The 217,771-nt window shown below is 72.4% G+C and carries 188 protein-coding genes, 7 tRNA genes, 1 rRNA gene, 1 other RNA gene, 3 pseudogenes and 1 riboswitch; of the genes and pseudogenes, 80 read left to right on the plus strand and 120 right to left on the minus strand.

Annotated features, from left to right (window positions below):
• Positions 1–304 precede the first annotated feature (304 nt).
• Both ACGFWJ_RS09095 and ACGFWJ_RS09100 read right to left on the minus strand, forming a co-directional pair.
• Complete coding sequence (locus ACGFWJ_RS09095) at positions 305–643, minus strand: hypothetical protein (protein WP_392946858.1); 339 nt, start codon at positions 641–643, stop codon at positions 305–307.
• A gap of 1,307 nt (positions 644–1,950) precedes the next feature.
• Positions 1,951–2,460, minus strand: coding sequence for a universal stress protein (locus ACGFWJ_RS09100; RefSeq protein ID WP_380483760.1), 510 nt, complete (start codon positions 2,458–2,460; stop codon positions 1,951–1,953).
• Between the two features lie 1,024 nt (positions 2,461–3,484).
• On the opposite strand from ACGFWJ_RS09100, the gene ACGFWJ_RS09105 reads away from it, so the two are divergent.
• From ACGFWJ_RS09105 to ACGFWJ_RS09125, 5 genes and pseudogenes are all read left to right on the plus strand, one after another.
• Positions 3,485–4,471 carry an HAD family hydrolase gene (locus ACGFWJ_RS09105; RefSeq protein WP_392946862.1) on the plus strand — a complete coding sequence of 329 codons (987 nt, stop codon included), beginning with the start codon at positions 3,485–3,487 and terminating at the stop codon, positions 4,469–4,471.
• A gap of 1,118 nt (positions 4,472–5,589) precedes the next feature.
• Positions 5,590–6,664: pseudogene (locus tag ACGFWJ_RS09110) on the plus strand (helix-turn-helix domain-containing protein); the annotation flags it as partial.
• 682 nt (positions 6,665–7,346) lie between these two features.
• Positions 7,347–7,949, plus strand: coding sequence for an oligoribonuclease (gene orn, locus ACGFWJ_RS09115; RefSeq protein ID WP_387647258.1), 603 nt, complete (start codon positions 7,347–7,349; stop codon positions 7,947–7,949).
• 114 nt (positions 7,950–8,063) lie between these two features.
• Positions 8,064–8,139: transfer RNA gene (locus ACGFWJ_RS09120), tRNA-His, on the plus strand.
• A gap of 224 nt (positions 8,140–8,363) precedes the next feature.
• The gene (locus tag ACGFWJ_RS09125) at positions 8,364–8,810 is read left to right on the plus strand and encodes a DUF4442 domain-containing protein (protein WP_073815179.1); all 447 of its coding nucleotides are present in this window, start codon (positions 8,364–8,366) and stop codon (positions 8,808–8,810) included.
• 52 nt (positions 8,811–8,862) lie between these two features.
• On the opposite strand, the gene ACGFWJ_RS09130 is transcribed toward ACGFWJ_RS09125, so the two are convergent.
• A complete protein-coding gene (locus ACGFWJ_RS09130) occupies positions 8,863–9,927 on the minus strand; it encodes a LacI family DNA-binding transcriptional regulator (RefSeq protein WP_387867785.1) in 1,065 nt (354 codons plus the stop codon).
• 454 nt (positions 9,928–10,381) lie between these two features.
• Here ACGFWJ_RS09130 and ACGFWJ_RS09135 point away from each other — a divergent pair, with 454 nt between their 5' ends.
• The 6 genes from ACGFWJ_RS09135 (at position 10,382) to ACGFWJ_RS09160 (ending at position 16,556) form a co-directional block, all read left to right on the plus strand.
• Positions 10,382–11,698, plus strand: coding sequence for an ABC transporter substrate-binding protein (locus ACGFWJ_RS09135; RefSeq protein ID WP_392946870.1), 1,317 nt, complete (start codon positions 10,382–10,384; stop codon positions 11,696–11,698).
• 98 nt (positions 11,699–11,796) lie between these two features.
• A complete protein-coding gene (locus ACGFWJ_RS09140; protein ID WP_392946873.1) occupies positions 11,797–12,744 on the plus strand; it encodes a carbohydrate ABC transporter permease in 948 nt (315 codons plus the stop codon).
• 1 nt (position 12,745) lies between these two features.
• Positions 12,746–13,630: a carbohydrate ABC transporter permease gene (locus tag ACGFWJ_RS09145; RefSeq protein ID WP_392946876.1), complete on the plus strand. Its 885-nt coding sequence runs from the start codon at positions 12,746–12,748 to the stop codon at positions 13,628–13,630.
• A gap of 61 nt (positions 13,631–13,691) precedes the next feature.
• Positions 13,692–15,146 (plus strand): glycoside hydrolase family 1 protein, encoded by a 1,455-nt coding sequence (locus ACGFWJ_RS09150; protein WP_392946879.1) that lies wholly within the window; start codon positions 13,692–13,694, stop codon positions 15,144–15,146.
• A 96-nt stretch (positions 15,147–15,242) separates the two neighbouring features.
• Complete coding sequence (locus ACGFWJ_RS09155; RefSeq protein ID WP_392946882.1) at positions 15,243–15,902, plus strand: hypothetical protein; 660 nt, start codon at positions 15,243–15,245, stop codon at positions 15,900–15,902.
• A 93-nt stretch (positions 15,903–15,995) separates the two neighbouring features.
• Positions 15,996–16,556, plus strand: coding sequence for a Uma2 family endonuclease (locus ACGFWJ_RS09160; protein WP_392946884.1), 561 nt, complete (start codon positions 15,996–15,998; stop codon positions 16,554–16,556).
• Between the two features lie 15 nt (positions 16,557–16,571).
• Here the strand turns inward: ACGFWJ_RS09160 and ACGFWJ_RS09165 are convergent, their stop codons facing one another.
• Together ACGFWJ_RS09165 and ACGFWJ_RS09170 are read right to left on the minus strand one after the other, a co-directional pair.
• Positions 16,572–17,456: a spermidine synthase gene (locus ACGFWJ_RS09165; protein WP_392946887.1), complete on the minus strand. Its 885-nt coding sequence runs from the start codon at positions 17,454–17,456 to the stop codon at positions 16,572–16,574.
• A gap of 66 nt (positions 17,457–17,522) precedes the next feature.
• Positions 17,523–17,987: a hypothetical protein gene (locus ACGFWJ_RS09170; RefSeq protein ID WP_387647269.1), complete on the minus strand. Its 465-nt coding sequence runs from the start codon at positions 17,985–17,987 to the stop codon at positions 17,523–17,525.
• A gap of 334 nt (positions 17,988–18,321) precedes the next feature.
• Between ACGFWJ_RS09170 and ACGFWJ_RS09175 the strand changes: the two genes are divergently transcribed.
• The gene (locus ACGFWJ_RS09175) at positions 18,322–19,815 is read left to right on the plus strand and encodes a tetratricopeptide repeat protein (RefSeq protein WP_392946890.1); all 1,494 of its coding nucleotides are present in this window, start codon (positions 18,322–18,324) and stop codon (positions 19,813–19,815) included.
• Positions 19,816–19,862: 47 nt separating this feature from the next.
• Here the strand turns inward: ACGFWJ_RS09175 and ACGFWJ_RS09180 are convergent, their stop codons facing one another.
• A complete protein-coding gene (locus ACGFWJ_RS09180) occupies positions 19,863–20,507 on the minus strand; it encodes a histidine phosphatase family protein (RefSeq protein WP_392946893.1) in 645 nt (214 codons plus the stop codon).
• A 167-nt stretch (positions 20,508–20,674) separates the two neighbouring features.
• Between ACGFWJ_RS09180 and ACGFWJ_RS09185 the strand changes: the two genes are divergently transcribed.
• The 7 genes from ACGFWJ_RS09185 (at position 20,675) to ACGFWJ_RS09215 (ending at position 26,621) form a co-directional block, all read left to right on the plus strand.
• On the plus strand, positions 20,675–21,907 hold the full coding sequence (locus ACGFWJ_RS09185) for a hypothetical protein (protein WP_387647274.1): 1,233 nt from the start codon (positions 20,675–20,677) through the stop codon (positions 21,905–21,907).
• Positions 21,904–23,502, plus strand: a complete 1,599-nt coding sequence (locus tag ACGFWJ_RS09190) for a hypothetical protein (RefSeq protein ID WP_392946896.1) — start codon at positions 21,904–21,906, stop codon at positions 23,500–23,502. The genes ACGFWJ_RS09185 and ACGFWJ_RS09190 overlap by 4 nt, the downstream gene beginning before the upstream one ends.
• 7 nt (positions 23,503–23,509) lie before the next feature.
• Positions 23,510–24,901: an AAA domain-containing protein gene (locus ACGFWJ_RS09195; RefSeq protein WP_392946898.1), complete on the plus strand. Its 1,392-nt coding sequence runs from the start codon at positions 23,510–23,512 to the stop codon at positions 24,899–24,901.
• A 138-nt stretch (positions 24,902–25,039) separates the two neighbouring features.
• Positions 25,040–25,447, plus strand: a complete 408-nt coding sequence (locus ACGFWJ_RS09200; RefSeq protein ID WP_387647278.1) for a hypothetical protein — start codon at positions 25,040–25,042, stop codon at positions 25,445–25,447.
• Positions 25,448–25,562: 115 nt separating this feature from the next.
• Positions 25,563–26,096, plus strand: coding sequence for a bifunctional DNA primase/polymerase (locus ACGFWJ_RS09205; RefSeq protein WP_392946901.1), 534 nt, complete (start codon positions 25,563–25,565; stop codon positions 26,094–26,096).
• 87 nt (positions 26,097–26,183) lie between these two features.
• A tRNA-Lys gene (locus ACGFWJ_RS09210) sits at positions 26,184–26,257 on the plus strand.
• Between the two features lie 112 nt (positions 26,258–26,369).
• The gene (locus ACGFWJ_RS09215; protein WP_387647283.1) at positions 26,370–26,621 is read left to right on the plus strand and encodes a hypothetical protein; all 252 of its coding nucleotides are present in this window, start codon (positions 26,370–26,372) and stop codon (positions 26,619–26,621) included.
• A 24-nt stretch (positions 26,622–26,645) separates the two neighbouring features.
• Here the strand turns inward: ACGFWJ_RS09215 and ACGFWJ_RS09220 are convergent, their stop codons facing one another.
• Genes ACGFWJ_RS09220 through ACGFWJ_RS09230 form a run of 3 tightly spaced genes read right to left on the minus strand, consistent with a single transcriptional unit; the run spans position 26,646 to position 29,478 of the window.
• Positions 26,646–27,263: a lactate utilization protein C gene (locus tag ACGFWJ_RS09220; RefSeq protein WP_392946904.1), complete on the minus strand. Its 618-nt coding sequence runs from the start codon at positions 27,261–27,263 to the stop codon at positions 26,646–26,648.
• The gene (locus tag ACGFWJ_RS09225) at positions 27,260–28,693 is read right to left on the minus strand and encodes a lactate utilization protein B (RefSeq protein ID WP_392946907.1); all 1,434 of its coding nucleotides are present in this window, start codon (positions 28,691–28,693) and stop codon (positions 27,260–27,262) included. Before ACGFWJ_RS09225 ends, ACGFWJ_RS09220 begins: the two co-directional genes overlap by 4 nt.
• The gene (locus tag ACGFWJ_RS09230; RefSeq protein ID WP_392946910.1) at positions 28,690–29,478 is read right to left on the minus strand and encodes a (Fe-S)-binding protein; all 789 of its coding nucleotides are present in this window, start codon (positions 29,476–29,478) and stop codon (positions 28,690–28,692) included. Before ACGFWJ_RS09230 ends, ACGFWJ_RS09225 begins: the two co-directional genes overlap by 4 nt.
• 58 nt (positions 29,479–29,536) lie before the next feature.
• Here ACGFWJ_RS09230 and ACGFWJ_RS09235 point away from each other — a divergent pair, with 58 nt between their 5' ends.
• Positions 29,537–30,187 carry a GntR family transcriptional regulator gene (locus ACGFWJ_RS09235; protein WP_392946913.1) on the plus strand — a complete coding sequence of 217 codons (651 nt, stop codon included), beginning with the start codon at positions 29,537–29,539 and terminating at the stop codon, positions 30,185–30,187.
• Between the two features lie 49 nt (positions 30,188–30,236).
• Here ACGFWJ_RS09235 and pgi read toward each other — a convergent pair whose 3' ends face one another.
• Both pgi and ACGFWJ_RS09245 read right to left on the minus strand, forming a co-directional pair.
• Positions 30,237–31,901, minus strand: coding sequence for a glucose-6-phosphate isomerase (gene pgi, locus ACGFWJ_RS09240; protein WP_387647296.1), 1,665 nt, complete (start codon positions 31,899–31,901; stop codon positions 30,237–30,239).
• Between the two features lie 171 nt (positions 31,902–32,072).
• Positions 32,073–33,653 carry a Na+/H+ antiporter gene (locus ACGFWJ_RS09245; RefSeq protein WP_392946916.1) on the minus strand — a complete coding sequence of 527 codons (1,581 nt, stop codon included), beginning with the start codon at positions 33,651–33,653 and terminating at the stop codon, positions 32,073–32,075.
• A 111-nt stretch (positions 33,654–33,764) separates the two neighbouring features.
• On the opposite strand from ACGFWJ_RS09245, the gene ACGFWJ_RS09250 reads away from it, so the two are divergent.
• Positions 33,765–33,838 (plus strand) — tRNA-Lys (locus tag ACGFWJ_RS09250).
• A 62-nt stretch (positions 33,839–33,900) separates the two neighbouring features.
• On the opposite strand, the gene ACGFWJ_RS09255 is transcribed toward ACGFWJ_RS09250, so the two are convergent.
• A complete protein-coding gene (locus ACGFWJ_RS09255) occupies positions 33,901–34,281 on the minus strand; it encodes a VOC family protein (protein ID WP_392946919.1) in 381 nt (126 codons plus the stop codon).
• 559 nt (positions 34,282–34,840) lie between these two features.
• Positions 34,841–36,475, minus strand: a complete 1,635-nt coding sequence (locus tag ACGFWJ_RS09260) for a chitinase (protein WP_392946922.1) — start codon at positions 36,473–36,475, stop codon at positions 34,841–34,843.
• A 146-nt stretch (positions 36,476–36,621) separates the two neighbouring features.
• Here ACGFWJ_RS09260 and ACGFWJ_RS09265 point away from each other — a divergent pair, with 146 nt between their 5' ends.
• The gene (locus ACGFWJ_RS09265; protein ID WP_392946925.1) at positions 36,622–39,945 is read left to right on the plus strand and encodes a S41 family peptidase; all 3,324 of its coding nucleotides are present in this window, start codon (positions 36,622–36,624) and stop codon (positions 39,943–39,945) included.
• Positions 39,946–40,009: 64 nt separating this feature from the next.
• On the opposite strand, the gene ACGFWJ_RS09270 is transcribed toward ACGFWJ_RS09265, so the two are convergent.
• On the minus strand, positions 40,010–40,228 hold the full coding sequence (locus ACGFWJ_RS09270) for a hypothetical protein (RefSeq protein ID WP_392946928.1): 219 nt from the start codon (positions 40,226–40,228) through the stop codon (positions 40,010–40,012).
• A gap of 346 nt (positions 40,229–40,574) precedes the next feature.
• On the opposite strand from ACGFWJ_RS09270, the gene adhE reads away from it, so the two are divergent.
• The 3 genes from adhE (at position 40,575) to pflA (ending at position 46,459) form a co-directional block, all read left to right on the plus strand.
• Positions 40,575–43,295 carry a bifunctional acetaldehyde-CoA/alcohol dehydrogenase gene (gene adhE / locus ACGFWJ_RS09275; RefSeq protein ID WP_392946931.1) on the plus strand — a complete coding sequence of 907 codons (2,721 nt, stop codon included), beginning with the start codon at positions 40,575–40,577 and terminating at the stop codon, positions 43,293–43,295.
• 113 nt (positions 43,296–43,408) lie between these two features.
• Complete coding sequence (pflB, locus tag ACGFWJ_RS09280) at positions 43,409–45,676, plus strand: formate C-acetyltransferase (protein ID WP_392946933.1); 2,268 nt, start codon at positions 43,409–43,411, stop codon at positions 45,674–45,676.
• Between the two features lie 33 nt (positions 45,677–45,709).
• Entirely contained in the window at positions 45,710–46,459 is a 750-nt protein-coding gene (gene pflA, locus ACGFWJ_RS09285) for a pyruvate formate-lyase-activating protein (RefSeq protein ID WP_392946937.1), read from the plus strand.
• 7 nt (positions 46,460–46,466) lie between these two features.
• Here the strand turns inward: pflA and ACGFWJ_RS09290 are convergent, their stop codons facing one another.
• The 3 genes from ACGFWJ_RS09290 to ACGFWJ_RS09300 form a co-directional block, all read right to left on the minus strand.
• Complete coding sequence (locus ACGFWJ_RS09290; RefSeq protein ID WP_392946940.1) at positions 46,467–48,518, minus strand: phosphocholine-specific phospholipase C; 2,052 nt, start codon at positions 48,516–48,518, stop codon at positions 46,467–46,469.
• Between the two features lie 211 nt (positions 48,519–48,729).
• On the minus strand, positions 48,730–49,377 hold the full coding sequence (locus ACGFWJ_RS09295; RefSeq protein WP_392946942.1) for a pentapeptide repeat-containing protein: 648 nt from the start codon (positions 49,375–49,377) through the stop codon (positions 48,730–48,732).
• Positions 49,374–50,552: a low temperature requirement protein A gene (locus ACGFWJ_RS09300; protein WP_392946944.1), complete on the minus strand. Its 1,179-nt coding sequence runs from the start codon at positions 50,550–50,552 to the stop codon at positions 49,374–49,376. Before ACGFWJ_RS09300 ends, ACGFWJ_RS09295 begins: the two co-directional genes overlap by 4 nt.
• A 507-nt stretch (positions 50,553–51,059) precedes the next feature.
• Here ACGFWJ_RS09300 and ACGFWJ_RS09305 point away from each other — a divergent pair.
• From ACGFWJ_RS09305 to ACGFWJ_RS09325, 5 genes are all read left to right on the plus strand, one after another.
• The gene (locus ACGFWJ_RS09305) at positions 51,060–51,818 is read left to right on the plus strand and encodes a hypothetical protein (RefSeq protein WP_387647324.1); all 759 of its coding nucleotides are present in this window, start codon (positions 51,060–51,062) and stop codon (positions 51,816–51,818) included.
• A gap of 82 nt (positions 51,819–51,900) precedes the next feature.
• Positions 51,901–51,974 (plus strand) — tRNA-Lys (locus ACGFWJ_RS09310).
• 118 nt (positions 51,975–52,092) lie between these two features.
• Positions 52,093–52,166 (plus strand) — tRNA-Lys (locus tag ACGFWJ_RS09315).
• A gap of 365 nt (positions 52,167–52,531) precedes the next feature.
• Complete coding sequence (locus tag ACGFWJ_RS09320) at positions 52,532–54,727, plus strand: transglycosylase domain-containing protein (RefSeq protein ID WP_392946947.1); 2,196 nt, start codon at positions 52,532–52,534, stop codon at positions 54,725–54,727.
• A 40-nt stretch (positions 54,728–54,767) separates the two neighbouring features.
• Positions 54,768–55,760 (plus strand): DMT family transporter, encoded by a 993-nt coding sequence (locus tag ACGFWJ_RS09325; RefSeq protein ID WP_392946949.1) that lies wholly within the window; start codon positions 54,768–54,770, stop codon positions 55,758–55,760.
• Between the two features lie 216 nt (positions 55,761–55,976).
• Here ACGFWJ_RS09325 and ACGFWJ_RS09330 read toward each other — a convergent pair whose 3' ends face one another.
• Entirely contained in the window at positions 55,977–56,276 is a 300-nt protein-coding gene (locus tag ACGFWJ_RS09330; RefSeq protein ID WP_387867732.1) for a YciI family protein, read from the minus strand.
• A 4-nt stretch (positions 56,277–56,280) separates the two neighbouring features.
• A pseudogene (locus ACGFWJ_RS09335) lies at positions 56,281–56,514 on the minus strand (response regulator transcription factor); the annotation flags it as partial.
• Here ACGFWJ_RS09335 and ACGFWJ_RS09340 point away from each other — a divergent pair.
• Positions 56,489–57,007: a hypothetical protein gene (locus tag ACGFWJ_RS09340; protein WP_392947265.1), complete on the plus strand. Its 519-nt coding sequence runs from the start codon at positions 56,489–56,491 to the stop codon at positions 57,005–57,007. The pseudogene ACGFWJ_RS09335 and the gene ACGFWJ_RS09340 sit on opposite strands and share 26 nt — an antisense overlap.
• 7 nt (positions 57,008–57,014) lie before the next feature.
• Here the strand turns inward: ACGFWJ_RS09340 and lepB are convergent, their stop codons facing one another.
• Positions 57,015–57,701, minus strand: a complete 687-nt coding sequence (gene lepB / locus ACGFWJ_RS09345; protein WP_387647336.1) for a signal peptidase I — start codon at positions 57,699–57,701, stop codon at positions 57,015–57,017.
• Between the two features lie 94 nt (positions 57,702–57,795).
• Positions 57,796–58,125 (minus strand): chorismate mutase, encoded by a 330-nt coding sequence (locus ACGFWJ_RS09350; RefSeq protein ID WP_387647338.1) that lies wholly within the window; start codon positions 58,123–58,125, stop codon positions 57,796–57,798.
• Between the two features lie 281 nt (positions 58,126–58,406).
• Here ACGFWJ_RS09350 and ACGFWJ_RS09355 point away from each other — a divergent pair, with 281 nt between their 5' ends.
• Positions 58,407–58,832, plus strand: coding sequence for an OsmC family protein (locus ACGFWJ_RS09355; protein WP_387867727.1), 426 nt, complete (start codon positions 58,407–58,409; stop codon positions 58,830–58,832).
• A 335-nt stretch (positions 58,833–59,167) separates the two neighbouring features.
• Positions 59,168–61,069, plus strand: a complete 1,902-nt coding sequence (locus tag ACGFWJ_RS09360; protein WP_392946953.1) for a putative bifunctional diguanylate cyclase/phosphodiesterase — start codon at positions 59,168–59,170, stop codon at positions 61,067–61,069.
• 3 nt (positions 61,070–61,072) lie between these two features.
• Here ACGFWJ_RS09360 and ACGFWJ_RS09365 read toward each other — a convergent pair whose 3' ends face one another.
• On the minus strand, positions 61,073–62,158 hold the full coding sequence (locus tag ACGFWJ_RS09365; protein WP_392946956.1) for an LLM class flavin-dependent oxidoreductase: 1,086 nt from the start codon (positions 62,156–62,158) through the stop codon (positions 61,073–61,075).
• Between the two features lie 411 nt (positions 62,159–62,569).
• On the opposite strand from ACGFWJ_RS09365, the gene ACGFWJ_RS09370 reads away from it, so the two are divergent.
• Together ACGFWJ_RS09370 and ACGFWJ_RS09375 are read left to right on the plus strand one after the other, a co-directional pair.
• Positions 62,570–63,187 (plus strand): DedA family protein, encoded by a 618-nt coding sequence (locus ACGFWJ_RS09370; RefSeq protein WP_392946958.1) that lies wholly within the window; start codon positions 62,570–62,572, stop codon positions 63,185–63,187.
• Between the two features lie 393 nt (positions 63,188–63,580).
• Positions 63,581–64,843: a hypothetical protein gene (locus ACGFWJ_RS09375; RefSeq protein WP_392946961.1), complete on the plus strand. Its 1,263-nt coding sequence runs from the start codon at positions 63,581–63,583 to the stop codon at positions 64,841–64,843.
• Here ACGFWJ_RS09375 and wecB read toward each other — a convergent pair.
• Positions 64,759–65,988, minus strand: a complete 1,230-nt coding sequence (wecB, locus tag ACGFWJ_RS09380; protein ID WP_392946964.1) for a non-hydrolyzing UDP-N-acetylglucosamine 2-epimerase — start codon at positions 65,986–65,988, stop codon at positions 64,759–64,761. The two genes, ACGFWJ_RS09375 and wecB, sit on opposite strands and share 85 nt — an antisense overlap.
• 334 nt (positions 65,989–66,322) lie before the next feature.
• Here wecB and ACGFWJ_RS09385 point away from each other — a divergent pair, with 334 nt between their 5' ends.
• From ACGFWJ_RS09385 to ACGFWJ_RS09400, 4 genes are all read left to right on the plus strand, one after another.
• Positions 66,323–66,538, plus strand: coding sequence for a hypothetical protein (locus ACGFWJ_RS09385; protein ID WP_387647356.1), 216 nt, complete (start codon positions 66,323–66,325; stop codon positions 66,536–66,538).
• Between the two features lie 66 nt (positions 66,539–66,604).
• Positions 66,605–67,186, plus strand: coding sequence for an archaeosortase/exosortase family protein (locus ACGFWJ_RS09390; RefSeq protein ID WP_392946968.1), 582 nt, complete (start codon positions 66,605–66,607; stop codon positions 67,184–67,186).
• Positions 67,183–68,514: a glycosyltransferase gene (locus tag ACGFWJ_RS09395; protein ID WP_392946971.1), complete on the plus strand. Its 1,332-nt coding sequence runs from the start codon at positions 67,183–67,185 to the stop codon at positions 68,512–68,514. Before ACGFWJ_RS09390 ends, ACGFWJ_RS09395 begins: the two co-directional genes overlap by 4 nt.
• A gap of 131 nt (positions 68,515–68,645) precedes the next feature.
• Complete coding sequence (locus tag ACGFWJ_RS09400) at positions 68,646–69,374, plus strand: choice-of-anchor P family protein (protein WP_392946974.1); 729 nt, start codon at positions 68,646–68,648, stop codon at positions 69,372–69,374.
• Positions 69,375–69,441: 67 nt separating this feature from the next.
• Here the strand turns inward: ACGFWJ_RS09400 and ACGFWJ_RS09405 are convergent, their stop codons facing one another.
• From ACGFWJ_RS09405 to ACGFWJ_RS09430, 6 genes are read right to left on the minus strand one after another with little or no spacing between them, the layout of a single operon-like run.
• Positions 69,442–70,290 carry an alpha/beta hydrolase gene (locus ACGFWJ_RS09405; RefSeq protein ID WP_392946977.1) on the minus strand — a complete coding sequence of 283 codons (849 nt, stop codon included), beginning with the start codon at positions 70,288–70,290 and terminating at the stop codon, positions 69,442–69,444.
• Positions 70,287–71,360, minus strand: a complete 1,074-nt coding sequence (locus tag ACGFWJ_RS09410; protein WP_392946980.1) for a branched-chain amino acid ABC transporter permease — start codon at positions 71,358–71,360, stop codon at positions 70,287–70,289. Before ACGFWJ_RS09410 ends, ACGFWJ_RS09405 begins: the two co-directional genes overlap by 4 nt.
• Complete coding sequence (locus ACGFWJ_RS09415; RefSeq protein ID WP_392946983.1) at positions 71,357–72,223, minus strand: branched-chain amino acid ABC transporter permease; 867 nt, start codon at positions 72,221–72,223, stop codon at positions 71,357–71,359. Before ACGFWJ_RS09415 ends, ACGFWJ_RS09410 begins: the two co-directional genes overlap by 4 nt.
• Complete coding sequence (locus ACGFWJ_RS09420) at positions 72,223–72,954, minus strand: ABC transporter ATP-binding protein (protein ID WP_387867711.1); 732 nt, start codon at positions 72,952–72,954, stop codon at positions 72,223–72,225. Before ACGFWJ_RS09420 ends, ACGFWJ_RS09415 begins: the two co-directional genes overlap by 1 nt.
• A complete protein-coding gene (locus ACGFWJ_RS09425) occupies positions 72,951–73,709 on the minus strand; it encodes an ABC transporter ATP-binding protein (protein ID WP_392946986.1) in 759 nt (252 codons plus the stop codon). Before ACGFWJ_RS09425 ends, ACGFWJ_RS09420 begins: the two co-directional genes overlap by 4 nt.
• Before the next feature lie 7 nt (positions 73,710–73,716).
• The gene (locus ACGFWJ_RS09430) at positions 73,717–74,955 is read right to left on the minus strand and encodes a substrate-binding domain-containing protein (RefSeq protein WP_387647379.1); all 1,239 of its coding nucleotides are present in this window, start codon (positions 74,953–74,955) and stop codon (positions 73,717–73,719) included.
• A 263-nt stretch (positions 74,956–75,218) separates the two neighbouring features.
• Between ACGFWJ_RS09430 and ACGFWJ_RS09435 the strand changes: the two genes are divergently transcribed.
• Positions 75,219–75,986 carry a CoA transferase subunit A gene (locus tag ACGFWJ_RS09435; RefSeq protein ID WP_392946989.1) on the plus strand — a complete coding sequence of 256 codons (768 nt, stop codon included), beginning with the start codon at positions 75,219–75,221 and terminating at the stop codon, positions 75,984–75,986.
• Positions 75,986–76,621 carry a 3-oxoacid CoA-transferase subunit B gene (locus ACGFWJ_RS09440; protein WP_392946992.1) on the plus strand — a complete coding sequence of 212 codons (636 nt, stop codon included), beginning with the start codon at positions 75,986–75,988 and terminating at the stop codon, positions 76,619–76,621. Before ACGFWJ_RS09435 ends, ACGFWJ_RS09440 begins: the two co-directional genes overlap by 1 nt.
• Positions 76,622–76,795: 174 nt before the next feature.
• Here ACGFWJ_RS09440 and ACGFWJ_RS09445 read toward each other — a convergent pair whose 3' ends face one another.
• Together ACGFWJ_RS09445 and ACGFWJ_RS09450 are read right to left on the minus strand one after the other, a co-directional pair.
• Positions 76,796–77,506, minus strand: a complete 711-nt coding sequence (locus tag ACGFWJ_RS09445) for a uracil-DNA glycosylase (RefSeq protein WP_392946994.1) — start codon at positions 77,504–77,506, stop codon at positions 76,796–76,798.
• An 87-nt stretch (positions 77,507–77,593) separates the two neighbouring features.
• The gene (locus tag ACGFWJ_RS09450; RefSeq protein WP_392946997.1) at positions 77,594–78,718 is read right to left on the minus strand and encodes a low temperature requirement protein A; all 1,125 of its coding nucleotides are present in this window, start codon (positions 78,716–78,718) and stop codon (positions 77,594–77,596) included.
• Positions 78,719–78,904: 186 nt separating this feature from the next.
• Between ACGFWJ_RS09450 and ACGFWJ_RS09455 the strand changes: the two genes are divergently transcribed.
• From ACGFWJ_RS09455 to ACGFWJ_RS09480, 6 genes are all read left to right on the plus strand, one after another.
• The gene (locus ACGFWJ_RS09455) at positions 78,905–79,423 is read left to right on the plus strand and encodes a hypothetical protein (protein ID WP_392947000.1); all 519 of its coding nucleotides are present in this window, start codon (positions 78,905–78,907) and stop codon (positions 79,421–79,423) included.
• Positions 79,424–79,460: 37 nt separating this feature from the next.
• Positions 79,461–81,113 carry a WXG100 family type VII secretion target gene (locus ACGFWJ_RS09460; RefSeq protein WP_392947003.1) on the plus strand — a complete coding sequence of 551 codons (1,653 nt, stop codon included), beginning with the start codon at positions 79,461–79,463 and terminating at the stop codon, positions 81,111–81,113.
• A gap of 111 nt (positions 81,114–81,224) precedes the next feature.
• Positions 81,225–82,622: a S8 family serine peptidase gene (locus ACGFWJ_RS09465; RefSeq protein WP_392947006.1), complete on the plus strand. Its 1,398-nt coding sequence runs from the start codon at positions 81,225–81,227 to the stop codon at positions 82,620–82,622.
• 148 nt (positions 82,623–82,770) lie between these two features.
• Positions 82,771–83,550, plus strand: coding sequence for an HAD-IIA family hydrolase (locus ACGFWJ_RS09470; RefSeq protein WP_387866856.1), 780 nt, complete (start codon positions 82,771–82,773; stop codon positions 83,548–83,550).
• 165 nt (positions 83,551–83,715) lie between these two features.
• Positions 83,716–83,976 carry a hypothetical protein gene (locus tag ACGFWJ_RS09475; RefSeq protein WP_392947009.1) on the plus strand — a complete coding sequence of 87 codons (261 nt, stop codon included), beginning with the start codon at positions 83,716–83,718 and terminating at the stop codon, positions 83,974–83,976.
• Between the two features lie 9 nt (positions 83,977–83,985).
• Positions 83,986–85,053, plus strand: a complete 1,068-nt coding sequence (locus ACGFWJ_RS09480) for a Gfo/Idh/MocA family oxidoreductase (protein WP_392947011.1) — start codon at positions 83,986–83,988, stop codon at positions 85,051–85,053.
• A 60-nt stretch (positions 85,054–85,113) separates the two neighbouring features.
• On the opposite strand, the gene ACGFWJ_RS09485 is transcribed toward ACGFWJ_RS09480, so the two are convergent.
• The 11 genes from ACGFWJ_RS09485 to ACGFWJ_RS09535 all read right to left on the minus strand — a co-directional run bounded on the left by ACGFWJ_RS09485 (position 85,114) and on the right by ACGFWJ_RS09535 (position 95,603).
• Positions 85,114–86,154, minus strand: a complete 1,041-nt coding sequence (locus ACGFWJ_RS09485) for an adenosine deaminase (protein WP_392947014.1) — start codon at positions 86,152–86,154, stop codon at positions 85,114–85,116.
• 71 nt (positions 86,155–86,225) lie between these two features.
• Positions 86,226–87,023 carry a hypothetical protein gene (locus ACGFWJ_RS09490; RefSeq protein WP_392947017.1) on the minus strand — a complete coding sequence of 266 codons (798 nt, stop codon included), beginning with the start codon at positions 87,021–87,023 and terminating at the stop codon, positions 86,226–86,228.
• Positions 87,024–87,183: 160 nt separating this feature from the next.
• A complete protein-coding gene (locus tag ACGFWJ_RS09495; protein WP_392947019.1) occupies positions 87,184–87,984 on the minus strand; it encodes a hypothetical protein in 801 nt (266 codons plus the stop codon).
• A 114-nt stretch (positions 87,985–88,098) separates the two neighbouring features.
• Positions 88,099–89,382 (minus strand): DUF445 domain-containing protein, encoded by a 1,284-nt coding sequence (locus ACGFWJ_RS09500; RefSeq protein ID WP_392947242.1) that lies wholly within the window; start codon positions 89,380–89,382, stop codon positions 88,099–88,101.
• Positions 89,383–89,446: 64 nt separating this feature from the next.
• Positions 89,447–90,736, minus strand: a complete 1,290-nt coding sequence (locus tag ACGFWJ_RS09505) for a nucleotide sugar dehydrogenase (RefSeq protein WP_392947244.1) — start codon at positions 90,734–90,736, stop codon at positions 89,447–89,449.
• 38 nt (positions 90,737–90,774) lie between these two features.
• Positions 90,775–91,977 (minus strand): glycosyltransferase family 2 protein, encoded by a 1,203-nt coding sequence (locus ACGFWJ_RS09510; protein ID WP_392947021.1) that lies wholly within the window; start codon positions 91,975–91,977, stop codon positions 90,775–90,777.
• A gap of 60 nt (positions 91,978–92,037) precedes the next feature.
• Entirely contained in the window at positions 92,038–93,006 is a 969-nt protein-coding gene (locus tag ACGFWJ_RS09515) for an ATP-binding cassette domain-containing protein (protein ID WP_392947024.1), read from the minus strand.
• Between the two features lie 16 nt (positions 93,007–93,022).
• On the minus strand, positions 93,023–93,856 hold the full coding sequence (locus tag ACGFWJ_RS09520; RefSeq protein WP_392947026.1) for an ABC transporter permease: 834 nt from the start codon (positions 93,854–93,856) through the stop codon (positions 93,023–93,025).
• On the minus strand, positions 93,849–94,652 hold the full coding sequence (locus ACGFWJ_RS09525) for an ABC transporter permease (RefSeq protein WP_392947029.1): 804 nt from the start codon (positions 94,650–94,652) through the stop codon (positions 93,849–93,851). The genes ACGFWJ_RS09520 and ACGFWJ_RS09525 overlap by 8 nt, the downstream gene beginning before the upstream one ends.
• Positions 94,653–94,821: 169 nt before the next feature.
• Positions 94,822–95,124 carry a co-chaperone GroES gene (locus ACGFWJ_RS09530; RefSeq protein ID WP_100588626.1) on the minus strand — a complete coding sequence of 101 codons (303 nt, stop codon included), beginning with the start codon at positions 95,122–95,124 and terminating at the stop codon, positions 94,822–94,824.
• 137 nt (positions 95,125–95,261) lie between these two features.
• Positions 95,262–95,603 (minus strand): DUF3618 domain-containing protein, encoded by a 342-nt coding sequence (locus tag ACGFWJ_RS09535; RefSeq protein ID WP_387647419.1) that lies wholly within the window; start codon positions 95,601–95,603, stop codon positions 95,262–95,264.
• Positions 95,604–95,753: 150 nt separating this feature from the next.
• On the opposite strand from ACGFWJ_RS09535, the gene bcp reads away from it, so the two are divergent.
• Positions 95,754–96,227 carry a thioredoxin-dependent thiol peroxidase gene (gene bcp, locus ACGFWJ_RS09540; RefSeq protein WP_387647421.1) on the plus strand — a complete coding sequence of 158 codons (474 nt, stop codon included), beginning with the start codon at positions 95,754–95,756 and terminating at the stop codon, positions 96,225–96,227.
• A gap of 72 nt (positions 96,228–96,299) precedes the next feature.
• Here bcp and ACGFWJ_RS09545 read toward each other — a convergent pair whose 3' ends face one another.
• Both ACGFWJ_RS09545 and ACGFWJ_RS09550 read right to left on the minus strand, forming a co-directional pair.
• Positions 96,300–98,651, minus strand: coding sequence for a chitinase C-terminal domain-containing protein (locus ACGFWJ_RS09545; protein ID WP_392947247.1), 2,352 nt, complete (start codon positions 98,649–98,651; stop codon positions 96,300–96,302).
• A 185-nt stretch (positions 98,652–98,836) separates the two neighbouring features.
• Positions 98,837–99,130: a hypothetical protein gene (locus ACGFWJ_RS09550; RefSeq protein ID WP_392947033.1), complete on the minus strand. Its 294-nt coding sequence runs from the start codon at positions 99,128–99,130 to the stop codon at positions 98,837–98,839.
• Between the two features lie 104 nt (positions 99,131–99,234).
• Here ACGFWJ_RS09550 and ACGFWJ_RS09555 point away from each other — a divergent pair.
• Positions 99,235–99,318 (plus strand) — tRNA-Leu (locus ACGFWJ_RS09555).
• A 62-nt stretch (positions 99,319–99,380) separates the two neighbouring features.
• On the opposite strand, the gene rdgB is transcribed toward ACGFWJ_RS09555, so the two are convergent.
• From rdgB to ACGFWJ_RS09575, 4 genes are all read right to left on the minus strand, one after another.
• Positions 99,381–99,986: an RdgB/HAM1 family non-canonical purine NTP pyrophosphatase gene (gene rdgB, locus ACGFWJ_RS09560; RefSeq protein WP_387647428.1), complete on the minus strand. Its 606-nt coding sequence runs from the start codon at positions 99,984–99,986 to the stop codon at positions 99,381–99,383.
• A 27-nt stretch (positions 99,987–100,013) separates the two neighbouring features.
• Entirely contained in the window at positions 100,014–100,442 is a 429-nt protein-coding gene (locus ACGFWJ_RS09565) for a hypothetical protein (RefSeq protein WP_392947036.1), read from the minus strand.
• 101 nt (positions 100,443–100,543) lie between these two features.
• Positions 100,544–101,269, minus strand: coding sequence for a ribonuclease PH (gene rph, locus ACGFWJ_RS09570; RefSeq protein ID WP_392947039.1), 726 nt, complete (start codon positions 101,267–101,269; stop codon positions 100,544–100,546).
• 120 nt (positions 101,270–101,389) lie between these two features.
• The gene (locus tag ACGFWJ_RS09575) at positions 101,390–101,623 is read right to left on the minus strand and encodes a glucose PTS transporter subunit EIIB (RefSeq protein ID WP_014135942.1); all 234 of its coding nucleotides are present in this window, start codon (positions 101,621–101,623) and stop codon (positions 101,390–101,392) included.
• 361 nt (positions 101,624–101,984) lie between these two features.
• Here ACGFWJ_RS09575 and ACGFWJ_RS09580 point away from each other — a divergent pair, with 361 nt between their 5' ends.
• Positions 101,985–103,277 carry a PTS transporter subunit EIIC gene (locus tag ACGFWJ_RS09580; RefSeq protein WP_392947043.1) on the plus strand — a complete coding sequence of 431 codons (1,293 nt, stop codon included), beginning with the start codon at positions 101,985–101,987 and terminating at the stop codon, positions 103,275–103,277.
• Between the two features lie 219 nt (positions 103,278–103,496).
• Positions 103,497–104,741, plus strand: a complete 1,245-nt coding sequence (locus ACGFWJ_RS09585; RefSeq protein WP_392947046.1) for a PTS transporter subunit EIIC — start codon at positions 103,497–103,499, stop codon at positions 104,739–104,741.
• A 113-nt stretch (positions 104,742–104,854) separates the two neighbouring features.
• Here the strand turns inward: ACGFWJ_RS09585 and ACGFWJ_RS09590 are convergent, their stop codons facing one another.
• A complete protein-coding gene (locus ACGFWJ_RS09590; RefSeq protein ID WP_392947048.1) occupies positions 104,855–105,802 on the minus strand; it encodes a LuxR C-terminal-related transcriptional regulator in 948 nt (315 codons plus the stop codon).
• A 141-nt stretch (positions 105,803–105,943) separates the two neighbouring features.
• Here ACGFWJ_RS09590 and ACGFWJ_RS09595 point away from each other — a divergent pair, with 141 nt between their 5' ends.
• The gene (locus tag ACGFWJ_RS09595; protein WP_392947050.1) at positions 105,944–106,861 is read left to right on the plus strand and encodes a branched-chain amino acid transaminase; all 918 of its coding nucleotides are present in this window, start codon (positions 105,944–105,946) and stop codon (positions 106,859–106,861) included.
• Here the strand turns inward: ACGFWJ_RS09595 and ACGFWJ_RS09600 are convergent.
• From ACGFWJ_RS09600 to clpS, 9 genes are all read right to left on the minus strand, one after another.
• Positions 106,849–107,601: an MBL fold metallo-hydrolase gene (locus tag ACGFWJ_RS09600; protein WP_387647444.1), complete on the minus strand. Its 753-nt coding sequence runs from the start codon at positions 107,599–107,601 to the stop codon at positions 106,849–106,851. The genes ACGFWJ_RS09595 and ACGFWJ_RS09600 overlap by 13 nt on opposite strands.
• Positions 107,602–107,760: 159 nt before the next feature.
• Positions 107,761–107,949 (minus strand): MerR family DNA-binding transcriptional regulator, encoded by a 189-nt coding sequence (locus ACGFWJ_RS09605; RefSeq protein ID WP_387647446.1) that lies wholly within the window; start codon positions 107,947–107,949, stop codon positions 107,761–107,763.
• A 241-nt stretch (positions 107,950–108,190) separates the two neighbouring features.
• Positions 108,191–109,159: a PLP-dependent cysteine synthase family protein gene (locus tag ACGFWJ_RS09610; protein WP_392947054.1), complete on the minus strand. Its 969-nt coding sequence runs from the start codon at positions 109,157–109,159 to the stop codon at positions 108,191–108,193.
• The gene (locus tag ACGFWJ_RS09615; RefSeq protein ID WP_387647451.1) at positions 109,159–109,437 is read right to left on the minus strand and encodes a MoaD/ThiS family protein; all 279 of its coding nucleotides are present in this window, start codon (positions 109,435–109,437) and stop codon (positions 109,159–109,161) included. The genes ACGFWJ_RS09610 and ACGFWJ_RS09615 overlap by 1 nt, the downstream gene beginning before the upstream one ends.
• Before the next feature lie 132 nt (positions 109,438–109,569).
• Positions 109,570–109,683: a putative leader peptide gene (locus tag ACGFWJ_RS09620; protein WP_387647453.1), complete on the minus strand. Its 114-nt coding sequence runs from the start codon at positions 109,681–109,683 to the stop codon at positions 109,570–109,572.
• Between the two features lie 139 nt (positions 109,684–109,822).
• Positions 109,823–110,254: a Mov34/MPN/PAD-1 family protein gene (locus tag ACGFWJ_RS09625; RefSeq protein WP_387647455.1), complete on the minus strand. Its 432-nt coding sequence runs from the start codon at positions 110,252–110,254 to the stop codon at positions 109,823–109,825.
• A gap of 55 nt (positions 110,255–110,309) precedes the next feature.
• Complete coding sequence (locus tag ACGFWJ_RS09630) at positions 110,310–111,749, minus strand: amino acid permease (protein ID WP_387647456.1); 1,440 nt, start codon at positions 111,747–111,749, stop codon at positions 110,310–110,312.
• A 160-nt stretch (positions 111,750–111,909) separates the two neighbouring features.
• A complete protein-coding gene (locus ACGFWJ_RS09635; protein ID WP_392947060.1) occupies positions 111,910–112,485 on the minus strand; it encodes a DUF2017 domain-containing protein in 576 nt (191 codons plus the stop codon).
• A gap of 43 nt (positions 112,486–112,528) precedes the next feature.
• Positions 112,529–112,822, minus strand: a complete 294-nt coding sequence (clpS, locus tag ACGFWJ_RS09640; protein ID WP_043914156.1) for an ATP-dependent Clp protease adapter ClpS — start codon at positions 112,820–112,822, stop codon at positions 112,529–112,531.
• Between the two features lie 144 nt (positions 112,823–112,966).
• Between clpS and ACGFWJ_RS09645 the strand changes: the two genes are divergently transcribed.
• Both ACGFWJ_RS09645 and ACGFWJ_RS09650 read left to right on the plus strand, forming a co-directional pair.
• The gene (locus ACGFWJ_RS09645) at positions 112,967–114,280 is read left to right on the plus strand and encodes a nicotinate phosphoribosyltransferase (RefSeq protein ID WP_392947063.1); all 1,314 of its coding nucleotides are present in this window, start codon (positions 112,967–112,969) and stop codon (positions 114,278–114,280) included.
• Between the two features lie 109 nt (positions 114,281–114,389).
• On the plus strand, positions 114,390–114,980 hold the full coding sequence (locus ACGFWJ_RS09650) for an isochorismatase family protein (RefSeq protein ID WP_392947066.1): 591 nt from the start codon (positions 114,390–114,392) through the stop codon (positions 114,978–114,980).
• Positions 114,981–115,043: 63 nt separating this feature from the next.
• On the opposite strand, the gene ACGFWJ_RS09655 is transcribed toward ACGFWJ_RS09650, so the two are convergent.
• Positions 115,044–116,069: a hypothetical protein gene (locus ACGFWJ_RS09655; protein ID WP_392947069.1), complete on the minus strand. Its 1,026-nt coding sequence runs from the start codon at positions 116,067–116,069 to the stop codon at positions 115,044–115,046.
• Between the two features lie 316 nt (positions 116,070–116,385).
• Here ACGFWJ_RS09655 and ACGFWJ_RS09660 point away from each other — a divergent pair, with 316 nt between their 5' ends.
• Positions 116,386–116,913 (plus strand): hypothetical protein, encoded by a 528-nt coding sequence (locus ACGFWJ_RS09660; RefSeq protein ID WP_387647470.1) that lies wholly within the window; start codon positions 116,386–116,388, stop codon positions 116,911–116,913.
• A 129-nt stretch (positions 116,914–117,042) separates the two neighbouring features.
• Here the strand turns inward: ACGFWJ_RS09660 and ACGFWJ_RS09665 are convergent, their stop codons facing one another.
• A complete protein-coding gene (locus tag ACGFWJ_RS09665; protein ID WP_392947072.1) occupies positions 117,043–117,924 on the minus strand; it encodes a cation diffusion facilitator family transporter in 882 nt (293 codons plus the stop codon).
• A gap of 21 nt (positions 117,925–117,945) precedes the next feature.
• Here ACGFWJ_RS09665 and ACGFWJ_RS09670 point away from each other — a divergent pair, with 21 nt between their 5' ends.
• The 3 genes from ACGFWJ_RS09670 (at position 117,946) to ACGFWJ_RS09680 (ending at position 120,211) form a co-directional block, all read left to right on the plus strand.
• On the plus strand, positions 117,946–118,254 hold the full coding sequence (locus ACGFWJ_RS09670) for a hypothetical protein (RefSeq protein WP_392947074.1): 309 nt from the start codon (positions 117,946–117,948) through the stop codon (positions 118,252–118,254).
• Between the two features lie 183 nt (positions 118,255–118,437).
• Complete coding sequence (locus ACGFWJ_RS09675) at positions 118,438–118,890, plus strand: hypothetical protein (RefSeq protein ID WP_392947076.1); 453 nt, start codon at positions 118,438–118,440, stop codon at positions 118,888–118,890.
• A gap of 220 nt (positions 118,891–119,110) precedes the next feature.
• On the plus strand, positions 119,111–120,211 hold the full coding sequence (locus tag ACGFWJ_RS09680) for a DUF2332 domain-containing protein (RefSeq protein ID WP_392947079.1): 1,101 nt from the start codon (positions 119,111–119,113) through the stop codon (positions 120,209–120,211).
• Here ACGFWJ_RS09680 and ACGFWJ_RS09685 read toward each other — a convergent pair whose 3' ends face one another.
• The 6 genes from ACGFWJ_RS09685 to ACGFWJ_RS09710 form a co-directional block, all read right to left on the minus strand.
• Positions 120,212–120,751, minus strand: a complete 540-nt coding sequence (locus ACGFWJ_RS09685) for a DinB family protein (RefSeq protein ID WP_392947081.1) — start codon at positions 120,749–120,751, stop codon at positions 120,212–120,214.
• A 255-nt stretch (positions 120,752–121,006) separates the two neighbouring features.
• Positions 121,007–122,362, minus strand: a complete 1,356-nt coding sequence (locus ACGFWJ_RS09690) for a S8 family serine peptidase (RefSeq protein WP_392947084.1) — start codon at positions 122,360–122,362, stop codon at positions 121,007–121,009.
• A gap of 153 nt (positions 122,363–122,515) precedes the next feature.
• Complete coding sequence (mycP, locus tag ACGFWJ_RS09695) at positions 122,516–123,934, minus strand: type VII secretion-associated serine protease mycosin (RefSeq protein WP_392947087.1); 1,419 nt, start codon at positions 123,932–123,934, stop codon at positions 122,516–122,518.
• A gap of 91 nt (positions 123,935–124,025) precedes the next feature.
• Positions 124,026–125,483: a WXG100 family type VII secretion target gene (locus tag ACGFWJ_RS09700; protein WP_392947089.1), complete on the minus strand. Its 1,458-nt coding sequence runs from the start codon at positions 125,481–125,483 to the stop codon at positions 124,026–124,028.
• 64 nt (positions 125,484–125,547) lie between these two features.
• On the minus strand, positions 125,548–126,006 hold the full coding sequence (locus tag ACGFWJ_RS09705) for a hypothetical protein (protein ID WP_392947092.1): 459 nt from the start codon (positions 126,004–126,006) through the stop codon (positions 125,548–125,550).
• A gap of 139 nt (positions 126,007–126,145) precedes the next feature.
• Entirely contained in the window at positions 126,146–126,835 is a 690-nt protein-coding gene (locus tag ACGFWJ_RS09710; RefSeq protein WP_392947094.1) for an endonuclease V, read from the minus strand.
• A gap of 258 nt (positions 126,836–127,093) precedes the next feature.
• Between ACGFWJ_RS09710 and ACGFWJ_RS09715 the strand changes: the two genes are divergently transcribed.
• Positions 127,094–127,411: a hypothetical protein gene (locus ACGFWJ_RS09715; protein WP_392947096.1), complete on the plus strand. Its 318-nt coding sequence runs from the start codon at positions 127,094–127,096 to the stop codon at positions 127,409–127,411.
• A gap of 109 nt (positions 127,412–127,520) precedes the next feature.
• On the opposite strand, the gene ACGFWJ_RS09720 is transcribed toward ACGFWJ_RS09715, so the two are convergent.
• Together ACGFWJ_RS09720 and ACGFWJ_RS09725 are read right to left on the minus strand one after the other, a co-directional pair.
• The gene (locus ACGFWJ_RS09720; RefSeq protein ID WP_392947099.1) at positions 127,521–128,201 is read right to left on the minus strand and encodes an RDD family protein; all 681 of its coding nucleotides are present in this window, start codon (positions 128,199–128,201) and stop codon (positions 127,521–127,523) included.
• A gap of 110 nt (positions 128,202–128,311) precedes the next feature.
• Positions 128,312–130,066 carry an RDD family protein gene (locus ACGFWJ_RS09725; protein ID WP_392947102.1) on the minus strand — a complete coding sequence of 585 codons (1,755 nt, stop codon included), beginning with the start codon at positions 130,064–130,066 and terminating at the stop codon, positions 128,312–128,314.
• A gap of 361 nt (positions 130,067–130,427) precedes the next feature.
• On the opposite strand from ACGFWJ_RS09725, the gene ACGFWJ_RS09730 reads away from it, so the two are divergent.
• Positions 130,428–130,847 carry an SsgA family sporulation/cell division regulator gene (locus tag ACGFWJ_RS09730; protein ID WP_392947105.1) on the plus strand — a complete coding sequence of 140 codons (420 nt, stop codon included), beginning with the start codon at positions 130,428–130,430 and terminating at the stop codon, positions 130,845–130,847.
• A 39-nt stretch (positions 130,848–130,886) separates the two neighbouring features.
• On the opposite strand, the gene ACGFWJ_RS09735 is transcribed toward ACGFWJ_RS09730, so the two are convergent.
• From ACGFWJ_RS09735 to ACGFWJ_RS09745, 3 genes are all read right to left on the minus strand, one after another.
• On the minus strand, positions 130,887–132,299 hold the full coding sequence (locus tag ACGFWJ_RS09735; protein ID WP_392947108.1) for a glycosyltransferase 87 family protein: 1,413 nt from the start codon (positions 132,297–132,299) through the stop codon (positions 130,887–130,889).
• Positions 132,300–132,762: 463 nt separating this feature from the next.
• On the minus strand, positions 132,763–134,145 hold the full coding sequence (locus ACGFWJ_RS09740; RefSeq protein WP_392947250.1) for an ATP-binding protein: 1,383 nt from the start codon (positions 134,143–134,145) through the stop codon (positions 132,763–132,765).
• Positions 134,146–134,162: 17 nt separating this feature from the next.
• Positions 134,163–134,867, minus strand: a complete 705-nt coding sequence (locus tag ACGFWJ_RS09745; RefSeq protein WP_387647500.1) for a response regulator transcription factor — start codon at positions 134,865–134,867, stop codon at positions 134,163–134,165.
• Between the two features lie 167 nt (positions 134,868–135,034).
• On the opposite strand from ACGFWJ_RS09745, the gene ACGFWJ_RS09750 reads away from it, so the two are divergent.
• The 3 genes from ACGFWJ_RS09750 (at position 135,035) to ACGFWJ_RS09760 (ending at position 137,160) form a co-directional block, all read left to right on the plus strand.
• A complete protein-coding gene (locus tag ACGFWJ_RS09750) occupies positions 135,035–135,646 on the plus strand; it encodes a hypothetical protein (RefSeq protein ID WP_392947111.1) in 612 nt (203 codons plus the stop codon).
• A gap of 56 nt (positions 135,647–135,702) precedes the next feature.
• Positions 135,703–136,233 carry an Lrp/AsnC family transcriptional regulator gene (locus ACGFWJ_RS09755; RefSeq protein WP_392947114.1) on the plus strand — a complete coding sequence of 177 codons (531 nt, stop codon included), beginning with the start codon at positions 135,703–135,705 and terminating at the stop codon, positions 136,231–136,233.
• Positions 136,234–136,392: 159 nt separating this feature from the next.
• Entirely contained in the window at positions 136,393–137,160 is a 768-nt protein-coding gene (locus ACGFWJ_RS09760) for an IclR family transcriptional regulator (RefSeq protein ID WP_392947117.1), read from the plus strand.
• Between the two features lie 37 nt (positions 137,161–137,197).
• On the opposite strand, the gene ACGFWJ_RS09765 is transcribed toward ACGFWJ_RS09760, so the two are convergent.
• The 6 genes from ACGFWJ_RS09765 to ACGFWJ_RS09790 form a co-directional block, all read right to left on the minus strand.
• Positions 137,198–138,004: a S16 family serine protease gene (locus tag ACGFWJ_RS09765; protein ID WP_392947120.1), complete on the minus strand. Its 807-nt coding sequence runs from the start codon at positions 138,002–138,004 to the stop codon at positions 137,198–137,200.
• A gap of 57 nt (positions 138,005–138,061) precedes the next feature.
• Positions 138,062–138,712 carry an IclR family transcriptional regulator gene (locus tag ACGFWJ_RS09770; RefSeq protein ID WP_043914174.1) on the minus strand — a complete coding sequence of 217 codons (651 nt, stop codon included), beginning with the start codon at positions 138,710–138,712 and terminating at the stop codon, positions 138,062–138,064.
• 361 nt (positions 138,713–139,073) lie between these two features.
• Positions 139,074–139,451 carry a DUF2752 domain-containing protein gene (locus ACGFWJ_RS09775; protein WP_392947253.1) on the minus strand — a complete coding sequence of 126 codons (378 nt, stop codon included), beginning with the start codon at positions 139,449–139,451 and terminating at the stop codon, positions 139,074–139,076.
• 80 nt (positions 139,452–139,531) lie between these two features.
• Positions 139,532–139,765 carry a TM2 domain-containing protein gene (locus ACGFWJ_RS09780; RefSeq protein WP_392947123.1) on the minus strand — a complete coding sequence of 78 codons (234 nt, stop codon included), beginning with the start codon at positions 139,763–139,765 and terminating at the stop codon, positions 139,532–139,534.
• Between the two features lie 229 nt (positions 139,766–139,994).
• Positions 139,995–141,818 carry a DEAD/DEAH box helicase gene (locus ACGFWJ_RS09785; RefSeq protein WP_392947256.1) on the minus strand — a complete coding sequence of 608 codons (1,824 nt, stop codon included), beginning with the start codon at positions 141,816–141,818 and terminating at the stop codon, positions 139,995–139,997.
• 184 nt (positions 141,819–142,002) lie between these two features.
• Positions 142,003–143,160: a sigma-70 family RNA polymerase sigma factor gene (locus ACGFWJ_RS09790; RefSeq protein ID WP_392947125.1), complete on the minus strand. Its 1,158-nt coding sequence runs from the start codon at positions 143,158–143,160 to the stop codon at positions 142,003–142,005.
• 178 nt (positions 143,161–143,338) lie between these two features.
• On the opposite strand from ACGFWJ_RS09790, the gene ACGFWJ_RS09795 reads away from it, so the two are divergent.
• Positions 143,339–143,836: an SsgA family sporulation/cell division regulator gene (locus ACGFWJ_RS09795; RefSeq protein WP_392947128.1), complete on the plus strand. Its 498-nt coding sequence runs from the start codon at positions 143,339–143,341 to the stop codon at positions 143,834–143,836.
• Between the two features lie 35 nt (positions 143,837–143,871).
• On the opposite strand, the gene ACGFWJ_RS09800 is transcribed toward ACGFWJ_RS09795, so the two are convergent.
• Both ACGFWJ_RS09800 and ACGFWJ_RS09805 read right to left on the minus strand, forming a co-directional pair.
• Positions 143,872–144,492, minus strand: coding sequence for a class F sortase (locus tag ACGFWJ_RS09800; RefSeq protein WP_392947130.1), 621 nt, complete (start codon positions 144,490–144,492; stop codon positions 143,872–143,874).
• An 89-nt stretch (positions 144,493–144,581) separates the two neighbouring features.
• The gene (locus ACGFWJ_RS09805; RefSeq protein WP_392947133.1) at positions 144,582–147,110 is read right to left on the minus strand and encodes a phosphatidylglycerol lysyltransferase domain-containing protein; all 2,529 of its coding nucleotides are present in this window, start codon (positions 147,108–147,110) and stop codon (positions 144,582–144,584) included.
• A gap of 287 nt (positions 147,111–147,397) precedes the next feature.
• Here ACGFWJ_RS09805 and ACGFWJ_RS09810 point away from each other — a divergent pair, with 287 nt between their 5' ends.
• Positions 147,398–148,708 (plus strand): hypothetical protein, encoded by a 1,311-nt coding sequence (locus ACGFWJ_RS09810; RefSeq protein ID WP_392947136.1) that lies wholly within the window; start codon positions 147,398–147,400, stop codon positions 148,706–148,708.
• Positions 148,709–148,804: 96 nt separating this feature from the next.
• Here the strand turns inward: ACGFWJ_RS09810 and ACGFWJ_RS09815 are convergent, their stop codons facing one another.
• On the minus strand, positions 148,805–150,247 hold the full coding sequence (locus tag ACGFWJ_RS09815; RefSeq protein ID WP_392947138.1) for an MFS transporter: 1,443 nt from the start codon (positions 150,245–150,247) through the stop codon (positions 148,805–148,807).
• A 112-nt stretch (positions 150,248–150,359) separates the two neighbouring features.
• The gene (locus ACGFWJ_RS09820) at positions 150,360–150,674 is read right to left on the minus strand and encodes a DMT family transporter (protein ID WP_387647532.1); all 315 of its coding nucleotides are present in this window, start codon (positions 150,672–150,674) and stop codon (positions 150,360–150,362) included.
• A 33-nt stretch (positions 150,675–150,707) separates the two neighbouring features.
• Positions 150,708–150,774: riboswitch (guanidine-III (ykkC-III) riboswitch) on the minus strand.
• 276 nt (positions 150,775–151,050) lie between these two features.
• On the opposite strand from ACGFWJ_RS09820, the gene ACGFWJ_RS09825 reads away from it, so the two are divergent.
• Positions 151,051–151,122, plus strand: a tRNA-Cys gene (locus ACGFWJ_RS09825).
• Between the two features lie 182 nt (positions 151,123–151,304).
• Here ACGFWJ_RS09825 and ACGFWJ_RS09830 read toward each other — a convergent pair.
• From ACGFWJ_RS09830 to ACGFWJ_RS09870, 9 genes are all read right to left on the minus strand, one after another.
• Positions 151,305–152,807 (minus strand): hypothetical protein, encoded by a 1,503-nt coding sequence (locus ACGFWJ_RS09830; RefSeq protein WP_392947141.1) that lies wholly within the window; start codon positions 152,805–152,807, stop codon positions 151,305–151,307.
• 55 nt (positions 152,808–152,862) lie between these two features.
• Positions 152,863–153,192 carry a hypothetical protein gene (locus tag ACGFWJ_RS09835; protein ID WP_392947143.1) on the minus strand — a complete coding sequence of 110 codons (330 nt, stop codon included), beginning with the start codon at positions 153,190–153,192 and terminating at the stop codon, positions 152,863–152,865.
• A gap of 130 nt (positions 153,193–153,322) precedes the next feature.
• Positions 153,323–154,690 carry a S8 family serine peptidase gene (locus ACGFWJ_RS09840; RefSeq protein WP_392947146.1) on the minus strand — a complete coding sequence of 456 codons (1,368 nt, stop codon included), beginning with the start codon at positions 154,688–154,690 and terminating at the stop codon, positions 153,323–153,325.
• Between the two features lie 321 nt (positions 154,691–155,011).
• Positions 155,012–157,318: a xanthine dehydrogenase family protein molybdopterin-binding subunit gene (locus tag ACGFWJ_RS09845; RefSeq protein WP_392947148.1), complete on the minus strand. Its 2,307-nt coding sequence runs from the start codon at positions 157,316–157,318 to the stop codon at positions 155,012–155,014.
• The gene (locus tag ACGFWJ_RS09850; RefSeq protein WP_392947151.1) at positions 157,315–158,367 is read right to left on the minus strand and encodes a (2Fe-2S)-binding protein; all 1,053 of its coding nucleotides are present in this window, start codon (positions 158,365–158,367) and stop codon (positions 157,315–157,317) included. The genes ACGFWJ_RS09845 and ACGFWJ_RS09850 overlap by 4 nt, the downstream gene beginning before the upstream one ends.
• Complete coding sequence (locus tag ACGFWJ_RS09855) at positions 158,364–159,263, minus strand: FAD binding domain-containing protein (protein WP_387647548.1); 900 nt, start codon at positions 159,261–159,263, stop codon at positions 158,364–158,366. The genes ACGFWJ_RS09850 and ACGFWJ_RS09855 overlap by 4 nt, the downstream gene beginning before the upstream one ends.
• A gap of 209 nt (positions 159,264–159,472) precedes the next feature.
• Positions 159,473–161,104, minus strand: a complete 1,632-nt coding sequence (locus tag ACGFWJ_RS09860; RefSeq protein ID WP_392947154.1) for a beta-N-acetylhexosaminidase — start codon at positions 161,102–161,104, stop codon at positions 159,473–159,475.
• A gap of 69 nt (positions 161,105–161,173) precedes the next feature.
• Positions 161,174–161,449, minus strand: coding sequence for a DUF3039 domain-containing protein (locus ACGFWJ_RS09865; protein ID WP_030459614.1), 276 nt, complete (start codon positions 161,447–161,449; stop codon positions 161,174–161,176).
• A 60-nt stretch (positions 161,450–161,509) separates the two neighbouring features.
• Positions 161,510–162,088, minus strand: coding sequence for a YqgE/AlgH family protein (locus ACGFWJ_RS09870; protein ID WP_387647553.1), 579 nt, complete (start codon positions 162,086–162,088; stop codon positions 161,510–161,512).
• Between the two features lie 217 nt (positions 162,089–162,305).
• Here ACGFWJ_RS09870 and murA point away from each other — a divergent pair, with 217 nt between their 5' ends.
• Positions 162,306–163,661, plus strand: a complete 1,356-nt coding sequence (gene murA / locus ACGFWJ_RS09875; protein ID WP_387647556.1) for a UDP-N-acetylglucosamine 1-carboxyvinyltransferase — start codon at positions 162,306–162,308, stop codon at positions 163,659–163,661.
• Positions 163,662–163,733: 72 nt separating this feature from the next.
• Here the strand turns inward: murA and ACGFWJ_RS09880 are convergent, their stop codons facing one another.
• The 10 genes from ACGFWJ_RS09880 to ftsE all read right to left on the minus strand — a co-directional run bounded on the left by ACGFWJ_RS09880 (position 163,734) and on the right by ftsE (position 175,188).
• The gene (locus ACGFWJ_RS09880; protein WP_014136004.1) at positions 163,734–164,015 is read right to left on the minus strand and encodes an HU family DNA-binding protein; all 282 of its coding nucleotides are present in this window, start codon (positions 164,013–164,015) and stop codon (positions 163,734–163,736) included.
• A 439-nt stretch (positions 164,016–164,454) separates the two neighbouring features.
• Positions 164,455–165,930, minus strand: a complete 1,476-nt coding sequence (locus ACGFWJ_RS09885) for an NAD-dependent malic enzyme (protein ID WP_387647559.1) — start codon at positions 165,928–165,930, stop codon at positions 164,455–164,457.
• Positions 165,931–166,251: 321 nt separating this feature from the next.
• Entirely contained in the window at positions 166,252–168,552 is a 2,301-nt protein-coding gene (locus tag ACGFWJ_RS09890; protein ID WP_392947160.1) for a HelD family protein, read from the minus strand.
• Between the two features lie 162 nt (positions 168,553–168,714).
• Positions 168,715–169,093, minus strand: a transfer-messenger RNA (tmRNA) gene (gene ssrA / locus ACGFWJ_RS09895).
• A 90-nt stretch (positions 169,094–169,183) separates the two neighbouring features.
• A complete protein-coding gene (locus tag ACGFWJ_RS09900; protein WP_392947162.1) occupies positions 169,184–170,470 on the minus strand; it encodes an alpha/beta hydrolase in 1,287 nt (428 codons plus the stop codon).
• Positions 170,471–170,547: 77 nt separating this feature from the next.
• Entirely contained in the window at positions 170,548–171,810 is a 1,263-nt protein-coding gene (locus ACGFWJ_RS09905) for an alpha/beta hydrolase (RefSeq protein ID WP_392947164.1), read from the minus strand.
• Positions 171,811–171,892: 82 nt separating this feature from the next.
• Positions 171,893–172,369: an SsrA-binding protein SmpB gene (gene smpB, locus ACGFWJ_RS09910; RefSeq protein ID WP_387647568.1), complete on the minus strand. Its 477-nt coding sequence runs from the start codon at positions 172,367–172,369 to the stop codon at positions 171,893–171,895.
• 44 nt (positions 172,370–172,413) lie between these two features.
• Entirely contained in the window at positions 172,414–173,535 is a 1,122-nt protein-coding gene (locus tag ACGFWJ_RS09915; RefSeq protein ID WP_392947167.1) for a S41 family peptidase, read from the minus strand.
• Positions 173,536–173,578: 43 nt separating this feature from the next.
• Positions 173,579–174,487: a permease-like cell division protein FtsX gene (gene ftsX / locus ACGFWJ_RS09920; protein ID WP_387647572.1), complete on the minus strand. Its 909-nt coding sequence runs from the start codon at positions 174,485–174,487 to the stop codon at positions 173,579–173,581.
• Positions 174,488–174,498: 11 nt separating this feature from the next.
• Positions 174,499–175,188, minus strand: a complete 690-nt coding sequence (gene ftsE, locus ACGFWJ_RS09925; RefSeq protein ID WP_387647574.1) for a cell division ATP-binding protein FtsE — start codon at positions 175,186–175,188, stop codon at positions 174,499–174,501.
• A gap of 259 nt (positions 175,189–175,447) precedes the next feature.
• On the opposite strand from ftsE, the gene ACGFWJ_RS09930 reads away from it, so the two are divergent.
• Positions 175,448–175,636, plus strand: a complete 189-nt coding sequence (locus ACGFWJ_RS09930; RefSeq protein ID WP_387647576.1) for a hypothetical protein — start codon at positions 175,448–175,450, stop codon at positions 175,634–175,636.
• Positions 175,637–175,798: 162 nt separating this feature from the next.
• Here the strand turns inward: ACGFWJ_RS09930 and prfB are convergent, their stop codons facing one another.
• The 3 genes from prfB to ACGFWJ_RS09945 form a co-directional block, all read right to left on the minus strand.
• Positions 175,799–176,902 (minus strand): peptide chain release factor 2, encoded by a 1,104-nt coding sequence (gene prfB / locus ACGFWJ_RS09935; protein WP_387647578.1) that lies wholly within the window; start codon positions 176,900–176,902, stop codon positions 175,799–175,801.
• Between the two features lie 35 nt (positions 176,903–176,937).
• Positions 176,938–178,185 (minus strand): serine/threonine-protein kinase, encoded by a 1,248-nt coding sequence (locus ACGFWJ_RS09940; RefSeq protein WP_392947170.1) that lies wholly within the window; start codon positions 178,183–178,185, stop codon positions 176,938–176,940.
• 136 nt (positions 178,186–178,321) lie between these two features.
• Positions 178,322–180,151, minus strand: coding sequence for a serine/threonine-protein kinase (locus ACGFWJ_RS09945; protein WP_392947172.1), 1,830 nt, complete (start codon positions 180,149–180,151; stop codon positions 178,322–178,324).
• Positions 180,152–180,491: 340 nt separating this feature from the next.
• Between ACGFWJ_RS09945 and ACGFWJ_RS09950 the strand changes: the two genes are divergently transcribed.
• Positions 180,492–183,188 (plus strand): FtsK/SpoIIIE domain-containing protein, encoded by a 2,697-nt coding sequence (locus ACGFWJ_RS09950; protein WP_392947259.1) that lies wholly within the window; start codon positions 180,492–180,494, stop codon positions 183,186–183,188.
• Positions 183,189–183,212: 24 nt separating this feature from the next.
• Here the strand turns inward: ACGFWJ_RS09950 and ACGFWJ_RS09955 are convergent, their stop codons facing one another.
• Entirely contained in the window at positions 183,213–183,746 is a 534-nt protein-coding gene (locus tag ACGFWJ_RS09955) for a M15 family metallopeptidase (RefSeq protein ID WP_392947174.1), read from the minus strand.
• A 903-nt stretch (positions 183,747–184,649) separates the two neighbouring features.
• On the opposite strand from ACGFWJ_RS09955, the gene ACGFWJ_RS09960 reads away from it, so the two are divergent.
• Entirely contained in the window at positions 184,650–185,312 is a 663-nt protein-coding gene (locus ACGFWJ_RS09960) for a response regulator transcription factor (protein WP_387647661.1), read from the plus strand.
• The gene (locus ACGFWJ_RS09965; protein WP_392947176.1) at positions 185,309–186,445 is read left to right on the plus strand and encodes a sensor histidine kinase; all 1,137 of its coding nucleotides are present in this window, start codon (positions 185,309–185,311) and stop codon (positions 186,443–186,445) included. Before ACGFWJ_RS09960 ends, ACGFWJ_RS09965 begins: the two co-directional genes overlap by 4 nt.
• Here the strand turns inward: ACGFWJ_RS09965 and ACGFWJ_RS09970 are convergent.
• The 9 genes from ACGFWJ_RS09970 to ACGFWJ_RS10010 form a co-directional block, all read right to left on the minus strand.
• Positions 186,396–186,929 (minus strand): hypothetical protein, encoded by a 534-nt coding sequence (locus ACGFWJ_RS09970; protein ID WP_387647592.1) that lies wholly within the window; start codon positions 186,927–186,929, stop codon positions 186,396–186,398. The two genes, ACGFWJ_RS09965 and ACGFWJ_RS09970, sit on opposite strands and share 50 nt — an antisense overlap.
• A gap of 72 nt (positions 186,930–187,001) precedes the next feature.
• Entirely contained in the window at positions 187,002–191,942 is a 4,941-nt protein-coding gene (locus ACGFWJ_RS09975) for an NAD-glutamate dehydrogenase (protein WP_392947179.1), read from the minus strand.
• Between the two features lie 292 nt (positions 191,943–192,234).
• On the minus strand, positions 192,235–193,869 hold the full coding sequence (gene pruA, locus ACGFWJ_RS09980; RefSeq protein ID WP_392947262.1) for an L-glutamate gamma-semialdehyde dehydrogenase: 1,635 nt from the start codon (positions 193,867–193,869) through the stop codon (positions 192,235–192,237).
• Positions 193,870–193,960: 91 nt separating this feature from the next.
• The gene (locus ACGFWJ_RS09985; protein ID WP_387866755.1) at positions 193,961–194,617 is read right to left on the minus strand and encodes an HAD family hydrolase; all 657 of its coding nucleotides are present in this window, start codon (positions 194,615–194,617) and stop codon (positions 193,961–193,963) included.
• A 62-nt stretch (positions 194,618–194,679) separates the two neighbouring features.
• Complete coding sequence (locus tag ACGFWJ_RS09990) at positions 194,680–195,507, minus strand: aldo/keto reductase (RefSeq protein ID WP_392947181.1); 828 nt, start codon at positions 195,505–195,507, stop codon at positions 194,680–194,682.
• A gap of 5 nt (positions 195,508–195,512) precedes the next feature.
• Positions 195,513–195,860, minus strand: coding sequence for a nuclear transport factor 2 family protein (locus ACGFWJ_RS09995; protein ID WP_387647603.1), 348 nt, complete (start codon positions 195,858–195,860; stop codon positions 195,513–195,515).
• Entirely contained in the window at positions 195,857–196,282 is a 426-nt protein-coding gene (locus tag ACGFWJ_RS10000) for a heme-binding protein (RefSeq protein ID WP_392947184.1), read from the minus strand. Before ACGFWJ_RS10000 ends, ACGFWJ_RS09995 begins: the two co-directional genes overlap by 4 nt.
• Before the next feature lie 32 nt (positions 196,283–196,314).
• Positions 196,315–197,502: an MFS transporter gene (locus ACGFWJ_RS10005; protein WP_392947186.1), complete on the minus strand. Its 1,188-nt coding sequence runs from the start codon at positions 197,500–197,502 to the stop codon at positions 196,315–196,317.
• Between the two features lie 181 nt (positions 197,503–197,683).
• Positions 197,684–198,193 carry a DUF6912 family protein gene (locus ACGFWJ_RS10010; protein WP_387866744.1) on the minus strand — a complete coding sequence of 170 codons (510 nt, stop codon included), beginning with the start codon at positions 198,191–198,193 and terminating at the stop codon, positions 197,684–197,686.
• 314 nt (positions 198,194–198,507) lie between these two features.
• Here ACGFWJ_RS10010 and ACGFWJ_RS10015 point away from each other — a divergent pair, with 314 nt between their 5' ends.
• Positions 198,508–199,020: an Rv3235 family protein gene (locus ACGFWJ_RS10015; RefSeq protein WP_387647614.1), complete on the plus strand. Its 513-nt coding sequence runs from the start codon at positions 198,508–198,510 to the stop codon at positions 199,018–199,020.
• Positions 199,021–199,113: 93 nt separating this feature from the next.
• Here ACGFWJ_RS10015 and secA read toward each other — a convergent pair whose 3' ends face one another.
• The gene (gene secA / locus ACGFWJ_RS10020; protein ID WP_392947189.1) at positions 199,114–201,891 is read right to left on the minus strand and encodes a preprotein translocase subunit SecA; all 2,778 of its coding nucleotides are present in this window, start codon (positions 201,889–201,891) and stop codon (positions 199,114–199,116) included.
• Positions 201,892–202,110: 219 nt separating this feature from the next.
• Here secA and ACGFWJ_RS10025 point away from each other — a divergent pair, with 219 nt between their 5' ends.
• A complete protein-coding gene (locus ACGFWJ_RS10025; protein ID WP_392947192.1) occupies positions 202,111–203,301 on the plus strand; it encodes a winged helix-turn-helix domain-containing protein in 1,191 nt (396 codons plus the stop codon).
• An 18-nt stretch (positions 203,302–203,319) separates the two neighbouring features.
• Here ACGFWJ_RS10025 and ACGFWJ_RS10030 read toward each other — a convergent pair.
• Positions 203,320–203,988 (minus strand): annotated as a pseudogene (locus ACGFWJ_RS10030) (response regulator); the annotation flags it as partial.
• Between the two features lie 225 nt (positions 203,989–204,213).
• Positions 204,214–204,906 (minus strand): ribosome hibernation-promoting factor, HPF/YfiA family, encoded by a 693-nt coding sequence (gene hpf, locus ACGFWJ_RS10035; RefSeq protein WP_387647621.1) that lies wholly within the window; start codon positions 204,904–204,906, stop codon positions 204,214–204,216.
• 371 nt (positions 204,907–205,277) lie between these two features.
• Here hpf and ACGFWJ_RS10040 point away from each other — a divergent pair, with 371 nt between their 5' ends.
• Complete coding sequence (locus ACGFWJ_RS10040) at positions 205,278–206,057, plus strand: ComF family protein (protein WP_392947195.1); 780 nt, start codon at positions 205,278–205,280, stop codon at positions 206,055–206,057.
• On the opposite strand, the gene ACGFWJ_RS10045 is transcribed toward ACGFWJ_RS10040, so the two are convergent.
• Genes ACGFWJ_RS10045 through mtrA form a run of 3 tightly spaced genes read right to left on the minus strand, consistent with a single transcriptional unit; the run spans position 206,041 to position 210,681 of the window.
• On the minus strand, positions 206,041–207,918 hold the full coding sequence (locus ACGFWJ_RS10045) for an LpqB family beta-propeller domain-containing protein (RefSeq protein WP_392947197.1): 1,878 nt from the start codon (positions 207,916–207,918) through the stop codon (positions 206,041–206,043). The two genes, ACGFWJ_RS10040 and ACGFWJ_RS10045, sit on opposite strands and share 17 nt — an antisense overlap.
• A complete protein-coding gene (gene mtrB / locus ACGFWJ_RS10050; protein WP_392947200.1) occupies positions 207,893–210,001 on the minus strand; it encodes an MtrAB system histidine kinase MtrB in 2,109 nt (702 codons plus the stop codon). The genes ACGFWJ_RS10045 and mtrB overlap by 26 nt, the downstream gene beginning before the upstream one ends.
• Before the next feature lie 2 nt (positions 210,002–210,003).
• On the minus strand, positions 210,004–210,681 hold the full coding sequence (gene mtrA / locus ACGFWJ_RS10055; RefSeq protein WP_030459579.1) for an MtrAB system response regulator MtrA: 678 nt from the start codon (positions 210,679–210,681) through the stop codon (positions 210,004–210,006).
• Between the two features lie 226 nt (positions 210,682–210,907).
• On the opposite strand from mtrA, the gene ACGFWJ_RS10060 reads away from it, so the two are divergent.
• From ACGFWJ_RS10060 to ACGFWJ_RS10085, 6 genes are all read left to right on the plus strand, one after another.
• A complete protein-coding gene (locus tag ACGFWJ_RS10060; protein ID WP_392947204.1) occupies positions 210,908–212,011 on the plus strand; it encodes a glycerophosphoryl diester phosphodiesterase membrane domain-containing protein in 1,104 nt (367 codons plus the stop codon).
• Between the two features lie 5 nt (positions 212,012–212,016).
• The gene (locus tag ACGFWJ_RS10065) at positions 212,017–212,688 is read left to right on the plus strand and encodes a DUF4129 domain-containing protein (protein ID WP_392947207.1); all 672 of its coding nucleotides are present in this window, start codon (positions 212,017–212,019) and stop codon (positions 212,686–212,688) included.
• Positions 212,685–213,923 carry a DUF4350 domain-containing protein gene (locus tag ACGFWJ_RS10070; protein ID WP_392947210.1) on the plus strand — a complete coding sequence of 413 codons (1,239 nt, stop codon included), beginning with the start codon at positions 212,685–212,687 and terminating at the stop codon, positions 213,921–213,923. The genes ACGFWJ_RS10065 and ACGFWJ_RS10070 overlap by 4 nt, the downstream gene beginning before the upstream one ends.
• Positions 213,902–214,906: an AAA family ATPase gene (locus tag ACGFWJ_RS10075; RefSeq protein WP_392947212.1), complete on the plus strand. Its 1,005-nt coding sequence runs from the start codon at positions 213,902–213,904 to the stop codon at positions 214,904–214,906. The genes ACGFWJ_RS10070 and ACGFWJ_RS10075 overlap by 22 nt, the downstream gene beginning before the upstream one ends.
• Before the next feature lie 76 nt (positions 214,907–214,982).
• On the plus strand, positions 214,983–216,296 hold the full coding sequence (locus ACGFWJ_RS10080) for a DUF58 domain-containing protein (protein WP_392947215.1): 1,314 nt from the start codon (positions 214,983–214,985) through the stop codon (positions 216,294–216,296).
• A 276-nt stretch (positions 216,297–216,572) separates the two neighbouring features.
• Complete coding sequence (locus ACGFWJ_RS10085; protein ID WP_392947218.1) at positions 216,573–217,577, plus strand: hypothetical protein; 1,005 nt, start codon at positions 216,573–216,575, stop codon at positions 217,575–217,577.
• Between the two features lie 102 nt (positions 217,578–217,679).
• Here ACGFWJ_RS10085 and rrf read toward each other — a convergent pair.
• Positions 217,680–217,771: ribosomal RNA gene (rrf, locus tag ACGFWJ_RS10090) — 5S ribosomal RNA — on the minus strand; the annotation flags it as partial.

Below are 217,771 nucleotides of genomic sequence, written 5' to 3' on the forward strand. Positions count from 1 at the left end.
GCCCTCGATCCGGGGCTCGCACCCGCGAGCGTGCCCTGGTTCTGCCCTGCGGGTGCTCCCTCGCTCCGCCCTGCAGTCGCAGCCGAGGTCGGGCCGAGTGCTGCCACCCCACCACTCACCAGGCTCTCGCCGGGGTTCGTCGCGCCGACCCCAACCGGGATTCCGCCAGGCCCAGTTGAAGCGCCGACCGTACCCGGCGCCGCAAAGGGCGAAGCCGGCAGCGCGAAGGCTGTCCCGCCGGGGAGCAGCACCGGTGCTGCTCCCGGCAGGAACGGCGTCAGCAGCTGCCCTGCGGCGGCGGCTGCTACTGCTGCTGCTGCTGGCTGCCCCGGGGCAGCGGCGGCCTGCTGCCCGGGCACGGCCGCAGCAGCCCCTCCGGCCGGGACGGGCACAGGAAGCAACCCTGCCGGGGCCGCCACCGCTCCAGCAGCTGCGCCGACGCCTCCGGCGCCAGGAATGGCGGCGCCGGGAGCCCCGACCGAACCCGCGCCGGCTCCTGCCCCTGCCCCGGCTCCGGCTCCCGCACCCACGCCTCCGCCAGCGCCAGTACCCGCACCCGCACCCGCACCCGCACCCGCACCCGCACCCGCACCCGCACCCGCACCCGCACCCGCACCCGCACCCGCACCCGGGATCGTGCCACCGCCCGGGATCGTGCCACCGCCCGGGGCTGCGCCTCCGCCGGCCGGGGTGGACGCGGTCGGCGCTGTGGTCGTCGGGGTGGGGCTGAGCCCGTCGTAGGATCCGGGGGCGTCGGCGAAGACCTGGCGCGGTGCTTGGCGGTTGCCGTCCGGGCCGACGGTTGCGTCGTCCGCCAGGCCCTGGGCTTGCGCCGTGCCGGTCTGGTGGCCTGGGAGGGCAGTACCGGCTGCCTGGCAGTCGACGCTCTGCCCGGGGGTGAGGGTGTGGCCGCCGTCGGGGCCCGAGCAGCTCACTGGCCCAACATCGGGCAGCCCCTCGACCACGGAGATGTCGGTGATCGGGACATCGCCGAACGCCTCCAGGCGGTAGTGGAGTTCAACGGTCCCGCCGACCTCGGCCAGGGCTCTCGACACAGCGCGGCGGGTACTCACGGACGGCGCCACCTCCCGCACGGACCGATGGGCGACACCGGTGCCGGTGGGCGCTCCCACGCGGGTGAGGGCAAGACCGGCGGTGATGCCCAGGTAGCCGGCGGTTGCATCGGCGTGGGCCTGCGGCAGCCGGCCGGGGGGCTCGGTGACGGCCTCGGCAGTGGCGGTGACCTGGACGATCTGGAACCCACCCGTGGCCGTGAACGAGGCGGTGCAGTCGAGGCTGCCGCCCGGCGGGATGCTTCGGCCGGCATCGCATTGGGTTTGGCCGCCCGGCAGTTGAGGATCGTTCAGCAGGAGGTCGGCGAGCTGGTACTCGGCATGGTTGGTGAGGTGGTAGGTCCGGGTGGCCACCTCATCGGCGCGGAGTCGCACGCCGAGGTCGGTACTGGTGTTGGTGCTGACGCTGAGCGTCAGGGCGTCGCGCACCTCCCCGCCTCGGGTGGTGCCAGGTTCCGAAGTCCAGGCCCCAAGGACGGTCGGCACCAGTAGGACGGCTCCGACCAGGGGAGACCGGGAGCGGCCAGCAGGCACCGTCGCCGCGGCCCGCGATTTCTGAGCTAGTAAGCCGATATGACGATTGGTCACCTACGAATGCTTCACCACGTCCCGGTTCGGCGGCTGACGTGACGCACACCGCGACGCCGGAACGACTCATTCGGCCGTAACCAGCTGCCGGAAGTCCCTGTGCCGCGAGCCGTTGCAAGCCGTTGCGAGCCGTCCGGCGCCGCGGGTGGCCGGTTCCTCCCGCCCTCATCCGGCCATGATCCGACAGTCGCGACAGCAGGTGTGGGCGGACGGCCCGGAGGATGCGGCGCGAGACAAGGCGAGACAGGGCGAGACAAGGCGAGGCGGAAACGGGGCGCGGCCGGGTCGGTCAGGGGATGACGATGACCGGACGGTTCGCGCGGCGGGCGAGGCGGCCGGAGACCGAGCCGAAGATCTTCCCGAGCAGCCCGTGGGTGCTGCCGACCACGATGGCGTCCGCGGCGTACTCCCGGCCGACCTCTTCGATCTCGTGGCAGATGTCCCCACCCCGTTCGACCAGGATCCACGGGACGCCGGAGAGGAAGTCGGCGCAGGCGAGTTCGAGGCCGAGGATCTCGGTGCGCTGGTCGGGGAGGTCCACGAAGACGGGCGGCTCGCAGCCGGCCCAGACCGTGGCGGGGAGGCGGTTGGCGACGTGGACGATCACCAGTCCGCACTGGGAGCGGCGGGCCATGCCGACGGCGTAGGCCAAGGCACGTTCGCTGGAGAGCGAGCCGTCGAAGCCGACCACCACGCCGTGCTGGAACTGGGGGTCGCAGGCGCGGGAGCCGTGCTCCTGGAGCTGCGGTTCCCCTTCACCGTCGCGGCGGCCGACGGTCGGACGGGAACTGTCGGTCATCGCGTCCTCCGCAGTGCCGGATCGTGGGGCGGCGGCGGGATCAGCCGCCGGGCCGGGGGTGGCAGGAGTGGGGTGTTCCGGGCCGTCGGGCCCCGGTCGGTCCGGACGGCGCCGGCGGGCCGGGCGTCCGAACACGCCCGCGCGCCCGCCCCTGCGCCCACGCGGGACTGCCCAACTCGTCGAGATAGAACGGCCGGAGGGGCCAGCGGCGCCCGTCCCGTCGGAACGCTCGGGCACGTCCTCGGCGGCTCGTCCAACCGCGTCACTGCGTCCGCCCACATCACTGCGACCGCCCCCATCACTGCGACCGGCCGCATCACCGCGTCCGCCCCCATCACTGCGACCGGCCGTGTCACCGCGCCCGCGTCCGTCGGTGCCACCGTGTCCGGCGACGTCTGGGCGGCGTGCCGGGTCGGCTCCCGGCGGGGTGCCGAGGAGCTCGGCAGTGGACCTGTCGTCCCGCGAACTGCCGTGGGCAGAACCGGAAGGCTCTCGACCAGCCATGGCTCAAAACTCTTCAACCGGGATGGGCCTGCACAGGGGGACACGGCGGCGGACCGCCCTGGCCCGGGGGAAGGCACGACCGCGGTGGCGGACCGTTCGGAAACGACTACCACCGTTGGCGACCTGTGCCTTTCAGAGTACGGCGCGGAATGGGCCGCACCCAGCGGCGAAGCCCTCGGTACGACCAGGTTCCCGCTTGTGGGGGAATCACACGCCGGCGTGTGCGCCCCTTCTGCAGCGGGTTCCATGGAGCTTGACCGACGAGCGCCGTACGCGCAACTGGGCAGGCACACAACGTGATCCGACTGTCATCGCCAGAGATCGTCCCTGCCCGTGGACGGTGCGGGTGAATGGTCAACCCGGGCCGGGCAAGGCAGTTGCCGGGGCACGGAAGGGGAATTCGGGTGATCACGGCCCGAGTTGGGGGCGTACCAGCCCGATTCGGCCAATTCGTGGGAATTCGATTCGCCTTTGGCAATTGCCACCTGCATATGGGGCGCCCGCTGGCACCATGCGAGACATGCCGCTGCTCCTGTTCGACCTCGACAACACCTTGCTGCCCAGGGATGCCGCGTTCCGGGCCTGGGCGGAGGACTTCCTCGCCGAGAACGGTCTGCCCGCCGGTGACCTCGACTGGCTGGTCATGCTCGACGGCAGCGGTTACGTACCGCGCAGCACCGTACTGGGCGCGGCAAAGCGTCGCTACGGCCTCGACCGGTCGGTCGAGTCGATGCTCGGGCACTACCGCCACGGCATCAACTCCCATATCAGCTGCCCCGATTCGCATTCGAGCGCGCTACGTGCGGCCCGCGAGGCCGGGTGGACGCTGGGGATCGTCAGCAACGGCGGGACGCTGCCGCAGTTGGAGAAGATCCGGCTCACCGGGCTCGCCGCCCTGGTGGACGGCTGGGTCATCTCGGAGGAGGCCCGCTGCGTCAAACCGGATCCGCTGATCTTCGAAATCGCGGCGCGGCGCTGCGGGTTCCGCCCGGTGGGGGACTGGACTGCGCAGACCTGGATGGTCGGCGACTACGGTCCGTCCGACATCGCGGGCGCGGAGGCCACCGGGCTCCGCAGTGTCTGGCTGCACCACGGCCGCCCCTGGGCCGAACGCGGCTACCGCCCGACCGTCAGCGCGCCGGACCTTCCGGAGGCGGTGCGCGTGATCCTCGGCACCGCCGAACACCCCACCGCCGGACACCCCACTGCCGAACACCCCACCACCGCCCGGCACTTCGCCGCCCGGCACTTCGCCACCGGGGCAGCCGGCCGCAAGCGCCCGCCGCGCACCCGCCTCGCCATCCCGGCCTCCAGGTTGGCCCCGGCCCCCTCCCCCGCCCCCGACGGGCCGAAGGCGCCCCTCGCCCAGCCCGCATCGTTCACCGGGGCAGTGCCGCTGATGCCTCTCGAGCCCGCCGCGCCGCCCGTCCGACCGTCCGCCGCCCAGGCGCAGGCTCGGCCCTCGGTTCAGGGCCACTGGAGCGACACCTCGGCCGCCGCCGGCTGAGGCGGGAGAGGCGCCCGAACTCCCGCCCGGTGAGGTCGAGTTACCACCAGCCGCAGTCGCCACGGGACCGACCGCGCAGGAGACCGACGGGCCATCCGGCCGACGCCACGCCCCAGGGCCGCCCAACACGCCTCCAAACCGCCCGAGTTGGGCCCACGCGGCACCCGGTCGCCCGGCGGCCCGGCAGCGCGCCCCGGAGGGTGCGAGCGGCCCCTCCGCAAGGGGGTTGGATTCGGACGAATGTGCGGCACTGACCCCAACGGGGTGGGTCACCGGAGGGGTTGGCCGACCGATGGCGGTCGTGGGGCGGGTGGGGCCTGTGGGGCTGGAGTGGTGGGAGGGAAATGGGGGGTACGAAGTGACGGAGTGTGAGGTGGGAGGCGGTCGAAGGTGGCCGATTCGGGTTGCGCCGGGGGGCTGACGGGGCGCGGGGATCTTGGCTCAGGTGTGCGCTGTGGCGCATGGGAGGTAGGTTCGCGCCCCCGATTTGAACCGTATGTTTTCGGCCAACTTGCGGGCCCGACCCGCCGTTCGGGCAAAGCCGCAGCACACAGTGGCCGGCGGGTGCGCCGCCGGCGGGTGAATCATGAACAGGTCGTGCGACAACCAGCCACGGTTGTCCGCGCCCCCTTCACAGCGGGGTCGACGGGTGCCACGCTTCGTGATCGAATGCTTCACGCCAAATTGCCATGTCGACATAGCGTCGGATGGTGAACTTGTCACAACAGCAACGGTCCACCAAGTAGATTCGATCTTGGCTCGCAGAGCGGCAGCCGGGACCACCACACCACCGAGGGGGCTGGAGCGCCTTGAGCAGGGTGAGCAGGAGCGACGCGGGTCCTGAAGGCGGCCGCCAGCCGTCAGTCCCTCCCGGTGGTGGAGCGAGACTCGGCAAGTTCGTTGGTGCGGCTCCCGGTTCACTCGGCGTCGGTTCGAACGGACATCAGCCCTACGGCAGCAGCGGCACCTTGACTCAGAGTCAGTACGGCGTGACCTCGACTCAGCAGCCCCAGTCCACCACCGCCGGTCACGGCGGTCTCGCCGCCGGACCGTCCAACTCCTCGATCGCTGGCGGCAATTCGGGCGGATCGGACGCGCTCGCCGCCACCGGACCGGGTGTGCTGGGTGCGCCGCGGAAGCTTGCGGGGCGGCGGCGGCGCGAGACGGTCGCGGTGCTGCTGTTCAGTGGGGCACCGATCTTCGAGAGCTCGATCCCGCTGTCGGTGTTCGGCGTGGACCGCCAGGACGCCGGAGTCCCCCGCTACCGCCTGCTGGTGTGCGCCGGCGAGGAGGGGCCGCTGACCACCACCGGCGGGCTGACCCTCACCGCACCGTACGGGCTGGAGGCGCTGTCCCGGGCCGGCACCATCGTGGTGCCCGCCTGGCGTTCGATCTCGCAGCCGCCGCCGGTCGAGGCCATCGCCGCCCTGCGCAAGGCGCACCACGAGGGGGCCCGGATCATCGGCCTCTGCACCGGCGCCTTCGTCCTGGCCGCGGCGGGGCTGCTCGACGGCCGTCCGGCGACCACGCACTGGATGTACGCGCCTACGCTGGCCAAGCGCTACCCGCGGGTGCACGTCGATCCGCGCGAGCTGTTCGTGGACGACGGCGACGTGCTGACCTCCGCCGGGACCGCGGCCGGCATCGACCTCTGTCTGCACGTGGTCCGCAGCGACCACGGCGCCGAGGCCGCCAACGCGCTCGCCCGCAGGCTGGTGGTGCCCAACCGGCGCGGTGGCGGAGGTCAGGCCCAGTACATCGATCAGTCTTTACCTGAAGAGATCGGCAACGACCCGCTGGCCGAGGTGGTCACCTGGGCGTTGGAGAACCTCAACCAGCAGTTCGACGTCGAGGTCCTGGCGGCCCGCGCCTACATGTCGCGGCGCACGTTCGACCGCCGGTTCCGCACGCTCACCGGCAGCGCCCCGCTGCAGTGGCTGATCACCCAGCGGGTGCTGCAGGCGCAGCGGCTGCTGGAGACCTCCGACCTGTCGGTGGATGACGTCGCGCGTCGCTGCGGCTTCCGTTCCCCGGTGGCGTTGCGCGGTCACTTCCGCCGCCAGCTCGGGGTTTCCCCGGCCGCGTACCGGACCACCTTCCGGGCCCGGCGTCCGGCGGCCGGCAACTCGGCGATGCCCTCGGCGGGTGTCCCGGCCGAGCGGGCGGCGGGTGCGCTGGGCGGTCCGGGGGCGGGTCCGGGCGGGCACGGCCAGCAGGGCCAGGGCCCGGCCGGGAACACCGGGGTGACGCATGGTCAGGGTGCAGCGGGCGTGAACGGTCCGGGCACGGGCGGTTCCGGCCTCGGCGGTCCGGGCGTGGGTGGCCCGGCCGGTGCGGCGGGACGGCCTCGGCAGCGTCCGCTGGTGCCGTCGCAGGCCGGTCCGCCGGCGGGGGCGTTCGGTGCGCGGCTGCCGGAACGTCCGGGCGACCCGCGGTACGTCGCCCGCCCGGCCGGTGGCACGGGCGCGGGCGCGAATGCGGCACAGCCGGGTGGCGGCCCGGGCGGGCAGTCGGGCGTCCCGTACCCGAGCGCCCATCAAGGTCCCCCGCCCGCACATGCGCACGCGCAGCCGTCGCCGGGCCAGCCGGTGCGGCCGAGTGCGGCGTACCCGGGCGGTCGCGGCTCGTCGCCGGCCGACCGGCCCGACCGTTCCAACCTGCTCGACGGTGCGGAGCGCGCCGAGCGGAAGGACCGGCCGGTGGAGCACGCGATCGCGGAGGACCCGGACGGCCAGCAGCCGAGCGCCCGGGGTCAGCGGGTGGCACACCGCCCGGAGACCGAGTCGGAGCGAGGGGCGCGCGGGACGGCGGACTTCGGTCCGGACGGCGCGCGTGCAGTGTCGGGGGCGCGCGACCGCGCCGTAGGCTGAGGGGCGTGAATGACCGCTTGGTATGGATCGACTGTGAGATGACCGGCCTCGACCTCGATCGGGACGCCCTGATCGAGGTCGCCGCCCTGGTGACCGACTCCGAGCTGAACGTGCTCGGCGAGGGCGTGGATGTGATCATCCGCCCGCCCGCCGAGGCGCTGGCGAACATGCCCGAGGTGGTGCGTGAGATGCACACCGCCTCGGGCCTGCTCGACGAGCTCGCGGACGGCCTGACCATGGCCGAGGCCGAGGAACGGGTGCTGGCGTACATCCGCGAGCACGTGCCGGAGGCCGGCAAGACACCGCTGTGCGGCAACTCGGTGGCCACCGACCGCGGCTTCCTGTCCCGGGACATGCCGGAGCTGGAAGGCCACCTGCACTACCGGATAGTGGACGTCTCCTCGATCAAGGAGCTGGCCCGCCGCTGGTACCCCCGCGCCTACTACAACAGCCCACAGAAGGGCGGCAGCCACCGCGCGCTGGCAGACATCCGCGAGTCGATCGCCGAACTCCGGTACTACCGCGAGGCGGTGTTCGTTCCGCAGCCCGGTCCGGACGGCGACACCGCCCGGGAGATCGCTGCCCGCCACCAGGTGCCCACCACCTGACCAGGGCTCGGGTCCGGGCGCTCCGGGAAACCCTGGCGCAAGCACCCCTCAGCATCCTGTAGAGTTCTTCCTGTCGGAGCGGGAACGCGAAAGCGGGAAAGCGCCGGACAGATGGTGGGCGTAGCTCAGTTGGTAGAGCACCTGGTTGTGGTCCAGGTGGCCGCGGGTTCGAGTCCCGTCGCTCACCCCATCGAAGAAGGGCCCTGGCCAAGGGAATTGGCCAGGGCCCTTCTTGCATTCCCGGTTGCACTGCCGGAACGGCCGCCCTGCCTGTCGGGCGTGAATTCAATACCGGCCCCCACCTCGAACGACCGCACACCTGACAGCACATCAGCGGGTCCTCGGCCCGTGCACCGGTCCTCTCCACCGTGGACACCGTGGACGCCGAAGCTACCTGTCAGTAACATCGGCGCCATGACCACTACTGCGATCGGCCAGCTGCTCACCGACACCGTCCCGATGGTGAAGACCCTGCAGCTGGAGTACCTGGAGACCACCCCGGAGCGGGCCGTGCTGCGGCTGCCCGACCTGCCGGAGTACCGCAACCACGTGGGCGGGCCGCACGCGGGCGCGATGTTCACGCTGGCCGAGTCGGCGAGCGGCGCGATCGTGCTGGCCGCGTTCGGCGACCAGCTGGGCCGCGCGGTGCCGCTGCCCACCGTCGGCGAGATCTCCTTCAAGAAGCTCGCCCGCGGTGTGGTGACGGCCACGGCCACGCTGGGCCGCCCGGTCGCGGACGTGCTCGCCGAGCTGGACGAGGGCAAGCGCCCCGAGTTCCCGATCACCGTGGAGATCACCCGCGAGGACGGCGCCGTCACCGGCGTGCTGGAGATCGTCTGGACGCTGCGCCCCAACTCCTGACCGACTCGGGGCCCAGCGTCCACCCACCGGCAGGGCCCACCCGCCCCGGCGGTCAGGCGGAGTCGCGGACGACCAACTCGGTCGCCAGCACCACCTGCCGCCGGGCCCGGCCGCGTTCGGCGATCTCGTCCAGCAGCAGCCGGGCCATGGTGCGGCCCATCTCCTCGATCGGCTGGCGCACGCTGGTCATCGGCGGGTCGGTGTGCCGGGCCACGATCGAGTCGTCGAAGCCGATCACCGCGACGTCGTCGGGGATCCGCCGGCCGGCGGCGCGCAGCACCTGCATCGCGCCGGCCGCCATCACGTCGGACGCGCAGAACACGCCGTCCAGCTCGGGCCGCCGTGCCAGGAGTTCGCGCATCGCGACCCGGCCGCCCTCCTCGGTGAAGTCGGCCAGGCCGACCAGTTCCTCGTCGTAGGGGTGTCCGGACTCCTCCAGGGCCCGGCGGTAGCCGCCGAGTCGGGCTTGGGCGACCTCCATGTCCAGCGGGCCGGTGAGGGTGGCGACCTGGCGGCAGCCGCGCCGCAGCAGGTGCCGGACGGCCATCCGGGCGCCGCCGGCGTTGTCGGCGTGGACGTAGCTGAGCGGTTCGAGGTCGCCGCGCCGGCCGGCCAGCACGGACGGGATCTCCAGGCTCTCCAGCAGGGCGGGCAGCGGGTCGTCGCGGTGCACCGAGACGACCAGGACGCCGTCCACCCGCTGGGCGGTCAGGTAGGCCGAGAGGCGTTCGCGCTCGCGCTCGTTGCGGACCAGGATCAGCAGCAACTGCATGTCGGTCTCGGCGAGTTCGGCCGAGACGCCGCTGATGATGTCGGAGAAGTACGGCTCGGAGAACAGCCGGGTCTCGGCCTCGGGGACGACCAGCGCGATGGAGTCGGTGCGCGAGGTGACCAGGGTGCGCGCGGCCCGGTTGGGGACGTAGCCGAGTTCCGCGATGGCGTTCTGGACGGCCTCGCGGGCCTTGGCGCTGACCCGGGGCGAGCCGTTGACGACCCGGGAGACGGTGCCGCGGCCGACGCCGGCCAGCGCGGCCACCTCTTCCAGGGTGGGGCGCGCGGTGGCTCTGCCGCCGGCGCCCGGGTGGAGCGCTTCGGGGCGCTGTGCGGTCGGGCTCATCGCTGCACCTCTCGGTCTCTGTGACGGATGGGACGGGCGGGGCGGGCAGCACAGTTCCGGCGGGGCCCGCCCGGCGTCCCACGGACTGTTCATTGTGGCCGGTCCCCCGCCGTTCACGACCATCCGGGGCGCACCGCGATCAGGGCCTGTCCGGCCGATCGCGCCCGGCAGGATCGGCCGGACAGGCCCTCGTGCCGGGCGTCGCGACGGGGCGAAGGTTCCTGACGCGGCCCCAGGCCCGGGGCAGCCCGAAGCCCCGCCCCGCGCCCTACCCTCAACCGGCCGTGACCCCCCGAAAGCTCCGGCAACGTTTGCGCCGCCATGTCTTGACACCCGCCCCCGCGACCCAGCAACCTTCCGGCATGCCAAGTGTGGGAGCGCTCCCACACTGTAGCCGGAATCAGCGCACGAAGAACATCCCGGACCCACCACCCGGACAGAGGAGTTCACCCCCATGCGCACCACCTCCCGCCCCCACAGAGCCGCCGTCCTCGCCACCGCCGTGCTGGCCGCCTCCGCCCTGCTCCTCACGGCCTGCTCGTCCGGCACGGACCAGGCCGGCAGTAGCGACGCCAATGCGAAGGTCACCCTGACCGTCGGCGACTTCGGCACCTTCGGCTACAAGGAGGCCGGCCTGTACGACGAGTACATGGCCGCGCACCCGAACGTCACGATCAAGTACGACACCGTCCAGGACGGCCAGAAGTACTGGGACGCGCTGACCACGCACCTGGCGTCCGGCAGCGGTCTGGCCGACATCCAGGCGGTCGAGGTCGGGTACATCGCGCAGGCCGCCAACACGCTGGGCGACAAGTTCGTGGACCTCGGCAAGGCCGACGGCGTCGACCCGGCCAACTGGCTGGGCTGGAAGGCGAAGCAGGCCACCACCGCGAAGGGCGCACTGATCGGTCTGGGCACCGACATCGGCCCGATGGCGATCTGCTACCGCACCGACCTGTTCCAGCAGGCCGGCCTGCCCACCGACCGCGCCGAGGTGGGCAAGCTGTGGGCCGGTGACTGGTCGAAGTTCGTCGAGGCGGGCAGGAGCTACCAGTCGAACGCCCCGGCGGGCACGTTCTTCACCGACTCCGCGTCCGGCCTGTTCAACGCCGCGCTGTCGGCCGAGCCCCAGCAGTACTCGGACGCCGACGGCAAGTTGGTCTACAAGACCAGCCCGGGCGTCAAGAAGGCCTGGGACCTGGCGGTCTCCGCCTCGCAGGCGAAGATCAGCGCCGGTCTGCGGCAGTTCCAGGACCCGTGGAACGCCGCGTTCGCGAACGCCAAGTTCGCCACCGTGGTCTGCCCGTCCTGGATGACCGGCATCATCAGCAAGTACTCGGGCGACTCGGGCAAGGGCAAGTGGGACGTCGCGGCCCCGCCGCTCGCCTCGAACTGGGGCGGCGCGTTCCTGACCGTCCCGAAGGCCGGCAAGCACACCAGGGAGGCCGCCGCGCTGGCCGCCTGGCTGACCGCGCCGGAGCAGCAGGCGAAGGTGTTCACCAAGGTCGGCAACCTGCCGTCCACCGTGGGCGGCCTGCAGCAGCCCGCCGTCCAGGGCGCCAAGGCCGAGTACTTCAACAACGCCCCGACCGGCCAGATCTTCGCCACCACCGCGCAGACCGTCACGCCGGCGCCGATCGGTGAGCAGGACGGCAACGCGAAGACGATCATCACCGACAACGGCGTCCTCGACATCGAGGAGCACGGCACCGACCCGGCCAAGGCGTGGAGCAACGTCACCAAGCTGGTCGACGACAAGGTCGGCCACTGACCCGGTCGCCGTCCCGGTCACCGACTGCCCGGCCGGGTCCGCCCACCCGGCCGGGCGCTGTTCCGCCGCCGCCCGCCACCCCGGGAAGGAAAACCCCCGTGGCCACCAACGCCACCCCGGCGCGCCCCGCCTGGCGCTCCCGCCTGTACCGGCTCGACCTGAAGGCCTCGCCGTACGCCTTCATCGCCCCGTTCTTCCTCTGCTTCGCCGCGTTCGGCCTGTTCCCGCTGATCTGGACGGGTTGGCTGTCGCTGCACTACGTCGACCTGCTGAAGCCGGACGTGCTGGAGTGGAAGGGCCTCGACAACTACACCCGGCTGTGGTCCAACGACCAGTTCTGGACGGCGCTGCGCAACACCTTCACGATCGGGGTGATCTCCACCGTCCCGCAGCTGCTGATGGCGCTGGGGCTCGCCCACCTGCTGAACTACCGGATGCGGGCCCGCGGTTTCTTCCGGGTCGCGGTCCTCGCCCCGTACGCCACCTCGATCGCCGCCGCGACCCTGGTGTTCGTCCAACTGTTCAACCCGGACTACGGGTTCATCAACTGGGTGCTGGACGCGGTCGGCATCCACCACACCAACTGGTACGCCGACACCTGGCCCTCGCAGATCGCCATCTCCACCATCGTCGCCTGGCGCTGGACCGGCTACAACGCGCTGATCTACCTGGCCGCCATGCAGGCGGTGCCGAAGGACCTGTACGAGGCGGCGAGCCTGGACGGGGCGAACCGCTGGCAGCAGTTCACCCGGATCACCGTCCCGTCGATCCGGCCGACCATCCTGTTCACCGTCATCGTCTCCACCATCGGCGCCACCCAGCTGTTCGGCGAGCCGCTGCTGTTCGGCGGCGGGGTGGGCGTCTCCGGCGGCTCCGCGCACCAGTTCCAGACGCTGAGCCTGTACATGTACGAACTGGGCTGGCCGTCCCGCCAGTTGGGGCGGGCCTCGGCGGTGGCCTGGACGATGCTGCTGATCCTGCTGATGATCGGCCTGGTGCAGTTCCTGATCGCCCGTTACCGCAAGCGCCACGAATCGGGAGGCTGAGATGGCCGCCACTCTGTCCTCACCCTCCGCGCGCAGAAGCCTGTTCCGGCGCGGGGCCGGCGACCACGACAAGGCCGGCCCGGTGGCCTACCTGCTGCTGGCCGTTGCCGCGGTGGTCTCGCTGTTCCCGCTGTACTGGACGTTCGTCGCGGCCTCGCACACCGGCGAGCGGGTGGCCCAGTCGCCGCCGCCGATGGTGCCCGGCGGCCGGCTGTGGGCGAACATCACCACCGCCTGGGAGCAGGCCGACATGGGCACCGCGCTGCTGAACTCCACTGTGGTGGCGGGGTGCGTCGCGCTGTCCACGGTGCTGTTCTCCACACTGGCCGGTTTCGCCTTCGCCAAGCTGCGCTTCCGCGGCCGGAACGCGCTGCTCACCCTGGTGGTCGCCACCATGACGATCCCACCGCAGCTCAGCGTGATCCCGCTGTACCGGATCATCACGAAGCTGGACTGGGGCAACCACCTGCAGTCGGTGATCCTGCCCTCGCTGGTGGCCGCGTTCGGGGTGTTCTTCATGCGTCAGTTCCTGTCCGAGGCACTGCCGTTCGAGCTGATCGAGGCGGCCCGGGTGGACGGCGCGCACAGCCTGCGGATCATCTGGCACGTGGTGTTCCCGGTGGCCCGGCCCGCGATGGCGGTGCTCGGCATGCTGGTGTTCGTCCAGTCCTGGAACGACTTCTTCTGGCCCTTCGTGGTCCTCACCCAGCAGAACCCGACCGTGCAGGTCGCGCTGTCGGCGATCGGCGGCGGCTCCGGCCACGACATCAACCAGGCCGTGATCATGACCGGCGCACTGGTCGGCACCCTGCCGCTGCTACTGATCTTCGCCGTTCTGGGGAAGCACATTGTCGGCGGGATCACGTCCGGCGCCGTCAAGAGCTGACTCTCCGGAAGACCCCGGCACACCCGCCCCGTCCCCTCCTCAGCCATGGGAGCGCTCCCGAATGACCATGACCGATCCGTCCACCGCCGCCGCCCACACCGCCGGGGCCCCCGGGGTCTCCTTCCCGCCCGGCTTCGCCTGGGGCGCGGCCACCGCGGCCTACCAGATCGAGGGCGCCGCGGCCGAGGACGGCCGCACCCCCTCCATCTGGGACGTCTTCAGCCACACCCCCGGCAAGGTCCTGAACGGCGACACCGGGGACGTCGCGGTGGACCATTACCACCGCTTCCGCGAGGACGTCCGGCTGATGGCCGACCTCGGCCTCACCTCGTACCGGTTCTCGCTGTCCTGGCCGCGGATCCAGCCCACCGGCCGCGGCCCCGCCGTCGAACGCGGACTCGACTTCTACCGGGCCCTGGTCGACACCCTGCTCGAACACGGCATCGCCCCCGTCGCCACCCTCTACCACTGGGACCTCCCGCAGGACCTGGAGGACGCCGGCGGCTGGCCGGTCCGCGAGACCGCCCACCGCTTCGCCGAATACGCGGCGCTCGCCGCCCGCGCGCTCGGCGACCGGGTGCCGCTCTGGAGCACCTTCAACGAGCCCTGGTGCAGCGCCTTCCTCGGCTACGGCTCCGGCGTCCACGCCCCCGGTCGCACCAACCCCGCCGACGCGCTCAAGGCCGCCCACCACCTCAACCTCGCCCACGGCCTGGCCGTCGGCACGCTGCGCGAACTGCTGCCCGCCACCGCGCAGATCGCCGTCTCGCACAACCTGCACCTGGTCCGCCCGCTCACCGACAGCGCCGAGGACCGGGAGGCGGCCCGCCGGATCGACGCGGTCGGAAACCGGATCTGGACCGGCCCGCTGTTCAACGGCGGCTACCCCGCCGACCTACTCGCCGACACCGCCGCCATCGTCGACTGGGACGAACTGGTCCGGCCCGGCGACCTCGCGGAGATCGGCCGGCCGATCGACCTGCTCGGCCTCAACTACTACACCCCGACCGTCGTTTCGGCCCTCCACAAGGACACCGAGTCCGCGGAACCCACGCACAACGGCGGCCACGGCGACAGCGCGCACAGCCCCTGGCCCGGCGCCGAGGACGTGCGCTTCCACCTCGCCAACGACGACGTCACCGCGATGGGCTGGCCGATCGACGCCACCGGCCTGTCCGAGTCGCTGATCGGCATGCACCGCGACTTCGGCCTGCCGCTGATGGTCACCGAGAACGGCGCCGCGTACGAGGACGTGGTCGGCCCGGACGGCACGATCGACGACCCGGAACGGATCCGCTACCTCCAGCTGCACCTCGCCGCGGTGGCCGACGCGATCGCCGCCGGCGCGGACGTCCGCGGCTACTACCTCTGGTCGCTGCTGGACAACTTCGAGTGGGCGTACGGCTACAGCAAGCGCTTCGGCATCGTGCACGTCGACTACGAGACCCAGCGGCGCACCCCCAAGTCCAGCGCCCGCTGGTACGCGGAGGTGATCCGGCGCGGGGGGCTCGGCTGAACCCTCATCGACCGCCACCCGATGTGACGGCGTGTGAGCGACGGGCGTGACCGGCGGGGGTCCCGCTCGTTCTCACCTGGTGTGCGAACCAATCACGTGAAACGACCGCGACGTTCGGACACCCCCCGGCAACGGTGGGGCCGGCCCCGGGCACTGGCGGCGGGCGGGGTGCTCGCCGCCCAGATACTGGGCCTGGCCCTCAACGCCACCGACGCCCGCGCCACCGGGACCGGCCCCGCCACCCGCACCCTCACCCCCGGGCCGGCCGTCCCCGCCGCCGCCGAACGCGGGCTGGCCCCCACACTGAACGGTGCGGTCGGCGAACTCGACGCCGTCCTGCAGCGCGAACTCCCGCTCCCCGGCCAGGCCAACGGCCCCGACGCCTTCGCCATCGCCGCCCGCCTGCTCTCCACCGTCCCCTCGCAGGCCCGCCCCGAGGACGACCGCGCCTCCCGCGAACGACCCGTCGAACCCGCCGCCAAGGCCCCGGCCCCGCGCACCCCCGACGACCCCGCCGCCGAGGCCACCCCGCTCCCCACCCGCCGGCACGTCGACAACCTCACCACCACCCGCGACCGACTCCCCCCACCCCCCGACCCCACCCCCGAGCACGACGCCGCCCTCAGCCTCACCGCCTCCCCCGCCGACCCCGACGACAACGGCTCCACCGCCGCCGTCCTCCTCCCCATCGCCGCCGGCCTCCTCCTCACCGCCGCCGCCACCTACAAACACCGCGGCCTCCCGCGAGGACACTGACCGTTTCCCCACTCAACCGGTGTCGCCGACCAGCGCCGACAGAGACAACGGAGGCACTGCATTCGTCGGCGACGAAGGGAGGCAGGAAGGATCATGAGCGTTGCCACTTCCGATCACTACGGGCCGTGGACGGTCGAGGACGTCCTGGCACTGCCCGAGGACACCCGCCATCGCATCGAGCTTGTCGGGGGTGCGCTGCTGATGAGCCCGAACCCCGGTGTTCCGCACCAGCGGGCGAGTTTCCGTCTGGCGATGCTCCTGCATGCCGCAATCGCCGCGGCAGGCGCGCCGTTCGAGGTGCTGGAGGCCGTCAACGTCCTCGTCCCGGACGGCCTGCTGATCCCCGACCTGGTCGTCGTCGATGCCGCTGCGGCCGCCGAAGCCGGTGCCACCCTGCACGCGGACGATGTCGTGGTGGCCATCGAGATCGCGTCCCCGTCCACCCTGGTCATCGACCGCAGGACGAAGCCCAGCCTCTGCGCGGCAGCGGGCATTCCCCACCACTGGCGTCTCGACCTCGCCCCCGCGCCGCGCCTGCACCTCGGGCGGCTGGACCACGGCGACTACCTCGACCGCACCGTCCAGCCCGGCGAGAGCATCGCCCTCACCGAGCCGTTCCGGCTAGATCTGGACCTGGCCGTGCTGGTGCGCTGACCGCCCGTCAACCGGTCAGCCGAAGGCCTTCGGGGGTGGGGCCGGGGAGCGGACGGCTTCGGTGTCGGGGACGGGGGTGGCGCCGGCCAGGAAGTCGGTGAGGTCGCGGGCGTGGAGGAGGCGGGCCTGGGCGGGGTCGGCGGCGAGGCGGCGGGTGAGGTCGGTGAGCGGCAGGGGGGTGTGGGCGGCGGCCAGGACGAGGTTGCCGAAGCGTTTGCCGCGCAGGACGGCGGGGTCGGCGATCAGGCAGACCTCGGGGAAGACGGCCAGCAGGGTCGCGGCCTGGGCGCGGGCGAAGGCGAGTTGGCCGCCGTCGGTGATGTTGGCGGTGTAGCGGCCGGTGCCGGTGAGGGCGCGGGCGGCGAGCTGGGCGAATTCGACGGTGGCGCAGTGGGCGGGGACCCGGGCTCCGGCGAAGACGTCGGCGATCACCAGGTCGGTGGAGCCCTCGGGGGTGCGGTCCAGGACGGCGCGGGCGTCGCCGCCGCGGACCCGGATCTGCCAGGTGCGGTCGAGCGGCAGTTCGGTGCGGACGAGTTCGGTGAGCGCAGTGTCGATCTCGGCGACCTGCTGCCGGGAGCGTGGCCGGGTGGCGGCCGTGTACCGGGCCAGGGTGAGCGCGCCGCCGCCGAGGTGGAGCACGGATATCGGCTGCCGGGCGGGGGCGGCGAGGTCTATCAGGTGGCCGATCCGCCGCTGGTACTCGAAGCCGAGGTGGGTGGGGTCGGCGAGGTCGACGAGTGACTGCGGGGCGCCGTCGAGGACGAGCTGCCAGGCGTGCGGCCGGTCGCGGTCGGGGCGCAGTTCGGCGGTGCCGGAGGCGACGGCGACGGTCAGCGGGCCGTCGGTGTGTGCGCGGCCGGGGACGGCGGGGGCGGGGTTGGTACGTGAGCGGCCCATAGGCCCATTATCCGATGATCACCCAAACCATGACCGCGGAGAACGAGGGGCCGCACCGGAACCGGCTCAGAGCGGGCCCAGGCCACCCGCCGTGAGCGTGGTGGCCGCTTCGCAGAGCGCCGAGCGGAGCACCCACGCGTCGGTGGGGCGGGCGCAGGGCTGGGCGCCGGCGGGCGGGATGATCCAGCGCGGGTCGGTGGGCGGCAGCAGGTCGGCCCCGGGGGTACAGGTCGAACCGGGCAGGTGCCAGCGCAACGCGGTACCGGCCGGGACCAGAAAGGCGATCGCCGAGCCGCCGGAGCTCTGCTGAACGGCCCCGCACGCCCGCCGCAGCCGGAGGATGTCGACCGCTTCGAGCCCGTGCCGGACCTGCACCGTCACCGTGTCGTACTGCGCGACCCTCCCGGTGACTCCCCCGCCGGGCCCGGCGCCGGTACAGGCCGAGACGGCCGACGGGACGGGCAGCACGGCGGAGGCGGGCAGCACGGCGGGGGCAGCCGGGCGGCGGTACTGGGGAACTCCGGTGGCCATGGGGGACCTCCTGTCACCTGGGGTCGCGTGAACGCCGGGTGGTGCTCCGCCACCTGGTCGGGCGGCGGGGGCCGGTACGGGAGGGGGCCCGTACCGCCGGCGTCCATGTATCAGGACAACGCGCGACCACCCGTCCAGGCCACGGCTTCCTTTACGGCAAGCCATGGCATTTCATGGCGGAACGCGGCAACTGCGTCCGTATTGTCCATAATTGACCCGACCTGGCCCGGCAACTCGCCGTGTACGCCGAGTAACTACGGGTACTGTCGTGGCGACGCGACGGCCCTCACCCCGAGACCGGCGCGACCGCGCCGGTACGACCTCGGAGTGCAGCATGGCAGCCACGCGGACCGGCGGGCCCCGGCCTGCGACCGTCCCCAACCAGGCGATGCGGGAGCTACGGGGCGATCTCTCACCGAGGGAGTTCGCCACGCTGGTCCGCCGGGCCGCCCGGGAGATCGGCGAGCACGTGTCCTGCGACGCGCGCTACGTCGGGCGGGTCGAGGCCGGCGAGATCCGCTGCCCCAACTACGCCTACCAGCGGGTGTTCCGGCACATGTGGCCGGGCAAGTCGCTGGCGGACCTCGGGTTCGCCCCGCGCAAGACGGTCCGCCGCCGCCCGCCGAACACCGGTCCGAACACCGGTCCGGCCGTCGAATCGACGGCCGGACCGGCCGGCCACCCGGCCGCCGGACCCAACACGCAACCATCCAGCGATCCGGCCGCCGGACCTGCCACCCCGGCGGGCCCGCCGGACCTGTCGCACCGGCCCGACGAGGAGGACGACGACATGCTTCGCCGTACATTCCTGAACGGCTGCCCCGTCGCGGTGGCGGCCGCGCTCGGCACGGACCAGTCACCGGCCTCGGCGGCCGCGCCGCCCCAGGCCCCGACCCTGCCCGCCCCACCGCTGTCCGAGCGCCGCCGGGTCGGCGCGGCCGAGGTGAACGGCGTCGAGCAGGCCGTCCGCGACATCCGGCTGCTGGACGACGTGCAGGGCGCGGACGCCCTGTTCGAACTGGCCGGCCAGTCGCTGCGCAGCGCCTACGTGCTGCTCAACGACGGCGAGTACAACGCCGAGACCGAACGCCGGCTCCAGCGCGGCGCGGGTGAACTCGCCATCTCGGTGGGGTGGTTGGCGCACGACTCGAACCGACTGATGGACGCCAGGCCGTTCTACTCGGAGGCGCTGGCGACCGCCCGGATGTCCCAGGACACCGCCCTGGAGGCGCACGTCTTCAGCAACAGCTCCTTCCTGGCCCGGGACTCCGGCCTCCCCCGGGAGGCGCTGCGGACGGCGCAGGCCGGGCAGGCCGCGGCCGCCGGGCTGGGCTCGGAGCGGCTGCTGTCGTTGCTGACGCTGCGCGAGGCGAGCGCCTGGGCGCTGCTCGGCGACCGGGGGGCCTGCCACCAGGCGCTGTCCCGGGCGTACGCCCTGTTCGACCGCGGGCCGCGGGACGCCGACCCGGAGTGGATGTCCTTCTTCGGGGAGGCGGAACTGGCCGGCCAGGAGGCGCAGTGCTGGTCGGCGCTCGGCGAGTTCGGGCGGGCGAGCACCCGGGCCGAGCAGGCGGTCGGGCTGCAGCACCCGCACTTCGTCCGCAACCGGGCGCTGTACATCGCCGAGTTGGCGCACGACCGGCTGGGCCGGGGCGATCTGGCGGGCGCCGCCGTGCAGGGGACGGAGGCGGTGGGGATGCTCGGCCAGGTCCGCTCGGCGCGGATCCGCGGCATGCTGGCGCACACCGCGGACCGCCTGCGCGGGCACTCCTCCGTCGCGGAGGTGCGGGAGTTCCTGGAGACCTACGACGGCACCGTGGCGGCCTGACTCACCGTCGGGCCGCTAGGGTCTGTCCGGCCACCTCGCGGAGACCGTCAGGCCTTCTCGAGGTGGCTGTGGTCGTTCCAGATCTCGACGGCGGGCAGCCCGTACTCCCAGGACAGCACGGAGAGCGAGGCGGTGCCGAGCTTGAAGCGCTGCGCGTACTCGGGGGGAAGACCGAGCCAGCGGGCGGTGAGGATGCGCAGCAGGTGGCCGTGGGCGAACAGCACGACCTCGCAGTCGGCGCAGTGCATCGTCGTGGTGTCGGCGTCGGGGACGCCGTGCCGCCCGTTGAGTTCGGCGAGGAAGGAGTCGACCCGGGCGGCCACCTCGGAGAGCTTCTCGCCGCCGGGCACGCCGTCGCGCCAGATCAGCCAGCCGGGGTGGTCGGTGGCGCGGATGTCGACGCCGGTGCGGCCCTCGTACTGGCCGTAGTCCCACTCCAGCAGTTCGGGGCGGTCCACGGCGCGGTCGCCGAAGCCGGCGAGTTCGGCGGTCTCGCGGGCGCGGGAGAGCGGGCTGGTGTAGACGGCGGCGGTGGGCAGGCCGTGCCACGGGGCGCGGCCGAGGCGCTCGCCGAGGGCGCGGGCCATGTCACGGCCTGCGTCGGTGAGCGGGATGTCGGTGCGGCCGGTGTGCTGACCGGTGGCCGACCAGGCGGTCTCGCCGTGGCGGACCAGCACGATACGGGCGGGCATGGGGCTACCTCATTCGACGTGGGCGCGAAGGGAGCGCGGGAGCTTCGAGGACTGCGGTGCGCGGCCGCGCCGTTGCGGACCACCGGTCCCATGATCCCCCACCGGACCGGTCGGATCGAGCGACCGGCTCCGCTTTGTCGGCACCGGATGCGAGACTGGGCCGCACCATGAACGTCTCGCACTTGGGGCAGGCTTCCCCGTCGCTCCGGCGGCTCTCCGAGCTGCGCGGCCCCGCGCCGCAGCGCAGTCTCGATGCCCGGGCCCTCGCCGCACTCGCCGCCAATCCCGGATGCCGCCGCCGCGCGCTGCTGGATGCCGCGGGGGTGGACAAGACCGCGCTGGCCGACCGGCTGGGCCGGCCCGCGCCGTTCGGCCAGTCGCCGTTCGCGATCCGCCGCGGCCTCCAGTTCGAGTCCCGGCTGAAGCGGGACGGCTACGCGGTGCTGTTGCAGCCGCTGCGCCGCCTGCTGGGGGTGCCGGAGGAGGAGGTGGCCTCGCTGGCGGTGCCGGATCTGCTGCCTTCGCAGTCACCCGCGGTGCGCGCGGAGCGGACGTTGGCGGCGCTGGCCGAGGCGTCGGCCGATCCGGCGTCCTGGACGCTGCTGGACCATCCGATGCTGCGGCTGGAGGTGGCGGGCAGCCCGGCGTACCTGGAGCCGGACGCGGTGGTGGTGCACGGCGGCCGGTGCACCGTGGTGGAGATCAAGTCCTTCCCGGTGCTGGACGGTTCGGCCGATCCGGCGAAGGTCGGTGCGGCGGCCCGGCAGGCCGCGGTGTACGTGCTGGCGTTGCAGGAGGCGGCGGCCCGGCTGGCCGGCGCCGAGGCCTCCGCCGATCCTTACGCGACGCAGGAGCTGCCGGGCGCGCCGGAGTTGACGGCGCTGCTGGTCTGCCCGAAGGACTTCTCCAACCGGCCGGTCGCGGTGCCGGTCGATGTGCGGCGCGAACTGTCCACCACCCGGCGTCAGTTGTCCCGGATGACCAGGGTGGAGCAGCTGCTGGAGGCGTTGCCCGAGGGGGTGACGTTCGATCTGGCGCGGGACGATTCGGGTGCGCCGACCCGTCCGGTCGAGGAGTTGACCGAGGCGGTGGCGTCGGTGCCGGCCGCGTACGGTCCGGAGTGCATCTCGACCTGCGAGCTGGGTTTCCACTGCCGGGCGCAGGCCCGCTGCGCGGGTGCGGTGGAGCAGTTGGGCCGCGGGGTGCGCGGGGAGCTGGGTTCGCTGCGCACCGTGGAGGCGGCGCTGGCGGCGGCGGAGCGGGGCGCCGGGGAGGGCCTGGAGCCTTCGATGCTGGCGGAGTTGGGGCTGGACGAGGCGTCCGAGCGGCTGGCGTACGCGGCGCGGCTGCGGGCGGAGGCCTTGGCGGCCGGGGGCGTGCGGCTCGGAGGCGTGCGGTGAGTCTGCTGTCGACGCTGGCGCGGCTGGAGGCGGTGCGCGGTCAGCGGGCGGAGCCGGTGGCGACGGTGCTGCACCGCCGGCTGTCGGAGCGTCCGATGGTGCTGGTGCCGTTGGCGGCGGCGGGTGAGGCGGGTGCGCCGCTGGCGGTGCTGCTCGGCACGGACCGGGACGCGCCGCGGCTGCATCTGGTGCCGCAGCCGCTGAACCGTTCGCAGCGTTCGGAGTTCCTGGCGGCGATGGCGGCGGACGTGGTGCCGTACCTGGAGTCGTTCGGCGAGCAGGTGGAGCTGCTGGAGGGTTCGGAGAAGGACCCGGTGAGCGGCGAGAAGCTGCCGGTGGTGCGGGAGTTGTGCGTGGACGCGCCGCAGCTGATCGTGCCGAACGCGGCGGGGGTGGCGCATCTGGCGCTGCTGGGGCGTTCGACCCGGTTCCGCCGTACGGCGGAGGACCCGGAGCCGGGCGAGTATCCGGCGCCGACCCGGGTTCCGCTGCTGGGGCGGTGGTTGACGCATCTGACGGACCGGGCGCAGGTGCCGGGTTCGTCGATGCTGCTGGCGATGACGGGGCTGTTGGCGCGGCACTGGGCGACGGGTCAGTCGAACCTGGAGGACCAGCACCTGGCGGCCCGGCTGGCCTGGCACCTGCCGCCGGCGGGTCTGGAGCCGGCGGCCACGGGTGCGGCGGCCGCGGAGTGGGTGGAGTCGGCGCGCGACGCGGACGGTCTGCTGGTGCATCCGCCGGCCGGTCCGGCGACGGATCCGCGGTTCGACGAGCAGGTGCTGGCCCCGGCGATCCTGCGGCACGACGCCGCGGTGGCGGTGTGGGAGCGGGCCGGGGCCGCGCGGGACGCGAAGGAGGAGCGGCGCGCGGCGGGGCTGATCGAGCAGGCCCGGGCGGAGCTGTCCCGGGTGCTGCTGGCGGCGACGCTGCCGACCTGGCACGACGTGTGGCGCGGCCTGGATCTGCTGCGGGAGCTGCCGCCGGCCGGTCATCTGCCGGACCGCTGGGAGGGCGACCGCTGGTCGTTCACCATGCACCGGGACCGGGTGGCGGCGGGTGAGCCGCCGCAGCCGCGCCGGGACGACGCGGTGACGGCGGCCCGCAAGCTGGCGCAGCGCGAGCGGGAGCAGGCGAAGCTGGAGATCCAGGAGGCGCTGGACGATCCGCTGGCGATGGCGGAGCGCCGGCTGGCGGGCGAGGCGTTCACCGGCGAGGTGGTGGACGTGGTGCCGGAGTGGTCCGAGGGCCGCTCGCCGAAGCCGCGTCCGCTGCTGGTGGTGAGCACGGGCGACCGTCCGCATGCGGATCCGGGCCGTGAGGTGTACCGGGCGCACGCGGAGCCGGCGCAGCGGGCGGAGATCGTGTCGTCGGCGCCGGGCGAGGTGGTGGTGCGGCTGCTGTCGGGGATGGGCCGGCGGAAGGATCCGGAGCCGGGCAGTGTGCCGGCGGTGGGCGACCAGGTGGTGTTCACGCTGTTCGAGCTGACGCCGCGCCAGTCGGCGCCGTTGCCGGAGCCGGCGGACACTCCGTGGACGCACGGCGGTCCGCCGGTGGTCGGCGAGGATTCACCGGCCGGTGCGGACGAGTGGGAATGACGTACGGATGAGTTTCTCTGGAGAGCCGGTGACCAACCCCCTGGACGCCCCGGGCGCGTTGTCGCCGGGCGAGGCCGCGGACCGTGCCGTCGCGGGGATCCTGGACGCGGTGGTGCGGCCGCGGCCGGGTGCCCCGCGCGGGGTGGTGGTGGATTCGCCGCCGGGTGCGGGCAAGTCGACGCTGGTGGTGCGGGCGGCCCGGGAGCTGGTGGGTGCGGGCGAGCGGCTGATGATCGTCGCGCAGACCAACAGCCAGGTGGACGACCTGGTGGACCGGTTGGCGTCGAAGGCCCCCGGCATGTCGATCGGCCGGTTGCACGCGAGCGATTCGAAGCCTGCTCCGGAGGCGCTGCGGCACCAGAACGTCACGGCCAGGGACAAGGTCGCGGACCTGCTGGAGCAGGACGTGGTGATCTCCACGGCGGCGAAGTGGCAGTGGGTGAAGACCGAGCAGCCGTGGCGGCAGGCGATCGTGGACGAGGCGTACCAGATGCGTTCGGACGCGTTGCTGGCGGTGGCCCGGCTGTTCGAGCGGGCGCTGTTCGTGGGTGATCCGGGCCAGTTGGACCCGTTCACGGTGGTGGGCACCGACCAGTGGGCGGGCCTGTCGTACGACCCGTCGAGCTCGGCGGTGGTGACGCTGCTGGCGCACAATCCGGCGATCCGGCCGCACCGGCTGCCGGTGTCGTGGCGGCTGCCGGCCTCGGCGGCGCCGTTGATCTCGTCGGCGTTCTACCCGTACACGCCGTTCCGTTCGGGCACCGGCCCGGGTGAGCGGACACTGCGTCCGGGGGTGCGGGCGGACGGTTCGGCGGTGGACGCGGCGATCGACGAGGCGGCGGACAGCGGCTGGGCGCTGCTGGAGCTGCCGGCCCGGCACACGGTGCGGACCGACGCGCAGGCGGTGGCGGCGGTGGCGCAGACGGTGCGGCGGCTGCTGGAGCGGGAGTTGACGGCGGTCTCGGAGCAGGGTTCGGCGCCGTTGACGGCGGGCCGGGTGGCGGTGGGCACGGCGCACCGGGACCAGGCGGCGGCGGTGCGGGCGGAGCTGGCCCGGCTGGGGGTGCCGGTGGATCCGGCGCTGGGCGAGGCGGTGACGGTGGACACCGCGAACCGGCTGCAGGGCCGGGAGTACGACGTCACGGTGGTGCTGCATCCGCTGTCGGGGCGGCCGGACGCGACGGCCTTCCACCTGGAGACGGGGCGGCTGTGCGTGCTGGCGTCCCGGCATCGGCACGCGTGCATCGTGGTGGCGCGGGCGGGCATCGCGGAGCTGTTGGACGAGCATCCGTCGACGGAGCCGGTGCAGCTGGGGGTGGCGGTGAAGTTCCCGGACGGCTGGGAGGCGAACCACGCGGTGCTGGCGCGCCTGTCCGAGCACCGCGTGCGCCTGACGTGACGCGTACCGGCGCGCGGAGGGTGGCGCGCGCCGGTGCGGGGGAATAGCAACCGGGGGCGCACCGTTCCGCTACCTGCGGTCCGCGCGCGACAATGGACGACGGCCGTCTTCCCTTCACCACCCCGGAGGTGCCCCGCCATGCCCGACTCGCACCCGCAGGCGTCCGACCAGAGCGGTACGCCGGTGCCGGCTGCCGTACCGGCCGTGCCGGGGCCTGGCGATCGGGGGCGCCGGATCCGCCCGGCCCAGTTGATCTTCGAGCCGGAGGGCAAGGAGCCCGAGCCGGAGCGTTTCTTCGACCTGGAGTCGATCGCCGATCCGGCCGAACTGCTGTCCCGCTCGACCGAGTTGACGCTGGCGTTCCGCGCCGCTGCGGAGCGCGCCACCGACTTCCAGGCGATCGCCGCGGCCCAGCTCGCCGACCCGCGCCGGTTCGACGCGCTCTCCGCCGAGCAGATCGCCGAGCGCGCCGAGTGGACGCCCGACTACGCGCTGAAGATGGTCGAGTACGGCCGCACCCTGCAGCGCCGCGGTCTCGAGGAGTAGCCGCCTCCAGGCCGCTGGCATATGCGGCGGGCGATGGTACGCCCTCGCCGCCGCCGATGTGCGGTGAACGCGGTTTTCGCCGCGGCCCCGGGCGTGGCCGGTCCACGCTGGGCGGGTGGACATCTGGACCTATCAATCCGTCGAGTACGTCAGCGTCGCCGGGGAGGCGTGGCTGGCCTCCGCCAGCGAGTACCCGAGCAGCATGCGCGCGCTGTGGGAGGCCCGTCCGTGGGCGCCCGCCGTCCTGCCGTGCGGCCGGGCCTTCGACGTGATCAGCATGCCGGCGGTGTTCGGCCGCCGGGTGCTCGACGAACTGTGGGCGTCCGGACCGGGCTGCGGCCCGGTGGCCGGCTTCCGCGGCCGCGTCCTGCTGTTCGCGCAGCCGGGCACGGCGGCCCGGCTGCGCACCCTGCTGGCCTGGGAGGAGTGGGCCCGGGACGTCCCGCCGCTGCTCTGCCACGGCATCGGCGACGCGGTGACGGTGCCCCCGGTCCAGCGGGCGGTGGACTCCACCGACACGGCCGGCGGCCGCTGGATCGTCGCCCCGGACACCCGCGAGCCCTGGCTGCCCGGCGCGTCCGTGGTGCTGTGGGCCTGCGTCCGCGCCGCCCGTGCTCACGCGGGCGACCCGCTGCCGAACGCCCGCTGAACCCCGGGTGCCCGGCGCACGGCACTCCTGGCGGAAACGGATTTGGGCTCCGGCGCCGGCCGCTGCTAAAGTCTTCCACGTCAGCAAGCGCCGCTAGCTCAGTTGGTTAGAGCAGCTGACTCTTAATCAGCGGGTCCGGGGTTCGAGTCCCTGGCGGCGCACAGACGGTCGAAGGCCCCTCGCGGAAGCGGGGGGCCTTCGGCGTTCCCGGGCCGGGAGGGCGGGGGCCGCCGCCCGGTCGGGTGCGCGTAAAGGGCTGCTAATGTCCCGGTCATGGCGTCCGACGACCTGCATTCCGACTGGGCCGCCTGGCTCGACGCCGAGCTCGCCGAGGCCGAGGCGGCCGCGTTGCGTGCCCATCGGCACGAAGAGCTCCAGCGGCGGCTGCGGCGGGTTTTCACGTGGACGGGGGCGGTGACGTTGGTGGCCGGCCTGGGGTTCGGGCTGGTGTACACGGCGCAGCACGGCCCGGAGCCGCGTCCGGCGGGGCCGACGGCCTCGGTGGCGCCGACCCCCCAGGGCTGACCACGCGGCGCCGACCCCGCGGGGTCAGGGCAGCAGGATCACCGCCAGTCGGCGTGGTCCGTGGACGCCCTTGACCCGGATCATTTCGATGTCGGCGGTGGCGGACGGCCCGCTGACGAAGGTGAGCGGGCGGGTCGGGTCGACTGCGGCGAGCGCGCCGGGCAGTGCGGAGTGCACCTGGGCGGCGCGGACCACGCAGACGTGCAGGTCGGGCAGCAGGGTGGCGGCGCGCCGGCCCTGGCCGGGTCCGCCGTCGAGGACCAGCGTGCCGGATTCGGCGACGGCGGCGGTGCAGGTCGTCAGGACGGCGTCGGTGGCGTCGAGTTGGGCGTTGCTCAGCGGCGGCCGGTCGGCGCGCACCTCGCCGTCCCAGTCGGCCGTCCACTCGTCCGGCAGCCCGGCGGGCACCACCGCGCTCCGGGCGCCTTCGAGCGCCTGGGCCACCGCGGTGCCGATCCGGTCCGCACGCAGCACGGTTGCCCCGTACTCGGTGAGCCGTTCGGTGAACAGGGCGAGCACGGCGGGGCGGTCGGCCTCGTCGAGGCCGGGGGCGTGCCGCAGGTAGTGGCGGGGCTTTTCAGGGACGGGCGGGACGGCGGCGGCGCGGATCCGGCGGAGGATCTCGGTGCGGGCGTCGGTCACTTGGTGTCTCCTTCGGTCCGCTTCCACCAGCTGCGGAAGGACTCCCGGGGGATGGCGGGGAGGGTGCGGCTGTCGGTCCAGCCGCCGAGCGGTCCCGGCAGGCTGATCCGCCGGGGCAGCAGCAGTGGGCCGACCAGTCCGATGCTCTTCACGGCGGCCTTCCAGGCGGCCTGATGTTCCATCACGCCGCCGACGGCGCCGAGCGCGGCGCGTTCCAGGGGGTGCTGTCCGCCGTCGGCGACCTGGGCGCGCAGGTCGAGCAGCACGTCGGTGAAGCGGATCCGCACGGGGCAGACCTCGTTGCAGGCGCCGCACAGGGTGGAGGCGTACGGCAGGGAGGCGGTCTGCGGGTCGTCGAGGCCCTTGAGCAGCGGGTTGAGGATGGCGCCGATCGGCCCGGGGTAGACGGAGCCGTAGGCGTGGCCGCCGGTGCGCTCGTAGACGGGGCAGATGTTCATGCAGGCGCCGCAGCGGATGCAGCGCAGTGCCTGGCGGCCGGTCGGGTCGGCGAGGGCGCGGGTGCGGCCGTTGTCGACCAGGACGAGGTGGAAGGCCGCCGGGCCGTCGCCGTCCGTGGTGCCGGTCCAGGTGGAGGTGTAGGGGGCCATCCGTTCGCCGGTGGCGTTGCGGGCGAGCAGTTGCAGGAAGACTTCGAGGTCCTGCCAGCGGGGGACGGTCTTCTCGATGCCGACGACGGAGATCAGGGTGTCGGCGAGGGTGAGGCACATCCGGCCGTTGCCCTCGGATTCGACGACCACCAGGGTGCCGGTCTCGGCGACCAGGAAGTTGGCGCCGGAGACGGCGACCTTCGCGCCGAGGAACTTCTCCCGCAGGTGCAGCCGGGCCGCTTCGGCGAGTTCGGCGGGCTCGTCGGTGAGCCCGTCGGGTGCGGGGCGGCCGTGCCGGCCCATTTCGCGGACGAAGATGTCGCGGATCTCGCTGCGGTTGCGGTGCAGCGCGGGCACCACCACGTGCGAGGGCAGGTCGTCGCCGAGCTGGACGATGGTGGCGGCGAGGTCGGTCTCCCGGGCGTTGATCCCGGCGGCTTCGAGGGCGGCGTCGAGGCCGATCTCCTCGGTGAGCATCGACTTGACCTTGACGATCTCGCGTTCGCCGGTGGCCCGGACCAGGTCGGTGACGATCCGGTTGGCCTCGGCGGCGTCCCGCGCCCAGTGCACGGTGCCGCCGGCGGCGGTGACCTTCTCCTCCACCTGGAGCAGGTACTCCTCCAGGTTGGCCAGCACCTGGTCCTTGATCGCGGCGGCGGAGTCGCGCAGCGCCTCCCAGTCGGGGCGTTCGGCGGCCAGTACCGCCCGCTTGCCCCGGATGGTGTGCGTGGCGCGGCGCACGTTCTCCCGCAACTGCCGGTTGCCGACCTCGCGTTCGGCGGCCTCGGGGAACGCGGGCCAGCCCAGGAACGACCTCGTCATCGCGCACTCTCCACCACGGGGACGCCGGGCAGCGGCCCGTCCTGTTCGGTCCGGGCCAGGATCTCCACCAGGTGCAGGGTGCGCACCGGGTGGCCGTCCCGGTCGAGCCGGCCGCCGATGTTCATCAGGCAGGAGTTGTCGACGGCGGCCAGCACGGACGCCCCGGTCTCCCGCACGTGCCGGGCCTTGTCGCCGTTCATCGCGCCGGAGACCGCCGGGTTCTTCACCGAGAAGGTGCCGCCGAAGCCGCAGCACTCCTCCTGCGCGGGCAGCTCGACGAAGTCGATGCCCTTGACGGCGCGAAGCAGCCGTTCGGGCCGGTCCCCCAGCCTGGTGGCCCGCAGGCTGTGGCAGGTCGGGTGGTAGGTGACCCGGTGCGGAAAGTACGCGCCGACCTCGGTGACGCCCAGCCGGTCGGTCAGGTACTGCGTCAACTCGACGACCCTGGGCGCGAGTTCGGCGACGGCCCGGGCCAGGCCGGGGTCGCCGGCGGCGGCCGGCGGGTAGGCCTCGGCGGGCATGCCCGCGCAGGACGCCGAGGGCACCACGATCTCCTCGTAGTCGCCGAAGGTGTCCACGAAGTGCCGGGCCAGCTTGGCGGTCTCCTTGCGGTACCCGGTGTTGAAGTGCATCTGCCCGCAGCAGCTCTGGCCGGGCGGGAAGTCCACCTCCACGCCGAGGCGGCGCAGCAGGGTGACGGTGGCGCGGCCGGTGTCGGGGAACAGGGTGTCGCCCAGGCAGGTCACGAACAGGGCGGTCCGGGGGTGAGGGGCGTTCGGGGGCATGCCCGCATCATAGATGCAAGCTTAGATGCAAGAGTGGGATGCGTGGCAGAATGGCGTGGTGACCGAAGCCGAGCCCCAACCCAATGGCACGCAGTCTGCAAACGCACAGTCCACCGCCGAGCGGGCCTACCACCACGTCCGCACCCGACTGCTCGACGGCACCTGGCCGGGCGGCACGCTGCTCTCCGAGGGCGTGGTCGCGCTCGAGCTGGGCCTGTCCCGCACCCCGGTCCGGGAGGCGTTCCTGCGGCTCCAGTCGGAGGGCTTCCTGCGCCTGTACCCCAAGCGCGGCGCCCAGGTCGTCCCGATCGCCCCGGGCGAGGCCCGGAACGTGCTGGCCGCCCGGGTGCTGTTCGAACGCGCCGCCGTCGACGCCCTCGCCGAACGCGGCCCGGCCGCACTGACGGCCGCCGCCGCCGAACTGCGCGCCGCCTGCGAACACCGCGACCCGCACCCCGTGGAGGCCGGCCGGCACTTCCACCTGACGCTGCTCAGGGCGGCCGGCAACCCCGTCCTGACCTCCCTGTACGAGACCCTGTGGGACCGTCAGATACGCATCTCCGCAGCCGCCACCGCGACCCGCGCGCACGCCGACGAGGACCACGCCGAACACCAGGCACTCGCCGACGCCCTCGCCGTTCCGGACCCGGAACTGGCCCGCGCGCTCATCTCGGCGCACGCGGACTCCCTGCTGGCACGCATCAACTGACACCGAGGGCCCCGGGGAACACTCCCCGGGGCCCTCGTGCGTCAAGTGCCTACTTGCGGCCGCGCAGCTCCCGGTAGCGGGTGACCAGGTTGGCGGTGGAGGCGTCCAGCGCCTCGCCGCCCTGGCCGGTCAGCAGCACCGGCTCGATCTTCTTGGCCAGCACCTTGCCGAGCTCGACGCCCCACTGGTCGAAGGAGTCGATGTTCCAGACCGCGCCCTGGACGAACACCTTGTGCTCGTAGAGGGCGATCAGCTGGCCGAGCACGTGCGGGGTGAGCTCGTCGGCCAGGATGGTGGTGGTCGGGTGGTTGCCGCGGAAGGTCTTGTGCGGGACGAGCTCGGCGGGGACGCCCTCGGCCGCGACCTCCTCGGCGGTCTTGCCGAACGCCAGCGCCTGGGTCTGGGCGAAGAAGTTGGCCATCAGCAGGTCGTGCTGGGCGACCAGGCCGGCCTGCAGGTCGTCGACGGGGCGGGCGAAGCCGAGGAAGTCGGCGGGGATCATCTTGGTGCCCTGGTGCAGCAGCTGGTAGTACGCGTGCTGCCCGTTGGTGCCGGGGGTGCCCCACACCACGGGGCCGGTCTGCCAGTCGACGGGGCGGCCGTCGCGGTCCACCGACTTGCCGTTGGACTCCATGTCGAGCTGCTGGAGGTACGCGGTGAACTTCGACAGGTAGTGCGAGTACGGCAGCACCGCGTGCGCCTGGGCGTCGAAGAACGCGCCGTACCAGACCCCGAGCAGGCCCAGCAGCAGCGGGACGTTCTGCTCGGCGGGCGCGGTGCGGAAGTGCTCGTCGACCAGGCGGAAGCCGGCCAGCATCTCCTGGAAGCGCTCCGGGCCGATGGCGATCATCAGCGACAGGCCGATCGCCGAGTCGTACGAGTAGCGGCCGCCCACCCAGTCCCAGAACTCGAACATGTTGGCGGTGTCGATGCCGAAGTCGGCGACGCCCTGCGCGTTGGTGGACAGCGCCACGAAGTGCTTGGCGACGGCGGCCTCGCCGGTGTCGAGCTGCCCGAGCAGCCAGCTGCGGGCGGCGACCGCGTTGGTGACGGTCTCGATGGTGGTGAAGGTCTTCGAGGCGACGATGAACAGCGTCTCGGCGGCGTCCAGGTCGCGGACCGCCTCGTGCAGGTCGGCGCCGTCCACGTTGGAGACGAAGCGGACCGTCAGGTCGCGGTCGGTGTAGGAGCGCAGCACCTCGTAGGCCATCGCGGGGCCGAGGTCGGAGCCGCCGATGCCGATGTTGACGATGTTGCGGATCCGCTTGCCGGTGTGGCCGGTCCAGGCGCCGGAGCGCACCCGCTCGGAGAAGTCGGCCATCTTGTCCAGGACGGCGTGCACGGCCGGGACGATGTTCTCCCCGTCGACCTCGACGACCGCCTCGCGCGGGGCGCGCAGCGCGGTGTGCAGGACGGCGCGGTTCTCGGTGGTGTTGATCTTCTCGCCGCGGAACATCGCGTCACGCAGCTCGGCGACGCCGGTGGCGGCGGCGAGCTGGCGCAGCAGGTCCAGGGTGCGGTCGGTGACCAGGTGCTTCGAGTAGTCGATGAACAGGTCGCCGACCTGAAGGGTGTAGCGGCTGCCCCGGTCGGGGTCTGCGGCGAACAGCTCGCGCAAGTGCTGGTCGCCGAGCTCGGCCCGGTGCTTCCCCAGGGCGGCCCACTGCGGGGTGCGGTCCAACGGGGTCCGGCCGCTGGCGGGGGTGTCCGACATCGGTTGCTCCTTGGGTCATGCGGTGCCGATACCGGCAGTTCCGGCGGAAAGGGTGACTGGGGCCGGCGGCTGCCTCATCCGTCGTCAGCCATGCCCGGCCCCAACCCTATTCCCTGCGGGTCTCGCTGCCGGGACATCCACCGGCTCGCACGCCGAGCGGTCGACGGACCGTCACTTCCTGGCCGACTGGAGGTCGAGCGTCCGCAGCACGTGGTCCGCGATCTCGGGGTCGGCACCGGATTCGCCGCGGGCGACGAGCACCTCCCGGCGGGACGCGGCGATCATCTCCTGCTCGACCGCGAACGCCTGCCGCCACTTCTTGCCGCGGCGCTTCGCCTCCATCGCCTCCTCCTCCTCGTACCGGTCCGGGCAGAGCCGGGCCAGCCGGTCGTGCTGGCGCTCGCGCAGGCGCTCGGTGATCTCCGGCGGCAGCTGGTCCTTCTCCTCCAGTTCGGTCAGCCGGTGCAGACCGGCCTTGGCGGCGCGCCACCACAGGTCCCGGACGGCCTGCTCGTGCGCGTCGTGGTCGCTGTCCAGGCCGAGCAGCTTCACCACGTAGGGCAGTGTCAGGCCCTGCACGACCAGGGTGAACAGCACGACGCTGAAGGCGATGAAGATGATCTCGCTGCGGGCCGGGAAGGCCAGCCCGTTGTGCAGGGTCAGCGGAATGGCGAGGGCCAGCGCGACGGTGGCGACACCGCGCATCCCGGACCACCACAGCACCACGGTCTCCCGCCAGCTGATCGGGGTGTCCTCGTCGCCGTGACTGAGCCGCTTGGACAGCCACGCGGCGGGCAGCAGCCACAGCAACCGGACCACGACCACCACGGCGATCACGATCGCGGTGTCGCCGAGCATCGTGTGCCAGGTGTCCTTGACGTCCTTCAGGACGGTCGACAGCTCCAGGCCGATCAGGCCGAACGCGACACCGGTGATCAGGGTCTCGACGATCTCCCAGAACGCGTTGCCGACCAGCCGGTACGACACCTCGTCGGCATCGCTCGCCCGGTCCGCGAGGTACAGCGCGCACACCACCACGGCGAGCACGCCCGAGCCGTGCGCCTCCTCCGCCAGCACGTACGCGGCGAACGGCACCAGCAGGTTCAGCGCCACCTGCTGGGTGGGGTCCTCCAGCAGCCCGGCCAGCTTGGCGTTGGCCCAGCCCAGGCCGACACCGACCGCCACCGCGACCACCGCGGACAGCAGGAACCGCAGCACGGCGTGCCCCACCGACAGGTCGCCGTTGACGACCGCCTCGACCGCCAGCGAATAGATGACGATCGCGGTGACGTCGTTGAACAGGCCCTCGCTCTCCAGCACCGAGATCAGCCGGCGCGGCAGCCCCACCTCACCCGCCACCGCGACGGCCGCCACCGGGTCGGGCGGCGAGACCAGCGCACCCAGCGCGACCGCCGCCGCGAGCGGCGCGGCCGGCACCAGCCAGGAGAACACGCCCGCCACCACGGTCGTCGTGACGATCACCAGCGCGACGGCCAGCAGCAGGATCGAACGGATGTTGGCCTTGAAGTAGCGCACCGAGGAGCGCCGCGCCACCGCGAAGATCAGCGGCGGCAGCACCAGCGGCAGGATGAACTCCGGGTCGATCGCCACGTTCGGGATCTGCGGAACCAGCGCGAACACCAGACCGACCAGCGTCATCAGCACCGGTTGCGGAATTCTGCTCTTCCGCGCCAACGGCATCGTCACCACCGAGGCAAGCAGCACCAGAAAGAGCAGGGTCAGCTGGCCCACGACAGTTCCTCTCGGCAGAAGCGGACGGCCGCGTTCAGCATACGGTCCCCCCTCAACCGGACCGATTGTGTGTTTCCGGCCCTGACCAGGTAATGTTCTCCCCGTCAGCAAGCGCCGCTAGCTCAGTTGGTTAGAGCAGCTGACTCTTAATCAGCGGGTCCGGGGTTCGAGTCCCTGGCGGCGCACAGACAGCACGAAGGCCCCTCGTTCACGCGAGGGGCCTTCTGCGTTCTCCGGGGCTTCTGTCTCAGGCCGCACGCCGCTCATTGACGCACAGCACGTTGCCGTCCAGGTCCTTGAACCACGCGGCCCGCATGCCGTCGGCCTCGGCGACCCCGTCCAGGGTCTTCAGCCCCGGCAGGTCGTACTCCTCGAACACCACGCCGCGACGGCGCAGGTCGGCCATCTCGGTGTCCAGGTCGGAGACCTTCCAGCTGGCCAGCGTATGACCGGCCTGCCCCCCGTAAGGCGTCTCGTACAGCGAGAACTCACAACCCCCGGACCGGAACGTGACGTCCTCCGCCCCCTCCTTCACCAGCTCCAGCCCCAGCGTCTCCTTGTAGTACTGCTTGGCCCGCCCCATGTCCGTCACCGGAATCACCGCACACAACGGCGCATCGCCCAGCATCACCACCACCTCCTCCCCTCAGGCTAGGCACCCCGCCCCACCCCGGCGACCCCCCACCACCTGCGGCGGGCCCGGGGAAGGGAGACAGGGAAAGGGGAAGGCGGCAGGCGACGCGGGAAACCGCGCCAGCCGCAGGCACCAACCCGCACACGACCAGGCCGGACCGCCACCCGGCAGCTTGCCCCGCCCGTCCCGCGCAGCTCGCGGTCCCTTGCCGGCCCACCGGACCGGACCCCGACGACCCCCGGACCGAAGCGCCTGCGGCGGGCCGGGAAGAAGGGACGACGCCGCAGATTCCACCCCGCAACCAGCCCCGCCTGCGGCGGCTATCGCTTCCTCTCCCCTTCGGGGCCCGCCGCAGGCGCCAGCCCACACGCGGCCGAAGCCAGCCACCACCCCGCAACCGGCCCCACCTGCGGCGGCTACCGCTTCCTCTCCCCTTCGGGGCCCGCCGCAGGCAACGCCCCTCCCCCTTCAAGCCCGCCGCAGGCGACAGCCCCACACGCAGCCGAGGCCGGCCACCACCCGGCGGCCGGCCCCTTTCCGTTCTGCGGAGCGCTCAGCCGAAGTAGCTGTGGAAATTCCGCGAGAACTCGTTGCTGTTGTAGTTGTCCCAGTTGATCGACCAGGTCATCAGCCCGCGCAGGTTCGGCTGCTTGCCGGCCCGCGGAGTGTAGGAGCCGCAGCTGGTGCCCTTGGTGAGGCAGTCGAGGGCCTGGTTGACCACGGCCGGGGCGACGTAGCCGTTGCCGGCGTAGGTGTTGGCGGGCATGCCGATCGCGACCTGGGAGGGCTTGAGGGCCGGGAACATGTTGGCGGTGTTGCCGGCCACCGGGAAGCCGGCGAGCAGCATGTCGGTCATGGCGATGTGGAAGTCCGCGCCGCCCATGTTGTGGTACTGGCCGTCGAGACCCATGATCGAGCCCGAGTTGTAGTCCTGGACGTGAAGCAGCGTCAGGTCGTCCCGCAGTGCGTGGATGACCGGCAGGAAGGCGCCGGCCCGCGGGTCCTGGCCGCCCCAGGGGCCCGAGCCGTAGTACTGGTGGCCGAGCTGGACGAAGAAGGTCTCCGGCGCCATGGTCAGCTGGAAGTTCGCCCCGTACTTGGCCTTCAGGGTCTTCACGGCCGAGATCAGGTTGGTGATCACCGGCGTGGTCGGGTTCTTGAAGTCGTTGTCGCCGGTGTTCAGCGACAGCGAGTGGCCTTCGAAGTCGATGTCGAGGCCGTCCAGGCCCCACTTGTCGATGATCGAGGAGACCGAGGAGACGAAGGCGTCGCGGGCGGCAGTGGTGGTGAGCTGCACTTCGCCGTTCTGGCCGCCGATCGACAGCAGCACCTTCTTGCCCTTGGCCTGCTTGGCGGCGATCGCGGCCTTGAAGTCGGCATCGGACTCCGCACCCGGGCACTGGGCGACGGGGCAGCGGTTGAAGTGGATGTTGCCGGAGGTGATGGAGTCCGGTTCGCCGAAGGCCAGGTCGATGATGTCCCAGCTGTCGGGGACGTCCGACATCTTCAGGTAGCCGGCGCCGTTGGCGAAGCTCGCGTGCAGGTATCCGACCAGCGCGTGGCTGCCGGGGGGCGGCGGCGGGGTGCTCGCCGAGCTCGACGGGCTGGCCGAAGCCGAGGCGGACGCGGAGGCGGAGGCGGACGCAGAGGAAGAGGCGGTGGCGGACGGTGACCCCGTCGGCGCGCCCGGCCCGTCCAGGGAGATGTCGTCCGCGTAGTAGGCGCCCTGTCCGTACCAGCCGTGGGTGAAGACGGTGGCGGAGGTCTGGGTGGCGGTGGTGGTGAAGCTGACGGACAGCTTCTGGTAGCCGCCGCCGGTGCTGGGCGTCCAGGTGGAGCTGCCGCCGTTGACGCCGAGGTAGACGTACGCGCCGTTGACGTAGGCGCTGAGCGTGTACGTGGTGCTGGGGGCGACGGCGACGGTCTGGGTGCACTGGGCGGTGTCGGTGGAGGAGGCGGTGCCGGCCAGCGCGTAGGTGCCGGTGTGGGCGTGGCCGGTGACGACGCTGCCGGTGGTGCCGCTGCAGGTCCAGGGGTTGAGGGTGCCGGATTCGAGGCCGCCGTTGACCAGGAATTCGCCGGCGGAGGCCGATCCGGCCAGTCCGAAGCTGACTGCGACGGCGGCCGCGGCGGCCACCGCCCAGGCGGTTCCGGCGGCGATCAGCCGCTTCCTTCGGGGAGTGCGCATGTGGGGATGCTCCTGCCTCTGTGTGGGGGACGTCCCTCTCCCGCCCGCGGGGCTGTGGGGTTCCCGGCCGGGTGCGTGCCGCCGCACCGGCACGCACCCTGGGGAGTTGGACTAGACCACTGAACCGGCTCGGCCCGGCGCTGTCAATGCGCCTGCGGCGCAGGTTCGTTGAGCGTCGATCAGGTACGCCACGCGGCCCCGGATCCGCCCGCGTTGCGGCTCCCGGCGCGGGGTCGAACCATGGAGAGGTGCCCGGATATCTGCGTTTCCCCCATGTACGCGACGGTCTGCTCGCCTTCACCGCCGAGGACGACGTCTGGGTCGCGCCGCTCGCCGCGGACGGCCGGATCGGTCGGGCCTGGCGGGTCACGGCCGACCGGACCAGGGTGAGTCATCCCAGGCTGTCGCCGGACGGTGCGACGGTGGCGTGGACGAGCTGGTTCGCGCTGACTCCGGAGGTGTTCACCGCGCCGGTGGCGGGCGGGCCCGCGACCCGGCTGACGTACTGGGGCAGCCAGGACACCCGGGTTCGCGGGTGGCTGCCGAACGGGGAGGTGCTGGCGGTCAGCTCGTACCACGAGCCGTTCGCGCACTACACGTGGGCGTGGGAGCTGCCGCCGGACGGGTCGCCGGGCCGCCGGATGCCGTGGGGGCCGGTCGCGGACGCGCAGATGGGGGCGGGGCACACGGTGCTGCTGACCGATGCCGCGCCGCACGAGCCGGCGTTCTGGAAGCGCTACCGGGGCGGCGCGAAGGGGCGGCTGTGGGTGGACCACGACCTGCTGCTGCCGGACCTGCCGGGGCACCTGGCCGCGCCGATGCCGGTGGAGACCCCTGCCGGGACCAGGGTGGCGTTCCTGTCGGACCACGAGGGCGTCGGCAACGTGTACTCGGTGCGCCCGGACGGCACCGATCTGCGACGGCACACCGACCACGCCACGTACTACGCGCGCGAGGCCGCCACCGACGGCACCAGGATCGTCTACCAGCACGCCGGCGACCTGTGGCTGCTGGACAGCCTGGACGCGCCCGCGCCGCACCGCCTGGAAGTGCCGCTCGGCGGCGCCCGGTGCGGCCGCCGCCCGTACCAGGTGAGCGCCGCGAACAACGTCAAGGACCTGGCCTGCGACGCCACCGGCCGGGCCGGGGTGATCAACGTGCGCGGTTCGCTGTACTGGCTGACCCACCGGGACGGCCCGGCCCGGGCGCTGGCCGACACCCCGGGGGTGCGCTGCCGGCTGCCGCAGGTGCTCGGCTGGTCGGGCCGGGCCGCCTGGGTCACCGACGCGGACGGCGAGGACGCGATCGAGCTGGCGCCGCTGCCCGGCAAGGACGGCCCGGCGGACGATCCGGCCCCGCACCGGCGGATCGCGGCGGGCCGGATCGGCCGGGTCCAGGAGCTGTCCGCCGCCCCGGACGGCAATCTGCTCGCGGTGGCCTGCTCGGACGGCCGGCTGCTGCTGGTGGACACCGCCGAGGGCGAGGTCACCGAGGTCGCCGCGTCCCGGTTCGGCCCGGTCTCCAGCCCGTCGTTCTCCCCGGACTCGCAGTGGCTGACCTGGTCCCAGCCGGTCGCGGGCCGCTCGCTGCGCGCCGTCCGGCTGGCCCGGGTGGACCGTCCCGGGCACATCGTCGACGTCACCGGCGGCCGGTTCGAGGACGAGCATCCGGTGTTCACCCGGGACGGCCGGTTCCTGGTGTTCCTGTCCTGGCGCGGCTTCGACCCGGTGCACGACGTGCACACCGGCGACCTGTCCTTCCCGCTGGGCTGCCGCCCGTACCTGGTGGCGCTGGCCGCCGACACCCCGTCGCCGTTCGCCTCCCCCGCCGAGGGGCGCCCGCCGGTCGGCCTGGATCCGGAGGAGGCCACCGGCGACGGCACCGTGCGGGTGGACGAGGACGGGCTGAGCAAGCGCCTGGTGCCGTTCCCGGTGATCGCCTCCAAGTACTCGGCGACGGCGTCGGTGCGCGGCGGCGTGGTGTGGCTGCGCTGGCCGATCTCCGGCGCGCTCGGCCAGACCTTCGCCAACCCGGAGGACACCTCCGGCCGCCCCGCCCTGGAGTACTTCGACCTGGCCCGGGGCCGCCGCAGCACGCTGGTCGAGCAGCTGGACGGCTTCGCGGTGTCCGCCGACGGCTCGGCGGTCTCGGTGTTCTCGGCCGGTTCGCTCAAGCTGTACCCGCTGGCCGCGCCGACCGCCCCCGTCCCGGTGGACCTGCGCCGGATCACCCACACCGTGCACCCGGCCGCGGAGTGGCGGCAGTCCTACGCCGAGGCCGCCCGGATCGTCGCCGACCAGTTCTGGGACCCCGGCATGTGCGGCCTCGACTGGGCCGAACTCACCGCCCAGTACGCCCCGTTGGTGGAACGGATCGCCTCCCCCGACGACTTCGCCGACCTGCTGCGCGAACTGCTCGGCGAACTCGGCACCTCGCACGCCTACGTCACCCCGTCCCGGCGCGGCGAGGGCCCGGCGCTCGCCCAGCTGCCGCTCGGCCTGCTCGGCGCCAACGCGCACCGCGACCCGGACGGCCGCTGGCTGGTCGACCGGATCCTGCCCGGCGAGTCCTCCGACCCCAAGGCCCGCGCGCCGCTCGCCGGTTACGGCCTGCACGACGGCGACGAGCTGCTCGCCGTGGACGGCCGCCCGCCCGACCCGGTGCGCGGGCCCGCGCCGCTGCTGGCCGGCACCGGCGGCACCACGGTGGAGCTGACCGTCCGCCACGGCGGGCAGTCGCGCCGGATCGCCGTCACCCCGCTCACCGACGAACGGCCGATCCGCTACCAGGACTGGGTGGCCAAACGCCGCCACCTGGTACGGGAGTTCAGCAACGGCGTGTGCGGCTACCTGCACATCCCGGACCTCGGCGGCTCCGGCTGGGCCCAGTTCAACCGCGACCTGCGCTCCGAACTCGCCCACCCCGCCCTGGTGCTGGACGTCCGCGGGAACGCCGGCGGCAACGTCTCCGAACTGGTCCTGGAGAAACTCCGCCGCCGCGTCCTCGCCTGGGACTTCACCCGCGGCCGCCAGCCCGTCCGCTGGCCCCGGGACGCGCCGCGCGGCCCCGTGGTGGCGCTCGCCGACCACGCCACCAGCTCCGACGGCGACGTCATCATCGCCGCCATCAAGGAACTCGCGCTCGGCCCGGTCGTCGGCAGCCGCACCTGGGGCGGCGTGGTCGGCATGACCGGCCGGCACGCCCTCGGCGACGGCACCCAGATCTCCGTCCCGAAGAACGCCTCCTGGTTCTCCGGCGGCATCGGCTTCTCCGTCGAGAACCAGGGCGTCGCCCCCGACATCGAGGTCATCCGCACCCCCCGCGACTGGGCCCACGGCGAACGCACCGACCTCGCCGCCGCCGTCACCCTCGCCCTCGACCTCCTCACCACCACCCCCGCCGCCGCACCTCCGCCCCCTAGCGTCCCCCGCCCCGACCTCCGCCGTCCGCCGCTGCCGCCGCGGCCGTAGGAACGCCGAGTGGCCGGCCCCGGCTGGGGACCGGCCGCTCGGCACCGGCGTTCACGGGTGGGTGTCAGCCCCAGGGGTCGCCCTCGGCGGTCATGTTCTCGGCGGCCTCGCGGTCCTCGCGTTCCTGCTGGACGCGGCGTTCGGCGTCGTCGCGGGCGCGTTCCACGTTGTAGCCGAAGGCGTCGGCGGCCTCGTCGTGGGCGAGGGCGGCCCGTTCGGCGGACTCCTCGGGCGGGGCGGTGGGCTGGGCGGGGTGGTGGCGGAACCTGTCGAAGATGCCCATGTCTCCTCCTCGGGTGGGCGCCCCCCTGCTTCGGTGCCTCACTTGTCACGGTACGCCGCCGGGGAGCGGTCGCACGTACCCGTGCGGGCTCCGCCCACCCTCGCACCGGCCCCCGGACGCCGCACCCCGACGGCCCGCGACTCACCCGCCCGGCGCAGGCCCCCGACGCGCCGGGGACGGGCCCGAACTGCCGTGCGCCGCAAGGGAGAAGGTCGATAGTCCCGGGCAGCTCGTGCCCAACGGCCGTAGCCGCCGCAGGGTCCGCCGCCCGAGCCTGAGGGGGTCAACCGGTCCCGGCAGTGCCGCCGGGGCGCCCCGCAGCCGCACCCCGAGAGGTGAGCGCGCCATGTCCGGTCAGCAGTCCCCCACCGAGAACGTCCCGATCCCCGCCGAGCACGTTCAGGTCCCCGCCGAGCACGTTCAGGTCCCCGCCGAGCACGTTCAGGTCCCCGCCGTCGACGCCGACGATCCCGGGGCCGCAGTCGACACACTGGTCCGCAATGGGCACAAGGCACTCCAGGAGTACGCGGGTCTCACCCAGGAGCGGGTGGACCGGATCGTCAAGAAGGCCTCGCTGGCCGCGCTCGCCGCGCACACCCGGCTGGCGGCGCTGGCTGTCGAGGAGACCGGGCGCGGGGTGTTCGAGGACAAGGCGGTGAAGAACGTCTTCGCCTGCGAGCACGTCACGCACTCGATGGCCGGCATGCGGACGGTCGGGGTGATCGCCCGGGACGACATCGACGGGATCGTGGAGATCGCCGAGCCGGTGGGCGTGGTCGCCGCCCTCACCCCGGTGACCAACCCGACCTCGACCGCGATCTTCAAGGCGCTGATCGCGTTGAAGACCCGCAACCCGATCGTGTTCGCCTTCCATCCGTCGGCGCAGCGCTGCTCGGCGGAGGCGGCCCGGATCGTCCGGGACGCGGCGATCGCGGCGGGCGCCCCGGCGCACTGCGTGCAGTGGATCGACCGTCCGTCGATGGCGGCGACGGACGCGCTGATGCGGCACGAGGGGGTGGCGACGATCCTCGCCACCGGCGGCAACTCGATGGTGCGGGCGGCGTATTCGTGCGGGAAGCCGGCGCTGGGCGTGGGTGCGGGCAACGTACCGGCGTACGTGGAGAAGAGCGCGGACCTGGCGTGCGCGGTGAACGACATCGTGCTGTCGAAGTCCTTCGACAACGGCATGATCTGCGCCTCCGAGCAGGCGGTGATCCTGGACGACGAGATCTACGAGCCGGCGCTGGCGGAGTTCCGGACGTTGAAGGCGTACCTGGCGGGGCCGGAGGAGAAGGTGCTGCTGGAGCAGCACCTGTTCGGGGTCGGCGCGGGGGCCGACCGTGCCGGCGCGAAGCTGAATTCGGCGGTGGTGGGGCAGTCGGCGGCGGAGGTGGCGCGGGCGGCGGGGTTCGAGGTGCCGGAGGACACCTCGGTGATCCTGGCGGAGGTCGCGGGGGTGGGCGAGGGCGAGCCGCTGACCCGGGAGAAGCTCTGCCCGGTGCTCGCGGTGCTGCGCGCCCGGTCGCGCGCGCACGGCGTCCAACTCGCGGCGGAGATGGTGGAGTTCAACGGTCTGGGGCATTCGGCGGCGGTGCACACCGGTGACGCCGCGTTCGCCGAGGAGTTCGGCGCCGGGGTGCGGGCCTGCCGGATCATCTGGAACGCGCCGAGTTCGCAGGGCGGCATCGGCGATGTGTACAACGCCTTCCTGCCGTCGCTGACGCTGGGTTGCGGCTCGTGGGGCCGTACCTCGGTGTCGGGGAACGTCTCGGCGCTGCACCTGATCAACGTCAAGCGGATCGGGCGGCGCAACACGAACATGCAGTGGTTCAAGGTCCCGCCGAAGATCTTCTTCGAACGTGGCTCCCTGTCGTACCTGACGGACATGCGCGGCGCCCATCGGGTGGTGGTGGTCACCGACCGGACGATGGTGGAGATCGGCCACCTGGAGCGGGTCCGGGAGGTGCTGCGCCGGCGGCCGGAGCCGGTGGAGGTGCGGGTGGTGGACTTCGTCGAGCCGAATCCGAGCATCGCGACGGTGGAGAAGGGCGCGGCCCTGATGCGCGGCTTCCGGCCGGACACCATCGTGGCGCTGGGCGGCGGTTCGCCGATGGACGCGGCGAAGGTGATGTGGCTGATGTACGAGCACCCGGAGGTGGAGTTCGCGGACCTGAAGGAGAAGTTCTTCGACATCCGCAAGCGGGCCTTCGCCTTCCCCGACCTGGGCGAGCTGGCAAAGCTGGTGTGCGTGCCGACCACCTCGGGCACCGGCAGCGAGGTCACGCCGTTCGCGGTGATCACCGACCCGGAGAGCGGGCAGAAGTTCCCGCTGGCGGACTACGCGCTGACCCCGACGGTGGCGATCGTGGACCCGGCGCTGACCACGGATCTGCCGGCGACGGTGACGGCGGACTCCGGCTTCGACGCGCTGACGCACTGCATCGAGACGTACGTGTCGGTGTACGCCAACGACTTCACCGACGGCCTGGCGCTGCAGGGCATCCGGCTGGTCTTCGAGAACCTGGCGGCGGCGGTCGACGACGGCCCGAACGATCCGGTGGCGCGGGAGCGGATGCACAACGCGGGGACGATCGCGGGCATGGCGTTCGGCTCGGCGTTCCTGGGCGTGGTGCACGCGATGGCGCACACCCTGGGCGGGACCTTCCAGGTGGCGCACGGGCGGACCAACGCGCTGCTGCTGCCGCACGTGATCCGCTGGAACGGCGGCGCCCCGGCGAAGGTCACGAGCTGGCCGAAGTACCGCAGTTACCGGGCGCCGGAGCGCTACCAGCAGATCGCCCGGACGCTGGGCCTGCCCGCGGACACTCCCGAGCAGGGCGTGGAGTCGTTGGCGCTCGCGGTCGAGGAGCTGCGCGAACGGGTCGGCATCCCGCGCTCGTTCAAGGAGGCGGGGGTGGACGAGGCGGCGTTCCTGGCGGGGCTGGAGCAGCAGGCGATGAACGCGTACGAGGACCAGTGCGCGCCGGCGAATCCGCGGATGCCGATGCTGCGGGACATGCGGCGGCTGATGACCCAGGCGTACTACGGCGACGACCGGGCGGTCTGAGAGTCGGCGGACCATTGGGGACCAATGTCCCTCTGATCAGGACTTTTCGAGCCCATGTGAGTCTGTGGACCGCTTCACAATGGTGCTCGTAGGCGAGAGGCGGGAGCGAGGCAATGAGCACGCAGCACGCGGAGCGCATCCACAGCGGTGCCTGGGACGGCTTCAAGGGCGGCCTGTGGCGGGACGCCGTCGACGTCCGCGACTTCATCCAGCGGAACTACACCCCGTACGAGGGCGACGCCGCTTTCCTGGCCGGCCCGACCGCGCGGACCGCGTCCGTCTGGAAGCGGATCACCGACCTGTTCCCGGCGGAGCGTGCCAAGGGCGTCCTGGACGTCTCGTGGGACACGCCGTCCACCATCACCGCGCACGCCCCCGGGTACATCGACCGGGACAACGAGCTGATCGTCGGCCTGCAGACCGACGCCCCGCTGAAGCGGGCGATCATGCCGAACGGCGGCTGGCGGCTGGTCGCGGGCGCGCTGGAGACGTACGGCTACCCGGTGGACCCGGAGCTGGAGAAGGTCTTCACCGTCCACCGCAAGACCCACAACGCGGGCGTGTTCGACGCCTACACGCCCGAGATCCGGGCCGCCCGCAAGGCCGGTGTGGTCACCGGCCTTCCGGACGCGTACGGCCGTGGCCGGATCATCGGCGACTACCGGCGGGTGGCGCTGTACGGCGTGGACCGGCTGATCGCCGCCAAGCGCGAGGAGAAGGCCGGCCTGGACGCCGCGCCGCGCGACCCGCGCACGCTGGAGAACATCATCCGGGAGCGCGAGGAACTGGCCGAGCAGATCCGCGCCCTCGAGGAGCTCAAGGCGATGGCCGCGAGCTACGGCCAGGACATCTCCGGGCCCGCCGGCACCGCCCAACAGGCAATCCAGTGGCTGTACTTCGCCTACCTGGCGGCCGTGAAGGAGCAGAACGGCGCGGCCATGTCGCTCGGCCGCACCTCGACCTTTCTGGACATCTACCTGGAACGCGACCTGGCCGAGGGCCGGCTGACGGAGCGCCGGGCGCAGGAGCTGATCGACGACTTCATCATCAAGCTGCGGATCGTCCGCTTCCTGCGCACCCCCGAGTACGACGAGCTGTTCTCCGGCGACCCGACCTGGGTCACCGAGTCGATCGGCGGCATCGGCTGCGACGGCCGCCCGCTGGTCACCCGCACCTCGTTCCGCTACCTCCAGACGCTGTACAACCTGGGCCCGGCGCCCGAGCCCAACATGACGGTGTTCTGGTCGCCGCAACTCCCGCAGGGCTTCAAGGAGTTCTGCGCCCAGGTGTCCATCGACACCTCCAGCGTGCAGTACGAGTCGGACGAGCTGATGCGCCCCCGCTTCGGCGACGACACCGCGATCGCCTGCTGCGTCTCCGCGATGGAGGTCGGCAAGCAGATGCAGTTCTTCGGTGCCCGGGTCAACCTCGCCAAGACGCTGCTCTACGCGATCAACGGCGGCCGGGACGAGATCACCGGCGAGCAGATCGGCCCCGACACCGGCCCGATCGAGTCCGAGGTCCTCGACTACGACGAGGTGTCGGCCCGTTTCGACCGGCAGCTGGAGTGGCTGGCCGAGACGTACGTGCACGCGCTGAACGTCATCCACTACATGCACGACAAGTACGCGTACGAGCGCCTCGAGATGGCCCTGCACGACCGTGCCGTGCGGCGCACCATGGCCTGCGGCATAGCGGGCCTCGCGGTGGCGGCGGACTCGCTGTCGGCGATCAGGTACGCGACGGTGCGGCCCGTGCGCGACGGGTCCGGCCTCGCCGTCGACTACACCGTGGAGGGCGAGTACCCGGCGTACGGCAACAACGACGACCGGGTGGACCAGCTGGCGGTGCGACTCGTCGAGGAGTTCATGCGCAAGGTCCGCAAGCACCCCACCTACCGGGGCGCCGAGCACACCCAGTCGGTGCTGACCATCACCTCGAACGTGGTCTACGGCAAGAAGACCGGCGCCACCCCCGACGGCCGCCGGGCCGGTGAACCGTTCTCCCCCGGCGCCAACCCGATGAACGGCCGCGACACCCACGGCTACGTGGCGAGCGCCCTGTCGGTGGCGAAACTCCCCTACGACGCGGCCGAGGACGGCATCTCGCTCACCAACACCGTCACGCCCGACGCCCTCGGCCGCACCCGCGAGGAACGGGTGCGGAACCTCGCGGGTGTGCTCGACGGGTACACGGCCGTCGGCGGCTTCCACATGAACGTCAACGTGCTGAACCGGACGACGCTGCTCGACGCCATGGAGCACCCCGAGAAGTACCCGCAGCTGACCATCCGGGTCAGCGGCTACGCGGTCAACTTCGTCCGGCTGACCAGGGAACAGCAGCTGGACGTCGTCAACCGCACCTTCCACGGCTCGCTCTGAGCCCACCCCGACAGCTCCCGGGAGGGCACCGCCATGACCACCGCTCCGAAGACCACCGGCTCGGTGCACTCCTGGGACCTGTCGACCGGCGTGGACGGCCCCGGCACCCGGTTCGTGGCCTTCCTCGCCGGATGCCCGCTGAACTGCCTGTACTGCCACAACCCCGACACCATGCGGATGCGCAGCGGCCGACGGACCACGACGGACGAGGTGGTCGCCGAGGCCGCCAAGTACACCGCCTTCATCCACGCCTCCGGCAGCGGCGGCGCCACCCTCTCCGGCGGCGAACCCCTGCTCCAGCCGGCCTTCACCGGCGAACTGCTGCGCCGCTTCAAGCAGGAGCTCGGCCTGCACACCGCGCTCGACACCTCGGGCTTCCTCGGCGCCCGGGCGAGCGACGCCCTGCTCGCCGACACCGACCTGGTCCTGCTCGACATCAAGTCCTGGGACCGCGCCCTCTACCGCCGGCTGACCGGTCAGCCCCTCGAACCCACCCTCGGTTTCGCCCGCCGCCTCGCCGACCTCGGCAAGGACGTGTGGCTCCGCTTCGTCCTCGTGCCCGGCCTCACCGACCCGCCCGAGAACATCGCCGGGGTCGCCGCCTTCGCCGCCTCCCTCGGCAACGTCTCGCGCGTCGACGTCCTCCCCTTCCACAAGCTCGGCCACCCCAAGTGGACGGCCCTGGGCCGCGAGTTCACCCTCGCCGACACCCCCACGCCCACGCCCGAACAGGTGCAGGCCGCGCGCGACATCTTCGCCGCGCACGGCCTGCGTGCGGTGTGAGCCCGCGTCAGCCGGAGATGGACGGGGTGCCGGTCTCCAGGTGGCCGGTGAAGCGCTGCGACCAACTGGCGTCGCCGCTGACCGTCACCGTGAAGTCGTACCAACCGTTGGTGTAGGCCGCCGCGTTGAACCAGTCGCTGGTGGTGGCCCCGGCGGCGACCTGGTACGTCCAGGGGCCGTCGGTGCGGTAGTTGGTGGACGTGACGGTGAAGGTCACCGGGGCGGTCCCGGTGTTGGCGAGCTTGAACCAGACGGCGAGCTTGCCGGTGTCGGGCGCGGGGGCGTACGTCGCGGTGACGGCCGCGTTCTTGCCGGCGGCGGTGGTGTCGCCGGTGAAGCGGCGCAGGAAGCGGTTGGGGCCGATCACCGTCAGGTCGTACTTGCCCGAGCCGTAGCCGGTGCCGCAGTTGAAGAAGTCGCTGGTCGCCGCGCCGGGATCGACGGTGTACTGCCAGGGCCCGCCCGAGCGGTAGGCGTTGGCGTAGGCGGCGAAGTGGTTGGTGGCGGTGCCGGCGTTGGACATCGCGATCCAGACCTTCGTCACGCCGGCGGAGCCGAACTCCAGGTGGTCCAGGTTCGCCACCGGCTGGTACGGCAGCGCACGGGCCGGGCGGGTACCGGCCTCCTGCGCGGGCAGCTGGTTGTTGACGGGCGCCGGGTTCGGCAGCGGACCGCAGGCGGCCAGCCCGATGGTGGCCGAGGTGTCGGGCAGCGCGGGCATCCCGTACACCGGGTTGGCGAAGTCGAACAGGCCGGTCAGGTCGCCGCACATCTTCCGCCGCCAGGCCGAGATGTTCACGCAGTTCGCGGGCCGGCCCTGGGCGGCCGTCCACTTCTCCAGGAAGCGCAGTACCGAGGTGTGGTCGAAGGTCTCCGAGGACACCCAGCCGCCCCGGCTCCACGGGGATATGGCGAGCATCGGGACGCGGAAGCCCAGGCCGATGTTGACCCCGTTGTAGAACTCCCCGGCCGTCCCGGAGGGCGCGGCCGGCGGCGGGACGTGGTCGAAGAAGCCGTCGTTCTCGTCGTAATTGATGAACAGGATCGACGAGTTGAAGACGTTCGGGTCGGCGTTCAGCGCGTCCATGACGTTGTGCACGAAGTGCGCGCCGTCGGTGGGCGTGGCGTAGGGGTGCTCCGAGGACGCCTGGTCCGGCACGATCCACGACACCTGCGGCAGGGTGCCCGCCAGCACGTCCGCCTTGATCGCCGCCACGATGTCGTCCGGCGTCCGGCCGGTCGCCTTCGGGACGGAGCCCATGCCCTTCACGGCGAGGGCGCTGCCCGCGGGGGCGGAGGAGAACTGGGTGAAGTAGGCCAGAGCGTTGTCGCCGTAGTTGTCCGACGCGTTCTGGTAGACCTTCCAGCTCACCCCCGCGTTCTCCAGCGCCTCCGCGTAGGTCTGCCAGCGCAGCCCCGACTCGTCGCCGCCGTCGTACGCCGGACCGCCCGCCGTGCCGGACGGGTCGATCTGGCCGGACCAGTGGTAGGTGCGGTTCGGGCCCGTCGCGCTCAGCACCGAGCAGTGGTAGGCGTCGCAGACCGTCCAGTTGTCGGCCAGCGCGTAGTGGAACGGGATGTCCGCCCTGGTCAGGTACCCCAGCGCGCGGACGGTGCCCTTGGCGGACACCCAGGAGTCCAGCTTGCCGCCGTTCCAGGCGTTGTGCTGATCGCTCCACGCGTGACTCAGGTCGCCATTGCATTGCGCGAGCCGCGCCGGGTCCGCGCCGCCCGCCGGCTTGGTGGCGCTGAACTGCCACGGGTACTGGCGGCCCAGCAGGTTCGGCTGGTTGAACACGCTGTAGCCGCCGGATATCTGGATCGCCGAGCGGTCCGCGAAGCCGCGCACGCCCTTGAGCATCCCGAAGTAGTGGTCGAAGCTGCGGTTCTCCTGCATCAGGATCACCACGTGCTTCGCGTCCGTGATCGTCCCCGTGGTCCCCGCCGGCGCCGCGACCGCGGGAGCCGCCCCGCCCACCACGCCCGACCCGGCGACCGCCGCACCGGCTGCCGCACTCGCCGACAGCGCCATGAACTTCCTACGACTCAGCTCTGCCATCTTGACCCGCCCGTCCCTTCGGCTGCTGATGATGTTGTTCAGACACCTCGTGTCCGAACGCCGAGCATCCTCACGCAGCCGGGGCGGCATGGCCATGACTTGAACCGAACGTTTGTCGAACCGTTCACCAGATGAACGGCGGGTACGCGCAAGGCCATTGACGGCACACCTGCCCCGGAACCCTCCCATTCGCCGCGAAGCGGAACCTTTCTCAGTCCTTCACCGAAATCCCCAGCGCCTGCGCGAACTGCGGTGCCAGATCCAGCAGTTGCCCCGTCGAGATGATCGCCCCGCGCAGCCCCTGGTGCCCGTCCGGCAGGCCGAGGCTCGCGGCCCGGCGCAGGTCCACCGCCTTGAGGGTCGCGCCGCGCAGGTGGACGTCGTCGAGCGTGGAGCCCGGGAACGTCACGTTGGTGAGTTTCGCTTCGGCGAGGTCGACGTCGCGAAGCAGGCAGTCCTCAAAGACGACGTCGCGCAGCGTCGCGCCGCGCAGGTTGACCGCTTCGAGCTTGCACTGGCGGAAGACGGTGCGGCGGATCGCCGAGCTGTACGCGGAGACGCCGGCCAGCACGCTGGAGTCGATCTCGGCGTCCTGCCATTCGCTCTCGGCGAGGTCGACGCCGACCAGCCGCCCGCCGTGCAGCCACACCTCGTTGAAACCGGCCCGGCGCAGCTTCGCGCCGTCCGCCCGGATGCCGGTGAACGCGCACTCCAGGAAGCTCACCCCGCCGAGTTGGCCGCCCAGGTCGAGGTCGTCGAAGTGGACGGTGTCGTAGCGGGTGTCGGCGCGCAGCGGTCCGGTGTGGCGTTGCAGCAGGTGGGCGTAGGGGAGGTCTTCCAGGCGCACGGGGGTGCTCAACTCCGTCTCTGAACGGTCTTCGCGGACAGGGCGATGCCGACGCCGACGGTGCCCGCCACCAGCAGGCCGGCCAGCAGTACGCCGGCATCCCCGGCCAGCGTCGCAGCCAGCACCGACAGCGCGGCCAGCGGCAGGATCAACTGGGCGGCGCCGCGCCGGTGGTGGCGGGAGTGCAGGGCCCAGACGGTGAACAGGAACAGCGCGGTGGGGACGGTGACGGCGGCGGCCGCGGCGCGGTCGGTGAGGTGGGTGGTGCCGACGGCGTGCTGGACGGCGACCTCCAGCCCGGCGCCGACGGCGGCCGCCGAGGCGAAGACCACGAAGTGGCCGTAGCCCCAGGGCAGCGCCTGCCGGGCGGAGTGCAGGTAGGGGTGGGCGTCGTCGGCGAAGTAGATCCACCAGGCGCCGAAGCAGATCAGCAGTCCGCTGCCGGCGATCGGCAGCAGCTCGGCGACGGCCTTGTGTTCGTCCAGCGCGGTCTGGACGGCGACGGTGGCGGCCGCGACCGTCTCGCCGAGCACGATGATGGTGAACGCGCCGTACCGGTCGGCGATGTGGCGCCGGTGCCACGGGGTCCGGTTGTGCGTCTCGGCCCAGACGGGGACGGACAGTTCGGCGACCACGCCGACCACGAACAGCGGGACGCGGGCCTCGTGCGGGACGAACAGCAGCACCACCCAGAACGCCTGGACGAGCGCGATGCCGCGGGCATAGCGCAGCGCGGCGGTCCGGGCGGACCCGTTCTCGCCGCGGGCGGCGCGCAGCCACTGGGTGACCATCGCGAGGCGCATCAGCAGGTAGCCGGCCACCACCAGGGAGAGGTCCTGGTCCCCGAAGAGCCGCGGCACGCCGGCGGCGAGCACCAGCACGCCGGTGATCTGGAGCAGCGTGGTGAGCCGGTAGGGGACGTCGTCCACGTCGTACGCGGAGGCGAACCAGGTGAAGTTCATCCAGGCCCACCAGATGGCGAAGAAGGACATCGCGTACCCGGGCAGGGCGACCGTGAGGTGCCCGGCGGCCAGCGCGTGGGCGAGTTGGCGGCCGGCCTGGGCGATGGCCACCGTGAAGCACAGGTCGAAGAACAGTTCCAGGGGGGTGGAGACCCGGTGGGACTCGCCCTGGTCGCGAGCCAGCATCCGGCGGACCGGACGGTAGCGGTCGGGGGCGGTGGTCATCGTCCTGCTTTCACGACGGGGCCGCGCGGCAGGGAGCGCGCGCGGCCGGGGAGTTGCTCTCGGACGATCCTTGCATCCGGAGCGCGAACCCGCACGGACCGTACCCGGAACGCCGATTGGTCCGATTCGAACCGTTTTGCCCGTCCGTCAGGCAGAGTTGACGCCGCAGTGCGCGATCCGGGTGACAGCTGGGGCCCGTCCGGGGCGTTGGTGCGAAGCTTGTCCCGTCCGCCCCGTTTGGCCCGATAGATTCCTCTCCGAATGGAGGGACGGACGGACGCCTCGCGGGCAACGCGGAAGGTCAAGGAGGACGGCACGGACGATGGGGGGCGGTCTTGCCGCCTCGCCCCGCGTCCGCCCACCGGCCCTCCTCGCGATCACCGCGCTGTCCGGCGGCGCGTCGCCCCCCGGCCGGTCGGACCATCCCCGCTCGCCCGCCCCGGCCCGCCCGTGGCCTGATGGCGGTATGCGTACAGGCGTGCACCGAGCTGCTCAGCGGGGGTCGTCGTGAACTGGTCCGACGTGGCGATCCTGGTCGGCATGCTGCTGGCGACGGCGGGCTGCATGGTGCTGGTGCAGCGGTACGCGTCCGTCCCGGCCCGGGAGAACTGCAACGACGTGGCGGGGTTCATCTTCGCCGCGGTCGGCGCCTTCTACGCGGTGCTGGTGGCCTTCGTGGTGATCGTGGTGTGGGAGAACACCTCGGCCGCCAGGGCGACCACCTTCGAGGAGGCGGACGAGCTCGCGGGGGTCTACTGGATGTCCCGGGCGATGCCGCTGCCGGAGGGCGCCAAACTGGAGGGCCTGACGCTCAGCTACGCGCACACGGTGGTGGACGCCGAGTGGAAGCAGATGGCCGGACACCGGAGCGACCCGGCGGCGACCGCGCTGATGTACAGCATCCGCGACACCGCGCTGGCCTTCGAACCGGCCGATGCCCGACAGGCGACGATCTACCAGAACCTGGTGACGCACGTGGACGGCCTGGCCAGCAAGCGCCGCGCCCGGCTGAACCAGATCGCGGACTGCGTGCCGCTGCTGCTGTGGGCGGCGCTGATCGCCGGCGCGATCGTCACCATCGCCTTCACCTTCCTGTTCGGCCTGTCCAACACCTGGGCGCACCTGGCGATGGTGGTGTCGCTGGCCGGGCTGATCGGCCTGTCGCTGATCGCGATCAAGGAGATGAACTATCCGTTCGACGGGGCGAACCGGGTGCGGTCGACCGCCTTCGAGGTGTTCCTGGCCAGGCTCCCGCCGCAGCGCTGACCACCGGCGGGCACGGTGCGTGGCCGGGCCGTCACGATTCGGCGGATCGGCGCCGGGCATGTAATGTTCTCCAGGTCAGCAGGCGCCGCTAGCTCAGTTGGTTAGAGCAGCTGACTCTTAATCAGCGGGTCCGGGGTTCGAGTCCCTGGCGGCGCACAGACAGCATGAAAGCCCCTCGCGAAAGCGGGGGCTTTCTGCGTTTCCCCGCACACCGGCCCCGGGAACCCGATTTCACCGCAGGTCGGGAGGCGTGTAATGTTCTCTCCGTCAGCAAGCGCCGCTAGCTCAGTTGGTTAGAGCAGCTGACTCTTAATCAGCGGGTCCGGGGTTCGAGTCCCTGGCGGCGCACAGACAGCAGAAGGCCCCTCGCGAAAGCGGGGGGCCTTCTGCATTTCTCCGAGCAGGTTCTCGATCGTGTGATCGGGCCGGCCATGTCCCCGTGCGGGTCCGCTCGTTGAGAAGACCGGGGTCACGGCCGGGGTCACGGCCGGGGTGACGGAAGACACGCAACTAAGAGGGATTTAAAGATCGTCTTAGGAGAAATAGGACATAGGTCCCTAACATCTGACAAGTCGATCGATCAAGCTGGCGAGGTTCATCCGTCGCCCGAGCGAGCAGCCCGTCCGGGGCCTGCGGGAAGGTCTCCGTTGCCTCGAGAGCCCCGTGAACGCACGAAAAGAACCGGTTGGCGCCGACTCATACCCACCTGGCGGATGACGCTGGTCGGCCTGGCCGCCTCGCTGCTGCTGGGAGTCGGCCTGTTCGCCCTGGGGGTCGCCCTGGTCAAGGTGCCGGACGCGCACGCCGCGGCCACCGCCCAGTCGAACACCTGGCTGTACTCGGACGGCTCGCTGCTGGCCCGCACCGGGCAGACCAACCGGCAGAACGTCGGACTGGACAAGGTCTCCAAGGACGCGCAGCACGCCGCACTGGCCGCCGAGGACCGCAACTTCTACTCGGAGGGCGCGGTCAACTTCAAGGGCATGGCCCGCGCCGCCTTCAACACCGCCTCCGGCGGCGCCACCCAGGGCGGTTCGACGATCACCCAGCAGTACGTGAAGAACGCGTACCTGAACCAGAAGCAGACCGTCAGCCGCAAGGTGAAGGAAGTCTTCATCTCGTTCAAGGTGGACGCCACCCAGAGCAAGGACGAGATCCTCTCCTCCTACCTGAACACCTCTTACTACGGACGCGGCGCGTACGGCATCCAGGCCGCCTCGCAGGCCTACTTCGGGGTGGACGCCAGCCAGCTGGACGCCGCCCAGGGCGCGTACCTGGCGACCCTGCTGAACGCGCCCAGCGCGTACGACGTCTCCTCGGCCACCGAGAACGGCAAGCAGAAGGCGATGGCCCGCTGGAACTACGTGCTCGACGGCATGGTGACGAAGAACTGGCTGGGCGCCGACGAGCGCAAGCAGCTGACCTTCCCGGAGGTGCAGTCGCCGAAGTCCGCGCCCGGCATGTCCGGCCAGGCCGGCTACCTGGTGGCCGCCGCCACCTCGTACCTCACCGACAATCACATCGTCAGTGACGCCCAGCTCGCCAAGGGCGGCTACACCATCACGCTCACCGTGGACTCCAAGAAGCAGCAGCAGCTGCAGGACGCGGTGCAGGCCCAGCTCATCGACAACCTGAAGCCGGACACCCGCAAGGTGGACGCGGCCGCGCAGGCCGGCGCGGTGTCGGTCGACCCGAAGACCGGTCAGGTGGTGGCGCTGTACGGCGGCGCCGACGCCACCAAGCACTGGATCGACAACGCCACCCGCACCGACTACCAGGCCGGCTCCACCTTCAAGGCGATCGCGCTGGCCGCCGCCCTGGACTCCGGGGCGCGCACCCAGTACGGCGACCGGATCACCGCCGACACCATCTACGACGGCACCAACCGGCGGCCCGTCCGCGGCGCCAAGGGCGTGCCCTACGCGCCGCCGAACGAGGGCGAGCGCTCGTTCGGGCAGATCAGCCTCCAGCAGGCCACCGACTGGTCGGTGAACTCGGTGTTCGCGCAGCTCGCCCAGGACACCGGCCTGGAGAAGGTCCGCTCCACCGCGGTGGCGCTCGGCCTGCCCGCCGACACCCCGCAGCTGGAAGCCATCCCGTCGATCCCGCTGGGCACGTCCTCCCCCAGCGCGCTGGAACTGGCCGGCGTGTACGCCACGCTCGACAACGACGGCCAGCAGATCACCCCGTGGCTGGTGAAGGGGCTGGAGTCCGGCGGCGAGAAGGTCGCGCTGCCCGAGCACAAGAGCACCCAGGCGATCTCCAAGAACGCCGCCCGCGGCACCACCGCGATCCTCCAGGGCGTCATCGACGACCAGGGCGGCACCGGCTACCGGGCCGCCGCGCTGAACCGCCCCGCGGCCGGCAAGACCGGCACCACCGACGACTCCAAGTCGGTCTGGTTCGCCGGCTACACGCCCGAACTGGTCACCGTGGTCGGCCTGTTCGGCCAGGACCCGACCACCGGCAAGCAGGTCACCCTGGACGGCGTCGGCGGCATGGGCAGCGCGGCCGGCGGCAGATTCCCGGCGCAGATCTGGACGGCCTACATGAAGTCCGCGCTGGCCGGGCAGCCGGTCAGCTCCTTCTCCGGTCCGGTCCGGACGCCGTCCACCACCGTCCCGTCCGCGCCGACCGGGTCCGCCTCGCCCAGCCAGAACCCGTCCACCTCGGACGGCGTGACCTCCGCGCCGTCCCCGTCGGCCGGCGACAGCACCGGCAACGGCAACGGCAGCCCCAGCTCGCGTCCCAGCGGCGGCGCCGGTGACGGCGGCGGTCAGCCGCGGCCCAGCCGCAGCCCGTCCGCCAAGCCCAGCGCGGGCCCCAGCGAGCCGCCGACGCCGAGCGCCTCGACGGGGTCCGGCGGCTCCGGCGGACTGCTCGGAACACAGGACCAACCTGCGGGATAGCGCCTTACGGCAGAGGGGTCCGGGCTGGCACAATGCGGCGATGCACAGCAGCTCGGACCCCTCCGCCATGTCGCTCGACCCGCGCCCGGCGCCCGATCGTCCCCTGGTGGAAAGCCCCTCCCCCGCCCACCGCACCGCCAAGCTGGGCTTGGTGCTGGCCCTGGTCTCCGCGGTCGCCTTCGGCGGATCCGGAACGGCCGCCAAGCCGCTGATCGAAGCCGGCCTCTCCCCCACCCACACCGTCTGGCTGCGGGTCGCCGGCGCGGCGCTGGTGCTGCTGCCCATCGCCTGGAAGCACCGCGACGCGGTACTGCGCCGCCCCGGACTACTGATCGGCTTCGGCCTGCTCGCCGTCGCCGGCGTCCAGGCCTGCTACTTCGCGGCGATCTCCCGCATCCCCGTCGCCGTGGCCATGCTGATCGAGTACCTCGGCCCGCCGCTGCTGCTCGCCTACGTCCGACTCGTGCAGCGCCGCCCCGTCTCCCGCCGCGCGATGGCCGGCGCGGGCGCCGCGGTGGCCGGCCTCGCCTGCGTCGTCGAGGTCTGGCACGGCCTCTCCTTCGACCCGCTCGGCGTCCTGTTCGCCCTCGGCGCGGCCTGCTGCCAGGTCGGCTACTTCGTCCTCGCCGACGCCGGCCGCGAGGGCGACCGCCCCGTCGACCCGCTGGCCGTCTCCGCGTACGGCCTGCTGATCGGCGCGATCCTGCTCACCGCCTTCACCCGCCCCTGGGACGCCGACTGGTCCCTGCTGACCCACTCCGTCACCATGAACGGCCACCAGCTCCCGGCGCTGCTCCCCGCCCTCTGGATGATCCTGGTCGCCACCGTCGTCGCCTACCTCACCGGAGTCGCCTCGGTCCAGTACCTCTCCCCGCCCGTGGCCGGCGTCGTCGCCAACCTCGAAGCCGTGGTCGCCACCGTCCTCGCCTGGATCCTCCTCGGCGAACACCTCGGCGTCCCCCAACTCGCCGGCGGCGCCCTCGTCCTGGCCGGCGCCTTCGCCGCCCAGTCGGCCTCCTCGGCCAAGCACTGACCGCCGCGCGGGCTCGGGGGGCCGCCGGCTCCTGTGGACCCACCGAAGAAACCGCGCCCGAGCCGCCAGGCCGGGTCCGGCCCGGCGCCACGCATGCCGATCCCCAGCTCGCAGGGCCCGCCGAGGCGTCCCGGGACGCCGGACCATCAGGTCACATCGAGCCCGGCTCCGTGCGCGCGAAGCGCCCCCGACTCCCCGCCGGAGGCGTCCCCCGCGTCAGGCCGGGAGCGTCTGCCGGTACGGGGCGAGCTCGGGGCCGGTGGTGGTGGGGACGAACTCGGTGATGCGGTACTCGGCGACGTCGCCCTGCGCGAACGGGTCCGTGGCCGCCAGCGCCTCGACGGCGTCCCGGCTCTCCGCGACGGCGATGATGACCCCGCCGTCCCGGGGAACCTTGCGGCCGGAGGCGAGGAAGGTGCCGCTCGCGTAGTGCTGCTCCAGCCAGGCCACGTGGGCGGGCAGCAGCGCGTCGATGCGCTCCAGCGGGGCGGTGTAGGTCAGCTCCAGAATGAACACCCGATCATCCTAGGCCGCGCGGGCCCCCGGGCCGGATCAGGCCCGACTCGTAGGCCGCGATGACCAGTTGCGCCCGGTCCCGGGCGGCGAGCTTCTGCAGCAGCCGGCCGATGTGGGTCTTCGCGGTGGACAGGCTGACGTGCAGGTGCGCGGCGATCTCCTCGTTGGAGAGGCCGAGCCCGACCAGTACGAGCACCTCCCGTTCGCGTTCGGTGGTCCCGGCGAGCGCCGCCGGGGCCGTCGCGGCGGGGGTGGCGGCCGGGCTGCTGTTGCGGCGCCAAGTCGCCGCGATGGCCGTGGTGTTGGCGGCGGTGGCAGCGATGCAGGTGCTGGTGCCGCTGGCGCTGCGCGCCCACCTGGCGGCGCCCGTGCAGCAGCAGACGGCGGTGGTGCTGGCGCCGGACCGGCCGGCCGTGATCCGGATCGAGGGCGAGCGGCTGTACGTGACGACTCCGGTGGCGCTGCCGGGCGCCTGGTCGGTGTCGGTGCGGACGCTGGACGCCGACGGCCGGCCGTTCACGCCCACCGCCCCCGAGGTGTGCGGCCCGGCCGGCTCGACCGAGCGGTGCATGGAGACGATCAACGCGATGCACCTGTCGCAGCGCACCGAGTACCAGCCGGCCGACCGCTACTGGACGTTCCAGTGGGCGGAGGCCGGGGTGCTGGTGCTGCTGTCGGCGGTGGTCGCGGCGGGCTGCGCCGTCCGGCTGCGGCGCGGTGTGTCGGCCTGACCGGCGCTCAGCGGCCGGTCCAGCCGAACCAGTTGAGGTGGTTGAGGGGCCAGACCACGGCGGAGGTCGGGCCGACCACGTTGTCGACGGGAACGGCGCCGCCGGACGGGCCGTCGCGGTGGTAGCGGGAGTCGGCGGAGTCGCTGCGGTGGTCGCCCTCGACCCAGATGTGGCCGGCGGGGACGGTGATGGGCCCGAAGTCCAGGCCGGAGCAGGAGTCGTCGCCGGGGTGCAGGTAGGGCTCGGCGACGGGCTGGCCGTCGACGCTGAGGGTGGTGCCGCGGCAGGCGACGGTCTGGCCGCCGGTGGCGATGACCCGCTTGACCAGGTAGTCGTCGCCGGGCGGCAGCAGGCCGATCGCGCTGAGGCCGGAGTGGATGGCGCCGGTGAAGGCGTTGCTGTCCTTCGGGGTGGGCGGCAGCCAGCCGCCCGGGTCCTTGAACACCACGGGCTCGCCCGGTTCGGGCTTCCAACCGGTGAGCGGGGCAAGCTTGTTGACCGCGACCCGGTCGCCGATCTGCAGGGTGTTCTCCATGGAACCGGACGGGATGGAGAACATCTGGAACAGGCAGGACTTGATCACCACCGCGACCACCAGGCCGACGGCGATCATCACGGGCAGTTCCACGTACCAGGGCCGGCGCCTGCGCCAGCCCTGCTCCTGTGTGGTCTCCTCGGTCACCGCAACCGACACCGACACCGCCTCCTCGGGAAGGACAGCACGCTAACCCGCGCGCCGGACGCGGCGAAAATCCGGCCCTTACGCGGACCGGACAGACACACAGACACTACGGCCTGTCGCCGGCGATCGCCTCGTGATGCCTGATCACCTCGGCGATGATGAAGTTCAGGAACTTCTCGGCGAACACCGGGTCGAGGTGGGCGCTGACGGCCAGTTCGCGCAGCCGGGCGATCTGTCGGCGCTCGCGCTCCGGGTCGGCGGGCGGCAGCCGGTGCTCGGCCTTGAGGCGGCCGACCTGCTGGGTGGCCTTGAAGCGCTCGGCGAGCATGTGGACGACGGCGGCGTCGATGTTGTCGATCGACTCGCGCAGGCGGGTCAGCTCGGCCCGCACGGCCGGGTCGGTCTCCGCCGGGGAGGGGGTGGGCTGGTCCGTCATGGGGGCGGCTCCGATGCGGGTGCGGGTGGGCTCCGGGCACGGCGGGGCGCGGCGGACGGGCCGGCCCGGGCGCGGGCGAACGGCCAATCTAACAGGGCAAACACGTCGCTTTCGCCCCGATCACCGGCACGTTCCGCGATGTGGGACGGCCGCCGGACGGACTGCGCGCTGATCCGACGGGAACGGCCGGGCAGGCCCTAGGCTGGGCGGGCCGCGGCCGCAAGTGCGGTCGCGGGTGGAGCAGTTCGACCGGCAGTTCCCCCTACAGGAGGTACCTGATCGTGGCAACGACCCGCACCGCGCACACCGAGTGGGAGGGCAACCTGCTCGACGGCAAGGGCCTGGTGACCTTCGACTCCTCGGGCATCGGCGAGTTCCCGGTGTCCTGGCCGTCCCGGGCCGAGGCCGCGAACGGGAAGACCAGCCCGGAGGAGCTGATCGCGGGCGCGCACTCGGCGTGCTTCTCGATGGCGCTCTCGCACGGCCTGACGGGCGCGGGCACCCCGCCCACCAAGCTGGACACCAAGGCGGACGTGACCTTCCAGCCGGGCACCGGCATCACGGGCATCCACCTGACCGTGGTCGGCACCGTCCCGGGCCTGGACGAGGCGGGTTTCGTGAAGGCCGCCGAGGACGCGAAGGCGAACTGCCCGGTCAGCCAGGCGCTCACCGGCACCACCATCACGCTCAGCGCCTCGCTCGCCTGACCTGCCGCCCGACGTACCGCCCGACCTGCCCTCGAACGCCGCTTCGCTACGGCGGGTGAGCGCGGTCGTACGCCCCCGGCGTGCACCGGATCCGGTGCACGCCGGGGGTCTCGCACGTAATGTCGAGGCACATCTGCGGGCAATTCGCCCGAATCGACCCGCCGCCGGTCGCGCACAGTTACACCGGCGGCCTATGATCGGCGGACGTGGCCGAGGCCGCCGACAGCTCCCCGGTCACCGGCCGGGGTCCGCCGAGCGGAGCGGGGCCGCGGGCCGGTCTCCGCCCGCGTGGGTGTGGGCGGTGAGTCAGTGGCAGCAGCGGACGGGAGCGTGCCGTGCCGGGCCGGAACGTCGGGGCCGACGCACACCATCGGGGTGGGTGGCCCGAAGCGCCGCGCCCGCAGAGCGGTGCGCACTCCCCGGGGGTGGCCGACGGCCCGCCCCAGATCTGCACCGCCTGCGGCAGTTCGCTGAGCGCCGACGCGGTGCACCTGGCGGACGCGCTGCGCGCCAGCGAGTCCCGCTTCCGCGCCGCGTTCTCGGACGCCGGCATCGGCATGGCGCTGATCGACACCGACGACCTGGTGATCGAGGGCAACCCGGCGTTCGCGGCGATGCTCGGCCGGGAGACCTCCGAGCTGCCCGGCATGCACATCCACCGGATCATCGAACCCGAGGACCCGTCCCGGCAGCGCTACCGCGAGCTGGTGCGCGGCGAGCGCGACCGGATGCGCACCGAGAAGCGCCTCAAGCACCTCGGCGGGCAAGAGGTCTGGGGCCGCGTCACCGTCTCGCTGATCCGCGACGGCGCCGGCCGCCCGTACTACACGCTGGTCATGGTCGAGGACATCACCGAGCAGCGGCAGCTCGGCGACCGGCTGGCCTATCAGGCACTGCACGACCCGCTGACCAGGCTGCCCAACCGGGCGCTGTTCTACGAGCGGCTGGAAGCGGCGTTCAAGCCGGACGGTCAGGCCGGGCCGGCCGTCCGGAAGGACGAGCGCCGGATCGGGCTGTGCTACATCGACCTGGACGGGTTCGCCGCCATCAACGAGACCCTCGGCCACCACATCGGCGACCAGCTGCTGGTCGCCGTCGCCGCCCGGCTGGAGCACGGATTCGCCGACGGCGAGGGCCAGTTGGTGGCCCGCCTCGGCGGCGACGAGTTCGCCGTGCTGGTCACCGACAGCGGCGGCGACCAGCAGCTCACCCACCTGGCGGCGGGGCTGATGAACGCCCTGGAGCGGCCCTTCGAGGTGGCCGGCCACCGGCTGACGGTGACGGCCTCGATCGGCGTGGTGGAGCGCCCGGTGCGCGGTTCCACCCCGACCGACCTGATCCGCGACGCCGACTCCACCCTGTACTGGTCGAAGGCCGACGGGCGCGCCCGCTGGACGCTGTACGACCGCGACCGCGGCGCCGACCAGCTGACCAGGCACCTGCTGGCGACGGCGCTTCGCCCGGCCGTGGAGCGCGGCGAGTTCATCGTCGAGTACCAGCCGCTGGTGGGTCTGACGGACGGCGCGGTGCACGGCGCGGAGTCGCTGGTGCGCTGGCGCCACCCGCGCTACGGGCTGCTGTCGCCGGACCGTTTCATCCCGCTCGCCGAGGAGTCCGGGGCGATCGTGCCGCTCGGCAAGTGGGTGCTGGAGGAGTCCTGCCGGCAGGCCCGCCGCTGGCTGGCCGAGTTCCCGGACGCGGAGACCTTCGTCTCGGTCAACCTGGCCGCCCGCCAGATCTGGGACTCCGACGTGGTCGCCGACGTCGCCGAGGTACTGGAGCGCACCGGGCTGCCCGCCCGGCTGCTGCAGCTGGAGATCACCGAGAGCGCGATCCTCGGCCCGAGCGGGCGCCCCCTGCAGGCCTTGCAGGCGCTCGCCGAGATGGGCGTGCGGATCGCCATCGACGACTTCGGCACCGGCTACTCCAACCTCGCCTACCTGTCCCGGCTGCCGGTGCACGCGCTGAAGCTCGACGGCACGTTCATCGAGGCGTTCCGGGAGAGCCCGTCCGGCGACGGCGGGCGACGGCGCGCCGCCGACGAGCAGATCGTCGGCGCCGTCGTGCAGCTGGCGCACGCGCTGGGCCTCACCGTCACCGCCGAGGGCATCGAGCACGCCGCGCAGGCCGAACGCCTGCGGCAGACCGGCTGCGACACCGCCCAGGGCTGGTACTTCGCCCGCCCGGGCGCGCCCGACCGGATCGCCGAGATACTGCGGCAGTGCCCGCGCCGCTAGCCGTCAGGGCTTCGTGAGTCCGTACGCCTCGGCGATCAGCCCGTAGGACGTCAGCCGGTTCTGGTGGCCGTGGATGTGCGAGGTCACCATCAACTCGTCCGCCCCGGTGCGGCGGCGCAGCGCCTCCAGGCCCTCGGCGACCTCCGCCGGGGTGCCGAGCACCACGTTGGCCAGCCAGGAGTCGAGGAAGTCCTCCTCGGCCAGGGTGTACGGGTGCGCGGCGGCCTCCTCGGGGGTGGGGATCGGCCCGGGCCGGCCCTGGCGCAGCCGCAGCATGCCGAGGCCGGCCGAGCGGGCCAGCCACAGCGCCCGCTCGGTGCTCTCGGCGGCGACGGCGCTGACCCCGATCAGTGCGTACGGCTCGGCCAGCACCGCGGACGGGCGGAAGGTGTCCCGGTACAGGTCGAGCGCGGGCACCGTGTTGGCGGCGCTGAAGTGGTGCGCGAACGCGAACGGCAGGCCGAGCCGGGCAGAGAGCTGCGCGGAGAAGCCGGACGAGCCGAGCAGCCAGATGGGCGGGCGGGAGGCCGAGCGCGGCACCGCCTCCAGCCGGGCGTAGGGGTGGCCGTCGGGGAAGTCGCCGTCCAGGAAGTGGGTGAGTTCGGCGAGTTGGCGGGGGAAGTCCTCGGCGCCGTCGGCCAGGCCGCGGCGCAGGGCGCGGGCGGTGGCCTGGTCGGTGCCGGGGGCGCGGCCGAGGCCGAGGTCGATCCGGCCGGGGTGCAGGGCCTCCAGCAGGCCGAACTGTTCGGCGATGGAGAGCGGGGCGTGGTTGGGAAGCATCACGCCGCCGGAGCCGAGCCGCAGGGTGCTGGTGTGCGCGCCGAGGTGGGCGAGCAGCACGGCGGGCACCGAGGAGGCGACGCCGGGCATGCCGTGGTGTTCGGCGACCCAGAACCGGTGGTAGCCCCAGCGTTCGGCGCTGCGGGCGAGTTCGGTGGTGGCGGCGAGCGCCTCGGCGGCGGTGTGGCCGGTGCCGACGGTGGCGAGGTCCAGGATGGAGAGCGGGGCGGGGGCTGTGCCGGCCGCCCGGCCGCGGATCCGGTCGTCCTCGCCGGGGTGCTGTTCGGTCGGCTCCGGTGCGCTGCTCATGCGGTGCGTCCTCCTGGTGCCCCGGCCGGGCGCCCGGGCGTTCGTCGGAGCACAACCCGCCGACGGGCCGGGCTGTTCCCGCCGCCCTCCGCGAATGTGTCGGCTGGCGAGTTCGCGCCAGCGCGGGAAGTCGCCAGGGGAAACGGCCGAGCCGGGGCCCGGGGATGCGGCAGGCTGGTGACCGTCGCGGACGACCTACCGGCTCCGCGCACCGTACGGATCGGCGGGCTCGACCAGCACCGCCGGTCCTTCCCGAGCCCCCGCAGCGGCACCCCGCCGGGGGCTCTCAGCATTCCCGGACACGTGTGCGACATCCCACACGGGGGTGCTTCAGGTGATGAAAGGTGTCCGCGCTAGCGTTGACCCTCGTTGCAGCTGCCTCTCCCCCGGGCGGGCTGGAGGGAGAGAACCTTGGACGCCACCGCCGCCGTCGCACCGGCGTGGTACTGCGCCATCGCGCTGCTCGCGGTACTCGGCGACGCCTTCCTGCCGTTCCTGCCCAGCGGGACGCTGGTGATCCTGGCCGTGCTGAAGACCGGCCAGATGGGCGGCTCGCCGCTGCCGCTGGCCGCCGGCGTGGCCGTGGCGTCCTTCCTCGGCGACCTGCTGCTGCTCAACCTGGCCCGGCGCGGCGCACCCGCGGTGAACCGTCGCCTGGAGCGCCGGCCCCGGCTGGCCGCCAACGTGGCCCGGGTGCAGCGGGCCCTGACCGGCCGCACCACCAGCCGGACGGCGGCGGCGATCGTCATCGTGGCGCGCTTCGTCCCGGCCGGACGGACGGTGCTGGACCTGGCGGTCGGTCACTCCCCGAACCGGCCCTGGACGTTCCTGCGCTGGTCGGCGGTTTCCGCGGTGGTGTGGGCGGCGTACATCGTCAGCCTCGGCTGGCTGAACCTGCACTGGTTCGACACCGAGTGGCTGAGCCTGGTGATCTCCAGCCTGGCGGCGACGGCGGTCAGCAGCCTGGTGGTCCAACTGGTCCGCCGACGCCGCCGGCTGGCCGTGCTGGTCGAGGGCGAACTCGTCTAGGGCCTGTCCGGCCGATCTTGTCGGATCAGCGCGCGGCGTCGGGCGCCCGGCTGGGCGTGCCGCCGGAACGTCCTCGTACTGGGTGTACTTGGATGTTTCGGCGGTGCGTCCAGGCGGGATGATCCGGCGTCGCGCGCCCGGCAAGATCGGCCGAACAGGCCCTAGCAGGGGTTTTGTCCCAGGACGGCAACAGGTGGGCCCTGGCAGGAGCCGGGCGTACCCGGTCCGCGTGATGACTGGTTGAGGATGGGCGGCTTGGACCGTCCGTCCCGGGCATGCCATCCTTGGGTGGCGAAACCGTCAAATTGTCCGAGTTTGCCAGAAGTTGACCATCCGAAGCCGCGGCAGGCCTCCGGATCCCTTCTGGCCGGGCCCACTGCGGCAGGGGAGACCATGAGCACCATCTCGCGCAGGACAGTGCTGTCCGCCACGGCAGCCACCGCGGCCCTGGGAGCCGTCGCGGCCTGTTCCAGCGGAGGCGGTGCGACCGGCCGCCCGGGGTCGGACGCGGGCACCGGCTCGGGCGGCACCGGCAAGCCCGCGCCCGGCCAGTCCGGCACCAAGGGCACCCCGATAGGCGACGGCTCCAACGCCGACACCGGCCCGCAGCCCAACCAGCCCAAGTGGGAGAAGCTGAAGCCCGGCGAGGCCCCGCCGCAGTTCGTGGTGTTCTCCTGGGACGGCGCGGGCGCCACCGACGACGGCCAGTTCACCCGGTTCCTCAAGCTCGCCGAGGAACACAAGGCGACCATGACGTTCTTCCTCTCCGGCATCTACACGCTGCCGAAGGAGAAGGCCTCGCTGTACCACCCGCCGAAGCACTCGCAGGGCGCCTCCGACATCCCGTTCCTGTCCGAGAACGCCGTCCGCAACACGCTGAAGCTGATCAGCCAGGCCTGGCTGGCCGGCCACGAGATCGGCACCCACTTCAACGGGCACTTCTGCTCGACCCGCTCGGACGGCAACGGCGTCAACAAGTGGACGCCGGAGGACTGGGAGAGCGAGATCGAGCAGGCGGTCTCCTTCGTCACCCAGTGGAAGACCAACACCGGCATCACCGACGTCGACCCGCTGCCCTTCGACTACAAGAAGGAACTGATCGGCGCCCGCACCCCGTGCCTGGAGGGCCAGAAGGCGCTGCTGCCGACCGCCGCCAAGCTCGGCTGGAAGTACGACGCCAGCTCGCCCGGCGGGCAGCAGATCTGGCCGCAGAAGGTGCAGGACGGCAAGATCTGGGACTTCCCGCTGCAGGGCATCCCGTTCCCCGGGCACAACTTCCAGGTGCTGTCGATGGACTACAACATCCTCGCCAACCAGTCCGCCGGCTCGACCAAGGGCGACCCGGCCAAGTACGGCGAATGGCGCGACCAGGCCCGGGACTCCTACCTGGCGGGCTTCAACCGCGCCTACAGCACCAACCGCGCGCCGTTCTTCGTCGGCAACCACTTCGAGCAGTGGAACGGCGGCATCTACATGGACGCCGTCGAGCAGACCATGAAGCAGATCGCCGGCAAGCCGGACGTCCGCCTGGTCTCGTTCAAGCAGCTGGTCGAGTGGATGGAGGTCCAGGATCAGTCCACGCTGCGCAAGCTGCGGACCCTGGGCGTCGGCCAGGCCCCGGCCGGCGGCTGGCAGACCTTCCTCGGCACCGCCTGACGGTCCGCCGCCCCGCCCGCCCCGGCCGCCGCACCGCGCGGCCGGGGCGCGTGCTGCGGGTAGCGGTCCCGGACCGCGGTGGCGATCGTCTCGGACGCCCGGCCGTCGCCGTACGGGGAGGGCACCTCGGCGAGCCGCGCCGCGAGGCCCGGGTCGGCGAGCAACTCGCGCAGCGCGGCGTCGAGTTCGGGCCCGGGGCGGGCCAGCCGGGCGAACCCGGCCTGCACCGCCTCCGGACGTTCGGTGGAGTTGCGGACCACCACCAGGGGGCGCTTGAGCACCGTGCACTCCTCCTGGACGCCGCCGGAGTCGGAGACCAGCAGCCGGCAGTGCCGGGCCAGCGCCAGGAACGCGGCGTGGCCGAGCGGCTCGATCGGGCGCAGCCCCCCGCCGGCGGCGAGCAGCCCGGCGGACGCGGCGGCCGCCCGGGTACGGGGGTGCAGCGGCAGCAGCACCGGCAGCTCGAGGCCGCCGAGTTGGCCCAGCAGCCGGGCGAGCCGCTCCGGGTCATCGGTGTTCTCGGGCCGGTGGACGGTGGCCAGCAGGTAGTTCTCGGGCGTGACGCCGTGCCGGGCCAGGACGGCGCGGGCGGCGAGGTCGTCGGGCAGGGTGGCGAGGGTGGCCTCGACCACGGTGTTGCCGGTGACCAGGATCCGCCGCGGGTCGATGCCCTCGCGCAGCAGGTGGTCGGCCGCGGTCCGGGTGGGTGCGCAGTGCAGGTCGGCGAGCGGGGCGATGACCCGCCGGTTGGCCTCCTCGGGCATGGCGGCGTCGAAGGACCGCAGGCCCGCTTCGACGTGCACCACGGGGACGCCCGCGCAGTGCGCGGCGAGCGCCCCGGCGGCGGCGGTGTTGGTGTCGCCCTGGACGATCGCGGCGGCGGGCGGGTGTTCGGCGAAGTGCCGGCTGAGTTCGCCGATCATCCGGCCGATCTGCTGCCCGCGCGGTTCGCCGCCGACGCCGTCCAGCCGGTGGTGCGGGGCGGGCAGGCCGTAGCCGGTGAAGAAGGCGGTGGTGAGGGCCGGGTCCCAGTGCTGCCCGGTCCACACCAGGCGGGTGCGGGGGCCCAACAGCCGGGCGAGGGCGGCGAGTTTGACGATCTCCGGCCGGGTTCCGAGGACCAGGGCGAGGTCGCGGGAGGTCATGGTGCTCCATGGGTGGGGCGGGACTCCGGGCTGGGGCTTCCGAATGGCGTCTCACATGGTCTTGAGGCCGCGTCGATGAGCGCCACGCGCCGCGCCCTTGCCGATCGGCCGCGCCGCAGGACCACCCGCCCGGCGCAACGGCCGGGAGCCGCATGCCCGGGCTGACGGCCGCCCGGCCGCGGTGGCACCGACGGTCGATCGCGCCCGGCCGAGGCGTGGGGCTTCCGAGTGGACTTCCCGCCGACCTGCGCGTCACGGCGATCTGATGATCGGCCCGGCAGTCACCTTTGGCTCCGGCCCGGAAGCCACCGGGCCGAGACGAGAGGAGACGACCGTGTACGGACCTCACGTGGGCGGAATCCCGCCGGTCGCGGCCGGCGGCGGGGTGCTGGCCTCCACCGGCTCGCCCGGGCTCGGCCTGGCCGCCGCCGCGGCCACCGGCCTGCTGCTGGTCGGGGTGCTGCTGGTGCGGCGCGGCCGGCTGGCCGCCGGTCCCGGATCCGAGCACTCGGACGCCCAGCGCCCCGAAGCCCGGCGCCGCCGCCCCTGACCGCCGCCGGACCCGGGCGGCACGGCCGCCGGGTCCGGCCCGTCCGCCCCTCGCGTGGAGCCGCCCATGCCTGCCACCGCATTCTCCCGGCCGTCGGCCCGGTCGGCCGCCCGCCCCCGCCCCGGCCGCCTCGGCACGGTGTGCGGCCCGCTCTCCCTCGCCCTGGCCGGACTGCTGGTCGGCGGCGAACACATGTACCGCAACCTGGAGTTGACCGCCGTCTCCCAGCTGACGACCCACCTGCTGGGCCTGCGCACCCTGCTGCTGCCGAGCCCGGGCGCACCGGTGCTGTACGCGGGCGGGCCGGACCACTTCGAGCGCGGCATCGCGCTGACCACCGGGTGCAGCAGCGCCCTGCTGATCGCCCCGTTCGCGCTGGTCATCGGCCTGCTGCTGGCGTTCGGCCACCGCCGCCCCGGCCGGCTGCTGCTGGCCCTGGCACTGGCCGTCACGCTGATCGCCGGCACCAACCTGGGCCGGCTCACCCTGATCGTCGCCATGCAGCACCGCTACGGAAGCGCCGGCTTCGAGTGGACGCACGTCCTGTTCGGCTCGCTGCTGATGATGATCGCCGCGCTGGCGGCCCTGCTGCTCTGTCTCGCCGTGGTCGCCCGCGGCTCCCACTCCGCCGAGGACGTCGCCCCGTGAGCCTGCTCGACCTGTCCGTCTGCCTGTCCTTCATCCTCGGTGTCGGCTTCCTCGGCTACGTCGGGGTGATCGTGACCGGCTTCCTGCGCGCCCGGCCGGACGCCCCCGGCGACCCGTCCGGCTACCAGTGGCACTTCGTGATCCCGTGCCGCGACGAGGAGGCGGTGATCGGCCTCACCCTCGACCACCTGCACCGGCGCTTCCCCACCGCCCGGCTCTGGGTGGTGGACGACCACTCGACGGACCGCACCGCGGAGATCGTCCTCGCCCTCGCCACCGCCGGGCTGCCCGTCCACCTGGTGCGGCGCCGGCTGCCGGACGCCCGCACCGGCAAGGGCGACGCGCTGAACGCCGCGTACCACGCGCTGGAGAGCCGGCTGCCGCCCGGCACCGACCCGGACCGGGTGGTGCTGACCGTGGTGGACGCGGACGGCCGCCCCTCGCCGAACCTGCTGCACGTGCTGGCCGGGCCGGCCTCGTTCGGCGACCCGGCGATCGGCGCCGTCCAGGTGGAGGTCCGGATGTCCAACCGGGCGGTGGCCGCGCCGCTGCCCGGCCGGAGCCGGGCCGCCAACGCCCGCGCCCGGCTGCTGGCCCGGCTCCAGGACCTGGAGTTCCGCGGGCCGATCTCCGCCATGCAGATCACCCGGCGCCGCACCGGCACCGTCAACGTCGGCGGCAACGGGCAGGCCAACCGGCTCAGCGCGCTGCGAGCGGTCGCCGCCGAGACCGGAAACCCCTGGGGGAAGGCCCTGTTGGAGGACTTCGAACTGGGCCTGCGGATGATGCTGGCCGGCCGCCGCAACGGCTACACCACCACCGCCTGGGTCGAGCAGGAGGCGTTGTGGAGCGTCCGTCAGCTGCTCACCCAGCGGGTGCGCTGGGCGCAGGGTTCGATGCAGTGCGCCCGCTACCTGCCGCGGATCTGGAGCTCCCGGCAGTTCAGCGCCCTCGGCTTCCTGGAGGTCGGCTACTTCATGGCGCAGCCCTGGCTGCAGGTGGTCGGGCTGTTCGCGTACCTGCTGCCGATCGGGGTCTTCGGCTACCACGCCTGGGCCTACCCGGAGTTCACGCTGGACTTCCTCGGCCACGGCGGCGCGCTGCTGATCGGCCTGTACCTGCTGATCGGCGTCACCGAGTTCGCCGTCTGGGGGCCGCTGTACCGGCGGCACTGCGAGCGGGACATCGGCCGGGGCTCGGCGCTGGCCTACGGGCTGGCGCTGGCGGTCTACGCGGTCGGGACGTACCTGGTCGCGGTGCGCGCGTTCTGGCGGCTGGTACGCGGGGAGCGGAGCTGGCACAAGACCGCCCGGACGGGCGTGCATTGACGCTCGATCAGACTCCTTGGACCGACTGCTCCATTCGATCGGATTTTCCGACTTTCGCATAACTCCCGTGCCTTATCAGGGAATTGATCGGCAGCCACTGGCACATCCACCACCAGAAAGGCGGTCCGCTCGTGACCACCACCCGCACCCGCGTCCTGGCCGGCGCAGCACTCGCAGCCGGCCTGTTCTGCTCCGCCGCACCCGCGTTCGCCGCGCTCACCTCCCCCGAGGCACTGGCGTACGTGGTCGCGGCCGACGCGCTGAACAACAACGTGGCCGTCCCGCCGCAACCGCAGTCCACCTTCCCGCCGGGCGGCACCAAGACCCTGGTGGGCCTGACCGTCGGCCCGTTCGCGACCAACGACACGCTCACCGCCACCACCGCGGGTGACCCGACGACCGGCACCTCGTCCGCCTCCGCCACCGTCGACCAGCTGAGCCTCACCCTCGGCCCGGCCCTGACCGGTGAGCTGACCGGCGTCAGCTCCACCTGCAACGCGGACCCCGGTGGCGCCACCGGCAACGGTGTCATCGCGAGCGGCACGGTCACCGTCCTGGGCAGCCAGACCACCTTGCAGGCGAACGCCCCGAAGAACACCAGCCTCACCGTCCCCGGCCTCGGCGACGTGATTCTCAACGAGCAGTCCACCGACGCCAACGGGGTGATCTTCGTCAACGCCGTGCACCTCACCCTGCTGCCCGCCCTCGGCGGCGCCAACGTGATCGTCGGCCACGTCGAGTGCGGCGGCGCGCCGGCGGCCGCGACCGTCCCGATGATCAACACCCAGGTCGGGCTGATCGGTGGCTCGCTGGCCGCCGCGGCCGTCTTCGGCACCGTGTACCTGCGGCGCCGCGCCTGACCGGACCAGACATGCCGGTGCCCTCTCCCTCCGAGCGCGGAGAGAGAGGGCACCGGCACGTCCGCGCTCAGACCAGCAGTTCGGCCAGCCGGTCGGCCCAGATGATCGAGTAGTGGCTGGTGTCGGCGACCAGCTCGGTCGGAACGGTGACCTTCGCCGCCGTCAGCCGGCCCTCGTCGTAGAGCGCCTGGGGCTCGTTCAGCAGGCCGCGCTCGGCGTACAGGAAGCGGGTCGGGACGGTCAGGCGGTGGATCGCGCCGGCGGCCTCCGCATCGAGCAGGACCTGGGTGCCGTCGGTGGTGATCGCCTCGTGGACGCAGGAGGAGACCAGGGCGGGGGCCTCGCCGACCAGGTCGCGCTGGGTGTAGGCGTCCATCTCCTCGTTCCAGTCGGCGAACGCGGGGTGCGCCTGCCAGAACGCGCGGTAGGCCTCGCGGCTCTCGAAGGTCATCGACAGCCGGGCCAGCGCCGGGCCGAGCACCGCGGCCAGCGCGTCCTCCTCGCGGACGCCGTCGGGCAGCGGGAAGGACACCGCGCCGTCGACCAGGACCAGGTCGGCGAGCAGCTCGGGGTGGCGGGCGGCGGCGACGGCCGACACCCAGGCACCCATCGAGTGGCCGACCAGCCGGACGGGGCCGGCGTCCAGGTGGCGGATCAGCGCGGCGACGTCCTCCGCGTGCCGGCCGAGGCCCCACGGGCCCGGCAGCTCGCGGCTGGCGGCCCGGCCGCGCAGGTCGGGGGCGTACAGCGAGACCCGGCCCGCGAGCAGGCGGGCCAGGCTAGCCCAGGCCAGCGCGTTGGCCGTGATGCCGTGCACGGCGACCACCACGGGCGCGCCGGGGTCGGCGGCCGGCCAGTGCAGGACGGCGAGGTCGCCGCCGTCGACGGGGACAGTGAGGTGCTGAGGGAGGGTCATGCGGCGCCTTCCGGTACGGCGGTGACGGACACCTTGGCGGCCTTGGCGGCGCGGCCCGCCCGCAGCCGGGCGGGCAGCTTGGCCAGACCGCCGGGCAGCAGGTAGACCACGGCGACGAAGAGCGTACCGAGCAGGAACAGCGGCTGGGAGAGCGGAACCCGCAGCACGGACGGGAGTTCGGCGATGGACGCGGAGTTGGCGAGGTCGCCGAGCCGGTGCGCCGCCCAGGTGTAGAGCACGCCGCCGAGCAGCGGCCCCCACCGGGTGCCGGAGCCGCCGAGCACCACCATCACCAGCAGCGCCAGCGTCGCGTCCGAGCTCGCGGCCTGCGGGGTGGCGCCGCCGGTGAGCAGCAGGTAGACCACGCCGCCGGCGCCGGCCAGGCCGCCGGCCACGGTGAACGCGACCAGCTTGAAGCCGTACGGGCGCAGGCCCAGCACCTCGACCCGGCGTTCGTTCTCGCGGATGCCGGCCCAGACCCGGCCGGTCGGCGAGGAGACCGTCCAGTGCACCACGGCGAGCGTGACGACCAGGTAGAGCACCGCGATCCAGTACAGGTTGGCGGTGTTCTGGATGCCGATCAGCGCGTCGGGCAGGTGCTCGGCGGGCGCGGAGCGGCCCTCCTCGCCGCCGGTGAGGCCGCCGGGGTTGCGCTGCACCAGGATCGCCCCGGCCTGGGCGAAGGCCAGCGTGACCATGGAGAAGCCGATGCCGGTGACCTTCAGCGACACCGAGCCGAGCAGCAGCGCCAGGGCGATCGAGCAGGCGATGCCGAACACCGCGGCCAGCACGAAGCCGAGGCCGAACTCCAGCATCGCCAGGTCGGTGGCGTACAGGCCGGTGGCGAAGTACAGGGCGTGGCCGAAGGAGAGCAGGCCGGTGCGGCCGAGCAGCAGGTCGTAGCCGGTGGCGAGGCCGCCGTAGACCAGGCAGAGCGCGATCAGTTGGAGGCTGCCGGGGCTGCCGAGCGGTCCGTCCAGCAGGCCGGGCAGCGGCAGGGTGCTGTACGGCGCGATCACCAGGACGATCAGCAGGGCGAGCGGCCACCAGCGCTTGAGGTGGGTGGTCATGCGAGTCTCCCGGTGAGTCCGCGCGGCTTGACGAGCAGCAGCACGGCGAGCAGGACGACGACGGAGAGGTCGCCGAGGCCCGCGGCGGTGTAGTAGTTGGCGAACTGCTGGACGAGTCCGACGCCGACCGAGGCGACGGCCGCGCCGGTGACGGAGCCCATGCCACCCATCACCACGACCACGAAGGCGAAGATCAGCAGGCCGGTGCCCTGGCCGGGGTTGATCGAGCCGAAGTACAGGCCGGCCAGTGCCCCGCCGAGCGAGGCGGCGGCGCCGCCGATGGCGAAGACCAGGGTGAACGCCTTGCGGACGTCGATGCCGAGGGCGGTGACCATGGCCCGGTCCTCGACGCCGGCCCGGACGATCAGGCCGTAGCGGGTCTTGGCGAGGAACAGCCGCAGCAGCACCAGCACGATCAGCGCGGCGGCCATCAGCACGAAGCGGTTGACGGGCACGGTCGCGCCCAGCAGGTTCACCGTGCCGGACAGCGCCGCGGGCTGCGGGAACGGCCGGGCGTCGGCGCCCCAGATGCCCATGATCAGGGCGGGCAGGGCGAGTCCGACGCCGACGGTGGCGAGGATCTGGTCGCGCGGCCGGGAGTACAGCGGCCGGATCAGGGCGAGTTCGAGCAGCACCGAGGCGGCGGTGCCGACCGCGGTGCCGAACGGGACGGCCAGCCAGAACCCGAGTCCGCCGTCGGTGGCGGCCCACCAGGCGGCGTACGCGCCGACGGACAGCAGCGCGCCGTGGGCGAAGTTCAGGACGTCCATCAGGCCGAAGATCAGCGAGAGGCCGGAGGCGACCAGGAAGTACAGCGCGCCGAGCCCGAGTCCGGTGCAGGCGAGCAGGACGACGGTGTTCATCAGGCAGACACCTCGGGATCAGGAGCGGCGGGACGGTGGCTGCCGACGCCGAGCAGGCGGCGGGCGGCGTCCTCGTCGGCGAGCAGTTCGCCGGCGTCGCCCTGGTGGGCGGTGCGGCCGTCGGCGAGGACGGCGCAGTGGCCGGCCACCCGGCGGACCAGGGCCAGGTTCTGTTCGACCAGCAGCACGGGGACGGTCTCGGCGGCCCGGGCGAGCACGTCGGCGACCTCGGTGACGATCTTCGGGGCGAGGCCCTTGGTGGGCTCGTCGGCGATGATCAGCCGGTTGCCGTTGAGCAGCGTGCGGGCGATCGCGACCATCTGCTGCTGGCCGCCCGACAGGGTTCCGGCGGCCTGCTTGTGGCGCTGCTTCAGCTCGGGGAACAGCTCGAAGACCAGGTCGTACGCGGGAGTCGAGTCCCGTTCCGCCAGGCGCAGGTTCTCGGCGACGCTGAGGCCCGCGAAGATGCCGCGGTCCTCGGGGGCGTAGCCGATGCCCTGGCGGACCACCAGGTGGGTGGGCAGCCGGCCGATGTCGGTGCCGTCGAAGACCAGCGAACCGGTGCGCGGGACGAGTCCCATGACCGCTTTGACGGTGGTGGTCTTGCCGGCGCCGTTGCGGCCGAGCAGGGCGGTGACTCCGGTGGCGGCGACGTCCAGGTCCACCCCGTGCAGGATGTGCAGTCCGTCGATCACCACCTTGAGGCCGCGGACGGCGAGCAGGGTCGTCACAGCGCCTCCCCGAGGTAGGCCCCCTGGACGGTTTCGTCGGCCATCACGGCTTCGGGGGTGTCGAGTGCGAGCAGGGTGCCGTGGTGCATCACGGCGAGCCGGTCGGCCAGGCCCAGCAGCACGTCCATGTGGTGTTCGACCATCAGGACGGTGCGGCCCTGGTCCTGGTGGACCGAGCGGATCAGCTCCACCAGGGCGGGCACCTCCTCGGCGCTCACCCCGGCCATCGGCTCGTCGAGCAGGATCAGCCGGGGGTCGCCCACCAGCAGCACGGCGAGCTCCAGCTTCCGCTTGCCGCCGTGCGAGAGGGAGCCGGCCAGGTCGTCGGCCTGGTCGGCGAGGCCGGTGCGCTCCAGGGTCTCCTCGACCTGCTGGCGGTAGCGCTCGGCGCGGCGCCAGATCCGGTACGACGCGGACGGGCCGGCCGCCGCCTGGGCGGCCAGGCGGACGTGGTCGGCGACGGTCAGGCCGGGCCACAGCGAGGAGGTCTGGAAGGTCCGGCCGAGGCCCCGCCGGGCCCGGGCGGGGACCGGCAGGGCGGTGATGTCGGCGCCGTCCAGGTGGAGGGTGCCGTGGCTGGCCGGGTAGATCCCGGAGATCAGGTTGAACAGGGAGGTCTTGCCCGCCCCGTTCGGGCCGATGAAGGCGACGAACTCGCCTTCGGCGACGTCGAGGGTGACGTCCTGGACGATCGGGACGCCGCGGACGGACCAGCCGAGGCCGTCCAGCCGCAGAACCGGGGCGGGAGTGCTCATGTGCTTCTCAGCCCGCCATCTTGGCGACCGGCGGGGCGACCAGGTCGGCGGGCAGGATCTTCTCCGCGTTGGGCTTGGCGGCGGCGCCGGTGCCGGTCAGCTTGACCTGGAACATCGGCTGGAGCAGCGCGTGGTCCTCGGCGCGGACGGTGAGCTTGCCCTTGACGCCGTCGAAGCTCCAGCCCTCCAGGGCCTTCACCAGCGCGTCGGTGTCCGCGTCGGAGCCCTTGTTGGTCTCCAGCGCGTGCACCACCATCTGCGCGGCGGTGAAGCCGTCCGGGGTGAACAGGTCGGACTTGGAGCCGTTCTTGGTGACGAAGTCGTTCATCGCCAGCTCGGCGTCGGTGCCGCCGGCCGCGCCGGAGAAGTAGTGGTTCAGGAAGTCGATCTTCTCGGCGGCCGGGCCGAACAGCGGGTAGGAGGCGGCCACGTCGAGGCCGGTGACGACCTTGGTCGAGGAGAACACGTCCTGCTGGTTGAGCGAGGTCCACAGCGCGGAGGCGGTCTCGCCGGCCCAGGCGACGAACAGCAGGTCGGGCTTGGCGCCCTTGGCCTGGGTGGCGAACGGCGTCAGGTCGGTCGCGGACGGCGGGGCCAGCACGGCTTCCACGGTGGCGCCCTCGCCGCCGAGGACCTCCTTGACGGCGGCCACGTTGGCCTGGCCGAAGGCGTTGTCCTGCGCCAGCACGGTGACCTTCTTGCCCTTGGCGTCGCCGATGAAGGACGCGGCGGCCCTGATGTCCTGGTAGGACTGGCGGCCGGAGCGGAAGGTGTACTTGTTCAGGCCGGTGACCTTGTCGGCGGCGGCCGGGCCGCTGATGAACAGCACCTTGTTCTGCGCCGCGATCGGGCCGACCTGCAGGGCCACGCCGGAGGCGGTGGAGCCCGCGAGGATCTTGTAGTTCTTGCCGATCAGGTCCTTGGCGGCGGAGACCGCCTTCGCCGGGTCACCGGCGTCGTCCTGCTCGGCGATCTCCACCGGGCGGCCGTCCACCGCGTTGGTGCCCTTGGTGGCGTACGACAGACCGGCCTTGAAGCCCTCCAGGTACTGCTTGCCGTAGGCCGCCAGCGGGCCGGTCTTGGAGTACACCAGGCCGACCTTGACCGGGCTCTTGTCGCCCCCGCCCGCCTCCGCCGAGGTGCCCGCCGTACCGGCCTTGGCGCAAGCGGACGCGAGCAGCACGCAGGCGGCCAGCGCGGCGAGCTTGCGGACGGGTCGTCTGGGGGTGGCGTCCGTGACTGACATGGTGGGGAGCTCCTGACGTACCTGTGCTGGTGGGATGCGGGAACCGTAGGGGGGCCGCCCGGAAGGCGACATGTGACGGGAGCACGCATCGACAGCCCCTTCTGTATGGGTTCGCCACATGTTGCGGTGCCGCCTGCCGCGAGGTGTGCGGCGGACACATGGATCGGCCCCGCTCCATGGCGCCGTCCGCCATGGAAAGCGCCGGGGCCTGCGGCGAGTGTGGTGGCCGCAGTCAGCCCTCCCCCTTCGAGAAGGTGGCCCCTTTGGACAAGGTCCTGGACTCCCCCGCCCGCGCGGTCGGGGACATTCCCGACGGCGCGGTGCTCGCGGTCGGCGGCTTCGGCCTGTGCGGCATCCCGTCCACCCTGATCGGCGCGCTGGTCGACGCCGGCACCACCGGGTTGCGGGTGGTGTCCAACAACTGCGGCGTGGACGACTGGGGCCTCGGCCTGCTGCTGGGCGCGGGCCGGATCGCCCGGATGACCTCCAGCTACGTCGGCGAGAACAAGGAATTCGCCCGCCAGTACTTGAACGGCGAACTCGAGGTCGAACTGACCCCGCAGGGCACCCTGGCGGAACGCCTGCGGGCCGGCGGCGCCGGCATCCCCGCGTTCTACACCCCCGCCGGCACCGGCACCCAGGTCGAGGAGGGCGGCCTGCCCTGGCGGTACGCGCCGGGCGGCGGCGCCGTCGCGGTGGCCTCCCCGCCGAAGGAGGTCCGCGAGTTCGGCGGACGCCGCTACCTGCTGGAGGAGGCCATCGTCGCGGACTTCGCCCTGGTCCGCGCCGAGATCGCCGACCGGCACGGCAACTGCGTCTTCCACGCGGCCGCCCGCAACTTCAACCCGCTGTGCGCCACCGCGGGCCGGATCACCGTCGTCGAGGCCGACCGGATCGTCGAACCCGGTGAGATCCCGCCGGACGCCGTCCACCTCCCCGGCGTGTACGTCGACCGGGTGGTCGCCGCCGACCCGACCGACCGCCGGATCGAGCGCCGCACCGTCAGCGCCGTCGCCCCTCAGGAGTCCTGATGACCACCCAGCTCGACCCGCGCGACGCGCTCGCCGCCCGGGCCGCCCGCGAACTGCGCGACGGCCAGTACGTCAACCTCGGCATCGGCCTGCCCACCCTGATCCCCAACCACCTGCCCGCCGGCGTGCACGTCGTCCTACACTCCGAGAACGGCATCCTCGGCGTCGGCCCCTACCCCGCCGACGCCGACGTCCACCCCGACCTGATCAACGCCGGCAAGGAGACCGTCACCGTCAACCCCGGTGCGGCCTACTTCGACTCGGCGTTCTCCTTCGGCATGGTGCGCTCCGGGCGGATCGACGTCTCGGTGCTCGGCGCGATGCAGGTCTCCGCGAGCGGCGACCTCGCCAACTGGATGATCCCCGGCAAGATGGTCAAGGGCATGGGCGGCGCGATGGACCTGGTCCACGGGGCCCGCCGCCTGATCGTGGTGATGGAGCACACCGCGAAGGACGGCACCCCGAAGATCGTCAACGAGCTCACCCTCCCCGCGACCGGCCGCGCCGTCGTCCACCGCATCGTCACCGACCTCGCCGTCCTCGACGTCACCCCGGACGGCCTCCGCCTGGTCGAACTCGCGGACGGCGTGAGCCTCGAACAACTGCGTGCCGCGACGGAACCCCCGATTCTGTAGGCAGGTGGTGAACCGACAGGGGCCCGGGGAACGGCGGGGGTTCGTGGCGGTGGGGTCGCAGGGCTCGGGGCGTTCCGTCGTTTCTGGTCTCCGTCTTCGACCCGACGCAGCACGACCTTCCCCGGGCCCCCGACCATCAGCAGCTCGGCCCCGCCGTTCCCCGGGCCCCTGGTGTTACTTCCCGACGTTCGGAATGTTCCAGTCGATCGCCTTCTGCCCGAACCCTTCCAGCGCGGCGTTGATCTGCGAGAACGGCTTCGTGCCGAGGAACGTCTTCTGCGACAGCGGCGACGGGTGCCCGCTCTGCACGACCACGTGCCGGTCGGTGTCGATCAGCGACAGCTTCTTCTTCGCGTAGCCGCCCCAGAGCACGAACACGCACGGCTCCTCGCGGGCGCTCACCGCGCTGATCACGGCGTCGGTGAACTTCTCCCAGCCCTTGTTCTTGTGCGAGTTGGCCTCGTGCGCACGCACGGTGAGCACCGCGTTCAGCAGCAGCACGCCCTGCTCGGCCCACGGCTTCAGGTAGCCGTTGTCGGGCACCGGCAGGCCGAGGTCGGTGTTCAGCTCCTTGTAGATGTTGCGCAGCGAGGGCGGCGTCTTCACGCCCGGCAGCACCGAGAAGCTCATGCCGTGCGCCTGCCCGTTGTCGTGGTACGGGTCCTGGCCGAGCAGCAGCACCTTGACATCCTGGTACGCCGTGGCGGCAAGCGCGGAGAACTCCTGCCCGGCGGGCGGGAACACCTCGTGCTCGGCCCGCTCCGCCGCCAGGAACTCCGACAGCTGCGCGAAGTACGGCTTGCCGGTCTCCTCGGCGAGCACCGCGCGCCAGGACTCCGGCACCTCCAGCGTGCCGCCCACGGACGCCTCGGCCAGCTCCGTCACGTTGTACCTCCCACCGGCCGCGCCGCACGGCGGCCGCACTCGCTCGAAAACGTTCCCGGGCCCGTGCCGGACCCGCTGCGAAGAACGCTACACAGTCGCGCCGACAGCCCGCTCCGCCCTCCGTACCCGGACCGACTCCCAGCCGCTCAGGCCGACCAGCACCGCCGCCAGCAGGCCCAGCACGGCCAGCGCCGGCAGCCGGTGCAGCGGCGTGAGCAGCAGCAGTGCCAGCAGCGCGGCGACCAGCAGGCCGGCCGCCAGCCGGGTCGGCGAGAACTTCCGGAACATCATCCACCGGGTGTAGTTGAAGGCCAGCAGGTACAGCGCGCTGCCGCCGTACAGCAGCCCGAGCGCGCCGCCGCCGAGTGCCGCCCCGGGCCGGGCCACCGTCTCGGCGAAGCCGACCGCGACGGTGATCACCCCGGCGATCAGCGCCAGGTGCCCGTACGAGAACACCCGCCGCAGCACGTCGCGGCGCGAACTCGCGATCTCCATGGCGTGCCGCATCGCGTCGGCGGCGTACCCGAAGTACTGCCACCACAGCGTGCAGGAGATCACGAACGCCACTGCCACCGAGGCCAGTTGGCCCGCGTGCAGCGGGGCGCCGGCCACCGGGGCGCCGATCCCGACGATCGATTCGCCGAGCGCCACCAGCAGGAACAGGCCGAAGCGCTCCGGCAGGTGGCCCGGGTGGTACTCGACCTTCGCCAGCCGCCGGCGGAACAGCAGCGGCGCCGAGAGGTCCGCCGTCGCGGCCACCGCCCACAGCAACTCCCGCGCGGGGGACGGCAACAGGCCGCCGACCACCAGCAGCGGCCCGCTGAAGAACGCGCCCACCCCGTACGGGCCGATCCAGATCCGCCGCACCCGGCGGGCCAGCAGCCCGACCAGCACCAGCCGGGCCGCCCAGTACGCGCCGCCGAACAGCACACCGCGTTCGCCGAACGCCCCCGGCAGGGCGAGCGCCAGGAACAGCCCGGCCAGGCCCACCGCGAAGATCCCGATCCGGTCCCGCGGGTTGTCCACGTCCCGGATGTTGGCCTGCACCGTGGTGCCCACCCAGCACCAGTACACCGGCACGAACGCCACCAGGGCCCGCCCGCAGCCCGCCCAGTCGTGGTGGTGGTGCAGCAGCCCCGACACCTGCGTCACGGCGAACACGAACACCAGGTCGAAGTACAGCTCCGCCCAGGTGACGCGCTTCTCCCCCATCCGAACTCCCCCACACCCCAAGCCCCTTGACGCCACCCACCGGCGAACGACCGGCACAGGCTACCGGGCGCCTTTTACCTCCGGCCCCTGACGGGCCGTCCGTTCGTACCGCTATCTTGAAAGGCGGTCAGTGCCACCGGCGGACCACCACGGGGGTGGGTCCGCTCAGGGGGAGGGGGATCGGCGATGAGCGACGTCGACAGCGGAATATCAGGCTTTGTGTACGACACGGTCGCGAACGTCACGTCAGTGGTGACGGGGGCCATGGTCGCCGCCTCGCAGGCGCTGGCGGGCCAGGTCGGCAGCGGGGCGGTCAAGGTCGAGGTCGAGAACCTGCAGACCTTCAAGAACAAGGTCGACCAGATCCTGCGCGAACTCGACGGCTCCGACGCGAGCCACGGCACGGTCTCCCAGCAGACGCTGACGGCCGGGCAGCTCGGCCAGAACTTCGGACAGGCCGGCGACCTGATGACCGCCTACAACACCGTGCACGGCAACCTGGAACGGCTCTCCCAGAACCTCGCCGCCCAGATCGCGGCGATGAGCGCGAGCATCGGCAGGGCAGCCGGCACCTACAGCGACGCGGACGCCCAGCAGGAGGCCCGGTTCAGCGCGATGCCGGCCCCGGCCACCGGCGCCGTCGACCCGAGGACCGCCTACCGCCCGCCGGCCCCGCCCACCGGCACCCAGCAGGGCGCGTACTGACGACGTCTCCGGCGACGGAGAACGGGGGATTCGAAAAATGACGCAGGGACGCTTCATCCGCGAGATCCACGACGACGGCGGCGAGATCGACGGCGCCAGCCACGAGCAACTGGTGGCCATGGTCCAGCACACGGACCCGATCGCCGTCATGCAGGTGGCCCAGCGGCTGCTGGCCGCCGCGAACAAGATGGACGAGGTCAGCGAAGAGCTGCACGCGCACATGAGCGGCCTCGACTGGGAGGGCGCCGCGGCCGACAGCTTCAAGAACTGGGGCGGCCAGGTCTCCAAGTCCACCATGGACCTGGCGAGTTACTCGCGGAACGCCGGCGAGTACATGGCCTCCGCCGGCGAGACGCTCGCCACCGTCAAGTCGGGCATGCCGGCCGTACCGCACGCCGACATGCAGACCGTCAGCCGCTACGACGACCAGCCCAACGACGCCGTCAGCACCGGCGGCGCCATCCTGGGCGGCATGATTCCGGGCGTCGGCGCGGGGATCGGCAGCTGGGCGGCCGGCAAGATCGCCGACGCGGTCGACTCCGACTGGGTCACGCCCGCAGAGGCCAAGGCGGCGCAGCAGCGGGTGAACCAGGCGCACAACGAGGCCATCCAGCAGATGAACAAGCTGGCGCAGGCGTACCAGCAGTCGACCATGCAGCTCAACTCGGTGCAGCCGCCGGTGTTTCCGCCGCTGCCGAGCGATACGACCGATCGCGGCAACTGGAGCAGCGTCCCGGTCGAAGTGGGTGGCGGCACCAGTGGCGGCACCATCCGAAACCCGGGTGGTGGCACCACTCTTCCGCACCCGCCGCCCAGGGTGGGCCCGACGCCGACCCCGCGTCCGCCGGTGCCGGCGCCGGTACCCCCGGCGCCGGTACCCCCGAATCCACCGCAGCCGCCGATCCCAGGTCCCCCGCACCCGCCGGTGCCGGTACCGGTTCCCCCGGCTCCGGTTCCCCCGGCTCCGGTTCCCCCGGCTCCGACCCCCTGGCCTCCGGACCCGGGAACCCGCATCGACCACACACCACCCGCTCCCACGCCCCCCGGCCCGACAGTTCCGGGCCATGGCGGCGGTGGCGGAGGCGGCGGCATCGGCGGGGGCGGCCTCGGTGACGTCGGCGGTGGTTCCTCCGGCGGCGGGCGCGGCGGCGGTTACCAGGGCGGCCCGATCGGCGGTGGTCCCATCGGCGGCGGTCTGGGCGGTGGCGGAGCGACCGGCACCGGCCGGACCGGCGGCGGCGCCCCGGGTACCGGCGGCGCCGCAGGCGCGGGCGGCCGGGCCGGTGGCACCACGACGGCCGGCGGTGCGGGACAGACCGGCCAGGCGGGGCGCGCGGGCACCCCGGGCATGGGCGGCATGCCGCACGGCGGTGGCGGCATGGGTGCCGGCGGCGCCAAGGGCGGTGCCGGCGGCGCACGCGGCGGCGGGCTGGTCAGCCGGGGCGGCGGCACCGTCGGCGGGCAGCGCGGGTCGGCCTCGGGCCGCGACGTCACGCCGGGCGGCACCGGGCTGCGCGGCCGAGCCGAACGGGGCGCCGACGGGCGGGCCGGTCAGGGCGGGTTCGGCGGCGGCCACGGCGGTGCGAACCGCAAGGGCAAGCCGCAGGGCAAGCGCCCCGACTACCTGACCGAGGACGAGGACACCTGGACGTCCGGCATGGGTCCGGTCAACCCGAATGTGATCGAGTAGGTCCGCACTGGCTGCCCGGCCGCAGGGGAATACCGCTCCTGCGGCCGGGCAGCACCGTGCGGTCGGGGGCAAGCCACTCGCCGAACACGTCGGCGTGCGAAGGAGTTTGTGATGCGGCGAACGGGCAGGGCAGGACGGGGGCGGCGGCTCGCCGCAGCAGCGGCGGTCGCCGGTGTCCTGTGGGGGTGGTCGGCGGGGCCCGCGCTCGCGGTGGACTCTATCCGCGAACAGGAGTGGCACCTGGACGCGATGCACGCCGAGGAGATGTGGCGGACCAGCACCGGATCCGGGATCACCGTGGCTGTGATCGACTCGGGGGTGAAGGGCGACATGCCCGACCTGGCCGGGCAGTTGGTGGCCGGCACCGACTTCGGTACCAAACCCGGCGGAGAGCTCTCCCCCAGCGACAGCCACGGCACGCAGATGGCCAGCACCATCGCCGGCACCGGCAAGGGCCTGGGCGGCAAGGGTGCGTTTGGTCTTGCCCCCGGGGCGAAGATTCTCCCGATCAAGGTCGACATGGAGAGCAGCGCCGGCCTGGACCAAGTCTCCCGAGCCATTACCTACGCAGCCGACCACAACGCGAAAATCATCAACATGTCGTTGGGCGTCGCTGCGGTCTCGCTGCAACCCGCTGAGATCGACAAACTCAAGACAGCGGTCGATCACGCGGCGTCCCGGGGCGTCCTGCTCTTCGCTGCGGCCGGCAACTCCGGCAACACCAGCAACCGCCTGGAGTACCCCGCCGCGATGAGCGGTGTGGTCGGCGTCGCCGCCACCGACCAGGACGGAAAGGTCACGGCGGAGTCGGAGCACGGCCCGCAGGTCGCACTTGCTGCCCCGGGCCAGGACATCTACGGGGCGTGCAACGAAGGGTCCGGCTACTGCAAGGGCCACGGCACCTCCAACGCCACCGCCCTCGCCTCCGCCTCCGCCGCACTGATCTGGTCCGCGCACCCCGACTGGACGGGCAACCAGGTGCTGCGGGTCCTGATCAACACCGCCAGCAACCCCCAGCAGCGCAGCGACTACCTCGGCTACGGCATCGTCCGCCCGCGGGTCGCACTGACCACCCCCGGCGACCCGGGCCCGCCGAACGTCAGCCCGCTGCCCGCCGCAGCCGGGTCCTCGCCCGCGCCGGGCAAGTCGGGCGGCGCGGCGAAGCCGAGCGGCACCGCGAGTGTGCCCGCCGACTCCTCGCAGGATCAGGACTCGGCGACCTCACAGCCGTCCGCCACCGCGGACACGTCCTCGAAGTCGAACAACATGCCGCTGCTGATCGGCGGCGGTGTGGCCGGCGTGGTGCTGCTGCTCGTGGCGGCGGCGATCCTCATGCGCAACCGCCGGACCCCCGCCGCAGGCCCGGTGCCCCCCATGCCGCTCCCGGGCCAGCCGCAGCCGCCCTACGGCCAGGCCCCGCAGCAGACGTACGGTCAGCAGCCCTACGGTCAGCAACCGCCTTACGGCCAGCAGCCCCCGCCGGGGGGCGGGAACCCGTACGCGGGCTGAGGGGAAGGCCGCCCCTGTGGTCGGCCGGCGGGGCGCACTAGGCTGAGCGGCGTTGGGGCAGCCAGTGGCGCCCGGCCGGCCAGCGGTGTCCGGTCGGAGCGATGCACATTGATCGTTCGACCGTCGCAAGACCTAGGAGTGACCCACCGTGGCAGACCGCAAGCCCATCGAGACCTGGCTGACCGACATGGACGGAGTCCTCATCCACGAGGGCGTGCCGATCCCGGGGGCCGACGCCTTCATCAAGCGGCTGCGTGAGTCCGGAAAGCCTTTCCTGGTGCTCACCAACAACTCCATCTACACCCAGCGCGACCTGCATGCCCGGCTGTCCCGGATGGGTCTGGACGTGCCTGCCGAGCACATCTGGACGTCCGCGCTGGCCACCGCGAAGTTCCTCTCCGACCAGCGCCCGAACGGCAGCGCGTACGTGATCGGCGAGGCCGGTCTTACCACCGCGCTGCACGATGTCGGTTACGTGCTGACCGACACCGACCCGGACTTCGTGGTGCTCGGCGAGACCCGCACCTACTCGTTCGAGGCGATGACCAAGGCGGTCCGGCTGATCGACGCGGGTGCCCGTTTCATCGCCACCAACCCGGACGAGACCGGCCCGTCCGCCGAGGGCGCGCTGCCCGCGACGGGTGCGGTCGCGGCGCTGATCACCAAGGCCACCGGTGTGGAGCCCTACTTCGTCGGCAAGCCGAACCCGCTGATGATGCGGGCCGGCCTGAACGCGATCGGCGCGCACTCGGAGAACAGCGCGATGATCGGCGACCGGATGGACACCGACATCGTCTCCGGCATGGAGGCCGGCATGTCGACCTTCCTGGTGCTGACCGGCCTCACTCAGGCCGGCGAGGTGGACCGCTTCCCGTACCGCCCTACCCGGGTGGTGGAGTCCATCGCGGACCTGGTCGAGCTGATCTGACCGAGGCCCGGATCTCCCACCGGCGTCCGGCCGTGCGACCGGACGTCGGGACCGCCTCAAGTCATCCTTAAGCGGCGCCTAATTGGTCTGACGTCTAGTCAACTTCCGTCCGCAGTAAGGCTAATGTCCCGGGCACACCCTCCGCCCGACGCAAGGAGCCCGCCCGTGGCCTCCGTTCGCCGCACCGCCGTCCTGCTGGCCGCCACCGCCCTGCTCGGCGGCGCCGCCGCACCCGCCTCGGCGGCCGACACCGCTGCCGCCCTCGCCGACGGGGGCACCGCCGACGGGGTGCTGCTGTCGCTCGGCTCGGTGCTGCTGCTCACCGGTGCGGCCGCCGTCACCGTGCGCCGCCGCGGCGCAGGGCCGTCCCGACCTGGGCATACGGACCGGACGACCTCCGTCGCTCCGGGGGACGGGGATGATTGAGTGGGGGTCATGAGCACGCCCCCCGCCCCTTTCCGCGTCGGCCTGATCGGCTACGGCCTGGCCGGCTCGGCGTTCCACGCCCCGCTGATCGCCACCACCCCCGGACTCCAGTTGGAGGCGGTGGTCACCGCCAATCCCGAGCGCCGCGCCCAGTTGCAGCGCGAGCACCCCGGCGCCCGCGCCCTCGACACCCCCGACCAGCTGTTCGAGGAGGCCGACCGCTACGACCTGGTGGTGATCGCCTCCCCCAACCGCACCCACGTGCCGCTGGCCCGCACCGCGCTGCTGGCCGGTCTGGCCACCGTCGTCGACAAGCCGCTCGCCGCGACCAGCGCCGAGGCCCGCGACCTGTGCGAGTTCGCCGAGAAGTCCGGTCTGCTGCTGTCGGTGTTCCAGAACCGCCGCTGGGACGGCGACTTCCTCACCGCCCGCCGCCTGATCGAGGACGGCCGGCTCGGCCGGGTGCACCGCTTCGAGTCCCGCTTCGAGCGTTTCCGTCCCAAGCCCAAGCCGGGCTGGCGCGAGCTCGCCGACCCGGCGGAGGTCGGCGGCACCCTGTACGACCTGGGCAGCCACCTGGTCGACCAGGCCCTCGCCCTGTTCGGGCCGGTCGAGACGGTGTACGCCGAGATCGACGTCCGCCGGGACGGCGCGGTGGTCGACGACGACGCGTTCCTCGCCCTCACCCACACCGGCGGCGTCCGCTCCCACCTGTGGACCAGCGCCCTCGCCCCGCTCGCCGGGCCCCGGCTGCGGGTTCTCGGCGACAGCGCCGGCTACGTCAAGTTCGGCATGGACCCGCAGGAGGCCGCGCTCCGGGCCGGCCGCCGCCCCGGGCCGGACAGCCACTGGGGCGACGACGACCCGGCCGCGTACGGTCTGCTGGGCAGCGACGGCGACGTCGAACCGGTCACCACCGACGCCGGCGACTACCCCGCCTTCTACGCGGGCATCGCGGCCTCGCTCACCGACCGCACTCCGCCGCCGGTGAACCCCTGGGACGCCGTCGCCACCCTGACCGTCCTGGAGGCCGCCCGCGCCTCCGCCGCGACGGCGAGCGTCGTCCGCCTTCCCTGACCGGCCCGGTCGAAGTCACCGGCGGGATCCTCACCGCCCCGCCGGTGACCCGGTGGTCCGTCAGGCGGTGGGCCAGGCCGCCAGGTGGGCGTCGATCTCGCCGGTCAGCCGGCGCTTGCCCGCCGGGTCCAGGAACGACGCCTCCACCGCGTTGCGGGCGAGCGCCGCGATCCCGGCCTCGTCCAGGCCGAGCAGCTTCGCGGCGACCGCGTACTCGGTGTTCAGGTCGGTACCGAACATCGGCGGGTCGTCGCTGTTGACGGTGACCAGCAGCCCGGCGTCGACCATCCGGCGGATCGGGTGGTCCTCGATCCGCTCGACCACCCGGGTGGCCAGGTTGGAGGTCGGGCAGACCTCCAGCGGGATCCGGTGCTCGCCGAGGTAGTCGACCAGCGCCGGGTCCTTCACCGACTGGGTGCCGTGGCCGATGCGCTCCGCGCCCAGCTCCCGGATCGCGTCCCAGACCGTCTCCGGCCCGGTGGACTCGCCGGCGTGCGGCACGCTGTGCAGGCCGGCCGCCCGGGCCCGGTCGAAGTACGGCTTGAACTGCGGGCGCGGCACGCCGATCTCGGGGCCACCGAGGCCGAACGAGACCAGTCCGGCGGGCGCCAGGTCGAGCGCGAGGCGGGCGGTCTCCTCGGCGGAGGCCAGTCCGGCCTCGCCGGGGATGTCGAAGCACCAGCGCAGGACAACGCCGAGTTCCCTCTCGGCGGCCAGCCGGGCGTCCTCGATCGCCTCCATGAAAGCGACGTCGGGGATGCCGCGACGGACCGACGAGTAGGGCGTGACGGTCAGTTCCGCGTAGCGGATGTTCTGCCGGGCCATGTCCTCGGCGACGCCGTAGGTGAGGGAGCGGACGTCCTCGGCGTCCCGGATCAGGTCGACGACGCTCAGGTACACCTCGATGAAGTGCGCGAAGTCGGTGAACGTGAAGTACTCGGCGAGCGCCTCCGGGTCCGCCGGGACCTTGGTGCGCCCGGCGTGCCGCGCCGCGAGTTCGGCGACCACCCGCGGCGAGGCCGAGCCGACGTGGTGCACGTGCAGCTCCGCCTTCGGCATTCCGGCGATGAACGCCTCGATCCCCTGGACACCCTCGACCACGGCACGCTCCCGTCTACTCACCCGGACCCGGACAGACCTCGCATGCTAACCCGCCGCGGCGAACGCCGGTGTCACCACTTGGCGGTCATCTTCTGCAGCAGCTGCCGCGCCTTGGCACGGCCGTCGGAGACCTGCTGGGTCGGGGAGAGGTCGACGAAGACCGACACGGTGAGCGACCCCTTGCGCGCGACGATGTAGGAGTAAGGCCGGGGGTCGTACGGGGTGCCGTCCTCCTCGTGGTAGACGGTCAGGCCCTCCTCCGAGTACACCTCGTCGGCTCCCGGCAGCTTGGGCGACTCGACCTCGTGCGCGGTGTTGGTCTCGGTGCCGGCCTCGACCTTGGAGTTGGGGCAGCGCTTGCTATTGGCCGCCGTCTCCGCCATGTCCTGGTGTGCGGCCTCGGCGGTGGTGAACTGCCCAGCTCCGCTGCTGCCCCAGAGCTCGCCACCGTCGGACGTCTGCACGCGCACGTACCGATTGGTGTTGGCGACCAACGTCTTGACCGTGCCGTTCTCCTTCAGGACGCACGACTTGTCCATCGTGGAGTTGGTCAGGCTGGTGTCGTCGTCCCCGTTGCTCTCGAAACCGGCGCCCCAGTCGGCGGCGTTCAGCACGAGCTTGTTCGTCTTGGCCTGGGCCGCCGCGTCGCCTCCCGTCGTGCTGCCGCTCGCGTGGGCGCTGGGCTTCACCGGCTCCTTCGCCTTGCCGCTGGCCTTCGCGGACGCCGGCGCCGAAGCCACCGCGCTCGGCGACGTCTGCCCGGTCGCCCCCGTGGCCGCGTCGTCCTCGTTGCAGGCCGTCAGGACCAGGCCGGCCGCCGCGAGGGCGGCGATGCGCAGTCCGAGCGTGCGTGCGTGAACCGTCTTCACGGTGAATCCCCCATGGAAATACGAGGCCCCGACCCCCCTGGCCGTGCCGACCGGTCGATCACCCTACCGAATCGGTCGGACACGCGCGGACCGAACCGGCGCCGGACGGTTCGTCAACCACTCGGCGCCGCAAGCTAACCCGCTGCCGCGAACGGCGGTGTCACCACTTGGCGGTGGCCTTCTGCAGCAGCGCCCGCACCTGGGCGCGGCCCTCGAAGACCTGCTGGTTGGGGGCGAGGTCGACCAGCACCGAGATGGTCACCGCGCCCTTGCGCGCGACGACGCGGGAGAACGGGCGGTCCTGGGTCTTGCCGCCGTCGGTGGTGCCGTACACGGCCAGGCCCTCCTCGGCGTACACCTCGTCGGCTCCCGCCACCTTCGGCGCGTCGACGTCGTGCACGGCCTTGAACTCGTTACCTTCGCCGTCCTTGTAGTTGGTGCAGCGCAGGACGTTGGCCAGCTGCTCCGCCATGTCCTGGTGCGCGGCGTCGGCGTTGGTGAACTCGGAGGCGACGCTGGTGCCCATGACCTCGTCGCCGTCGGGTCGCGGTGCCTTCACGAACCGGCCGGTGTAGGCGACGAGGGTCTTGACCTGCCCGGAGTCCTTGTAGACGCAGGACTTGTCCATGGTGAAGGCGGTGATCGCGGTGTCGTCGTCGGCGCTGGTCTGGTAGCCGGTGCCCCACTCGGCCGGGGTCAGCGCGAGCTTGTTGGTCTTCGCCTGCGCGGTGGCGGAGTTGCCGCCCGCGGCGGTGCCGCTCGGGCGGGTGCTGGGCTTGGCCGGGTCCTTGGCCTTGCCGCTGGCGCCCGCAGTGGCGGACGAGGAGGCCGGCGCGGTGGGCGAGGTCTGGCCGGTCGCCCCGGTGTCCAGGTCGTCGTCGTTGCAGGCCGTCAGGACCAGGCCGACCGCCGCCAGGGCGGCGATGCGGAGTCCGAGCGTGCGTGCGTGAACCGTCTTCACGGTGAATTCCCCCATGGATTGGAAAGGCCCCGGCCCCCCTGGCCGTGCCGATCGGTCGATCACCCTACCGAAGGGGTCGGACACCCACCCACCGGGGGCGGACCGGACCGTTCGTCAACCACCCAGTGCCGTACTGACGGTGTGGATGAGCAGGCCCGCCAGCGCGCCGACCACGGTGCCGTTGATCCGGATGAACTGCAGGTCGCGGCCGACGTTCGCCTCGATCTTGCGGGAGGCGTCGTCGGCGTCCCAGCCGGCCACCGTGTCGGAGATCAGCGAGGTGATCTCCTCCCGGTAGGTGGAGACCACGTACTCGGCGGCGTCCAGCAGCCAGCCGTCGGTCTTCGCCTGGAGTTTGCCGTCGGTGGCGAGGCGGCGGCCGAAGGAGCGGAGGGCCGTGGTGATCCGGCGGCGCAGCTCGCTGTCCTCGTCCTCGGCGGCGTTCATCACCAGGGTGCGGACCGCCGACCAGGAGGAGGCGATCAGGTCCTGCACCTCGGGGCGGGCCAGCAGGTCGGACTTGGCGCGTTCGACCCGGGCGATGGTCTCCGGGTCGTGCTGGAGTTCCTGAGCGAAGTCGGCGAGGAAGTTGTCGAGGGCGCCGCGCGCGGGGTGCTCCGAGTCGTCGCGGACGTCGGTGACGAAGCGCAGCAGTTCCTTGTAGACCCGCTCGCCGACCTGGTGGTCGATGAACTTGGGCGTCCAGCCGGGGGTTTTGGCGGTGACCCGGGAGACCACGTCGACGTGGTGCTCGACCAGCCAGTCGCGGGCCCGGACCGCGACCAGGTCGACCACGCCCTTGTGGCCGCCGTCCGCGACGATCTTGCCGAGCAGCCGGCCGGCGGGTTCGGCGACCGAGGTGGCGGCGGCCCGCCGGGTGATCGCCTCGGCGACCACGGCCTGCACGTCCTCGTCCCGCAGCACCGCGAGGACGCCGCGCAGCGCGGCGGCGGCCTCGTGGGTGACGCGTTCGGCGCTGCCGGGCGCGGACAGCCACTCGCCGAGCCGCCGGGCCACCCCGATCCGGCCGAGCCGGGCCCGGACCACCGACGGGGACAGGAAGTTGTCGCCGACGAAGTCGCCGAGCGAACGCCCGAACGCGTCCTTCTTGGTCGGGATGATCGCGGTGTGCGGGATCGGCAGGCCGAACGGGCGGCGGAACAGCGCGGTGACGGCGAACCAGTCGGCGAGCGCGCCGACCATGCCGGCCTCGGCGGCGGCCGCCACGTACCCGGCCCAGCTGCCCGCGCCGGCGGACCCCGCCCAGGTGGCGAGCGCGAAGACGACCGTGGCCAGGCCGAGCAGGCCGGTGGCGATGGTCTTCATCCGCCGTACGCCCTGCCGTTTGGCCTCGTCGGCGGCGGTGAAGCTGACTCCTGGGGGTGCCGTCTCGTCCACACTCACCCCGTCAGCCTGGCACACCGGGCGGGCGAAACGACCGCCGCCCCGCGAATCCGCCCGGTCAGCCGCCCCCGCCGAGAACGATCCGCCGGACGCCCTCCCAGCGGGCCGGGTCGGTGACCCGCCGGCCGTCCAGCAGCACCCGCACGCCCGGGAAGTCGACGGCGCCGAGGTCCCGGTACTCGGGGTGGTCGGCCTGCACGACCAGTGCGGCGACGGGCTTGCCCTCGTCGGGCGGCAGGCCGAGCGCGGCGAGTTCCTCCGGCGTGTACAGCGGGTCGCTGACGCCGACCCGGGCGCCGGCCGCCCGCAGCGCCGCGACCAGCGGGAACACCCCGGAGACGGCCGTCTCCTTGACGCCGCCCCGGTAGGACGCGCCGAGCACGGTGACGGCGACGCCGTCCAGCGGGCCGAGCGCGCCCGCCAGCAGTCCGACCGCGTACGCCGGGACCTGCTCGTTGGCCTCCCGGGCGGCGCGCACCACGGTCGCGTCCGGGTCGTTCCACAGGTACAGCCGCGGGTAGACCGGGATGCAGTGCCCGCCGACCGCGATGCCCGGGCGGTGCAGGTGGCTGTAGGGCTGCGAGTTGCAGGCGTCGATCACCTCGACCAGGTCGACGCCGACCCGGTCCGCGAGCCGGGCGAACTGGTTGACCAGCGCGATGTTGACGTCCCGGTAGGTGGTCTCGGCGAGCTTCGAGAACTCGGCGGCCTCCGCCCCGCTGAGCGCCCACACGCCGTTGCCGCGCGGCAGGTCGGGGCGCGGGTCGAAGTCCAGCACCGCCCGGTAGAACGCGACGCCGCGCCGGGTGGACTCCTCGTCGATGCCGCCGACCAGCTTGGGGTAGCGCCGCAGGTCGGCGAAGACCCGCCCGGTGCGGACCCGTTCGGGGCTGAACACCAGCGCGAAGTCCCGGCCGGCGGTCAGCCCGGAGCCGTCCTCCAGCCGCCGGGCGAACCGGCCCCGTACGGTGCCCACCGGCAGCGTGGTCTCGTAGCTGATCAGCGTGCCGGGCCGCAGCCCGGCGGCGACCGCGTCGGTGGCGGCGTCCAGCAGCGCGAAGTCGGGCCGGCCGTCGGCGTCGGTGAGCAGCGGGACGACGATCACCACGGCGTCGGCCGCGGCGGTGGCGGCGGCGGTGTCGGTGGTGGCGTGCAGGCGGCCGGCGGCGACGGTCTCGGCGAGCAGTTCGTCGAGGTGGGCCTCGCGGGGGAACGGCGGGCGCCCGGCGGTGACGGCGGCGACCACGGCGGGGGCGATGTCGGCGCCGGTGACCCGGTGTCCCTTGGTGGCGAACTGGACGGCCAGCGGCAGGCCGATCTTGCCCAGTCCGACCACGCAGACGTGCAGCGCCGTCACTCGGTCGCCTTCCGGTAGGACGTTTGGTGTCATCGGGCGGCCCGCAGCGTGTCGGGGCGGCCGCGCCAGGCCTTCCGGGCGCGGCGCAGCGCGCGGCGTGCGGGGGCGGGGACCATCCGTCGCCAGCCGGTGGGGCCGGGGGCGCGGCCGGTGTCGAACAGCGTGTCGGGCAGGCCGAGCCGCCGGTCGCGGTACATCGGGTAGCGGGCGTACAGCCGGCCGCCGCGGCGTTCGACGGGGGCGGGGCCGTGCTGCCGTTCCCAGTCGATGAGTTCGCACAGGGTGGCGAGTTCGCCGCGGCGGGCGAGCGCGAGGCGCAGCCGGGCGGGTACCGGTACGGCGGCGAACACGGCGGGTGGGCAGTGCCGGTCGAGCAGCCGGCCGATCTCGCCGAGGATGCGCCGCTGCATGGCGGGCGGTTCGGCGAGGAACTGCTCCTGCAGCACCTGCGGGACGTCCCAGCTGAAGTAGCGTTCCCGGACGGCGTCGCGGGCGGGGCCGGGGCGGGTGCCCCGCTCCAGCACCTCCTGGACGGCGCCCATGGCGCGCAGCCGGTCGATCGGCCCGGCGCGGTGGGTGACGTTGGAGCGGTCCTGCCGCAGCACCAGGTGGTAGTAGTCGTAGTCGGCGAGCACGGACACCTTGCGGGCGTTGAGCAGCGCGCCGAGGGTGAACGGCTGGTCGGAGCAGACCGGCAGGTCCTCGCGGCGGCGCAGGCCGTGGCTGAGCACCAGGGCGCGGCGGAACATCTTGGTGTCGGCGAGTGCCCAGGCGAGCGCCGAGTCGGTGAAGCCGACGTGTTCGGCGGTGCGCTCGAAGATGCCCTGCGGGACGATCCGGCCGTTCTCGCCGACGAGTTTGGGGATCAGTACGTCGGACTGCCAGCGGTCGGCGGTGTCGACCATCCGCTCCAGTGCCTCGGGGCCGAGCCAGTCGTCGGCGCCGAGGTACATCAGGTAGCGGCCGCGGGCCAGGTCGGTGCCGCGGTTGGTGGGTTTGGCGGGGCCGCCGGACGCGGGCTGCCGTACGGTGCGCAGCAGTCCGGGGTGGGCGTCGGCGAACCGGGCGAGTTCCTCGGTGCTGCCGTCGCTCGACCCGTCGTCGACGGCGACCACTTCCATCCGGTCCGCGCCGATGGTCTGTTCGGCCAGCGAGTTCAGGCAGTCGGTGAGGTACGGCATGGTGTCGTGGACGGCGATCACCACACTGACGTCCGGTTCGGGCTCGGTCACGAGATACCAACTCCCGGGCCGACCGTTCGGTCACCTCCCCCACCCGAACGAGTGAGTGGGTCAGACGGCGGGTTCGGTGGCGGCGCCGGCGTAGATCCGGGCGATCACGTCCTCGATGGCGGGTTCGCGCAGCGACAGGTCGACCAGCGGGTAGCGCTCGGCGACGGCGGCGACCAGCGGGGCGGCGCTCTGCCGGGCCGGGAACGCCAGCCACTGCCGCGGGCCCTCGACCTTGACGGTGCGCACCCCGGGCAGTTCGATCGGCGGGTGCGCGGTGGCCAGGTCGACCACCAGGGTGCGTTCGCTCTCGCCGGCCGCGTGCAGTTGCTCCAGCGGGCCGTCCAGTACCAGCCGGCCATGGTCGATCACCATCACCCGGCCGCACAGCTGCTCGATGTCGGTGAGGTCGTGGGTGGTGAGCAGCACGGTGGTGCGCTGTTCGCGGTTGGTCTCGCGGAGGAACTCGCGGACCTTGGTCTTGCTGATCACGTCGAGTCCGATGGTCGGCTCGTCGAGGTACAGCACGTTCGGGTCGTGCAGCAGGGCGGCGGCGAGGTCGCCGCGCATCCGCTGGCCGAGCGAGAGCTGCCGTACCGGGGTATCCAACAGGCCGCCCAGGTCTAGCAGTTCGACGCACCGGTCGAGGTTGGTCCGGTAGCGGGCGTCGGGGATCCGGTAGATCCGGCGGGCCAGTTCGTAGCTGTCGCGCAGCGGCAGGTCCCACCACAGGGTGGTGCGCTGGCCGAACACCACGCCGATCCGCCGGGCCAGCGCGGCCCGCCTGGCCGCCGGGTCCACTCCCGCCACCCGCAGCCGCCCGCCGGTTGGCACCAGGATCCCGGTGAGCATCTTCACCGTCGTCGACTTGCCGGCCCCGTTCGGCCCGATGTAGCCGACGCACTCCCCCTCCTCGACCTGGAAGGTGAGCCCGTCCACGGCCCGCACCTCGCGCTTCTCGCGCCGCAGGCGGCCGTTCCTGGTGCGGACGGTGAATGTCCGCCGGACGTCCTCGACCTCGATCACCGCCACGGTCCGTCTCCCTCTCTCAGCTTCCGGTGGAACGGTAGGCACGCAGCCCGGCCCGCCAGGCCAGCGCCGCCGCCAGCACGCACAGCGCCGCCGCGACGGGCGAGGCGAACTGGAACGCGACGGGCAGCCCGAGCGGGTCGGGCCGGCTCAGGATGTGCAGCGCGGGCAGCCAGTTGACGAACGCCAGCGGCACCCCGAAGACGGTGCCCGCGACGACCTCCTTGGCGAACATCGTGGGCGGGTACCGGAGCAGCGTGCCGCCGCCGTAGGTGACGGAGTTCTGCAGCTCGGCAGCGTCGCCCCACCAGAACTGCACGCAGGAGCAGCCGACGAAGACCGCGCAGAAGATCACCGTCCCGCACAGCAGCAGACCGGGCACCATCAGCACCCGGTCCCAGGTCCACCGCACGTCCAGCGCGGTGAGCGACCAGCCGAGCACCGCGAACGCCTGCGCCAGGCGGCCCAGCCGCCGCAACGAGAAACGCTCGGCGGCGAGTTGGGACAGCGCGGGGGCGGGCCGGATCAGCATGGTGTCCAGCGCCCCGGAGCGCACCCGCTCGCCCAGCCCGCTCACCGAGCCGACCAGGAAGTTGGCCGCGCCGAGCGCCACCGAACTCGTCCCGTACAGGAACCCGGTCTCCGCGAGCGTCCAGCCGGCCAGCTGGCGGGCCTGCCGGAACATCAGGATCAGCACCGCGAAGTCCAGGAAGGTGATCAGCATGTTCGCGGCCAGGCCCAGCACGAACGACGCCCGGTACGTCAGCATGGACCGGCCCCACATCGCGGCGATCAGCCACCACGACCGCACCGCCCAGCCCGCCCGGGCGGCGAACGACTCGCTCTCAACCACCCTGCACCACCACCTTGCGCACCGCGATCGCCTGCACCATCCGGCCCATCCCCAACAGGGCCGCCGCCCAGGCCAGTTGGAAGGCGTACAGGGCCAACAGGCCGTGTCCGGTGCGTCGTTGCAGCAGCACGTCGGCGGGCAGCTGCACCATCGCCGAGAACGGCAGCACCCGCGCCAGCTCCCCCAGCACGCCCGGGAACAGGGCCAGCGGCAGCAGCAAACCGGAGAAGAACATCGACAGCACCATCACCGCCGCCCGCACCCCGTCCGTGTCGTGCAGCCAGAACCCCGTCAGCGACACCAGGAACCGCAGCCCGAAACTCACCACCACCGCCAGCGCCACCGCCAGCAGGAACTCAACCCACACCAACGGCCTTGAGGGCAGCGCCAGTTCGAACAGCAGCGCCCCCAGCGCGAGCGGCAGCGCACCCCGGGTGATCAGCTGGAACCCCGCCCGCCCGAGGTCCGTCGCCAGCCACCACCCCTGGAAGTCCACCGGCCGGTACAGGTCGATCGCGATGTCCCCGCTCCGGAACCGCGCCTGCACGTCGTCCTGGAACCCGCCGCCCCACACCGCGACGGCCGCCAACAGCGCCTGGCCGATCCACACATACGTCACCGCCTGCCGCGCGTCGTACCCGCCCAGCCCCGGCCGCACCTGCCACAACGCGAGCATCGTCGACGCCAGAATCCACCCGAAGACGGAATTGGTCACCACCCCGGCCACCGTCGCGGCCCGGTACGTCGAGTACCGCCGGAACGCGCCGCGGGCGACGGCTAAGTAGACCCCGGCCATGTCGGCTGTCTCCTTGGGTGCTGGAAAACAGGGGCGCGTGGGGGTACCTCCCGGCCCGCTAGGGCTTGGGGATAACTGCGCGAAGGGGAACGTACCAAACCGCAAGGTCGCGACGCCGGGCAATTACTTGCACGTGCTCGCGACCTTGCGGACCGATAGTCCCAAGCTGTTACAGGTACAGCCCCGTCGACCCTTCAAGGTCCCCGAAGCGTCCCGCCGCCACCGCGTGCAGGTCGCGTTCCCGGAGCAGGATGTAGGTCGCGCCGCGCACCTCCACCTCCAGCTTGTCCTCCGGGTCGTAGAGCACCCGGTCGCCGGGCTCCACCGAGCGGACGCTCTGGCCGACGGCCACGGCTTCGGCCCAGGTGCAGCGGCGCGAAAGCTCCGCGGTGGCGGGGATCAGGATGCCGCCGGTGGAGCGGCGTTCGCCCTCGCCGGTCTCGGTCCTGACGAGGACCCGGTCGTGCAGCATCCGAATCGGAAGCTTCTCCCCGAGCCGGTCGTGTCTGCTCTGCGTGTCGTTCTCACTCACTCCCCGACCGTACCGGACAGCGAAAACGGCGGGGCCCCGGGCGTCCGAACCCGGGTCCCCGCCGTCCGCAGGAGCTGTCAGCCCTTGCGGCGCCGCTTCGCGGAGGCGATGAGCAGCACCACGCCGACGCCGACCAGCGCGACGGGCACGATCCGCTCGGGTCGCGGCCGCCCGTCCTCGTCGACGAACCTGGACTTGACCTGCTCGACGGCGCCGCTCGCGGCGACGTACGCCTTGCCGGCCCGCTGCTCGACCGTGGCGCGCAGCTTGGCCTTGGTCTGGGCGGCGACGGTGGCCGGGTGCACGCGCATGGCGAGCTCGTCGAGGGTCGCGGCGAGCCTGTCCCTGGTCCCGGCGATGTCCGCCTCGATCTGGGCCGTCGTGCGCGGTGCCGACGTGTCCTTGCTGCTCGCTGCCACTGGGGCCACCCCATCTCTGTTACCGCTAGGTACGTCTCTGCACCGACAGTCTGTCAGCTCGCCGTCGCGCTCGCGCAGCGCCACCCACCAACGGAGGTAGGTTGGCGGGGAGCACCACCCTGTCCTGGACCGGAGGAGAGAAGCACCATCGTGAGCGAGCGCCTGCAGGCGGGCGACACCGCCCCCGCCTTCACCCTGCCCGACGCCGACGGCAACGAGGTGTCGCTGGCCGACCACCTCGGCCGCAAGGTGATCGTCTACTTCTACCCGGCGGCGCTGACCCCGGGCTGCACCAAGCAGGCCTGCGACTTCACGGACAACCTGGAGGTCTTCGCGGGCGCGGGTTACGACGTGATCGGCATTTCGCCGGACAAGCCGGAGAAGCTCGGCAAGTTCCGCGAGACGGAGCACCTGAAGGTGACGCTGCTGTCGGACCCGGAGCACAAGGTGCTCGAGGCGTACGGCGCGTACGGCGAGAAGATGAACTACGGCCGCACCTACCAGGGTGTGATCCGCTCCACGGTGATCGTGGACGAGCAGGGCAAGGTCGAGCGGGCGCTCTACAACGTCCGGGCCACCGGCCATGTCGCGAAGCTGCTGAAGGACCTGAAGGTCGGGCAGTAACCGAGAACGCGGCAGCGGTGGCGGCCGACCCCCCGACCGGGTCGACCGCCACCGCCGTTCATGGGTTCGGGATCAGCAGGCCCCGAGGTCCGTCCAGACGCCCCAGGCGCCGCTCAGCGACGGGTCCTCGCCCGCGGTCCACCACTTGTTCTGGTAGTAGTGGCCCTGCCACGACACCTTGGTGACGGCGGCGTAGGTGGTCCCGGCGCTCCAGCTCGGCGCGGCCGAGCAGCTGCCGGCGGACGCCGACGGCGACGCGGACTGCGAAGCCGAGGCGGACGCGGACGCCGACGGCGAGGCCGACTGCGAGGGCGAGGCGGAGGCCGACGCAGAGGCGCTGGCCGAGGTGCTCGGCGACGGCGAGCCGGTGCCCGCGGTGGCGCCGCGGGTGTAGTCGCCGGTGATGCCGTACAGGGTGCCGCCGACGTTGACGGTCCAGTTGGCGGGGGTGGAGACCGGCAGGTAGTAGACGAACGCGACGTCCACCGAGGCGCCGGGCGCCAGCGACTGCCAGGTCGGCAGCTTCAGCGAGACCCGGTTGTAGGTGCCCTTCAGACCGCCGATGTTGTTGCCGGTGTGGTCGGCCCGGATGACCTTGGAGCCGAAGCCGGACTGGTCGGCGGCGTTGCTGGGCGCGGAGTTCGAGTAGTCGAACTGGAACTCGGTGCCGCCGGGCAGGGTGACGGTCGAGTTGTTGACGATGTGGATCTTCGGGTTGATCGGGTAGTTGTTGTCGCCCAGCGCGAAGTTGGTGAACGACACGTCGATCGGCAGGGTCTGCTGCGGCAGCGCGACGGTGGAGCGGGTCGCGCCGTACGCCGAGGCCGCCTTGAACTTGTCGTACAGCAGCGAGGTCATGGTGTTGCCCTGGACGTACTCGCCCTTGCCGCCGTTGGCGGTGGCGTCCCACTTGTAGTCGCCGGCGAGCTCCCAGATCATCGCGCCACCGACGCCCTGGTTGACCAGGTAGTCGGCCTTGGCACCGATGGACTGGTCGTCCTCGGTGGACAGGAAGACCTTCTTGTCGGCGTTCCACAGCCACGGGGCGACCAGCGAGGCACTGTAGTTGCGGGTGTAGCTGCCGTTCAGCGCGGTGTCCTTGACGCCATACTTGGAGAGGTAGTCCGGCAGGATGCCGTTCTCCAGGTTCTTGGCGTGCCACATCGGGTTGGAGCCGGCCGGCGACTCCTTGCCGTTGTCGTCCAGGTCGTGCCAGATGTTGTCGATGCCGACGGCGCCGTCACCACAGGTGGTCAGGCCGGAGCCGGCCGGACAGTTGGTGGTGGAGGCGGTGCCCCACAGGCCGTTGGTGCCGCCCTGCACGTTCTGGAAGCCGCGGGTGTAGTACGGCACGCCGAGGTTGATCCGGCCGGCCGGCATCGCGCCGCGGAAGTAGTGGTAGGCCCAGTCACCGTTCAGGTAGCCGATCCCGCCGTACTGCGAGGTGCCGTACACGTTGGCGGCCGCGAGCTCGCCGTCCTTGCCGTCGTCGTACAGCGCGGCGTTCGGGCCGACGTACTTGTTCCAGGCGCCGTGCAGGTCGTACGACATGATGTTGACGTAGTCCAGGTACTGGGTGACCTGGAAGGTCTCCATGCCGCGCAGCAGGTAGCCCGAGGACGGGGCGGCGACCGACAGCAGGTAGTACTTGCCGTCGGCGGCGGAGGCCCGGTCGAGCTTCTCGCGCATGGTCTTCATCAGCGCCGCGTAGCCCTTCATCAGGGACGCGCGCTTGGCGTTGGAGATGGAGTAGTCGAGCGGGTTGCCCGCGTCCTTCATCGAGGTCGGGTACTCGTAGTCGAGGTCGACGCCGTTGAAGCCGTACTTCTTGATGAAGTTGACGGCGGAGTCCGCGAAGGTGTTGATGCCGGCCTGGTTGACCGACCCGTCCGCGTTGACGGTCATCGAGTAGAAGCCGCCGGAGTTGACCCGCTTGCCCGAGTCGTCGAAGTAGCCGCCGGTCTCGGCCCAACCGCCCACCGAGACCATGGTCTTGACGTTCGGGAACTGCTTCTTGTACTTGCTGAGCAGGTTGAAGTGCCCCTTGTAGGGCAGCGACGGGTCCATCTCCGCGCCGGCCACGCCCGGGAAGGTCATCCCGGTGGAGGCGTTGTCCGCGTTGTCGGTGCCCACCGAGATGGTGTTGTCACCGGCGACGTGCGCGAACGCGTAGTTGAGGTGGGTGACCTTGTCCCAGGGGATGTTGTTCACCAGGTAGGCGGGCGTGCCGTCCTTGCCGGTGCGCCAGCCGGTGAAGTAGCCGATGACGCGGCGCTGGTGGTCGGCGCCCATCTGCTCGCGGCCGCTGGTGTCGTAGACGTTGCAGTAGGGGACGTCGACGCCGGGCGTGGTGTACATGCCGTCGGGGCGGCACGCCTGGTTGTCGACGGCGGCGGCGGACGGCGCGACGCCGAGCGTGCCCATCAGCAGGCCCGCGAGTCCCGCCGCCGCGGTGGCGGCGAACGCCACCTTGCGGCCGCTCTTCTGACGGCCGGCAGCGGTGGGACGCTGCGCCGTGGTGTGTCGGATCAACACTCGGTCCTCCGGGAGAGAGTGTCGCGTGCATGCCTGTGGGAGGGCATGCACATGTGGGGGAAGTTCCGCCGAACTTAAAAGGTCTGGACCATCCACGTCAACAGGTCTGTACCAACTTGGCAAGAAAGCCCGAACCGTCCGCACTCGGACGATCCGGCCTTCTCCAGGGCGAGTTGACGCCACTTCATACTCGCGGCCATCGCGTTGACCAGCGTCCCGGACGGGTCGTCGCCCTCCGGCGAGCAGGCGAATATGCCACCCAGGCCCTTGCTGGTGGCGTACGCGCCGCGCGCCGCGATGGCCCGCGAGGCATCGCCGGCCCACAGGCTGGTGCCGTCGTAGATCCACGCGCTCCGGGTGGTCGGCACGTGTCGCTCCGATATTCACGCCCGGCGGGGGGACCGGACGCCGCCCGAAAGGGTGGTGCACGTCGAGGTGACGGACAAGTAGCATGACGGGGAAGTCGCTGCCTGCGGTCTTGGCGGAATTGGCAGACGCCCGGGTTTTAGGTGCCCGTGAGAGAAATCTCGTGAGGGTTCGAGTCCCTCAGGCCGCACCCATGGCGAAGGGCCCGCCCGGAACGTTCCGGGTGGGCCCTTCGCGCGTCAACGCGGCGTCTCAGCCGAGCAGTTCGGCCACCACCGGGGCGAGCGAGCGGAACGCCTGACCGCGGTGGCTGATCGCGTTCTTCTCCTCGGCGCTCAGCTCGGCGCAGGTCCGGCTCTCGCCGAGCGGCTGCAGGATCGGGTCGTAACCGAAGCCGCCGCTGCCGGCCGGCTCGGTGCGCAGCGTGCCGTGCAGCCGGCCCTCGACGACCCGCTCGGTGCCGTCGGGCAGCGCGAGCGCGGCGGCGCAGGCGAAGGACGCGGCGCGGTGCTCGGCCGCGATGTCGCCGAGCTGGGCGAGCAGCAGGTCCAGGTTGGCCTTGTCGTCGCCGTGCCGGCCGGCCCAGCGGGCGGAGAAGATGCCGGGCGCCCCGCCGAGCACGTCCACGCACAGCCCGGAGTCGTCGGCGACCGCGGGGAGTCCGGTGGCGCGGGCCAGCGCGTGCGCCTTCAGCAGGGCGTTCTCGGCGAAGGTCACGCCGGTCTCCGGCACGTCCGGCACCTCGGGGAAGGCGTCCGCGCCGACCAGTTCGACATCCAGCCCGGCCGCGCCGAGGATGTCGCGCAGCTCGGCGACCTTGTGCTGGTTACGGGTGGCGAGAACGAGGCGCGTGGTCATGCCCGCAAGCCTAACCACCCGCTGATCTCAGCCCGTGCACACCTTGCTGATCCGCCCCGCGGCGTCCCCGAGCGGGCCGAGGTCGGGTGTCTCGTTGGCGTCGATGGCCTTCTGCACCTTGTCGACCTGGGTCTGCAGGTCGCCGACGGCCTTGGCCAGGTCGGCGTCGCTGGAGTTGCGGCCGATCTTGTCCAGGTCGCCCTTGATCTTCTGGACGGCCTTCCCGGCGGCGGCCGGGTCCTTGTCCGCGTTGTTGTACGCGGAGCCGAGCTGCGCCACGTCGGTGGAGAGCTGCACGGCCGTGTTGGCGCAGCTCACCGCCTTCTCCGCGGCGGAGCAGCTGACCGCACTCAGCGGCAGGATCAGCACCAGCGCGGCGACGGCCAGCGCGGCGGTGCGGTTGATGCTGAGTGGCTGCTGCATCGGCGAGTCCTCCAGGAGGGTGTGCGGGCTCACAGCGGAACGTTAAGGGTCTGCCCGCGTGCCTGTACAGCACACGCGGGCCTGCCCTTCGGTTCTGACGGCCGTTCGACCCACCGCGGTTCCGCGTGGAGCCGTTACAGCCCCAGCGCCTTGCGCTGGATCTCGTCCAGCTCGGCGCAGCCCAGGCTGCCCAGGTCGAGCAGCTGGTTGAGCAGGTCGCGGTCGAACGGGGCGCCCTCGGCGGTGCCCTGGACCTCGACGAAGCGCCCGTCGGAGGTGCAGACGATGTTCATGTCGGTCTCGGCCCGGACGTCCTCCTCGTAGCGGAGGTCGAGCATCGGGACGCCGTCGATGATGCCGACGCTGACCGCGCTGACGCCGCCGGTGATCGGCTGGCCCTTGGCGCGCAGCAGCTTCTTCTCGCGGGCCCAGGAGACCGCGTCGACCAGCGCCACGTACGCGCCGGTGATCGCGGCGGTGCGGGTGCCGCCGTCGGCCTGGAGGACGTCGCAGTCCAGCACGAAGGTGTTCTCGGCGAGCGCCCGGTGGTCGACCACGGCGCGCAGCGAGCGGCCGATCAGCCGGCTGATCTCGTGGGTGCGGCCGCCGATCTTGCCGCGCACCGACTCGCGGTCGCCGCGGGTGTTGGTGGCGCGCGGCAGCATGGCGTACTCGGCGGTGACCCAGCCTTCGCCGCTGCCCTTGCGCCAGCGCGGGACGCCCTCGGTGACGCTGGCGGTGCACAGCACCTTGGTGTCGCCGTAGGAGACCAGGACGGATCCTTCGGCGTGCTTGCTCCAGCCCCGTTCGATGGTGATGGGGCGGAGCTGGTCGGGGGTGCGGCCGTCGATGCGTGACATGCGAACGAGCGTATCCCGTCCGGCTCCCCGCCCGTCCCCGTCCCGTCCTGCCCCATCCCGCCCCCGGACGTGCGACGGCCCGCCACCGGCAGTGCGGGGGCGGGCCGACGGGGCCTCGGCTCACATCATGTCTTCGATCTCGGCCGCGATCGGGTCGGCATCGGTGCCGATGACGACCTGGATGGCGGTGCCCATCTTCACCACGCCGTGGGCGCCGGCCGCCTTGAGGGCCGCCTCGTCGACCTTGGAGGCGTCGTGGACCTCGGTGCGCAGCCGGGTGATGCAGCCTTCGACCTCGTCGATGTTCTCGATTCCGCCGAGACCGGCGACGATCTTCTCAGCCTTGCTGGCCATGGTCTTTCTCCCTCTGTCTCGGCGCATCGGCGGTCGGTCGCCGGGTGCCGTACTGCGTGTGCGGTGGTACCGGCCGGAAGTGACTCGGGATCAGTCTGCCGCGCCTTCCGACGGCGCGACCAGCATCACCCGATTCCGGACGATATGCCATGTTGGTCCACGTTCGGACCAGCTCCGCGCGCGGTCCGCTCGGGGGTCGCCCGAAGATGACGATCACCGGGCCCATGGCCCGGCGGACCGCCTCCGACCTCATAAATGGTCTACACCAATTATAGGTGTACTCGGACAACGCCGGACGGTCCGCCGGTGTTCCTGGCCCTCCCACGGACGGACCGGGCAGCGAAGCACGGAGGGCCGACGATTGAGTTCAACAGGCGCCGCCGCTCATCAGAGCACCTGGTGGCACACCTTCTACGGCGGCCTGCAGAAGATGGGCCGCAGCCTCCAGCTGCCGGTCGCCGTGCTGCCCGCCGCCGGCATCCTCACCCGCCTCGGCCAGGACGACATCTTCGGCAAGAACGGCCTCGGCTGGGACCGGGTCGCCACGGCCATCGCCGCCGCCGGCGGCGCGCTCCTCGACCCGGCCCTCGGCCTGCCGCTGCTGTTCTGCATCGGCGTGGCGATCGGCATGGCCAAGAAGGCGGACGGCTCGACCGCGCTCGCCGCGGTGGCGGGGTTCCTGGTCTACTACGCCGTCCTGCGGGCCTTCCCGAAGGCCTGCCCGGCTCCCTCGGTGCTGGAGCAGACGGTCTGCGTCGACTTCGAAGCCAAAACAGCGGTGAAGGTGGACTTCCAGAACCCCGGCGTGCTCGGCGGCATCCTGATGGGCCTGTTCTCGGCCAAGCTGTGGGTGCGCTACCACCGGGTCAAGCTGGTCGACTGGCTGGGCTTCTTCAACGGCCGCCGCCTGGTCCCGATGATCACCGCCCTGGTCGGCCTGCTGTTCGGCTCGCTGATGGTGTGGATCTGGCAGCCGATCGGCACCGGGCTGGAGGACTTCTCCAAGTGGCTGTCCGACCTGGGCTCCGGCGGCTCCGGCATCTTCGGCGTCGCCAACCGCGCCCTGCTGCTGGTCGGCATGCACCAGTTGCTGAACACCTTCGTCTGGTTCCAGTTCGGCACCTTCACCAACCCGCACACCGGCAAGACCGCCACCGGCGACATCGGCCGCTTCCTGGCGGGTGACCCGACGGCCGGCCAGTTCCTCTCCGGCTTCTTCCCGATCATGATGTTCGCGCTGCCCGCCGCCGCGATGGCCATCGCGGCCTCGGCGAAGCCGCACCGCCGCAAGGAGATCTACGGCCTGATGACCTCGGTCGCACTGACCTCCTTCGTCACCGGCGTCACCGAGCCCATCGAGTACTCCTTCGCCTACGTCGCCCCGCTGCTGTACGGCATCCACGCCCTGCTCACCGGCGCCTCGATGGCCATCACCTGGGCGCTCGGCGTCCATGACGGCTTCAGTTTCTCGGCCGGACTCATCGACTACGTGATCAACTGGAACCTGGCCACCAAACCCTGGCTGATCATCCCGATCGGCCTGTGCTTCGCGGCGGTCTACTACGTGGTCTTCCGGTTCGTCATCGTCAAATTCGACCTGAAAACGCCAGGACGCGAGGAGGAGGGCGAGATCGAGGACCCGACCAAGGCCTGACGAATTCGCCCTGCGCGCCCCCGGTGGGAGACAATTTCCGTCCGGGGGCGCCGTGTTGTCCGGCGGCCGAGGCGGCGGGCCGGGCAGGTTTCGATTCCGCAGCGCTTGACGGGGGCCGACCTTCGGAGGGTTCCGGAGCGTGTTCGGCGCGTGCTAGAAACTGGACCGGGCCACCAGTGGTCTAGACCAGGATCGCGCTGCCGTGAGGAACCGCCCGCTATGAGTACGACCGCACCGAACTCGCAGGCGGCACCGGGCGGACGGGCCCTGCGCTCCCGGGTCTTCCCCGCCCTCCAGAAGATCGGCCGCAGCCTCCAGCTCCCGATCGCCGTCCTGCCCGCCGCCGGCATCCTGCTCCGACTCGGTCAGGACGACGTGTTCGGCCCCAAGGGCCTCGGCTGGACCAAGGTCGCCGAAGTCTTCGCCGCCTCCGGCCACGCCGTCTTCGACTGGATGCCGCTGCTGTTCTGCGTCGGCATCGCGATCGGCTACGCCAAGAAGTCCGACGGCTCCACCGCACTCGCCGCCCTGGTCGGCTTCCTGACCTACCACCAGGTGCTCACCGCCTTCCCCAAGACCGCCTACCAGGTGCTCCCCGGCAAGGACATCGAGGCCACCTACCAGGACCCCGGGGTACTCGGCGGAGTCGTCGTCGGCCTGCTCTCCGCCCTGCTCTGGCAACGCCTGCACCGCACCCGGCTGGTCGACTGGCTCGGCTTCTTCAACGGCCGCCGACTGGTACCCATCGTGATGGCCTTCGTCGGCACCGGCCTCGGCGTCTTCTTCGGCCTCTGCTGGGGCCCGATCGGCTCCGCCGTCGACGAGTTCAGCAACTGGGTGATCGGCCTCGGCGCACTCGGCGCCGGCATCTTCGGCCTGATCAACCGGGCGCTCCTGCCGTTCGGCCTGCACCAGATCGCCAACACCTTCTTCTGGCAGCAGGCCGGCAACTACACCGTCGGCGACCGCACCTTCCACGGCGACCAGACCCGCTTCTTCCAACTCGACCCCAACGCGGGCCAGTTCATGTCCGGCTTCTTCCCCGTCATGATGTTCGGCCTGCCCGCCGCCGCCCTCGCCATCGCCCACTGCGCCCGCCCCGAACGCCGCCGAGCCGTCCTCGGCATGATGATCTCGCTCGCCCTCACCTCCTTCGCCACCGGCATCACCGAACCCATCGAATTCGCCTTCGTCTTCATCGCCCCCGCCCTCTACGTCGCCCACGCCCTCCTCACCGGCATCTCCATGGCCGCCACCTGGGCCCTCGGCGTCCACCACGGCTTCACCTTCTCCGCCGGCGTCATCGACTACGTCCTCAACTGGGGCTACGCCGCCAGACCTTGGCTCATCATCCCGATCGGACTGGTGATCGCGGTGATCTACTACACGGCCTTCCGCTTCGTCATCCTCCGCTTCGACCTGAAAACCCCTGGGCGCGAGGAAGAAGGCTTCGAGGAAACATAGGACCGCGCGCCCCGCAGAACGCGCCCCGCAGGGGCACGGGGAACTGCGCGAAGCGGAAGGAGCACGCCCGCAAGATCGCGCCCCCGACAGCCAGTTGCACGCGGAAGCGCCCCTCAGATCCACCCCAGCCTCGTAGCGTGCACCCCCGCCTGGAACCTCGACTGCGCCCCCAACGAAGCCGTCAGATCCGCGACCAGCCGTCGCACCGTCCGGTCCGAGATCTCCAGCTTCCGGCCGATCGCCTGATCCGTCAGCCCGGCGGCGAGCAGCCGCAGCACCTCCCGGTGCCGATCGTCCGGTGCCGCACGGCCCAGAAGCTCCGGCGGAACCCAACTCGCCGCCCAGAAGTGCTCGAAGAGCTCCCGCACCACCGAGACCACCGCCGGGTCCCGGACCACCACCGCCGCACTGCCGGGCGTCTCGCCGGGGGCGGGCAGGACGGCGAGGTGGGAGTCCACCACGATCAGCCAGAGCGGCAGACTGTGCGCGACCCGGATGCTCGCGCCGGCGGCGGTGAGCGCCTGGACGTGGGCGAGCACGGCCGCCTGGTGGAGCGCGGCAGCAGGGTAGATGGTGCGCAGCGCGACCCGGTGGGCGAGGGCGATCCGTTCGCGGGCGAGTTTCTCGGCGAGGCCGGTCTCGGACTGGTCCTGCCCGGGCCGCAGCGACAGCGCCTCGGTGCGGGCGGCGCGGGCGGCGTCCTCCAGCAGGGCGGCGATCCGGTCGGGGCCGCGGACGAGTTCGTGGGCGGCGGCGGTGCGCAGCGGCAGGTAGTGGCGGTGCAGGTGCTCGACCCGTTCGTGGGTGCGGCGGGCCTCGTCGAGCAGCGCGGCGAGCCGGTGGTCGGAGTCGGTGAGCAGGTCGCGCACGGCGGTGTCGATGGAGACGGCGGCCACGCCGTTCGCGGTGGCGGTGGTCGACCGGAGCAGCCCGAGCGCGTGCAGGTCGTCCAGCGCCTTGGCGAACTCCGCTTCCTCACAGTCGAGTTCGGCGCGCAGGGAGTCCAGCGGGCAGCCGGGGTCGGCGAGCAGTCGGGCGTACAGGGCGGTGCTGGTCTCCACCCTTCCGGAGCCTAGGGCCGCGACCGGTGGGCGGACGCCGCCATTTCAGTATCCGAGACGGATGCTCCGGTGGCGGCCATGGCCTGATCCGGCGGGCCCGTTGCTCTTCGCGGGGCGGGCCGGGCTGCCCAGGATGGCGGCATGGCGATCGACGAGTCTTCCGTGATCTGGTTCGACGGCGCGCTGGTGCCCTGGCAGCAGGCGCGCGTCCATGTGCTCACCCATGCGCTGCACTACGGCACCGGGGTGCTGGAGGGCACCCGGGTGTTCGACACCGCCACCGGCCCGGCGGTGTTCCGGCTGCCCGAGCACCTGGCCCGCCTGAGCCGCAGCGCCCGCATGCTGCGCATGGAACTCCCCTACTCCACCCGCGAATTGGAGGCCGCCACCATCTCACTCGTGGCGGCGAACGGCCACCGCGAGTGCTACCTGCGGCACTTGGCGTTCCTCGGCTACGGCTCGATGGGGCTGGACATGCGCCACTCCCCCACCAGCGTGTCGATCGCGTCCTGGGAGTGGCCGGCCTACCTGCCGGCTGGGCGCGGGCTGCGGCTGATGACCAGCAGTTGGCGGCGCACCGACCCCAACTCCGTCCCGCCGGCGGCGAAGGCGACCGGACCGTACCTGAACTCGGCGCTGGCCCGCCGGGAGGCGACCGACGCCGGGTTCGACGAGGCGCTGCTGCTGGCCCCGGACGGGACGGTCAGCGAGTGCAGTTCGGAGAACGTGTTCGTGGTGCGCGACGGTGTGCTGCGGACCACCCCGGCCAGTGCGGGGGCGCTGGAGGGGATCACCCAGGACACCGTGCTGACGCTGGCCCGCGATCTGGGGGCGGAGGTCCGGATCGAGCCGCTGCTGCGCTCGGACCTGTACGCGGCGAACGAGGTGTTCCTGTCCGGAACGGCCGCCGGAGTGGTCCCGGTCGGATCCCTGGACAACCGTGAACTACCCTCGCACGAGGGCGAGTTGACGAAGAAGCTGGCCCAGGCGTACCGGGCCGCGGTGCACGGGGAGGACGCCCGCTACCGGCACTGGCTGACGCCGGTTCACAGTTCGTAGACGGCTCCGGCGCGGGCCAGGTCGACCGGTCCGGGGTAGACGGCGGCGGCGTCTCGGCGGTTGCGTTCGGCGTCGGTCCACGGCGGGATGTGGGTGAGCACCAGGCGCCGGGCGCCGGCCCGGGCGGCGTGCTCGCCGGCCTGGCGGCCGTTGAGGTGGATGGAGTCGAAGGTCTCCTTGCCGTGCGTGTACGCCGCCTCGCACAGGAACAGGTCGGCGCCGCGGGCGAGTTCGACCAGTTCGGGGCAGACGCCGGTGTCGCCGGAGTAGACCACGCTGCGGCCGCCGTGCTCGATCCGGAAGCCGTAGGCCTCGGAGTCCAGGTGGTTGACGAGGGCCACGGTGACGGTGAGCGGGCCGAGTTCCAGGCGGGCTCCGTCGGTGAGGTCGCGGAAGTCGAAGACCTCGGTCATGCCGGGCTTCTCCGGCATGTCGTAGGCGCGGGCCAGGCGTGCCGCGGTGCCGGTCGGGCCGTAGACGGGCAGCAGGGCGGGGCAGCCCTCGACCCGGTAGTTGCGGGCCACCCAGTACGCGCACAGGTCGATGCAGTGGTCGGCGTGCAGGTGGCTGAGCAGCACCGCGTCGACGTCGTACAGGCCGGTGTACTTCTGCAGGTTGCCGAGGGCGCCGTTGCCGAGGTCGACGACCAGGCGGTAGCCGTCGGCCTCCACCAGGTAGCTGGAGCAGGGGGAGTCCACGGACGGGAAGCTCCCCGAGCACCCCACTACGGTCAGTTTCATGCCGAGCCCTTCCCGCCCCGTCGCGCCATCGTCCGCGGCCGTCCGCGCCGCCGGGGGCGGAGCGGGTTTCTTGAGTGTCGAGGGTAAGGGCCGGGCGGCACTTTGCCCCCTCTCCCGTGCCGCGCTGTGGGCGGAATCACCAGGACGGGGCGGGCCGTTTCAGCGCCGCCCGGGGCGGGTCCTGGCCCAGTTCCGGATGGTCTGCGGGTACCAGCGGGGGCGGCCGCCGGCGTCCAGCCGGTCGGGGTGCGGGAGCAGTCCGTGGCGCTTGTAGTGGCGGACGGTCTCGGCCTGCACGCCGATGTGGCGGGCGATCTCGACGTAGGACCAGAGCTTCCGGCCGGGCATGGATGCCCACCTCCACGGTGACGATGAACCAAGCAATGAGCCGTCAGCCTGTTGGGCAAGTGCGCCCGGCAGGTGCGCGACGGGCTGCGGTCGCGGTTCCGTGACAGAGCGGTCACCGGGAACGGACAAATACCGGGATGTCACAGCAGGCCGATGATCCGACCGTCCGACCATGAGAACCATCCGACCGCCGACGGCGCGGCCCCCAGCCGGGGCGCCGCGCCGTCGAGTTGGCGTTCCGTCAGGCCCAGAGCTGGCCCTGCAGCGCTTCGACCGCCGCCTCGGTGGTCTCGGCGGTGTAGATGCCGGTGGACAGGTACTTCCAGCCGCCGTCGGCGACCACGAAGACCACGTCCGCCCGCTCGCCGGCCCGGGCCGCCTTGCGGGCCACCCCGATCGCGGCGTGCAGGATCGCGCCGGTGGACACGCCCGCGAAGATGCCTTCCTGCTGGAGCAGTTCACGGGTCCGGGCGACCGCGTCGGCGGAGCCGACCGAGAAGCGGGTGGTGAGCACCTCGGCGTCGTACAGCTCGGGGACGAAGCCCTCGTCGAGGTTGCGCAGGCCGTACACCAGGTCGTCGTAACGCGGCTCGGCGGCGACGATCTGCACGCCGGGGACCTTCTCGCGCAGGTACCGGCCGACGCCCATCAGGGTGCCTGTGGTGCCGAGACCCGCCACGAAGTGGGTGACGGTGGGCAGGTCGGCGAGGATCTCCGGGCCGGTGCCGTAGTAGTGCGCGCCGGCGTTGTCCGGGTTGCCGTACTGGTAGAGCATCACCCAGTCGGGGTGCTCGGCGGCGATCTCCTTGGCGATCCGCACCGCGGTGTTGGAGCCGCCGGCGGCCGGCGAGGGGATGATCTCCGCGCCCCACATCCGCAGCAGCTCGCGGCGCTCCTCGCTGGTGTTCTCCGGCATCACGCAGACCATCCGGTAGCCCTTGAGCTTGGCCGCCATGGCGAGCGAGATACCCGTGTTGCCGCTGGTCGGCTCCAGGATGGTGCAGCCCGGCGTGAGCCGCCCGTCGGCCTCGGCACGCTCGATCATGTGCAGCGCCGGACGGTCCTTGATGGAGCCGGTGGGGTTGCGGTCCTCCAGCTTGGCCCACAGCGTGACCAGGCCGTCGTCATTTCCGGGCACGGCCGCGGACAGCCGCGGCAGCCGCACCAGGGGGGTGTTGCCGACGGCCTCGATCGGGCTGTCGTAACGCATTACTTCATACCGCCGGCCACCGCGGGGAGGATGGTGACGCTGTCGCCGTCGGCCAGCTTGGTGGCGACGCCGTCCAGGAAGCGGACGTCCTCGTCGTTCAGGTAGACGTTGACGAAGCGGCGCAGCTCGCCGCCGTCCAGCAGCCGGGCGGCGATGCCGGGGTGGCGGGCGTCGAGGTCGGTGAACAGCTCTCCGAGGTTGTCGCCGTTGCCGTCGACGGCCTTGGCGCCGTCGGTGTAGGTGCGGAGGATGGTCGGGATGCGGACCTCGATGGCCATGGCTGCGCTCCTGTGGAGTGGTTTCGGGTCGCCGGGCCGTCGCGGGCGCGGCAGGGGGAAGGACCCCGACGGCGGCCGGGGCGGAAAGGTCGAGAAAGCAGTCGGGAGGAGGCTTGCTGTCGGCTCTGCCGGTCAGCGCGCAGCGGTGCCGGGACAGATCGCGCTGGCCAGCCGGCACAGGTCGACGTGCAGGCGCGCCACGAGGCGGATGCCTGGGCCCTGATTGCTCACATCGACGGAACGCATGGACTCATCGTATAGATTCCCGCCCCCGCTTTGACATGCTTGTCTCACCATCCGGCCGCAAGCGTCCCGCCCCATGAGAAAACGGGCCCGCCGGCCGCGCGCCGCACGGCCTGGGCGGACCCGTCGGCGGGCCCGGGGCTCAGACCTGGTAGGCCTCGACCACCTCGACGTCTTCCTCCGTGATCACACCGTCCACGATGCGGAACGAGCGGAACTGGTAGGGGTCGTCCTCGCCGGTGCCCTCGGCGGTGGAGACCAGCACGTAGTGCGCGAACGGCTCGGAGGCGTAGCTCACGTCGGTGCGGGACGGGTAGGCCTCGGTGGCGGTGTGCGAGTGGTAGATCACCACCGGCTCCTCGTCCAGGTCGTCCATCTCGCGGTAGAGCTTCAGCAGGTCGCCGGAGTCGAACTCGTAGAAGGTGGGCGAGCGGGCCGCGTTGAGCATCGGGATGAACCGCTCGGGCCGGCCGGTGCCGGCCGGTCCGGCGATCACGCCGCACGCCTCGTCCGGGTGGTCGGCGCGGGCGTGGGCGACCATCCGGTCGCGCAGTTCTCGGGTGATGGTCAGCATGCGGCCAGGATAGCCAGGGCCTTTCCGGCCGATCCTGCCGGACGGAACCTGGGCCTCACTCGCCGCTTTCGGCGTGCAGGTGCCCGTGCGGATCGCCGTGCACGGCGGCCGGGTCGCGGCGGCCGATCACCCGGTAACCGACGATCAGCATCAGCGCCCAGAACGGGAAGACGTACAGCGAGATTCGGGCGGTCGAGTCGAGCGCGATCAGCACCAGCACCATCACCAGGAAGGCCAGCGCCAGCCAGCGGGTCCAACTGCCGCCGGGGGCGCGGAAGGTCGGCGCGGGCAGCCGGCCGGCCTTCCAGGCGGCGTGGTAGCGGAGCTGGCTGGCCAGGATGACCCCCCAGGTCCACAGGCCGCAGACGGTGGCGACCGAGGTGATGTACTCGAACGCCCGCTCCGGCACGAGGTAGTTGAGCACCACTCCGGCACCCATCAGCATGCAGGAGACGGTGATCGCGGCGGCGGGGGTGCGCCGGGCGGTGAGCCGGGTGAGCCGGCCGGGGGCCTGCCGGCGCAGCGCCAGGTCGCGCAGCATCCGGCCGGTGGAGTACATCCCGGAGTTGCAGGAGGACAGCGCCGCGGTGAGCACCACGAAGTTGATGATGCCGGCCGCGGCGGGGATGCCGACCTTGCCGAAGGCGGCGACGAACGGGCTGACGCCGGGCTCGAATTCGGACCACGGCACCAGCGACAGGATGATCAGCAGGGCGCCGACGTAGAACAGCGCGATCCGCACCGGCAGGGTGTTGATCGCCCGCGGCAGCGTCTTCTCGGGGTTCTCGCTCTCCCCGGCGGTGACGCCGACCAGCTCGACCCCCAGGTAGGCGAACATGACGATCTGAAGGGACATCACGGTGGCCCCGAAGCCCTTGGGGAAGAAGCCTCCGTCGTTCCACAGGTGGGCGATGGTGGCGGTCTCCCCGGCGGCGGAGAAGCCGAAGATCAGCACGCCGATGCCGATCAGGATCATCCCCACGATCGCGGTGACCTTGACCATCGAGAACCAGAACTCGATCTCGCCGAACAGCTTCACCGAGATCAGGTTGGCGCCGTACAGCAGCAGCAGGAAGACCAGCGCGGTGCCCCACTGCGGCACGCCCGGTTCCCAGAACCGCACGTAGACGGCGGCGGCGGTGGTCTCGGCCATGCCGGTGACCACCCAGAACAGCCAGTACGTCCAGCCGGTGACGAAGCCGGCGAACGGGCCGAGGAACTCGCGGGCGTACTCGGCGAAACTGCCCGACACCGGGCGGTAGGTGAGCAGTTCGCCGAGCGCCCGCATGATCACGAAGATCACCACGCCGGCCACCGCGTAGGCGAGCAGCAGGCTCGGCCCTGCCTTGGAGATGGCGGTGCCGGCCCCGAGGAACAGGCCGGTGCCGATCGCGCCGCCGATCGCGATCATCTGGATCTGCCGGCCGCCGAGCCCCCGCTCGTAGCCCTCGTCATCGGGGACCGGGTCGGTCGTCTCGTCGGTCGCCTCGGTCATCTGCCACCTCGCCTCCCCGGTTCGCGCCGACCGGTCGGCCGACACGCCCCGTCTTCCGGGTGAAACAGCAGTGAACCACGCGAAATGCGCCGCTACAGCGTGAATCCGATCATCCTCGAAATAATCGGACAATTCGAGCGAATGGGTGGGCCCCGATGGCTCAGCCGGCCATCGCCTCCAGCAGGCTCTCCTGCATCGCGCCCAGCCACAGGTAGGCGATCACCAGCGGCTTGCGCGAGTCGTTCTCCGGCAGGTCGTAGAGGCCGTCGTCGTCCTCCTCGGTGACCTCCAGCCGGGAACCCAGGGTCAGCCGCAGGTCGTTGAGCGCGCCCAGCCAGCGCGGGCAGTCCCCGGCGTCGACCACGACCACGCCACCCCCGCCGCCGAGCCCGTCCAGCGCCCGGACCACCGTGAGGGCGTCCTCCCGCTTACGGGCCCGCAGGTCCAGCTCGGTGTAGCGGCGGAACTCGGAGGCCATCTCGGCGTTCTGCGGGTCCTCGGGCGCGCCCGGGCCGCCGTACGCGTCGGGGAACAGCCGCAGCAGCGCCGGGTCCTCGGGCGCCTCGCTGGGGCCCTCGGCGAACAGCGCCGCCAGCGGGTCCTCGTGCTCGCCGCCGGGCGGCGGGCCGATCAGCTCCAGCATCTGCACTTCCAACGAGCGCAGGATGGAAGCCTCGAACTCGTCCAGCGGGATCGCCGCGCCGCCGCTCGCGGCGCTCTCGAACAAACCGGCCATGTGTTTCGGATCAGTCCCTCGTGGATCGGTGGGTGGCGGGCCGTCAGTCGTGCTGCAGGGTGGCCCACAGGCCGTAGCCGTGCATCGCCTGCACGTCGCGCTCCATCTCCTCGCGGGTGCCGCTGGAGACCACCGCCCGCCCCTTGGTGTGCACGTCCATCATCAGCTGACGCGCCTTGTCCTTCGGGTAGCCGAAGTAGCTCTGGAAGACGTACTGCACGTAGGTCATCAGGTTGACCGGGTCGTTGTGGACGATGGTCACCCAGGGAGTGTCCGGCTCCGTGACCGGAACCCCCTCCACTTCCGGGCGCTCGATCTCCACCGGCGCGACACTCACAGTCCGTCTCTCCTCGTCGACCTCGTTCTTCCCCCTCGGCCCATGCTTCCATCCGAGGGACTCCGGAGCGAATCAGGGTCGTCCGACACGTGACCCCGGGGGGAAATCGTCACTCTGACGCTAAGTGGTAGTAGCATCATTCCCATGGACGCCATCACCGCGCAGCGCAGCTCCGCGCTGCTCACCGACCGCTACGAGCTGACCATGCTGCAGGCCGCCCTGCGCAGCGGCGCCGCCCACCGCCGCTCGGTCTTCGAGGTGTTCACCCGCCGCCTGCCGAACGGCCGCCGCTACGGTGTGCTGGCCGGCACCGGCCGGGTGCTGGACGCCGTGGAGAACTTCCGGTTCACCACGCCCCAGCTCGACTGGCTCGCCGATCAGCGGGTGGTGGACGAGGACACGCTGCGTTACCTCGCCGACTACCGCTTCACGGGCGACATCCACGGCTACCCCGAGGGCGAGGTGTACTTCCCCGGCTCGCCGCTGCTGACCGTCGAGGGCAGCTTCGCCGAGGCGGTGATCCTGGAGACGGTGATCCTGTCGATCCTCAACTTCGACTCGGCGATCGCCGCCGCGGCCTCCCGGATGACCGCCGCCGCCGGGGACCGCCCGGTGATCGAGATGGGCGCCCGGCGGGCCCACGAGCAGGCCGCCGTCGCCGCCGCCCGGGCCGCCTACCTGGCCGGTTTCTCCGCCACCTCCGACCTGGAGGCCGGCTTCACGTACGGCATCCCCACCACCGGCACCGCCGCGCACGCCTTCACCCTGCTGCACGACAGCGAGAAGGACGCCTTCACCGCGCAGATCGAGTCGATGGGCCGCACCACCACCCTGCTGGTCGACACCTACGACCTCGCCGAGGCGGTCCGCACCGCCGTCGAGGTGGCCGGCCCCGGCCTCGGCGCCGTCCGGATCGACTCCGGCGACCTGACGCTGCTCGCCCACCGGGTCCGCCGCCAGCTCGACGACCTCGGCGCCACCGGCACGAAGATCATCGTCACCTCCGACCTCGACGAGTACGCCATCGCCGCGCTGGCCGCCGCCCCCGTGGACGGCTACGGCGTCGGCACCAGCCTGGTCACCGGCAGCGGCCACCCGACCTGCGCGATGGTCTACAAGCTGGTCGCCCGCGAATCCGCCCCCGGCGGCGAACTCGTCCCGGTCGCCAAGCGCTCGGCCGGCGGCAAGACCAGCATCGGCGGACGCAAGTGGGCCGCCCGCCGCCCCGACGCCGACGGCGTCGCCGAGACCGAGGTGGTCGGCACCGGCCCGGTGCCCGCCGACCTGGAGCCGCACCTGCTGCACGTCCCGCTGATCACCGCCGGCGAGGTGGTCGGCCGCGAACCGCTGGACGCCGCCCGCGAACGCCACCGCCGCGCCCGCGCCACGCTGCCGCTGTCCGCCACCCAGCTGTCCCGCGGCGAGCCGGTGATCGGCACCGAGCGGCACACCGGCTGAACCCTTCCGCCGCCGCCCGGCACTGCCTAGAGTGCCAACCGCCCCCGACACCACTGCGGCCGACAGCCCCGGGCTTCGGACCGCACCACCCAACGAGAGAAGACCAGCCATGCACCGGGCCCTGATCGTCGTCGACGTGCAGAACGACTTCTGCGAAGGCGGCAGCCTTCCCGTCGCCGGCGGGGCCGAGGTCGCGGCCGCGATCACCGACCTGATCGCCGACTCCGCACCCGGCTACGCCCACATCGTCGCCACCCGCGACCACCACATCGAACCCGGTGCGCACTTCGCCGCCGAACCCGACTACGTCCGCTCCTGGCCCGCGCACTGCGTGGCCGGCACCGAAGGCGTGGGATTCCACCCCAACTTCGCGCCCTCGGTGACCTCCGGGGCGGTCGAGGCGGTGTTCTCCAAGGGCGAGTACGCCGCCGCCTACAGCGGGTTCGAGGGCCTCGACGAGCACGGCGGCACGCTCGCCGACTGGCTGAACGAACGCGGCGTCACCGACGTCGACGTGGTCGGCATCGCCACCGACCACTGCGTCCGCGCCACCGCCCTGGACGCCGCCCGGGAGGGCTTCGCCACCCGCGTCCTGCTCGACCTGACGGCCGGCGTCGCACCCGCCACCGCCACCGCCGCGCTCGACGAACTGCGCGCCGCGGGCGTCGAACTCACCGGCACCCCGGTGGTTCACGGCTGACTGGTCGTCACTTCCCAGTCGAGCGGCGCCTGTTGAGTTCTTCGGACGCCAACTCCGCGCCTCTCAGCGCTCGGTGACCACCAGCGCCACCACGTCCTCGCCGCCGATCCGGTACGCCTCGGCCAACTCGCCGCCGACCGCGTCCCGTTCGGCGGCGAGCCGGGACGAGCCGACGTACACCACCCGCACCCCGAGGTACTCCATCCGGTGCTGCCCGGCCCGCACCCAGGCCGCGTCGCCCTCGCTGACGCAGCGCACCTCGGAGTCCATCTCGACCGCCACCGCCGCCTCCGGCCAGAACAGGTCCGGCACCGCGATGTACGTGCCGCCGCGCATCCGCAGCTCCGGGCCGGACAGCGGCAGCGGCAGGCCCTGCTCGGCGGCCAGCTCCCTCAGCGACGCCAGCGCCGACTCCCGCTGCGCGGCCAGCAGTTCGTCCACCGCCGCACGCACCCGCGGCTCCGCCAGCATGCCCGCCTCGGTCAGCTCCGTCAGCAGCTCGGCCGCGCTTTGGCCGCCCTCGCGCGCCAGCGCCTCGCGCAGCACCGCCCGCAGCACCCCAGGGGCGACCAGACCGGACTCGAACGCGCCCTGCTCGGACCACTCGCGGATCGCGTCCGCCACCGCCCGGGCGACCGGCGCGCAGACCAGCCCGTGCACCTCGCGGGCCACCAACTCCCGTTCGGTGCGCCGGATCCGGACCTGCCCGGCGTCCCGCAGCCGGCGCTGCCGGGGCACCAGCACGTCCACCCCGAACACCGCGGGCAGCCGCGGCATCGACACGAACCCGTACAGCGCCAGCGCCGCCGCCCCGGTGATCACCGCGCGCTCCCGGCCGCCCTCGGCCCGGCCGTTCTGGGCGGCGTACAGCAACGCCGCCCAGATCCGTTGTTCCGGGGTCGGCGGACCCTCCTGGAGCAGATACACCCGCGGCAGCAGGCGCTGCCACGGACCGCCCTGCCGGCAGTGTTCGCTCACCAGGCGGGCCGGCACGCCGCGGGCGCGCAACTGGCTGGCCGTCACCACATTCTGCTGGCGCCGGGCGAGCTCTTCGAGAGAGGTGGGCTGCTGCGGAATCCGGTAGCTCATGCCGACAACACTCCCCCTCGCCTCCGACAGTCGACTCCATACCTGACGGTCTGTTACCCAACCGTCGTCAAACCGGGACTGCTCTGCACTAAAGTCCCCATACCCTCACCCATTCGGCGGATCGGACGTTCGAACCGTTGTCGGATCAGATCGGACTTGACGCCTACAATCCGATTTTCGGGGGATCCACACATCATTGCGATCCGGTCGGACCCGGCCGCCCACCTGCGCAATCTGACCGACCGTGACCGATCCCACACGCAGCGGCACGCCCCGCGGCGTCGGCGGGCGTTCCGAATTGCCTACCATCAGGCACATGTCCCGCGACGAGTCATCCGCCCAGCGCGCCGCCAGACTGCGCCTCGGCCGCCTGCCCGGCTACGTCCGCCAACCCGATCCCGCCCGGCGCGGCGGAGAGGACGGACGTGCGTACAAGAAGGGCTGGGAAGTACGTTTCACGGCGCGCAGCGAAGAGGAGATAACCGAGATCCGCGAGCTGGTCACGGCCGCCGGGTTCGCCCCCGCACGGCCGTTCTTCAAAGGCCACCAGCTGATTCAGCCGGTGTACGGAATCGCCGCCGTACAGGCCTACCTGGCCGCCCGCGAGGCCGCCGAGGAAACCGGCCGGATCCGCCGCACCGCCGGCATCCCCGAGCAGTCGCGCCGCGAGCCCGACAGCGTGGCCGCCGCCGCGCGGGCCGCCGAAGCGGCTGCCGCCGAGGCCGCGAACGCGGCTGCGGCGCAGGCCGACGCACAGGCAGCCCCGCAGGCCGGTGGGCCGGTCGAGGGCGTCAGGGCCGCTGTGCCGCCCGTTCGGGAGGCGGGTGGCCCCGAGGGCCACTGACCGCCCCGTACGGTCGCCAGGGAGCCCTTCTGGGCTCCCTGGGGCGGTTTTTGACGGATCGTCAGGCCGTCGGATCGGCGATCATCGCCGATTCGGCGGTCCGGCGTGCCGGTCCGCACCCGCGGTGGTTCAGACCTCCGCCGGAGCGTGGTCGATGTACACGGTGGCCGCCAGCAGTCGGGGGACGGCGCGGATCAGCGCCCGCTCGGCGGCCACCGCCACCCGGTGACCGGCCACCACCGTCAGCGTGCGGTCCACCACCACGTCCGCCTCGGCGCGCAGCGCGTGCCCGATCCAGCGCATCCGCACCGCGCCCACCGCGCGCACCCCGTCCACGGCGGCGAGTTCCCGTTCCGCCACGTCCACCAGAGCCGGGTCGACGGCGTCCATCAACCGTCGGCCCACCTCGCGCACCGTGCCGCGCAGCACCAGCAGGATCGCCACCGTGATCAGCAGCCCCACCACCGGATCGGCGAGCCGCCAGCCCAGCGCGCTGCCGGCCGCGCCCAGCAGCACCGCCAGCGAGGTCAGCCCGTCCGTGCGGGCGTGCAGGCCGTCCGCGACCAGCGCCGCCGAACCGATCCGCCGGCCGGTGGCGATCCGGTAGCGGGCCACCCACTCGTTGCCGACACACCCCGCGACGGCCGCCACCGCCACCGCCCACAGGTGCCCCACCGGCTGCGGGTGCAGCAACCGGTCCACCGCCGTCCAGCCCGCCACCAGCGAGGACGCCGCCACCGCCAGCACCACCGCGACGCCCGCCAGATCCTCCGCCCGCCCGTACCCGTACGTGTAACTGCGGTTCGCCGCCCGCCGGCCGAGCAGGAACGCCACGCCCAGCGGGACGGCGGTCAGCGCGTCGGCGGCGTTGTGCACGGTGTCGCCGAGCAGCGCCACCGAACCCGACAGCACCGCGATCACCGCCTGCGCGGCGGCGGTCAGGCCGAGCACCGCCAGCGAGACCCACAGCGTGCGCAGGCCCTCGGCCGAGGACTCCAGCGCCGCGTCCACCCGGTCGGCGGCGTCGTGCGAGTGCGGGCGCAGCAGGTGGGCCAGGCGGTGCCCGAGACCGGTCGGGTGTCCGTGCTGGTGCCCGTGTCGGCGCTCGTCTTCGTGCCCGCCTTCGCGCCCGTCTTCGCGCCCGTGACGGTCCAGGTGCGCGTGCGTGGGTCGGTGTGCGTGTTCGTGGTGGTGCTGCCGGTTCGATGTGTGATGGTGGTCATGCCCGTGGTCCGGGTTTCGCCCGTGAAGGTGAGCCCCGTTGCCGTGTCCGCGTTCACCCATGAGGCCTACAGTGGCACACCAACTGCCTTGCAGCCACTGCCGATCTACCACCTCTGACCAGGTGCGACGCACTCGCAGCTGCGTCCGCCGAGCAACCGTCGCCGACGGCTCGTCACGCAACACTCCGCAGCGGATCCACGCCCGGGCATCTCAGCAGACTTGTCACCCACAGCACCCGCCCGAGGGCCTAGAGTGAGCGTTGACGCTCCCCGTCCGGACCCAGATCGAGAGGCAGCTGATGTGACCAATCGTCATGTCCCGGCCGCAGGCTCGGCATTCGCTGATCGGTCCACCGAACTTCCGCAGGTATCCGTCGAGTTCGCGGCCTTCTGCGAGCTGCACGAACCGCGGTACCGGAGCTACGCCCGGGTCTGGTTCCAGGAACCCGCCGCCGCCCACCGGGTGGTCCGGCTCGCGCTGCGCGAACTGGCCGAAGTCTGGCCCGCGGTACTCGGAAGCTCCAACCCGGCCGCCGCGGCCTGGCAGATCCTGCGCGACACCGTCACCGAGCAGCACGCGCTGGCCGGTGCCGAACGGCCGCGCCCGGACGTCGACGCCGAGGAGGACCTGGCGATCCTGCACTACGTGGTCGGCCTGGCCACGCCCGAGATCGCCGACGTGGTAGGTGTCGACACCGCCAGCATCACCAGCCAGCTCCGGCAGACCCACCGGCGACGCACCACCGACTGGTGACCGGCCTCCGACACGGGCCGACGGCAGGCGCACAACGAGTGCCGCACGCCCCCGGATTGTCCCGGCCGCCGGGACACGCTTCCGCACGCGGTCTCCCGCGTCGTCCACGCCGGTCGCACGCGCACCTTCCGTGAGCGAGATCACCGCCGACGCCGCTACCGATCCACCCTCCTGCGGCGAAGGATGACGTCCTGTCACCCTTCGCCAGAGGAGTTCCCGAATGCCCATCGCCCATGCCGTGGCCATGTTCCGGCACCAGGCCGACGCCTGCGCGGAACTCGGCTCCCCACTGTCCGCCGCCCTGCTCCGCCGGGCCGCCGAAGACCTCGCCGAGGCCGGCCCGTGCGCCGAGGCGATCGCCGGCCACGAGGACGCACCTGGCCCGTCGGCCGTCGCGCTGCGCCTGCTCGGCGCCGTCCACGCCCTGGTGATCTCCGGCCGGGCGCCCGCTCTCGCCGCCCACTACCCGAGCGCCGGCGGCACCTTCGACCCCGCCCACCCCGACGCCCCCTGGCCCGCGTTCCGCACCACCGTCGCCGAGAACCTGCCGTGGATCCGCGAGTGGCTCACCCGCCCGCCGCAGACCAACGAGGTCGGCCGCGCCAACCTGCTGCTCACCGGCCTCGCCTGGGCCCAGCAGCAACTCGCCGCAACCGCGCCGCTGCCGGTGCGGCTGCACGAACTCGGCTCCAGCGCGGGCCTCAACCTCCTTGCCGAACAGTTCCGTTGCGTCTCCCCCGGCTTCGCGTACGGCCCAGCGGACTCCCCCGTGGTACTCGCCGACGCCTGGCAGGGCGAGCCGCCCACCTGGCTGCGGGACGCCCCGCTCCAGCAGGTGGTGGAACGGCACGGCTGCGACCCGACCCCGATCGACCCGCGCTCCGCGGACGGCGCACTCGCCCTCCGCGCCTACCTGTGGGCCGACCAACTCCCGCGCCTGGAACGGCTGAACGGCGCACTCGCCCTCGCCGAGAAGCTCCCCGCCCCCGTCGAACCGATCGGCGCGGCCGAGTTCCTCCGCGACGTCCAGGTCGCCGACGGGACCCTCACCGTGGTCTGGCACTCGATCATGCGCCAGTACGTCCCCGCCGAGGAATGGCGTTCCGTGGAAACCGAGTTGGACCGCCTTGCAGCCGCGTCGGGCCCGTCCGCGCCGTTCGTCCACATCGCCCTGGAACCCCGCCGGGTCGGCACCGGGCACCGCTTCCTGCTCACCACCCGCCTCGGCACCGGCCCCACCACGGTCCTCGCCGAAGCGATGCCGCACGGCCTACCCGCATGGACCCTCGCGGACGGCGACCCCGCGCTCTCCGCCCTCTGATCAACTCCCCACGTGCATCACACCGGTGACGTCGTAGCGGTGGTGCACCGGATCGTGGATCAGATAGCGGGCGAACGACTCCACGGTGAACCGGGCACCATCGCTGCGCAGCCCCGTGCGCGCGCGGGCGGCGTCCGGCACCGTCTCGAACGAGCGGGCCAACTGCTCGGCGCCGTCCGCGAGTTCCTCGGAAACCACGGCCGCCTCCTGCTCGCCGTAACGCTCCTCGACGGCAGTCGCGTCATGGTCCCAGTTGGCGAACAGCGGGTCGTCCTCGGCCAGCATCAACTTCAACCGCACATCGAACAGCCGGAACACGTCCCGCACATGGCACGCGTACTCCAACACCGACCACACCTCCGCCCGCGGCCGCTCCCGCAGCACCGCCGGATCACCCGCCAGCAACTCCGTCCAAGCCGCCGCATTCGCCCGAATCATGCCCGGGACCTGCTCAAACCCCACGGCCGACGTGTCCAGTCCGCACTCCGCGCAGGGGCGCTCGAGCACCCAGGTCCAGTCCTTGGTGTCAGGGATCATCATGCGCCCAGCATCACCCGCCCCCACCCCACCCCACCAGGCCCACCACCGCCACCGACCATCGAGATCCCGCCACCCCCACCGCGCCTCGCCAAGCGCAGCAGCGCCCCTCCCCCGGTCTCGCTCACCTCCACCACCAGAGCCCGCCCCGCGGCACCACATGAACGTGCACATGCGCACACCCCGCCACCGAACGCAGAACGGCTCCCCCACGAACGCCCTCACCGTTCGCCGAAGAGCCGCCACTGACGAGCCCACTCAGCGCTGGTACGGATTCCCCCCTGCCGACGGCTGCTGCGGCGGGTACGGCACATGCTGCTGCGCGTACGGCAGCTGCGGCGGGTAGCCCGGACCAGGCTGCGGCTGACCATAACCACCAGGCTGCTGCGGCGGGTAGCCATAGCCCGGCCCCCCACCAGGACCACCCGGCCCGGCCGGCCCGCCGGGCCCGCCACCGTTGCCACCCTTGGAACGACGGACCAGCAGCACAATCACCACAATGACGATCAGACCGAGAACACCGCCACCGACCGCGATCAGCATCCCGTTGCTGCTCTTGGAGTCACTGCTCGCCTGCGGCGAGGTCGCACTGCCCCCAGTTGGAGGGGCCTGCGCCGGAGCCGACGCACCAGGCTCGGGAGATGTCGCGGTGGTGTTCTTCGGCTGGTCGCTGCACGTCGCACGCTTGAGCAGCGGATTCTCCTTCGGCCCGTTATCCACCTGAGGGTTGGCCGCCAGCGAACCGCCGGGAGACGCAATACCGTAGCCGTACTGCTCGTTAGGGAACGATCCCTTGCCTTCCGGCTTCGCCGCACTCTTGATCATCCGGTTGATGACCTGCCCCGCCGAAAGGTTCGGGTACTTCGATCGCACTAGGGCCGCAATGCCGGAAACGTAGGCCGCCGACTCGGAGGTGCCATCAGCCGCGGTATAACCCTTTTTCTGATTCGCGTGGTAAACGTTCACCGCAGGTGCCGCCACTGTCACCTGCGGGCCAGTGGTCGATTTCTCCCACAGGTCACCGCTCTCCGCGACTCCAGAGACTGCCACTACTCCCGGGAAGCAAGCGGGGTTCGCAATCGGAACACCAGCAGTGTTTCCAGTGGCGGCGACGAGAACTACATCCTTCTGGATGGCGTAGTTGATCGCTTCTTTGTACCCGTCCTCAGTGGACCTACCGCCACCGAAAGACATGTTGATGACCTTGGCGTTGTTGTCAACGGCGTAATGAATGGCCTTGGAAAAGTCCGTTCCGGCGATATTTACATCGGTCTTGATCGGGAGGATCTTCGCCTTGGGGGCAATGCCCATCACGCCTTGGTTGCCACCGTGCCCGTGACCGGCAATGTTGCTGGCCATGCCGGTGCCGTGGCCCTCGCTGTCGTTCCGGGCATCCGTACCGGCACTGGTGAGATCAAGACCAGGAAGAACTTGCCCGGTCAGGTCCGGGTGATCCGCGTCAACCCCACTGTCAATGACCGCAACGATCACCCCCTCGCCTTGGCTGATCGGCCAAACCTTTTCGGCCGCACGGTAGTTCTTCAACGCCCACTGACCGTCGCGAATGGTGTCCGCGACGGCAGGCTCAACACTGGCCCCCAACAGCACGGCCACCACTACTGCCGCGACCGACCACGGCCGAGCCCCACGTCCCCCTGCCACTTTCATCCCCCTTGGCAACGACCCCAAATGCGTCGCCCTCAATCAACGGAACGGTCCCCCGACATCGGCTCACCGATATCGAGGGACCGTCATTCAACTGCTACATCAGCGCTGGTAGGGGTTCCCCCCGGCCGGCGGCTGCTGCGGCGGATACGGCGTCTGCTGCTGCGGATACGGCGCTTGCGGCGGGTAGCCCTGCCCAGGCTGCTGCCCATAGCCCTGCCCAGGCTGCTGCGGCGGATAACCATAGCCCGGCCCCCCACCAGGACCGCCCGGCCCGGCCGGACCACCGGGCCCGCCACCGTTGCCGTTCTTGGAGCGACGGACCAGCAACACGATCACCACAATGACGATCAGCCCGACAACACCGCCGCCGACCGCAATCAGCATCCCGTTGCTGCTCTTGGAGCCACTGCTCGCCTGCGGCGAGTTCGAATCCCCCCCGGACGCAGGCGGCTTCCCGGGATCCGTGGCACCGGTGCTCGGGGCCTTCGAGGAGCCCGACGTGCTGCCGCCCGCGCCCGGGCGATTGAGCAGCGGATTCTCCTTCGGCCCGTTGTCGACTGCGGGGTTGGCGGCCAGCGAACCGGACGGAGAGACGATTCCATAGCCGTACTGCTTGTTCGGGAACGGGCCCTTCCCCTTCGGCTCGAATGCACTCTTGGTCATCCGGTTGATGACCTGACCTGCCGACAGGTTCGGATATTTCGACCGTACGAGCGCCGCCGTCGCAGACACAAATGCTGCGGCATCGGACGTGCCAGTGCCCGTGCTGTAACCCTGCTTCTCATTTACGCGGTAGATGTTGTCGCCTGGCGCCGCAAGCGTCACCTGTGATCCCGTGGTCGACTTCGGCCACAGGTCACCGCTCTCCCCAACCCCCGTAACCACGACCACTCCGGGGAAGGCTGCCGGGTAGGCGATCTCCAGGCTGGGGTCGTTTCCAGAGCCTGCAACGAGAACGACATCCCGCTGGATCGCGTAATTGATCGCGTCCTGGTACCCCTCGTCGGATTTACCTCCCCCGACGAAGGACATGTTGATGACCTTCGCGTCGTGGTCGACTGCGTAGCGAATTGCCTGGCCGAGCTCCGCATTGCTGCCGCCAGCCTCAATGGTCGTGCCCGTGGTCATGTGGATCTTCACGGGAAGGATCTTGGCTTTGGGGGCAAGTCCCATGACTCCCGCGTTGTCACCGTGGCCGCGCCCGGCAATGACGCTGGCCATACCGGTTCCATGGCCCGTGGTGTCAGTTCGCCCATCACCGCCAGGCTTTGTGAAGTCAGTGCCGGGGAGAACCTGGCCAGCCAGGTCGGGGTGGTCTGCAACACCACTGTCGATGACCGCAACAACGACCCCCTCGCCCTGACTGACCGGCCAGACCTTCTCGGCCGCGCTGAAGTTTTTCAGCGCCCACTGCCCGTCGCGAATGGTGTCCGCAGCGGCAGGCCCGGCGCCGACACCCCACAACAGGCTTCCCGCAGCAAGCGCGGCCAGGCCGCGCACGGATCGGCTGGTCGTCAAGCCCCGTCACCCCACTCGTTGAAGCGGCCGCCCCACAGACCATCTGATCTGCGGGACGGCCGTTGTGTTCGACTGTTCTACTGACCGAACGTCATTCCACCACGTTCGGGTTGGCCTGCTGGCCGGATGCCCAGGTTTCCTCGTCCTCGACGAGGTAGTCCGGGCGGTCCTTGCCGCGCTTCTTGTCCTTCTTGCCGGCCTGGCCGTGACCGCCCGCGCCGCCGCCGTGCCCTGCACCTGTCTGGCCCGGACCACCGGCCTGGCCGCCGGCGCCGCCCTGGCCGAATCGGTTGCGGCCGATACCGGAGCCGCCTTCGGTGAAGGCACGTCCACCAGCGGTGGCGTGAGTCGACTCGCCGATCGCGCCGCCGGCCTTGCCGGTCAGGTTCCCGCCGGAACGCGCTCCGATGCCACTGCCACCGGCGCCGCCGCCAGCGCCCAGACCGCCGCCGGCGCGTCCCCCAAAGCCACTTCCGCCAGCACCGGCGCCACCCGGGCCACCGCTGCCACCCAATCCGCTGGAACCAAAGGTGCCGGCCTTGGAAACGCTGTTGCCGCTAAACCCGGCACGGCTACCGCCGATGCCGGATCCACCGCCGAGCAGCCCTCCCTCGCCACGGCCGATCAGACCGCCGCCAACACCGCCAGCCGGCCCGAGCCCGCTGCCACCGGACGGGCCGTGCACCCCACTGGTTCCGCCGGTGCCGCCGATCGTCCCGGCGCCCCCGCGCACACCGCCGTTTCCGCCTTGGATTCCGTCAATGTTCGTACCCGGGCCCTTCGGCTGCGGTACGGGGTTGGCTGTTCCACCGGAAATGCCTGCGTCGGTCGGACGAACTACAGCGGGCTGAAGCTTCGGGGCCTGCGGCGTAGGGCTGGCCATCGAGCGCTGACCCGAGGTGCGAGACCCCGACGAGCCCCCGGCCCCGGCACCATTCGGTCCGGAAAGGCCGGCACCAACACCCATGATCAGCGCCCCAAGAGCGGAGGCACCACCGTTGTCTGGTGGCTGCAACTCCTTGCTGTCGTCAATGCCCTTCGGCTTCGGCGGCTTCAGGTAGCTGGTAGTGGCTCGATAGCTGGCCGCTAGCGTCTGCATCACCGTGACCGCCTCCTGCTTCCGCGTGTCCGCGATGGCAGTGCGAGTGTCTTCGTTGTCGATGCCGACGGTCTGTTGGGCGCTGTCGCCGATCGCATCGCCCACCTTGTCCCAGAAGCCGGGCTCCTCGGGCATGTCGCTCTTGGCTTTATCGATGGCCGCGGACATCATCTCCAGCGCGCTGGCAGCATCGTTCGAGTAAGCCGCGATGGTATTGACGTCGTTGGCCAACGTGGTCATGTGCGAGTAGAAGGCGTTGCTCGTGTCGCCCTGCCAGGAGTCGCTCGTATCGGCCGCCGCGGTGTTCAGCGCCGTACGGATCTGCTTCAGGGTGTCGGTGGCGCGACGCCAAGGGTCAGCAGCAGCCATGACCGCACCTGAGTCCATCGACTGGACCATGCTGCGCATCTGGCCGTGGCTGTAGGAGTAGAAGTTGGTCATGTCGGTCACGATTGGCTCCCCTCATGCCGAACAGTGCCTCGGTCGTCACCCGGTTCCGCTGTCTTCCGAATGATCACCACCGCGGCCTCGGCTCCCCGCTGCCGGCCGGAGAGACGTTTCCGACCGGCGGCACGGCCTGGGGTGCCGCCGAGGTGGTGCGCTGAGTCGAGGTCACGGAGCTGGGGGCCACGGTGGACCAGCCGTCACTTGCCAGCTTCAGGTGCTTGCTGGTGTCGTGCTCGTTTTCCTCGTAGTTGGTCGCGGTCCGGTCGGCGTTCTGCTGCGCCTCATCGATCGCCTGCTGAATCTGGTCGAGCACCATCTTCAACGAGTCTCGCATCTCGCCGTACTTGGCATGCAACGCCTCGGCCTCCGGAAAGGTTCCGAACGCCGCCGGCCCCAGCCCGGTCTGGCCGTGGACCTTCGCGCCGCCCGCGCCGTCTTCGAACTCCTTGAGCAGTCCTCGGACTTGCGCCGCGAACGCACGCAGGCTGTCGACCTCTACCTGGAAGCCCTTGCCGCCTGTGCTCATCTACTCGTACCTCCCCCGTACCTGCTGCCCGTCGGACTGCCCGCTTGCCGCCTGGGGCCTGATGGATAGTTGGCTCCAATCCATATGTCTAACACATGGAACGGCCCGTCAAAACGCCCCCTGCTGAGGGGAGGTGGAGTCAGGGGGTGGAGGCGGTGGCTGCGAGGGCCTGACGGCAGAGGGAGTCGGCGCGGCGGGTGGTTTCGGGGAGGCGGTAGGACGGGGTGAGCGCGAGGGTGACGGCGGTGGCTTCGGGTAGACCGATGCGGTGGCCGACGGAGAGGAAGACGGGTTTGACGCCCTGCCGGGTGCGGACGGCGCGGCCGACCGTCTCGGGGCCGTCGAGGAGCGGGGACCAGTCGCCGCGGTGCTCGCCGGGTGGTTCGTGGGTGAAGGTGAAGGGGGTCTTGGCGATTCCGAGGGTGGGCAGGCCGGTGTGGACGCCGAGGTGGCTGGCGAGGCCGAGGCGGCGGGGGTGGGCGAGGCCGTAGCCGTCGCAGACGACCAGGTCGGGGGTGTGGGTGAGCCGGGAGAGGGCGTCGAGGACGGCGGGGAGTTCGCGGAAGGCGAGCAGTCCGGGCAGGTAGGGGAAGGCCACCCGGCCGACTGCGGTGGCCTGTTCGACGACGTCGAGGGTCGCGTAGTCGAGCAGGACGGCCGCGGCGGCGACCACGTCGCGTTCGTCGTCGTAGGCGACGTCGACGCCGGCGATCAGGGTGCCGGGGCGGCGCGGGGGTTCGGGGCCCTCGGGGACGACCAGGGGGCGCAGGCGTTCCTGTTCGGCGCGGGCGGCTTCCGCAGTGGTGGGCCAGTCGGTCGGGACGGTCACGGCGACTCCGGGCGGGTCGGAAACGGGTGGCGCGGGGCGGCCACCCACCCCGGCGTTGTCCGTGCGCACGCTATCGCCCGCCGCCGAGGGGCGGGCAACGACGGTCCGGGCCGGCAGACGTGAGCCTGTGCGCCCCCTGTGCCCCCGGTCTGCTCAACTCCCAAGGGTTAGCCTGGACTTACCGATCCCGGCCGAACCAGTTCGGACCACCAAGGGTCTCGACCTCGGCTTCCCCGTCCGCGCGAAGGGTCGACCACCATGACGCGCCTCCCCGCCCCGCAACCCGGCACCGTTCGCGCCCCCGCGCGAACCGCCCTCCGCCCCGCCCCGGCCCAGGTGAGCCGAGGCGCCCTGATCGCGACGGCCACCACCGTGGCCCTGCTGGCCGTGTCCGGTGAGACGGGGGTGTGGCGGGTCGCGGTGCTGGTGGCGTTCGCGATCGCGCTCGGCACGCTGTCCGCCGTCCTGCTCACCCCTCGTCCACACCTACCGGCCGCCCTGAAGCCGGCCGCCCCGAAGCCGGTCGCCCGCCCGGAACCCGCACGCCACCCCGAATACGCCAACCAGTCCCGGTAGCCGCACCACCAACAGACGGCCCGAACGCCACGACTCCCGGGCCCGCGGCAGGTCGATGGCTGCCACGGGCCCGGGGCCCAACCGAATCGAACGACCGTCAGGACGGCCGTCAGGCGGTGGAGACCACCACGGTCTTGGCGGCCTTGTCGTGGATGCACTGCCGGTAGGGCTTGTCGAAGACGCCGAACAGGCCGTCGACGGGCCACCAGAGGCCGCCGCAGCAGATCAGCGCGGGGGCGACGAAGGTGGCGGCGCGGGTCCAGGCGGCGCTGGAGGACGGGGACGAGCCGTCGGCAAGCATCGCGACGCGGACCTTCATCAGCTTCTTGCCGAGGGTCTGGCCGTCCCGGCTGAGCATCAGGCCCTGGTAGACCAGGAAGAGCCCGTAGCCGAGCCAGGCCGAGCCGACCCAACCGTCCTGCCGGGCGAAGCTGACGAACGGCAGCAGCACCAGGACGGCGATGCCCTCCACCAGGACCCAGTCGACCACTGTGGCGAGGATCCGCGCACCCCAGCTGCCGAGCGGGGGCATCCCGGGGACGGGGCCGGGGCCGGGCGTGCCGTAGGGCGAGCCGTACGGGCCGCCGGGGGGCGGGGTCTGGCCGGGCGGGGGGCCGTCGCCGGGCGGCTGGTTGTTGTAGGGGGAGCCCGATCCGGGCGGCGCACCGTACTGGCCCCCGTAGCCGGGCGGCGTGTCGTAGGGGCTGTCCGCCGACGGCGGCTGCTTGTCGAAGGAAGGCTTGCCGCCCTCCTCCTCCGGCTCGGTCCCAGAGGGGTCGTTGGCGCTCATGCCCCGAGTAGAACACCGCAATTACTGCGCTGTTGGGACATTTTCGACGTTTCTGTCCGTTTTGGCGGCATGCGACGGCACCGCCTCCCACCATGGCGGCGCGTCGGCTCTCAGCGCCGTCCCACCCGCACCACCCGGGTCCGGGCCGCCCGGTCGTGCCAGCCGCGTCGGGCAGGACGGTCCAGCAGCGGCGTGAACAGGCCCAGCAGCAGGACGGTGCCGAGCCCGCCCACCAACCAGCGCAGCAGCGAACGCCCGAAGCCGGGCGGGCGGGTGCTTCCCGCGGCGACCACCCGGATCCGGGCCAGCCGCTTGCCGAAGGTCTGGCCGGTCCGGGCGACCGGCAGCACCTGGTACAGCAGCGCGAACAGCACCAGCACCCCGAGCACCACGGCCAGCCGGCCCAGTACCACCTGGTCCAGCAGCCACACCTGGTGCTGACGCCCGGTCAGCCGGGCGGCCAGCTGTGCCTGCTCGATCTTCTTCCGGACGTGCTCCGAGACCGTCGCCGCCATCGGCACCGCGACGGCCGCCCCGACCACCAGCGTCACCGCCCCGTCCACCAGCCACCCGAACGCCCGCGCCGCCAGCCCGGCCGGGACGGGCGCCGGAACGGCCGGCCGCCGCCCCTCGCCACGCGCGCCGGCGGCACCGACACCGCCGCGCACCCGTGCGGCAGGGCGTTCCTCCACGTGGGCAGCCCGCGGCGGGCGCACCCGCTCACTGGTGACGTGCGCCACCCGCGGCTCCCGCGCGGCCCGCTCCACCGGCGACGACTGTGACGGCGACGGCGACGACGGCCCGCCGGCCGGCACCTCGCCGGGTGCCCCGTCGACGCCCCAGGACACCCGCCGCGGCGCCTCCCCGGTGTCCATCAGGCCCCGCTGCGCCCGCGGGTCCGCCCGCCAACCCGAACCGGCAGCCGACTCGGCGGCCCGCACCTCCTCCACCGAAGCCGAAGCCGGAGCCGACACCGAAGCCGAGGACGCACTCGCCCCGCGCAACGGCTCGGGCGCCGATCGCTCGGCGGCCACCCGCTCGTACGCCGGTCGCGGTTCGTACAGCGACGCCGGCCCGGCCGACATCCCCACCGAGCCGTCACCGCCCGGCCCTCCCCCGGCAACGGCACCGCCGCCGCCCCCGCCCCCGCCGCCGTGCCAGGGCGTCCCACCGAGCGGCTGGGCGGGCCGCGGCGCGGCCTCCTCCGCGACCACCGGCTCCGGCACCCGAACCTCGGGCTCGACCGCGATCTCGGCCTCCGCCCCCGCAGCGAACCCCTCCCGGACCTGACGCACCGGAGCACCCACCGGCGCCCGCCCGCGCTCCTGCGCCTCCCGGCCCGTCCCGCCGCGCCGGGGTGCCACGACCGCCGCCTCCGGGACGGACACCGGGCCCAGCCGCAGTGCGGCGGCGGTGGCCCAGGATTCGGCGGCGGCGGGCTGGAGCCCGTTGCCGGTGACGGCCCAGGGCGCGGGTCCGACCCGGTCGAGGCCCCGCACCTCGGCGGCGGCGGGCGCGGCCTCGACCGGGTCGGGGTGGGCGGGCATATTGAAGGCCGTGTGGGCGCCGGTCTCGTCGAGGTAGATGGGGCCGGTCTCGATCAGCGGGCCGGCGGGTACGGCGGGGACGAGGCCGGGCGGGACGCTGTAGGGCGGCGGGCCGATGTAGCGGGCGACGAAGCGCGGGGGCTGGAGCTGTTCGCCGGGGGCGGGGGCGGCCCGGCTGGTGCCGGGGACCCAGGCGTGGCCGGCCCAGTAGCGGACGAAGCCGGGTACCGAGGGGTCGGGGTAGTAGCCGGGTGTTCCGGCGTCGGCGGGCACGGTCGTGCCGAGCATGGGTGCTGCGGTGGGGGGCCGGTCCGTCATTGCCTCTTCCTTCGTACCGGCACCGCGGCGTGCAGGTGTGCGGATGTGCGCAACAGGGCCGCGGGCGGAGAGTCGCCGGGCAGTCACAAAGGGTAGCGCCTGGAGGGGTCGGGCCCGCCGGGTTCACCGGATCTCGTGGAACCGGTGGTACGGGACGGACTCGAGTGGTAGGGCGCGAGTCCGGTGCGCCGGACGCCCGTCGCCCCGTCCGGAACAACCGGGGCGGCGGGGAAAAGGTTCTGCGGAAAGTCCGCCGGAAAGTTTCTCGGAAACCCGTGTAAGAGTGCGCGGCACCGCCGCTCTTTCCCTGCCGTGGGGCCGATCGGCGGCCTCACGCGTGGAGGCGAGAGGGTGAGCGGCCGTGGCCGGACAGTCGACCGGAGTGGTGGAGCAGGAGCTGCAGTTGGAACTGGTGCTGTCGCCGGAGCGCAGCGTCGCGGTGCCGGCGCGGTTGTCGTACGGGAGCCACGACCCGTTCGCGGTGTACGTGACGTTCCACCTGGACAGCGGGACGCCGGTCACCTGGGTGTTCGCCCGTGAGCTGCTGGTGGAGGGAACGTTCCGCCCGTGCGGCCAGGGCGACGTGCGGATCTGGCCGACCCGGGCGGGGCGGCGCAGCGTGCTGTGCATGGCGCTGAGCTCGCCGGCGGGCGACGCGCTGCTGGAGGCGCCGCTGCCGACGGTGGCGGCGTGGTTGGAGCGGGCGCACCGGCTGGTGCCGCCGGGCGCCGAGCTGGAGGCGATGGACCTGGACGGCTCGCTCGCCGAGCTGCTGGCGTGACGGCCCGCGCCGGGTCCGCTTCCGGGCCGGGCGGGGTGTTCAGCGGGCGGCGGGGGCCTTCTGAGTGTCGGCGCTGCCGAGCCCGTCGGGGCCGGTGCGCGGGGCGGGGAGGCGGACCGGCGGGGCGCCGGCGGCGCGGCGGCGGGAGTGCACGCTGACGGCGGCGACGGCCAGGAAGCACAGGCCGAGCAGGGGGTAGACGGAGGCGGGTGCCTGGCTCAGGGCGGGCAGTTTCTGGTCCAGGTCGCCCTTGTGCGGGATGATCCACATCGCGAAGGAGAGGAAGCCCAGCAGGGTGAGGCCGAACACGATCCGCCAGCGGTGGCGCCGGCCGGCGCCGGGGCGGGAGCGTTCGTGGGCGGCCTCGGCGGCGAGCAGCACCAGCATCGGCACGCACCACACCCAGTGGTGGGTCCAGCTGATCGGGGAGATCAGCACGGCGGTGACCGCTGCGGCGCACACACTCCAGGCCTCGGCTCGGGGCGACCAGCGGGCGCTGCGGTGGGCCCAGACGGCGATGGCCAGGCCGCCGACGGCGACCAGGGCGGCGAGCGCGGTGGCGGGCAGCCCGGGGTTCTCGGTGTGCAGCAGCCGGGCGGCCATGCCGCTCAGTGACTGGTTGTCGACGATGACGGTCTTGCCGACCCGGGTGGAGTCGAACAGGTACTTGGTCCAGAAGCCCCAGGTGGCGTCGGGCAGGACCAGCGCGCCGATCAGGAAGGTGCCGAGGAACGCGCCGGCGGCGACCAGTGCGGCCCGGATCCGGCCGGTGATCAGCAGGTAGACGGCGAACAGGCCGGGGGTGAGCTTGATGCCGGCGGCCAGGCCGATGGCGATGCCCTTGGTGCGGGCGTGGTCGGGGCGGGTGAGGTCCCAGAGGATCAGGCAGGCCAGGGCGAGGTTGATCTGCCCGTAGCGCAGGGTGGTGAAGACGGGTTCCAGCCAGACGCCCAGTCCGGTGATCAGGATCACGCCGATCGGCCGCAGTTCGCGGCGCGGCCAGCCGACCAGTTTGAAGGACAGGTGGGCGAGGGTGGCCAGCAGTAGCAGGTTCCCGACGGTGACGGCCACCCGCAGGAACGGGACGCCGAACCAGGTGGTCGGCACGAACAGCATGGCGGCGAACGGCGGGTAGGTGGCGGGCAGGTCCCACTTGGTGACCCGCAGCGCGTACAGGTCCTGGCCGTGGGCGACGGCGGCGCCCTCGGCCCGGTAGACGAGCATGTCGACCATCGAGGTGCCGACGAGGTGCCGGACGATCGCGTAGCCGAGCAGCGAGACCAGGGCGATCGCCGTGGCGGTGCGCAGCTGCCGCCGGGGGGCGGCGCGCAGGGCGGCGGTGATGTCGGCGAGCAGGCGGGCGGGTGCGGTGAGGGCGCGCTTCCAGGCCTGAACGGGTGATTGTTCGGGTCCGCCGGAGGATGTGGCGCGCTCTGCTTGCACCGTGGTCACTGTGTTGCTCCGTCCGCCGTCGACCTGTGCTGGGCCAGCAGCCGACACTACCCGACCGTCCGGTTCATGCCACCGGTCGCGGTCACGGCGGTCCTGATCGTCCGGGCCGGGCGGTTCGCGGTCGCCCCGGGCTCCCCTCCGGGGGCCTGCCCCGCGGTCACGGGGAAGTGTGACGGCGCGAGCGCGGCCCCGGCCCGGGGCGACCCCTTGTTCAGGTGCCGCACCTGGTGATCGGTCGGCCGACGCGGACGGCGGGCGACCTGCCGCCACATGCCGTGTGGGCGGCCCGCCGATGTGTGGTGATCGGCGTGCGCCCGACCCTAGCCGGGCGGGCGGGCCGGATCGGCGCGGCCGGGGCGGCATCAGGCGCCGCTGAGGAGGTACTAGGGAGTACTTAAGGAAGAGGAGCGACACCGAGCTGTCGCCCCCGCGGTAACAGCTGCTGTGTCGGGTCATCGGTCCGTCAGTCCTTGCGGATCAGCCGGCCGGGGCGGCGCCGTTGCTGGCGCGGCAGTTCGACTTGGGTGCGGGTGTTGAGCCGCACCGCGATCTGGGCGCCGCCGAGTGCGGCGGAGCGGCCGAGGGTGACGTCGCCGCCGGTGCTCTCGGCGAGTTTGCGGACGATGTCCAGGCCGAGGCCGGTGGAGCCTTCGCCGCCGTGGCCGGCGCCGCGGCGGATCTCCGGGGCCGGGTCGGCGAAGCCCGGTCCGGCGTCGCCGACCAGGACGGTGACGCCGTCCTCGTCGGCGGTCAGGTCGACGGCGAAGGCGGTGCCGACGGCGGTGTGCCGGAACACGTTGCCGAGCAGCGCGTCGACGGCGGCGGCCAGGTCGCCGCGCTGCACGGGCACGGGTGCCGGTTCCTGGTCGCCGGCCAGCTGCCAGGGGCGGCCCTCGTCCTCGGCGAGGGCGGACCAGAAGGCGACGCGTTCGCGGATCACTTCGACGGCGTCGCAGCCGAGCACGACCGGCGGGGCGTCCACCGGGTCCCGGCGGGCGCTGCGGATGATCTGGTCGACCTCGCGTTCGAGCTGCGCGACGGCGTGCCGGGTGGCGTCGGCGGCGTCGCCGGCGCCGAGTGCGGCGGCGTTGAGCCGGAGCACGGTGAGCGGGGTGCGCAGCCGGTGCGAGAGGTCGGCGGCGAGTTCCCGTTCGGCGGCGAGCAGGTGGACGACGCGGTCGGCCATGGCGTTGAACGCGTAGGCGGCCTCCCGGAGCTCTTCGGGTGCGCCGGCCGCCTCGGGGCCGTCGACCGGGACCCGGACGGTGAGGTTGCCGGAGCCGAGCGTGCGGGCGGCGGTGGCGAGGCGGCGGGCGGAGCGGACGATCCGGGCGCCCATGCGGTCGGCGACCGCGACGGAGACCGCGACCAGGGCGAGCGCGACGCCGGAGAGCACCAGCCAGGCGGTGCCGACGCCGCGCGACAGATCGGAGTCCGGGACGAACACCTCGACCATGGCGACCCGGCCGTTGTCGACGGCGACGGGCTGAAGCAGGGCGTAGCCGCCGGGGGTGCGCAGGGTGCCGGTCCGCGCCCCGCGGCTCGGGTCCTCGGTGGAGCCGAGCTGCCCGGCGTCGACCCGGCCGCGGCCGACCACCTGGCCGCCGGGCAGGTGGACGGCGAGGCGGTCCTGGGCGCCGGCCTCGGTGGAGGCCAGGGCGCGGGCGACGGCGTCCCGGTCGGTGGTGATGGCGAGCGCGGGGCCGAGCGCGGCGGCCTGCCGCTGGGCGGCGGTGAAGGCCCGGTCGCGGGCGGTGTGCTGGACGACCAGGCCGAGCGGGATGAGGAACGCCAGCGCGACCATGACGGTGCCGGCGATGGCGGCCTTGACCATCGCCCAGCGCAGCGAGCGGAGCAGGCGCTTCATGTCGTGCACCCGACCGGTTCCGAGGGCGCTTCCAGCCGGACGCCGACGCCGCGCACGGTGTGCAGGTAGCGCGGGCTGGAGGCGGTCTCGCCGAGTTTGCGGCGCAGCCAGGACAGGTGGACGTCGATGGTCTGGTCGCCGCCGTAGGTCTGCCGCCACACCTCGGCGAGGATCTCCTTGCGCGGGACGACCACGCCGGGTCTGGCGGCGAGGAAGGCCAGCAGGTCGAATTCGCGCCGGGTGAGGTCGAGGCGTTCTCCGTCGAGCAGGGCCTCGCGGCGCTGCGGGTCGATGGCGAGGCCGCCGACCCGCAGGATTTGAGGGGCCATCAGGGAGCCGCCGCCGAGCCTGCGCAGGACGGCGGCCATCCGGGCCGTCAGGTGCTCTCCGGAGAAAGGTTTCACCAGATAGTCGTCGGCGCCGTCGTTCAGCAGCCGGACGATCTCCGCCTCCTCGTCACGGGCCGTGGAGATGATGACCGGTACGTTGGTCAGTCCGCGGATCATCTTGAGCGCCTCGCTGCCGTCCAGATCGGGCAGGCCCAGATCGAGGATCACCAGGTCGCAGCCGACCTGGGCGACTTCGCGCAACGCCTCCAGGGCGGTGCCGACGGAGCGCACGGCGTGGCCGGAGTCGGCCAGATGGCGGATCAGGGCGGAACGCACAAAGGGGTCGTCCTCGACCACAAGCACTGTTGCCATGGGGCTGCACGGTACGGCATCCCGACCAACTGGTCTGTACCTTGGGTGGCCCGAACGGGTCCGGCCGGCGCCTGACGGGTCCTCTGGAGCCGTGATCCGCAAGCTTGCTGAGGAATGACCGGGGCACTGACCTGCCTGTGACCCGAGTACGGCAGGATGGGCCCGCGATGCGGAGCGGATGGGTTCAACTGGGCGCCTGGACGGCGGCCACCGGGGCGGCGGTGGCGCTGTCCTGGCTCGGTGTGCACGCGGTGCTCGCCGACACGGTGTACGAAGGGCCGGTGGCGCTGCCCCTGCCGTCGACGGTGTCCTCGCAGCCGGGGCCCGCGGTGACGGTGCCGCCCGCACCCTCGGCGACGGGCGCCCTGCCGCCCGGCCCGGACGGCCCGAGCGGCTCGACCGCCCCGCACCCCGATCCGGACCCGGACCCGAGCGCGACCCAGGGCCCGAACCAGAACCCGAACGCGGGCCCGAATCCGAGCCCGGGCCAGAGCCGCGGCCAGCCCTCCCCGTCCCACAACAACACCATGACGGCCCGCACCTCGCCGAGCCCGACCGGGACGGTGCACAGCTACCTGATGCCGGGCGGCCGGGTGGCGGTCGATCTGCGGGAGCACGACGCCGAGTTGGTGTCGGCGACCCCCGAGGCGGGGTGGGCGATGCAGGTCTGGCACGGCGACCAGTGGATCCGGGTCCTGTTCAGCAAGGACGACCGGGTCTCCCAGGTGTACGTGACCTGGAACGGCTACCAGCCCGACGTGCAGGTCGTCCCGGGCTGACGACACCGGACGCGTCGCCCGGCGGGGGCTGACGGGCGGGCCGTGCCGACCCCACAATGTCGGTCGACGCCCGCACCACCGAGGAGCCCGCCGTGCCCCCGCAGCCCGATGCCATCGACGCGCTGGACGGAAAACTGATCCGGCTGCTCGCGGAGGAGCCGCGGATCGGGGTGCTGGAGTGTTCACGCCGCCTGCAGGTGGCGCGCGGCACCGTGCAGGCCCGGCTGGACCGGCTGCAGGCACGCGGGGTGATCGGCGGGTTCGGCCCGCAGGTGGACCCGGCGGCGCTGGGCTACCCGGTGACGGCGTTCGCGACCCTGGAGATCTCCCAGGGCCAGGGCACGGACGTGCGGGCGCACCTGGCGGCGGTCCCGGAGGTGCTGGAGCTGCACACCATCACCGGGCAGGGCGACATGCTGGTGCGGATCGTGGCCCGGTCGAACGCGGATCTGCAACGGGTGATCGACCGGGTGGTGTGCTTCGACGGGATCGTCCGGGCGTCCACCGCTATCGCCCTGGAGAACCCGGTGCCGTTCCGGGTCCTGCCGCTGGTGGAGCAGGCCGCGGGGGTCCCGGACGGGGCCTGACGGCGGGTCGGCGGGGCCGTTCTGGCGTGTCCACGGGTGACGGCGGGCGATTTTTGGCATATGCCTATGGCTCATGTACGCAGTCAACGCCGTCATCATGACCCCCGGGGCCATCCCCTCCCAGGGCCGGCCGGCCGCCCGCACCCCCCGGGCACCGCGATGAGGCGGGTCACCCCGGCGCCCACCCTGATCACCTCCGCGCAGCGCGCCCTGCGGCTGCTGGAGGCGGCCGCCCAGCACCCGACCGGCGCCACCGCCAAGCAGCTCGCCCGGGACACCGGACTGGCCCTCGGCACCACCTACCACCTGCTGCGCACCCTGGTGCACGACCGGTACCTGGAGCGCCGGGAGGGCCGGTACCGCACCGGCCCCGCGGTGTCGGGGCTGAGCGTGGAAAACCGGCTGGACGGGCCGGAGGCCGGGCGGATCCGGCTGGACCGGGTGCTCGGCCGGATCGCCCACGAGCTGAACGCGGCCGTGCACTACGCCCGGTACAAGGACGGCGAGGTCGAGCTGGTCGCCGCCCGGGCCGCGCCCGGCGCCGCCACCGTCGATCCGGCGAACTTCCGGATCGCCGCGCACGCCCACGCGAGCGGCAAGACCCTGCTGGCGCTGCTGTCCGCCGAGGAGCGCCGGGCGCACCTGGCGCGCCACCCGATGGTGCCGTTCACCCCGTACACCCTTCGCGAGCCGTCCCAGCTGCCGCTGCTGCCCGGGCCGGGGCCGCAACGGGCCGCGCCGATCACCCAGTACCAGGAGTACCAGCTGGGGGTGGTGGGGGCGGCGGTGCCGATCGTGCTGGGCAGCGACCTCGCGGCGGTCGCGGTGGCACTGCCCGCCTCGCAGGCGCACCGGCTGACGGCGGTGGCCGAGCAGCTGCGGGCCCGGGTCGGCGAGGACCTGGCGACCGCGGCGTTCGGCGTCTAGGCCGGGCGTGCGGGCCGGATCAGCAGTGCGGGCCGGCTCAGCAGTGCGGGACGGCGCCGCCCTCGCGCACCGCCTTGAGGGCGGCGATCGACTCGGACAGCGTGTCCACGGGGACGAGCTGCAGCCCGTCGGGGGTGTTGACCTCGCCCTGCGTGCACTCGCTGCGCGGCAGCAGGAACACCGTGGCGCCGGCGTTGCGCGCCGCCTGGGTCTTGAGCGGGATGCCGCCGACCTGGCCGATCCGCCCGTCCGCGTCGATGGTGCCGGTGCCGGCCACGTCCCGCCCGCCGGTCAGGTCGCCGCCGTTGCCGTCGCCGGCGATCTTGTCGACGATGCCCAGGGCCAGCATCTGCCCGCCGCTCGGTCCGCCGATCTCCCCGAGCCGGATCTGGACGTTCACCTGTTCGGGCGACAGGTGCAGGTAGTTCAGCGCGGCCATGGTGGCGCTGTCCTGGGACTGCGTCATCTGCTGCTGCGTCGCCTGGTTGGCCTTGTTCGGGTCGGTCTGCGGGTAGACCTCCTCGGTCGGCACCACCGCCCGCTTCGGGTCGACCCAGGACGCCAGCGAGTCCCACAGGGTGTTGCGCTGGCCCGGGCCGGTCGCCTCGACGGTCACCACCCGCAGCTGCCCGGAGGTCTGCCGCTGCGCCGCCCCGCTGATCGTGATCACCTGGGTGCCGTCGTACACGCCCAGGGTGTCGGCGGTCCGGCCCGGCGATTCCACGGTGAAGGGCAGCGGCGTGAACGCGGCCACCGCGAACAGTGCCAGCACCGGCAGCGCGCACAGGGCGAGGGCGCGGCTGCGCGGGGCGGTCAGGGCCGTGGGCAGGTTCTGGAGAGGCACACCCGCATCCAAACACACCGGGGCGGCCCCCAGGGACGGCCGCGCGGATCGGCCGGTTCAGCGCAGTGCGTCGGCGACCTCGGTGGCGGCCTCCACCACGCGCGGGCCGACCCGCTCGGGCACCAGGCCGTTGAGCATCACCACGCCGACGCTGCCTTCGATGCCGCTCAGGCCGATCAGCGCGGCGGCGGCCCCGCAGGCGCCGGACTGCTCCTCGGCGCGGGTGATCACGAAGCCCTGCTCGGGGCGGCGCTGGCCGGGGAAGCCCCGGGCGTCCAGGATCGCCCGGCCGGCCGCGCTCTCGGTGAGCGGGTGGCGCAGGCCGGTGCGGTAGGCGACGTGGAAGTCCGTCCAGGTCGGTTCGACCACGGCGACGGCGAGCGCCTCGTTGCCGTCGACCAGGGTGAGGTGGGCGGTGGCGCCGAGGTCCTCGGCGAGCGAGCGCAGGGCGGGCAGCGCGGCCTCGCGCAGCAGCGGGTGCACCCGGTGGGCGAGGCGCAGCACGCCGAGGCCGACCCGGGCGCGGCCGCCGATGTCCCGGCGGACCAGGCCGTGCTGTTCCAGGGTGGCCAGCAGGCGGTACACCACCGTGCGGTTGACGGCCAGTCGGGCGGCCAGTTCGGTCACGGTCAGCCCGCGCTCGGAGTCGGCGAGCAGTTTCAGTACCCGGACACCCCGGTCCAGGGTCTGGGAGGTCTCAGCAGTCACGAACGCCAGGTCCTTTCCGCGGCGAGTCCGACCCTACGACACAACTGCCGCGGGCCGCACCGGAATTGATCACACGCCAGCGGGGTGTCCGGCGTGGGAGTCCGGCCACGGCGAGGTCGGCCGGTCGCAGGGCTCCGCGGTTGCCCGGCCGAGCTGGGGGTGGGGCCCGAACGGATTGGGGAGACGCTAGTGAACGGGAGGCGCGCTACGGAAGTAGTTGTTCAAAATCCGATCCACATCGTTGGAAAGTCGCGATGAAAAAACGGACAAGACGCGCAAAACTCCGAGTCGGATCGCTCTGGTGTTCGATATCTGACCGGTAGCCGGACAGCGGCCCTCCGCGGCGAGGGATTCAGAGGGATCAGAGGACGTTGCGGCCGACGGTCCAGAGCCCGGCGGCGACCAGGATGGCGGCGACGGTTCGCGGCGAGAGCCGCAGCTTCCAGCGCCGGCCGGCCAGTCCGTGGCGCAGCCGCACCAGGTACCAGGCGGCGACGAAGGGGAGCGCGAGCAGCAGCGCGGCGTTGTCGTGCCAGGCGGCGATCAGGTCGCCGTGCAGCAGGTCCCAGGTCATCCGGGTGCCGCCGCAGCCGGGGCACTGAAGGCCCGTCAGCCGACGCCAGGGACAGAACGGCAGGGACTGCCCGGGCAGGTGCGGGTTCCGGGTGTACAGGTAGGCGGCGCCGGCCAGCCCCGCGGCGAGCAGCCCGAGCGGGCCGGCGGCGGGGTGGCGCAGCAGGGCGAACGGCGAAAGGCCGGCACCCCCGCCGCGGGTGTCCGCGGGGCGGGGGTGCCGGCCGTTCGCCTCGGCGCTCAAGATCAGCTGCGCAGCAGACGGCCCTGGGCGTCGGTGCGGGTGTCGCTGACCAGGAAGATGATGCCGTCGATCAGCGCCCAGATGCCCATGCCACCGCAGGTGAGCAGCTGCGCGATGCCCATGCCGATGTGGCCGGTGTAGAAGCGGCCGACGCCGAAGCCGCCGAGCAGGATCTGCAGGATGCCGGCGACGACCTTGGACTTGTCGGACAGCTCGGGCTGGGCGTTGTACGCCACGAAAGGCTCCTCGTTCGGTGCAGACGGCCGGGCGCGCGTGGACGGCACGCCTCGACATGGGCAGCCGGCGTCGGACGGCACCTCGGGGTGAGGCGTCCAGGCGCTGGCACGCGGAAGATTAACGGAAGATAAGACTGGATGTCTGCACACTTTCTCTAATCGAAAGCCAAATTTCCTCCGCGAACCCTCCGACCCAAGGTTCTTGACGCCCAGTCAGCCCATCGCCTCGTCAGCCCTGCGTCGCCCACTCCCGGATCCGCCCGATCCGCGCCTTCAGCTGGTTCGCGGTGGCCTGCGCGGTGAGCGGACCGCCGCACTGGCGGCGCAGCTCGTTGTGGATGGTGCCGTGCGGCTGGGTGGTGCGGTGGTGCCAGGCCGCGACCAGCGCGTTCAGCTCCTTGCGCAGCTCGCGCAGCTCCTGGTGGGTGACCACCGGGCGCTGGTCGGCGGGCAGTTCGATCAGGTCGGCCTCCTCGGCGGGGCGGGCCTTGGAGCGCTGGATCTGCCGGTGCTGACGTTTCTGCAGCAGCATCTGCACCTGGTCGGGTTCGAGCAGGCCCGGGATGCCGAGGTAGTCCTCCTCCTCCTCGCTGCCGGGGTGCGCCTGCATGCCGAACTCCATGGCGTTGTACAGCACCCGGTCGAAGACCGCCTCGCTGCCCAGCGCCTCGTAGGAGAACTCCTCGCTGCCGGTGTCCGGCCCGTCGTTGGCCTTCTCGGCCTCGGCGAGCAGCCGGTCCTCCTCGTCGAACAGCCCCTCGCCGTCCTTCTTCGGACGGTCCAGGATGTGGTCGCGCTGGAGCTCCATCTCGTTGGCGAAGCCGAGCAGCATCGGGATGGTCGGCAGGAACACCGAGGCGGTCTCGCCGCGCTTGCGGGCACGCACGAAGCGGCCGACGGCCTGCGCGAAGAACAGCGGGGTGGAGATCGAGGTGGCGTACACGCCGACGCACAGCCGGGGCACGTCGACGCCCTCGGACACCATGCGCACCGCGACCATCCAGCGCGAGGTGCCCTCGGCGTAGTCGGAGATCCGCTTGGACGCCTCGGTCTCGTCGGAGAGCACCAGGGTGACCTTCTCGCCGGTGATCTCGCGCAGCATCTTGGCGTAGGCGCGGGCCACCGTCTGGTCGGTGGCGATCACCAGGCCGCCGGCGTCCGGGATGCCCTTGCGGACCTCGGTCAGCCGCCGGTCGGCGGCCTGCAGCACCGCCGGGATCCACTCGCCCTGCGGGGACAGCGCGGTGCGCCAGGCCTGGGCGATCAGGTCCTTGGTCATCGGCTCGCCGAGCCGGGCCTCCAGCTCGTCGCCGGCCTTGGTGCGCCAGCGCATGTTGCCGGAGTAGCTGAGGAAGATCACCGGTCGGACGACGTGGTCGGCGAGCGCGTGCCCGTAGCCGTAGGTGTAGTCGGCGATCGACTTGCGGATGCCGTCGCTGCCCGCGTCGTAGTGCACGAACGGGATCGGGTTGGTGTCCGAGCGGAACGGCGTACCGGTCAGCGCGAGCCGGCGGGTGGCGGGCTCGAACGCCTCGAAGCAGGCCTCGCCCCAGGACTTGGAGTCGCCGGCGTGATGGATCTCGTCCATGATCACCAGCGTCTTGCGGGCCTCGGTGCGGTTGCGGTGCAGCATCGGATTGACGCCGACGCCCGCGTAGGTCACCACGATGCCGTGGAAGTCCTTGGACAGCGGACCCGAGGAGTACGCCGGGTCCAGCCGGATTCCTATCCGGGCGGCGGCCTCGGCCCACTGCTTCTTCAGGTGCTCGGTGGGCGCGACCACGGTGACCTGCTGCACCAGGTGGTTGTGCAGCAGGTAGGACGCCAGGGTCAGGGCGAAGGTGGTCTTTCCGGCGCCCGGGGTGGCGACCGCCAGGAAGTCCCGGGGCTGCTTCTCGATGTACTTGTCCAGCGCGCCCTGCTGCCAGGCGCGGAGCTTGCCCGCGGTACCCCAGGGGGCGCGGCCGGGGAAGGCCGGGGAGAGGTGTGCGGCGGCGGAGGTGCCGGTGGGACGGGGGTGGAGGCTGTCGGCGTGCGAGAACAGCGGGGCCATCGGTGAGGAGGCGGCGGTAGTCACGGTCTCCGAACGGGGTCGTCGCAGGTCAGAGCCTATGCAAGGCCCTTTTCCCGCGGTCTGCGGGCGGTCGTGGAACCTGCCCAGCCTAGCCCCTTCCGGGGGGCGGACAACGGCGATGGAGGGCCCTTGTGGCGCGCGTCCCACTCCCGCCGCGCGGCCCTCACCACACCTTCACGCGGCACGGCCGACCATTCACCGTGATCGCGTCCGGGACGCTGTGCGGGCCCGCCGCGGCGCCGGTGAACCCGGTCTCCGCGCTGGCGCCGGGCAGCAGCGCGGCGCCCTCGTCGAGCAGCACCGCCCCGGCCACCTCGTGGGCCTGCCCGGTGCCCGGCCGGGGTGCCACCAGGTGCTCGCCGTCGGCCAGCGGCCAGCTCAGCGTCCAGTCGCCGATCGGGCGGTCGGTGGTGTTGCGGACGGTCAGCAGCGCCTGGAACCGGCCGCCGGCCTGCGCGGTGATCCGGTAGCCCACCTCGCACGCGGGCTCGCCGCCGCGCTGCCCGGCGGCACCCGCCGGGGGCGCGACCAGCGCGGCCAGCAGCGCCATCGCGCTGCCCACCAGTCCGGCCAGGCCCAGGTTGACCCGGCGCAGCAGGGTCAGCCGGCGCCGGCAGTCCGCGCAGTGCGGCAGGTGGCGCTCCACCCGCTGCCCGGCCCGCCGTCCGGCCCGGCCGCGGGCGTGCCCGGCGAGCGTCTCCCAGTGCCCGGCGCAGGCCGGGTCGCACGGGCTGCCCGGATACTCCCGCAGGTAGGCCAGCCGCAGGCCCTCGCGGGCGCGGTGCACCAGTACCGCCGCCGCGCCGCGCCGCACCCCGAACCGGGCCCCGATCTCGCGGGGCGGCAGCCCTTCCACCTCGGCCAGCCACAGCGCGTGCGCCCACCGCTCGGGCAGCCGGGCGAGCAGTCGGCGCATCCGGTCGGTCTCGGCCACGCCCGCGGCCGGGTCCGCGCTCTCGCCGCCGGGCACGTCCGGGGCGGCCCGCTCGCGGACCGGGGCGGCGGCCAGGTGGCGGACGGTGGTGGCCAGGTAGGCGCGCGGGTCCTCGATCCGCTGCCCGGCGGCCAGCCGCCGCCACACCCGCAGGTGGGCCTCCGCGACGAGGTCCTCGGCCCGCCAGTGGTCGCCGCCGGTGAGGATGCCGGCGTAGCGCAGCAGGCCGGGGTGGTGGCTCCGGTACAGCTCGGTGTACGCGGCGAGCGGCGGGCGCCCGGCCGTCCGCGCTGATGACTCGGCGATCTTGTCCTCCCCTGGCCCCGCCGGACCGGCGGCGGCCCGGTCCGCTCCCGCGATCCTGCCCGGGAGACCGTACGAACACACACAACACCCCCACACTCGACGGCCGAAATGCCCGGCTGATCCCCATCAATGTGGCGCAGATCACTCAAAATGGCCCCAAAACCGGTGTAATTCCTCCTGCCCCTTCCGACTCTTCAGTCACGGGAGGCGACACCGGTCGCACCCCGCGCAACGCACCCCACACTCCGGAGGAAACGTCGTGTCCCCAGCACCCGCGCCGATCGAGCAACACACCCAGGCCCGACTGATCCTCGGCACCCACCGCTCCGCCCTGCTGCGGGTCACCCTGCGCTACTGCTGCGAGGACCCGCTGGCGGTCCGGATGGTCTTCCCCGCCGAGTACGCCGTGGACGCCTCCGACACCGATCCGTACGACCCGCACGGCCCGCACGACCCGAACGACCCGTTCGACACCGCCCCCGCCGACCCGTCGGCGCCCGACATCGAGTGGGTGTTCGCCCGCCAGCTGCTCTCCGTCGGCCTGGACCGGGCGGCCGGCGAGGGCGACGTCCGGATCCGGCCCGCGTACGGCATGCGCACCATGGTCGAACTGCGCTCCCCGGAGGGCGTCGCGCTGCTCCAGTTCGCCCGCGCCGACCTGCGCCGCTTCCTGTGGCGCAGTCACCTGGCCGTCCCGGAGGGGCAGGAGCTGCGGCACCTGGACTGCGACCGCGCGCTGGCCCAGCTGCTGGCCTGAGTTCCCGCCAGCGCCACGTATCCCGCGGGTAAACGTCAGGCCCGTTGGGTGCGTACCAGATGTGCGTACACCACCACGTTCCCCTCCCAGCCGCCCTCGCGGGTGTAGGCACCCCCGCAGGTGATCAGCCGCAGCTGGGCGTCCGGGGTGGCCGCGTACACCTTGGTGTCCGGGAACTCCCGTTTCGAATAGACCTCCACGCCGTCCACCTGGAACCAGGCGGTGGCCCGGTCGGCCCGGGCGACCTCCACCAGGTCGCCCCTGCGCAGCGCGCCCAGCCGGTAGAACACCGCCGGGCCGTGCGCGGTGTCGACGTGCCCGGCCAGCACCGCCGCGCCGCTCGAGCCGGGCGCCGCACTGCCCCGGTACCAGCCCGTCAGGGTGCCGTCCTCCTCGGGCGGCGGCTGCAGGCGCCCCTCCCCGTCCAGGCCCAGCGGGCCGACGGGGGCGTCCACGCCCAGCACCGGGATCCGGATCCGCACCGGCGGCGAGGACGGCAGCGGCGGCACCGCAGGCCCCACCGGCGTCCCGTCGTACGCCTGCGCGGCGAGCGGGGCGGGCGGCAGCGTGCCCAGCAGGCCCCCGTGCAGCAGCCAGGCCCCGGCCACGATCGCCCCCGCGGCCAGCCCCGCCCGGCCCCACGTCCGTTCGCCCACCGAACCCTCCGTTCCCTCCGGGACAGGCACCAGTCAATCCAGCACCGCCCGCCCCGGCACCTCCGCCGTTCCGCCCGGGTGACCGGCCCTCAGGCCCTGCGGCCGCGGCGCAGCCGGGGGCGGGTCAGGAAGCCCTCGGCGAGCGCGGCGGCCAGGCCGATCGCGGGCAGCTCGGAGGGCTTCTCGTACAGCACGAACCGGGGCTGCCAGTGCGGCCGGTAGCGGGCGTTGGCCCGGTACAGCGACTCCAGCTGCCACCAGCGGGACAGGAACCGCAGCACCCCGCGCCACAGCCGCAGCACCGGCCCGGCGCCGAGCCGTTCCTCGAACACCTCGCGGAACATCGCGAAGTTCAACGACACCCGCCGCACCGCCGGCCCGCCGTCCCGGGCCTGTTCGAGCAGCCGCGCCACGGTGTACTCGACCAGCCCGTTGTCGGACTCCCGGTCGCGCCGCATCAGGTCCAGCGACAGCCCGTCGTCCCCCCAGGGGACGAAGGACAGCAGGGCGGCGGTCCGGCCGGCCTCGTCGCGGCACTCGGCGATCAGGCAGTCGCCGTCGGCGGGGTCGCCGAGCCGGCCGAGCGCCATCGAGAAGCCGCGTTCGGTGCGGCCGTGCCGCCAGGCGTCGGCGAGCCGCACCAGGTCGGCGAACTCCTCGGCGGGGATGTCGCGGTGGCGGCGGATCACCACCCGGTACCCGGCCCGCTCGACCCGGCCGCAGGTCTGCCGCAGTCCGCGCATCTCCCGGCCGTCCAGGGTGAACCGGGCCGGCTCGACCACCGCCTCGTCGCCGAGGTGCAGCGCCCGCAGCCCCGCCACCCGGGCGTACACGGTGCCGCCCTGCTCGCCGACGCCGGTGACGGCGGGGATCCAGGCGTGCGCGCGAACCCGCCGCTGCCACTCCTCGATGGCCTGCGGCCATGCCTCCGGGTCGCCGATCGGGTCGCCGGAGGCCAGCGCCACACCGTTCTCCACCCGGTAGGCGACGGCGGCCTTGCCGCTGGCCGAGAAGCACAGCGACTTGTCGCGGCGCAGCGCGAAGTAGCCGAGCGAGTCCCGCCCGCCGTGCCGCGCCAGCAGTTCACGCAGCCTCAGCTCCTCCTCGGGGCTCTGCCACTCGGTGCCGCGTGGGGAGCGCAGCAGGATCCGCAGGGTGAGCAGCAGCAGGGCGGTGCCCAGCAGGTTGAGCACGAGGTCGATCCAGCGCGGCACGTCCACGTCGGTGACCCGGACGACGCCGGACAGCGTGACCAGCCGCAGCAGGCCGTAGCGGGCGGCCTCGCCCCAGCTCGGGACGCCGTCGGCGTGCCCGAGCCGGACGGCGACCGCGCCGAGGCCGGTGAGCAGCGCGCTGCCGGTCACCAGCACGGCGGCGGCCAGCGGCAGGTTGCCGCGCCCGCCGCGCACCCGGAACACCGGGCGGCTCAGCACCAGCGCCGCCAGCACGGCGAGGGTGAGCGCGAAGGAGAACCAGTTGAACGGGTGGGCGCGGAACTCGGGGAACGCCAGCGCCAGCCCGTACAGCGCGGCGTGCACCAGGACGACGGCCAGCGCGGCGATCCAGGCGGCCCGCTTGCGGCGGCGCAGCATCACGGCGAGCAGCCCGGCCAGCAGCGCGGTGGTGAACCCGGAGGTGACCAGCACGGGCGCAAAGTACTCGCCCCGGTCGATCCGTTGGACCTCCGCGCGGAACGGGGCGACGACGGCGCCGAGCAGGTCGATCAGGGTGGCGATCCGCAGGTACCACTGGACGAACGCGGCGCAGCGCAGCCGCCACGACGCGGGCGGCGGCAGCTCAACCGCGGCCGGCGGCGGCTCGACGGCGGCGGGCCGCCGCTCGGCGGCGAGCCCGGGCACCGGCGGAGCGGCGGGTTCGTGGTCGTCGGGGGTGCCGGCCACCAGGTCGTAGACGGTGGTCTTGGCGGCGACCAGACGGCGGTGGATGCGCTCCTCGCGCCGCTCGGCGCGGGCCAGCCGGCGCGGCCGGGAGCGGTAGCGCCAGCGGGCCCACGGGCTCTGCGGCCGGGCCAGCCGCAGGGCGCCGACCAGGGCGAGCGGCCAGAGCATGATGCCGAGCAGCCCGGTCCAGGTCTTGCCCTTGAGCAGGCTGACCACCACCAGGGCGAGCAGCCCGCAGGCCCCCGCCAGGGTCGGCCCGTCGGGGTGGCGGGCGAAGCCGCCGAGCGGGAGTTCGCCGAGCAGCAGCAGTCCGATGGTGGCGATGGCGAGCATCACGGCGTCCACCGAGGTGCGGCCCTGGGTGGACCAGTACACGTCCTTCAGGTGCAGCACCAGCGCGAACTCGTCCAGCACGAGCCCGCAGCCGACGCCGAACCCGAAGCCGAGCAGGTTCCACCAGGAGCCGCCGTCGCCGCGCACCGCGAACGCGGAGACGCCGCAGATCAGCAGCAGGGCCTGGCCGAACACCACGTGGTGGATGTGCAGCCCGCCCGGGGCGACGTTGCCGGGCCACCAGCGGACCTGGGCGCGGATCAGCCGGGTGCTGATCCGGATGAACAGGAACGACAGCACCAGGCCGAGCAGCAGCAGGAACAGCGGCTCCCGTCCGGTGTCGACGATCCGGTCCCGGTAGGCGTCCAGCAGCGACTGCCACATCGGCGGGTGCGACCTCCGTGTCCAGGGTCCGATCCGGTCCGTGCCATCTGATGCCAGCTCAGCTCGTGGGGACCGGTGCCGCTCCGGCCCGGTGCGCCGAACAGGTGAGCCTTTCGGCGTGGTGTCCCCCGGTCATCCGTACCCCGGGCCTTGCCTACCAGCACGGCGCGGCGGCCCGTGCGATGCTGGGGCCGACTCCCCCCGGACGACGCATCGGTCATTTCACCTGATGGACCGTCCCTCCGGCCGGTGCCATCCCCTTACTCCCTGGTGAACGGACGTGAGACATGGACGCCCTCTCCCGCAGGACACTGCTGGCCGCCGGAGCGGCGACCGCCGCCACTCTCGCGGCCGGGTGCGCGAGCACCTCCGGGAACGGGAGCAACGCCGACGCGCCCGCCCGGGCCGACGGCGTCGCCGCGAGCGGCGGCTCCAGCACCGTCCCCCGGCCCCCGGCCACCATGATCGGCGACGGCTCCACCTCCGACACCGGCCCGCAGCCCGGCCAGCCCACCCCCGAACCGCTGGAACCCGGCCAGAAGCCACCGCAGTTCGTGGTGTTCTCCTGGGACGGCGCGGGCGAGCTCGACGACCGCCTGTTCAGCCGGTTCCGGCAGCTCGCCAACGACCACAACGCCAGCATGACGTTCTTCCTCTCCGGCATCTACACCCTGCCCGAGTCGAAGAAGTCCATGTACCACCCGCCGCAGCACTCCGTCGGCGCCTCCGACATCGGCTACCTGAGCGACGCGCACATCCGCTCCACCATCGAGCAGATCAGCGCGGCCTGGCTGGACGGCCACGAGATCGGCACCCACTTCAACGGGCACTTCTGCGGCGCCAACGGCGGCGGCCGCTGGTCCCCCGAGGACTGGGACAGCGAGATCCAGCAGGCGATGGACTTCGTCATGAACTGGAAGACCAACACCGGCAACACCGACCTGCCCGCGCTGCCCTTCGACTACCGCAAGGAACTGATCGGCGGCCGCACCCCCTGCCTGGAGGGCCAGCGCGGCCTGCTGCCCACCGCCGTCAAGCGCGGCTGGAAGTACGACAGTTCCGGCCCCGGCGGCCTGCAGATGTGGCCGCAGAAGTTCGCCGGCGGCGCGCTGTGGGACATGCCGCTGCAGTCCATCCCGTTCCCCGGGCACACCTTCCAGGTGCTCTCGATGGACTACAACATCATGTACAACCAGTCCGGCGACAACACCAAGGGCGACCCCGGCCGCCGCGCCTTCTGGCAGAACCAGGCCCGCGACGCTTACCTGGCCGGCTTCGACCGCGCCTACAACGGCAACCGGGCGCCGTTCATCATCGGCAACCACTTCGAGGGCTGGAACGGCGGCATCTACATGAACGCCGTCGAGGAGACCCTGAAGGCCATCGCCGACAAGCCCGAGGTCCGGATGGTGTCCTTCCGGCAGCTGGTCGAGTGGCTGGAGGTGCAGGACCCGGCGGTGCTCAAGAAGCTTCAGGCCCTCAGCCCCGGCCAGAGCCCCGAGGCCGGCTGGAACAGCTACCTCGGCGGAGCGGGCACCGCCGGCTCCGGCCCCGCCACCACCCGGCCGTCGGTGCCGCCGGTGGCCGGCGGCAAGTAGGTCCTCAGCCCTGCTGCCGGGCCACCGCCGCCCGGCCGGTGGCCCGTGACCGTTCGGTCGGCCGCTCTGGCCCTCGCCAGCTCTTCGGTCGGCCCGTCAGCTCTCCGCCCGGGCCACCAGCGCCCGGCCGGCGAGCGCCGCACCGAGCAGCGCCACCACCGGCATGGTCAGGAACACCGCCGCGAACGCCCCGGCCGGCAGCGCCGTGTCCTGCGCCACCGCGCTCACCGCGCCGCCGCCCAGCGCCGCGAACAGCACGCCCGCCAGACCGGTCAGCAGCACGTTGCCCAGCGCGTCGCTCAGCTGCAGCGCCGCCGAGTTCTCACCCGTCTCCTCCGGCGCCGACAGCTTCATCATCAGCACGCTGATGCTGGCGATCGCCAGACCCATGCCGGCGCCGCCGACCGCCCAGGCCGCCGCCGTCACCCACACCGGCACCGACGAGAACAGCACCAGCGCCGCCGCGCCGATCGCCACCGCCGTCAGCACGAACCCGTACCGGATCATCGCCCCCCGGTAGCGCTCCGCGCCCGGTCGGCCCTGCAGCCACGACCCCAGCGCCCAGGACAGTCCGCCCGGCGCCAGCGTCAGGCCCGCCATCGTCACCGACAGGCCGCGCTGGGTCTGCATCATCAGCGGGATGAACAGCTCGGCCGCGAAGAACGCGCCCGCAGCCAGCCCGCGCAGCAGGATCACCGTCGGCAGGCCTCGGGCAGCCCGCAGCGTCCCCTTCGGCAGCAGCCGCAGCACCGCCGGACCGATCAGCGCCACCCCCGCGGCCGCCGGCAGCAGCGCCCAGACGTCCAGCCGCTGACCCGCGTACTGCAACAGCGCCGCACCGACCGCGACCATCGCCGCGTCCCGGGTCCGCCGCCAGTCGTACGGCTGCGCCTTGAGCGGCGGCTGACGGCGCTCGGAGCGGCGCAGCGCCGGGCCCATCACCGCGAGCGGCAGCAGCACCAGCGCCGGCACCGCGAGGAACACCCAGCGCCAGCCCAGGTTCTGGGTGACCGCACCGGAGATCACCGGGCCGAGGATCGACGGCAGCACCCAGGCCGCCGAGAACGCCGCGAACACCGCCGGCCGCAGCCGCTCCGGGAACGCCCGGCCGACCACCACGTACAGCGCGACGATCACCAGCCCGCCGCCCAGACCCTGCACCGCCCGGCCCGCGACGAACATCCACATGTTCACGGCGGTGCCGGCCGTCACCAGTCCGGCCGCGAACACCGCGATCCCGGTGAACAGCGGCGCCAGCGGCCCGCGCCGATCACACCACTGCCCCGACACCACCATCGCCAGCAGCGTGGTGGTGAAGTACGCGGAGAACGCGAACGCGTACAGGCCGACGCCGTCGAGCTGCTGGGCCGCGGTCGGCATCGCGGTGTTCACGGCGGTCGCCTCGAACGCCAGCAGCAGCACCACCGAGACGATGCCCAGCGTCAACGCCCGCCAGGGCCCGCTGAGCACCCCTCCCGTGCCGTCGTCGTCGGATATCTGCTGCGGTAGTGCCGTTTCGGCCGGGGAGGTGGTGGTCACCTCGATATGGTAAGTGCCGTCCTGGCCGTTTGATCCTGACCCGTGGACGGCCTCTCGGACGGCCCTTCGACGGAACGGGACCTCCGCCGCCGGCCCTAGGACCCGCCCGGCCTCAGTGCAGCACCTTCAGCCCCACCACCCCCGCCAGGATCAGCACCAGGCAGGTGATCCGGGCCGCACTCACCGCGTCCCCCAGCGCCACCATCCCGTACAGCGCCGTCCCCACCGCGCCGATGCCCACCCACACCGCGTAGCCCGTCCCCAACGGGATCGACCGCATCGCGTACGCCAGCCCGCCCATCGACAGCACCAGCCCCACCAGGAACACCACACTCGGCACCAGTCGCGAGAACCCCTTGCTGGCCTCCAGGGCCACCGCCCAGACGGTCTCCAGCACACCGGCAACGATCAGAACCACCCACGCCATGACGACGGACTCCTCGCAGTAGTCGAACCACCTACCGCGCCGTCTTGTCATACCGGGTACGACGCACCTCGTCCGGGACGGGCCACCAGCACCCGCCTCGATCCGACCGTAGCACAGCGCCGACACACGGAATTCATACGCGAATTAGCGCTTTCTATTGACGCCGCCCGGCGCCCGCCCGCTATAGTGAATTCACCGGAACGAACCGGAGCAGCCCCCGACGGCAGGAGAAGGCGATGAACAGGAAGACGGCGGCCCTCGCAGCGCCCCGCACCTGTGCCCCCTGTCCCGGCTGCCGGTGTTCCCTCTCCTGTTGCGCCTGACCGCAACTCCCCCGCGCCGACAGGCTGGTTGACGCCTGCGCGCACCCCTTCACGACCGTGTACCCGAGTGGTCCAGGGAACCGTCTGCAAAACGGTTAACACGGGTTCGAATCCCGTCACGGTCTCTCCCCGGAATTCACCGGGCGCGAAATGTGCACCGCCGCGCCCGGTGAATTCAGCTGCCCATTTCCATTTCCATTCCCCTTTTCGCCGCTGTCGGCGCCTCATAGCACCCCTCATGACAACGGGCGCCGGCGACGATCCCTCAGGACCATCACCGGCGCCCGCCGCTGCCTACTGCCTCTTGCTACTCGATGACCCCGGGGTTCGCCGTGCCACCGCGCCAGGTCTCCTCGTCCTCGACCAGGTAGTCGGGACGGTGACCCTCGTTCTTCTTCTTCCGGTTGGCGCTCCCGGAACCCGGCGCGCCGTGCATACCGGCCGCACCGCCCTGTCCGGCACCCCGGCCCTTGCCGATGCCCGAACCGCCCTCGGTGAACGCACGGCCACCGGCACCGCCGGCCTTGGCACCACCGATCGTGCCACCGGCCTTGCGCACCAGGCCGCTGCCGCCCTTGGCGCCGGCACCGCCCTTCGCGCCACCGGCACCACCCATGCCGCCACCGTGCATGCCGCCGCCCATACCACCGGCACCGGCCGCACCACGGCCACCCGCAGCACCCGCGCCGCCGGCACCGGCACCGCCGACACCACCGGCCTTGCCGCCTGCACCGGCACCAGCACCGGCGGAACCGCCGACCTTGCCACCGCCGGCACCACCGGTCCCGAGCCCGCCGGTCGGAAGACCGCCGCCGACACGGCCACCGCCGCCACCGCCACGGCCGCCGCCACCGGACCCGCCACCAGGCAGGCCACCGCCGCCGGGCAGGTAGACACCGCCACCGCCGATGCCACCACCACCGGACCCGCCACCACCAGTACCGGGCCCCGGCAGGGTTCCCACCCCACCAGGCAGCCCACCACCGGGGTGACCGCCCCCGCCGACCCCGGTGTCAGGCGGAGTCCACCCGTCCAGCCCCGTCCCCGCAGGCGGAGTCCAAGGCTGTCCCGGCGAAGGCACCACCCCGCCATGCCCGGGCGGCAGCGGATTCGGCTGGTTCGGGATCCCGGGCATCGGAGCCCTCGGGTCACCCGGCGGCACATACCCGGGCGGGGGCAGGTCCTTCGGGTGCCCCTCGGGGTACTTCGGCATCGGGGAGCTGGGCGGGGTGTGCCCGGGCGGGGGGCTGACCTGCGGCGGGGGCGGAAAGGCCTCGCGGGTCCCGCCGTCACCAACGCTCGCCGGCGGATTGTCCAGATAGCTCGCCGCCTCGAGGTACTGGGGGCCGAGGTGCTCCATGACGCCGATCGCGTACTGGTGGGCGACCTCGGTCGCCGACAGCTCATGGGCGTTCTTGTTCACCGCGTCGATGCGGTTCATCCCCGAGGCAAGGTCCCGCTTGAGGCCTTCGTCGGAGGAGGCGAAGCCGTCGTTGAGAGTCTTGCCCACCCGGTCCCAGAAGCCGGGAACCTTGATCTGGCCCATCGTCGACTTGGTCTGCTGCAGCGCGGTCGCCGCATAGTTCATGGCGACCGAGGTGTTCGACGCATGCGCAGCGGTGTTGGTCAGGCTCTGCTGGATCTGACCGCCCTTCTGCGCGAAGCCCTGGGCCGCAGCACCCTCCCAGTTCGCGGAGGCGTGCTGCACGGCCTCCTGCAGCTTCGCGGCGACGTCGTTCAGTTCCTGGTGAACGTTCTTCCAGTGATCGCCGACCTCGCGGATCCGGTCCGGGCTGGAGTGCCCGACCATGTCCTTGAGCGGGATGAGGGCGTAGCTGTCGAACGGAGTCTTGTGTGACGCCATGTCAGACCGTCCTCGGGTTCAGCTGGTTCATCGTCGCCTGCTTGTCGAGCTCAACGCCGGTGTACCTGGCATGAGCGAGCTGGGTCTTGTCGCCGTACTCGTTGATCAGGGCGTCAAGATCCGCGATCGTCTTGGTCAGGAACGCCTGCATCTTGCCGTGCGCGTCATACAGCGCCTGCGCCTCGACGAAGTTGCCGCCGAAGGCATCCCGAGAGATGTCGGTCTTGTACTTCGTATTGGTGCCGCAGGTGCTGATGTTCTGCTGGAGGGCCCGCAGTCGCTTGACAACTGCCTCCAGCTCATCCGGGTTTACGCTGAATCCGTCGGACACGAGGCCCTCTCCCCCTGGAGTGTCGAAACTTCCCCGTGGTAGCGCTCTGGCGGGTGGGCTGACCGTTTGCTCAGAGCGTTCGATCGTATCGCGTTTCGAGGGTGTATTGACACGCCCTCGACGCGCCTGATTACTGTCCCTGGTACGGGTTCTGATAGGACGTCGGCGGCTGCGGCGGGTAGCCCGGCGGCGGCTGCTGACCGTACTGCGGAGCTCCCTGCTGCTGACCGTACGGCGGCTGCTGGGCCTGAGCCGGCGGCCAACCCTGCGGAGCACCGTACGGAGCCGGACCACCCGGCTGCGCGGGAATGCCCTGCGACCGGTTGCGCCTCCGGCTGTTCGCCACCACGATCGCGATGATCACGATGAGCAACACCACCGCGCCGCCGGCCGCACCGAGGATCAGCGGAGTGGTCGAGGTCTTCGACTGCTTCAGCTCCGGCGCCGCCCCAGGATTCCCAAGGCCGGAACCTGGATCAGCGGAACTTCCACTGCCGGCGGTCGCCCCGGCGCTGGCCGCAGGACTCGAGCCGCCATCGTTCACGCCGGACGGAAGTGTCAACGGCCCCTGGGCGGACCCCGCCGGAATATCCATCGTCAGCGCCTCGTACGGGCGGACAACGCCATAGCCGTAGTGCTCGTCGGGAAGCTTGCTCACCCCTGTTGGCCGCGATGCGGACTTGACCAACCGCTCCGCGACTTGACCGGCCGTCAACTTCGGGAACTTCGCCCGCACCAGAGCCGCAGCAGCAGAGACATACGGAGCCGCGAACGAGGTACCGGCCTCCCTGCAGTACTGACTCCCACCGCAGGCGCCTGCAGCGACAATCTGCACGCCGGGTGCCGAAAGGAGCACTTCCGGACCATAGTTGGACTTTGGCCAGATTTTCAGGTCCTGAGCGACCGCGCCAACGGCGAGGACCCCCGGGAACGCTGCGGGATACCCCACCGAAGCTCCGTCGTTGCCAGTGGCGGCCACGACCAAGACATCGTGCTGGTAGGCATAGGCAATCGCGTCCTGATCACGCTCACTGGCATCCGCACTGCCCAGCGAAATGTTGATCACCTTTGCGCCGTGATCCACCGCCCACTTGATACCCTCTGGAACCCCGTTGCTGCCACGAGAGTTCACCTTGTAAATCGGCAGGATCTTGGCCCCGGGAGCCAGGCCCACCACACCGTCGCCATTGCCACTGCCGTGGCCCTGGCCGGCGATCAGGCTCGCCACCTGGGTACCGTGCGGGTCGGTGGGCTTCACTTCGTTACCGCCACCGCTCGGGTCGTACCCCGGCAACAAACGGCCCGCAAGGTCCGGGTGGTTGGCGTCCACTCCCTCGTCGATGACCGCGACGGTGACGCCCTCGCCCCTGGTGATCGACCACACCTTGTCGAGGTTGAAGAGCTGGTTCGCCCATTGCCCGTCACGCACCTGGTCCGCGGACGCCGCCGGCAGTCCTGCAAGCAGGAACCCCGCGGTCAGCGTGGTCGCGCCGAGCACGCGCGTGAGTCTCGTCAGCCTCATCAGTACCCCGTCAGTCGTGTGACAGCCCGTTCGTTCTCGCAACGCCCCCGGAACGCAGGACAGTCCGATCGTATCGCCCGGCCCGACCGCTGCGCAGACCCCAGATGACGAGCCCACAACATTTCGGCCCGTCACACCCCGGCCGCCTGCGACCGCCCGGAATGACGAGCGGGATTCTGGCCTTGATCCGGCCAACCGACTGCCAACTTTGGTCCGGACGTGGATCTTGACTGGCCGTCTGCCTCTCGGAGGCCCCGCTGCCCAGCGCACTCGCGCCGGGCAGCGAGTGGCGGGCCGTCAGGCGAGGATCGCGTCCTCCGGCAGGATGGGAAGCCGGCCGACGGGGAGGCCGGTGGCGGCGCGGACGGCGGCGGCTACGGCGGCGGGGGCGACGACGGCGGGGGCGGCGCTGACGGCTTTCGCGCCGAAGGGGGCGACGACGTCGCGCTCTTCGAGGAGGGCGGCGATCCGGATGTCGGGGGTGTCGAGGGCGGTGGGCAGGCGGTAGCCGGTGAGGGAGGCGTTGAGGGGGATGCCGTGTTCGGTGCGGAGGTTCTCCAGCAGGGCGAGTCCGACGCCCTGGGCGACGGCGCCTTCGATGCGGTTCTCGATCTGGCGGGGGTTGAGGGCGCGGCCGACCTCCTGGGCGACGGTCACGTCGACGACCCGGACGGCGCCGAGTTCGATGTCGACGTCGACGACGGCGCGCATCGCGCAGAACGCGATGGAGACGAAGGCGTCGCCCTGTCCGGTCTCGGGGTCGAGGGGTTCGGTGGGGTGCGGGCGGCACTGGGCGGTGGCCCAGAGTTCGCGGCCTTCGAGGGCCTGGCTGACGGGCATGCCGAGCACACCGTCGTACGAGGTGATTTTCCCGTCGCTGATGGTGAGCAGTTCGACGGACATGCCGAAGTCGGCGGCGATCGGCTGCAGCATCTGGTGGCGGACCATCAGCGCGGCCCGTTCGACCGCGCCGCCGGAGACCCAGGTGTGCCGGCTGCGGGCGGCGGGGCCGGCCGAGGTCTGGTCGGAGTCGACGGGCGCGATGTAGACCTCGCTGACGCCGAGCACCGACTGGACGATCTGGCGGGCCAGGGTGGCGAAGCCCTGCCCGGAGTCGACGGCCGCGCAGATCACGGTGGCGTGGTCGCCGGAGACCCGGACGGTCGCGGTGGAGACCTCGTCCTCGCCCTCCGCGCCGAGCATGTGCACCATGCCGACGGCGTAGCCGATGCCGCGGCGCACGGCGGCGGGGTCGCCGGCCCCGCCGGGGCCGCCGGGCAGCAGCCAGTCGGCCTCCGGGTCGTCCAGCGGGAGGGCGGGCAGCGGGGAGTCGGCGAGCGCGTCGAGCAGTGCGGTGACGGGGGCGGGGCAGGTGACGGCCTGTCCGGTGGGCAGCGGGTCGCCGGTGGACATCGCGTTGCGGCGGCGGATCTCCACCGGGTCGACGCCGAGTTGCTTGGCGAGCTGGTCGAGCTGCGACTCGTACGCGAAGCAGGTCTGCAGCGCGCCCTCGCCGCGCATCCGTCCGGCGGGCGGGTTGTTGGTGCGCACCGCCCAGGCGTCGACGAAGACGTTGGGGCAGGTGTAGGGGCCGACGGAGAACGCGACGGCGGCGGCGAGCGCCTCGGCGGAGACCTCGGCGTAGGCGCCGCCGTCGAGCAGGATCTGCGCCTCGACCTTCACCAACTTGCCTTCGGCGTCGGCGTGGTGGCGGTAGCGCAGGAGTGCGGGGTGCCGGGTGGGGTGCGCCTGGAAGGACTCGGCGCGGGTGAGTGTCATCTTGACGGGGCGGCCGGTGCGCAGCGCGAGCAGCGCCAGGGTGACCTGGAAGGACAGGTCCTCGCGGTCGGTGCTGGCGCCGGGCACGCCGGTGACGACGAGCCGGACCCGGTCGGGTTCGAGGCCGAGGCAGGCGGCGGTGCGGTCGCGGTCGCCGTGCGGGTCGGTGGAGGACAGGTGCAGTTCGACGCCGCCGTCGGGGCGGGGCACGGCGAGGCCGGCCTCGGCGCCGATCGGGGCGGGGTCCTGCCGGCCGACCTGGTAGAGGCCCTCGACGACGATCTCGCCGACGGCGTCGGGGTCGCCGGTGCGCAGCGGCAGGTGGCGCAGCAGGTTGCCGTCGGGGTGCAGCGGCGGGGCGTGGAAGGCGGCTTCGGGGTCGGTGACGGGTTCCAGGACCTCGTACTCGACCAGGATCGCGGCGGCGGCGAGCCGGGCGGTGTCGGGGTGGTCGGCGGCGACGGCGGCGACGGGTTCGCCGTGGTGGCGCACCACGCCGGAGGCGAGCACCGGCCGGTCGGCGACGACGGCCCCGCCAGGTGCGCCGTCGGGCCCGGCGGGCAGGTCGGCGGCGGTGACCACGGCGCGCACGCCGGGGACGGCGAGCGCGGCGGAGGTGTCGACGGAGACGATCCGGGCGTGCGGGTGCGGGGAGCGCAGCACGGCGCCCCAGAGCAGCCCTTCGGCCCACAGGTCGGCGGCGTACGGGTAGATGCCGAGTGCCTTGGGGAGGGCGTCGGTGCGCAGCGGGGAGCTGCCGAGTCCGGTGGAGCCGGTCTCGTCGTCCGCGGGGGCGGCCGCCGGGAGCTCGGTGGCGGAGGTCATGCGTTCTCGTCCTCGGGGAGCCTGATGCCGTGGGCGGGGGTGGCGTCGTAGCCGGTGTACTGGTGTCCGTAGCCGTCGGTGGCGTAGACGGTGCCGTCGTAGGCGCCCGCGTCCTGCGGCGGTGTGCCGGGGGGCGGGGCCGTGTCGTAGATGCCGGCGTCCTGGTGCGGGATGCCGTGCGGCGGGGTGGGCAGGTACGGGGTGCCGTGGGCGGGGGTGCCGTAGACGGCGGCGTCGGCGGTGGTGCCGTGGGCGGGGGTGGGTTCCCAGCCGACGGGGACGGCGGTGCCGTGCGCGGGGGTGCCGGACCAGGCCTGCGGAGCGGGCTCGGCCTGGGCCTGCGGGGGGATCAACTGGTCGGCCTCGTGCCAGAGTTCGGAGTCGGCGTAGAGCGGGAGCTCGCCGGCCAGCGCGAGGTCGGAGAAGGACTGCTCGGTGGCCCGGGCGGGTTCGGGCGCGGGCGGCCGGGGTGTGTCGGTGGCGGTGGCGGCGGCCTGTTCGGCGGCGTCGAGTTCCGCTTCGAGGGCGGCTTCGCGGGCATCGGCGACGGCCTGGACGGCGGCGAGTGCGCCCCGGTATCCGGTGCAGCGGCACAGGTTGCCGCACAGTGCCTGGCGGGCCTCGATCTCGCTGGGACGGTGGTTGCGCTGCAGCAGGTCGTGGACGGCCATCGCGAGGCCGGGGGTGCAGTAGCCGCACTGGACGGCGCCGGAGTCGGCGAGCGCCTGCTGGACGTCGCTGGCGCCGCCGGTGCCGGACAGGCCCTCGACGGTGTTGATCTCGCTGTCGGCGGCGAGCGCGGCGGGCATCAGGCAGCCGTTCACCAGCTGTCCGTCGACCTGCACCGAGCAGGCTCCGCACTCGCCCTGTTCGCAGCCGTCCTTGGCGCCGGCCAGGCCGAGGCGTTCGCGCAGCACGTACAGCAGGCTCTCGCCGATCCAGGCGTCGCTGACGGGTCGTTCGACGCCGTTGACGCGCAGCGTGTACGAGGCGGTGGGGCGCACGTCACCGGTGAGCGCCCCGGGGTGGTTCAGCAGTTCGTCGGTCACTTCTTCAGCGCCCTTCCCAGCGCCCGGCGGGCCAGCACGGCCACGGTACGCCGCAGGCGGGCGGCCGCCGGGCCCGCCCCCTCGTCGGGCGCCCCGCCCTCGGGGACGCAGGCGCCGGCCACGTATTCGCCGAACGCGGCGAGCGCGGCCGGATCGATCAGGACCGCGCCGTCCTGGCCGCGGGCGTCCCAGTCGATGCAGCCGGCCACCCAGTTCTCGGCCTCCAGCGGCCGCAGCGGGACGGGGGCGACGGCGCCGACGGCGCAGCGCACGCCGCGCCGGGCGGGGTCGAGGACGAGCGCGACGGAGGCGGCGGCGCGGGACGGGCCGCTGCGGCCGGTGGATTTGAGGAACACCTGGGGGGCGTGCAGCAGCGGCACCCGCACCCAGGTGAGGAGTTCGCCGGGGCGCAGCGGGTCGAGTCCGGTGAGCAGGTGGCTGATCGGGACGTCGCGGACGGTGCCGGGCCGGGCGAGGGTGGCGGTGGCTTCGAGGGCGGCGAGCACCGGGAGGGTGTCGCCGGCGGGGGCACCGGTGGCGATGTTGCCGCCGAGGGTGCCGACGTTGCGCACCTGCGGGGGTCCGGCGGTGCGGGCGGCGTCGGCGAGGGCGGGGATCAGTGCGGCGAAGTCGGGGCGGTCCATCCGGGCGTGGGTGAGCCCGGCGCCGAGGACGGCGGTGCCGCCGTCCTCGTAGCGCCAGCCGCGCAGTTCGGTGATCCGGCCGAGTCCGATCAGGGCGGCGGGCCGCAGCCGTCCGCCATTGACGGCCTCCATCAGGTCGGTGGCGCCCGCCACCGGCACCGCCCCGGGGGTGGCGGCCAGCGCTTCGACCGCCTCGTCGACCGAGGACGGCATCATGATCGTCCGGTTCACCAGGTTCCCACCGTGCTCCATTTGCAGTGCGGCCTGCCGCCCGTAGGGTACGGGCGATCGGTGCGGGTTGGGCAACTCTGGCACACAAAGACCGCTGATCATTTCCGAGGTCGCGGACAGGTCCGAACAACTCGGGACAACTCCGGGCGCGAACACGACCGGGCCTGTCCAGATGATCGGTTGTTCACTTGATCATGACGAGGCGGCCGCGCCCGGAGTTCCGGTACGTCCTAGCCGACGGCCGGACCGGCGCCGGGACGCCCGTCGATCGGCCGGCCGACGATGCCGGGCTTGCGCTGCCAGGGGAGCGGGCCCCCGGGGCGGCGGTACTCGATGCCGAGGGCGTCCAGGCGCGGGTAGTGGCCGGCCATCCGGGCCTCGAAACCGGCCCAGTCGCGCGCGTCGGGGTCGCGCGGCAGGTCGGACCAGGCGACCTCGGCGAACGCGACCAGCCGCGGGAACACCTTGTAGTCGACATCCCGGCCGTCGAGCATGAACTCGGTCCAGATGTTGGCCTGGGTGCCGATGACGTGCCGGGCGGCCTGCTCGTCGAGCTGCGGCGGGACGGGCTCGAAGCGGTAGACGTCCTCCAGCGTGCGCACCCAGCCGACCGGCACGGGCTCGTCCTCGCCGCCGGCCTGCCGGTGGTCGAGGTAGACGTGCTGCTCGGGGCACATCACCACGTCGTGGCCGGCCTGAGCTGCGGCGATGCCGCCCTCGTAGCCGCGCCAGGAGGAGACGGCGGCGCCGGGGGCGAGGCCGCCCTCCAGGATCTCGTCCCAGCCGATCAGGCGGCGGCCGCGCTCGGCCAGCCAGTTGTCGAAGTGCCGGATGACGTGGCTCTGCAGCTCGAACTCGTCGGCGAGGCCGAGTTCGGCGATCCGGGCCTGCGCGGCGGGGCTGGACTTCCACTGGTCCTTGGGGCACTCGTCGCCGCCGAGGTGGACGAAGGTGGAGGGGAAGATCTCCAGCACCTCCTCCAGCACGTGCTCGTAGAACCGCAGGGTGGCCTCGGAGGCGTTCAGGATGTTCTCGCTGACGCCCCAGTCGGTCCAGGTGCCGAGCGCGGCGGTGTCCACCACGTCGGTGTTGCCGAGCTCGGGGTAGGCGGCGATGGCGGCCTGGTTGTGGCCGGGCAGGTCGACCTCGGGGACGACGGTGATGTGCCGGGCGGCGGCGTAGGCGACGATCTCGCGCAGGTCGTCCTGGGTGTAGTAGCCGCCGTGCGGCTGGTCGTCGTGCCGCTTGCCGGCCCGGAAGCCGACCATCGACCGCTCCCGCCAGGACGCGGTCCCGGTGAGCTTCGGGTAGCGCTTGACCTCGATCCGCCAGCCCTGGTCGTCGGTCAGGTGGAAGTGCAGGACGTTGAGCTTGTGGGCGGCCAGCTGGTCGATGAACCGCAGCACCCCGGCCTTCGGCATGAAGTGCCGGGAGACGTCCAGCAGCGCGCCGCGCCAGCCGAACCGGGGCGCGTCGTGGATCTCCACCGCAGGCACCGTCCAGCGCGCGCCGGGCAGCGGCGCGGTGCGGTACGCGGCGGGGCCGAGCAGCTGGCGCAGGGTCTGCGCGGCGTGCGACAGGCCGGCGGCGCCGCCGCCGGTGAGCCGTACCGCGTCCGGGCCGGCGCTCAGCCGGTACTCCTCGGCGGCGAGGGTGTCGTCCAGCGCGAGCACGAGGTCACCGTCCTGCCCTGCGGGGGCCGGGTCCAGGTCGAGGCCGGTGGCGGCGGACAGTTCGGCGCGCAGCCGACGGGCCACGCCCTCGGTGCCGGGGGCGGCGGCGATCCGGGTGCCGGTGTGCAGCTCGAACGGGGCGGTGTCGGCGGGGGTCCGGACGTGCAACGGGGCAGGGATGAGGTCCATGCGCCTCATCCTGCCCCGGTGAACCCCGATTGGCATAGACCACTCGGGGGCATCGCACAGGTCGGACGGTCAGTCCTTCTTGTCGTCCCCGCCCGGGTTGTTCAGCCCGTCGAAGATCTCCTTGCACATCGGGCAGACCGGGTACTTCTTCGGGTCGCGGCCGGGCACCCAGACCTTGCCGCACAGCGCCACCACGGGGGACCCGGAGAGCGCGCTCTCCATGATCTTGTCCTTCTGGACGTAGTGGGCGAAGCGCTCGTGGTCGCCGTCCCCGTGCGAAGTCTGCGGGACGGGCTCGACCAGGGTGCCGGTGCCGAGGCCGCGCTCGGGCTCAAGAGTGCTCATGGGTGCCAAGTCTATGGGGGCCGCCCGGAACCCGGCCACCATGCGGGAGCAGGCCGCCGGTCAGTTCAGCATCGGGTCGTCCGGGTAGGTGGCGAGCATCGCCAGCGGGCCGCGCTGGCGGCGCAGCACGGCCCGCCACATCCGGTCCGGCTCCACGCAGGAGACGTCGCCGGCCTCGCACTCCACCGGGTACCAGGCGCCCTCGGCGATCTCCTGCTCCAGTTGGCCGGGCGACCAGCCGGCGTAGCCGGCGAACACCCGCATGCCACCGAGCACCCCGGCCAGCACCTCCGGCGGGGCCTCCAGGTCGACCAGGCCGATCGCCCCGTGCACCCGCCGCCAGCCGAGCGGCCCGGGGTGGGTCTCCTCGCCGGGCACCACGGCGATCGCCAGCGCCGAGTCCAGCCCCACCGGGCCGCCCTGGAACACCACCGCGGGGTCGCCGGTCAGCGACGCCCAGCCGTCCAGCACGGCGGCCACGTCGACGGGGGTGGGCCGGTTGAGGACCACGCCGAGCGCCCCCTGGGCGTCGTGGTCGAGCAGCAGCACGACCGACCTGGCGAAGTTCGGGTCGGTCAGTACGGGCGTCGCCACGAGCAGTCGCCCGGTGAACGAGGGGGCCGCTTCCATGCCTGCCATGATGCCTCCCGAGGGGCCGCGCCGGACACCCGGCGGGCCGTGGGCAGGCCACCCGTCCGGCCCAATGGCGGTGCCGCCGGGCACCCCTTACAGCATGATCACCAATAGGGCACACGGGAACCAATCGCCCACCCTCTACCATCTATGTGGTGGCGAAGGGCCGTTCCCTCAGCTCCGCAGCCGAAAACATCCCTGCGCACCCCGGATTGCGAGAACGATGACCGACGACGTCCTGCTGGTCCACGGCGGAAACCCGCTCGAAGGCGAGATCCAGATCCGCGGCGCCAAGAACCTGGTCCCCAAGGCCATGGTCGCCGCGCTGCTCGGCCAGGGCCCCAGCAGACTGCGCAGCGTGCCGGACATCCGGGACGTCAAGGTCGTCCGCGGCCTGCTGCAGCTGCACGGTGTCACTGTCCGCACCGGCGACGAGGAGGGCGAGCTGATCCTCGACCCGTCGCACGTCGAGAGCGCCAACGTGGCGGACATCGACGCGCACGCGGGCTCCTCGCGCATCCCGATCCTGTTCTGCGGCCCGCTGCTGCACCGTCTCGGCCACGCGTTCATCCCGGGCCTGGGCGGCTGCGACATCGGCGGCCGGCCGGTGGACTTCCACTTCGAGGTGCTGCGCCAGTTCGGCGCCACCATCGAGAAGCACCCGCAGGGCACCTACCTGGTGGCCACCCAGCGGCTGCGCGGCACCAAGATCGAGCTGCCGTACCCGTCGGTCGGCGCCACCGAGCAGGTGCTGCTGACGGCGGTGCTCGCGGAGGGCGTCACCGAGCTGCGCAACGCCGCGATCGAGCCGGAGATCGTCGACCTGATCTGCGTGCTGCAGAAGATGGGCGCGATCATCTCGCTGGGCACCGACCGCACCATCCTGATCACCGGTGTGGACGAGCTGGACGGCTACACCCACCGGGCGCTGCCGGACCGCCTGGAGGCCGCCTCGTGGGCCTGCGCGGCGCTGGCCACCAAGGGCGACATCTACGTCCGCGGTGCCGAGCAGATCCCGATGATGACCTTCCTGAACACCTTCCGGAAGGTCGGCGGCGCCTACGAGATCGACGACGCGGGCATCCGCTTCTGGCACCCGGGCGGCGAGCTGAAGGCGATCGCCCTGGAGACCGACGTCCACCCGGGCTTCCAGACCGACTGGCAGCAGCCGCTGGTGGTGGCGCTGACCCAGGCCACCGGCCTGTCGATCGTGCACGAGACGGTGTACGAGTCCCGGCTGGGCTTCACCGGCGCGCTGAACCAGATGGGCGCGCACATCCAGCTGTACCGCGAGTGCCTGGGCGGCACCCCGTGCCGGTTCGGCGCGCGCAACTTCAACCACTCCGCGGTGGTCTCCGGCCCGTCCAAGCTGATGGGCGGCGAGCTGGTCATCCCCGACCTGCGCGGCGGCTTCTCGTACCTGATCGCGGCGCTGGCGGCCGAGGGCACCTCCACGGTGCACGGCATCGACCTGATCAACCGCGGCTACGAGAACTTCATGGACAAGCTGCGCGACCTGGGCGCGCACATCGAGCTGCCGTCGGAGGCCGAGCTGGCCGCGGTCCAGCTGACCGCCTGATCCAAGGCCCGTAACAAGCCGGTGGCCGGCCTCCCCGAGGGGAGGCCGGCCACCGGTGTGTTCAGCGGAGGGTCACTTGCCCTTCGCGGCTTCCTTCAGCTTCGAGCCGGCGCTCACCTTGACGCTGAAGCCCTCGGCGATCTGGATCGGCTCGCCGGTCTGGGGGTTGCGGGCGGTGCGGGCGGCGCGCAGGGTGCGCTCGAAGGTCAGGAAACCGGGGATGGTGACCTTCTCGTCGCCCTTGGCGACGACCTCGCCGGTGATCTCGGCGAAGGCGGCCAGCACGGCGTCGGCGTCCTTGCGGGTCACCTCGGCGCGCTCGGCCAGCGCGGCCACCAGCTCACTGCGGTTCATGTGTACTCCTGTGGTCTGTTGCTCTGCCGTACGCGGAGGCATGGCCGGTCCGCGGCACGGTGCTCGTTCAGGCGAGGGGTGGTCAGGGGCCGGGCTCGCACCGCGAAGCGCCGCAAACTGCCCGCCTGGGTACGAATCCTGCCTCGACCGGCACTGAGAAAGCCAATCGGGTACCGGCGTGGTTGACCCGAACAGCGTCCGCCGGACAGAGGTGTGACGCTCCGTCGGTTCCGGGGTGGCCGGGGCGGGCGGCGGCCGGGACGACACGCCGTGGCACAACTGGGGACGTTCCGTACTTGTCGGACACGCCACCCCGTCGCAGGGCTACGGTACGCCCTGGCACCGACAAGCCCAAACACGCCCCTTTCCCTTGTGTCGCAAGGGATCCGGCACGTTCGCCGCAATCCGGCCGCGGCGACCGTGCCGGGCGCTCACCGGCTCAGAGCTGAACGGCCGGGAACGCGGCGGTGTCGAGCGTTCCGACGATGCCCGGGGTGGGCTTCGCGGGGGCCGCCTCCGCGCCGCCACGGGCCGCCACGGCGGCGTCCCGGACGGCCGCGGCGACGGTCTTGGCGACACCCGGGTGGAAGACGCTGGGGATGATGTAGTTGGCGTTCAGCTCGTCGTCGGTGACGGTGGTGGCCAGCGCGCGGGCGGCGGCCAGCATCATCTCGGTGTCGACGCTGGCGGACTGGGCGTCCAGCAGGCCGCGGAAGACACCCGGGAAGACCAGCACGTTGTTGATCTGGTTGGGGAAGTCGCTGCGGCCGGTGGCGACCACCGCGGCGGTGTGCCGGGCCACCGCCGGGTCGACCTCCGGGTCGGGGTTGGCCAGCGCGAAGACGATCGCGTCCTTGGCCATGGTGGCCAGGTCGTCGCCGTCCAGCACGTTCGGGGCGGAGACGCCGATGAAGACGTCGGCGTCGGCCACCGCCTCCTTGAGGGTGCCGGTGCGGCCGGAGCGGTTGGTGTTCTCGGCGATCCAGCGCAGGTTCTCGTTCAGGTCCTCGCGGCCCAGGTGGACCACGCCCTGCACGTCCGCCACGGTGGCGTGTGCGACGCCCGCGGCCATCAGCAGCTTGAGGATCGCGGTGCCGGCGGCGCCGGCGCCGCTCATCACCACGCGGATCTCGCCGATCTCCTTGCCGACCACCTTCAGCGCGTTGGTCAGCGCGGCCAGCACCACGATCGCGGTGCCGTGCTGGTCGTCGTGGAAGACCGGGATGTCCAGCGCCTCGCGCAGCCGGGCCTCGATCTCGAAGCAGCGCGGCGCGGAGATGTCCTCCAGGTTGATGCCGGCGAAGCCCGGGGCGATGGCCTTGACGATCGCCACGATCTCGTCGGCGTCCTGGGTGTCGAGGCACAGCGGCCACGCGTCGATGCCCGCGAAGCGCTTGAACAGCGCCGCCTTGCCCTCCATCACCGGCAGCGCGGCCTTCGGGCCGATGTTGCCCAGGCCCAGCACCGCGGAGCCGTCGGTGACCACGGCGACCGAGTTGCGCTTGATGGTCAGGCGGCGGGCGTCCTCGGGGTTCTCCGCGATCGCCATGCACACCCGGGCCACACCCGGGGTGTAGATCATGCTGAGGTCGTCACGGTTGCGGATCGGCAGCTTCGAGGACATCTCGATCTTGCCGCCGAGGTGCATCAGGAACGTACGGTCGGAGACCTTCCCGATGGTGACGCCGTCGATCGTGCGGAGCTTCTCCACGATCTCCTGGCCGTGCGCCACCGAGGACGCCGCGACGGTGACGTCGATGCGCAGCGCCTCCAGGCCGGAGGCGGTGACGTCGAGGCCGGTGACCGAGCCGCCGGAGGACTCGACCGCGGTGGTGATGGAGCTCACCGCGTTGCCGGTGGCCGGCACCTCCAACCGGACCGTGATCGAGTTCGAGACACTGGGCACCGTCGCCATCGACGTCCTTCTTCCTAGAATCAGCAGACCGTGACCGGCCTGGTAATCGCGCAGCAAGCTAGGTATCGATCGTCGCACCTACCGGGTGCTTCCCAGAAATAACGTTCATTGAGTGTGCGGATCCGACAAACCCGCACGGCCCGGGCAGAGGGCCTCCTTGCCCGTGGGCGCCGATGCGTTACATTGGAACGGCACCGGCTCGATCCAAGCCCCCGGGCCCAACCTTCGTCCCTTCGAGGGACCACTTGCCGCGAGGCGAGCATGGCGGGTCGGTGTTCAGCTTCACGAAGGCCCCCCACCTCCTGGTGGGGGGCCTTCGCGTTACTTCAGCAGGGCCGGGACTCCGGCGGCGTCCGGCAGGTCGTCCGGGCCGGACAGCACCGTCAGCCGCTGGGTGGCGCGGGTCAGCGCCACGTACAGCACCCGCAGGCCCGCCTCGGACTCGCCGGCGATGCCGGTCGGGTCGGCGACCACCGTGGCGTCGTACTCCAGGCCCTTCGCCTCCAGGCTGCCCAGCGCCACCACCCGGTCGCCCAGGCCCTCGGTCCAGGACGCGGCCTCCGCGCGGCGGTCCATCGGGACGACCACCGCGACGGTGCCGTCCACCTCGGACAGCAGCCGCTCCAGCTCGGCCCGGGCGGCCCTGCCGAAGGACTCCGCGCCGGCGTCCCGGACCGCCGCGAACCGCGGGTGCACGCCGGTGGCCCGGACCGCGCTCGGCGACGGGGTGCCCGGCGCGGCCAGCGCCAGCACCTTCGCCGCCACCTCGGCGATCTCCGCCGGGTTGCGGTAGTTCACCGTCAGCGTGTGCCGGCGGCGCGGCTTGCCCGCCAGCACCTCGCCCATCGCCGCCTGCGCCTCCTCGGGGAACGGCCAGGACGACTGCGCCGGGTCGCCGACGATGGTCCAGGTCGCCATCCGGGCGCGGCGGCCGATCAGCCGCCACTGCATCGGCGTGAGGTCCTGCGCCTCGTCCACGATCACGTGCGCGTACTCGCGGCGCTCCTCGGGAATGCGCTCGCGCTCGCGCCGCCCGTACGCCCGCTCGCCGTACGTGGTGACTTCCTCCAGGCCGGTCAGCAGGTCGATCGCGTCGACCTCCCGGACCTTCGGCCGGGCCGGCTCGCCGAGCAGCACCTGCAGCTCGTCGACCAGCGCCACGTCGTGCGCCGACAGGTCGCCGGCGCCGCGGTCGTCCAGGTGCCGCCAGGACGCCGCCAGCAGGCGGGCCTCCTCCGGGGTGACGGCCCGGCGGGCGATCCGGTTGGTGTGCCGGTGCTGGCGCAGCGTGGCCAGCACCCGGCGCGGGGTGACGGCCGGCCACCAGGCGTCCAGGAAGTTCAGGAACGCGGCCTCGTCGGAGACGTACTCGTCGAAGGACTCGCGCTCCTCCTGGCGCTGCTCGCGCTCGCCGTGGCTGACCGGCTTCGGCAGGTCGCGCACGGCCTCCGACCAGAGCGCGTCCAGCAGCAGGCGGCGGGCGCGCGGGCGCAGCAGGTTGAGCGGGGTGCCGCCGCCGCCCACCACGTTGCCGCGCACGGTCTTCAGCCGGCCGGCGTCCAGCCGCAGCGCCTGGCCGCGGGCGAACACCTTCAGCTCGGTCGGCGCGCCCAGCTCCAGGGCCGCCCGGGCGGCCCGGCGCAGCAGCTGCACCATCCGCGAGGAGCCCTTGATCCGGGCCACCTCGGGGCTGTCGTAGCGGGCCGCTTCGATGCCGTCCACCAGGCTGCCGACCGCGCGGATCGCCACCTGGCCCTCCTCGCCCAGCGAGGGCAGCACGCCCTCGGTGTAGGAGACCAGCAGCGCCGTCGGGCTGACCACCAGGATGCCGCCCGCGTAGCGGCGGCGGTCCTGGTAGAGCAGGAACGCGGCGCGGTGCAGGGCGACGGCGGTCTTGCCGGTGCCGGGGCCGCCGGTGACCAGGGTGGCGCCGGCGGCGGCCGCCCGGATCACCTCGTCCTGCTCCTTCTGGATGGACGAGACGATGTCGCGCATCGTGTGACCGCGGGCCCGGCCCAGCGTCGCCATCAGCGCGCCGTCGCCGACCACGGCGAGTTCCTCGCCGTCCAGGGTCGGGGTCAGGTCGGGACGCAGCAGGTCGTCCTCGACGCCGATGACCTTGCGGCCCTTGGAGCGGATCACCCGGCGGCGGATCACCCGGCCCGGCTCCAGCGGCGTGGCCCGGTAGAAGGGTGCGGCCGCCGGGGCCCGCCAGTCGATCACCAGCGGGCCGAACTCGGCGTCGAGCACGCCGAGCCGGCCGATGTGCAGGCTCTCGGCGACCGCCGGGTCGGCCGGGTCCATCGGTGTCTGCGAGGGAATCCCGTGTTCCTCGGGGGCGTCGGCCTGCTGGAGGTCGATGCGCCCGAAGAGGAAGTCCTCGAACTCGTTGTTCAGCCGCTGCAGGTGCGCGCCGGCGCGGTACACCTGGGCGTCGCGCTCGGCGAGTGCGCCGGGGGTGCCGACCTGCACGCGCTTCGCGGCGTCCTCCAGGATGTACTCCGCCTCGGCGAGCTTCTCCTCGAGCCGTTGGTAGACGGTGTCGAGATGCTGCTGCTCCTCCGCGATCTCGCGGTCGCGGAGAGTATCGGTGTGGTGCTCGGCAGAGCCGTGCGCGCCCAAGGAGCCCCCAGAGGTGCGGAGAAAAAGGCGGACGGACGATCTTACGGGATGAACTGTTCCGCGGACGAGGACCCCCGCCCACCGACGCCCGGACCGGGGACCGGCCCGGAACGCACGAGAGCCGCCCTCCGGGTGGAGGACGGCTCTGCGATGCACATGGGGTGGTGGAGATGCCGGGAATCGAACCCGGGTCCAGTGGAGAGGATTCAGGACTTCTCCGAGCGCAGTCCGCTGTGAGTTTCTCGGCCCTGGCAGTCACGCGGACAAGCCGCCAACAGGCCCAGCCACTGTTTGGTTTCCCCGCCACCCCCGTGACCGGAGTGGAAGGTTGAGTTCCCTAGATTATGCCAGGATCCGGGTCGGGAACGCCCCGGGCTGACACCCATTCACTTTCGCAGATCAGGCTGCGAGAGCGAACTGCTGGGAATCGCGCTTAGAGTTGGCGATTATATTTTTGCGACAGATGGTTTACGAGATCATTGCCGCGTTCCTCGGCTCGCTTCTCCTGTTTCGACAGCCACTGTCGAAACCGATCATCCCCATGTTGATTTGACAAACAGCACCGGCGGGCGAGGCCCTCCGGGTGATGCGCTGCCATAGTACTCGGGCGGCGCGTCAAGGGTCCAGCGCATTAACGAGCGGCGGCCGACGGGTTCTTCGCGGCCGCCCCCGGAGTGCCCAACTGCTGGGCCAGCCACGGCAGCTGGCGCTCGAAGGCGCCGGCGGCGAACTGCCAGACGTGCCGCCCGGGCTCGACGTTCAGGCGGGTGGTCAGCCCGGCCTTCCCGGCCGCCGCCTCCAGCTGCTTGGCGTGCGCGAGCTGCCCGCTCTCCTGGTCGCCGACGTCGAACATCCCGGTGACGCCCTTGTACTTGCCGCGGTGCGCGGCCAGCACGGTCTGCGGGTCGTAGGCGGCCCAGGCGGCGGCGTCGCCGCCGTACAGCTTCTCGATGGTCTGCTGCTTGTCGCCGATGTACGGGCCGAGGTCGCCGGAGATGTCCAGGAAGTGGCCGAACACCTCGGGGTGGGCGGCGGTCAGGGTGATCGCGCAGGTGCCGCCCATCGACCAGCCGGCCATCGCCCACTTCTTCGGGTCGGCGGACGTGTCGAAGGTCTTCTCGACGTACTTCGGCAGGTCCTTGACCAGGTGGTCGGCGGCGTTCCCGGCCGGGCCGTCCACGCATTCGGTGTCGACCTTGAAGCCGCCGGTGGCGTCCGCGAACACCAGCACCGGGGAGAAGCCGTTGTGCTTGGCCGCGTAGGCGTCGGCGGTCTTCACCGCGTTGCCGGCCCGCACCCAGTTGTCGGGGGCGGCGAACTCGCCGCCGACCATCTCCACCACCGGCAGCTTGGGCCGCGTCTTGCTGCGGAACCAGGCCGGCGGCAGGTACACCAGCTCCTGCCGGTGCGCGAAGCCGCTCGGCACCGCGGGGACGTCCACCGCGACCACCCGGCCGGTGCCGGTGCGGCCGGTGGTCTGCAGCGCCTGGTCCAGGCCCATCTGGTCGGGCACCGGGGAGCCGGAGAGTTCACCGATCGCGTCGCCCAGCGTCGGGTAGTAGCCGGTCGCCGCGTTCAGCGTGTTCGCCCCGGCCAGCACCGCCGCCAGCATCGCGACGGGCACCGCCGCCCGGTGCCACCAGCGCGCCCCGCGCCAGCCGGCCACCAGCACCAGGGCGGCGAGCAGTGCCACGCCCAGCCAGACCCACAGCGTGGCGGGAAGCGGGTCGGTGATCCCGGACAGCTCCAGCACCCCGACGGCGAGCAGCCCCGCCGCGCCGGCCGCCGCGCCGACCGCCACCGGCAGCCGGCGCAGCCACCAGCGGCGTCCGGGCCGGCCGATCGCGGCCAGCAGTGCGACGACGGCGAGCACCCGCACCGTCCACGGGAACCAGCCGTCCAACAACGAGATGTCCACCCCGGGATGGTAGGCGCCCGAGCGGCGGCACCGCGCCATCCGGGTGGACGGTGACGAAGCTGCGACAGTGCCGCCGGTCAGCCGCCCGCGCCCGGCAGACCGAGTTCCTTGGCCAGCCAGGGCAGCGATTCCTTGAACGCGAAGGCACCGAACTGCCAGTCGTGCTTGCCGGGGTGGACCTCGACCCGGGTCTTCAGGCCGGCCGCGTTGGCGGCCCGGTCGAGTTCCTTGGCGTTGGCGATGTGGCCGGCCTCGGTGTCGCCGACCATGAACAGGCCGGAGGAGGAGCTGTAGTCGCCGTGCCTGCCGCGCAGCACCGTCAGCGGGTCGTTCGCGGCCCACGCCTCGGCATCGCCCCCGTACAGCTTCTCGATGGTCTGCTGCTTGTTACCGGTGGTAGGTCCGAGGTCGCCCGCCATGTCGACGAAGTGCCCGAAAACCTCGGGGTGCACCACTCCGAGGTCGAGGGCGCAGGTGCCGCCCATCGACCAGCCCGCCGCCGCCCAGGAGCGCGGGCCGAAGGCGGTGCCGAAGGTCTTCACGATGAACGGCGGGATGTCCTTGACCAGATGGTCCTGGGCCTTGCCGGCCGGGCCGTTGACGCACTCGGTGTCGGCGTTGAAACCGCCGGTGGCGTCCACGAAGACCAGCACCGGAGCATAGCCGTCGTGCGCAGCGGCATAGGCGTCGGCGGTCTTCACCGCGTCGCCCACCCGCACCCAGTTACTGGGGGACATGTACTGGCCGCCGATCATCTCCACGACCGGCAACTGCGGGCGGTTCTTGCTCTTGAACCAGGCCGGCGGCAGGTAGACCAGTTCCTGCCGGTGCTGGAACCCGCTGGGCTCCGCCGGGATGTCGACCGCGACCACCCGGCCCTCGGTGGCCTTGCCGACCGTCCCGAGCGCCTGGCCGAGGCTCATCTGCTGGGGCACCGGGGCGCCCGCCAGGTCGGACAGCGCGATGTCCACGCTCGGGTAGTAACCGGTGGCGGCATTCAGCGAGTTGGCGCCGCAGAGCACGGACAGCGCGGCGGCGATCGGCACTGCGGTCATGTTCCACCAGCGGGCGCCCTGCAGGCCGAACGCGAGCGAGCCGAGCGCCAGCAGGGCGCAGAACATCCAGAACCACAGCCCGACCGGCAGCCCGTCCTGGACATCGCCGAACAGCACCACCAGGACGGCCGTCAACCCGGTGACCACCAGTGCCCCGGCGGCCGCCCACGGCAGCCGGCGGCGCACCCAGAACGGGCTGACCCGAATCACCGCCGCGCCCAGTGCCGCGAGGGCCAGAATGCGCAATGTCCACGGGAGCCAGCCGCTCAGCAGTGAGGAGTCCACCCCGAGATCGTACGAAAGCGTCCGGTCGCCACATGCAACCGGGTTGGCACGCCCTTGACCTGACGTCCGATCAGAGCGGGTCTCAGCCCTGCCGACGGCGGGCCGCGGCAACGGCGCGGTCGGACTCGCGGCGGTCCTGGCGCTCGCGCAGGGTCTGCCGCTTGTCGTAGAGCTTCTTGCCGACGGCGAGGGCGATTTCGAGCTTCGCGCGGCCGTCCTTGAAGTACAGGGACAGCGGGACCAGCGTGTGGCCGGTCTCCTTGGCCTTGGACTCCAGCTTGCGGATCTCCATCTTGTGCAGCAGCAACTTGCGCTTGCGGCGGGCCGAGTGGTTGGTCCAGGTGCCCTGGGTGTACTCGGGGATGAAGACGTTGTCGATCCAGGCCTCGCCGCCCTGGATGTACGCGTAGCCGTCGACCAGGTTGGCCCGGCCCTCGCGGAGCGACTTGACCTCGGTTCCGGTGAGCACCATTCCGCACTCGTAGGTGTCGAGGATGGTGTATTCGTGCCGCGCCTTCTTGTTCTGCGCGACCAGCTTCTTGCCCGTTTCCTTTGCCATAGCTCCGTCATTCTCGCACCTCGGGGGCGCCCTCGGCAGCCCCTTTACGGCGCGCCGGACGGTTCGGGGGCGGGGCTCAGCCCGTCCAGCACCCGCAGGGCGAGGTTCTCGGTGCCGGTGTCGTCGCCGGCGGGCGCGGGAACGTCGGGCTGGACGCCGGTGCCGTCCGGGGAGCGGCCGGCCGGGGTCTGGTAGCGGCCGACGGTGAGTTCGAGCACCGAGCCGTCGGCGAGCGTGCTGGGCTGCTGGACGGTGCCCTTGCCGAAGGTGCGCTCGCCCACCAGGACGGCCCGGGAGCGGTCCTGCAGGGCGCCGGCCAGGAGTTCGGCGGCGCTCATGGTGCCGCCGTCGACCAGCACCACCAGCGGGACGGCGGTGTCGCCGCCGGGGGTGGCGGTCAGTTCGCGGTGCTCGCCTCGCGCCTGGTAGCTGGCCACCGGGCCGCCGTCGAGGAACGCCGAGGCGACGCCGACGGCCTCCTCGACCAGGCCGCCGGAGTTGCCGCGCAGGTCCAGCACCACGCCGCGGGCACCGGCCGCGGCGGCCCGCACCTGGCCGGCCACGCCCTTGGTGAAGGCGTGCACCGCGATCCGCGCCACGCCGGGGCTGGGGCGGTCGGTCTCGACCTCACGGGCGGCCAGTTCGGCCCGGGTCAGGCCGAGTTCGCGCACCGGCCCGTCGCCGTCCTGCACGCCGACCACGACCTCGCTGCCGGCCGCGCCGCCGCGCAGCCGGGACACCAGTTCGGTGACCGGCAGTTGAGCGGCCGGGACGCCGTCCACGCTGACCAGCCGGTCGCCCGCGGCGATGCCGGCCCGGGCGGCGGGCGAGCCGGGCAGCACCTCGGCCACCTCGGTGGGGCCGTCGGCGCTGCGCTCGACGGTCAGTCCGACGCCCGGGTAGCGGCCGCCGGTGAAGTCCCGGTACTGCTGCGGGCTGAGGTAGGCCGCCCACCGGTCGCCGCTGGCGCCGACCAGCTGCCGGGCCTCCTGCGGGCTCAGGTCGGCCCCGGACAGGTCCGCGCCGCGGACCCCGTCGGACGACAAAGGGGCCCGGGACGAACCGATCGGTTCGCCCCAGGCCCCGGAAGCGGCTCCGGCGAACAGCACGGCGCCGAACACCAGGCCGAGGGTCATCCCCTGGCGTACTCGTGGAGCTGTCGGCATGCCAGCGAGTGTAGGGCCACCGGCGGGCGTTGCCGACGGCCCGTCAGACCTTCAGGTACTTGCGCAGGGTGAAGAACGCCGCGATGCCGGCCATCGCCATACCGACCACCACCAGCAGCGGAATGACCGCCAGCACCGAGGACAGGCCGATGAAGTTGATGAACAGCACCTTCTTCGCCAACCACCCGTGGACGAAGAAGTGACCACCCAGAAGCAGCAGCGAGGCCAGGCCCGCACCGAGCAGCGCGGAGAACGCGGCCTCCGCGATGAACGGCATCTGCACGTAGAAGTTGGAGGCGCCGACCAGCCGCATGATGCCGGTCTCGCGGCGCCGGCTGAACGCCGACACCCGGACGGTGTTGACGATCAGCAGCAGCGCCACGCAGAGCATCAGCGCCATGATCACGAAGGCGGCGGTCTGCAGGCCGCGCAGCAGGCCGAACAGGTTCTCCAGGATCTTGCGCTGGTCCTCGACCGACTTCACGCCGGGCTTGCCGGCGTAGGCGCTCTGGATCACGTCGTACTTGGTCGGGTCGTTGAGCTTCACCCGCCAGGACGCCGGCAGCGCGTCCGGACCGACCGCCGCGAGCAGCGGGTTGTCCGGGTTGGACGCCTTGAAGCGCTGGTACGCCTCCTGCGAGCTCTCGAAGGTCGCGCTCTGCACCAGCTCGGTGCGCTTGTCCAGGTCGGCCTTGACGTCCCTGATCTGGTCTTCGGTGGCCGCGCCGGCCGCGCACTGGGCGGAGTTGTGGTCCGACTTGGCGCAGAAGTAGATGCTGACTTCGACCTTGTCGTACCAGTAGTCCTTCATGGAGTTGACCTGGTCGCGGACCAACAGCGAGGCACCGGCGAGGGCGAGCGAGAGCGCGACACTGACCACGACGGCGATCGTCATGGTCAGGTTGCGGCGGAGACCGACGCCGATCTCCGACAGAACGAACTGGGCGCGCATGCTTCTCTCTTCTAGCTCTGGTAGCCGTAGACGCCGCGGGCCTGGTCACGGACCAGCAGACCCTTGTCGAGCTCGATGACGCGCTTGCGCATCTGGTCGACGATCGCCTGGTCGTGGGTGGCCATCAGCACGGTGGTGCCGGTCCGGTTGATCCGGTCCAGCAGCTTCATGATTCCGACCGAGTTCTGCGGGTCGAGGTTGCCGGTGGGCTCGTCGGCGATCAGCAGCATCGGACGGTTCACGAACGCGCGGGCGATCGCCACACGCTGCTGCTCACCACCCGACAGCTCGCCGGGCATCCGCTCCTCCTTGCCGCCGAGGCCGACCAGGTCGAGCACCTCGGGCACCACCTTGTTGATGGCGCTCTTCGGCTTGCCGATGACCTCCAGGGCGAACGCCACGTTCTGCCCCACGGTCTTGTTCGGCAGCAGGCGGAAGTCCTGGAAGACGGTGCCCAGTTGGCGCCGCATGTGCGGCACCTTCCAGTTGGAGAGCTTGCCCAGGTCCTTGCCGAGGACGTGCACCTCGCCGGTGGACGGGCGCTCCTCGCGCAGGCACAGGCGCAGGAACGTCGACTTGCCCGAACCGGACGAGCCGACCAGGAAGACGAACTCGCCCTTCTCGATCTCCAGCGAGACGTTGTCCAGGGCCGGACGGTTCTGCTTGGGATAGGTCTTGGAGACGTTGTCGAATCTGATCACGGCTGCATCACGGGGCCATCCTAGGTGGATCGGAGCCAGTGACCTTACGCGATGCCCTTGCGTACCCGCAGTAACCATGCGGCTACCCATGGGAATTTCGTCTGCTTCGGTTCCGGTTCGGACCCGAAATTGCGAGCTACGTCACAGCTCGATAACCCTTCCCCTCCGGGGGCCCAGGTGTCCGGAACCTGGCAGAGTGGTAGGGAGTCGGAACCGAAGCCGCCTCCGGCACGTTGGCTATGCAGCAAGGAGGACACGCATGACCTGCGACCAACTGGTGTGCGCCAACTGCAACGGCCGCGTCATCGACGGCCGCTGCCCGGTGTGTCGCGCCAACCGCGCCCGGCTCCAGCAGGAGCAGCACGGGCCGTTCGCCACGCTCAACCCGACGGTGCTACTGGCCGTCCTGTGCGCCGCCCTGATCGCGCTGGCGCTGCTCGCCCGCTGATCCCCAGAACCGAGAACACGGAAAGGGCCCCACCGCCGAAGCGGTGGGGCCCTTTCTCATGCTCGCATTAGCGGTATCAGCTCTCGCGCTGCTTGCGCCACCGGATGCCGGCTTCAATGCTGCGCCTGATGTTCATCTCAGCCGGCCTCCTCCCTCGCAGTGTCAGCTCTCGCGCTGCTTGCGCCACCGGATGCCGGCCTCGATGAAGCCGTCGATGTCGCCGTCCAGCACGCCCTGCGGGTTGCCGACCTCGTGCTCGGTGCGCAGGTCCTTGACCATCTGGTACGGGTGCAGGACGTAGGAGCGCATCTGGTTGCCCCAGGAGCTGCCGCTGTCCTTGAGCGCGTCCATCGCGGCGCGCTCCTCCTGGCGGCGCCGCTCCAGCAGCTTGGCCTGGAGGACGTTCATCGCCGAGGCCTTGTTCTGGATCTGCGAGCGCTCGTTCTGGCAGGAGACCACCACGCCGGTGGGCAGGTGGGTGATGCGGACCGCGGAGTCGGTGGTGTTGACGCCCTGGCCGCCGGGGCCGGAGGCGCGGTACACGTCGATGCGCAGGTCGCCCTCGTCGATGTCGACGTGGTCGGACTGCTCGACGACGGGGAGCACCTCGACGCCGGCGAAGGAGGTCTGGCGGCGGCCCTGGTTGTCGAACGGGGAGATGCGCACCAGGCGGTGGGTGCCCTGCTCGACGGAGAGGGTGCCGTAGGCGTAGGGGGCCTTGACGGTGAAGGTCGCGGACTTGATGCCGGCCTCTTCGGCGTACGAGGTGTCGTAGACCTCGGTCGGGTAGCCGTGCCGCTCGGCCCAGCGCAGGTACATGCGCATCAGCTGCTCGGCGAAGTCGGCGGCGTCGACGCCGCCCGCCTCGGCACGGATGTTGACGAGGGCCTCACGGGCGTCGTACTCGCCGGAGAGCAGCGTGCGCACCTCCAGCTCCTCGACGGCCTTCTTGACGGCCTCCAGCTCGTTCTCGGCCTCGACGCGGGTGTCCGCGTCGTCCTCGGCCTCGGCGAGCTCGAACAGGACGCCCAGGTCCTCGACCCGGCCGCGCAGGGACTCCACCTTGCGCAGCTCGCCCTGGAGGAAGGAGAGCCGGCTGGTGACCTTCTGCGCGTTCGCGACGTCGTCCCACAGGGTGGGGACGGCTGCCTCCTCCTCCAGGGTTGCGATGTCGGCCCGGATCTTGTCCAGGTCGAGGACTGCCTCGATCGACGACATGGTCGAGTCGAGGTTCTTGAGCTCTTCGGAAGGATCGACGGCTGCCACGCCCACAAGGGTAATGGTTCGCCGGGGGGGCTCGGCTACAACCGGGGGTACCAGGTGGTGTGGACGGCTCCGGCGGTGGACGCGGGGGGCTCGGCGGCGAACGCCGTCCAGGCGGCGGCGGCCCCCGCGAGCAGCAGGATCACCGCGATCAGCACGGCCAGCGTGCGGCGGCGGCGGATCTGCTGGGCCCGGGTGCGCCGGTGGGCGGGCGCGGGCTGGGTGCGCTGGGCGCGGGACTCCTCCGCGTAGGAGGCGAGCTCCCCGGCGGACGGGCGGCGCAGGCTGGTGTGGGTGTCGCGGGTGGAGTCGGGGGTGGGCCCGGGCACCAGCGGGACGGCGGGGCCGCGGCGGCGGCGGTGGGTGCCGCGGCCGGTCTCCGCCTCGGCGTAGACGGCCTCGCCGGGGGTGGGCGCCTCCTCGGTGGCGGTCCGCTGGGCGGGCACCGCGAGCGGGCCGACCCCGGCCAGTTCGGGCAGCAGCTCGCGCAGCCGGGAGGCCAGTTCGGCGGCCCGCAGCCGGGAGGCGGGGGCCTTGGCCAGGCATTCGGAGATGATCCGCCACAGGCCGTCCGGCATCCCCTCGACCGGCGGGACGTTCTCGGTGACGTGCCGGCGCAGCACCGCGCCGGTGTGGCCGCCGCCGAACGGGGTGGTGCCGGTGAGCAGTTCGTACAGCACGGTGGCGAGGGCGTAGATGTCGACGGCGGCGCGCGGCTCCAGGCCCTCGATGATCTCGGGGGCCAGGTAGTCGGGGGTGCCGATGATCCGGGTGGCCCGGGTGCGGCGGGGGGCGTCGACCAGGCGGGCGATGCCGAAGTCGGTGAGCTTGGCGCGCGGGGCGCCGCCGGGGCCGGGCGGGGCCGCCAGGTCGAGCAGGACGTTCTCCGGCTTGACGTCGCGGTGCACGATGCCGGCGGCGTGCGCGGCGGCCAGGCCGTCGGCGACGTCGGCGATCACCGAGGCGGCGACCAGCGGGTCGAGCACGCCGTCGCGCTCCAGGCGGGTGCGCAGGTCGGTGCCCTGGACCAGGTCCATCACCAGGGCGAGGTCGCTGCCGTCCACCACCATGTCGTGCACGCCGACCACCCGCGGGTGGTCGAGGCAGGTCAGTGCGGTGCGTTCCTGGACGAAGCGGCCGACCAGGACCTGGTCGGCGGCCAGGTCCTCGCGCAGCAGCTTCACCGCCACCGGCCCGTCCGGGCCCTCGCCGAGCCACACCGTGCCGGCCGAGCCGCGGCCGATCACCTGGTGGACCGTGTACCGGCTGCCGATCTTGCGTGCCAATGCTGCTCCGTGGGCTCGTGAGGTCGGTGCTCGCGGAACAACCTACGCGCCCGAGCGACCTCCGGGGGCCGCGGAGGGCCCCCGGAGCGGTTCCGATCCGGAGGAATTTCGTCGGAGTGTCGACAAAGCGTCAAACCTAGTTGCCGGTATGGCTGCCGATCCAGGACTTCGCCGAATCGAACCAGCCCACCACGTTGTGCCAGTAGTCCGGGAGCGGCGTGAAGTTCCACAGCGCCAGGCAGCCCAGCGCCAGCACCACCAGCACCAGCAGGCAGCCCTTCGCGCAGCCCAGGCCGGGGATCCACATCCGGTTGCGGCTGCGCGGGCGCGGCTCGCGCTCCCGCGCCCGGGGCGGCTCCGGCTCCCGGTACGGCGGCTCCTGGCGGCGCGGCGGGGCCGGTTCGGGCCGGCGCTGCGGCGCCGCGTGGCCCTGCGGGCGGCCGTCGTAGCCGGGCGGCGGGCCGGGCTGCTGCGCCTGGTACGGCTGCGGGGCGACCGGCGGGCGACCACCGCGGCCCTGCGGGTACTGGCCGCCGGGCCGGCCGCCGCCCTGCTGCGGGTGCCCGCCCTGCTGCGGGTGCCGGCCCTGCTGCGGCTGGTACGGGCCCGGCGGCGGGGCGTACCGGCCGCCGCCGGGCGGCGGGCCGGGCTGCGGGGCCTGGTACGGCGGCGGGGCGACCGGCGGGCGCTGCCCGGGCGGCGGGTACTGGCCGGCCTGGTACGGGCGGGGCGCGACCTGCGGGTCGGCCAGGTCCTCCGGCTCGAAGTAGCCGATCCGGGTCTGCTCGTTGCGGTCCCGGGCGGCCTGCAGCTGGGTCTGCCACGGGTGCGGCCCGTCCGGCTGCGCGGGCGGCTGCTCGGGCGCGGGCGGCATCGCGGGCATCACCCTGGTGCGGTCCGCGGGCGGCGCGGGCGGCTGGGGGCTCATCAGCTGGGTGCGGTCCTCGGCGCCCTGGACGGCCTGACTGTGCGTCATGACCTGGGTGGCGGCGGCCGGGTCGTACCCGTTGCCGCCGAACGCGGGGTCGTGGGCCGGCGCGGGCGGGGCGAGCGCGGGGTCGGGCACCAGCAGGGCGGCGACCGACAGGGCGGCGTCCACGGCGGCGGGCGAGGAGTGCACGCCGATGCCGGCCGCCACCACCCGCAGCGCCTCGGCCAGCGAGACGGCGGTGGGCCGCTCGGCCGGGTCCTTGCGCAGGCAGCGCTCGACCACCGTCCACAGCGGCTCGGGCATGGTGCGCGGGCGCTGCGGCTCCTGCGCGAGGTGGGCCTGCAGGATCGCCAGCGGGTTGTCGCCCTGGAACGGCGGGCGGCCGGTGACCAGTTCGTACAGCATGATGCCGGCGCCGTAGACGTCCACCGCGGCGGTCTGCGGGCGGCCGTCGGCGGACTCCGGGGCGACGTACACGGGGGTGCCGACGAACTCGTGGGTGCGGGTGATGCCCGGGGAGTCGGCGAGGCGGGCGATGCCGAAGTCGGTGAGCATCGGGTACATCTGCTCGCCGCCGTCCATCACCAGGGTGGCCAGCAGGACGTTGGCGGGCTTCAGGTCGCGGTGCACCACGCCGTCGGCGTGGCTGGCGGCCAGCGCGTCGGCGATCTGCGCCATCAGCAGCGCGCCGGCGATCGGCGACAGCGGGCCGGACTCGCGCAGGTAGCGGAACAGGTCGGGGCCGTCGATCAGGTCCATCACCAGGGCGAGCAGCTCGCCCTCCACCACCAGGTCGCGGGTGCGCACGATGTTGGGGTGGGTCAGCCGCAGCAGGACGGAGCGCTCGCGCAGGAAGCGCATCACCACGTCCGGGTCGGCGGCGAGCTCCTCGCGCAGCACCTTCACCGCGACGGCCTGGCCGGGCTGCAGGCCCGGCACGGCGACATCCTCGCGCACCCGGCCGCGCCAGACCGTGCCGGTCGCTCCGCGTCCGAGGCTCTCCTCGAGCAAGTACTTGCTTCCGACAGGCCGCACCTGTGCACTCCGTTCGGTCACCCCGCGCCCGCTGCGGGGCCGCGTTCCGGCACTCCCCCGTTCCCGTGAACGGCGCCGGGGCCTTTGGGATCCGCCCGCGCGCGAGGGCTCCCGGTTTTCGGCAACTCTAACGGTGCCCGCGCGGGTTTCCGAGGTGTTGCCGGGGCCCGTCGCGCACTGTCGGCCACCTGGGGCGCCGGGGTCTCCTTGACCTGACTCGGCGTCGGATTCACCATGGCGATGATCGCAAGATCGTCAAATCCGGTACCGTGCGCGGACTGTCCGTCCCGAGTGGCAGGATGGCAGGCACCACACGTGTGCAGAAGGGACCCCGGGCGTGATGCAGATCCGGCTCACCGTCCTTCGACCGCGCAGCGGCCCGACCAGCCCCGGGAGCTCTGCCGACGTCCTGGTCACCGCACCGGTCGGCACCACGCTCGGCGCCGTCGCCACCGCGCTGGCCGGCGCGGTCGGCGTCCGCGGACCACGCTCCGCCACCCACATCCACCTGTACGCCGGTGAGCAGCGCCTGGACGAACAGCTCCCGATCGGCCACCCCCCGCTGATCGACGGCGCCGTCCTCGCCCTCGGCGAGCCCGACCCGGACACCGGGGACACCGCCGGCCACCCCGCCGCCGAACTCCGCGTCGTCGGCGGCCCCGACGCCGGCGGCGTCCACCGCCTGCACGGCGAGCGGATCCGGATCGGCCGCTCCACCGAGGCCGACGTGCCGCTCGACGACCCCGACGTGTCCCGGCTGCACCTCGCCCTCCACCTCACCGCCGACGGCCACGCCACCGTCCAGGACCTCGGCTCCACCAACGGCACCCTGCTGGACGAGCGCTACCTGCGCGAGGAGAGCGCCGAACTCGCGCCCGGCGCACTGCTGCGGATCGGCGAATCCACCCTCCAGCTCGCCCACCCCGCCGACATAGCGACCCGCAGCACCACCCCCGACGGCGAAGGCCGGCTCCGGCTCGCCCCCCGCCCCACCGCCCGCACCGCACCCGGCCGCCCGGCCGGCCCCCCGCCCCCCGCCGAACCGCCCGCCGAGCCCGGCAGCGGCCGCGGCCGCTGGCTGCGCCGCACCCGCCCCGAGCCGCCCGCCGTCGACACCGACCGCCAGCACGCCACCGCCCGCCTGCGGCAGGCCGCCAACCAGCGCGAACGCTGGCCCGACCCGGCCGCGCTGCTGCTCGCCGCCCTGGGCACCGGCCCCCGGCTGTGGGAACGCGGCCCCGACCACCCCGACGCGCTCACCCTGCGTCTGGGCACCGCCGACCTCCCCGGCGGCCCCGGCACCGCCCCCGGCACCCTGCTGCCCGCCGTCCCCGCCACCGTCGACCTGCAGACCGCCGGCAGCCTCGGCCTGGCCGGCCCGCGCCACCGCCTCGCCGGCCTGGCCCGCGCCGTGCTCGCCCAGCTCGCCGCGCTGCACCCGCCCAGCGGCCTCGCCCTGGTCGTGATCGCCCCCGAGCACCACGCCGAGGACTGGTCCTGGGCCCAGTGGCTGCCCCACCTGCGGCCCGCCCACGGCCAGGCCTGCCGGCTCCTCTACGGCCTCGGCCCCGAACAGGCCGAGGCCCGGCTCACCGAACTCGCCTCCGCCACCGCCGCCGCGCCCGCCACCGTCGTCCTGGTCGACGGCGATCCCGGCACCGACGCCGGCCGACGCGCCCTCGGCCTGCTGCTCCGGCAGGGCCCCGCGGCCGGCGTATTCGTCCTCTGCCTCGCCGAGGTCCCCGAGGAACTCCCCACCGGGCTCGGCGCGTTCGGCCTGATCACCGGCGAGGTCGCCACCCGCCTCACCCTCGACCGGCCGGCCGGCGGCGCCCGCGAACACCTCACCGACATCGCCCTCGACGCGGTCTCCCCCGCCTGGGCCGAACGCCTCGCCCGCACCCTCGCCCCGCTCCGCGAAGCCGCCACCGACGCCGACCACGCCGCCCGCGGACCGCTCCCCGAAGCCCTCCGCCTGCTCGACCTGCTGCGCTCCGAATCGCTCTCCCCCGCCCGGCTCGCCGAGAGCTGGAACGCGCTGCCCGCCGGCGCGGGCGCCGCCGCCGCCCTGCTCGGCACCGCACGCGGCGCGGCCGGCGAGGAGACCTGCGCCGTCGACCTCGCCGAGGACGGCGACCACCTGCTCATCGGCGGCGGCCCCGGCTCCGGCAAGTCCGAACTGCTGCGCGCCCTCGCCGCCTCGCTCGCCGTCTCCGAACGCCCCGACCGTCTCGCCCTGCTGATGATCGACGGCGACCGCGCCGACGACGGCGGCCTGGCCGGCTGCACCGACCTGCCGCACGTCACCGACCACGTCAACGCCGCCGAGGACCCGCGCGGCGCACTGCTCGCCGCCGAACGCCTGCTCGACGAACTCGCCCACCGCGAAGCCCTGTTCGACGGCCTCAGCTTCACCGAGTGGCACACCCGGCAGATCTTCGACAAAACCCCGGCACTGGTCGGCGGCCCCGCCGCGGACCGCGTCCGGGTGGTCGAACCCCGCCGCTCCCCCGACGCCCCGTCCGCCGACGCCCCCGCCCGCCTGATCGTCGTCGTCGACGACTACGACGCGCTGCTCGGCCCCGCCTCCCCCGGCGGCCGCCCGCTCGCCCGCGCGCTGGCCGCCGCCGCCACCCGCGGCGCCCGCCTCGGCGTGCACGTCATCGCCACCACCGGCTCGCCGGAGAGCACCGCCGACACCGAACTCGACGAGGCCGCGCAACTGCGGATCGCCCTGCGCACCGAACAGCCCGGCGACTCCGACCTCCTGATCGACCTGCCCGACGCCGCCGCCCTGCCCGGCACCACCCCCGGCCGCGGCTACCTGCGCCGCCCCGACGGCGCCGTCACCGCCTTCCAGGGCGCCCGGGTCAGCGGCCGCATCCCGCGCACCGCGACGCTCCGGCCCACCGTCGTCGCCCAACGCCTGGAGGACCACGGCGCCGCCCCGTCCCCGCGCCCCGTCCGCGAACTCGGCAACGGCCCCACCGACCTCGCCCTGCTCGCCTCCGCCCTCCGCCGAGCCACCGAGAGCTGACCGCTTCAGGCTTCCGGGCACCGCTCAGCCGGCGGCGTCCGGAAGCTGCGACGGGCAGCGGCCGCCCGGCGTGGTCAGCAGCTCGAAGTGCCACATCTCGTTCGCGAACACCTGGCACAGCCCGTACTTGGCGCCCTTCCGGTTCAGCCAGTCGTCGGCGTCGGTCGGCCCGACGTCCACCGCCTTGCCCGACACGTGCGAGGACTTCTCCGGCGTGTTCACGTACCGCCGCGCCAGCTCCAGACTGCCGTGCTTCTCCACCGCGGCATCCAGCAACCGCTGCTGATAGCTCCGGCTCCGCCACCCCGAAGTGACCCGCAGCTCGATCCCCTGCTCCTTCGCGTCCGTGGCCGCCGCCCGCAACGCGGCGAGCAGCGCCGGGTCGAGCCTGCTCACCGCCGCCGAGCCGTCGTCAAACGGGCTCGCCGAGACACCGGCGGCCAGCTCGCCGTCGGCCGCCCGCACCTGGTCCGATCCCCCCACGACGAACGCCGCCACCGCCCCCAGCACCGTCACCGCCGCCACCGAGGTGATCGTCCGCCGCGTGGTCTTCCGCATCTCTGCCTCCTGCTCCGTACACGTGCTTCCGGGGTCCATTGCAGGGCGGACGGTGTTGCGAGGGCGTCTGCGTTTCCGGATACGTTTTCGACATCCGCCGCATCCCCGCCCACCGAGCCCGCGCAGCGGCACACAAACGCCTGCGCCAGCCCCGCGCAGCGGGTGGCGGAGGCAGGCATACGTCTTCGACACCCACCACATCCCCCCGGCCACCCCGCGCAGCGGGTACCGCCGGACCGGCCACCCCGGCCTGCCCCCTGGTTCTCGCGCCGGCCCCGCGCAGCGGGTGGCAGGCATACGTCTTCGACACCCACCACATCCCCGCCCACCGAGCCCGCGCAGCGGCACACAAAACACCCGCACCGGCCCCGCGCAGCGGGTGGCGGAGGCAGGCATACGTCTTCGACACCCACCACATCCCCCCGGCCACCCCGCGCAGCGGGTACCGCCCGACCGGCCACCCCGGCCTGCCCCCCCGGTTCCCGCGCCGGCCCAGCGCAGCGGGTGGCAGGCATACGTCTTCGACACCCACCACATCCCCGCCCACCGAGCCCGCGCAGCGGCACACAAACCGCCTGCGCCAGCCCCGCGCAGCGGGTGGCGGAGGCAGGCATACGTCTTCGACACCCACCACATCCCCGCCCACCGAGCCCGCGCAGCGGCACACAAAACACCCGCACCGGCCCCGCGCAGCGGGCGGTGGAGGCAGGTATACGTCTTCGACACCCACCACATCCCCCCGGCCACCCCGCGCAGCGGCTACCGCCCGACCGGCCACCCCGGCCTGGCCCCCCCGGTTCCCGCGCCGGCCCAGCGCAGCGGGTGGCGGGTGGCGGGCATACGTTTTCGACATGCGGTGTCGGGTTCAATGGATGTCCGAATCGTCGACGAGCGGAGCTGTGCGTGCGGGTGCTGGTGGTGGAGGACGAGGTGTACCTCGCCGAGGCGGTGCAGGCGGGGTTGCGGTTGGCGGCGATCGCGTGCGACGTGGCGGGGGACGGCGAGGCGGCGTGGGAGCGGTTGGGGGTGCACCGGTACGACGTGGTGGTGCTGGACCGGGACCTGCCGGGGGTGTCGGGTGACGAGGTGTGCCGGCGGATCGTCGCGGCGGGGCTGGGCTGCCGGGTGCTGATGCTGACGGCGGCGTCGCGGCTGGATCAGAAGGTGGCGGGGTTCGAGCTGGGCGCGGACGACTATCTGACCAAGCCGTTCGACCTGGCCGAGCTGGTGGTGCGGCTGCGGTCGTTGGCCCGTCGGCCGGAGCAGTCCGCGCCGCCGGTGCTGGAGTTCGCGGGGCTGCGGGTGGATCCGTTCCGGCGCGAGGTGTTCCGGGACGGGCGGTATGTGGCGTTGCCTCGCAAGCAGTTCGCGGTGCTGGAGGTACTGATGGCGGCGCGGGGCGGGGTGGTGAGCGCGGAGGATCTGTTGGAGCGGGCCTGGGACGAGCACGCGGATCCCTTCACCAACGCGGTGCGGATCACCATCTCGGGTCTGCGCAAGCGTCTCGGTGAGCCGTGGGTGATCCACACCGTGCCGGGTGTCGGCTACCGCCTGGACGCGGCGTGAGCCGCCCGCGCCGCTTGACCGCCCGGCTGCGGCTGACGTTGAGCTACACGCTGTTCACCGTGACCACCGGCGCGCTCTGCCTGGGCGTGGTGTACGTCGGCATGAAGTACGTCCCCAACTACCCGTTGACGTCGGCGAATCCGCGCTACCGCTCGGACGCCCCGTCGCGGCAGGAGATCCTGCGCTCGCTGCTCACGGCGGAGGCGTACGCGCTGGCGGTGCTGACGACGGTGGGGATGGCGGGCGGCTGGCTGGTGGCGGGGCGGGTGCTGCGGCCGTTGCAGGAGGTGACGGCGGCGGCGCGGCGGGCGTCGGACGGGGATCTGGGGCACCGGATCGCGTTGGCGGGGCCGCGGGACGAGTTCACCGAGCTCGCGGACGCGTTCGACGAGATGCTGGCCCGGCTGGAGCGGGCGTTCGACGCGCAGCAGCGTTTCGCGGCGAACGCCTCGCACGAGCTGCGGACGCCGCTGGCGATCGACCGGACGATGCTGCAGGTGGCGGCGGCCGACCCGGCGGGGCAGGACTGGCCGCGGCTGGTGGACCGGCTGCTGGACACCAACCGGCGCGGCATCGAGGTCACCGAGGCGCTGCTGCAGCTCGCCGAACTCCCGCACCGCGTCCCGGAGTCGGCGCCGGTGGAGCTGTCCGCGCCGGCCCGCGAGGCGTTGGCGGCGGTGGCCGCGGAGGCCGCCGAGCTGGGGGTGGCCGTCAGTGCGGAGCTGTCCGCGGCCCCGGCCGCCGGCAACGAGGTGCTGCTGCGGCAGGCGGCGGTGAACCTGCTGCAGAACGCCGTCCGGCACAACCTGCCGTCCGGCGGCCGGGTGGAGCTGGCCACCGGCCCGGACCGGCAGCATCCGGGCCGGGTGCAGTTGACGGTGCGCAACTCCGGCCCGGTGCTGGACAGTTCGGTGGTCGCCACGCTCACCGAGCCGTTCCTGCGCGGCAGCGGCCGGACGGCACAGCGCGGCCCGGTGCGGCGCGGGCACGGCCTGGGGCTGGCGATCGTCGCGGCGGTCACCGAGGCGCACGGCGGACAGTTGCGGCTGGCGGGCAACCCGGACGGTGGGTTGACGGTGGTGCTCAGTCTGCCCGGTACGGCAGGTAGTGGGGCTGCGGTCGCGGCCAGGTGATGTCGAGGAACAGCGGGTAGTTCTCGCGTTCCAGGCAGCGCAGCAGGAACTCGGGGAAGGTGCCGCGGGTGGCGTACCACTGGCCGGTGTCGCTGACCACGGCGATCGGCCAGCGGTCCGGGTCGGGGCCCTGGGCGAGGAAGAACCAGGCGCCGCCGTACTTGTCGACTCCCCAGCCGATCAGCCCGCCGGGCTCGGGGTGGTACGGGAACGGGTCGATGTCGTGGTTGCGTGTCTGGCCGGGCTGCGAGCCGTACCACACCCCCCACAGCCCGCGGGCCTCGTCCGCGGTGCCGTCGACCGGTCCGAGGACGGTGAGGAAGCTGTCCAGGGTGCCGGGGCCCCAGCGGTCCACGAAGGTCTTGTAGCCGCTCGGCAACCGGACCCCGAGGTAGGTCTCGGCAGCGTCCCAACTGCCGTGCGGCGCTTGCCTGTCGGGTTCGCCGAGCAGGTCCGTGAGCCGGTCGAACGCAGAATCGCTCATGCGGGTCATTCTGCCGGGAACGCCCGAAGGGGCCCCGGGCGGGTTGCCCGGGACCCCTTCGGGGTGGTGCGGTCAGCGACCGGCGCGCAGCAGGGTGCGGATGACCCGCATGGCGACCGAGAGGCTGGACAGCTCGTAGTTGTCCGAACCCCTTATGTCGTCGAGGGTGGTGCGGGCCCGACCGAGCAGGTTGCCGTTGAGCTCGGCCCACTCGGTGTAGCGCTCCTCGGGGCTGGATCCGGCCGGTCCGGCGGCCAGCACGTCGGAGGTGAGCGCGGCGTGCGCGGCGAACAGGTCCTCGCGGATCGCGGCGCGGGCCATCGAGGACCACCGGTCGGTGCGCGGCAGTTCGATGATCCGGTCGAGCAGGTGGCTGATCTCCAGGCGGTCGCCGAGGTCGTAGTACAGCTCGGCGACCTCCATCACGTCCGCGTCCGAGCGGTCCGCGACACCGACGATGTCGAGGGTCGGGAACGCGGAGGACAGTCCGGCCATCCGGCCGGCCAGGTCTTCCGGCACACCGGCCGAGGACAGCCTCTGGTACACCGACTCGTACCAGGCGAGGTCCTCGCCGCGCAGCGGCTTGGGCAGCGAGTCCCAGACCTGGTTGACCCGGTCGTGGAAGAACGCGATGGTGCCGGCGATGTCGAGGGGCTGGCGGCGGTTGCCCAGCATCCAGCGGGTGGCGCGCTCGACCAGGCGGCGGGCGTGCAGCCGCATGGTGGTCTGGATCTTGGCGCCGACCTGGTTGTCGAGGCCCTCGACCTGGTCCCAGAGCTGCTCCAGGCCGAACACCGCGCGGGCGGCGGCGTGGGTGCGGGCGATCTCCTCCATCGTCGCGCCGGTCTCCTCGCGGAGGCGGAACGCGAAGGTGCAGCCACCGCGGTTGATCGTGTCGTTGACGATCAGCGTGGTGATGATCTCCCGGCGCAGCGGGTGGTTGTCGATCTGCTCGGCGAACCGGGCCCGCAGCGCGGACGGGAAGTACTGGTGCAGCACGTCCCGGAAGTACGGGTCGTCGGGCAGGTCGGTGGCGAGCAGCTCCTCGGCGAGGGTGATCTTGGTGTAGGCCAGCAGCACCGACAGCTCGGGCTGGGACAGGCCGCGGCCGGCCTGCTGGCGCTCACGGATCTGCTTCTCGGTGGGCAGGAACTCCAGCGCCCGGTCGAGCTGTCCGTTGGACTCCAGCCGGTTGATCATGCGGGCGTGCACGTTGACCATGCTGGCGGCCTGCGCGACGGCGTTGGCCAGCACCACGTTCTGTGCGTAGTTGTTGCGCAGCACCAGGCGGCCGACCTCGTCGGTCATCTCGGCGAGCAGGGTGTTGCGCTGCTTGACCGTCATGTCGCCGTCGGCGACCACCTGGTTGAGCAGGATCTTGATGTTCACCTCGTGGTCCGAGGTGTCCACGCCGGCCGAGTTGTCGATGGCGTCGGTGTTGATCCAGCCGCCGCTGGACTGCGGGCCGCCGTGCGAGGCGAACTCGATCCGGCCGAGCTGGGTGCAGCCGAGGTTGCCGCCCTCGCCGATGACGCGGGCGCGGATGTCGGTGCCGTTGACCCGGATCGGGTCGTTGGCCTTGTCGCCGACCTCCGCGTTGGTCTCGGTGGAGGCCTTCACGTAGGTGCCGATGCCGCCGTTCCAGAACAGGTCCACGGGGGCCTGCAGGATGGCCTTCATCAGCTCGGCGGGGGTCAGCTTGGCCGCTTCGATGCCGAGCACCTCGCGGACCTGGGCGGACAGCTGGATCGACTTGGCGGAGCGCGGGAACACGCCGCCGCCGGCCGAGATCAGCGACTTGTCGTAGTCGTCCCAGGAGCTGCGCGGCAGGTTGAACAGGCGCTGGCGCTCGGCGTGCGAGACGGCTGCGTCCGGGTTCGGGTCGAGGAAGATGTGCCGGTGGTCGAACGCGGCGACCAGGCGGATGTGCTCGGACAGCAGCATGCCGTTGCCGAACACGTCGCCGGACATGTCGCCGATGCCGATGACGGTGAAGTCCTCGGACTGGGTGTCGACGCCGAGCTCGCGGAAGTTGCGCTTGACGGACTCCCACGCGCCGCGGGCGGTGATGCCCATGCCCTTGTGGTCGTAGCCGGCCGAGCCGCCGGACGCGAACGCGTCGCCGAGCCAGAAGCCGTACTCCTGGGCGACACCGTTGGCGATGTCGGAGAACGTCGCGGTGCCCTTGTCGGCGGCGACCACCAGGTAGGTGTCGTCCTCGTCGTGGCGGACCACGTCGACCGGGTTCACGACCTCGCCGGCGACCAGGTTGTCGGTGATGTCGAGCAGCGCCGAGATGAAGGTCTTGTACGAGGCGATGCCCTCGGCCAGCCACGCGTCGCGGTCCACCGACGGGTCCGGCAGCTGCTTGGCGACGAAGCCGCCCTTGGCGCCGACCGGCACGATGACGGTGTTCTTGACCATCTGGGCCTTGACCAGGCCGAGGATCTCGGTGCGGAAGTCCTCACGCCGGTCGGACCAGCGCAGACCACCGCGGGCGACCTTGCCGAAGCGCAGGTGGACGCCCTCGACCCGGGGCGAGTACACCCAGATCTCGAAGGCGGGGCGCGGCGCGGGCAGGTCCGGGATGGCCTTGGGGTCGAACTTCATCGACACGTACGAGTGCCAGTTGCCCTCGGCGTCGTGCTGGAAGAAGTTGGTCCGCAGGGTGGCCTTGATCAGGTGCAGGAAGGAGCGCAGGATGCGGTCCTCGTCCAGCGACACGACCTCGTCGAGGGCGCCGGCCAGCTCTTCCAGGATGGCGTCGGTCAGCTCGTCGCCGCCGGAGCGGTGGCTCGGCGAGAGCCGGGCCTCGAACAGGTTGACCAGCAGCCGGGTGGTGTGGGTGTTGTTGCCGAGCGCGTCCTCCATGTAGTCCTGGGAGAACGTGGAGCCCGCCTGCCGCAGGTACTTCGCGTAGGCGCGCAGCACCACGGCCTGACGCCAGGTCAGCTTGGCGGTGAGGACCAGCTCGTTGAAGCGGTCGTTCTCGGCCTGGCCGCGCCAGGTCGCCGCGAAGGTGTCCTGGAAGCGCTCGCGGTCCTCCTCGGTGAGGTCGGTGCCCTCGCGCAGGCGCAGGCCGAAGTCGACCACCCACGCGGTGGTGCCGTCGGTGCGGCGCAGCGCGTACGGGTGCTCGTCGAGCACCTCGACGCCCAGGCGTTGCAGGACCGGCAGGACCTCGGTGAGCGAGATCGGGCCGCCCACCCGGTAGATCTTGAAGCGGCGCTCGTCGTCGCCCGCGCCGACCGGCTGGTACAGGTTCAGGCGGAAGTCGCCCTCGCCGGTGAGCGATTCGATCTGCTTGAGGTCGGCGACGGCGGTGCGCGGCGAGTAGTCGGCGCGGTAGCCGTCGGGGAAGGCGGTGGCGTACTTGTGGCCCAGCTCGGCGGCGTGCTCCTCGCCGAACTCGGTCTGCAGCTGGTCGTTGAAGCCGTCCATCCAGAACCGGGCGGCCTCGGCGAGCCGGTTCTCGATCCGCTCGATGTCGGCGTCGGACAGCTGCGGCAGCTCGTTGCCGGGGGCGACCCGGACCACGAAGTGCAGGCGGGTCAGCACCGACTCGGTGGCGTACACCGTGTAGTCGATGGTGTCGCCGTCCAGCTCCTCCTTGAGGATGCTCATCAGGGCGAGCCGGATGCGGGTGGTGTAGCGGTCGCGCGGCAGGTAGACGTACGCCGAGAAGTAGCGGCCGTACTCGTCCTGACGGAGGAACAGCCGCAGCCGGCGGCGCTCCTGCAGGTACAGCACGCTGGTGGCGACGGACTGCAGCTCGGCGGCGGCGGTCTGGAACATCTCGTCGCGCGGGAAGGTCTCCATGATCTGGAGCAGGTCGCGGCCGTCGTGGCTTTCGCCGGAGAAGCCGGCGCCGTCCATGACCTCCTGCACCTTGCGGCGCACCACGGGGATCCGGGTGACCGACTCGGTGTAGGCGGCGGAGGAGAACAGGCCGAGGAAGCGGCGCTCGCCGATCGGCTCGCCGGCCGCGTTGAACTTCTTCACGCCGACGTAGTCGAGGTACGCGGGGCGGTGCACGGTGGCCCGGCTGTTGGCCTTGGTGAGGATCAGCAGCTTCTTCTCGTGCGCCTTGGCGCGCACGGGGGCGGAGAGCCGGCCGAAGGCCTCGGAGACCGGGTGGTGGTCCATGTCGTGGCTGAGCGGGTCGGCGCGCAGGATGCCGAGGCCGGTGCCGGCGACCGCCTTGAGCACCTCCTCGCCCTTGTGCTCGACCAGGTCGTACTCGCGGTAGCCGAGGAAGGTGAAGTGCTCGTCGGCCAGCCAGCGCATCAGCTCCCAGGCCTCGCCGACCTCCTGCTCGGGCAGGTGCGCGGGGGGCTGCTCGGCGAGCTCGTCGGCCAGACGGAGCGCGGAGTCGCGCATCTTCGTCCAGTCCTCGACGACCTCGCGGACGTCGCCCAGCACGCGGCGCAGGCCCGTCTCGATCTCGCGCAGGTCCTCGCGGGCGGTCTCGCGGTCGATCTCGATGTGCATCCAGGACTCGATCACGGCGTCCGCGGGCCACTCGGCGCCGGCGGCCTGCGCGCGGTTGCACGCGTCGGTGTCGAGGATCTCCAGCAGCTTGCCGGTGAGGTCGCGGCGGACCGCCAGCTGCGGGTGCACGACCAGGTGGATGGCGCGGTTCAGGCGGGTCAGCTCGTTGGTGACCGAGTCGACCAGGAACGGCATGTCGTCGGTGACGACCTCGACCACGGTGTGGCCGCAGGACCAGCCGTTCTCCTCCACGGTCGGGGTGTACACCCGGACCTCGGCGGTGCCCTGCGGGCGCTTGAGGCCCAGCCGGTAGTGGGAGGCCGCGGCACCGTAGACGTCCACCGGGTCCCGGCTGATCAGGTCCTCGGGGGCCGTGTGGAGGTAGTAGTGGTGCAGGTAGGCGGCCAGAGCGCCGTTGCTCAGCCCTTCGCCGGGCGCCGCTCCCCCCACCTGGCTGTTCTCAGCGGCTGCTGCTGCCTTCTTGAGCAGGTCGGCCTTGGCTGCGTCCAGCTTGGTCTGCATAGCTGTTTGGCTCCTGTCGCGCGCCGTTGCGTGACTCGGTGATGACGGTGGGTGCACCGCCGGGCCCCATCGGCAAATCCTCCCGCGCACCAGGTGGAAAAGCGCTCATGTCACGCATGAGTCGCGCTCAACCCGGGTACGACAAGTCGTTTGGCCTGCCTGACCGAAACCGGCGACGCCAGCCAGCCTAACGTGGCGGCACCAGGGTGTCAGGGGACATGGAGGCACAATCCCGGACGAAGATCGTTCCTTCCTGGACACCTTGTCCAAAGCCGTCCGGGCGTCCTGTACGTCACTCGGGTGACCACTCCATGTGCGGGTGCACGTAGTCGGTCGGCGGGGTGAACGTCTCCTTGATCGACCTGGTGGACGTCCAGCGCAGCAGGTTCTGCGCCGCGCCCGCCTTGTCGTTGGTGCCGGACGCCCGGCCGCCGCCGAACGGCTGCTGTCCGACCACCGCTCCGGTCGGCTTGTCGTTGACGTACAGATTTCCGGCGGTGAACCGCAGCCGCTCCACGGCCTGCGCGATGGCCCGCCGGTCCTGCGCGATCACCGAGCCGGTCAGGCCGTACGGGGCGGCCGCGTCGACCCGGTCCAGCGCCTCCTCCCAGCGGGTGTCCTCGTACACCTGGACGGCCAGGATCGGCCCGAAGTACTCGGTGGAGAAGATCTCGCCGCGCCGGGCGCCGCCGAGCAGCACGGTCGGCCGGACGAACCACCCGATCGCGTCGTCGTACTGGCCGCCCGCGAGGAGTTCCACCTGCGGGTCGGCCTTGGCGCGCTCGATCGCGTCGCGGTTGCGCGCGAACGCGCGTTCGTCGATCAGCGCGCCCATGAAGTTGCTCAGGTCGGTGACGTCGCCGACGGTCAGCGCGTCCACCTCGCCGAGGAAGTCGTCCTTGATCCGCCGCCACAGGCTGCGCGGCACGTACGCCCGGGACAGCGCCGAGCACTTCTGGCCCTGGTACTCGAACGCGCCGCGCAGCATCGCGGTGCGCAGCACGGCCGGGTCGGCGGAGGAGTGGGCGATCAGGAAGTCCTTGCCGCCGGTCTCGCCGACGATCCGCGGGTAGCTGCGGTAGTGGCCGATGCTGCGGCCGATCTCCCGCCACAGGTGCTGGAAGGTGGCGGTGGAGCCGGTGAAGTGCAGCCCGGCCAGCGCCGGGTCCCGCAGCGCCACCTCGGTCACCGCCTGCCCGTCGCCGGTGACCAGGTTGACCACGCCGGGCGGCAGGCCGGCCTCCTCCAGCAGCCGCATCAGGAAGTGCGCGGCCAGCATCTGCGCCGGCGCGGGCTTCCACACCACCGTGTTGCCCATCAGGGCGGGCGCGGTCGGCAGGTTGCCGGCGACGGCGGTGAAGTTGAACGGGGTGATCGCGCAGACGAAGCCCTCCAGCGGGCGGTGGTCGGCGCGGTTCCACACCCCGGGGCCGGAGATCGGCTGCTCGGCCAGGATCTGCCGGGCGAACCGCACGTTGAACCGCCAGAAGTCGACCAGCTCGCACACGTCGAGCTCGGCCTGCTGCACGGACTTCGACTGGCCCAGCACGGTGGCGGCGGCCAGCGTCTCGCGCCACGGCCCGGCCAGCAGGTCGGCGGCGCGCAGGAACACCGCCGCCCGGTCGTCGAACGACAGGCCCCGCCACTCCGGCGCGGCCGCCAGCGCCGCGTCCACCGCGTCCCGCACGTCGGCGGCGGTCGCGTTGCCCAGCACGCCGAGCTTCGCCGCGTGGTGGTGCGGCTGCGCCACCTCGATCCGCTCCCCGCCGCCGATCCGCTGCCGGCCGCCGACGGTCATCGACAGCGTCGTGTACTGCCCGGCCAGCAGGTCCGCGACCCGCAGCAGCCGGGCCCGCTCGGGACTGCCCGGCGCGTACTCCCGCGGCGGCTCGTTGACGGGTGTGGGGACGGTGGTGACCGCGTCGATCGGCATGCTGCTCAACTGCTCCGTACGGTGGTGCGTGCTGTTCCCCTCCCAGGGTGAACGCGCGTACCCGCGTTGACGTGCCGTGACACGCCTAGCGCGACAGCTCCTCGGCCACCGCGACGGCCTCCGCCAGCGAATCCACCACCGGCACGCCGACGTGCACCAGCTTCTCCCGGGTGTGCGAGCCGCCCGTCCACAGCACCGACTTGATGCCCTGCGACAGCGCCGCGTGCGCGTCGTCCGCCGCGTCCCCGATCAGCACGGTTCGCTGCCGGTCGATCTCCCCGCCCAGCGCCGCCAGGTGCCCCGCCAGCTCCTCCGCCTTGCGCCCGCCGGAATCCCCACGCCGCCCGTCCACCCGCACGAAGTGCCTGGTCAGGCCGAATGCGTCCACCGCCGGCACCAGCTTCTCGTGCTCGTACATCGACAGCACCGACTGGCTGCGCCCACCCGCCGCCCACCCCGTCAGCAGCTCCTCCACGCCCGGCGTCAGCCCGCAGCTCGGGAACAGCTCCAGGTACTTGACGTGGAACGCGTCGTCCAGCTCCAGCCACTCGTCCCGGCTCGGCATCCGCCCCAGCAGCCGGTGGTAGAACCGCGGGACCGGGATCTCGTACTGCGCCCGGTACTCCTCCAGCGACATCGGCGCGATCCCGACCAGCGAGAGCGCCGCGTTGCTGGCCCCCAGCACCGCCGGCATGTCCGACAGCAGGGTGCCGTTCCAGTCCCAGACTATGTGTGTACGCACCCGCCAAGGGTACGGCCGGGGCCCGGAATCCCGTTCGGAATTCCGGGCCCGGGCCGGCGGGATCAGGCAGCGTTGAACTCGTCCGGGTTCGGGCCGGTGCGCAGGCCGCGGTCGGTGGCGGCGATCGCGGCCATTTCCTCATCGGTCAGGGTGAAGTCGAAGACGTCGAGGTTCTGCCGGATCCGGGCCGGGGTGACGGACTTCGGGATGACCAGGTTGCCGAGCTGGAGGTGCCAGCGCAGCACCACCTGGGCGGCGGACTTGCCGGTGCGCTCGGCGATCGCGGTGATCGCCGGATCGCCCAGCACGGCGCCCTGGGCGAGCGGGCTCCAGGCCTCGGTGGCGATGCCGTGCTCGGCGTGGAAGGCCCGCAGTTCGGCCTGCTGGAGGCCGGGGTGCAGTTCGACCTGGTTGACGGCGGGCACCAGGCCGCCGTTCTCGATCAGCCGGGTGAGGTGCGCGGGCTGGAAGTTGGAGACGCCCGCGGCGCGGATCCGGCCGTCGGCGGCGAGGCGCTCGATCGCCCGCCAGGAGTCGAGGTAGAGGTCCCGGGCGGGGGTGGGCCAGTGGATCAGGTACAGGTCGACGGTCTCCAGCCCGAGCTTGTCGAGGCTGGCGTCGAAGGCCCGCAGGGTCGCGTCGTAGCCCTGGTCGGCGTTCCACAGCTTGGTGGTGATGAACAGCTCCTCGCGCGGCAGCCCGGACGCGGCCAGCGCCTTGCCGACGCCGCGCTCGTTGCCGTAGATCGCGGCGGTGTCGATGCTGCGGTAGCCGGCCTCCAGCGCGGTGGCGACGGCGGCGGTGGTCTCCTCGTCCGGGACCTGGAAGACGCCGAAGCCGAGCTGCGGCATCTCGACGCCGTTGTTGAGGGTGACGGTGGGGACGGTCATGGGGATCAAGCCTTTTCGGTGAGGGTGTAGTTCAGGGTCTGGGCGCGGATCAGGCCGTCCCGGAAGACGAAGGTGTCGACCCCGTCGGTCACCTGCCGGGTGGCGGTGGCGGCGCTCCAGCGGAGGAACAGCAGGTCGTCGGCGAACAGCGGGGTGAGCTGCCATTCGGCGTCGGGGAGTTCGGCGAGCAGCCGGCCGATGACCTGCTTGACGCCGCCGCGGCCGGTGCGGACGCCGTCGGGCGTCAGGAACACGGCGTCCTCGGTGTAGCTCTGGGCGATCAGGTCGAGGTCGCCGGTGGCGAGGCGCCGGCCGTGCTCGGCGAACACCTCCTGCGGGGTGCGGGCGCTCACCGGTCGAGCTCCCGCAGCGCGGTCGTGGCGAACCCGTGGTCCTGCTCGGGGGCGCCGCCGCCGACGCCGAGGGCGCCGATCAGCCGGCCGTCGCGGTGCACCGGGACGCCGCCGGCGATGAACAGCAGGGGACGGTCCAGCGCGGTCGGCAGCGAGTGGAACGGGCCGTCCGGCTTGACCAGGTCGACCAGGTCGGCGGTCGGCGCGTTCAGCTGGAGCGCGGTGTACGCCTTGCGGGTGCTGGTCTCGCCGGAGATCAGCACGGCCCGGTCGTCGCGGCGGAACGCCAGCAGGTGCCCGCCCGCGTCCAGGACGGTGACGCTGACCGCGACCCCGGCCGCCTCGGCGGCGGCGCGGGCGGCGGCGACCAGGGTCTCGGCGTCGGTGGTGGTGAGCGGGGTGGTGGTGAGGGTGGTGCTCATGGTGCTTCTCCGGTACGGGGAGTGAGGGTGGATCAGTGGTTCAGCGCGGGAGCGGGGACGGCCGCGGGGGTCGCCGCCTCGCGGCGCTCCAGGCCGGCCGAGAGGAAGGCCAGCAGCAGGGCGGAGCCGGCCAGCGCCGCGCCCACCCAGTTGGGTGCGGTCGCGCCGAATCCGGCCGAGATGACGGCGCCGCCGAGCCACGCGGCGAGCGCGTTGCCCAGGTTGAATGCTCCGATGTTGACGGCCGAGGCCAGCGTCGGCGCGCCGTGCGCCTGGTCGAGGACCCGCTTCTGGAGCGGCGGCACGGTGGCGAAGCCGAGGGCGCCGATCACCAGCAGGGTGACCGCGGCGGTGATCTCGTTGTGCGCGGTGACGGTGAACAGGGCGAGGGCGAGGGCCAGGCCGCCGAGGGTGGTGAACAGCATCGGCATCAGCCGTCGGTCGGCGAACCGGCCGCCCAGCAGGTTGCCGAGGAACATGCCGACGCCGAGCAGCACCAGCAGCCACGGCACCGCGCCCGCCGAGAAGCCCGCGACGTCGGTCATCATCGGCGCGATGTAGGTGATCGCGGCGAACACGCCGCCGAAGCCGAGGACGGTCATCGCCATCGCCAGCACCACCTGCACGTTGCGGAACGCGGCCAGCTCCCGGCGCAGGTGCGCGCCCTCGGGCCGGGGCAGGTCCGGCACCAGCTTGGCGATGCCGAGCAGTCCGACCACGCCGAGCGCGGCGACGACCGCGAAGGTGGCCCGCCAGCCGACGCTCTGGCCGACGAAGGTGCCGAGCGGCACGCCGACGATGTTGGCGACCGTCAGCCCGGTGAACATGGTGGCGATCGCCCCGGCCTTCTTCTCCGGCGCGACGAGCTCGGCGGCGACCACCGACCCGATGCCGAAGAACGCGCCGTGGGCGAGCGAGGCGACGATCCGCCCGACCAGCATCGCCCCGAAGTTCGGCGCGAGGGCCGAGAACAGGTTCCCGACGGTGAACAGGACCATCAGCAGCATCAGCATCCGCTTGCGGCTGATCCGGGTGCCGAGCACGGTCATCAGCGGTGCGCCGACGACCACACCGATCGCGTAGCCGGTGACCAGCAGGCCGGCGGTGGGGATCGTCACCCCGAAGTCCGAGGCGACCTCGGGCAGCAGGCCCATGATCACGAACTCGGTGGTTCCGATGCCGAACGCCCCGATGGCCAGGGCGAGGAGCGCGAGAGGCATGACTGCCGACCTCCATGCGATTGCGGATGCGCCTTACGTGCTCCGACAATAATTGCAGACGCATCTTCTTGCAAGCGCAATGATTGCAGGCGCCTGGTACGGGGCGGTCGGAGCAGTGGGCGCGGAAACGCGAGGACCCCGCCCCGGCCGGGTGGCCGTGACGGGGTCCTGGAGCGAAAGATCAGCCGATCAGACCGGGGATCTCCTGGGTGGCGAACCAGAGCAGCTCGTGGTCCTCCGCGCCGTCCACGGTGAACTGCGCGTCCTGGTCGCCCTGGTCGGCGGCGGCGATCGCGTCGGCCGCGGCGGCCACGTCGGCCTCCACGTCCGCGTCCGCGTCGTCGGCGTGCACCGAGGCGGCCTTCGCCAGCCGGATCGGGCCGGCCAGCACCACCCGGCCCAGCGAGGCCTGATCCTGGTACTCGTCGCCCGGGAACGGCGACACCGCGGAGTCGGCGACCTCGACGGCCACCACGACGCGCCGCCGCGCCGCCTTCGGGTCGGCGGCCAGCAGCCGGATCGAGGACAGCGCCGCCCGGTTGAGGGCCGCGTACTCCAGCTCCTCCATGTCGTCGCTGACGTACCACTCGCGAAGCGCCGGAGTCACCGCGTACGCGACGCTCTGCTCCAGAACCCCCTCGGGGTGCGCCACCGTCAGGTCGTTCAACGTGGTGGGCACGTACACGCGCATGGGGGGCACCTTCCTCGGTCACAGTGCGACGGGTCAAGAATACGCAGCCCGCGGCCGCCGGTTCCGCGCTGGGCCGGTCAGGGGACGGGCGGTGTCCCCCTTGGTGCCGCCCGGCCGCCGGCCGTGCGTCAACTCCGCGACCGGCCGGGCCCGCCGGGCCCCTTCCGCCCCCGCGAACACCACCCGCACGAGTGGAGTTTCCGGCCGCCTCGCGGGCGCGCGACCCGCCTTGGGCCTGCCCCTGCGGGCCCGATAACAAGGTCCGGCACACCCGACGCACCGGCCCCCACGCCCCGACGCCCGAGAAGGCCCCGATGACCGAGCAGCTCACCCGGACGCCCGGCCCCCGCATCCGCCCGCTGGTCCACCCGGTGCACTCCGCCCGCCGCCCGGTCCGCCACCCGCACCCGGCCGGCGACGCGGTCCGGACCGTCCGCAGCCCGCGGGCGGCCTGCGACGGCGGACGCCCGGCCCGGCCGCGCAGCCCGGCACCGACCCGGACGGGGCACAGCGAGCTGGCGGCCCGCTTCGCCCGCCGCCTGGTGGAGGTGCTGTGCGGGGTGCGCCCGGTGCACCAGCTGCAGCGGCACACCACGCTGCCGGGCTTCCACCAGCTCGCGGCACTCACCCGTAGCGGCCCGCTCCGCCCGCGCGGGCGGTCCTGGCAGCCGCGGCTGGGCCATGTGCACGACTCGGCGCCCGCGCCGGGCGCGGTGGAGGCCTGCGTCCGGATCGAACTCGGGCCCCGGCACCACATGCTGGCGTTCCGGCTGGAACTGCACACCCGCACCGGCCAGTGGCAGTGCACCGCCGTCGAGGCCCGCTGAACACCTGCCAAGTGCGCCTGAGCACCCGGGGAAACGCCGCGGGGCGCCACCCCCCGGAAAGGAGGTGGCGCCCCGTCGGACGCGTGCTGCCGGTCAGCTCTTGCGACGCCGGCCCTTCGCGGCCTTGGCCGCCTTGCGGCGCTCGGCCCGGGTCAGGCCGTCACCGTCGGGCACCAGGCCGTCCTCGTCGAAGTCGCCCTCGACCACGCCGCCGCCGACCTCGTCGGACGGGGCGGTGTAGTGCAGCTTCTTGCGCTCGGGGGCCTCCAGGCCCTTGGCGCGGATCTCCGGGCGGGCGGCGGGGACGGTGGCGTCCTTCTCCAGCTTCTCGAGCAGCACCTGCTCGTCGTCCGGCACCGGCACCTCCTCGACCTGCTGCTCGACCTGGACCTCCAGGTTGAACAGGTAGCCGACGGACTCCTCCTTGATGCCCTCCATCATCGCGGAGAACAGGTCGAAGCCCTCACGCTGGTACTCGACCAGCGGGTCACGCTGGGCGTAGGCGCGCAGCGCGATGCCCTCCTGCAGGTAGTCCATCTCGTAGAGGTGCTCGCGCCAGCGGCGGTCCAGCACCGACAGCACGACCCGGCGCTCCAGCTCGCGCATGATCTGGTCGCCGAGCTGGTCCTCGCGCTTGCCGTAGGCGGCGGCGATGTCCTCCTGGATGACCTTGGTGAGGTACTCCGGGGTGAGGCCGCCGTTCTCCGCGGCGTCCTCCTCCAGCTCGTCGAGGTCCAGCTCGAGCGGGTAGAGCTGCTTGAGGGCCGTCCACAGCTTGTCGAGGTCCCAGTCGTCCTCGAAGCCCTCGCCGGTGGCGGCGTCGACGTACGCGGCGACGGTGTCGTCCATGAAGTGGCCGACCTGCTCCTGCAGGTCCTCGCCCTCCAGGACGCGGCGGCGCTCGCCGTAGATGACCTCGCGCTGGCGGTTGAGGACCTCGTCGTACTTGAGGACGTTCTTGCGGATCTCGAAGTTCTGCTGCTCGACCTGGGTCTGCGCGGAGGCGATGGCGCGGGTGACCATCTTCGACTCGATCGGCACGTCCTCGGGGACGTTCGCCATGGAGAGCACGCGCTCGACCATGCCGGCCTTGAACAGGCGCATCAGGTCGTCGCCCAGCGACAGGTAGAACCGGGACTCGCCCGGGTCGCCCTGACGGCCGGAGCGGCCGCGCAGCTGGTTGTCGATCCGGCGGGACTCGTGGCGCTCGGTGCCCAGGACGTACAGGCCACCGATCTCCTGCACCTCCACCTGCTCCGCCTTGACCGCGAGCTTGGCCTTCTCCATCGCGGCCGGCATCGCGCCCTCGTACTCCTCCGGGGTGTCCTCCGGAGTGATACCGCGCTGCGCCAGCTCGGCGGCGGCCAGGTGCTCGGGGTTGCCGCCGAGCATGATGTCGGTGCCGCGGCCGGCCATGTTGGTGGCGACGGTGACGGCGCCCTTGCGGCCGGCCTGCGCGACGATCTGCGCCTCGCGCTCGTGGTGCTTGGCGTTCAGCACCTCGTGCGGGATGCCGCGCTTGCGCAGCTCCTGCGACAGGTACTCGGACTTCTCCACCGACACGGTGCCGACCAGCACGGGCTGGCCCTTCTCGTGGCGCTCGGCGATGTCCTGGACCACGGCGGCGAACTTGGCCGGCTCGGACTTGTAGATCAGGTCCGGCTGGTCGATCCGCAGCGGGGTCTTGTTGGTCGGGATCGGGACCACACCGAGCTTGTAGATCTGGTGGAACTCGGCCGCCTCGGTGGTGCCGGTACCGGTCATGCCGGACAGCTTGTCGTACAGGCGGAAGAAGTTCTGCAGGGTGATGGTGGCCAGCGTCTGGTTCTCGTTCTGGACCTCGACGCCTTCCTTGGCCTCGATCGCCTGGTGCATGCCCTCGTTGTAGCGGCGGCCGGCCAGGATGCGGCCGGTGTGCTCGTCGACGATCATGACCTCGCCGTTGATCACGACGTAGTCCTTGTCCCGCTTGTACAGCTCCTTCGCCTTGATGGCGTTGTTCAGGAAGCCGACCAGCGGGGTGTTCACCGACTCGTAGAGGTTGTCGATGCCCAGGTAGTCCTCGACCCGGCTGACACCGTCCTCGAGGATGCCGACGGTGCGCTTCTTCTCGTCGACCTCGTAGTCGCGCTCGATCTTCAGGCGCTGCACCAGCTTGGCGAAGTCGCTGTACCACTTGGTGGCCTGGTCCGCCGGACCGGAGATGATCAGCGGGGTACGGGCCTCGTCGATCAGGATCGAGTCGACCTCGTCGACGATCGCGAAGTTGTGGCCGCGCTGCACCAGTTCGTCCTGCGACCACGCCATGTTGTCGCGCAGGTAGTCGAAGCCGAACTCGTTGTTCGTGCCGTACGTGATGTCCATCCCGTACTGGCGCTTGCGCTCGGCCGGCGTCATGTTCGCCAGGATCACGCCCACCTCGAGGCCGAGGAAGCGGTGCACCCGGCCCATCCACTCCGAGTCGCGCTCGGCGAGGTAGTCGTTGACGGTGATCAGGTGCACGCCCTTGCCGGTGAGGGCGTTCAGGTACGCGGGCAGCGTGCCGACGAGGGTCTTGCCCTCGCCGGTGCGCATCTCGGCGACGTGACCGTGGTGCAGCGCGGCGCCGCCCATGATCTGCACGTCGTAGTGGCGCTGCCCGAGCACTCGCTTGGCGGCCTCGCGAACGGTCGCGAAGGCCTCGGGGAGGATGTCGTCCAAGCTCTCCCCGTCGGCGAGCCGGGCCTTGTACTCGTCGGTCAGTGCGCGCAGCTCGTCGTCGGTGAGGTTGACGAAGTCCTCTTCGATCGAGTTGACCTGGGCGGCAATCCGCTGCAGCTTGCGGAGGATCTTGCCCTCGCCTGCGCGCAGGATCTTGTCGAAGACGGACACGTGAGCGGGCTCCTTGCCTCATTCGGCTCTGGATGACTGCCGGTGGGGAGTCCACCCCACCGTACGGGCCATCGTATGCGAGGAGCCCGAGCGCCCGGGAGGTCCGTCAGCACGCTATTCCTGTGTCACCCCTGGGCGCACATCGCCCGAAGCAGGCTACAAACGGTCAAAGCGCTCGGGCGTGGCCGTGATGTCAGTGCCCTCCCCTAGCCTCGCCCCATGGCCGCGACCCCTGCCCCAACCGTCCGGATCTCCGCCGACCACGCCCGCCGGCTCGCGCTGCGCGCCCAGGGACTGCTCGGTTCCCCCGACCGCCGCGCGGGCGCCCGCGGCGTGCTGCGCCTGCTCGGCGCCGTCCAGCTGGACACCATCTCGGTGCTCGCCCGCTCGCACGAACTGGTGCCGTACGCCCGGCTCGGCGCCGTCGGCCGTCGCCCGGTCGAGCAGGCGTACTGGGGGCGCGGAACGACCTTCGAGTACTGGTCGCACGCCGCCTGCATCCTGCCGATCGAGGAGTGGCCGCTGTTCGCCTTCCGCCGCCGCGCCAACCGGGTCAAGGGCCGGGTCTGGGGCCACCAGGTCTCCGAGGAGGTGTACGCGCAGGTGCTCGCCCAGCTGCGCGCCGAGGGCCCGCTGACCTCGACCGGCCTCGGCGGGGCGAAGAAGACCGCCGAGTGGTGGGACTGGTCCGACACCAAGATCGCGGTGGAGCGCGCACTGGCCTTCGGCGACGTGGTGGTCACCGAGCGGCGCGGCTGGAAGCGGGTCTACGACCTTGCCGAACGGGCGGTCCCCGGCGATTTGTTCGAGCAGGACCTGACGGACGCCGAGTGCCTGGAGCGCCTGGTCGCACAGGCCGGCGCCGCGCTCGGAGTGGCCACCCGCGCCGACCTGATGGACTACCACCGCCTCAAGGGCGCCCAGCTGGACGCGGCACTGCCCGCCTCCGGCCTGGTCCCGGTCGCGGTGGAGGGCTGGTCCGCCCCGGCCTGGGCCGACCCGGCGGCGCTGGAGACCGCTGGGTCGGCGAGCGGCTCCGCCGCGGGGCGCGGCCGGCACCGCACCACCCTGCTCTCCCCGTTCGACTCGCTGATCTGGGACCGGCCCCGCACCGAGCGGATCTTCGGCATGGCCCACCGCCTGGAGGCGTACACCCCCAAGCACAAGCGGGTGCACGGCTACTTCGCGATGCCGCTGCTGGCCGGCGGCCGGCTGGTCGGCCGGGTCGACCCGGCCCGCGAGGGCGCCACCCTGGTGGCCCGGCAGGTCTCGCTGGACGGCCCCCGCTCGGTGCCCGCCCTCGCCGAGGCGCTGCGCGAGGCCGCCGAGTGGGTGGGCTGCTCGGACGTCCGGGTGGAGCGGCTGGACGACGAGGCGCTGCGGCCGGAGCTGGAGAAGCTGCTGGCCTGACGGGCCATCGGGGTTCACTCAGCCTATTTCGAGGATCTTTTCACGCATCGCGTACACCACGGCCTCCATCCTGGAGTGCAGCTGCAGCTTCTCCAGGATGTTGCGCACGTGGTTCTTCACGGTGTTCTCGCTGATGAACAGCTCCTTGGCGATCTCCCGGTTGTTCATCCCGGTGGCCACCAGCTTGAGCACCTCCAGCTCCCGGTCGGTCAGCCGGGGCGCGGGCACCAGCTCCCGGTCGTCGGAGCGGCGCTGGATCATCGACTTGAACTCGGTCAGCAGCTTGGCCGCCATCGACGGGCTGATCTGCGACTGGCCGTCGGCCACCGCGCGGATCGCGGTGGCCACCTCGTCGGTGGAGATCTCCTTCAGCAGGTAGCCGGTCGCCCCCGCCTTGATCGCCTCGTAGAGGTCGGCCTCCTCGTCGCTGATCGTCAGCATGATGATCTTGGCGCTGGGCACCACATCCTTGATCGCGGTGCACGCCTCGATGCCGCTGCGCCGGGGCATCCGGACGTCCATCAGGATGATGTCGGGCAGCAGGTCGGCGGCCTTCAGCACGGCCTCCGCGCCGTCCCCCGCCTCGCCGATGACCCGGATGTCCTCCTCCTCGGCGAGCACGATCTCCAGGCCGCGGCGGAACAGCGCGTGGTCGTCCACCACCAGCACCCGGATCGGCTCCGCGCGTCGCGGCGGGTAGCCGGCGTCCTCCGCGCCCAGGCTCTCCCCCATCCGGTCCTCCCCCGCCTCCGGTCACGTGACGCGCCCATCATTCCACGCCCCGGACGGCCTGAGATCACCCTGTGCCGCCGAACCGCCCGGCTGGGTGACTCCCCGAACGCCGGTGACCCCGGCGGCCGTTCACGGCCACCGGGGTCACCACTTCTGTCATTCGGCGGACGCGGCCGCCGCTCACTCCTCGTCGGGGCCGTTGATCGCGCCCCCGGCCCCGGCGAAGTCGGCCGCCGCGGCCTGGTCCTCCTTCAGGTGGATCACGCCGTAGTGGTAGCCGTGCCGGCGGTAGACCACGCTCGGCAGCCCGCTGTCCTTCTCCTGGAACAGGTAGAAGTCGTGGCCCACCAGCTCCATCGCGTACAGCGCCTGGTCCAGCGACATCGGCGCGGCCGAGTGGGTCTTCTCGCGGACCACCAGCGGCCCGTCCCCCTCCACCTCGAGGCTGCCCGCCAGCGTCTTGCGGATCGTGCCGTTCACGCCCTCGGCGGCCTCCGTCGAGGGCGGTTCGGCCAGCACGGCGGTGGCGGCGGCGACGCTCAGCGGGCCGCGCCCGTTGGTGCCGCCCTTCTGCACCCGGCGGCGGTCGGCGGACTTGCGCAGCTGCGCCTCCAACTTCGCCGAGGCCAGGTCGAGCGCGGCCCACGGGTCGTTGGCGGACGCCTCGGCCCGGATCACCGGGCCCCGGCTGCGGAGGGTGATTTCCACCCGGTCGGAACGGTCGGCCTGCCGCGGGTTGTGCTCCTTGGACACCTCGACGTCCAGGCTGATCGCCTTGGCGTCGAACTTCTGGACCTTCTCCAGCTTCTCGGCCACGTGCTCGCGGAACCTCTGGGGCACCTCGGTCTTGCGGCCCTTGACGACGATGTCCACGCAGAACTCCGATCCCTTGGTACTGACCGGCCCGGAGTGCGTCCCGGACCGGCGTGAGACCCAGCCGGACCGGCCGGCCACCGCCCGCCCCCGGAACACCGCCCGGGAGACCCGCGAGAACCGCCGGCCCCTTACCTCACTTCCTCCCCACCAGGAGCGTTCGAAACCCCTGGAGCCCTTATGCAACACCTCACGGGGGAATCTCGCCTCCCCAGTCGAACGAACGTACCGACGAGCGGTCGACGGCCCGGCTGTTCCCCCCTGTTTACCCTCCTACGGGTGAAACAGTGGTAAACGGCTGGACAACACGCCTGACACCGCCCACCGTATGGCTGAAGTCGCCGCCCGGCGAGGGTTCCGGAGGGGTTTCCGTGACGAGCCGCAGCACCGCCCACCGGCCCGGATCCGGCCCCGCACCGGTCCTCGCCGCCCTGCTCGACCTGCTGATCCCCGCCCGCTGCGCCGGCTGCGGCGACGGCCGCACCGCGCTCTGCCCGCCCTGCCGGGCCCTGCTCGACGGCACCGGCGCCGGGCCGGCCGGGCCGATGCGCCCACCACCCGGCCTACCGCCGGTGCACGCCGCCGCCCCCTACGCCGGGCCGGTGCGCCAACTGCTGCTCGCCCACAAGGAACGCGGCGCGCTGCGGCTGGCCGCCCCGCTCGGCTGCGCGCTGGCCGCCGCCGTCCGCTCCGCCACTGGCGCGGGCGCCGCCCCGCTGCTGCTGGTGCCGATGCCCTCCGCGCGCGCCGCCACCCGGGCCCGCGGCCACGATCCGATGCTGCGGCTGGCCCGCGCCGCCGCCCGCGAACTGCGCCGGGGCGGGGTGGCCACGCTGGTCGCCCCGGTGCTGCGGCAGTCCCGGCCGGTCGCCGACCAGGCGGGCCTGGGCGCGGCCGAGCGGCACCGCAATCTGCACGAGGCACTGACCGTCCCGGCCCGACTGGCCGGCCGGCTGACGGGGCACCGGCTGGTGCTGGTGGACGACCTGGTCACCACCGGCGCGAGCCTCGCCGAGGCGGCCCGGGCGCTGCGCGCGGCAGGCTGCCCGCCGCGGGCGGCGGCCACCGTGGCAGCGGCGGCCAGGCGCGGCCCCGGGCCCGGCCGACGCGGCGCGCCGGCCGGGGAGGCCGGGCTCAGCCCGGGTAGATGAACGCCACGGGCGTGTCTTTCGTGTCTGTGCTGGTCACCGCGTGCCACTGGTTGTCCTTCAGCCGGTACACGCCGTTGCCGGACGCGGCGAGCACCGCCGGGCCGGCCTGGTCGGCCTGCACCCGGGCCTCGGTGGCGGACAGCGCCGTCATCGACTCGCCGCCCTGCAGCGGGGAGTCGGTGGACTGCGAGCCGTCGGTGCCCAGGAAGTGCAGCTGCTGCAGCCGGTCGGCCTCCTTGCCGAGCACCACCAGCTGGTCGGTGTCGCTCCAGGAGACGGCGGCGACCTCGGTGAGCTGCGGGGCGAGCTGGCGCAGCCCGGTGATCCGGGCGGTGGGGGTGGCGGGGGTGCCGCCGTGCGTCACCAGGCCCAGCCACAGCGTGGTCTTTCCGTCGGAGCCCCGCAGCAGCAGCGCGACCCGGGTGCCGTCGGAGGAGATCCGCAGCGCCTGCACGGAGCGCTTGTCCAGCCCCTCCACCGTCACCGGGACGACGACGTGCTCGCGCACCATCAGCACCCGGGACGCGGCCGGGTCACGGTCGACCAGCCACAGGCTCCCCTGGCCGTCCCAGCTGGGCGAGGCCAGGCCCTGCGGGGCGTGGCTGGAGACGATCGGTTCGCCGAACTTGCCGGACTTGGCCAGATCGACCTGGTACAGGTTGCGGCCGTCCTTGTCGATCACCGCGGCGGCGCCGCCGTCCCGGCGGACGGCGAGCTCGCCCGGCTTCGGCTGGTTGCCCTGCGCGGGCTGGCCGAGCACCCCGGCGACCGAAGGGAGCGGCCCGGCGGTCTGGGCGGCGTCCCCGCCGGACTGGCTGTAACGGGTCAGCCGGCCGTTGGCCAGCTGGATGTACGCCTGCATGCCGTTCTCGCCACCGGCCAGGAAGCCCGGCGCGACCGCCGCGGCCTCGGCGCTGCCGACCGAGCAGCCACCCTTGGGCGAGGACAGGTCGAGCCGGTCAAGCTTGCCCTGCTGGTCGGCCAGGGTCTGGAAGAACTGCTTGGCCAGCTGCTTGCAGCCGTCCTGGTACTTCCCGAGCTCGACGCCGTCCACCTTGACCGAGGCGATCCGGTTGTCGCCGACGGTGGCGCTGAGCACCTTGACGCCTTCGAGCGGGGCGGTGACCACCGGGGCGAGCCCCTGCGAGGGCCCTTCGGCGGTGGCTCGGACGGCCTCGGTGAGCGGGTCTATTCGGCGGCGCAGGTAGATCGGGTCGGGCACCAGCACCGCGCTCCGCTGGGCGGGGTCGATGGACGGGTCGGGAGTGGCGAAGAAGTACCGGTGGACCGGCTTGTAGGTGTTCTTGAAGTTGGTCAGGTCGACGATCAGGCCGTCGGGCAGGTCGTTGATCCGCCACTGGCCGGCGTCGGGCCCCTCGGCGACCTTCACGAAGGTGAAGGTCTCCTTGTACTCGGGAGAGCGGGGCGGCTGGTAGGTGTGCCGGCCGTCGAGTTCGGCGACCCGCGTGCCGGTGACTTTGATCGGCATGGTGGTCGCGTCCGGGCCCGGGACGGAATGGCTCCGCCCGGGGGGTTCGGCCAGCACCACGACCTGCGCGTCGGGGCGCCAGCGCTTGGCGGCGTCCGCGGTCAGGTACTGCTTGGCGGTGTCGTAGTTGGCCTGGTCGGCGTTGGAGGAGTCGAGGAAGCCGGCCAGCAGGTCGCTGGGGCTCTCGTCCTTGTGCGGGGCGACCGGGTAGACGTGCACCTGGACGCCGTCGGCGGCGCCCTGCGGCACCTCCAGGCGCTGCGGCGGGCCGCCGGAGGGCATCGAGACGCAGCCGGTGGCGGCGGCCGCCAGCAGTGCGACCCCGCCCCAGGCAAGCGCCCGTCGCTCAGCCGTCCTGTCGTCCCTGTGCACCGGTGGTCCCCTCCTGATCGGTGTCGGCGCCGTCCGGTGCGGACGGGGCCGGCTGCGTCGGGCGGCCGCTGCGGTCCACCACGACCTGTGCGCCGGTGGCCCCGTATCCGGCGGCTGCGGCGCGAACGTCCGACGGGTCGGCGACCGGGGCGGCGCTCGGCCGGCCCAGGCCCGGGCCGATGCTGAGCACCCCGCCGAGGCCGGAGCCGAACGTGTGCCGCTCGCCGGTGTCCGGGGTCTCCGGGACGGCGGCGGGCTCGCCGCCACCGCGCACCGCGCGCCGGTAGGGCGCGCCGACCGAGGACATGCCGCGGTTGTGCCGGGAGTCCTCCGGCTCCAGCCGGAACGGCGCGCGGGAGATCTCGCCGCCGCGGGTGCGCGGCAGGGTCAGCCGGAAGTGCGAGCCGCCACCGGGCTCGCCCCAGGCCTGCAGCCAGCCGCCGTGCAGGTGGGCGTCCTCGACCGCGATGGACAGGCCGAGGCCGGTGCCGCCGGTGGTGCGCACCCGGGACGGGTCGGCCCGCCAGAACCGGTGGAACACCCGGGAGGCCTCGCCGGGCTTCAGGCCGATGCCGTAGTCGCGCACGCCCACGGCGACCGCGCCGTCCCCCGCGCCGAGCCGGATCACCACGTCCCGGCCCTCGCCGTGCTCCAGCGCGTTGACCACCAGGTTGCGCAGGATGCGCTCGATCCGGCGGCTGTCCACCTCGGCGATCACCGGGGTCTCGCCGCCGCGGATCAGCACCGCGCTGCCCTTGGCCTGGGCCAGCGGGTCGGCGGCCTCCACGACCCGGGTCACGATGTCGCGCAGGTCGACGGGTTCGGCGTCCAGGATGGCCGCGCCGGCGTCGAAGCGGCTGATCTCCAGCAGGTCGGCGAGCAGCGACTCGAAGCGGTCCAGCTGGTCCTGGAGCAGCTCGGCGGAGCGGGCCGCCATCGGGTCCAGGTCCTCGCGGCTGTCGTAGATCAGGTCGGCGGCCATCCGCACCGTGGTCAGCGGGGTGCGCAGCTCGTGCGAGACGTCGGAGACGAACCGCCGCTGCACCCGGGAGAGCTCTTCCAGCTTGCGGATCTGCGCCTGAAGGCCGTTGGCCATCCGGTTGAACGAGTCGCCGAGCCGGGCGATGTCGTCGGTGCCGGTGACCTTCATCCGCTCGTCGAAGTGCCCGGCGGCCAGCCGCTCGGAGATTCCGGCGGCCATCCGCACCGGGGTGACGACCTGGCGGACCACCAGCCAGGCGATGCAGCCGAGCAGGATGACCAGGAACAGCCCGGCGGTGGCCAGCGTCCCCATCACCAGGTTCAGGGTGCTGGTCTCCTGGTAGAAGGAGAAGACGTAGTACAGCTGGTACGGGTTGCCGTCCGGGCCGCTGAACTGCTTGCCGATCGCCAGGCCCTTGTTGTCGTCGGGCTTGGCCTGGCTGTCCGGCGAGCGGAGCAGCTTGACCGGCTGCTCGTGCGGGACCGACGGCTCGGCGGCGACCTTGGCGCGCATGTCGGAGGTGATCGAGTCGGGCAGGATCGAGCCCGAGTAGCGGGCGCTGCCGCGCAGGCCGGCGCTGGCGGCGCTGTCCTCCTGGCCGCCGGGCCCGATCGCGATCACCGAGTAGACGCCGGCGCCGCCGGACGCCAGGTCGGAGACCTGCTTGGTCAGCCAGGCGTTGATCTGGTCGCGGGTCGGGTCGGCGGTCGCACCGGCCTTGGCCTGAAGGTTGATCGCCTCGTTGATCTTGTCCTGCTCGATCTGGAAGCCGCCGATGGCCTGCCCGTGCGCGGCCTTCTGCTTGGCCTCCAGCAGGCCGGTGCGCACCTGGGCGACCACCACCACGCCGAGCACCAGCACCACCACGAAGGACAGCAGCAGCGTCGCCGCGACCACCCGCAGCTGGATCGAGCGGCGGTACAGCGCCAGGACCCGGCCCACCGGGTGCCGGAACTGCCGGATCACCGGCGCGAACAGCGCCGCCCACCACCGGCGCCGGCGCGGCCGGCCGGTGGTGGAACTCAGCACGTCGCCGCGCACAGCAGCCTCCCCGCCGGCGAACTCGTCCGACGGGGAGGAGGCGGCCTGCTCTTCGCTCATCCTCAGCTGGGCCCGGCCTTGTAGCCGACACCGCGGACGGTGACCACGATCTCCGGGCGCTCAGGATCCTTCTCGATCTTGGAGCGCAGGCGCTGCACGTGCACGTTCACCAGCCGGGTGTCGGCAGCGTGCCGGTAGCCCCAGACCTGCTCCAGCAGCACCTCGCGGGTGAACACCTGCCAGGGCTTGCGGGCCAGCGCGACCAGCAGGTCGAACTCCAGCGGGGTCAGCGGGATGCCGCGGCCCTCGCGCTTCACCGAGTGCCCGGCGACGTCGATCACCAGATCGCCGATGGTCAGCTGCTCCGGCGTGGGCTCCTCGGCCCGGCGCAGGCGGGCCCGGACCCGGGCGACCAGTTCCTTGGGCTTGAACGGCTTCGTGACGTAGTCGTCGGCGCCGGACTCCAGGCCCACCACGATGTCGACCGTGTCGGTCTTCGCGGTGAGCATGACGATCGGGATGCCCGACTCCGCCCGGATCTGCCGGCATACGTCGATGCCGTCCCGTCCGGGCAGCATCAGGTCGAGCAGCACGAGGTCCGGCTTGGTCTCCCGGAAGGCGGCCAGCGCCTTGTCCCCGTCCGCGACGAAAAACGGCTCAAAACCCTCACCACGCAGCACAATGCCGAGCATCTCGGCCAGTGCGGTGTCGTCATCGACGACGAGGACACGTCCCTTCATGGCTCCATCTTCTCATCACCCGAATGTGACCTGACGCACAGCTGTTCCGTTGCCGGCCCCCGGCCGTCGGCCGAACCAGTCATACCATCGCAAAGGTATCGGCTCGACGGCCTTGCCCGCACCGTTGCGGATCAGCAACGGGATACCCCTGGGGTGCGCGTGCGCACCATGGCACGATGGGCACCCCGATGCACCCGCGCCAGGGTGCCCCGACGAGGAGCGTCGATTGTCCGAGACCCCGGGTTGGACCTCACCCGGTTCTCCCGAGCCCGCGCCCGGCCCGTCCGAAACCGGCCACTCGGTTCCCCCGGCCCCGCAGGCCACCGCCGCAGCCGCACCACCCCCGCCCGGCCCGCATCCCGGCCCGACGCCCGGACCGGCCGTGCCGCCCGGCCCGACGCCCGGCATCATCCCGCTGCGTCCGCTCGGCTTCGGCGAACTGATGGACGGCGCGTTCGCCCTCGTCCGCAGGTACTGGAAGACCGCCTTCGGACTCAGCCTGCTCCTCGCCTGCGTCCTCGAACTCGTCCAGGCCGGGGTCTCCTGGTGGATCCACGTCTCCGGCACCAGCCTGGAGGCGACGTTCTCCACCTACTACACGCTGCCGCTGGAAATGCTCGCCGGCGTGATCGCCACCGGACTGCTCACCCCCGTCATCGGGAACAGCCTGCTCGGCCGTGACACCCCGCCCAAGGAGGCCTGGGCGCAGGCCCGGCCGCACCTCGGGCGGCTGACCGGCCTGGCCCTGCTGCACACGCTGATCATGCTCGGCGCGCTCGCCGTGCCGCTCGTCCCGGTGCTGCTGCTGACCGGCTTCACCGCCGAGCCCGCCCTGCTGGTACTCGTCCCGCCCGCCCTGCTGCCCATGCTGTGGATCGCGATCAAGCTCACCTTCGCCGCCCCCGCGCTGGTCCTGGAGAAGCAGGGCGTGGTCGGCGCCCTCAAGCGCTCCTGGCACCTGGTCCGCGGCTCCTGGTGGCGGATCTTCGGCGCCCTGGTGGTGTTCCAGATCGCCGTCGGCCTGCTCGGCGCGGTGCTCATCGTTCCCGGCCAGCTGATCTCCCTGGCCATCGGCGGCGGCCCCGGCGAGCTCTACGCCACCGACACGGAGGCCGCGCTCAGCATCGGCGTCATGGCGGTCTGCGGCGTCCTCGCCAAGACACTCACGATTCCGCTCACCGGCTGCCTGTTCGGTCTGCTCTACGTCGACCAGCGGATCCGGCGCGAGGCGCTCGACATCGAACTCGCCCGCGCCGCAGGCATGCCCGGCCACTACCCGACCCGCACCACCGCGCCCGTCCCGGGCCAGTACCCCCCGCCGGGAGCCTGATCGCCATGGGACTCCGGGGGGGAGGGGCGCTGCTCGCGGACAGCGTTCCGGTCACTGTGCCGCGCGACGCCGCCCGCGACGCCGCGCACGAGGAACTCCGCAAGGCCATCTACCACCAGCACGAACCCGGACTGGTCGACCGCTTCGTGGCGTGGGTCCAGCGCCAGCTCGACCACCTGACCGCCACCGGCGTTCCGCTCGGCGGCGGCGACGGCGTCGCCCTGGTGGTGGTGATCGTCCTCGCCGTGGTCATCGCCGTGGTGGCCTGGCGACGCTACGGCGCGCCCCGCCGTGACGCCCGTTCCGCCGGCACGCTGTTCGCCGCCGACGGCCCGCGCAGCGCCGCCCAGCACCGCGCCGACGCCGCCGCCCACGCCGAACGCGGTGCCTGGGCCGACGCCGTCCGCGAACAGATGCGCGCCCTGGTCCGCGGCCTGGAGGAACGCACCGTCCTCGACCCGCGCCCCGGCCGCACCGCCGACGAGGCGGCCGCCGAAGCCGGTCGCGCCCTGCCCGAACGGGCCCGCGAACTCGCCTCCGCCGCACGGCTGTTCGATGACATCGCGTTCGGCGAACGAACCGCCGACGAAGCGTCCTACCGGCTCCTCGCCGACCTCGACCGCGCCCTCGAACGCACCCGCCCCACGCCCGTGGCGGCCGGCGGAGGAACCGCATGACCACCACCGCACCCCCGCCCGCCACCGCCGACCCCGCCGAGCAGCCCACCGCCGCCGCGCCGGCCGACACGCCCCGCACCACCCTGCGCACCCTGTGGCGGCGCTGGCGCTGGTGGCTGCTCGCCACCCTCGCCGTGCTGCTGGTCGGCGCCATGGTCGCCGGCATCCCCAACAACGGCTCCGACTGGCCGCTCGACCCCCGCTCCGGCGCCCCCGGCGGCATCCGCGCCGCCGACCAGCTGCTCCAGCAGCGCGGCGTCTCCAGCCGCACCGCCGCCACCGAGAGCGAACTCGGCGCCGGACTGCGCGCCGACGACACCACCGTCGTCCTCGGCCACCCCGACGAACTGACCGCCCAGCAACTCACCCGGCTCGCCGCCGTCCACCGCGGCGCCAACAGCCGACTGGTGCTGATCTACCCCGACCAGCCCGCCCTGAAGGCCTTCGTCCCCGGCATCGCCACCTACTACTCCGCCACCGACAGCACCACCGCCATCGAACCCGCCTGCGCGCTGCCCGAGGCCGCCAACGCCGGCGCCGTCCAGATCGGCGGCGAGAGCTACGAACCCGGCGCCCACGACGTCGGCTGCTACCCGCACGGCAACGGCCGCAACTCCCTGATCAGCCGCACCACCGGCACCCAGCAGGTGATCGTGGTCGGCAGCGCCCGGCCGTTCACCAACGAACGCCTCGACCGCGAAGGCAACGCCGCACTCGCCCTCGGCCTGTTCGGCGCCCACCACCAGCTGGTCTGGCAGACCGTCGACCACAGCACCGCCAACACGGCCGCCCGCCACAACAAGACCCTCGGCGACCTCATCCCGGACGGCTGGTACTGGGGCTCCCTGCAGCTCCTCCTCGCCGCCCTGCTCGCCGTCGTCTGGCGCGCCCGCCGGCTCGGACCGGTGCTCAGCGAACGGCTGCCCGCCGTGGTCCGCGCCTCCGAGACCACCGAGGGCCGCGCCCGGCTCTACCACCGCGCGAACGCCCGCGGCCACGCCGCCGAAACCCTGCGCCGCGCCGCCCGCCGCCGGACCGCCGCCGCCCTCGGCCTCCCGCACACCTCCGGGGACCCCGACCAGGCCACCCTCACCGAGGCCGCCGCCGCCCGGCTCGGACGCCCCGCCGCCGACCTCCAGCAACTGCTGTACGGCCCGGCCCCCTCCGACGACGCCGCCCTGCTGCGGCTCGCCGACGACCTCGACGACATGGAATGGCAGGTACGACAGCCGTGACCGACCAGCTCTACAAGACCGACCCCGGCCAGACCCGCGACGCCCGCACCGCCCTCACCGGCCTGCGTGACGAGATCGCCAAGGCCGTGGTCGGCCAGGACGCCGCCGTCACCGGCCTGGTCGTCGCCCTGCTCTGCGGCGGCCACGTCCTGCTCGAAGGCGTCCCCGGCGTCGCCAAGACCCTGCTGGTCCGCACCCTCGCCACCGCCCTCGACGTCGAGACCAAGCGCATCCAGTTCACCCCCGACCTGATGCCCGGCGACGTCACCGGCTCCCTGGTCTACGACACCCGCACCGCCGAGTTCTCCTTCCAGCCCGGCCCGGTCTTCACCAACCTGCTGCTCGCCGACGAGATCAACCGCACGCCGCCGAAGACCCAGGCCGCGCTGCTGGAGGCGATGGAGGAGAAGCAGGTCACCGTCGACGGCGAGCCCCGCAAGCTCCCCGATCCCTTCCTGGTCGCCGCCACCCAGAACCCCGTCGAGTACGAGGGCACCTACCCGCTGCCCGAGGCCCAGCTCGACCGCTTCCTGCTCAAGCTGATCCTCCCGCTGCCGACCCGCGAGCAGGAGTTCCAGGTCCTCACCAAGCACGCCACCGGCTTCGACCCGCGCGACCTCGCCTCCGCCGGCGTCCGCCCCGTCGCCGACGCCGCCGACCTGGCCGCCGCTCGCGCCGAGATCGGCGCCCTGACGGTCTCCCCCGAGATCCTCGCGTACATCGTCGACCTGGTCCGCGCCACCCGGCAGTCGCCCTCGCTCGCCATGGGCGTCTCCCCCCGCGGCGCCACCGCCCTGCTCAACACCTCCCGCGCCTGGGCCTGGTTGGCCGGCCGCGACTACGTCACCCCCGACGACGTCAAGGCCCTCGCCCTGCCCACCCTCCGGCACCGCGTCCAGCTCCGCCCCGAGGCAGAGATGGAAGGCACCACCGCCGACAGCGTCATCCAGGCCGTCCTCTCCCAGACGCCCGCACCGCGCTAGCCGCTGCCCGGGGGGAGAGCGCCACCCGCCTCTCCCCCTCCGCGTCCACTGCTCCAGAAAGCGAGCCCCGCACCCCATGGCCCTGACCGGCCGCACGGCCCTGATCGCCGCCCTCGGCGTCCTCCTGGTCGGCCTCGTGCTCCCCTCCTGGACCGGCATCGGCGTGGTCATGCTGCCGCTGCTCGCCGCGATCGTCGCCGACCTGGTGCTCGCCGCCCCCGTCCGCCGCCTCACCCTGGAACGCTCCGGCGACCCCAGCGTCCGCCTCGGCGAAGCCGTGGACGTCGACCTGCTCGTCGCCAACCCGTCCCGCCGCCCGCTGCGCGCCCGGATCCGCGACGCCTGGTACCCCTCCGCCTGGGCCCCCGGCACCTCCCTCACTGCCTCCCGGCACTCCGTCACCATCCCCGCCGGAGAACGCCACCGCCTCACCACCCGGCTCGCCCCCACCCGGCGCGGCGACCACCACAGCGGCCGAGTGACCATTCGCTCACTCGGCCCGCTCGGCCTGGCCGGCCGCCAGGCCACCCTCGACGCGCCCTGGCGGGTCCGCGCCCTGCCGCCGTTCGCCAGCCGCAAGCACCTCCCGTCCCGCCTCGCCCGCCTGCGCGAACTCGACGGCCGCACCTCGGTCCTGACCCGCGGTCAGGGCACCGAGTTCGACTCCCTGCGCGAGTACCTCCCCGGTGACGACGTCCGCTCCATCGACTGGCGGGCCAGCGCCCGCCGCAGCGTCGTCGCCGTCCGCACCTGGCGCCCCGAACGCGACCGGCACGTCCTCATCGTCCTCGACACCGGCCGCACCTCCGCGGGCCGCGTCGGCGACGCCCCGCGCCTGGACTCCGCCCTCGACGCCGCGCTGCTGCTCACCGCCCTCGCCACCAAGGCCGGCGACCGGGTCGACCTGCTCGCCCACGACCGCCACCGCCGCACCGCCGTCGCCGGGCGCTCCCCCTCCGAGATCCTCCCCGCCTTCACCGACGCGATGGCCCTCCTGGAACCCGCCCTGATCGAGACCGACCTGCGCGCCATGGTCTCCACCGCGCTCCGGATGGCCCCCCACCGCTCGCTGATCGTCCTGCTCACCGGCCTCGACGCCCACCAGATCGAGGACGGCCTGCTCCCCCAGCTCCCCCTCCTCACCAAGCGCCACGAGGTCGTCATCGCCTCCGTCGCCGACCCCCGCCTCGACGAGCTGGTCAACACCCCCCGGGTCACCGTCCGCGACGTCTACGGCGCCGCCGCCGCCGAACAGACCCGCGCCGACCGCCGCCGCACCGCAGACCTCCTCACCCGCCGCGGCATCACCGTCCTCGACTCCCCGCCCGAGTCCATCGCCCCCGCCCTCGCCGACACCTACCTCAGCCTCAAGGCCGCCGGCCGCCTCTGACCCGCCCCGGCCACATATTCGGAGCCGACGATCGACCCCAACCTGCAGCTGATCAGCGACGGCGACGGCCTGGCGGTCATCGGCGACCCGACCGCCGTCGAACGGTTCCTGGTCTCCGAAGGCCTGCCGTCCCGCGACCTCGGACTGTCCCGGCTCGGCTCGGCCTTCAGCGCCACCGCCGGTGCCGCACAGACAGGCTCGGAGATCGCCGCCAACTCGGGCCGCTGGGTGAAACTGACTAAGGAATCCGCCCAAGCGCTCAGCAAGCACGGGCTGATGAAGGGCTCGACCGCGAACACCAGCCGGGCCGTGCTGACCGAGAACGGCAGGATCAAGGGAATCCTCGAACTGGTGCGGACACCCGGTTCGGTGCTCTCCAACCCGGCAATGCTGGCAGGTGCCGCAGGACTCATGGCGCAACTCGCCATGCAGCAGACCATGGACGAGATCACCGACTACCTCGCCGCGATCGACGAGAAGGTCGACGACGTGCTCCGCGCCCAGAAGGACGCGGTGCTGGCGGACATGATCGGAGCCGGCTTCGTCATCGAGGAGGGCCTGGCCGTCCGGGACCAGGTCGGCCGGGTCTCCGAGGTCACCTGGTCGAAGGTGTCACTCACCTCGGTCACGATCGCCCGCACCCAGGCCTACGCCCTCCGTCAACTCGAGGCACTCGCCGAGAAGTTGGAACAGAAGACCAAGATCGGCGACCTCGCCAAGGTGTCAAGGGACGCCGAGACCACCGTCCGGGAGTGGCTCGCTGTGCTGGCGCGCTGCTTCCAGCTGCACGACGCAATAGCCGTACTGGAACTCGACCGCGTGCTCGACACCTCGCCGGACGAACTGGACCTGCACCGCCTCGCGATCCGAACCGCCCGGCAGAACCGCGTGGAACTCATCTCCCGGTGCACCGAACGGCTCATGGCCCGCATCGACGCGGCCGTCGGCACCGCCAACACCAAGGTCCTGCTGCACCCCACGACTTCCCCCGCCGTGGTGAACTCAAGCAACCAGGTCGCCACCACCATCATCGACTTCCGCGGCCGGCTCGGGATCGAACGCGACCGCCAGTCCTTGGACGCCAGGCGCTGGGTGGACGCGGCCACCGAGGCGAAGGACCGGATGCTCGAAAGCGGCGCCGAGGGTGTCGACGCCGCCAAGCGCCTCGGGGCGGAGACCTTCGACCGTGCCAAGTCGGTGACGGGCAAACTGTCCAACGGAATCGCCGGACGAGTGCTCCGCCGCCGCGGAAACGACGACGGAGAAGCCAAGAAGCTCTGAGCCCGCCGGCCGGCGGGCCCCGGGCCCGCTGGCGTTCGGCACCGGCTCCAGAAATGCAGAAAGGGCCCCAGCCATAAGGCTGGAGCCCTTTCCAGAAGAATTGTTCGGCGGCGTCCTACTCTCCCACAGGGTCCCCCCTGCAGTACCATCGGCGCTGTGAGGCTTAGCTTCCGGGTTCGGAATGTAACCGGGCG

Source organism: Kitasatospora sp. NPDC048407 (assembly GCF_043200475.1).
Classification (GTDB): Bacteria; Actinomycetota; Actinomycetes; order Streptomycetales; family Streptomycetaceae; genus Kitasatospora.

What these genes read in the sequence shown, in the direction of transcription:
- ACGFWJ_RS09950 (WP_392947259.1), top strand. Translation starts at nt 180,492, where the DNA reads ATGCAGATCCGGCTCACCGTCCTTCGACCGCGCAGCGGCCCGACCAGC.
- ACGFWJ_RS09100 (WP_380483760.1), bottom strand. Translation starts at nt 2,460, where the DNA reads ATGACCGACAGTTCCCGTCCGACCGTCGGCCGCCGCGACGGTGAAGGG.
- wecB (WP_392946964.1), bottom strand. Translation starts at nt 65,988, where the DNA reads ATGACCTCCCGCGACCTCGCCCTGGTCCTCGGAACCCGGCCGGAGATC.
- ACGFWJ_RS10005 (WP_392947186.1), bottom strand. Translation starts at nt 197,502, where the DNA reads ATGCCTCTCGCGCTCCTCGCCCTGGCCATCGGGGCGTTCGGCATCGGA.
- ACGFWJ_RS09785 (WP_392947256.1), bottom strand. Translation starts at nt 141,818, where the DNA reads ATGGCCCCGCTGTTCTCGCACGCCGACAGCCTCCACCCCCGTCCCACC.
- ACGFWJ_RS09880 (WP_014136004.1), bottom strand. Translation starts at nt 164,015, where the DNA reads ATGAACCGCAGTGAGCTGGTGGCCGCGCTGGCCGAGCGCGCCGAGGTG.
- rph (WP_392947039.1), bottom strand. Translation starts at nt 101,269, where the DNA reads ATGTCACGCATCGACGGCCGCACCCCCGACCAGCTCCGCCCCATCACC.
- ACGFWJ_RS09610 (WP_392947054.1), bottom strand. Translation starts at nt 109,159, where the DNA reads ATGCGTTACGACAGCCCGATCGAGGCCGTCGGCAACACCCCCCTGGTG.
- ACGFWJ_RS09660 (WP_387647470.1), top strand. Translation starts at nt 116,386, where the DNA reads ATGTCCCGCGACGAGTCATCCGCCCAGCGCGCCGCCAGACTGCGCCTC.
- ACGFWJ_RS09185 (WP_387647274.1), top strand. Translation starts at nt 20,675, where the DNA reads ATGAACGTCTCGCACTTGGGGCAGGCTTCCCCGTCGCTCCGGCGGCTC.
- ACGFWJ_RS09725 (WP_392947102.1), bottom strand. Translation starts at nt 130,066, where the DNA reads ATGACGGACCGGCCCCCCACCGCAGCACCCATGCTCGGCACGACCGTG.
- ACGFWJ_RS09175 (WP_392946890.1), top strand. Translation starts at nt 18,322, where the DNA reads ATGGCAGCCACGCGGACCGGCGGGCCCCGGCCTGCGACCGTCCCCAAC.
- ACGFWJ_RS10085 (WP_392947218.1), top strand. Translation starts at nt 216,573, where the DNA reads ATGAAGGGCTCGACCGCGAACACCAGCCGGGCCGTGCTGACCGAGAAC.
- ACGFWJ_RS09955 (WP_392947174.1), bottom strand. Translation starts at nt 183,746, where the DNA reads ATGCGGAAGACCACGCGGCGGACGATCACCTCGGTGGCGGCGGTGACG.
- ACGFWJ_RS09300 (WP_392946944.1), bottom strand. Translation starts at nt 50,552, where the DNA reads ATGACCACCGCCCCCGACCGCTACCGTCCGGTCCGCCGGATGCTGGCT.
- ACGFWJ_RS09810 (WP_392947136.1), top strand. Translation starts at nt 147,398, where the DNA reads ATGGACGCCCTCTCCCGCAGGACACTGCTGGCCGCCGGAGCGGCGACC.
- ACGFWJ_RS09455 (WP_392947000.1), top strand. Translation starts at nt 78,905, where the DNA reads ATGAGCGACGTCGACAGCGGAATATCAGGCTTTGTGTACGACACGGTC.
- rdgB (WP_387647428.1), bottom strand. Translation starts at nt 99,986, where the DNA reads ATGACCACGCGCCTCGTTCTCGCCACCCGTAACCAGCACAAGGTCGCC.
- ACGFWJ_RS09150 (WP_392946879.1), top strand. Translation starts at nt 13,692, where the DNA reads ATGACCATGACCGATCCGTCCACCGCCGCCGCCCACACCGCCGGGGCC.
- ACGFWJ_RS09870 (WP_387647553.1), bottom strand. Translation starts at nt 162,088, where the DNA reads ATGGCAGGCATGGAAGCGGCCCCCTCGTTCACCGGGCGACTGCTCGTG.
- ACGFWJ_RS09680 (WP_392947079.1), top strand. Translation starts at nt 119,111, where the DNA reads ATGCCCATCGCCCATGCCGTGGCCATGTTCCGGCACCAGGCCGACGCC.
- ACGFWJ_RS09290 (WP_392946940.1), bottom strand. Translation starts at nt 48,518, where the DNA reads ATGGCAGAGCTGAGTCGTAGGAAGTTCATGGCGCTGTCGGCGAGTGCG.
- ACGFWJ_RS09755 (WP_392947114.1), top strand. Translation starts at nt 135,703, where the DNA reads ATGTCGGTCGACGCCCGCACCACCGAGGAGCCCGCCGTGCCCCCGCAG.
- mtrB (WP_392947200.1), bottom strand. Translation starts at nt 210,001, where the DNA reads ATGAGCGAAGAGCAGGCCGCCTCCTCCCCGTCGGACGAGTTCGCCGGC.
- ACGFWJ_RS09260 (WP_392946922.1), bottom strand. Translation starts at nt 36,475, where the DNA reads ATGCGCACTCCCCGAAGGAAGCGGCTGATCGCCGCCGGAACCGCCTGG.
- ACGFWJ_RS09615 (WP_387647451.1), bottom strand. Translation starts at nt 109,437, where the DNA reads ATGGCCATCGAGGTCCGCATCCCGACCATCCTCCGCACCTACACCGAC.
- ACGFWJ_RS09760 (WP_392947117.1), top strand. Translation starts at nt 136,393, where the DNA reads ATGAGGCGGGTCACCCCGGCGCCCACCCTGATCACCTCCGCGCAGCGC.
- ACGFWJ_RS09135 (WP_392946870.1), top strand. Translation starts at nt 10,382, where the DNA reads ATGCGCACCACCTCCCGCCCCCACAGAGCCGCCGTCCTCGCCACCGCC.
- ACGFWJ_RS09630 (WP_387647456.1), bottom strand. Translation starts at nt 111,749, where the DNA reads ATGACCGAGGCGACCGACGAGACGACCGACCCGGTCCCCGATGACGAG.
- ACGFWJ_RS09915 (WP_392947167.1), bottom strand. Translation starts at nt 173,535, where the DNA reads ATGCCGACAGCTCCACGAGTACGCCAGGGGATGACCCTCGGCCTGGTG.
- ACGFWJ_RS09750 (WP_392947111.1), top strand. Translation starts at nt 135,035, where the DNA reads ATGCGGAGCGGATGGGTTCAACTGGGCGCCTGGACGGCGGCCACCGGG.
- smpB (WP_387647568.1), bottom strand. Translation starts at nt 172,369, where the DNA reads ATGGCAAAGGAAACGGGCAAGAAGCTGGTCGCGCAGAACAAGAAGGCG.
- ACGFWJ_RS09180 (WP_392946893.1), bottom strand. Translation starts at nt 20,507, where the DNA reads ATGCCCGCCCGTATCGTGCTGGTCCGCCACGGCGAGACCGCCTGGTCG.
- ACGFWJ_RS09645 (WP_392947063.1), top strand. Translation starts at nt 112,967, where the DNA reads ATGGACGCCATCACCGCGCAGCGCAGCTCCGCGCTGCTCACCGACCGC.
- ACGFWJ_RS09145 (WP_392946876.1), top strand. Translation starts at nt 12,746, where the DNA reads ATGGCCGCCACTCTGTCCTCACCCTCCGCGCGCAGAAGCCTGTTCCGG.
- ACGFWJ_RS10070 (WP_392947210.1), top strand. Translation starts at nt 212,685, where the DNA reads ATGACCACCACCGCACCCCCGCCCGCCACCGCCGACCCCGCCGAGCAG.
- ACGFWJ_RS10075 (WP_392947212.1), top strand. Translation starts at nt 213,902, where the DNA reads ATGGCAGGTACGACAGCCGTGACCGACCAGCTCTACAAGACCGACCCC.
- ACGFWJ_RS09805 (WP_392947133.1), bottom strand. Translation starts at nt 147,110, where the DNA reads ATGTGGCAGTCGCTGCTGGACGCCTACCGGGACCGGATCGTCGACACC.
- ACGFWJ_RS09325 (WP_392946949.1), top strand. Translation starts at nt 54,768, where the DNA reads ATGCACAGCAGCTCGGACCCCTCCGCCATGTCGCTCGACCCGCGCCCG.
- ACGFWJ_RS09600 (WP_387647444.1), bottom strand. Translation starts at nt 107,601, where the DNA reads ATGAAACTGACCGTAGTGGGGTGCTCGGGGAGCTTCCCGTCCGTGGAC.
- pflB (WP_392946933.1), top strand. Translation starts at nt 43,409, where the DNA reads ATGAGCACGCAGCACGCGGAGCGCATCCACAGCGGTGCCTGGGACGGC.
- ACGFWJ_RS09375 (WP_392946961.1), top strand. Translation starts at nt 63,581, where the DNA reads ATGAGCACCATCTCGCGCAGGACAGTGCTGTCCGCCACGGCAGCCACC.
- ACGFWJ_RS09575 (WP_014135942.1), bottom strand. Translation starts at nt 101,623, where the DNA reads ATGGCCAGCAAGGCTGAGAAGATCGTCGCCGGTCTCGGCGGAATCGAG.
- ACGFWJ_RS09865 (WP_030459614.1), bottom strand. Translation starts at nt 161,449, where the DNA reads ATGAGCACTCTTGAGCCCGAGCGCGGCCTCGGCACCGGCACCCTGGTC.
- ACGFWJ_RS09390 (WP_392946968.1), top strand. Translation starts at nt 66,605, where the DNA reads ATGCCTGCCACCGCATTCTCCCGGCCGTCGGCCCGGTCGGCCGCCCGC.
- ACGFWJ_RS09650 (WP_392947066.1), top strand. Translation starts at nt 114,390, where the DNA reads ATGCACCGGGCCCTGATCGTCGTCGACGTGCAGAACGACTTCTGCGAA.
- ACGFWJ_RS09215 (WP_387647283.1), top strand. Translation starts at nt 26,370, where the DNA reads ATGGCGTCCGACGACCTGCATTCCGACTGGGCCGCCTGGCTCGACGCC.
- ACGFWJ_RS09655 (WP_392947069.1), bottom strand. Translation starts at nt 116,069, where the DNA reads ATGAGCTACCGGATTCCGCAGCAGCCCACCTCTCTCGAAGAGCTCGCC.
- ACGFWJ_RS09405 (WP_392946977.1), bottom strand. Translation starts at nt 70,290, where the DNA reads ATGACCCTCCCTCAGCACCTCACTGTCCCCGTCGACGGCGGCGACCTC.
- ACGFWJ_RS09975 (WP_392947179.1), bottom strand. Translation starts at nt 191,942, where the DNA reads ATGCAGACCAAGCTGGACGCAGCCAAGGCCGACCTGCTCAAGAAGGCA.
- ACGFWJ_RS09460 (WP_392947003.1), top strand. Translation starts at nt 79,461, where the DNA reads ATGACGCAGGGACGCTTCATCCGCGAGATCCACGACGACGGCGGCGAG.
- ACGFWJ_RS09885 (WP_387647559.1), bottom strand. Translation starts at nt 165,930, where the DNA reads ATGGCGACGGTGCCCAGTGTCTCGAACTCGATCACGGTCCGGTTGGAG.
- ACGFWJ_RS09605 (WP_387647446.1), bottom strand. Translation starts at nt 107,949, where the DNA reads ATGCCCGGCCGGAAGCTCTGGTCCTACGTCGAGATCGCCCGCCACATC.
- pflA (WP_392946937.1), top strand. Translation starts at nt 45,710, where the DNA reads ATGACCACCGCTCCGAAGACCACCGGCTCGGTGCACTCCTGGGACCTG.
- ACGFWJ_RS09685 (WP_392947081.1), bottom strand. Translation starts at nt 120,751, where the DNA reads ATGATGATCCCTGACACCAAGGACTGGACCTGGGTGCTCGAGCGCCCC.
- ACGFWJ_RS10010 (WP_387866744.1), bottom strand. Translation starts at nt 198,193, where the DNA reads ATGCGCGTGTACGTGCCCACCACGTTGAACGACCTGACGGTGGCGCAC.
- ACGFWJ_RS09225 (WP_392946907.1), bottom strand. Translation starts at nt 28,693, where the DNA reads ATGACGAGGTCGTTCCTGGGCTGGCCCGCGTTCCCCGAGGCCGCCGAA.
- ACGFWJ_RS09820 (WP_387647532.1), bottom strand. Translation starts at nt 150,674, where the DNA reads ATGGCGTGGGTGGTTCTGATCGTTGCCGGTGTGCTGGAGACCGTCTGG.
- ACGFWJ_RS09165 (WP_392946887.1), bottom strand. Translation starts at nt 17,456, where the DNA reads ATGGGCCGCTCACGTACCAACCCCGCCCCCGCCGTCCCCGGCCGCGCA.
- ACGFWJ_RS09195 (WP_392946898.1), top strand. Translation starts at nt 23,510, where the DNA reads ATGAGTTTCTCTGGAGAGCCGGTGACCAACCCCCTGGACGCCCCGGGC.
- ACGFWJ_RS09440 (WP_392946992.1), top strand. Translation starts at nt 75,986, where the DNA reads ATGACCACCCAGCTCGACCCGCGCGACGCGCTCGCCGCCCGGGCCGCC.
- murA (WP_387647556.1), top strand. Translation starts at nt 162,306, where the DNA reads ATGACCGACGACGTCCTGCTGGTCCACGGCGGAAACCCGCTCGAAGGC.
- ACGFWJ_RS09585 (WP_392947046.1), top strand. Translation starts at nt 103,497, where the DNA reads ATGAGTACGACCGCACCGAACTCGCAGGCGGCACCGGGCGGACGGGCC.
- ACGFWJ_RS09270 (WP_392946928.1), bottom strand. Translation starts at nt 40,228, where the DNA reads ATGGGCATCTTCGACAGGTTCCGCCACCACCCCGCCCAGCCCACCGCC.
- ACGFWJ_RS09635 (WP_392947060.1), bottom strand. Translation starts at nt 112,485, where the DNA reads ATGGCCGGTTTGTTCGAGAGCGCCGCGAGCGGCGGCGCGGCGATCCCG.
- ACGFWJ_RS09625 (WP_387647455.1), bottom strand. Translation starts at nt 110,254, where the DNA reads ATGCTGACCATCACCCGAGAACTGCGCGACCGGATGGTCGCCCACGCC.
- ACGFWJ_RS09525 (WP_392947029.1), bottom strand. Translation starts at nt 94,652, where the DNA reads ATGGCCGGGGTCTACTTAGCCGTCGCCCGCGGCGCGTTCCGGCGGTAC.
- ACGFWJ_RS09530 (WP_100588626.1), bottom strand. Translation starts at nt 95,124, where the DNA reads ATGCTGCACGACCGGGTCCTCGTCAGGACCGAGACCGGCGAGGGCGAA.
- ACGFWJ_RS09320 (WP_392946947.1), top strand. Translation starts at nt 52,532, where the DNA reads ATGACGCTGGTCGGCCTGGCCGCCTCGCTGCTGCTGGGAGTCGGCCTG.
- ACGFWJ_RS09620 (WP_387647453.1), bottom strand. Translation starts at nt 109,683, where the DNA reads ATGCGTTCCGTCGATGTGAGCAATCAGGGCCCAGGCATCCGCCTCGTG.
- ACGFWJ_RS10025 (WP_392947192.1), top strand. Translation starts at nt 202,111, where the DNA reads ATGGCCGCGACCCCTGCCCCAACCGTCCGGATCTCCGCCGACCACGCC.
- ACGFWJ_RS09845 (WP_392947148.1), bottom strand. Translation starts at nt 157,318, where the DNA reads ATGACCTCCGCCACCGAGCTCCCGGCGGCCGCCCCCGCGGACGACGAG.
- ACGFWJ_RS09160 (WP_392946884.1), top strand. Translation starts at nt 15,996, where the DNA reads ATGAGCGTTGCCACTTCCGATCACTACGGGCCGTGGACGGTCGAGGAC.
- ACGFWJ_RS09595 (WP_392947050.1), top strand. Translation starts at nt 105,944, where the DNA reads ATGGCGATCGACGAGTCTTCCGTGATCTGGTTCGACGGCGCGCTGGTG.
- ACGFWJ_RS10000 (WP_392947184.1), bottom strand. Translation starts at nt 196,282, where the DNA reads ATGAGCACCACCCTCACCACCACCCCGCTCACCACCACCGACGCCGAG.
- ACGFWJ_RS09860 (WP_392947154.1), bottom strand. Translation starts at nt 161,104, where the DNA reads ATGGACCTCATCCCTGCCCCGTTGCACGTCCGGACCCCCGCCGACACC.
- ACGFWJ_RS09410 (WP_392946980.1), bottom strand. Translation starts at nt 71,360, where the DNA reads ATGACCACCCACCTCAAGCGCTGGTGGCCGCTCGCCCTGCTGATCGTC.
- ACGFWJ_RS09720 (WP_392947099.1), bottom strand. Translation starts at nt 128,201, where the DNA reads ATGAGCGCCAACGACCCCTCTGGGACCGAGCCGGAGGAGGAGGGCGGC.
- ACGFWJ_RS09125 (WP_073815179.1), top strand. Translation starts at nt 8,364, where the DNA reads ATGACCACTACTGCGATCGGCCAGCTGCTCACCGACACCGTCCCGATG.
- ACGFWJ_RS09830 (WP_392947141.1), bottom strand. Translation starts at nt 152,807, where the DNA reads ATGGTCGGGCACTCCAGCCCGGACCGGATCCGCGAGGTCGGCGATCAC.
- ACGFWJ_RS09715 (WP_392947096.1), top strand. Translation starts at nt 127,094, where the DNA reads ATGACGCGCCTCCCCGCCCCGCAACCCGGCACCGTTCGCGCCCCCGCG.
- ACGFWJ_RS09970 (WP_387647592.1), bottom strand. Translation starts at nt 186,929, where the DNA reads ATGAGCGATTCTGCGTTCGACCGGCTCACGGACCTGCTCGGCGAACCC.
- ACGFWJ_RS10080 (WP_392947215.1), top strand. Translation starts at nt 214,983, where the DNA reads ATGGCCCTGACCGGCCGCACGGCCCTGATCGCCGCCCTCGGCGTCCTC.
- ACGFWJ_RS09130 (WP_387867785.1), bottom strand. Translation starts at nt 9,927, where the DNA reads ATGAGCCCGACCGCACAGCGCCCCGAAGCGCTCCACCCGGGCGCCGGC.
- adhE (WP_392946931.1), top strand. Translation starts at nt 40,575, where the DNA reads ATGTCCGGTCAGCAGTCCCCCACCGAGAACGTCCCGATCCCCGCCGAG.
- ACGFWJ_RS09105 (WP_392946862.1), top strand. Translation starts at nt 3,485, where the DNA reads ATGCCGCTGCTCCTGTTCGACCTCGACAACACCTTGCTGCCCAGGGAT.
- ftsX (WP_387647572.1), bottom strand. Translation starts at nt 174,487, where the DNA reads ATGCGCGCCCAGTTCGTTCTGTCGGAGATCGGCGTCGGTCTCCGCCGC.
- ACGFWJ_RS09350 (WP_387647338.1), bottom strand. Translation starts at nt 58,125, where the DNA reads ATGACGGACCAGCCCACCCCCTCCCCGGCGGAGACCGACCCGGCCGTG.
- ACGFWJ_RS09265 (WP_392946925.1), top strand. Translation starts at nt 36,622, where the DNA reads ATGCGCCTGCGGCGCAGGTTCGTTGAGCGTCGATCAGGTACGCCACGC.
- ACGFWJ_RS09230 (WP_392946910.1), bottom strand. Translation starts at nt 29,478, where the DNA reads ATGCCCCCGAACGCCCCTCACCCCCGGACCGCCCTGTTCGTGACCTGC.
- ACGFWJ_RS09545 (WP_392947247.1), bottom strand. Translation starts at nt 98,651, where the DNA reads ATGGGCACGCTCGGCGTCGCGCCGTCCGCCGCCGCCGTCGACAACCAG.
- ACGFWJ_RS09425 (WP_392946986.1), bottom strand. Translation starts at nt 73,709, where the DNA reads ATGAGCACTCCCGCCCCGGTTCTGCGGCTGGACGGCCTCGGCTGGTCC.
- ACGFWJ_RS09480 (WP_392947011.1), top strand. Translation starts at nt 83,986, where the DNA reads ATGAGCACGCCCCCCGCCCCTTTCCGCGTCGGCCTGATCGGCTACGGC.
- ACGFWJ_RS09745 (WP_387647500.1), bottom strand. Translation starts at nt 134,867, where the DNA reads ATGGCAACAGTGCTTGTGGTCGAGGACGACCCCTTTGTGCGTTCCGCC.
- ACGFWJ_RS09705 (WP_392947092.1), bottom strand. Translation starts at nt 126,006, where the DNA reads ATGAGCACAGGCGGCAAGGGCTTCCAGGTAGAGGTCGACAGCCTGCGT.
- ACGFWJ_RS09170 (WP_387647269.1), bottom strand. Translation starts at nt 17,987, where the DNA reads ATGGCCACCGGAGTTCCCCAGTACCGCCGCCCGGCTGCCCCCGCCGTG.
- ACGFWJ_RS09930 (WP_387647576.1), top strand. Translation starts at nt 175,448, where the DNA reads ATGACCTGCGACCAACTGGTGTGCGCCAACTGCAACGGCCGCGTCATC.
- ACGFWJ_RS09200 (WP_387647278.1), top strand. Translation starts at nt 25,040, where the DNA reads ATGCCCGACTCGCACCCGCAGGCGTCCGACCAGAGCGGTACGCCGGTG.
- pgi (WP_387647296.1), bottom strand. Translation starts at nt 31,901, where the DNA reads ATGTCGGACACCCCCGCCAGCGGCCGGACCCCGTTGGACCGCACCCCG.
- ACGFWJ_RS09365 (WP_392946956.1), bottom strand. Translation starts at nt 62,158, where the DNA reads ATGAGCAGCGCACCGGAGCCGACCGAACAGCACCCCGGCGAGGACGAC.
- ACGFWJ_RS10015 (WP_387647614.1), top strand. Translation starts at nt 198,508, where the DNA reads ATGACCGAGCAGCTCACCCGGACGCCCGGCCCCCGCATCCGCCCGCTG.
- ACGFWJ_RS10065 (WP_392947207.1), top strand. Translation starts at nt 212,017, where the DNA reads ATGGGACTCCGGGGGGGAGGGGCGCTGCTCGCGGACAGCGTTCCGGTC.
- ACGFWJ_RS09415 (WP_392946983.1), bottom strand. Translation starts at nt 72,223, where the DNA reads ATGAACACCGTCGTCCTGCTCGCCTGCACCGGACTCGGGCTCGGCGCG.
- ACGFWJ_RS09990 (WP_392947181.1), bottom strand. Translation starts at nt 195,507, where the DNA reads ATGACCGTCCCCACCGTCACCCTCAACAACGGCGTCGAGATGCCGCAG.
- mtrA (WP_030459579.1), bottom strand. Translation starts at nt 210,681, where the DNA reads ATGAAGGGACGTGTCCTCGTCGTCGATGACGACACCGCACTGGCCGAG.
- ACGFWJ_RS09450 (WP_392946997.1), bottom strand. Translation starts at nt 78,718, where the DNA reads ATGGGGGAGAAGCGCGTCACCTGGGCGGAGCTGTACTTCGACCTGGTG.
- ACGFWJ_RS09465 (WP_392947006.1), top strand. Translation starts at nt 81,225, where the DNA reads ATGCGGCGAACGGGCAGGGCAGGACGGGGGCGGCGGCTCGCCGCAGCA.
- ACGFWJ_RS09430 (WP_387647379.1), bottom strand. Translation starts at nt 74,955, where the DNA reads ATGTCAGTCACGGACGCCACCCCCAGACGACCCGTCCGCAAGCTCGCC.
- ACGFWJ_RS09855 (WP_387647548.1), bottom strand. Translation starts at nt 159,263, where the DNA reads ATGGAGCACGGTGGGAACCTGGTGAACCGGACGATCATGATGCCGTCC.
- ACGFWJ_RS09255 (WP_392946919.1), bottom strand. Translation starts at nt 34,281, where the DNA reads ATGCTGGGCGATGCGCCGTTGTGTGCGGTGATTCCGGTGACGGACATG.